157 protein-coding genes and 5 pseudogenes (2 of these 162 running past the window's edge) are annotated in these 230,686 nt (G+C 70.2%); 90 read left to right on the top strand and 72 right to left on the bottom strand.

Annotation, left to right across the window (positions count from 1 at the left end):
- From WMF27_RS33710 to WMF27_RS33700, 3 genes are all read left to right on the top strand, one after another.
- Positions 1-828, top strand: the 3' portion of a protein-coding gene (locus tag WMF27_RS33710; protein ID WP_437943254.1) for a transposase. The gene continues 315 nt to the left of window position 1, outside the view; 828 of the gene's 1,143 nt are visible here — the last part of the coding sequence; its start codon lies beyond the left edge, outside the window; its stop codon occupies positions 826-828.
- 741 nt (positions 829-1,569) lie between these two features.
- On the top strand, positions 1,570-2,346 hold the full coding sequence (locus tag WMF27_RS33705) for an ABC transporter ATP-binding protein (protein ID WP_437764762.1): 777 nt from the start codon (positions 1,570-1,572) through the stop codon (positions 2,344-2,346).
- Positions 2,343-3,902 (top strand): ABC transporter permease/substrate-binding protein, encoded by a 1,560-nt coding sequence (locus WMF27_RS33700; protein WP_437764763.1) that lies wholly within the window; start codon positions 2,343-2,345, stop codon positions 3,900-3,902. The genes WMF27_RS33705 and WMF27_RS33700 overlap by 4 nt, the downstream gene beginning before the upstream one ends.
- 73 nt (positions 3,903-3,975) lie before the next feature.
- On the opposite strand, the gene WMF27_RS33695 is transcribed toward WMF27_RS33700, so the two are convergent.
- Entirely contained in the window at positions 3,976-4,770 is a 795-nt protein-coding gene (locus tag WMF27_RS33695; RefSeq protein WP_437764764.1) for a methyltransferase domain-containing protein, read from the bottom strand.
- A 1,013-nt stretch (positions 4,771-5,783) separates the two neighbouring features.
- A complete protein-coding gene (locus tag WMF27_RS33690; protein ID WP_437764765.1) occupies positions 5,784-7,796 on the bottom strand; it encodes a hypothetical protein in 2,013 nt (670 codons plus the stop codon).
- A gap of 400 nt (positions 7,797-8,196) precedes the next feature.
- Between WMF27_RS33690 and WMF27_RS33685 the strand changes: the two genes are divergently transcribed.
- Together WMF27_RS33685 and WMF27_RS33680 are read left to right on the top strand one after the other, a co-directional pair.
- The gene (locus WMF27_RS33685) at positions 8,197-9,369 is read left to right on the top strand and encodes a transposase (RefSeq protein ID WP_437764766.1); all 1,173 of its coding nucleotides are present in this window, start codon (positions 8,197-8,199) and stop codon (positions 9,367-9,369) included.
- Between the two features lie 171 nt (positions 9,370-9,540).
- Entirely contained in the window at positions 9,541-9,738 is a 198-nt protein-coding gene (locus WMF27_RS33680; RefSeq protein WP_437764767.1) for a hypothetical protein, read from the top strand.
- Between the two features lie 21 nt (positions 9,739-9,759).
- Here the strand turns inward: WMF27_RS33680 and WMF27_RS33675 are convergent, their stop codons facing one another.
- Positions 9,760-10,647, bottom strand: a complete 888-nt coding sequence (locus WMF27_RS33675) for a class I SAM-dependent methyltransferase (protein WP_437769975.1) — start codon at positions 10,645-10,647, stop codon at positions 9,760-9,762.
- A gap of 295 nt (positions 10,648-10,942) precedes the next feature.
- Between WMF27_RS33675 and WMF27_RS33670 the strand changes: the two genes are divergently transcribed.
- The gene (locus WMF27_RS33670) at positions 10,943-12,742 is read left to right on the top strand and encodes a hypothetical protein (protein ID WP_437764768.1); all 1,800 of its coding nucleotides are present in this window, start codon (positions 10,943-10,945) and stop codon (positions 12,740-12,742) included.
- Between the two features lie 216 nt (positions 12,743-12,958).
- On the opposite strand, the gene WMF27_RS33665 is transcribed toward WMF27_RS33670, so the two are convergent.
- From WMF27_RS33665 to WMF27_RS33650, 4 genes are all read right to left on the bottom strand, one after another.
- Positions 12,959-14,212 (bottom strand): hypothetical protein, encoded by a 1,254-nt coding sequence (locus tag WMF27_RS33665; protein ID WP_437764769.1) that lies wholly within the window; start codon positions 14,210-14,212, stop codon positions 12,959-12,961.
- A gap of 479 nt (positions 14,213-14,691) precedes the next feature.
- Positions 14,692-18,687 carry an RHS repeat-associated core domain-containing protein gene (locus tag WMF27_RS33660; RefSeq protein ID WP_437764770.1) on the bottom strand — a complete coding sequence of 1,332 codons (3,996 nt, stop codon included), beginning with the start codon at positions 18,685-18,687 and terminating at the stop codon, positions 14,692-14,694.
- A gap of 649 nt (positions 18,688-19,336) precedes the next feature.
- Entirely contained in the window at positions 19,337-19,486 is a 150-nt protein-coding gene (locus tag WMF27_RS33655; protein ID WP_437764771.1) for a hypothetical protein, read from the bottom strand.
- 467 nt (positions 19,487-19,953) lie between these two features.
- Positions 19,954-20,397, bottom strand: a complete 444-nt coding sequence (locus tag WMF27_RS33650) for a hypothetical protein (protein ID WP_437764772.1) — start codon at positions 20,395-20,397, stop codon at positions 19,954-19,956.
- 397 nt (positions 20,398-20,794) lie between these two features.
- On the opposite strand from WMF27_RS33650, the gene WMF27_RS33645 reads away from it, so the two are divergent.
- Positions 20,795-22,183, top strand: a complete 1,389-nt coding sequence (locus WMF27_RS33645; RefSeq protein WP_437763081.1) for an IS1380 family transposase — start codon at positions 20,795-20,797, stop codon at positions 22,181-22,183.
- Positions 22,184-22,770: 587 nt separating this feature from the next.
- On the opposite strand, the gene WMF27_RS33640 is transcribed toward WMF27_RS33645, so the two are convergent.
- A complete protein-coding gene (locus WMF27_RS33640) occupies positions 22,771-23,217 on the bottom strand; it encodes a YciI family protein (protein ID WP_437764773.1) in 447 nt (148 codons plus the stop codon).
- 299 nt (positions 23,218-23,516) lie between these two features.
- Between WMF27_RS33640 and WMF27_RS33635 the strand changes: the two genes are divergently transcribed.
- Positions 23,517-23,660: a hypothetical protein gene (locus WMF27_RS33635; RefSeq protein ID WP_437764774.1), complete on the top strand. Its 144-nt coding sequence runs from the start codon at positions 23,517-23,519 to the stop codon at positions 23,658-23,660.
- A gap of 39 nt (positions 23,661-23,699) precedes the next feature.
- Here the strand turns inward: WMF27_RS33635 and WMF27_RS33630 are convergent, their stop codons facing one another.
- Positions 23,700-23,849, bottom strand: coding sequence for a hypothetical protein (locus WMF27_RS33630; RefSeq protein ID WP_437764775.1), 150 nt, complete (start codon positions 23,847-23,849; stop codon positions 23,700-23,702).
- An 83-nt stretch (positions 23,850-23,932) separates the two neighbouring features.
- On the opposite strand from WMF27_RS33630, the gene WMF27_RS33625 reads away from it, so the two are divergent.
- The 3 genes from WMF27_RS33625 (at position 23,933) to WMF27_RS33615 (ending at position 26,538) form a co-directional block, all read left to right on the top strand.
- On the top strand, positions 23,933-24,238 hold the full coding sequence (locus WMF27_RS33625) for a hypothetical protein (RefSeq protein ID WP_437764776.1): 306 nt from the start codon (positions 23,933-23,935) through the stop codon (positions 24,236-24,238).
- Between the two features lie 714 nt (positions 24,239-24,952).
- Complete coding sequence (locus tag WMF27_RS33620; RefSeq protein WP_437764777.1) at positions 24,953-25,213, top strand: hypothetical protein; 261 nt, start codon at positions 24,953-24,955, stop codon at positions 25,211-25,213.
- A gap of 56 nt (positions 25,214-25,269) precedes the next feature.
- Positions 25,270-26,538 (top strand): FG-GAP repeat domain-containing protein, encoded by a 1,269-nt coding sequence (locus WMF27_RS33615; protein WP_437764778.1) that lies wholly within the window; start codon positions 25,270-25,272, stop codon positions 26,536-26,538.
- Between the two features lie 167 nt (positions 26,539-26,705).
- Here WMF27_RS33615 and WMF27_RS33610 read toward each other — a convergent pair whose 3' ends face one another.
- The gene (locus tag WMF27_RS33610; protein WP_437764779.1) at positions 26,706-27,662 is read right to left on the bottom strand and encodes an STAS domain-containing protein; all 957 of its coding nucleotides are present in this window, start codon (positions 27,660-27,662) and stop codon (positions 26,706-26,708) included.
- 643 nt (positions 27,663-28,305) lie between these two features.
- On the opposite strand from WMF27_RS33610, the gene WMF27_RS33605 reads away from it, so the two are divergent.
- From WMF27_RS33605 to WMF27_RS33595, 3 genes are all read left to right on the top strand, one after another.
- Positions 28,306-29,601, top strand: a complete 1,296-nt coding sequence (locus tag WMF27_RS33605; protein ID WP_437764780.1) for a trypsin-like serine protease — start codon at positions 28,306-28,308, stop codon at positions 29,599-29,601.
- Between the two features lie 489 nt (positions 29,602-30,090).
- Complete coding sequence (locus WMF27_RS33600; RefSeq protein ID WP_437764781.1) at positions 30,091-30,537, top strand: DUF2147 domain-containing protein; 447 nt, start codon at positions 30,091-30,093, stop codon at positions 30,535-30,537.
- A gap of 110 nt (positions 30,538-30,647) precedes the next feature.
- Positions 30,648-30,878 (top strand): VF530 family DNA-binding protein, encoded by a 231-nt coding sequence (locus WMF27_RS33595; RefSeq protein ID WP_437764782.1) that lies wholly within the window; start codon positions 30,648-30,650, stop codon positions 30,876-30,878.
- Between the two features lie 73 nt (positions 30,879-30,951).
- Here the strand turns inward: WMF27_RS33595 and WMF27_RS33590 are convergent, their stop codons facing one another.
- Positions 30,952-31,413: a macro domain-containing protein gene (locus tag WMF27_RS33590; protein WP_437294573.1), complete on the bottom strand. Its 462-nt coding sequence runs from the start codon at positions 31,411-31,413 to the stop codon at positions 30,952-30,954.
- 132 nt (positions 31,414-31,545) lie between these two features.
- Positions 31,546-32,679: an STAS domain-containing protein gene (locus WMF27_RS33585; RefSeq protein WP_437764783.1), complete on the bottom strand. Its 1,134-nt coding sequence runs from the start codon at positions 32,677-32,679 to the stop codon at positions 31,546-31,548.
- Positions 32,680-33,294: 615 nt separating this feature from the next.
- On the opposite strand from WMF27_RS33585, the gene WMF27_RS33580 reads away from it, so the two are divergent.
- From WMF27_RS33580 to WMF27_RS33545, 8 genes are all read left to right on the top strand, one after another.
- Entirely contained in the window at positions 33,295-34,890 is a 1,596-nt protein-coding gene (locus WMF27_RS33580) for an IgGFc-binding protein (RefSeq protein WP_437764784.1), read from the top strand.
- A 342-nt stretch (positions 34,891-35,232) separates the two neighbouring features.
- A complete protein-coding gene (locus tag WMF27_RS33575) occupies positions 35,233-36,195 on the top strand; it encodes a DUF4202 family protein (RefSeq protein ID WP_437764785.1) in 963 nt (320 codons plus the stop codon).
- A gap of 17 nt (positions 36,196-36,212) precedes the next feature.
- Complete coding sequence (locus WMF27_RS33570; protein ID WP_437764786.1) at positions 36,213-37,292, top strand: CgeB family protein; 1,080 nt, start codon at positions 36,213-36,215, stop codon at positions 37,290-37,292.
- A 40-nt stretch (positions 37,293-37,332) separates the two neighbouring features.
- Positions 37,333-38,061: a sugar phosphate nucleotidyltransferase gene (locus WMF27_RS33565; RefSeq protein WP_437764787.1), complete on the top strand. Its 729-nt coding sequence runs from the start codon at positions 37,333-37,335 to the stop codon at positions 38,059-38,061.
- 11 nt (positions 38,062-38,072) lie between these two features.
- Entirely contained in the window at positions 38,073-38,876 is an 804-nt protein-coding gene (locus WMF27_RS33560) for a TIGR04290 family methyltransferase (protein WP_437764788.1), read from the top strand.
- Positions 38,873-39,757: a beta-xylosidase gene (locus WMF27_RS33555; protein WP_437764789.1), complete on the top strand. Its 885-nt coding sequence runs from the start codon at positions 38,873-38,875 to the stop codon at positions 39,755-39,757. Before WMF27_RS33560 ends, WMF27_RS33555 begins: the two co-directional genes overlap by 4 nt.
- Before the next feature lie 284 nt (positions 39,758-40,041).
- Positions 40,042-40,908, top strand: coding sequence for a PIG-L deacetylase family protein (locus WMF27_RS33550; protein WP_437764790.1), 867 nt, complete (start codon positions 40,042-40,044; stop codon positions 40,906-40,908).
- Entirely contained in the window at positions 40,899-41,954 is a 1,056-nt protein-coding gene (locus tag WMF27_RS33545; protein WP_437764791.1) for a glycosyltransferase family 4 protein, read from the top strand. The genes WMF27_RS33550 and WMF27_RS33545 overlap by 10 nt, the downstream gene beginning before the upstream one ends.
- Before the next feature lie 78 nt (positions 41,955-42,032).
- Here WMF27_RS33545 and WMF27_RS33540 read toward each other — a convergent pair whose 3' ends face one another.
- The 9 genes from WMF27_RS33540 to WMF27_RS33500 form a co-directional block, all read right to left on the bottom strand.
- The gene (locus WMF27_RS33540) at positions 42,033-42,503 is read right to left on the bottom strand and encodes a hypothetical protein (protein ID WP_437764792.1); all 471 of its coding nucleotides are present in this window, start codon (positions 42,501-42,503) and stop codon (positions 42,033-42,035) included.
- A gap of 189 nt (positions 42,504-42,692) precedes the next feature.
- The gene (locus tag WMF27_RS33535; protein ID WP_437944551.1) at positions 42,693-43,049 is read right to left on the bottom strand and encodes a DUF4150 domain-containing protein; all 357 of its coding nucleotides are present in this window, start codon (positions 43,047-43,049) and stop codon (positions 42,693-42,695) included.
- Between the two features lie 33 nt (positions 43,050-43,082).
- On the bottom strand, positions 43,083-43,733 hold the full coding sequence (locus WMF27_RS33530; protein WP_437764794.1) for a DUF3540 domain-containing protein: 651 nt from the start codon (positions 43,731-43,733) through the stop codon (positions 43,083-43,085).
- A gap of 7 nt (positions 43,734-43,740) precedes the next feature.
- Positions 43,741-44,832: a pentapeptide repeat-containing protein gene (locus WMF27_RS33525; protein WP_437764795.1), complete on the bottom strand. Its 1,092-nt coding sequence runs from the start codon at positions 44,830-44,832 to the stop codon at positions 43,741-43,743.
- Positions 44,833-44,839: 7 nt separating this feature from the next.
- Complete coding sequence (locus tag WMF27_RS33520) at positions 44,840-47,791, bottom strand: DUF2169 family type VI secretion system accessory protein (RefSeq protein WP_437764796.1); 2,952 nt, start codon at positions 47,789-47,791, stop codon at positions 44,840-44,842.
- Positions 47,792-47,873: 82 nt separating this feature from the next.
- Entirely contained in the window at positions 47,874-50,291 is a 2,418-nt protein-coding gene (locus WMF27_RS33515) for a type VI secretion system Vgr family protein (RefSeq protein ID WP_437764797.1), read from the bottom strand.
- Between the two features lie 256 nt (positions 50,292-50,547).
- Positions 50,548-51,381: a hypothetical protein gene (locus WMF27_RS33510; RefSeq protein ID WP_437764798.1), complete on the bottom strand. Its 834-nt coding sequence runs from the start codon at positions 51,379-51,381 to the stop codon at positions 50,548-50,550.
- Position 51,382: 1 nt separating this feature from the next.
- Positions 51,383-51,847, bottom strand: a complete 465-nt coding sequence (locus WMF27_RS33505) for an ABA4-like family protein (protein WP_437764799.1) — start codon at positions 51,845-51,847, stop codon at positions 51,383-51,385.
- Between the two features lie 79 nt (positions 51,848-51,926).
- The gene (locus WMF27_RS33500; protein WP_437764800.1) at positions 51,927-52,700 is read right to left on the bottom strand and encodes a TetR/AcrR family transcriptional regulator; all 774 of its coding nucleotides are present in this window, start codon (positions 52,698-52,700) and stop codon (positions 51,927-51,929) included.
- Between the two features lie 184 nt (positions 52,701-52,884).
- On the opposite strand from WMF27_RS33500, the gene WMF27_RS33495 reads away from it, so the two are divergent.
- On the top strand, positions 52,885-53,526 hold the full coding sequence (locus tag WMF27_RS33495; protein WP_437943253.1) for a Uma2 family endonuclease: 642 nt from the start codon (positions 52,885-52,887) through the stop codon (positions 53,524-53,526).
- 44 nt (positions 53,527-53,570) lie between these two features.
- Here WMF27_RS33495 and WMF27_RS33490 read toward each other — a convergent pair whose 3' ends face one another.
- From WMF27_RS33490 to WMF27_RS33450, 9 genes are all read right to left on the bottom strand, one after another.
- Complete coding sequence (locus tag WMF27_RS33490; RefSeq protein ID WP_437764802.1) at positions 53,571-54,539, bottom strand: hypothetical protein; 969 nt, start codon at positions 54,537-54,539, stop codon at positions 53,571-53,573.
- A gap of 129 nt (positions 54,540-54,668) precedes the next feature.
- Positions 54,669-55,679 carry a UDP-glucuronic acid decarboxylase family protein gene (locus tag WMF27_RS33485; RefSeq protein WP_437764803.1) on the bottom strand — a complete coding sequence of 337 codons (1,011 nt, stop codon included), beginning with the start codon at positions 55,677-55,679 and terminating at the stop codon, positions 54,669-54,671.
- Positions 55,676-56,839: a CgeB family protein gene (locus WMF27_RS33480; RefSeq protein WP_437764804.1), complete on the bottom strand. Its 1,164-nt coding sequence runs from the start codon at positions 56,837-56,839 to the stop codon at positions 55,676-55,678. Before WMF27_RS33480 ends, WMF27_RS33485 begins: the two co-directional genes overlap by 4 nt.
- Entirely contained in the window at positions 56,836-57,975 is a 1,140-nt protein-coding gene (locus WMF27_RS33475) for a CgeB family protein (RefSeq protein WP_437764805.1), read from the bottom strand. The genes WMF27_RS33480 and WMF27_RS33475 overlap by 4 nt, the downstream gene beginning before the upstream one ends.
- Positions 57,972-59,117: a CgeB family protein gene (locus tag WMF27_RS33470; RefSeq protein WP_437764806.1), complete on the bottom strand. Its 1,146-nt coding sequence runs from the start codon at positions 59,115-59,117 to the stop codon at positions 57,972-57,974. Before WMF27_RS33470 ends, WMF27_RS33475 begins: the two co-directional genes overlap by 4 nt.
- Positions 59,108-60,334 carry a glycosyltransferase family 4 protein gene (locus tag WMF27_RS33465; protein WP_437764807.1) on the bottom strand — a complete coding sequence of 409 codons (1,227 nt, stop codon included), beginning with the start codon at positions 60,332-60,334 and terminating at the stop codon, positions 59,108-59,110. Before WMF27_RS33465 ends, WMF27_RS33470 begins: the two co-directional genes overlap by 10 nt.
- The gene (locus tag WMF27_RS33460; protein WP_437764808.1) at positions 60,327-61,628 is read right to left on the bottom strand and encodes a TIGR04295 family B12-binding domain-containing radical SAM protein; all 1,302 of its coding nucleotides are present in this window, start codon (positions 61,626-61,628) and stop codon (positions 60,327-60,329) included. Before WMF27_RS33460 ends, WMF27_RS33465 begins: the two co-directional genes overlap by 8 nt.
- Positions 61,625-62,761, bottom strand: a complete 1,137-nt coding sequence (locus tag WMF27_RS33455; protein WP_437764809.1) for an SDR family NAD(P)-dependent oxidoreductase — start codon at positions 62,759-62,761, stop codon at positions 61,625-61,627. Before WMF27_RS33455 ends, WMF27_RS33460 begins: the two co-directional genes overlap by 4 nt.
- Positions 62,758-63,876, bottom strand: a complete 1,119-nt coding sequence (locus WMF27_RS33450) for an NAD-dependent epimerase/dehydratase family protein (protein WP_437764810.1) — start codon at positions 63,874-63,876, stop codon at positions 62,758-62,760. The genes WMF27_RS33455 and WMF27_RS33450 overlap by 4 nt, the downstream gene beginning before the upstream one ends.
- Before the next feature lie 457 nt (positions 63,877-64,333).
- Here WMF27_RS33450 and WMF27_RS33445 point away from each other — a divergent pair, with 457 nt between their 5' ends.
- The 4 genes from WMF27_RS33445 to pssA all read left to right on the top strand — a co-directional run bounded on the left by WMF27_RS33445 (position 64,334) and on the right by pssA (position 67,682).
- Positions 64,334-64,690, top strand: a complete 357-nt coding sequence (locus WMF27_RS33445) for an antibiotic biosynthesis monooxygenase family protein (RefSeq protein WP_437710456.1) — start codon at positions 64,334-64,336, stop codon at positions 64,688-64,690.
- Positions 64,691-64,764: 74 nt separating this feature from the next.
- Entirely contained in the window at positions 64,765-66,168 is a 1,404-nt protein-coding gene (locus tag WMF27_RS33440; protein WP_437764811.1) for a selenium-binding protein SBP56-related protein, read from the top strand.
- A gap of 6 nt (positions 66,169-66,174) precedes the next feature.
- A complete protein-coding gene (locus WMF27_RS33435; RefSeq protein WP_437764812.1) occupies positions 66,175-66,813 on the top strand; it encodes a hypothetical protein in 639 nt (212 codons plus the stop codon).
- Positions 66,814-66,890: 77 nt separating this feature from the next.
- Positions 66,891-67,682, top strand: a complete 792-nt coding sequence (gene pssA, locus WMF27_RS33430) for a CDP-diacylglycerol--serine O-phosphatidyltransferase (protein WP_437943252.1) — start codon at positions 66,891-66,893, stop codon at positions 67,680-67,682.
- A 13-nt stretch (positions 67,683-67,695) separates the two neighbouring features.
- Here pssA and WMF27_RS33425 read toward each other — a convergent pair whose 3' ends face one another.
- The 3 genes from WMF27_RS33425 to WMF27_RS33415 form a co-directional block, all read right to left on the bottom strand.
- Positions 67,696-68,100, bottom strand: a complete 405-nt coding sequence (locus tag WMF27_RS33425) for a hypothetical protein (protein WP_437764814.1) — start codon at positions 68,098-68,100, stop codon at positions 67,696-67,698.
- A gap of 362 nt (positions 68,101-68,462) precedes the next feature.
- Positions 68,463-69,971, bottom strand: coding sequence for a lamin tail domain-containing protein (locus WMF27_RS33420; protein ID WP_437764815.1), 1,509 nt, complete (start codon positions 69,969-69,971; stop codon positions 68,463-68,465).
- A 287-nt stretch (positions 69,972-70,258) separates the two neighbouring features.
- On the bottom strand, positions 70,259-71,596 hold the full coding sequence (locus WMF27_RS33415) for an STAS domain-containing protein (protein WP_437764816.1): 1,338 nt from the start codon (positions 71,594-71,596) through the stop codon (positions 70,259-70,261).
- A 452-nt stretch (positions 71,597-72,048) separates the two neighbouring features.
- On the opposite strand from WMF27_RS33415, the gene WMF27_RS33410 reads away from it, so the two are divergent.
- The 3 genes from WMF27_RS33410 (at position 72,049) to WMF27_RS33400 (ending at position 77,874) form a co-directional block, all read left to right on the top strand.
- On the top strand, positions 72,049-72,882 hold the full coding sequence (locus tag WMF27_RS33410; protein WP_437764817.1) for a tetratricopeptide repeat protein: 834 nt from the start codon (positions 72,049-72,051) through the stop codon (positions 72,880-72,882).
- 480 nt (positions 72,883-73,362) lie between these two features.
- Positions 73,363-74,817, top strand: coding sequence for a formylglycine-generating enzyme family protein (locus WMF27_RS33405; RefSeq protein ID WP_437764818.1), 1,455 nt, complete (start codon positions 73,363-73,365; stop codon positions 74,815-74,817).
- Between the two features lie 48 nt (positions 74,818-74,865).
- Positions 74,866-77,874, top strand: a complete 3,009-nt coding sequence (locus tag WMF27_RS33400; protein WP_437943251.1) for a glycosyltransferase — start codon at positions 74,866-74,868, stop codon at positions 77,872-77,874.
- A gap of 26 nt (positions 77,875-77,900) precedes the next feature.
- Here the strand turns inward: WMF27_RS33400 and WMF27_RS33395 are convergent, their stop codons facing one another.
- From WMF27_RS33395 to WMF27_RS33375, 5 genes and pseudogenes are all read right to left on the bottom strand, one after another.
- The gene (locus tag WMF27_RS33395) at positions 77,901-80,645 is read right to left on the bottom strand and encodes a Kelch repeat-containing protein (RefSeq protein ID WP_437764820.1); all 2,745 of its coding nucleotides are present in this window, start codon (positions 80,643-80,645) and stop codon (positions 77,901-77,903) included.
- Positions 80,646-81,330: 685 nt separating this feature from the next.
- Positions 81,331-82,104, bottom strand: coding sequence for a DUF6748 domain-containing protein (locus WMF27_RS33390; protein ID WP_437764821.1), 774 nt, complete (start codon positions 82,102-82,104; stop codon positions 81,331-81,333).
- Positions 82,105-83,028: 924 nt separating this feature from the next.
- Positions 83,029-83,145, bottom strand: a pseudogene (locus WMF27_RS33385) (helix-turn-helix domain-containing protein); the annotation flags it as partial.
- 22 nt (positions 83,146-83,167) lie between these two features.
- Positions 83,168-84,406: a glycosyl hydrolase 53 family protein gene (locus WMF27_RS33380; RefSeq protein WP_437764822.1), complete on the bottom strand. Its 1,239-nt coding sequence runs from the start codon at positions 84,404-84,406 to the stop codon at positions 83,168-83,170.
- Positions 84,407-84,627: 221 nt separating this feature from the next.
- Positions 84,628-87,894 carry a glycosyl hydrolase 115 family protein gene (locus tag WMF27_RS33375; RefSeq protein ID WP_437764823.1) on the bottom strand — a complete coding sequence of 1,089 codons (3,267 nt, stop codon included), beginning with the start codon at positions 87,892-87,894 and terminating at the stop codon, positions 84,628-84,630.
- Positions 87,895-88,379: 485 nt separating this feature from the next.
- On the opposite strand from WMF27_RS33375, the gene WMF27_RS33370 reads away from it, so the two are divergent.
- The 8 genes from WMF27_RS33370 to WMF27_RS33335 all read left to right on the top strand — a co-directional run bounded on the left by WMF27_RS33370 (position 88,380) and on the right by WMF27_RS33335 (position 97,018).
- Complete coding sequence (locus WMF27_RS33370; RefSeq protein WP_437764824.1) at positions 88,380-88,796, top strand: hypothetical protein; 417 nt, start codon at positions 88,380-88,382, stop codon at positions 88,794-88,796.
- 382 nt (positions 88,797-89,178) lie between these two features.
- Positions 89,179-89,820 carry a hypothetical protein gene (locus WMF27_RS33365; protein WP_437764825.1) on the top strand — a complete coding sequence of 214 codons (642 nt, stop codon included), beginning with the start codon at positions 89,179-89,181 and terminating at the stop codon, positions 89,818-89,820.
- On the top strand, positions 89,747-90,442 hold the full coding sequence (locus WMF27_RS33360) for an AAA family ATPase (RefSeq protein ID WP_437944550.1): 696 nt from the start codon (positions 89,747-89,749) through the stop codon (positions 90,440-90,442). Before WMF27_RS33365 ends, WMF27_RS33360 begins: the two co-directional genes overlap by 74 nt.
- 206 nt (positions 90,443-90,648) lie before the next feature.
- Positions 90,649-90,864 carry an ABC-2 family transporter protein gene (locus WMF27_RS33355; protein ID WP_437769977.1) on the top strand — a complete coding sequence of 72 codons (216 nt, stop codon included), beginning with the start codon at positions 90,649-90,651 and terminating at the stop codon, positions 90,862-90,864.
- Positions 90,865-91,199: 335 nt separating this feature from the next.
- Complete coding sequence (locus WMF27_RS33350; RefSeq protein ID WP_437764826.1) at positions 91,200-92,024, top strand: hypothetical protein; 825 nt, start codon at positions 91,200-91,202, stop codon at positions 92,022-92,024.
- Positions 92,025-92,092: 68 nt separating this feature from the next.
- Positions 92,093-93,484, top strand: coding sequence for a sigma 54-interacting transcriptional regulator (locus WMF27_RS33345; RefSeq protein WP_437764827.1), 1,392 nt, complete (start codon positions 92,093-92,095; stop codon positions 93,482-93,484).
- Complete coding sequence (locus WMF27_RS33340) at positions 93,484-96,642, top strand: CHAT domain-containing protein (protein ID WP_437764828.1); 3,159 nt, start codon at positions 93,484-93,486, stop codon at positions 96,640-96,642. Before WMF27_RS33345 ends, WMF27_RS33340 begins: the two co-directional genes overlap by 1 nt.
- Before the next feature lie 40 nt (positions 96,643-96,682).
- Positions 96,683-97,018 carry a hypothetical protein gene (locus WMF27_RS33335; RefSeq protein WP_437764829.1) on the top strand — a complete coding sequence of 112 codons (336 nt, stop codon included), beginning with the start codon at positions 96,683-96,685 and terminating at the stop codon, positions 97,016-97,018.
- A gap of 12 nt (positions 97,019-97,030) precedes the next feature.
- Here the strand turns inward: WMF27_RS33335 and WMF27_RS33330 are convergent, their stop codons facing one another.
- The gene (locus WMF27_RS33330; RefSeq protein WP_437764830.1) at positions 97,031-100,582 is read right to left on the bottom strand and encodes a protein kinase domain-containing protein; all 3,552 of its coding nucleotides are present in this window, start codon (positions 100,580-100,582) and stop codon (positions 97,031-97,033) included.
- Between the two features lie 99 nt (positions 100,583-100,681).
- Between WMF27_RS33330 and WMF27_RS33325 the strand changes: the two genes are divergently transcribed.
- On the top strand, positions 100,682-101,641 hold the full coding sequence (locus tag WMF27_RS33325) for a pseudouridine-5'-phosphate glycosidase (RefSeq protein WP_437764831.1): 960 nt from the start codon (positions 100,682-100,684) through the stop codon (positions 101,639-101,641).
- A gap of 67 nt (positions 101,642-101,708) precedes the next feature.
- On the opposite strand, the gene WMF27_RS33320 is transcribed toward WMF27_RS33325, so the two are convergent.
- Positions 101,709-102,383, bottom strand: a complete 675-nt coding sequence (locus WMF27_RS33320) for a glutathione S-transferase family protein (protein ID WP_437764832.1) — start codon at positions 102,381-102,383, stop codon at positions 101,709-101,711.
- Between the two features lie 71 nt (positions 102,384-102,454).
- On the opposite strand from WMF27_RS33320, the gene WMF27_RS33315 reads away from it, so the two are divergent.
- Entirely contained in the window at positions 102,455-103,297 is an 843-nt protein-coding gene (locus WMF27_RS33315) for an AraC family transcriptional regulator (protein WP_437764833.1), read from the top strand.
- Positions 103,298-103,475: 178 nt separating this feature from the next.
- On the top strand, positions 103,476-104,837 hold the full coding sequence (locus tag WMF27_RS33310; RefSeq protein ID WP_437764834.1) for an extracellular catalytic domain type 1 short-chain-length polyhydroxyalkanoate depolymerase: 1,362 nt from the start codon (positions 103,476-103,478) through the stop codon (positions 104,835-104,837).
- A 148-nt stretch (positions 104,838-104,985) separates the two neighbouring features.
- Here the strand turns inward: WMF27_RS33310 and WMF27_RS33305 are convergent, their stop codons facing one another.
- A complete protein-coding gene (locus WMF27_RS33305) occupies positions 104,986-106,458 on the bottom strand; it encodes a protein kinase domain-containing protein (protein WP_437943250.1) in 1,473 nt (490 codons plus the stop codon).
- 849 nt (positions 106,459-107,307) lie between these two features.
- Between WMF27_RS33305 and WMF27_RS33300 the strand changes: the two genes are divergently transcribed.
- Both WMF27_RS33300 and WMF27_RS33295 read left to right on the top strand, forming a co-directional pair.
- Positions 107,308-108,102, top strand: a complete 795-nt coding sequence (locus WMF27_RS33300; RefSeq protein WP_437764836.1) for a hypothetical protein — start codon at positions 107,308-107,310, stop codon at positions 108,100-108,102.
- A gap of 216 nt (positions 108,103-108,318) precedes the next feature.
- Positions 108,319-109,254 carry a hypothetical protein gene (locus WMF27_RS33295; RefSeq protein WP_437764837.1) on the top strand — a complete coding sequence of 312 codons (936 nt, stop codon included), beginning with the start codon at positions 108,319-108,321 and terminating at the stop codon, positions 109,252-109,254.
- Between the two features lie 19 nt (positions 109,255-109,273).
- Here WMF27_RS33295 and WMF27_RS33290 read toward each other — a convergent pair whose 3' ends face one another.
- Entirely contained in the window at positions 109,274-109,624 is a 351-nt protein-coding gene (locus WMF27_RS33290) for a 4Fe-4S binding protein (protein WP_437764838.1), read from the bottom strand.
- 496 nt (positions 109,625-110,120) lie between these two features.
- On the opposite strand from WMF27_RS33290, the gene WMF27_RS33285 reads away from it, so the two are divergent.
- Positions 110,121-110,828: a hypothetical protein gene (locus WMF27_RS33285; RefSeq protein ID WP_437943249.1), complete on the top strand. Its 708-nt coding sequence runs from the start codon at positions 110,121-110,123 to the stop codon at positions 110,826-110,828.
- A 307-nt stretch (positions 110,829-111,135) separates the two neighbouring features.
- Here WMF27_RS33285 and WMF27_RS33280 read toward each other — a convergent pair whose 3' ends face one another.
- Complete coding sequence (locus WMF27_RS33280) at positions 111,136-112,992, bottom strand: glycoside hydrolase family 15 protein (protein ID WP_437764840.1); 1,857 nt, start codon at positions 112,990-112,992, stop codon at positions 111,136-111,138.
- Positions 112,993-113,273: 281 nt separating this feature from the next.
- A complete protein-coding gene (locus WMF27_RS33275) occupies positions 113,274-113,930 on the bottom strand; it encodes a Mut7-C RNAse domain-containing protein (protein ID WP_437764841.1) in 657 nt (218 codons plus the stop codon).
- A 128-nt stretch (positions 113,931-114,058) separates the two neighbouring features.
- Here WMF27_RS33275 and WMF27_RS33270 point away from each other — a divergent pair, with 128 nt between their 5' ends.
- Positions 114,059-115,066: a matrixin family metalloprotease gene (locus tag WMF27_RS33270; protein ID WP_437764842.1), complete on the top strand. Its 1,008-nt coding sequence runs from the start codon at positions 114,059-114,061 to the stop codon at positions 115,064-115,066.
- Between the two features lie 439 nt (positions 115,067-115,505).
- On the top strand, positions 115,506-116,747 hold the full coding sequence (locus tag WMF27_RS33265; RefSeq protein ID WP_437764843.1) for a peptide-N-glycosidase F-related protein: 1,242 nt from the start codon (positions 115,506-115,508) through the stop codon (positions 116,745-116,747).
- Positions 116,748-116,790: 43 nt separating this feature from the next.
- On the opposite strand, the gene WMF27_RS33260 is transcribed toward WMF27_RS33265, so the two are convergent.
- From WMF27_RS33260 to WMF27_RS33215, 10 genes are all read right to left on the bottom strand, one after another.
- Positions 116,791-118,164 carry a WD40/YVTN/BNR-like repeat-containing protein gene (locus tag WMF27_RS33260; protein WP_437764844.1) on the bottom strand — a complete coding sequence of 458 codons (1,374 nt, stop codon included), beginning with the start codon at positions 118,162-118,164 and terminating at the stop codon, positions 116,791-116,793.
- 14 nt (positions 118,165-118,178) lie between these two features.
- Complete coding sequence (locus tag WMF27_RS33255; RefSeq protein WP_437764845.1) at positions 118,179-119,948, bottom strand: RICIN domain-containing protein; 1,770 nt, start codon at positions 119,946-119,948, stop codon at positions 118,179-118,181.
- Between the two features lie 693 nt (positions 119,949-120,641).
- Positions 120,642-121,541, bottom strand: coding sequence for an MOSC domain-containing protein (locus tag WMF27_RS33250; protein ID WP_437764846.1), 900 nt, complete (start codon positions 121,539-121,541; stop codon positions 120,642-120,644).
- 76 nt (positions 121,542-121,617) lie between these two features.
- Entirely contained in the window at positions 121,618-122,745 is a 1,128-nt protein-coding gene (locus WMF27_RS33245; protein WP_437764847.1) for a metallophosphoesterase, read from the bottom strand.
- An 877-nt stretch (positions 122,746-123,622) separates the two neighbouring features.
- Positions 123,623-124,102 carry a hypothetical protein gene (locus tag WMF27_RS33240; protein ID WP_437764848.1) on the bottom strand — a complete coding sequence of 160 codons (480 nt, stop codon included), beginning with the start codon at positions 124,100-124,102 and terminating at the stop codon, positions 123,623-123,625.
- 13 nt (positions 124,103-124,115) lie between these two features.
- On the bottom strand, positions 124,116-127,028 hold the full coding sequence (locus WMF27_RS33235; RefSeq protein WP_437764849.1) for an RHS repeat-associated core domain-containing protein: 2,913 nt from the start codon (positions 127,026-127,028) through the stop codon (positions 124,116-124,118).
- Between the two features lie 2,014 nt (positions 127,029-129,042).
- Positions 129,043-136,296 carry a SpvB/TcaC N-terminal domain-containing protein gene (locus WMF27_RS33230; RefSeq protein ID WP_437764850.1) on the bottom strand — a complete coding sequence of 2,418 codons (7,254 nt, stop codon included), beginning with the start codon at positions 136,294-136,296 and terminating at the stop codon, positions 129,043-129,045.
- 17 nt (positions 136,297-136,313) lie between these two features.
- On the bottom strand, positions 136,314-137,585 hold the full coding sequence (locus tag WMF27_RS33225; RefSeq protein WP_437764851.1) for a glycosyltransferase: 1,272 nt from the start codon (positions 137,583-137,585) through the stop codon (positions 136,314-136,316).
- A gap of 45 nt (positions 137,586-137,630) precedes the next feature.
- Positions 137,631-148,322, bottom strand: a complete 10,692-nt coding sequence (locus WMF27_RS33220) for a neuraminidase-like domain-containing protein (protein WP_437943248.1) — start codon at positions 148,320-148,322, stop codon at positions 137,631-137,633.
- A 774-nt stretch (positions 148,323-149,096) separates the two neighbouring features.
- On the bottom strand, positions 149,097-149,924 hold the full coding sequence (locus tag WMF27_RS33215; RefSeq protein ID WP_437764855.1) for a hypothetical protein: 828 nt from the start codon (positions 149,922-149,924) through the stop codon (positions 149,097-149,099).
- Between the two features lie 406 nt (positions 149,925-150,330).
- On the opposite strand from WMF27_RS33215, the gene WMF27_RS33210 reads away from it, so the two are divergent.
- The 14 genes and pseudogenes from WMF27_RS33210 to WMF27_RS33145 all read left to right on the top strand — a co-directional run.
- Complete coding sequence (locus WMF27_RS33210; RefSeq protein ID WP_437764856.1) at positions 150,331-151,560, top strand: efflux RND transporter periplasmic adaptor subunit; 1,230 nt, start codon at positions 150,331-150,333, stop codon at positions 151,558-151,560.
- Positions 151,557-152,255 (top strand): ABC transporter ATP-binding protein, encoded by a 699-nt coding sequence (locus tag WMF27_RS33205; protein WP_437764857.1) that lies wholly within the window; start codon positions 151,557-151,559, stop codon positions 152,253-152,255. Before WMF27_RS33210 ends, WMF27_RS33205 begins: the two co-directional genes overlap by 4 nt.
- On the top strand, positions 152,252-153,418 hold the full coding sequence (locus tag WMF27_RS33200) for an ABC transporter permease (RefSeq protein ID WP_437764858.1): 1,167 nt from the start codon (positions 152,252-152,254) through the stop codon (positions 153,416-153,418). Before WMF27_RS33205 ends, WMF27_RS33200 begins: the two co-directional genes overlap by 4 nt.
- A 50-nt stretch (positions 153,419-153,468) precedes the next feature.
- Positions 153,469-154,635 carry an ABC transporter permease gene (locus tag WMF27_RS33195; protein ID WP_437764859.1) on the top strand — a complete coding sequence of 389 codons (1,167 nt, stop codon included), beginning with the start codon at positions 153,469-153,471 and terminating at the stop codon, positions 154,633-154,635.
- A gap of 215 nt (positions 154,636-154,850) precedes the next feature.
- Positions 154,851-155,738 (top strand): putative glycoside hydrolase, encoded by an 888-nt coding sequence (locus tag WMF27_RS33190; protein ID WP_437764860.1) that lies wholly within the window; start codon positions 154,851-154,853, stop codon positions 155,736-155,738.
- A 193-nt stretch (positions 155,739-155,931) separates the two neighbouring features.
- Positions 155,932-156,573: a transposase gene (locus WMF27_RS33185; RefSeq protein ID WP_437764861.1), complete on the top strand. Its 642-nt coding sequence runs from the start codon at positions 155,932-155,934 to the stop codon at positions 156,571-156,573.
- A gap of 112 nt (positions 156,574-156,685) precedes the next feature.
- Positions 156,686-156,982, top strand: a complete 297-nt coding sequence (locus WMF27_RS33180) for a hypothetical protein (RefSeq protein ID WP_437764862.1) — start codon at positions 156,686-156,688, stop codon at positions 156,980-156,982.
- Positions 156,983-157,938: 956 nt separating this feature from the next.
- The gene (locus WMF27_RS33175; RefSeq protein ID WP_437764863.1) at positions 157,939-158,931 is read left to right on the top strand and encodes a hypothetical protein; all 993 of its coding nucleotides are present in this window, start codon (positions 157,939-157,941) and stop codon (positions 158,929-158,931) included.
- 396 nt (positions 158,932-159,327) lie between these two features.
- Positions 159,328-159,513 (top strand): annotated as a pseudogene (locus tag WMF27_RS33170) (helix-turn-helix domain-containing protein); the annotation flags it as partial.
- Positions 159,514-159,616: 103 nt separating this feature from the next.
- Positions 159,617-159,760, top strand: a pseudogene (locus WMF27_RS33165) (transposase); the annotation flags it as partial.
- A 228-nt stretch (positions 159,761-159,988) separates the two neighbouring features.
- Entirely contained in the window at positions 159,989-160,285 is a 297-nt protein-coding gene (locus WMF27_RS33160; RefSeq protein ID WP_437770004.1) for a hypothetical protein, read from the top strand.
- 418 nt (positions 160,286-160,703) lie between these two features.
- On the top strand, positions 160,704-161,978 hold the full coding sequence (locus WMF27_RS33155) for an MFS transporter (protein WP_437769978.1): 1,275 nt from the start codon (positions 160,704-160,706) through the stop codon (positions 161,976-161,978).
- Between the two features lie 975 nt (positions 161,979-162,953).
- Positions 162,954-163,817 (top strand): tyrosine-type recombinase/integrase, encoded by an 864-nt coding sequence (locus WMF27_RS33150; protein WP_437764864.1) that lies wholly within the window; start codon positions 162,954-162,956, stop codon positions 163,815-163,817.
- 21 nt (positions 163,818-163,838) lie between these two features.
- Positions 163,839-165,081: pseudogene (locus WMF27_RS33145) on the top strand (IS91 family transposase); the annotation flags it as partial.
- Between the two features lie 620 nt (positions 165,082-165,701).
- On the opposite strand, the gene WMF27_RS33140 reads toward WMF27_RS33145, so the two are convergent.
- Positions 165,702-166,697 carry a TetR/AcrR family transcriptional regulator gene (locus tag WMF27_RS33140; protein WP_437764865.1) on the bottom strand — a complete coding sequence of 332 codons (996 nt, stop codon included), beginning with the start codon at positions 166,695-166,697 and terminating at the stop codon, positions 165,702-165,704.
- 62 nt (positions 166,698-166,759) lie between these two features.
- Between WMF27_RS33140 and WMF27_RS33135 the strand changes: the two genes are divergently transcribed.
- The gene (locus tag WMF27_RS33135) at positions 166,760-168,160 is read left to right on the top strand and encodes a hypothetical protein (RefSeq protein WP_437764866.1); all 1,401 of its coding nucleotides are present in this window, start codon (positions 166,760-166,762) and stop codon (positions 168,158-168,160) included.
- A 59-nt stretch (positions 168,161-168,219) separates the two neighbouring features.
- Here WMF27_RS33135 and WMF27_RS33130 read toward each other — a convergent pair whose 3' ends face one another.
- Positions 168,220-168,456, bottom strand: a complete 237-nt coding sequence (locus tag WMF27_RS33130) for a hypothetical protein (protein WP_437764867.1) — start codon at positions 168,454-168,456, stop codon at positions 168,220-168,222.
- A gap of 6 nt (positions 168,457-168,462) precedes the next feature.
- Positions 168,463-169,836 (bottom strand): endo-1,4-beta-xylanase, encoded by a 1,374-nt coding sequence (locus tag WMF27_RS33125; protein ID WP_437764868.1) that lies wholly within the window; start codon positions 169,834-169,836, stop codon positions 168,463-168,465.
- Between the two features lie 478 nt (positions 169,837-170,314).
- Here WMF27_RS33125 and WMF27_RS33120 point away from each other — a divergent pair, with 478 nt between their 5' ends.
- From WMF27_RS33120 to WMF27_RS33110, 3 genes are all read left to right on the top strand, one after another.
- Positions 170,315-173,074 carry a hypothetical protein gene (locus WMF27_RS33120; protein WP_437764869.1) on the top strand — a complete coding sequence of 920 codons (2,760 nt, stop codon included), beginning with the start codon at positions 170,315-170,317 and terminating at the stop codon, positions 173,072-173,074.
- Between the two features lie 545 nt (positions 173,075-173,619).
- Positions 173,620-176,646, top strand: a complete 3,027-nt coding sequence (locus WMF27_RS33115; RefSeq protein ID WP_437764870.1) for a hypothetical protein — start codon at positions 173,620-173,622, stop codon at positions 176,644-176,646.
- Positions 176,647-177,152: 506 nt separating this feature from the next.
- On the top strand, positions 177,153-178,295 hold the full coding sequence (locus WMF27_RS33110) for a hypothetical protein (RefSeq protein ID WP_437764871.1): 1,143 nt from the start codon (positions 177,153-177,155) through the stop codon (positions 178,293-178,295).
- Positions 178,296-178,425: 130 nt separating this feature from the next.
- Here WMF27_RS33110 and WMF27_RS33105 read toward each other — a convergent pair whose 3' ends face one another.
- On the bottom strand, positions 178,426-179,664 hold the full coding sequence (locus tag WMF27_RS33105; protein WP_437764872.1) for a winged helix DNA-binding domain-containing protein: 1,239 nt from the start codon (positions 179,662-179,664) through the stop codon (positions 178,426-178,428).
- A gap of 146 nt (positions 179,665-179,810) precedes the next feature.
- Positions 179,811-181,448, bottom strand: a complete 1,638-nt coding sequence (locus tag WMF27_RS33100) for a hypothetical protein (RefSeq protein WP_437764873.1) — start codon at positions 181,446-181,448, stop codon at positions 179,811-179,813.
- A gap of 286 nt (positions 181,449-181,734) precedes the next feature.
- On the opposite strand from WMF27_RS33100, the gene WMF27_RS33095 reads away from it, so the two are divergent.
- A complete protein-coding gene (locus WMF27_RS33095; protein WP_437764874.1) occupies positions 181,735-182,682 on the top strand; it encodes a glycosyltransferase family 2 protein in 948 nt (315 codons plus the stop codon).
- Between the two features lie 40 nt (positions 182,683-182,722).
- Here WMF27_RS33095 and WMF27_RS33090 read toward each other — a convergent pair whose 3' ends face one another.
- A complete protein-coding gene (locus WMF27_RS33090; RefSeq protein ID WP_437764875.1) occupies positions 182,723-183,661 on the bottom strand; it encodes a UDP-glucuronic acid decarboxylase family protein in 939 nt (312 codons plus the stop codon).
- A 104-nt stretch (positions 183,662-183,765) separates the two neighbouring features.
- Between WMF27_RS33090 and WMF27_RS33085 the strand changes: the two genes are divergently transcribed.
- The 3 genes from WMF27_RS33085 to WMF27_RS33075 all read left to right on the top strand — a co-directional run bounded on the left by WMF27_RS33085 (position 183,766) and on the right by WMF27_RS33075 (position 186,594).
- A complete protein-coding gene (locus WMF27_RS33085; RefSeq protein ID WP_437764876.1) occupies positions 183,766-184,854 on the top strand; it encodes a radical SAM protein in 1,089 nt (362 codons plus the stop codon).
- The gene (locus WMF27_RS33080; RefSeq protein WP_437764877.1) at positions 184,847-185,644 is read left to right on the top strand and encodes an SDR family NAD(P)-dependent oxidoreductase; all 798 of its coding nucleotides are present in this window, start codon (positions 184,847-184,849) and stop codon (positions 185,642-185,644) included. Before WMF27_RS33085 ends, WMF27_RS33080 begins: the two co-directional genes overlap by 8 nt.
- 62 nt (positions 185,645-185,706) lie before the next feature.
- Positions 185,707-186,594 carry a sugar transferase gene (locus tag WMF27_RS33075; RefSeq protein ID WP_437764878.1) on the top strand — a complete coding sequence of 296 codons (888 nt, stop codon included), beginning with the start codon at positions 185,707-185,709 and terminating at the stop codon, positions 186,592-186,594.
- A gap of 52 nt (positions 186,595-186,646) precedes the next feature.
- Here the strand turns inward: WMF27_RS33075 and WMF27_RS33070 are convergent, their stop codons facing one another.
- The gene (locus WMF27_RS33070; protein ID WP_437764879.1) at positions 186,647-187,912 is read right to left on the bottom strand and encodes an oligosaccharide flippase family protein; all 1,266 of its coding nucleotides are present in this window, start codon (positions 187,910-187,912) and stop codon (positions 186,647-186,649) included.
- A 152-nt stretch (positions 187,913-188,064) separates the two neighbouring features.
- On the opposite strand from WMF27_RS33070, the gene WMF27_RS33065 reads away from it, so the two are divergent.
- From WMF27_RS33065 to WMF27_RS33040, 6 genes are read left to right on the top strand one after another with little or no spacing between them, the layout of a single operon-like run.
- Positions 188,065-189,480, top strand: coding sequence for a radical SAM protein (locus WMF27_RS33065; RefSeq protein ID WP_437764880.1), 1,416 nt, complete (start codon positions 188,065-188,067; stop codon positions 189,478-189,480).
- Entirely contained in the window at positions 189,477-190,256 is a 780-nt protein-coding gene (locus WMF27_RS33060; protein WP_437764881.1) for a WecB/TagA/CpsF family glycosyltransferase, read from the top strand. The genes WMF27_RS33065 and WMF27_RS33060 overlap by 4 nt, the downstream gene beginning before the upstream one ends.
- Positions 190,253-191,419, top strand: a complete 1,167-nt coding sequence (locus tag WMF27_RS33055) for a DegT/DnrJ/EryC1/StrS family aminotransferase (protein WP_437764882.1) — start codon at positions 190,253-190,255, stop codon at positions 191,417-191,419. The genes WMF27_RS33060 and WMF27_RS33055 overlap by 4 nt, the downstream gene beginning before the upstream one ends.
- Positions 191,420-191,443: 24 nt before the next feature.
- Positions 191,444-192,070, top strand: a complete 627-nt coding sequence (locus WMF27_RS33050) for a YdcF family protein (RefSeq protein WP_437764883.1) — start codon at positions 191,444-191,446, stop codon at positions 192,068-192,070.
- A gap of 2 nt (positions 192,071-192,072) precedes the next feature.
- Positions 192,073-192,483, top strand: a complete 411-nt coding sequence (locus WMF27_RS33045) for a hypothetical protein (RefSeq protein ID WP_437764884.1) — start codon at positions 192,073-192,075, stop codon at positions 192,481-192,483.
- The gene (locus WMF27_RS33040; protein ID WP_437764885.1) at positions 192,480-193,745 is read left to right on the top strand and encodes an MFS transporter; all 1,266 of its coding nucleotides are present in this window, start codon (positions 192,480-192,482) and stop codon (positions 193,743-193,745) included. The genes WMF27_RS33045 and WMF27_RS33040 overlap by 4 nt, the downstream gene beginning before the upstream one ends.
- Positions 193,746-193,760: 15 nt before the next feature.
- On the opposite strand, the gene WMF27_RS33035 is transcribed toward WMF27_RS33040, so the two are convergent.
- The gene (locus tag WMF27_RS33035; RefSeq protein WP_437764886.1) at positions 193,761-194,642 is read right to left on the bottom strand and encodes an NAD-dependent epimerase/dehydratase family protein; all 882 of its coding nucleotides are present in this window, start codon (positions 194,640-194,642) and stop codon (positions 193,761-193,763) included.
- A 92-nt stretch (positions 194,643-194,734) separates the two neighbouring features.
- Between WMF27_RS33035 and WMF27_RS33030 the strand changes: the two genes are divergently transcribed.
- The 4 genes from WMF27_RS33030 (at position 194,735) to WMF27_RS33015 (ending at position 200,491) form a co-directional block, all read left to right on the top strand.
- The gene (locus tag WMF27_RS33030) at positions 194,735-195,670 is read left to right on the top strand and encodes an AraC family transcriptional regulator (protein WP_437764887.1); all 936 of its coding nucleotides are present in this window, start codon (positions 194,735-194,737) and stop codon (positions 195,668-195,670) included.
- A gap of 382 nt (positions 195,671-196,052) precedes the next feature.
- The gene (locus WMF27_RS33025) at positions 196,053-198,830 is read left to right on the top strand and encodes a protein kinase domain-containing protein (RefSeq protein WP_437764888.1); all 2,778 of its coding nucleotides are present in this window, start codon (positions 196,053-196,055) and stop codon (positions 198,828-198,830) included.
- 231 nt (positions 198,831-199,061) lie between these two features.
- Positions 199,062-199,760 (top strand): hypothetical protein, encoded by a 699-nt coding sequence (locus tag WMF27_RS33020; RefSeq protein WP_437764889.1) that lies wholly within the window; start codon positions 199,062-199,064, stop codon positions 199,758-199,760.
- Positions 199,757-200,491, top strand: coding sequence for a ferritin-like domain-containing protein (locus WMF27_RS33015; RefSeq protein ID WP_437764890.1), 735 nt, complete (start codon positions 199,757-199,759; stop codon positions 200,489-200,491). The genes WMF27_RS33020 and WMF27_RS33015 overlap by 4 nt, the downstream gene beginning before the upstream one ends.
- 84 nt (positions 200,492-200,575) lie before the next feature.
- On the opposite strand, the gene WMF27_RS33010 is transcribed toward WMF27_RS33015, so the two are convergent.
- Positions 200,576-201,238, bottom strand: a complete 663-nt coding sequence (locus tag WMF27_RS33010; RefSeq protein ID WP_437764891.1) for a TetR/AcrR family transcriptional regulator — start codon at positions 201,236-201,238, stop codon at positions 200,576-200,578.
- 100 nt (positions 201,239-201,338) lie between these two features.
- On the opposite strand from WMF27_RS33010, the gene WMF27_RS33005 reads away from it, so the two are divergent.
- Entirely contained in the window at positions 201,339-202,481 is a 1,143-nt protein-coding gene (locus WMF27_RS33005; RefSeq protein ID WP_437764892.1) for a DUF6268 family outer membrane beta-barrel protein, read from the top strand.
- A 108-nt stretch (positions 202,482-202,589) separates the two neighbouring features.
- Entirely contained in the window at positions 202,590-205,424 is a 2,835-nt protein-coding gene (locus WMF27_RS33000) for a serine/threonine-protein kinase (protein ID WP_437764893.1), read from the top strand.
- A gap of 190 nt (positions 205,425-205,614) precedes the next feature.
- On the opposite strand, the gene WMF27_RS32995 is transcribed toward WMF27_RS33000, so the two are convergent.
- From WMF27_RS32995 to WMF27_RS32980, 4 genes are all read right to left on the bottom strand, one after another.
- Positions 205,615-207,057: a sigma 54-interacting transcriptional regulator gene (locus tag WMF27_RS32995; protein WP_437764894.1), complete on the bottom strand. Its 1,443-nt coding sequence runs from the start codon at positions 207,055-207,057 to the stop codon at positions 205,615-205,617.
- 140 nt (positions 207,058-207,197) lie between these two features.
- A complete protein-coding gene (locus WMF27_RS32990; protein ID WP_437764895.1) occupies positions 207,198-209,789 on the bottom strand; it encodes an RCC1 domain-containing protein in 2,592 nt (863 codons plus the stop codon).
- Positions 209,790-210,335: 546 nt separating this feature from the next.
- Positions 210,336-211,436, bottom strand: a complete 1,101-nt coding sequence (locus tag WMF27_RS32985; RefSeq protein ID WP_437764896.1) for a hypothetical protein — start codon at positions 211,434-211,436, stop codon at positions 210,336-210,338.
- A 778-nt stretch (positions 211,437-212,214) separates the two neighbouring features.
- Positions 212,215-212,751 carry a hypothetical protein gene (locus WMF27_RS32980; protein ID WP_437764897.1) on the bottom strand — a complete coding sequence of 179 codons (537 nt, stop codon included), beginning with the start codon at positions 212,749-212,751 and terminating at the stop codon, positions 212,215-212,217.
- A 115-nt stretch (positions 212,752-212,866) separates the two neighbouring features.
- Between WMF27_RS32980 and WMF27_RS32975 the strand changes: the two genes are divergently transcribed.
- The 5 genes from WMF27_RS32975 to WMF27_RS32955 all read left to right on the top strand — a co-directional run bounded on the left by WMF27_RS32975 (position 212,867) and on the right by WMF27_RS32955 (position 221,171).
- Complete coding sequence (locus tag WMF27_RS32975; RefSeq protein ID WP_437764898.1) at positions 212,867-213,109, top strand: MYXO-CTERM sorting domain-containing protein; 243 nt, start codon at positions 212,867-212,869, stop codon at positions 213,107-213,109.
- A gap of 246 nt (positions 213,110-213,355) precedes the next feature.
- Complete coding sequence (locus WMF27_RS32970) at positions 213,356-214,408, top strand: LacI family DNA-binding transcriptional regulator (RefSeq protein WP_437764899.1); 1,053 nt, start codon at positions 213,356-213,358, stop codon at positions 214,406-214,408.
- 319 nt (positions 214,409-214,727) lie between these two features.
- On the top strand, positions 214,728-217,757 hold the full coding sequence (locus tag WMF27_RS32965; protein WP_437764900.1) for a hypothetical protein: 3,030 nt from the start codon (positions 214,728-214,730) through the stop codon (positions 217,755-217,757).
- 185 nt (positions 217,758-217,942) lie between these two features.
- Positions 217,943-219,298, top strand: a complete 1,356-nt coding sequence (locus WMF27_RS32960) for a sigma 54-interacting transcriptional regulator (protein WP_437764901.1) — start codon at positions 217,943-217,945, stop codon at positions 219,296-219,298.
- A complete protein-coding gene (locus WMF27_RS32955) occupies positions 219,279-221,171 on the top strand; it encodes a protein kinase domain-containing protein (protein WP_437764902.1) in 1,893 nt (630 codons plus the stop codon). Before WMF27_RS32960 ends, WMF27_RS32955 begins: the two co-directional genes overlap by 20 nt.
- 10 nt (positions 221,172-221,181) lie before the next feature.
- On the opposite strand, the gene WMF27_RS32950 is transcribed toward WMF27_RS32955, so the two are convergent.
- From WMF27_RS32950 to WMF27_RS32935, 4 genes are all read right to left on the bottom strand, one after another.
- A complete protein-coding gene (locus WMF27_RS32950) occupies positions 221,182-222,291 on the bottom strand; it encodes an Ig-like domain-containing protein (protein ID WP_437764903.1) in 1,110 nt (369 codons plus the stop codon).
- The gene (locus WMF27_RS32945; protein WP_437764904.1) at positions 222,288-222,932 is read right to left on the bottom strand and encodes a hypothetical protein; all 645 of its coding nucleotides are present in this window, start codon (positions 222,930-222,932) and stop codon (positions 222,288-222,290) included. The genes WMF27_RS32950 and WMF27_RS32945 overlap by 4 nt, the downstream gene beginning before the upstream one ends.
- A complete protein-coding gene (locus WMF27_RS32940) occupies positions 222,905-223,567 on the bottom strand; it encodes a hypothetical protein (protein WP_437764905.1) in 663 nt (220 codons plus the stop codon). The genes WMF27_RS32945 and WMF27_RS32940 overlap by 28 nt, the downstream gene beginning before the upstream one ends.
- 612 nt (positions 223,568-224,179) lie before the next feature.
- A complete protein-coding gene (locus WMF27_RS32935) occupies positions 224,180-224,908 on the bottom strand; it encodes a zinc-ribbon domain containing protein (RefSeq protein WP_437943247.1) in 729 nt (242 codons plus the stop codon).
- A gap of 1,338 nt (positions 224,909-226,246) precedes the next feature.
- Here WMF27_RS32935 and WMF27_RS32930 point away from each other — a divergent pair.
- The 5 genes and pseudogenes from WMF27_RS32930 to WMF27_RS32910 all read left to right on the top strand — a co-directional run bounded on the left by WMF27_RS32930 (position 226,247) and on the right by WMF27_RS32910 (position 229,872).
- Positions 226,247-226,546 (top strand): hypothetical protein, encoded by a 300-nt coding sequence (locus WMF27_RS32930; protein ID WP_437764907.1) that lies wholly within the window; start codon positions 226,247-226,249, stop codon positions 226,544-226,546.
- A 151-nt stretch (positions 226,547-226,697) separates the two neighbouring features.
- Positions 226,698-227,117 carry an outer membrane protein assembly factor BamB family protein gene (locus WMF27_RS32925; RefSeq protein WP_437306528.1) on the top strand — a complete coding sequence of 140 codons (420 nt, stop codon included), beginning with the start codon at positions 226,698-226,700 and terminating at the stop codon, positions 227,115-227,117.
- A pseudogene (locus tag WMF27_RS32920) lies at positions 227,089-227,559 on the top strand (transposase zinc-binding domain-containing protein); the annotation flags it as partial. The gene WMF27_RS32925 and the pseudogene WMF27_RS32920, both read left to right, overlap by 29 nt.
- Before the next feature lie 85 nt (positions 227,560-227,644).
- Entirely contained in the window at positions 227,645-228,079 is a 435-nt protein-coding gene (locus WMF27_RS32915) for an efflux RND transporter permease subunit (RefSeq protein WP_437944549.1), read from the top strand.
- A 683-nt stretch (positions 228,080-228,762) separates the two neighbouring features.
- Positions 228,763-229,872, top strand: a complete 1,110-nt coding sequence (locus WMF27_RS32910; protein ID WP_437764908.1) for an alpha/beta hydrolase family esterase — start codon at positions 228,763-228,765, stop codon at positions 229,870-229,872.
- Between the two features lie 216 nt (positions 229,873-230,088).
- Here the strand turns inward: WMF27_RS32910 and WMF27_RS32905 are convergent, their stop codons facing one another.
- A protein-coding gene (locus WMF27_RS32905) for a glutathione S-transferase family protein (protein ID WP_437764909.1) crosses the window boundary here: on the bottom strand, positions 230,089-230,686 show its 3' portion. 161 nt of this gene lie beyond the right edge of the window; 598 of the gene's 759 nt are visible here — the last part of the coding sequence; the start codon falls outside the window, past its right edge; the stop codon is at positions 230,089-230,091.

Below are 230,686 nucleotides of genomic sequence, written 5' to 3'. Positions count from 1 at the left end.
GATGACGGCGGTCGACGATCCGCGCGCGAGAGGCTCGTGCGGTACTGCTCCCGCCCGGCCTTCGCACTCGATCGAATCGAGCTCCTGCCCGATGGGCGTATAGCGTACTTGCTGAAGACACCTCGGCGGGGACGCACTCACCGCGTCATGAGTCCAATGGAGTTCATGGCCCGGCTCGCGGCTTTGATTCCTCCGCCGAAGATCCCGCTTGTGAGATACCATGGCGTGTTCGCGCCTCGCTCGTCGTGGCGCTCTCTCGTGACACCCAGACCTCCGGCCCGCGCCGCGAAGTCTGAGCCGTGCGCGGGGCACGCGCCTCTGCCCGCCGCGCCCGCGCCCGCGCCCGCATCGCCCGCGCCCGCGTCGCCGTGCGCTCCGCCGGCGCTCTCAGCGAGGTCGCTCGCGCATGCCGAGCCCACGGTGCGAGTTGAGCCGACCCTGATCTCGGTCTTGCACTGGGGGCGGCTGCTCGAAGGGGAGTTGTTCGCAACGTCGCGCTACGTCGAGTGGGCCGTGCTCATGAAGCGTTCGTTCGGCTTCGATGCGCTCCGCTGCCCGAGATGCGAACGGAGGATGCGCGTGCTTTCCACGATCACCGACTCAGCGGTGGTGCGCCGCATCCTCGATCCTCTGAACTTGCCCTCGCAGCCCCGAACGGCAGCACCCGCGCGCGCTCCAACGTGGGAACCGATGGCGTTCGGGTTCGACGCGGCGCAGGTGGGCACCTGGCCCGAGCCCGTCATGGCGAACGCACGTCGCGGTCGTCGAGCCAGAGCTGCACCCAATGCACGGCGCGCGGGCCCTGCGACGGGGCGAGCGGGTGTTTGATGCGCGATAGACGGCTCGCCCGGCGCCGTTCCCGCGGGGCGTGACACGGGCGAGAGCTCTATGGTTTCCTATCCGCCGGCGCCGTGGTGGGAGGCTTGCAGGGGTCGGTGCATGGCTCGACCGGCCTCGTGACCGGCGCGGCGCCGTTCCGTGACGGAAAATGCAGGAGGGCGTTCCCGGGGCGGCCTGGACCGCGTGCCGCCCCTGCCCTGGACCACACGCTCGGAGGGCGACCGCCGGCTGGCTCATCCACCCCCCATCGGACCGCGTCGCCCAGGGACGACGTGGCGGCCAGCGGCTCGGGCTGCCGGCGGCTCCGGAGGGGCGACCACCTCCGAGGGCCCACCTCGGCGCCCGGGCTCACGCAGGCTCCCGAGCGCATGATAGGGGGCGATCTCTTCATCGCTGACCGGACTCGCCTCCAGCGCTTCCTCGATCTCCTCTATCCCCTGCGGGGACGTGTCCTCTATCCCCTCCAGGGAGGTGACGGATGCGCGCCTTTCACGGCTTCAGCGTGAATGACATGGTGCTCGCGATGTGGCCGCCCGCGGGAGCGCGACGGCGAGGCGGGCTGAGGCGGCCGACGGCTCCGACGCGTCGTCGCGGGGGGAATGAGCGCTGGGCGCATGCCCCGGCGCCGCCCCGACGGGGTTGCGCGACCTCGATGATCGGGCGTATGGTCCGCGACGGCGTGCATCGATCCACCCTCTTCCCGTCCTCGCCCGGCCACGCAGGGTCGCCATGATCCGGCTCGACGCCGTGAAGAAGAGCTTCGATGGCACGGTGTTCGCCGTCCGCGAGGTGTCGCTCCATATCGCCAGAGGGGAGCTCGTCGTCCTGCTCGGGCAATCGGGGTGCGGGAAGACGACCACGCTGAAGATGGTGAATCGCGTCATCGAGCCGACCGGCGGGACCATCGTCGTCAATGGCAAAGACACGCGTGCCATGGACCCTGTCGCGCTGCGCCGGTCGATCGGGTACGTGCTCCAGCGGATAGGCCTCTTTCCGCACATGACCGTCGCCGAGAACATCGCGATCGTCCCCGCGCTGCTCCGCTGGCCGCGCCAGAAGATCGACGCCCGCGTCGACGAGCTCCTCGAGCTCGTGCGCCTCTCGCCCGCGCGCTACCGCCACCGCTCGCCGCGCGAGCTCTCCGGCGGCCAGGCGCAGCGCGTGGGGGTCGCGCGCGCGCTGGCCGCGCAGCCGCAGGTCATGCTGATGGACGAGCCCTTTGGCGCGCTCGACCCGCTGACGCGCGACGCGCTGCAGGCCGAGTACCGGCGCATCCACACGGAGCTCGGCCTCACCACGCTGATGGTCACCCACGACATGACCGAAGCGCTGCTCCTCGCCGACCGGATCGCGGTCATGGACGAGGGGCGCATCGTCCAGCTCGCGCGGCCGCGCGAGCTGCTCTCGGCGCCCGCGACGGAGCTCGTCCGCGCGCTCATGCAGGCGCCCAGGCGCCAGATCGAGCAGCTCCAGCGCCTCACGCGGGCGGGCGTGGCCGGCGCATGAGCGAGAACCTGCAGCAGCAGCTCGTGCGGCTGCCGCGCTACCTCGGCCAGCACGTCACGCTCGTGGTGATCGCGCTCGCCCTCGGCGTGGCCGTGAGCCTGCCCGCCTCGATCCTCCTGGCCCGGAGCCCACGCCTCAGGTGGCCAGCGCTGGCGGCGGCGGGGGTCATCCAGACGATCCCGAGCCTCGCCCTGCTCGCGCTCATGGTGCCGCTCCTCGGCGGATTCGGGTTCTGGCCCGCCCTCGTCGCGCTCGTCCTCTACAGCGTGCTGCCGATCCTGCGGAACACCGTCACCGGGATCGCCGGCGTCGATCCCGCCCTCACCGAGGCGGCGCGCTGCATGGGGATGACCTCCGGCCAGGTGCTCCGACGGGTCGAGCTGCCGCTGGCTGCGCCGGTCATCCTCGCGGGGATCCGCACCGCGACCGTGTGGGTCGTGGGCACCGCCACGCTGGCCACGCCGATCGGGCAGACGAGCCTCGGGAATTTCATCTTCGGCGGCCTCCAGACGCGCAACTGGACGGCCGTCCTCGTCGGCTGCGTGGCCGCTGCGCTGCTCGCGCTCGTGCTCGACCAGCTCATCGCGCTCCTCGAGTCGGCGGCGCGCTCGCGGAGCCGAGCGCGCGCGCTCGGCGCCGGCATCGGGCTCGCCCTTGTGCTGGGTGCCAGCGCCGTCGCCGACGCCGTCGTCGCGTGGGGGCGCGGTGGTCCGAGGACGGCGGCGGCGAGCGCCACGCTGCCCGTCGAGCGGAGCGCCGTCACGGAGGTTCGCGTGGGCTCGAAGACGTTCACCGAGCAATACGTGCTCGCGGCCCTCATCGCGGCGAGGCTCCGCGACGCCGGCCTGGACGTGGATCAAGCAGAGAGCCTCGGCTCCACGGTTGCCTTCGACGCGCTCGCGCAGGACCAGATCGACGTCTACGTCGACTATACCGGGACGGTCTGGGCGAACACGATGAAGCGCACCGACGCCCGGCCGTCATGGGAGGTCCTCGCCGGGATCACCGGCTGGCTCGCGCTGGAGGCGGGGGTGCGCTGCCTCGGGCCGCTCGGGTTCGAGAACGCCTATGCCTTCGCGATGCGGCGCGACCGCGCGGAAGAGCTCGCCATTCGGACGCTCGACGACCTCGCGCGGCACGCGCCGTCGCTCCGCCTCGGCGCGGACTACGAGTTCCTGCAGCGTCCGGAGTGGCGGAGCGCCCGCGACGCCTATGGCCTCCGGTTCCGGGAGGCGGCGAGCTTCGACTCGACCTTCATGTACGGCGCGGTCGAGCGCGGCGAGGTCGACGTGATCACGGCGTTCTCCAGCGACGGCCGGATCGACGCGCTCGACCTGGTCGTCCTCTCCGATCCTCGCCATGCGTTCCCGCCGTACGACGCGGTCATTCTCCTCTCGCCCCGCGTCGGGGGCGACGCGCGCGTCACCGCCGCGCTCTCGCCCCTGCTGGGAGCGATCCCGGTCGAGCGGATGCGGCGAGCGAGCCTGATGGTCGATCGCGACGAGGACAAGAAGACGCCCGCCGAGGCCGCGGCCTGGCTTGGCGATACGCTGTGATCGCGCGACCTGCGGGGATCGGCCCCGATCCAGCCCCGCGCGCGGCGCGGCGCTGCCTCCGGGGACGAGCGGATCAGCCGATGAGGTCGACGGGGATGGGGCGCAGCTTGGTGGCCACCATCGCGGTGTAGTAGATCGGCACGCCCTGCGACGACCGCCTGTGCACATAGCGGCGGCTGGCCTCGAGGCGGCATATCTTCTGCTCGAGCACCGTCCGGATCAGGTGCGAAAACCCGAAGCTGTACTTCGCGTCGAGGAAGGCCTCCTTGATATTGAACGCCAGGAGGCCGCCGTCTTCTATCAGGTTCACGGCGGCGATAAAGGCCTGGTGGGGGATGTCCCCGAAGCCCAGCGCCGCCACGCACGTCATCGTGTTCAGGCGGGCGTCGACCAGCATCCGCCGCTCCCGCTCGGCCAGCGAGCAGATGTCGCCCGCGATGTAGCCGCAGTACGCTCCGGGGCGGTCTCGCTCGGCCGCGGCCCTGGCCTGCTCCAGGATGTCGATTCCCCACACGTCGGTGATGCCGTACGAGCGCAACGTCTCCGCGACGATGCCGTTGCCGCCCCCCAGGTCCAGGGCTCGCACCTCTCCCTTCATGTCCAGATCGCGCCGGACGTCATCGAGCAGACCCACCACCCGACTCGGTGATCGGCATTGCAGGCGATCATAGAAAAGGTACTCATAGAGCCCCGGCTCAGCAAAAATCTTGCCATAGTCGTGCATCCGCAACGGGACCCAGCGGTCATCGACAGCGATCTCGCAGTATTCCTCGTGCTGGTCGACGCCAGGGTCGAGCCGAGGGAATCGGACGCGGCCCTCCCACCGCGCGATGCTCTCTTTGCGCTGCCTCAAGCTTTCAACGAACATCTCACCTCCAGCAAACGGTCACAGGTCGATCTTCAGGTTTTCGGAGAGGGCCAGGGGCGTGAAGCGCTGCACGCTCCCAGCAGCAACGCCGGGAGCCTGAACGTCACGTCCACCCGCCGCCTGGTCCGTGGCACGCACGCTACATCGTTCTGTGGATCCCTGGTTGTCACGGAGAGATCGAGCTCACCTCTCTCTCCGTCACGAGCCGGCCGGCGCAGCCGGGGAGGATACCTGGGTGAAGCGGAACCGGAGCGCGCAGCCGGAACCGTCTCTCATGATGGAACATTCTCGCCTCGACTTCCAGCACCATCAGGATGTGCGAGACGGATCCGGCGGGGTGGCGCGGACCGGGGGCGCCCGGCGCTCTCTGTGCGTCTCGATCTGCGGCTTGTTGGAGGACGCGTTGTGGTCGCTGGCGTGAGGGCGGGGCCCTTCGACGGGAGGCGCGTCCCGCGCGGCGCGTCAGAGGCTCCGTGCGGCGCGGGCGCCCGCCCGGGACGCGGCGGCGCGCACCGTCCGCTCGCGCCGGCTCGGAGAGCACGACGTTCAGCTCCAGCACGTCGCAGTCGCCGCTCCGCTCCACGTTCACGCTCACCTGCTCCAGGTCGCTCCGCTCGTAATCGAGATCACCTGGCGCAGCTCCTGCTTCAGGGCAGGTAGTCAGGCTCGCCCGTCGGGCGCACGCGCTCGCGCGCTTCGGGTCGACTTTCGGGCGGCTGGTCCGCGTAGACGGCGCAGGCGTGGAGTCATGTGCGGCAGGCTTGCGCGCGCTCTTCGCGAGAGTCGTCACGATGTCGCTCGGACCAACGGCGCATGCGCTGAGAGCGCCTCTCATAACCTCCCGTCGCCAGGCGGCCGAGGGCGGGCGCATCGCGTCGCTGCTCCTCGTCGCCCTGCGAAAGTAGGGCTCCTCGTCGCGCCTAGCGCTGCACCCGCCCTAGGCCGCCTGGCTCGGTCCGGTCTTGTTCGGCGCTCTAAGCTCGCTGCTCGACTCCTGCCAATGTACATTCCGGTCAGCGACGACGATTCCTCACTCGCATGACACAGCTCTTCGCTTCGAGGTCCATGAGGCCCAGGGTTTCGACGACTCCCGTCGCCAATGAACCTACAAACACCGGCCACAGGGCGGCTCTACGCGACCATCCGCCCTTCAGCTCCACCACGTTGGCGAAGTACATGCCCCAGCTGGCCGAGTTCGCCATCCGCACCACCACGGGCCTGTTGCCGGTGGTGGCCGGCAGCTCGCTGTCCAGGAGGTAGTAGATGTGCGCCGCGGCGTTCTTCTCGCCCGGCACCTCCTGCCTGTTGAAGAGCCTCATCGGCGCGCCATCGTAGGTGACGCTCTCCGGCACGAGCGAGTTCTCGGAGGCGACGACCCCGACGAGGACCATGCGATCGTTGTCCCGCGGCGTCTGCAGCGCGTGGGTCACGTTGATGATGGGCGTCGAGCTCCCGCTGGAGATCACGCTGCCGGTCGTGGCCGAGTTGACGACGATGATGTCCGGCGTGACGACGCAGTTGCCGTTCGAGCAGATGGACCTCGTCCCCGAGCACACGTGGCCGCAGTCGCCGCAGTTGCCGGCGGTGCCGAGCTGGGTCGTGCAGCCGTCGCGCGGGTCGCCGCAGGCCTTCCAGCCCGCGTTGCAGGTGGGCACGCAGGTGCCGCTCCTGCAGGCGGTGGCGCTCGCGTGCGCCTGGAGGCACCGGGTGTTGCAACCGCCGCAGGCGTTGACGTCGCTGGAGACGTCCTTCTCGCAGCCGTTCATGCCGTCGCCGTCGCAGTCGCGCCACAGGCCGCTGCACACCGGGCTGCAGCCCGACGAGCCGCAGGTGTTGCTGACGACGTGGGCGCTTGCCCCGCTCTGGCACACGAGGTTGCAGCCGAGGCAGTTGCCCTCATCGCTCCACAGGTCGATGTTGCAGCCGTTCTCCGGTACCCCGCAGTCGTCGTACTGCGCGGTCGTGCACACCGGGTCGCAGGTGCCGTCGATGCACTGGTTGCTGGTGGTGTGGATGGTGTTGCACCGGGTGCTGCAGTCGCCGCAGTGCCCCTCGTCGGTCCTGACGTTGGCCTCGCAGCCGTCGGTTATCGAGCCGTTGCAGTTGGCGTAGTTTGGCTTGCAGCCGACGAAGGTGCAGTTGCCGCTCTGGCAGGTCGCGGTGGCGTTCGCGTAGATGCTGTTGCAGTCGACGCCGCCGGCGGCCGCGCAGGCGCCGCAGTGGGTCTGGTTGGAGTTGACGTTCGTCTCGCAACCGTTGTCCGGGTTGCCGTCGCAGTCGCCCATCCCGCTGTTGCAGGTCCTCACCTTGCAGTCGCCGCCCTCGCACTTCGGGGTGCCGCCGGCGATGGTGCAGGCCTCGCCGCAGCCGCCGCAGTGGTCGAGGCTCGTCTCCGTGCTGGTCTCGCAGCCGTCCTCGTAGCCGCCGCCGCAGTCGGCGAAGCCCGGCGCGCAGCTGGCGATGGCGCAGCCGGTGGCCGTGCATTTGCCGGTGCCGTTGGCGACCGTGCACAGGCCGCCGCACGTGACGCAGTTCTCCGGATCGGCGGCCAGATCCACCTCGCAGCCGTCGTCGGGGTCGCCGTTGCAGTCGCCCTTGCCGGCCGGGCAAATCGTCTCGCCGCACACGCCGTCGCGGCACCACGGCCTGCCGCCCTCCGTGGGCACGCACTCGATACCGCACCCGTTGCAGTTCAGCACGTCGCGGGTGATCGCCTTCTCGCAGCCGTCGCCGATCAGGCCGTTGCAGTCGGAGAAGCCCTTGTCACACTCGATCTTGCACTCCGACTCCTCGCAATACGCGTCGCCGTTCACGGCCGGGCACAGCTCGTCGCACCCGCCGCAGTGGCTCGCGCTCGTCGAGGTGTTCACCTCGCAGCCGTTCTCGGGATCGCCGTCGCAGTCGGCGTAAGGCGCCTCGCACTCCTTGACCTTGCAGGCGCCGCCCTGGCACTCGGCCGTCGCGTGCGACAGCGCGCACTTCTGGCCGCAGTCGCCGCAGTTGTCCACGTCGGCGCGCAGGTTCACCTCGCACTCCCCCCTCGACCTGGCGATCGCAGTTGGAGTAGCCATCCGAGCAGGTGGGGCCGCACACCCCGTCGATGCAATCGTCGCTGAGGCAGTCCCTGCTCGAGCGGCAAATCTTGCCGTCCTCGCAGCCCCCGCAGTCGGCGCCGCAGTCCACGTCGCTCTCGGTGCCGTTGGGCACGCCGTCGGTGCAGGTCGCCCCGACGCATCGGCTGTCCTGGCACACGGCGCTCTCGCAGTCGCCGGCCCGGTTGCAGGCCTGGCCGGTCGCGCACTTCTTGTCGCAGCTGCCGCCGCAATCGACGTCCGACTCCGAGCCGTCGCGGGCGCTGCGCTTGCGGCCAAAAGGTCCGACGTCCTCGCGGCGACGGAGCGCATCTTCGCGGAGGAGATCGCCCGCGTGACCACGCGGCTCGCGAGCATCGCCGGCGCACGGACGGGCTCGGTCGGGTTCCCTCAGAGATTCGGCTCGAGCTTGAACGTTCACGTCCATTTTCACACGCTGGCAATCGACGGCGTTTTCGAGAAGACCGCCATGGGCGTGCGCTTCCACGATGCGCCGCCGCCTTCAAAGGACGATGTCAGCGAGGTGGCGCGACGGGTGCGCGAGCGTGCGCTTCTTTGGCTACGGCGCCGCGGTTACCTCGACGAGCGCGCGGCCGAGGAGCGCAGCGACGAGACCATCGAGCCCTCCGCGCTCGATGCGTGTACCCAGCTCGCACTCGCAGGTGGAGCGTATCTTGCGCGGCCTTTCGAGCACAAGGACAGTCCCGGCGCGGCTTTCGAGCGCCGAGAGCGACGCTTCTCCGCGGCGTGCGACGGGTTCGACGTGCATTGCGCGGTGCGCATCGCAGCGGATGACGGCGGTCGACGATCCGCGCGCGAGAGGCTCGTGCGGTACTGCTCCCGCCCGGCCTTCGCACTCGATCGAATCGAGCTCCTGCCCGATGGGCGTATAGCGTACTTGCTGAACACACCTCGGCGGGGACGCACTCACCGCCTCATGAGTCCAATGGAGTTCATGGCCCGGCTCGCGGCTTTGATTCCTCCGCCGAAGATCCCGCTTGTGAGATACCATGGCGTGTTCGCGCCTCGCTCGTCGTGGCGCTCTCTCGTGACACCCAGACCTCCGGCCCGCGCCGCGAAGTCTGAGCCGTGCGCGGGGCACGCGCCTCTGCCCGCCGCGCCCGCGCCCGCGCCCGCATCGCCCGCGCCCGCGTCGCCGTGCGCTCCGCCGGCGCTCTCAGCGAGGTCGCTCGCGCATGCCGAGCCCACGGTGCGAGTTGAGCCGACCCTGATCTCGGTCTTGCACTGGGGGCGGCTGCTCGAAGGGGAGTTGTTCGCAACGTCGCGCTACGTCGAGTGGGCCGTGCTCATGAAGCGTTCGTTCGGCTTCGATGCGCTCCGCTGCCCGAGATGTGAACGGAGGATGCGCGTGCTTTCCACGAACACCGACTCAGCGGTGGTGCGCCGCATCCTCGATCATCTGAACTTGCCCTCGCAGCCCCGAACGGCAGCACCCGCGCGCGCTCCAACGTGGGAACCGATGGCGTTCGGGTTCGACGCGGCGTAGGTGGGCACTCGGCCCGAGCCCGTCATGGCGAACGCACGTCGCGGTCGTCGAGCCAGAGCTGCACCCAATGCACGGCGCGCGGGCCCTGCGACGGGGCGAGCGGGTGTTTGATGCGCGATAGACGGCTCGCCCGGCGCCGTTCCCGCGGGGCGTGACACGGGCGAGAGCTCTATGGTTTCCTATCCGCTGTGCGGCGCGATCGCTGCCTGGGTCGACGGCGTACCCATGGGCCAGGTCCCCACGCGCCCGGCTCATATGCGACAGCAGTTCTTTCAGTTCGATACCCGCGCGCATGCGGGCGAGGAGCGCTTGCTCGAGATCGATGTCGCTGGCGGTTCTCTGCTCTGCTTCGATCTCTGGCTCGAGTGAGCGAGCGAGGGCTGGCGAGCTTCAGGGCACTCGACCGAACAGGTCGAGCTGATGGGCGATGTAGGCGAGCTCCGCGCGTTCGACCTGCGCGTGCCGAGCGGTGAGCCATTCGTCCAACGCCGCGGCGTCGAGCTGCGGATGCCCGGCGAGCGCCGTGTGAACGGTCTCCAGGATGTGATGAAGAAAATACGCTTCATCTCCGGGGTAGCGGCCGTCTGCTGGAAACACCACCCAGTCGGAGCTGCCGGCAGCGACGAGGGCGGCGCCGGACTTGGGGATCTCCAGCAAGAGGCGGCGCCCCGTCTGCGGGTGGCCTGCCCGGGTGCCCTGGGCGTCGGCCGTCATCGTACCGTGATAGAGCGACACGACGGCCCCATCGTGGCGGTGCTCGGGCAAGAAGATCGTCTCTCCGTCGAAGTTGATCGTGAACCAGAACCCCGCTCCGGGCGCGAGCGCACCCCAGATCCGGGGCAACGTCGGCTCGAGATCCGTCAAGTCGAGGACGGCGTTCGCGAACACGAGATCGTATCGCTCGCCGCGGCTCGCCGCGTCGAGGAACGCGAACAGGTCAGAGCGCACGAACTCCACGTCGAGGCGGCAATCGCCCCGCTCGACCGCGATGGCATCGGCGCTCGACTGAGTGACGGTGCCCCAGCGCTCGAGGTGCTGCCGCGCCGCGGCCAGGCTGTCGCCGTCGCGATCGACCAGCGTGTACTCGGCCCGCCCGAGCACGTTCCAGTCCGCCAGGCGCGACACCATCGTGCCGACGCCAGCGCCGAGCTCCAGCACGCGCAACGTCGCGGGCTTGCTCCGAATGAACTGCTGCAGCGCGTCGAGCACCTGGCGGTTGAGCGCGCGGTCGTCGATGGGTTGCTTCGATTGAAGGTAGCGAACGTTCGAGTAATGCATCACAGGGGTGCCCTTTCTTTCGGGCGCCGGGCTGGTGGTCGTGCGGCGGCGGCCGCTCGCCGCTCGGAAACGGGAGGGTCAGCGCGTACTACCGGCGACGTCGCCAAATGACAACGCTCGCGCGTCCGAGGGCCGGCCCCGTGGGGCGGACTCGACCGTGATGCCTCACCTCGGTTCAGTTCAGGGGCCGCCGAGCGTCTGCTGCAGCTGCGCGAGATAATCGGCGAGCGAGATCGGGTGACGCCCGGTGAGCGCGCGCGGCGCCGATGGACGTCACGTAGGTGGCCACGACCGAGTGCGCCAGAGCGCGGCCGAGCCGCGGCAGCTCCTCGACTGGCGGCCAGGGCCCATCGCTCCACGGGAGCGCGGGCGCGACAGGCTCGGGCACGCGCACCTCGCGCGCAGCGGGCTTCGCGAGCGCGAGCGTCTCGGCGAGGGCCACTTCGAGGCGGGCGTGGCGACCGTGCAGGATCCGGCGGCGCACCAGGTGGAACGGCTGCACCTGCGCTCCGAGCACCTCGACCACGGCGTCGCGCGCCTGCGGCGGCGAGTCGAGCCAGCGGCCCTCGCAGCAGGCGCGCAGGCTCTCAGCGCCACGCTGGGGACGCCGATGCGCACCTCGATGCACGCCGCGAGCGCGTCGAGCAACCCGGCGTCGGCCACGGTGTCGTGCGCGAGGTCTTTCCCACGGACAGCCAGACGTCTGGCCACGCCCGAGGCCCTGGCGGCCGTCGAGGTCCCGGCGGTCGTCTCGACGTCGCCGCCCGAGGGGTTCTCGTTCTATGCGCTCCACCCGCTCGATTTCGCCCGGCTGGCCGAGCGGCTCGCGTCCCCGCCGGCGCCGGTCCGAATCGTCGGTATCCGCAGCATCGGCACGACGCTGAGCGCGGTGACGGCCGCGGCGCTCCGCGGGCAGGGGATCCGGGCCGGGCGCACCACCGTGCGCCCGTCAGGTCACCCCTACGACCGCCGCGTCGAGCTCGACGCCGGGCAGCTCCGCTGGGTCGAGGACGGCATCGCCGAGGGAGCGCGGTTCTGGGTCGTCGACGAGGGGCCTGGCCTCAGCGGCGCCTCGTTCCTCGCCGCCGGAGACGCCCTGGTCCGCGCGGGCGTCCCGCGCGCCACCATCGTTTTCCTCGGCTCCCGCGCGCCCGATCCCGACGCGCTCGTCGCGCCGGACGGCGCCCGCCGGTGGCGGTCCTTCCGCTCGGAGCGCGCCGAGGGCGGGGCCCTGCTCCCCGGCGACGCGGGCGAGCCCATCGGCGCCGGGGCGTGGCGCCGCCGCTGCTATGAGGACGAATCGCGCTGGCCGCCCTCCTGGACGTCCATGGAGCGCCTCAAATGCCTTTCCCGCGAGGAACGCCGGATCCTCAAGTTCGAAGGGATGGGCCGCTACGGGGCGGAGTGTCTGGAGCGGGCTCAAGGCGTCTTCCGGGCCGGCTTTGGGCCAGAGCCGCGCGACGAGGGCCAGGGATTCTGCTCGTATCCATGGCTCCCTGGCCGCCCGCTCCAGGCCGATGACCTGTCCGCCGCGGAGCTCGAGCGCCTCGCCGACTACTGCGCCTTTCGCGCCTCGGCCTTCCCTGCGCCGAGCCCTGCGGCCGACGAGCTCATTGCGATGGCACGTACCAATTTCTCGCTGGAGATGCGGAGGGAGCTCCCGGGGGAGCTCCACCTGGAGCTCGCGCGTCCGGTGATCGTCGATGGCAGGATGGATCCTCACGAGTGGCGCAGGTCCGCCGCGGGTGAGCTGGTCAAGGTGGACGCCTGCGGGCACGGCGACGATCATTTCCTCCCTGGCCCCACGGACATCGCCTGGGATCTCGCCGGCGCCATCGTCGAGTGGCGGATGCCGCGAGGCGCCCGGCGCGCCTTCCTGGAGCGGTATCGGCGCCGCTCCGGCGATGATCCCGAGCGGCGCCTGCCGGCGTATCTCCTCGCCTACACGCTCCTGCGTCTGGGTCACGCCGCGATGGCCGCAGCGTCGCTCGCGGACCAGGGCGAGGCGCTGCGCCTCTCCGCGGCGCGACACCGCTATCGCGCGGCCCTGATCGAGGGCCTCCGCCCCGCGGCCGCCTCGGGGGCGTTTGGCTAGCTCCGCGTGTCAGGAATCCCGCCAGAACAACCGGTCGATAGCGAGTGGTCGCTGGAAACAGCAGCGATTTTCATAGTTTCCGCCTGTCTCCCCGTCGAGGGCAGCTCCGATGTGGCCCAATGGGGCGCCCTCCGCCGCCGCGTCGTCAACGGGGCTGCGTTCATTCCACAGCCTGCGGCGGCAGGAACAGGGGGGGCGGCCGGTGCCGGCGCTCGATCAGCGCGTGGCCTCGCTCCGCTCGATGCTCAGCTCAGGGTGGTTCGCCTGGATCCATGCGAGCGCCTGCTCGATCACCGCAGGTTCGTCCGCGTAGAGGATACAGGGGGACACGCAGAACTCGAGGTAGGCGGGCGTCGACCAGATCACCAGGTCGTCGCTCGTCCAGAACGACTGCGTCCGGTCGCTGAGCTCGGGCGCGCGCGGGACGCCGAGAGCCCGCGCCAGCGCCTCGCCCACGTCCTCGGAGAGGCTCGCGCGGTGGCGGGCCGGCCACCCCGGGATCACGTCTGGAGCCTCGTGCCCCAGGGCGAACCGCTCCAGGAAGATGCGCCACGAGTCGGCGAAGACGAAGCGCTCCACCACCCCGTCGTCGGCGAGGATCGCGCCGTCGGCCGCCATGAAGTACAGGCCCCTGGAGAAGGCGCCGATCGGCACCAACCCGTCGCGGGGCAGGACGCCGCCCTCGAGCTCGAGCGCGGGGCCCAGCCAGTAGTGCTCGCCCTGGTCGCGGGAGACACAGAGGCCGCCCGCGTGCCGCTCGAACGCGAGCAGCGGCTCGCTGGCCGCGACGCCGTGAGGCGCGAGCAGCTCCTCGAGGCGGGCGCGCGAGGCGGAGCGCTGCGGATCCCGGAGCACCCCCCGAGCGCGCAGGGCGTTCACCGCGCGGTCGGTGAGCACGCCCCGGAACCCCTCGGCAGCGAGCATCCATCGCGTGCGCGCGAGCCGGCCGCCCGCCGGCGGGAGCTCGTGGCGCTCGAGCACACGCCCGCCGAAGTCGCGCTCCTGGACGAGGGAGACGCCTATTGCGGTGCGCTCGACGCGCAGCGCTCCCCGCTCCTCGGGCCGGTCCAGGCCGATGGGCACGAGCCCGCAGCTCGCCGGCGCGGGGGCTTCGCCCGGATCGCGGAGAGCCACGGTGACCTCGTTGCAGGCGATCGCCGCGACCGCCGGCGAGCCCGCGAGCGCTTCGACTGCCCGGGCGAGCCGCTCGACCGACCTGGCGAAGACGAGCGTCCGGTCCGGAGCGGCGCCCGAGGGGTGCCCGTCGAGGATGACAAGATCCTCGGCGTCCCAGACCGTGTGGTAGGCATCGCTCGCCACCGCCACAGGCCGGGCGCCGAGCGCCTCCGCGAGCCGGGCGCCAGCGCGCGGGCGGGCTTCGAGGCGCAGGTGGTGGAGGCCGCGCTGCGCGATGTCGAGGAAGCGCGCGAGCTTCTCGACCAGGATCACGGGGGACGTTGCGTAGGGCACCGGCGCGTTTCCCGTCGAAGAGCCTTCCACGGAGACGGTGCCGTCCTCGGCTAGCAGGAAATCGACCATTCCCTGGGAGCGTTCCGCACGGTCGTGAGAGACGTGGAGGTACGGGTCGAGCCCCGCGAACGCCGCGAAAGGTGCGCTGATCCCGATGGGCCAAAAGCCGGCGCGGGACAGCGCCCTCGTGATGTTGCGTCCCAACAGTGCGCCTGGACCCAGGAGGATCTCCCACCAGTCTCGCGAAGGGGGGCCGAAGGAACCGCGGAGCGGGAGCTCCAGCGGGTCCCGTGCGCGGTCCGAGCCGGCGAAGCCGCCAATCGCAGCCTCGGCGGCGAACAGCGCTTCATGGGCGGGAAGCCCGTAAAGACGGAGCAATTTTTCCAGTCGATCGCGGCCGGCACGATGCGCCTCGCTGCGGACGATGCCGCGACTGGCGAGGGTTTCGATCGCAAAACGGGAGATCACCATGACGGTCCTCAGCGCGGCATCTGCACCCGCAGGCTAGCCGCATTACGCGGGTTCATGATGCTCCTCGCGCTCCTCGTCTGCGCGCCCTGGTTCATGGCTTCCTGCCAGCGCTGGTTCGGTTTATCGATATCCGGTTTGGTGACGCCGACCAGGTCCACCACCTCGTCTGGCGGCGCCCCCTGTTGCGCCTGGCTCTGAAGGTTGCCGATGAGCACGCCGCAGTTTGGACAAGCGTTGCGCGGTCCGCCTCCCTGCTGGATGGAGCTGATCTCCGTAATTTCTCGGAGCGCGCTGCGGAGGTGCTGGTTGTTCGGGTCGCTGGCCGAGCCGCATGTCCCGCGCTGCAAGTTGTTCCGTCGCTCGTAGTCATAGAGATGCTCGCTCAGCGCCGCGGGCTCTGAGCAGTTCGCCGGAGGCCGCGTCGCCTGGGGGAATTGCCAGTTGGTGTTGCCATTGTCGCTCTGTATCGGCACCTGCGGCGCCATGTTGTTCCAGACTGTCGGGTGGATGTCGACCGGGTTGTCGGGGTCGCGCAGCCCCATGCTCACTCCGCTCGCGTTCGGCAGGGGCGTGCGGCTGCCGTCCGGGTTGATCTGGGAGCGCCGGATGGTCGTGGTCATCGGCTGCAGGCCGTCGAGGTCCACCGTGTTGAGCGGCGAGTTGTCGGCGAAGCCGTAGCGGCGGACGATCTCGACGGGATCCGGGCTGATGTAGCGGCCAATGTCGGGGTCGTAATAGCGATGTCTGTTGTAACAAAGGCCGGTCTCCTCATCCGCGTACTGGCCAGGAAACCGCAGCGGCGTGAATGCCTCTCCCTGCACCGCGCCGAACGCGCGCGCCCGCTGCTCGGCCGCGATCTGCCCCGAGGACGTCACGAGAAGATCGGGGAATCCGTTCGGCGCGCCCACGTAGAACCGGGGCGCGCCGCCGTCATCGATGTGCGCCAGCGGAGCGAAGCTCCCATCCGGGAAAACGTACGTTCGCGTCTCGGTCACCGGGACATCCAGGGACGCGTCGCGCACACGCACCTCGTGGAGCAGGCGCTGATCATCCCAAATGAAGCGAGTCAGGGCAAGGAGCTGTCCTTGGCTGGAGCGAACCCGCTTTGCCAGCCGCCGGCAGAACGCGTCGTAAATGAACTCCACGACGCGCCCGTCGGGCGCGACGACCGAGGCCAGGCGTCCGCGTCCATCCCAGGTGTACTTCCAGCGGCTCCCGTCGGAGAGGCGCTTTTCCACAAGACGCGCGCGCTCGTCGTAGGCGTAAGCCGTTGCTCCCCGCCGCAACAGGGCACCGCCGCGATCGTACGCGTGCTCACCGGCGTCGGTGGCGTAGAGGTTGCCGACCTCGTCGAAGCCGAAGAGCTCCGCCCTCCCGTGGGCAGGGATCTTGGCGAGGAGCTGTCCCATGGGATCGTACCGGTATCCCGTCGCGCCGAGGCGCGCGTCGAGAACCTCTTCGAGAAGACCTACAGGGGAGTAACGATACTGCGTGTCTGAAACGACCCCGTGCGCGATGGGCCCAACCCACTCCGGCTCGCCCGGTCCAACCGCGGCGCGCGCTGTCGCGGAGAAGACGCGCCGCTGGGCGAGGCGACCGGCCGGATCGAAGTCGTACTGAACGCGCCCGCCGCCCGGAAGGACGGCCTGCCGCTCGCGACCGAGCGCGTCGTAGTGGAAGTCCACAACCTCCCGGCCGAGCGCCATCCGCGCGATCTTGCCCATGATGTCTCGATGCATGTGCTCGACGTACCCGAGCGAGCTGACGCGCCGCGTCCTTCGCCCCATGGAGTCGCAGACCGCTTCAATCGTGTGGCGGACGCCGAGCGTGATCTGCTCCTCCTTCACAAGACAGCCCCGCTCATCGTATGTCAGGTAGCACTCGGTGTCAGGCGTTCGCGCATCGATCAGCCGCCCCACCTCGTCATAGGCAAATTCATCCACTCCACCGTCGTAGATCCGCTTGATCAACTGCCCGGCTGCGTCGTACTCGTATTCGACCAGCTCGCCGGTGCTGCTCCGCCACTGCGTCAGCCGGCCGAACAGATCGCGCCGGAAGTCGTGCGTGCGTCCGTCCATCAGCTCCTCGCGGATCACGTGCCCTGCGAGGCTCCGAACGAAGCGATGAACCTGCCCGCGCTCGTTGTGCACCTCGAGGAGGTGGCCTTCGCGGTTGTAACGGTACCGGATGGGCCCGGCGCCGTCGTGCTGCACCTCGCAGAGCACGTTGAGCCCACCCCAGGTGAGCCTGCTGACGCGCCTGGCCGCATCGACGATCCGCGCCAGCCGCCCCTCGGCGTCGAACTCGAACGTGGTGACCCCGCCCGCTGGATCGGAAACGGTGCGCAGCAGGCCGCGCGCGTCGTACGCGTAGCGCGTCACGGCGCCGAGCGCATCCATGGTTGCCACGACGCGGCCGAGGTCGTCGTAATAGATCGTCTTCTTCGCGCCGTTCGGCTCGATCACGGCCGTGCGGTTGCCGTGCCCATCGTGCTCGAAGCGGGTCACCCCCCCGTTCGGGAGCGTTGCCACGCTCACGAGCCCACGCTCGTCGTAATCGTACATGACGATGGCGCCGCGCCGGTCCTCGACCGCGAGCAGATTGCCCAGATCGTCGCGCGTATACCGGAGCGCGCTCCCATCCGCGCGCACGAGCTCGGTCAGCGCGCCTCGAGCGTCGAAGGCATACTTCGTCAGGCGGCCCAGCGGATCGACGACCGCTGTGACCCGCCCTGCCGCGTCGCGTTCGAAGCGCGTCATCGCGCCCGTGGCGTCCCGAAAAGCGACGATGTTCCCGAGGGAGTCATACTCATGCAAGAGCACGCCCGCGCCCCATGTCGACTTGTCCACCTTGCCGTGCTTGTTGCCGAAAAAGCGCCGGACACGGAGCGAGTCCGCGACTTCGGAGTAGCCGTCTCCCGAGAACTCGAGCTTGCAATGGAATATGCCCCGCGCTCGCGTCACGCCGTCCGCGAGGAACGCAGGCACCCCGGCCGCGAGGCTTGGGTCCGCCTGAGCGGGGTATTCACCCCAGGTCTCGATGCAGCGTCCCTCACGGTCGTACCGGTAGTGGACCACGAGCCCACTGCGGTATGCGTGGGTGACGAGGCGGTGCTCCTCGTCATAGGCGTACCGGCACACATGTCCCTCGGCGTCCGTAGCCTCGACAAGATTCCCGCGCTCGTCATAGCGGTACGTGAAGAAGGCGTGCCAGCCGGATGGGCTCGTGGCCGTGCGCACCTCGAAGGCCGCGATTCGGCCCGAGCGCTCTCGCCGGACGCGCACGAAGCGCTGAACGCAATCGCGGATCCAGGCGAGGCCGGAGACATCGTAGCCCAGCTCGATGCAGTTCCCGTTGCGGTCGAGGAGCGCGGTCAGGCGGTAGCGCGACCCCAGCTGATGGCGCTCGTTGAACAACAGCGTGAGCCCGTCCTCGGTCGTGAGCGCGAATCCCCAGGCCGCGCGACGCAGCACGATCTGCCCCACCAGCGGCCGCGTCTCGCCCTCTTCCAGCAGCGGGGCCGTCACCACGGTGCCGTCGTCCTGCGTGATCCGCACGGAGCGCCTGGAGAGCTCGATTTCCCAGGCGAGCGAGTGGTTCCACCCGAAGCCAAGGCCCATGTCGCGATCGCGCGCAGAGGACGAGTAGCGCCGCTGCACTACGAGCGGCAGCGGACCGGGCAGGCCGAGGTCGAGCGTCGGCAGCGTGAAGACGCGGCCGGTGACCACGTCGACCGGATCGCCGGCGGAGGTGCCGCCGGAGCCGCCGTGAACCGGGTTGGAGCAAGCACCGGCTCCCTGTCCATTTCCGCAGCCGTTGGCCCCCTTGCCGCCGCCGTCAGGGTTGTTGCCGCCATGGTTAGCGCTCCCGCCCTGAGCGTCTCCATTCCCGCTGCCGCCCCTGCCGCCCTTGCCACCACCGCCGCCTCCACCGCCCATGATCCAGACGCCAGGGTTCATTCCAGGGATGGCAGGGATGTTCGGGACCGGAGCCGTGCGCGCCATTCAGGCATGGTCCCCAGCGATTCTCAACCCTGTCAAGATGAGAACTCGGATGCCCAGACGCTACACGGGAAGCCCGCGCGAGACGCTGGAGCATCATCGAACGAAACTCCTGCCAAGACGGATTCTTCCAGACGCAGCATACATCGTCGCGGGAGACTCGGGCGATGACGTGCTACCCGTCCCGAGGGCGGGGCGCTCGATGTCGGCGCGCGGGTGGTCGCCATCGCCGGACCGGGGGCCGGCGGGAGCCCTCCTGCTCGTAACGTCAGTGGCGCTCGCTGCAAGCAGCTCGTCGGCGATGGCCCGTAGAGTTCGTAGAACTGCTCGTCCTGGAACCGCGACGCGCTGCTGAAGAGCCCTCGCTTGAACAGCGACCAGGTGACCGCGGCCGGCAGCGGCGCGCAGCTCCCAGCGGTCGTAGCGCCCTATGACATCGACATGGTCGGCGACTACGCTCCCGGCCAGCTCGTCCGGCGAGCCCATTGCCAGCGCCATTCCCGGCCGGGTTCGCCTCGCGAATGTAGTCGAGGCGGCGCGGGGGGCGGCGTAGGCGTCAGGGGTGCGGGCATGACTCGGTCATGCACGGAAGAGCTCTTCGCCTGAGACTTCACCCACGGCGCAAGATGCACCGCACCCCGTCCAGCCTAGCTCACCCCTCCGATGCCGCCGGCAGCCCGAGCAATCGACCGATCGCCTGGTGAACGACCCGGGCCGCCGCCTCGTCCCCGAGGGCGACGGCGCGGCTCAGGATGCTGGCGAGCGAGGCGACCACGGCCGCCCGAGGCGACGGCCCGGTCACAGCGAGCTCCCCAGGCCCGAGGCTTGGCCCTTGGGCCCGGGTTGGGCCCATGCCTTCCGAGGGAGTGCGATCCGTCGTCACGCTCTCACCAAATCCCGGGGCATCCGACGGCTCGCACCGGTTCGCCCCCGCGGAATCGTCCCGCCAGAAAAAACGACCGATGACGAGCGGCGGCCGGAAACAGTAGCAATTTTGTGGTTTCCGCCTGTTTCGACGCTGAGGGCGGCTCCGGTGTGGCCGAGCGGGGCGCTCTCCGCCGCAGGGCAATGGCGCAGCGCCGGGCAGCTCATCCGGAGGCGGGGACAAGGGGCGTCACATCCGCCCGCACGGACGGCAGAAGCTGCCCGAGCATCTGCCTGCCGAGCGCATTGCGATGTCGCCGCCGGAGCCTTTCACCTTTCACGCTCGACGTCGAGGCCCACCCATCCGCTACGTTTGCATCTCCGCCGGCGGCGTGCCCGGCGGCTTCACTGCTCGACGCCCTCAAGCGTGTGGCAGCCATTGCACGAGAAGTCGCCGGTGTTGGTCATCGGGTCGTACGCGGCGATCTGCAGCACATCGGCCATCCGAGGCATGACCGTCTCGAACATCCATGTGCCCCACCGCTCGATCTCCGGATCCTTCACGTACTCGGCGAACGCCTCCTCGGTGGCGGGAAGCGGGGGGAGGTCGGGGCTCGGCATCGCGAAGGTCCCGTTGGCCGCGCCGCTGCCGTGACAGGTCACGCACGTCATTCCCTCGAACTTCGCGTCGAACGCGACGAAGGTCTCCTTCATCTCCGGCAGGACGACATCCTCCATGAACGCGAAGCGCTGATCGAAGCTCATGTCCTCCCACGCGACGGGCGCGTCGTCCTCCTCACCCCCACATGCAGCGACGATCAGGCACATCGCGATCAAGACGCGCTTCATGACCATATTCCTTCTCCCTTCGTGACAGCTCGTGCAGCATCTCATCCGGCGGCTCGAACCGCTTTTCCCGGTCGCGGCGGCGACGAAGGCCGCATGCCCCGAGCGCCGCCGCCGTCCCCGGCGACAGCCGGCGTCATGATCGCGACCGGCTGTACCCCATAGACCCCGCTGCCCGAGGAAACTCATCGCTGAAAAAAATGCGGGGGAGAAAAATCGAACGCCCATCGGCCCAGACCGTTATTATGTGATTTGGAACACAAGAAAGCACGACCATCGCGGCCGGCGGCCTCAGCGTGGATTTCGCGCCTACGAAGCCGATCTGAGGCGTGAGAAATCCGTCGTCGTAAACGGAAGTCCTTGAAAGAAAGGCTCGGCGTGGCGACCCGTCCGGGTTGCTATGACCAAACGAAGGCACACGCCGAGCACCTCCAAGGTGCGTCGACGCGAGTTCGGGTTCAAGAGGAAAGGCGACGGGTGGCACCCGGGGCGAATCCGGCGGCCAGATCCTGCCGGGATTCACGTCGAGCCCACGGAGAAGAACCTGACGGGCGTCGCAGGGCTTGGCCCCTTCGGCGCCTTCATCCGCGAGCTCGGCATCGACGCGGCCCTGAGCCGCAGGTTCTCCCGGCTGAAGACCGGCCGCACGGTCATCTACCCGATGGCTGCGCAGATGCGCCTGCTGATGGACAGCGCGCTCGCCGGCGAGGAGCGCGTCTTCGGCCTCGAGGCGCTCGCCGTCGATCCGCTCTTCGTGCGTCTCGCAGGCGGCGTCGTCCCGAGCATCGACACCGTCTACCGGGACCTGTGCCGGTTCGATGAGGAGGCGCTCGACGCGCTGCACAGCATGGTCGTCGACCACGGGCTCGCCCTCGTTGCTCGCCGAAAGCACCGGTTCGTGCACATCGACGTCGACACGACCGTGGAGCCGCTCTTCGGGATGCAAGAGGGGGCACTGCCGGGCCCGAACCCACGCTATCGCGGAAGGCCGAGCTATCATCCGATCCTGGCGCGCATCGCCGAGGTCGAGGCCATCGTCGGGGCCAAGCTGCGACCGGGCGACACGAGCTTCGGCGAAGTCGATGTGCCCTTCGTCGAGGAGTGCATTGACCGGGCGCGCGCCGCAGCGCCGAGCGCGGCCATCTACGTGCGGATCGACGGCGCGGGGGATTGCAGCGCCTTGATGCACGCCGTCGCCGCGAAGGGATGCTTCTTCCTGACCAAGGCGCGGATGAGCCCCGATCTGGTGGGCAGGGTCGCGTACGCCACCGGATGGCGTACCGTCGACCGGGATGCCGACGGTCGTCCTCGACGGCAGGTGACCGAGGTCCCCTTCCGGCGCAGCGGTTGGCCGAATGGAGTCCGCGTGATCGCCGTACGCACACGCGATCGGGACAACGGCAAGCAGATCTACCTCTGGGAAGGCCTCGACTACACGGTGCAGGTCTTCTTGACCAACGAGCCGGTCGAAGCGCCCGAAGACGTCGCGGCGCGGTATGACCTGCGCGCGGGCATCGAGCCGCTCATCGGCGATCTCAAGCACGGCTGGGGATGCGGTCGCGTGCCGAGCCAGAGCTTCAACGCCAATCATGCCGCGCTGCTGCTGAAGCTGCTGACCGCCAACCTGATGCGCCGGTATGTGCTCGACCATGTTCCGCACCTCGCGAGCTGGCGAACGCCGTGGCTGCGGCGCGCGCTGATCCTCGTCCCTGGAAGGTTGGCCCGCTCGAGTCGGGGCACGAAGCTGCACGTGCCGGAGCGCTCGCAGCTCGCTCGCCGGCTCAATTGAGCCCGGAACCAGCCGAATTCATGGTGGGGGTAAGGGGGACGTGTGCCTTCGCGGCGCGCTGAGCGCGCCCGATTGTAATCGACGTCGCATTCGTCGGTGGAACGCCGCTCGCGCGTCGCCGTCGGCCCACTCGTGCCCCGTGGGCGCGAAATCCACGCTCAGTTCTCCGTAAGCGCTGCATGAAGCGCCGTCTCTCCCCACTCGCGGACAAGGATCACGTCTTTTGCGAGTACCAGCCCAAGCACACCAGCGCTGCGGTCTGCGAGATGTTCCGCGGCTTCTCGGGGTACATCCAAGCCGACGCCCACGCACTCTACGACGCCCTGTTCCGCGGCACGTCCCCAAGGGGCGCTCGTGCCGACGAGGGACGTGGACCGCCGCCGACGGACGATGGGGTAGACCTCCCGGTAATTCGTCGGCGCGCCCGTTTCTCCCGGGGTCTCTGTCGGTCGTGGTCGGGCCGGCTTGGCCATTGATGACCGGAGATGCCGCGCGGGGCTGAAAGTGACGCCTGGCCACCCCTTCCGCGGGACCGCGCGCTGAATCGACAGACACGTGGCCAATGCACCGGCGCTTCGTCGCCCGGCCTACTGCGCCCTCGAGAAGGACACGCTCCACGTCGGCGCCACCTCGGCGATGATCTCCCTGAACCGCGGCGGGATGTCCGAGAGCTCCGTCATCTGGTGGATCGTGAGCACCTCGGCGCTCCCGAGCCCGACGGGGCAGCGCAGCGCCCAGGCGATCGCCTCTTCCTTCGAGCCCACCTCGATCAGGTAGAAGCCGCCGACGAGCTCCTTCGACTCAGCGAAGGGCCCGTCGAGCAGGACGCGCTTCCCCCCCGAAATCCCGACGCGCGCGCGCACCCCGGCGGGATTGAGGCCCTCGGACGCGACCAGCACGCCGGCCTTCTGCATGTCTTCGTTGTATGTCATGTACGCGGCGAACAGCGCCTCGTCCGGGGGCGCATCCGCCGCTGCCTGTGCGTCGTGCTTCGCGTCGTCGGTCGCCCGTGCCGCGGTGATCATGAATCGCATCGTCGAGTTTCCTTCCGGTTCGAAGAGGAGCGCCCCGGCGGCGTCGACCGCCCGGCCCCTGTCTCCATCGTCACGACGAACGGGCGACCACGCGATCGACACGCGGGGCGATCTTTTTTGAATTACACCTAAGGCTTCGTAGTCACGAGGTTTTCTTCTGGCGGGCGGAGCTGGACGGTGGACCCGGACGGGGAGCTCATCGTCCCGGGGCCGGCAGGGCGGCCCCGGCTGCTCTCCGGGGTCGCCACGGGCCGGGGAGCGGAGCCGGCCAGGCCCGCGATTTTTTCTGGAGGCGACCGATGATTCCTGATGCCCGCGGGGGGTCTATGTTCGGCCACACGCTCTTCTCGATCTACGTCGCCGCGTTCCTCTGGGGAGGGCTCGGGCTGCGCGGCCGCCGGGTGCGCGCGCTGCTTTCGGCGACGCCGCCCTCCGACCGATAACGTGGGCGAGGTGCGCTGCGGCGTTTGGTCCAAGCTTGCTCACCCCTCCGGCGCCACCGGCAACCCGAGCAGCCGACCGATCGCCTCGTGAAGGACCCGCGTCGCCACCTCATCTCCGAGGGCGACGGCGCGGCTCAGGGGGCTGGCGAGCGAGGCGACCACCGCAGCCCGACGCGACGGATTGGTCACGGCGAGCCATCGAAGCGGCCGCCTTCACTCCACAGCCTGCGGGTGAACTGCGCGGCGATCGCGTGTCGTACCATCGTGTCTGCATGACGCTCTCGCGACGTTCCCCCTCGGACGCCGATCTCTGGCGGCGCCTCGTCTGGTGGTCGGAGGCGTCGGATCGAATGGTCGGCGGCTGCGCCGGTGGCTGCGCGTTGGCCGTCGTGGTGTCCGCGATCCTGCTCGCGCTCGGCGCGCGCGCGCTGCACGTGCTCGCCGTGGCGGCAGCGCTCGGAGGCGCGCTGGAGGGCGCTCGGCGCGCGTGCGAGGCGGGGCGGACGCGTGCGCTCGATGCAGCGGCGACGCGCCTCCTGGAGTCGCGTGGGCTGTCATCTCCCGATCGACGCCGATGAACGCGCGCTGCTCGAACGATCGATCGAGGCGCTCGCGGAGAGCCCCACCTCGACCGATCCGGCAGCTTCGCCCCGGATGCTCGATGACCGCACGCTGGCGATCGGGATCGCCGTCGTGGATCGCACCGGCCACCGGCGCGGGGCGACCGGCGAGGTCGACCTCACGCCGGGGGTGCGCGCTCCGGTGAACGGCGATGGAGGAGGGCCGTACCGGGCGGCCGCGCACCACGCGGAGCAGGTCTGCTCGGAGGTCGCCGTGATCGAGCTCGAAGGGCACCGTCACACGCTCTCGCCCTCCCCGCGCGACGCAGGCGCAACGACCGTCCTCGCGCACGTGGTCCTGCACGCTGCCGCCCGAGTCGTGCACCCGCTGGTCCTTCTAGAGCTTCCGCCCGAGGTCAAGAAAGGGCGGCCGCTCCGCGTAGATGGCGCGCCGCTCGTCGCGGACGCCCGCCCCAGCTCGGACTGGATCGACCCCGTCGCGACCATCCCCGAGGCGGACCCCGGCCGGCGGGGCGCGCTCTCGGATCGGTGGCTTCGGGCGGCGCTCGCGGAGCACTCGTCGATCGTCGCGTTCGAGCGCCTCGCGGGCGTGCTCTCGGGCCTGGGCGCACCCGAGGCGCTCGTCGATCGCGCGCGGTCCGCGATGGACGACGAGAGGCGCTCGAACGCGTCGCGATCGACGAGCGCCGGCACGCCGAGCTGGCGTGGGACATGCTCGCCTGGCTCTGGCCGCGCACGTCGGTGCGGGCTCGCGCCGCGATCGCCGAGGCGCCGCTCCCGCCTCCGGCGCTGCGCGGCGCCGGCGAGCGCGATCGGCGCAACGGCGAATGGCTCGCATGGCACGGCTGGCTCACGACCGCCGAGGAGATGGAGATCGAGATCGCCGCGTGGCGCGAGGAGATCGGCCCGCGGCGCGACGCCCTGCCCGCGTTCGCGCGCCGATCCAAGGCGTCGACCGTAAGCGCTGCATGAAGCGCCGTCGGCCCCGACCACGGTCCGTGGTGCAAGAACCTGCTAAGCGCTCGGAGATGGCTTCGAGAATGGGGTTCTTGTGCTGCACACCGCTCGCCTTGGTCATCGCCTGCGCGGCCGAATCCTCGCGCGCGCCCGTCGACGCGGGCTCCGACGCGCCGCCCGCGGGCACCGTCACCGCGCGCCCACCGCTCCCGCGTGAGGCCGCCCTCGACGCGCGCTTCGTGAAGATCACGCTGCACCGCGAGTTCTACTGCGAGGGGGCGAGCTTTGCGGACTTCAATCACGACGGGGTGACGGATGTCATCGCGGGCCCGGATTGGTACGAGGGTCCGGGGTATGGCACGAGCCATCCCGTGTGGCCGAGGAAAGCCTTCGATCCACACGGCTACTCGGATTGCTTTTTCGAGTTCCCCCACGACTTCGACCACGACGGGTTCACCGACGTCCTCGTCGTCGGCTTTCCGGGGGTGCCCGCGGCTTGGTACCAGAACCCGCGCGACGGCGACGCGCTCTGGGCTCGTCACGACACGCTGCCGTGGCCGATCGACAACGAGTCGCCCCTGTTCGCCGACATCACCGGCGACGGCGTGCCCGAGCTCGTGCACATGTCGGGGGGCGTGCTCGGAACGTCGTCGCCCGGCGTGGACCCGACCGAGCCGTGGGTCTTCCGGGCGCTCACCGAGAATCGGGGGTACGGCGCGTTCACGCACGGCCTCGGTGCAGGCGACGTCAACGGGGACGGCGCAAGCGATTTGGTCGAGGCGAGCGGCTACTTCACGCGGAGCCCAGAGTCGCCCGACGGCTTGCCGTTCACGCGCGTCGAGCAGCCGTTCGGTGCCGGGGGAGCGCAGATGCCGGTAATCGACGTGGACGGCGACGGGGACGCGGACATAGCGACCACGCTGGCCGCTCACGGCTACGGGCTCTCCTGGTTCGAGCAGGTTCCGAACGCGGCCGGCACCGCGTTCGTGGAGCACGTCGTCGTTCCGGGGACCCCGCCCGATGCCGCGTCGAGCGTGTTCATGCACGAGCCGCACGCGCTCGCTCACGCCGACATCGACGGTGACCGGCTCCAGGACCTCGTGAGCGGCGAGCGCTTCTGGGGTCATGTGCCTGCCGGCATGCCGGACTTCGACGCGCCGGCCCGGCTCTACTGGTTCGAGCAGGCGCGAGCGGCGGAACGCATCGACTTCCAGCCCGTTCTCATCGACGACGATTCGGGGGTAGGCACCCAGCTCACGGTCGCGGACGGCAACGGAGACGGCCGGCCGGACATCGTCATCTCGAACAAGAAGGGCGCTTTCGTCTTCCTACAACGCTAGGGCGTAATCCTCGCGCCGATCCAAGACGGCCTCCCACCGGCGCGAAACTTGCGAAGCGACCGAGGCGAGCTCGCGCTCAGCGGTATCCGTGCTCGCTCCCTGGCAGCGAGATGCGCTCGGCGTCCACCTGATCCGCGTTGTGGAGGCCGTCTCCTCTCGCGAGCGCTTCACCGGACCTTGCGGAGCCTGTCTCCGCCGGCGCCGGGCGGCGCCGCCGCGGCGGCCTGGAGCGGGCGGATCTCCAGGCCCCGCCGCCGCAGGGCGTGGGCGATTCCCGCCTGGAGATCGCCGCGGGGGGTCACGCCGCTCAGGTCCACGCCGAGCTGCACGATGATCTGCGCGACCGTGGGCGCGATGCCGACGAGCACGACCTCGGCGCCGAGCAGCGACGCCGCGCGGACGGCCCGGAGCAGATGGTCGGCGACGCCCGTGTCCACCATCGGGACGCCGGTGACGTCGATGAGGACGACCGAGGCCTGCTCGCGCTCGATCGCGGAGAGCAGCGAGCCCATGATCTGCGCGCTCCGGTTCGAGTCGACCGTGCCCACGAGCGGCAGCACCAGGATCCCGTCGTGGACCGGGATGACGGGCGTCGAGAGCTCGCGCACGACCTCGAGCAGCCGCGCCTGGCGGTCGTAGGCCTGCGCGAGCTGCGCGAGCTGCTCGGTCCGCTCCCGGTCCCTCCGCGCCCGGAGGATCGCGGCGGCGAGCTGGTTCCCGAACGCGGCGATGAGCGCGACCTCGTCCTCGGTCATGCGCTCGTCCGAGCTGCCGACGCCCAGCACCCCGAGCGCCTCTCCGCCCGCGCGGAGGGGCACGTACACCCCGGTCCGCAGGCCGGCGCCCGCGGCGGCCTCACCCCAGCCTTCGGCCTCGCAGCGCTCGCCGAGATCGTGGCGCACCACCGGATGGCCCTGATGGAACGCTGCGACCGCCGCGCTCCGGGGGTTGTCCAGCGGGAGCAAGAGGTAGAGATCGACTCCGAAGTTCCTGCCGAGCCCGGCGCGGGAGGCGAGCACGCCGCGCTCGTGGTCCACGAGCCCGATCCAGCTGATCACGTAGCCGACCTCGTTCACCAGGAGCTCCGCTGTCCTGTCGAGCGGCGGCGCCTCCTCGGAGATCACGGCGACGGCGTCGCCGGCGCGGTAGAGCGCCGACAGCCCACATCCCCTCGGTTCAATGAGTCTCGAGTGCGGCCACGGCTGCGCCCGGCGGCGAGCTTGCGCGACCTCGCCGCCGCTGCTGCTCAGGCGTAGTCCCGCAAACTCCTATTCGATGGACGGCTGTCCGTTCCCTCCTCCACGACCTCCTCCTGGACTGGTACGTCGCGTTCGCGTTCTGCGCGTGGGACGGAGGCCGTGGATTCGCGAGCCGCGCGCGCCGACGCTTCCGCTCGACGTCGCCCGCAGCGTCACCTCGCGGCGCGGGCGAGGTGCGGCGGGATGCCGCCTCGTTCCACGCCTCGAACGCGGCCGTTCCAGATCGCCGGCTGGCGCCGCTCCGGGTAGCGCAGCATACTCTGGCCGCGATTCTTGAGCCGTCACGGGCGGATTTCGTACGCCCGTCTCCGGGCCTGCCGCTCCGGCTGCCCCTTCACCGGTTTCGGCCCGGTGCCCCATGGGTCTGCTCGGAGACGCCATCGCCGAGCCTGGCGCGCCGCAATCACAGGCCCCGTCACGTTGATCGCTGGCGAACGCTGGCTCCTGGCGGAGGCGGACTCCCTCGGAGCGAACGATCGTCCGAACAGAATCATGATGTGGAGGCAGAATGAAGAAGAAAGAACTTGGTCATCGGCTTGGTCTCGCGGTGTGCGCGGGCGCCGCGCTCGGCCTCTCCGCGGGCTGCTCGCTTGAAGGCGCGTCGGACGAGCCGCTCGATGCATTGGGGTTGCATTCGTCCGCGATCGTCGGCGGCGAGGTCGCCGAGGCGAGCCCCTGGGCCGTCCAGGTCTTCGACGTGCGCGGGAGCACCGGCGATTTCTTCCAGTGCACCGGCACCCTCGTCGCGGCGCGCTGGGTGCTCACCGCGCAGCACTGCATCGCGGACGAGGGCGAGACCTCGGCGGTGCGCGTCGGCAGCAACACGTACCTCGCGGGCCAGCGCATCGCGGTCGACGCCGTCGAGGTGCCCTCGGCCGCCGCCGACATCGCGCTGCTCCACCTGACCGAGGACGCCAGCGGCCCGGTCGTCCAGCTGGCCGAGGCGACGTCGGTCGCGATTGGCAGCGACGCGACGGCCTACGGCTGGGGGAGCGAGGGCACGCCGCTGGTGATGGCGCCGTCGCTCAAGAAGGCGACCCTCCACATCGACAGCTGGTACTCCGCCGAGGAGCTCCTGGCGACGGGCGTGACGGGCTCGGGCTGGAACGGCGACTCCGGCGGCCCGTGGTTCGTCGATGGGCGTCAGGTCGCCGTGTTCTCGGGCGTGAACGGGCAGGACGGCACGAACCTGCACGCGAGGCAGCTCGGCGTCGACGTCGCGCGCCACCGCGCGTGGATCGACGCCACGATCGCCGGCGGCCCCACCGTCCACCCCAGCAACCAGGTCGTGCTCCACGATCTCTCGAACTTCTCCGGCGTCTCGCAGGGCTTCGGGATCGGCCGCTACGACCTGCCGGACATGACGATCATCGGAGACAACCGCGCGAGCGCCATCAGGGTCCCCGCCGGGCTCCGGGTCACGGCCTTCATCCACGCCGATTTCGGGGGCGAGGCGCGCGTCTTCACCTCGGACACGGATCTCGTGGCCGCGGGCTTCAACGACGGGATCTCGAGCATCGTCGTCTCGAACGCCTCGGACCCGCAGCTCGACGTGGTCACCTTCTACGAGCACGCCAGCTTCTCGGGCCAATCGGTTATCTACGGCGTCGGCTCCGGCCTCTTTTACAGCACCCCATGGGACCAGAGGGTCAGCTCCGTCCGCGTCCCCTCCGGCTTCAAGCTGACGCTCTACAACGGGCTCTGGCGCTACTCGGCCGAGTCGCGCGTCTTCACGGCAGACGCGAACCTCGCCCCCCAGAGCTTCGACGACCAGACCCGGAGCTTCCTCATCGAGCGCTTGTAGGAGCGAGCGCGCGGAGCGGCCAGCGCTCTCGCGTCGCGAGGCGAGCGCCGGATCCTCCCCACGCCGGCCGCGCGAGGCCAAGTCGGCGCGCGCTCGCGGGCCTTGCTCGGTACGCCCCCCGCGGATCGAGCCCCAACATGGGCTAGCTTACCATCGTGGACACGGCGTCCGGCGCGGCGAACGCCCCGGCGCGCCGCCGCACGGTGCCGTTGCGCTCCACGAGCCCGCTCGGTACCCTCGGGGGTAAAATGACGTCCACCGCGCCGCAGGGCTGCTGCGAGGGGAGCCCTGTCGACCGTTCGGCTCCCCCTCTGACCAGAGCCCTGCCTCCCGCCGCCGCTCCCTCCGGCCCGATGAACCAACGGCGAGGCGCCCCATCCGCCATCCGAGGCATGTCGCGCTCAGCGGCGCGCACCGACATGCGAATCAAGCACCACGCCAGGGCCGAACGCCGTGGCTTCGCAGAACGATGAAAGGAGTTATGACGACATGAAGAGGTTCTTGGCTCTTTTTGCCGCCCTGGGTTGCTCCCTCGCCACGTCGGTCGCGCTCGCGGATCCTCTCCCTGTGACCGGCCAGTGGCGGACGATCGATGAGAAGGGGGTCGAGCAGTCGGTGGTCGAGATTTACGAGAGGGGCGGGAAGATCTTCGGCAAGATCGTGAGCCTGAAGCAGCCGCTCGACGAGAAAGGGAAGCCGAAGATCTGCACCGCCTGCGAGGGCGCCGACAAGAACAAGCCCATTCTGGGGCTCGTCATCATCAGGAACATGGTCCGCGATGACGACGAGTACGATGACGGTACGATCCTGGATCCGAACAACGGCGAGACCTATAGCTGCAAGCTCGAGGCGATCGAGGGCGGGAAGAAGCTGAAGGTGCGCGGCTTCCTGGGCATCTCCCTCCTCGGCAGGACCCAGACCTGGCTGAAGAAGTAACAGCTTCTCGTCCGCCAATCGTCGACCGCGGCGCGCGGCGGCCGCCGCGCGGCGTGCTACACCGCGGGCTCACGCCGGCCCTGCGGGGCGGTCGCCCCCCGAGCATGGATATGACTCAGCCCCAGCCCGACAATCCGCTCCACGGTATCACGCTCCAGATGATCCTCGAGCACCTGGTCGCGCAGCATGGCTGGGAGCAGCTCGGACGCATGATCGACATTCGCTGCTTCAAGTACGATCCCAGCATCAAATCGAGCCTGCACTTCCTGCGACGGACCCCGTGGGCCCGGCAGCAGGTGGAGGCCCTCTACCTGCGGGACAAAGCCAAGCCCAGCCCGTGACCGGCCCGCTCGATCGCACGCCGAGCCCCGGTCTCGATGCCGCGGGGGCGCAGCGCTTCCCCCGACGCCGGGGTCAGGCGCCCGGGGCGCGCACGAACTGCTCGTAGACAACGAGCGTGACCGGCTTGTCGGTGGCGACCTTGACGAGGATGCTCTTGACGCGCAGCCATTCGAGGCCGGTCTTGCCGGCGCCCACGCGCGGTACGCCGATCCGCGCGATCCCCGCCCCGGCGGCGTGCGTCACCATCGCGGCGAGCGAGCGCTCGAGCGCGGCGAGCGAGGGCCTCTTCGTCGCGTTCTCCTGGATCGCGAGGGTGTACACGGTGTCGCCGCCCTCGCTCCAGACGAAGGCCTCCCCGAGCTGGAGCTTCCGCTCGGCGCTCCGCTGCTCGAACGCCGGGAGCAGGCCCGGCCAGCGCTTCTTGAACGTCACGGAGATCCCCGTGTCCATCGTGCCCACGCAGCTCACGCCGTGCGCGTACGCGTGGAGATCCGGGGTGTTGAGGAGATCGCCCTTGGTGAAGATCGTCGGCACGGGGGGCACCCTAGCACTGCCGCGGTCCGCTTCGTAGCTCGCCTCCATCCCGGATGTCGCCGTCGCCGTCGCGATCGAGCGCGAGCCAGGGCGCCGCCGGACGCCCGGCCGGAGCACGACGGTAGCCCCGGCTCACCGCTTTCTGGAACGCGAGAGGCCCTGGGCGAGGGAGCCGACGAGGGTGATGCCGGTCCCGTCAAAGCCCGACGCCACCAGGGCGCGGGCCAGCGCGGGCTGGATGCCCGTGATCATGGCGGACGCGCCGAGCAGCCGGATGGCGCGTACCATCTCGATCAGGTGCCTGGCGCCGGCGTCGTCGAGCGCCGCGGCGCCGGTCATGTCGAGTATCACGCGGTCGACCCCGCTGCCGGCGATCGCAGGCAGGAGCCGCGCCGCGATCTCGGCGCTCCGCTCTCGGTTCAGCGCCCCGATGATCGGCAGCGCCAGCGCGCGCTCGCCCACGTCCAGGATGGGCGCGGAGAGGGCGAGGATCTCACCGCGCTGCTGCTCGACGAGCGCCAGCGTCGCGTTCAGCTCGTCCAGCAGGCGGCCGCGCTCCTCGGCGGAGCGCTCCGCGCCTATCCGCGCCGTCTCGTCCGTGTGGTGGAACAGGACCCCCAGGGCGCCCGTCACGGGATCACGCACCGCTCGCCCCTCGATCGCGTGCAGGCGCTCCCCATCCACGGTGCGGACGAGCAGCTCTCGCGTCACGATGTCGCCGTCCAGCGCCGCCCCGAGCATCGCGTCCGCCTCGCCGGGCTCACCCAGCCAGGCGCTCCACGTCCTGGTGCGGCCGAACGCCCGCAGCGCCGCCGGGTTCTGCATCAGGAGGTCTCCGCTCGGGTCGACGAACGCGATCATCACGGAGGTGTGGCGCAGCGCCTCGATGCCTCGGACGAGCTCCGGCTCAGGCGCTCCCTCCCTGGGAAGCGCCTGGCTCAAGATCGCGAATCGCCCATCGTCGAGCTCGATGCTCGAGGAGTGGAGCGTCACCGTCACTGGCACCCCGCGCGGGTAGAAGGTCCAGCTCTCGCGCACGACGCCCCCCTCGCGCAGCTGCGCGGCGAGGGCCTGGAAGCGCGTCCGGATCGGCGCAGGCACCGCCGAGAAATCGCGCGCAAACAGCTCGTCGCGATCCTGCGCCCTCCACAGGTCCAGGCCGGCCTCGTTCACCCAGCAGACCCGCGAGCGGTCCACGTCGACGACCCACACGGGGATGGCCGACAGCTCAAGCCCGGCCAGGCGCTGCGCAAGCTGCATCGGCATCACACTCGCTTACCGGGCTGCGGCGCGCAATGGGCGCCGGTTCGCCGTGTGATGCTCCTCATAAATTCGACCGACGACGGCGGCAGGTACACTCGCCGCGCGGCCGTCCTCCTGGGCCAGCCCCCGCGTCGACTGGAAACATACCGCCTTGCCCTGCTCGATCCGCCGCCATAGGGAAGAGCGCCGAGGCGGAGGCTGCTCTCTGTCGTTGCGTACGTCGCGATTTCGCATACCTGATGGATGGACCTGCGCTATCTCTCCCTGCGAAAAGAAGTTTCTTGCCCGGTAGAAATCCAGACGCGAGCAGCCTTGCGACGCCGAGTGATCGTCATCCGGGCAGCCGCGAGATCTGGAGCGACCCGGGCGCCTCGACATCGAGGGATCTGCGATGCAGCGCTGTGCGTCGCCGCGGTCGCCATGATCGTTGGCTGCAGCCAACCCGAGCAAGCCGCAGCGACGACCCCTCCAGGAGGGACCGGCGGCGGTAGCGGGGGTGGCGGCGGCGGGAGCGGCGGCAGAGGGCCTGACTCGGGGATCGGTGGCTTCGGCTCCCTCGTCGACTCGGCAGGTGCGGGATCGAACTGCGGCAGCGTGCCGCCGGTGTGCTCGGCGGACATGCACTCCATCGTGGACTGCAACGGCCAGCTGGTGAAGGCGTGCGGGCCCTCGGAGGGATGTTCGGACGGCGCGTGCATCGCGGCGTGCGACGCGGCGGCCGCCGCCAAGAGCTCCGTCGGGTGCGAGTTCTTCGCCCACGTCCCGGCGGCGTCGGGAGAATGTTATACCCTCTTCGTCGCCAACACGTGGAGCGGACCGGTCTCCCTGGAGGGCGACGTCGGCGGCGAGACGATCGATCTCTCGAAGTACACGTATACGCCCGAGGGCAGCGGGCCGGGCCTCGCCCTGACGCCCATCGGCGCAGGGGGGACGATCCAGCCGGGCGAGGTGGGGATCGTGTTTCTGCGAGGCGACCCCTTCATGCGCGGCGACGTCTCCGGCTGCGGCTACCCCGTCGAGGTGGCCGAGATGGATCCGGCCGCCTCGGCGTGGAACGACCCGGCGTGGAGCACCGACAACACCGCCACGGCGCTCCGCCTCGTCGCGTCGGTCCCGATCGTCGTCTACGACATCATGCCGTTCGGCGGCGGCTCCTCCGCGATCGCCGACGCCACGATGCTCCTGCCCACGTCGACATGGGACACCAATTACATCGCCATCACGCCGTGGCCCTTCGGCGAGAACGAGGGGCCACCGGCGTTGTCGATCGTCGCCTCGTCCGACGACACGGACGTCGTCATCAACCCGACCGTGGACATCCAGGCAGGGAAGGGCGTCCCCGCCGCGCCGAAGGGCCAGCCGGCGCGCTTCGCGCTCCGCAAGGGGCAAGTGCTCAGGCTCGAGCAGCAAGAGGACCTGCTCGGCAGCGTCATCAGCGCGAACAAGCCGATCGGGGTGTGGGCGGAGCAGACCGGCATCAACATCGATCAGGGGTACGCCGACAGCGCGCACGAGCAGATCCCGCCGGTGCGCGCGCTCGGCAGCGAGTACGTCTATGCGCGTTACAGAAGCCGCGTGCAGGGTCAGGACGAGGCGCCTCCGACGCGCATCACCGGGGCCGTCGACGGCACGACCCTCTCGTGGGATCCAGCGCCGCCGCCTGGCGCCCAGGCCACGGTGGACAGGGGGAAGAGCTTCGTTGTCCGGTCCGGCACGCCGTTCGTCGTCAGGAGCCAGGATGACGAGCACCCGTTCTACGTCTCGACGTACATGACGGGCGGCGCGGCGTTCCAGAATGCCGGGGATCCCGAGTTCGTCAACGTGGTCCCGGCGGGGCAGTACCTGTCGCGGTATCTCTTCTTCACGGACCCGACCTACCCGGAGACGAACCTCGTGTTCGTGCGCAAGAAGGGCGCTGACGGCGTGTTCCACGACGTCGTGCTCGACTGCGCCGGGGCGCTCTCGGGGTGGACGCCCGTGGACAGCGAAGGGCAGTACGAGGTGACCTGGCGCGATCTCGTGCGGAACAACTTTCAGAGCCAGGAGGGGTGCAGCAACGGCAAACACGAGGCGTACAGCGATGGCCCGTTCAGCGTGACCGTGTGGGGCTGGGGGTCGGAGCCGCCCTTCAACCACAACAGCTACGCTTACCCGGCCGGCGCGAGCGTTCGAGCGATCAACCCCGTCGTCATCCCTCCTGAGCCTCCGCAGTGAGCGGGAGGTGGGGTATCAGGGGCGGTGGCCACGCCCGGGCGACCTTGGGCGGCGCGCGCACAGCCCAGGCGGACCAGGTACGGCGGTCGCGCCAGGGCGGCCGCGGAGCGGACGCCGGGGCCCGGGGCGGCCCGCCGAGGAGATAGCCGCGGCCGGCTCGACTACGGCGATCCCACGTCTCGCGCTCATTTCTTTCCCGACGTTGCTCTACGGAATTTCCGCGATGGTGCGGTGAGTACCGCGGCGATAGGTTCCCACCTGCGATCCCGGTTCGTCCGCGGCAGCCGCGCGCGGCAGCCATGTCGAGCTCCATCCCGGTGGTTGACCGGAGAGCGCACGCTCATGCTCAAGCGCCTCATCCTCATTGACGGCCCCCCTTCGAGCAGCGATGGGCCATCGGCCTGCGGGACGCCGCTCCTCTCCCCGTGGGACAGGGCGGCGCTCTCCAGGGAGTTCCCCGGCGTGGAGGTGGAGAGCGGCGCGCCCGGCCCGTCCGGGAGGGCGCACCACGCCGTCATCGACGCCCGCGCGTGGCGCGCGTCGGCGCTCGACCTCTGGGCGCTCGACACCCGCCTTCACGCGCTCGACGCCGGCGGCCTCTTCGACCTCCGGCTCGACGGGCTCGAGCGAGCGGGCGCCGCGCGCGCCGCCTACGAGGTCCTCACACGGTGCCAGCGCTTCCTCCGCAGGAGGAACCCCGCCTCCGCGACCGAGGTGTTCGACCGGGTCCTCGGGCGGCACCGGGAGCTCCACGATCTCGACAGGCCGCTCGTCCGCGCCGACCACGATCATGCGCTCGACGTCTGGCAATGGATGCTCCGCCTCGATCCGCGCGCCGGCGTCGCCGTCCAGGTGGCGGCGCTCTTTCACGACGTGGAGCGGCTCGTCTCCGAGGCGGACGTCCGGAGAGAGCACCGCGCCCCGGACTACCAGGCGTTCAAGGACGAGCACGCGCGGCGCGGGGCCGCCCTGACGCGCGCCGCGCTCGCCGGCGTCGGGCTCGGGCCGGAGGTCCTCGACCGGATCGGCGCCCTGGTGGCGTCGCACGAGCGGCCGGGGGACGACGCCGAGCTCGCCTTGCTCAACGACGCCGACGCGCTCTCGTTCTTCTCGCTGAACAGCGCCGGGTTCCTCGACTGCTACGGGCCCGAGCACACCCGCGCCAAGGTGGCGTACACGCTCCGCCGCCTCCGGCCCGAGGCAAGGGCGCTCTTGCCGCGGATCCGCTGCCGCCCCGAGGTGGAAGCGATGATCCTCGGCGAGCCGGGCAGGCCGCCGGCGCCGGCGCCGGCGATGCAGGCATAGAGGAGGTCCGCTCCGCCATGAGGCTCGTCATCTTCGGTCTGACGATCAGCTCCTCCTGGGGCAATGGCCACGCCACGCTGTGGCGCGGCGTCGTCTCCGCCCTCGGGCGGGCCGGGCACCGCGTCACCTTCTTCGAGCGCGACGTCCCGTATTACGCCGCGCACCGGGATCTGAGCGCGCTCTCGCACGGCAACACGCTCCGGCTCTACACCTCGTTCGAGGACGTCCTTCCCGAGGCCAGGCGCGCCGTCCGCGACGCCGACGCGGCGATGGTCACGTCGTACTGCCCCGACGGCGGCCCCGCGACCGACGTGGTCCTCGAGTCCGGCGCGCTCAAGGTCTTCTACGATCTCGACACGCCGGTGACGCTGGATCGCATCCAGGCCGGACAGCCGGTCGGCTACATCGGCCCTCGAGGCCTCGCCGATTTCGATTGCGTGCTCAGCTACACCGGCGGCGCGGCGCTCGATCAGCTAAAGGCGAAGCTCGGCGCCCGGCGGGTGTTCCCGCTCTACGGCAGCGCGGACCCGGCGGTGCACCGCCCGGTCCCGCCGCGGGACGGCTTCCGCGGGGATCTCTCGTACCTCGGCACGTACGCCGCCGACCGGCAGGCGGCGCTCTCCCGCCTCTTCCTCGAGGCGGCGAGGAGGCTGCCCGAGCGGCGGTTCGTCATCGGGGGCTCGCTCTACCCCGAGGACTTCCCGTGGGCGCAGAACGGCGACAACGTCTATTACCTGCGCCACGTGGCGCCGCCGGATCACCCGGCGTTCTATTGCTCCTCGCGGCTGACGCTCAACGTGACGCGGGGGGCGATGGCGGCGATGGGCTATTGCCCTTCCGGGAGGCTCTTCGAGGCCGCCGCCTGCGGGACGCCGATCCTGAGCGACGGGTGGGAGGGGCTCGACCGGTTCTTCACGCCGGGGAGGGAGATCCTCGTGGCGGCGACCGCGGACGACGCGGTCGCGGCGCTCTCGCTCCCGGAGGGCGAGATCGCCGCCATCGCCCGCGCGGCGCGGGAGCGGGTGCTCGCGGAGCACAGCGCCGCGCGCCGCGCGGCGGAGCTCGTGGCCATTCTCGAGTCGGTCTCGGCTCATTGAACGGAGCCGAGGTCGGCTCATCGAACGGAGGGACGGCGCGATGTGGGGAGTGATTCCGGCGGCGGGCCTGGGCAGCAGGATCCAGCCGCTCGCGTTCTCGAAGGAGCTGCTCCCGGTGGGGACGCGCAGGGACGGCGACGTGGAGCGGCCGCGCGCGGTCAGCGAGTACCTCATCGACCGGATGGTGCTCGCCGGCGCGACCCGGCTCTGCATGGTGATCTCGCCGGGCAAGTCGGATATCGTCGAGTACTACGGCGCGAGCGTCGGCCCGGCGCACATCTGTTATGTGGTGCAGCCGGCCGCCGCCGGGCTCTGCGACGCCATCTTCCGGTCGCTCCCCTGGATCCGGCCGGAGGAGGACGTGCTCGTGGGGCTCCCCGACACGGTGTGGTTCCCGGAGCACGGGCTCTGCTCGCTCGGCGTCGGGGGGCTCTCGTTCCTGCTCTTTCCGGTCGAGCATCCGGAGCTCTTCGACGCGGTCGTCACCGACGAGGAGGGCCGGGTGCTCGAGATCCAGGTCAAGCAGCGCGACGCGCGCTCGCGGTGGGTCTGGGGCGCCTTCAGGCTCACGGGGGCGGTGATGCGAGCGCTCCACGACCTCTGGCGCGAGCGCGGGCGGGAGGACCCGTACATCGGGACGCTGGTGAACGAGTACCTCGCCCGCGGCGGCAGCGCGCGCGCCGTGCGGGCCGGAGAGGCCTATGTCGACGTGGGGACGCTGCACGGCTACCACGAGGCCATCCAGCTCCTCAGTCGCGCCGCCGCGTGAAGGGAGGAGCCATGGAGAGGTGCGTCGAGGGAGCGGCGACGTGGACGCGGGAGCAGATCCAGGAGCGCGTGCGCCGGCTCGGGCCGTGGTTCCACAACCTCGATCTCCGCGGGGTGAAGACGGCGCCCGACCATTTCCTCGGGGATTACCCCGCGTTCAAATGGAGGGGCTTCGCCGACGCCGTCCCGGCGGATCTCACGGGCAAGACGGTCCTCGACATCGGCTGCAACGCCGGCTTCTACTCGCTCGAGATGAAGCGGCGCGGGGCGGCGCGCGTCCTCGGGATCGACAGCGACGAGGACTACCTGGCGCAGGCGCGCTTCGCCGCGGAGGTCTCCGGGGCGGACATCGAGTTCCGGAACCTCTCCGTGTACGACGTCGGCGGCCTCGGAGAGCGCTTCGATCTCGTGCTCTTCCTGGGCGTCCTGTACCACCTCCGCCACCCGCTCCTGGCGCTCGATCTGCTCCACGAGCACGTGGTCGGACACACGCTGATCTTCCAGAGCATGCAGCGCGGCAGCGCGGAGGTGGCGCCGCTGGAGGAAGATTTCCCCTTCTCCGAGGAGGAGATCTTCGACGAGGCCGGTTATCCCAGGCTCCATTTCGTGGAGCACAGCTATGCGCACGACCCGACCAACTGGTGGGTGCCCAACCGGGCTTGCGCGGAGGCGATGCTGCGGAGCGCCGGCTTCGAGATCGTGAACCACCCCGAGCCCGAGGTCTACCTCTGCCGCCGGCGCGAGAGGGCCTCCGGTCGCCCGCCTGGCGCCGTCTACCCGGCGAGGCGAGCCTTCGTGAAGGGAGAGCACGCGTGATCGAGGCGGTGATGCTCTGGAACGAGCCCAACAACAGGTCGCACTGGGATTTCGAGATCGATCCCGAGTGGACGACCTATGGAACCATGGTGAAGCTCGCCGCGGACGCGATCCGGAGCGAGCGCCACTGGCTGCTGCGGGTGCTGGGCGGCATCTCGCCGATCGATCCGGGGTTCATCGCCAACATGGGGCGGCAGGGCGTGCTCGAGCACGTCGACGTGGTCGCGGTGCACGGCTTCCCGCTCGACTGGAATCACTGGCAGATCCACGAGTGGCCCGCCAAGCTCGAGGAGATCCGCCTGGTGACCGACAGGCCGCTCTGGATCACCGAGATCGGCGTCTCCACGTTCGGCGCCGAGGAGGTGCAGGAGTTCGGTCTCCGGCGGAGCGCCGAGCTGCTCCGCGGCAAGGTCGAGCGGATCCACTGGTACAGCCTCTACGATCTGCCGCGCGCGTGGCCGGCGACGACCCGGCACCGGGAGGCCGAGGGCTCGTCGTATTACCGGCATTTCTACATGGGCCTGCTCCGCGAGGACGGGACGCCCAAGCGCGCGCTCCGGCTCTTCCCGGAGTACACCCCTGAATTCGGTCTGTGCCAGTGGTTCCACTTCGACGACCACCGGCTCGACGACGCGGTGGCGTGGCTGAAGGATCTCGGGGTGCGCCATCTCCGCACGGGCCTCAGCTGGGCCGACAGCTTCCGCCCCGGCGCGGAGGCCTGGTTCGACCGGCAAATGAAGGCGCTCGAGCCGTTCGAGGTGACCCTGACCTACTGCTTCACCCCCGAGCACGCCGGCGTCCGGCCCCACCACACGAGCCCTCCGCAGCAGATCGAGGAGTTCGCCGACTTCTGCGCGCGGATGACGCGGCGCTACGCATGAGACGACGCAATGCGTAACACGCGCAAAGAGCCGAGGGGCGGGTACGCGTCTGCTCGTCTGTACGCGCTTTACGCGCCGTGTGGCGCGCCGCGTCGCCGTTTGGTAGTGTGGAGATCGCTGCGTTTTGCGCCAGGACGACCTGGCCGCATGCGCTCCAGGTGGCTCATGTCCCACGTCGCGAGCACGCCGAAGCGAAAGAGAAGACCCGAGGAGCACCGCGGCACCCCGGGGGGGCGACCCGAGCCGCGCACAGGGCTTCGCACCAGGCGCGCGGAGGTGCCGTCGTGAACCTCGCCGTGCTGCGCCGTCAGGGCCCCTCCGCCCAGGAGCTCGCGTGGCCGCCGTTCTCGTGGCTCTCGTCGGGCCGGGCGCCGCGCTGTCTCGTCGTGCTCGCCCATCCGGACGACGAGACCATCGGGCTCGGCGCGCGGATCGGCCGGCTCAGCCCGATCGAGGTGGTCCACGTGACCGACGGGGCGCCGCGCGACGAGCGCTTCGTGCCGGCGGGCCTCGCCGGCATCGGGCGCGAGCGCTACGCCGCGCTCCGGCGCGAGGAGGTGACCCGCGCGATGTCGGCCGGCAACGTGCCCGCGGGGCGGCTCAGGTGCCTCGGCGCGGTCGACCAGGAGGCGATCGAGGAGGCGCCGAGCCTCACCCGGCGGCTCGTCGAGCTGTTCGCCCGGACGCGGCCCGAGGTGGTGTTCACCCACCCCTACGAGGGCGGCCACCCCGATCACGACGCGGCGGCGCTCGCCGTCCACGCGGCGGCGGTGCTCGCCCTCTGGAACGGCGTCACCGCGCCGCTGATCTTCGAGGCGGCGTCGTACCACGCCGCGCGCGGCCGCCTCCTCACCGGCGAGTTCATCGCGCACCCCGGCGTCCCCGAGATCGCGCTCCGGCTCTCGGACATCGAGGCGTCGCGGAAGCGCGCCATGCTGGCCTGCTTCGCCAGCCAGCGGGAGGTGCTCGCCCCGTTCGGCGCGGAGGTCGAGCGCTTCCGGCCGGCGCCCGCGTACGATTTCCGCAGGCCCCCGCACGACGGCCCGCTCCACTACGAGCGCCTCGGTTTCCCGATCGACGGCGCGCGCTGGCGGCGGCTCGCGGCGAAGACGCTCACGCTGCTCGGCCTCGAGCGCGAGCTGTGCCTCTGACGGTCCTGCTCGTCGGCTATCCGCTCGCGCCCGTGGGTCCGGACGCCGTCGGCGGCGCCGAGCAGGTCCTCTCGATGCTCGACGAGGCGCTCTCGCGCGGCGGCCACCGGTCGATCGTGGTCGCCCCGGAGGGCTCCGCCTGCGCAGGGACGCTGGTCGCCACGCCGGCGCCCCCGCCGGGCGCGGTCCTCGACGAGGCGGCCAGGGAGCGGGCCTTTGGCCACCACCGGAGCGCCGTCGCCCGGGCCCTCGACAGGTATCCGATCGACCTCGTCCACCTGCACGGCGTCGATTTCGATCGCTATCTGCCCGAGCCGGGCGTGCCGGTGCTCGCGACCCTCCATCTCCCGCCGAGCTTCTATTCGCCCGCGGTGTTCCGTCTCGAGCGGCCGAGGACGTTCCTCCACTGCGTGTCCGCGACGCAGCGGCGCGCCTGTCCGCCGGAGGCGCGGCTCCTGCCCGAGATCCCGAACGGCGTCCGGCTGGAGCGCTACCGGCCGAGGCGGTACAAGCGCGGCTTCGCCCTCGCGCTGGGCCGTATCTGCCCGGAGAAGGGCTATCACGTCGCCGTGGAGGCCTCGGTCCGCGCCGGCGTGCCGCTGCTCCTCGCCGGCCAGGCGTTCGGGTACGAGGCGCACACGCGGTATCTCCAGGAGGTCCTGCTGCCGATGCTGCGCGGGCCCGGGCCTGTGCGGCGCTTCCTTGGCCCGGTGGACCTCGCCCGGAAGCGCCGCCTGCTCGCGGCGGCGCGGTGCCTGCTCGTCCCCAGCCTTGTGCAGGAGACCAGCTCGCTCGTGGCCCTGGAGGCGCTGGCCTCGGGAACGCCCGTGATCGCGCTGCGCGGCGCCGGCGCGCTGCCGGAGATCGTCGCGCACGGCCGGACGGGGTTCCTGGTGGACGGCGCTGCGGAGATGGCCGGCGCGATGGCGAGCGTCGACCGGCTCGACCCGGCGGCGTGCCGTCGCGCGGCCGAGGAGCGCTTCTCGGCGGCGGCGACGGCGGCGGCGTACCTCGAGACGTACAGCCGGATCCTGCGGGAAGGGTGAAGCGCCGGGTCGCCGTGCCGGAGGATGGAGGACGACGCTCTCCGCCTGCGGCCGCGCCGCGGGCACCACAAAGGCCTCTCAGCGAGCGTTGCAGGCGAAGACGTGCTCGATGGCGTCCACGCACATCTGCTCCGCGACCTCCCGGGTGACCCGAGCCAGCACCCGGAACCGCGTGAGCTCGGTCAGGGTCTGGTAGACGTTGACCTCGGCGATCACCTCTCCGTCGCCCGCGGCCTCGGCGCTGTAGAAGAGGCGGATCAGGTTGTTCGCCTTCGCCGGCACGCCCCGGAGCAGGAGGTGAAACTCGATGCTGGGGGTCTTCTCACCGACGTCATGCTCGATCCGGTAAGCGTGGCCTGACGAGGCGAGCTCACCGCCGATGGCCTCGAACGTGGGAACGAAGATGTCGGCCAGGATCCGCCGGAATTCGTCAATGAAAACCTGGCGCCGATCCGGCGGGGTGGAGCCGCACGTGCTCCGAGCCAGGCGATCGCCGTATTTCTTTTGAATGATCCCCAGGCGGATACGGGTGATTTCATCGATGGCCACGTGGGTGTCCCTCGGCGGTCAGAGCAGGGCGGGATCTCGGGGCGCTCTCGCGGACACGACCGAGCGGGTAGTGCTCACATTTTCCCGGAGAGAGTTCACATGAAGGCGGGAAGGCGGGAAGATTATTCAGGTTTTCTTCCCGCCTTCCCGCCTTCATGTTGAAATCTCAGCACTACCACCGAGCAGACGTCACTTGAGAATCAAAACCTTGGTCTGGCTCGGGACGATGGTCGTCGAGTTCGTGTTGATCTGGTTCCCGAGGCCGTTGGCGCTGAGCACCACCGCCGGTTTTCCTTGCCACAGCGTGTTGCGAGAGAACCGGAGACGCCTCGCGGGGCCCATGTTGCGGCCGGAGATCACGCCGCCGAGAAGCCCAGGGTTGTCGCCGGAGGTGAGCGGAATGGTGGTCGCCACGGTATGCGCGGGAGCGCCCCCGATGCGCACTTTGTACGCGGGGGACGTCCCCATGGGCTTCGCCGCAAAATTTGGAAATGGGACGGGGATGGTCGTCGGAAGACGGCAGACGTCCGGGATGCCAAAGTCCATTCCACCGCGCGATGTGATTGCAAACATGGTCGGTCACCCTACCTGGATCTGATCGGCGTCGATCTTCACGACGTGGCACGCGGTGATCTTGGCGTTCTCGCTGTGGATGACGAGGTTGCCCTTGGCCGCATAGTCGATGCGCTCGGCGCGCACATGGTCAGCCTCTTCCACGATGCGGTAGGAGCGCTTCACCCTCTGCGACAGCCGTTCGAGCGCCGAGTCGAGGCTCCGGCCGATCAGCTTGGCCCGGTCGACCTCCCCGCGGGCCATCTTGCTGAGGAACGTGAACAGCTCCAGCGCGACGTGCCCCTCCTTGGCCTGGACACGGAAGGTCGACGCGGCCATCGAGAGGTCCTTGCCGGCTGCCACGTGTACACCGTCGGGCGCCGCGATGCCCAGCGAGCCGCGCCGCAGACGAATCTGGAGATCTCCTTCGGAGACGAGGTGCGAGGGCGCGCCTTCCTCCCGCTCGAGAATCGCGAGGATGTAATGCGCGCCGTTCACGGCGGTGAGGAGCACCAGGTCTCCGGCGGCGGGCTCCAGCAGACAGCTCGTCGCGCGCTTCGCGCGGACCTCGCCGCTCTCGGTCTCGACGATGTACGCGGAGCCCTCGATGCGGAGCACGGCGCCGTGTTCGCCGTGGGCCTCCCGCTGGGTTTGTCTCGCTCTTGCTGCGCTCTGCATGGTTTCCTCATGAGTGAGGGGTGCGTTGACCGCCGGCAGGCCTCCCAAGGACGTTGGCCTGCCAGTCTTCTGCTTCCTTGAGCTCCTTGTCGTCGCCGTGCGCCAGCGCCTTGCTCGGCGGCCAGATCGTGCCCTTGTCCGTCACGCGGTGCAGCCGCGCGCGCGACAGCGTCGCATCGGAGAAGTCGGCGAACGACACGTCGGCGTGGGAGAAGTCTGCATGGCTCAGGTCTGCCCGGCAGAAGCGGGCGCCCGGGCAGCTCGCCCGGTGCCAGACGCTCATCTCGAGCCGCGCGCCCGAGAGGTTCGTGGCGCCCGCGCGCGCGTCGACGAAGAGCGCCTGGCTCAGGTCGGCCTGGGTGAGGCTCGCGTTCATCAGGGTCGCTTCGACGAAGTCGGCCAGCCGGGCGACGGCGCCGTCCAGTCGGGCCCCGGTCAAGTTGGCGCCCTTGAAGCCGCATTGCGTCAACGTGGCCCCTGAAAAGTCGCAGTCCTGCAGGTCGGCGCTGGTGAATTGCGTTCTGCTGAGGTCCATCCGCCGGAAGTCCTTGGGCCCCATCCGCACCTCGATCAGGATCGCCTCCACGAGGGTAGTCCCCGTGAGAACGGCCTGGGACAGGTCCTGACGGAACAACACAGCCCTGGTCAGGTTGGCCTGAGAGAAGTCCGTGCCCTCGAGCGTGACGCCGAACAGGGTGCCGTCGGTCAGGTTGGCACGGACCAATCGGGCGTTCTTGAGCTGGGCATGGTCGATGGTGGCCGACGAGAGGTCGGCTCCGGTCAGATCGGCCGATTCGAGGTCCACGGCCGAGAGGCTCGCTCCAACCAGCGAGGCGCCGGTGAGCACGGCCCCCGCGAGCGTACAGTCCATGGCCGTGCCAAGGTGAAAATCCAGCCCCTTCAGGTTGGCTCCCGCGAGGTCACAGCGGTGAAAGATCGCCTCGCGCACCTTGACGCCGCTGAGGTCGGCGTCGGTGAAGCGGACATCTTCGAAGATCCCGCCGGAGAGGTCGAGCCCCGACAGGTCGAAGCCCGACAGGTCCAGCTCCGAAACGACCTCTTCCTGTTCGATCAGCTTGCACAGCGCTTCCCTGCCCATGCTCCCTCTAGGCCGGTATTACCCGGAGTCGCTTGAGGTTGGCGCCGGCAAAGCTCGTGTCGTCATCTCCAACCATCCGATCGGCGCACACACTGAACAGGTTGGCTTTCTCGAAGTTGGCCCCCTGGACGCACGCATGGTTCATGACGCTCTGCCTCAGGTCGGCGGCGTAGAGCGACGCCCTGGTGAGGTTGGCGCGGGTCAGCATGGCTTCGGCGAGGTTCGCGCGATCGAGGCTCGCCTCCGTCAGGTCGGCCTCGTTGAGCAGCGCGCCGCGCAGGTCGGCGTCGGAGAGGTCGCTGCCGGCGAGGCTCGTCCCCATCAGGTTCGCGCCGGCGAGCGTCGCGCCGGAGAAATCTGCGCCGGCGAAGGACGAGCCCATCACGCTCGTGAGGTCCTTTGCCATCACCTTTCGGAAGATGGCGCGGTCGCCCTGGGCGGCGATGAAGGTGGCGGAGCTCAGGTCGACGCCGGTGAAATCGACCTCGGTCACATTCACCTCGTTGAAGGTGCACCCCGAGAGCCGCGCGCCCACGAGGCGCGCTCCCGTCAGGTCCACCTGCTGGAACATCGCCTCTTCCGCGACGACGTTCTCCAGGTTGGTGTCGCAGAAATTGGCCTCGGAGAGGTCGGCGCGCGAGAGATTGGCGCCGGACAGATCCGCTCCCCAGAGGTCCGCCTTGACGAGCACGGCCTCGCCGAAATCGACGCCTCCCGTGGCCTTCAGGTCCCGCAGGCACGCCGAACCAAAATTGGCTCCGTTGAGCCTGGCCCCCGAGAGATCCGCGGCCTCCAGGTTGGCTCGCGCCAGGACGGCTCCCGTGAGCTTCGCCTCTCGCAGGATGCTCCCGGTGAGAAAGGCCGACTCGAGCATGGCGCCCTCGAGGTCGATCCCCTCGAGGTCGAGGTGAGAGAGGTCGGCGCCCGTGAGGTCGCACCCCGCGAAGCTCCGCCCCTCCTTGTGCCCGGCCTCCACGTCGCGGCGAAGTCGCAGGGATTCTTCGCTGTCGAGGAGCGCGGGGGCCGCCAGGAGGTGCGCGAGCCGCGGCCCGTCTTCGCCCAGCTCGGCGAAAGACGAAGCCCTGTCGTCCGGATCTTCCGCAGACGCGAAGCCCTCGTCGTCCGCAGCTTCACCGCCCCAGGCCTCGTCCTCGGGCAGGGCGTGGGCCGCCTCGGGCGCCTCGTCGGGGAGGTTGAATGGGTCGTCGAGGTCCTCGTCAGCGGTGGCCTGGGTCTCGTCCTCGAAGGCTTGCCAATCCAGCGACGACACCAGCTCTTCGGTCTTCTCCGGCGTGAAGCCCTCGCTCGTCAGCGACCGCCGCATGCGCTCGCGGACCTCCGACATCCTGATCTCGCTCGGACGCTCGGCGTCGTTCTGACGCGCCTTCGAAAGCAACGCACCGACGTCGACCCCGTGCGCCGCCAGCCCGCTGCCGAGCTTGCCCTCGACCAGGCGGACCACGGCCTCTTCGGATTCTTCCGGGTCATCGAGGGACGCGAGGTCGTCGGAGGGCTCTTCCTGGGCGAGGTGCGCCTCAGGATCGATGCCATGGTCTCGCAGCTGCTTCTTGCCCCATTCCGTGAGCGCTTCCTGCGCGCGAAGCGCTTCGGCCTCCTCGGGGTCGTCTTCCAGGGCGGGCGTCGTCGCGGAGGCTGCAAACGCGAGCGCCTCCGGGTCCGCCTCGTGGTTCACCCCCGTGTCCGCCTGGGACCACGCGGGGCTCTCCTCTCCCTCCGTCTCCGTGCCCTCTGGAAAGTCCGTGGCCGGCTCCGCCTCGTCCTCGTCGGCCGCGGCTCCAGCCGCGCGCTCGACGGATCGAGCCGGAGTGCCTCCCAGAAACCCCTCCCGCCTGAGCTTCGACGCGAGCCCGGAGAGCGTGTCATCGGGCAGCGGCGGCGCCTCCGGATCCTCGGGCTCGGGCATGAGCGTGTCGTCCTGGTCATCCGGGAGATCGTTGCTCGGAGGGCCAAGCCGGGGGATCAGGTAATCGTGGTAATAGGCGACGGGCCTGGGAGCCCCCATGGCTTCGCAGGCAACCAGCACCGCCACCACGTCGTCCGCGTCGTCCTCGGAGATCTCGATGCCGCCGCGGAAGAGGACGACCCCTCGCTCGCGGTGCGGGAACAGACGCACCGTGTCGAGCTTCATCGCGGGCTCGTGGATCTCCACACCGTCGCTCGTCTTGAGGACGACGAAGCATCGACTTGCAACGCCGGGGAGGGCGCCTTCGATCCGGGGCTTGTCGGGGTGCATGTTCTCGACAACGAAGGTCTCGTCGCCCCGGAAAACCCCGTCGATCTGCTGATCTTCCGGGGCCATGTTGAACAGCGTCGGGTCCAGATCCCGCGCAAGACCAGGGAAGCACTCGTCGCGCCACGCCGCGTCGTAGGTGCCGATCTTGGAGAACCGCTGGGGCCACGTCAGGTCGTAGCCGTCGAGGCCGGCGGGCATCGGGCAGTCGCTGCGCGCGTGGATGAGGTGCTTGGGCGACTCGATGTTGGGGAGCGCCGCGCTCTTGTCGCCGTGGCCTTTGCCCCGCGGGTTCCTGGCGAAATCCTTCCCGCCAAAGGCGTTTCGCCAGGTGACGGGCATCTCGGTGAAGGGCGCCGGATCCGACATGCCGAGCATCCCCCACGTCCGGTCGCCGATGACGTAGAGGCTCTTGTTGATGGGTCCGAGCTGGACGCGGACCGAGCTCGCGGGGCGGGCGACGCGCCCCGGCGGATAGCAGCGGCCCGTGACGAGGAGCTCGCCCCGGGTCTTGGGGTTGAACTCGTCGAGGAGGCCGTCCTCGCCGAGCTCCTCCATGGCCATCTTCCAGACCGTGGGCTCATAGAGCAGCCGGGCCGGCCGGTCGTAGGAGAAGCCGACGAAGGTGGTGACCACGAGGTGCGGGGTGCGCTGGTGCATGAAGACCCTCGGCACCACCCCGAGGCGCATGGGCTTGACGATTTTCATCCGACGGACTCCAGGGTGGCGGGCTCGATGGGTCGTTCGGCTCGGCGCTCAGCGCGAGCCTGTTCCTCAAGCAGCAGGTGAATTACTGGATGAGGTGCAGCTGCCCCTTGTGGAAGCCGAGCTGGTACTGAATGCGATACAGCTCGACGCTATGCTTGAGCCCCTTCGCGTTGACCTCCGCGAACGTCACTTTCTTTATTTCTTTGGGGGCATATTTGTATGCCAGACCGTTGATCCTCTCGGTCTTGGTTCCCTTGATGATCTCGATGCGCGACCCGATCGTGGTTTTGTAGAGCCCGGTGATGGTGCTTTCGGCAGGGCCATTGACAGTGCTTTGCTTCGGTCCGTGAAGCGTGAATTTGATCGGGCCAAAGACCTCGGCGGTGGTACCACCCCTGATCGTCTTCCTGACTCCCCCCGCGTGAACGTTGGTCGTTCGCCCTGCGTAAAAGTTGCCGGTGGCGTGACCGCGGATGTCCGCACGTCGCGTGCCGTTGATATCGACCTCGCTGGTGCCGTTGACCGTCGTCTGGCTCGACACGTGGATCGTCGTCTCTCGCCCGTCGAAGAAAGTGCTCTTGTCGCGCTTCTGGATATTGGTGTTGCGCTTTCCAAGGACGCGCAAGCTGCTGTCGCCCTTGATGGTGGCGTCGCGATCGCCCTTGAGCCAGAACGTGTCGTCGCCCCCGATCCTCGTGGTACGATCCTTCGTGATGGTGGTCTTCCGGTTGCCGTGGAGGATCGTCTTTTCATTGCCGAGGATGGTCGTGTGGCGATAGCCCAAGATCACGTTCTGCGCGTATCCGGCGATGAAGTTTCCGGCGTATCCCCCGGTGACACTCAGGCGGAACCCGCCCACGATGTTCTCGGAGATGCCCACGGTGATCGCCGTTCGGTTGCCACCCACGATGTTCTCGGAGCTGCCTCCGATCCACGTATAAGCGTGCCCTTGCGACTTGACCTCGTACGACGATCCGCCGTTGGGCGCCCCCATCCGGATGTAGGTGTTGTCGTAAGGCGTCGACAGGGTGACCCGCTCTTGCCCGGCCTGGTCTTCGAGCTCGAGCCGGTTCCGCCCGCCCGTCTGGATCACGTTCCGCGTGTTGTTCCCCGACGTGACCGGGCTCGGCGTGAGCGCGTTGGGCGCGACGCCGACGATGGCCGGCCGGTCGGGATCGCCCCCCTCGAAGGCGCACATGACCTCGACGCCGGCGCGCAGCGGGAAGTGGAAGCCCTCGATGCCGCCGCCGTGGGGCTGGAGCATCCGGACCCAGGTCGACGCCTTCCCCCCGCTCAGGTCGCTCTCGTCGAAGAGGAACTTGATCCGGTAGCGGCCATGGCTGTCGATCTGCGCGTACTCGCTGACCGCCGCGCCCTCGACGACCGCGATCTCGGTGCCGTAGATGCGCGGCCACTCGGTGACCTGCGGCGCGCGGAACTGCGTCGTCACGGGGATGGCCCTGGCCTCCATGCGGTAGTTCTCGGTCCACGTCGCGAAGTCGCGGAGCTCGGGCATGTCCGGGGCCTGGTTGGACCAGTGCTCGACCTCGATGGTCAGGTACTTCGTGTTGAACGCGGCCCGCGGGTGGTCCTCGATCTCGAAGGTGAACCCGGGGACCACCGTCGCCGCCTTGCCCATCGCCTGGTAAACGACGCCGGTCGCGGCGAGGCTCTCGGCCTTGATCCGCGCCAGCCGCGCCCCGTCGCCCGACGAGAAGAACCGCGCGCCGTACAGGCTGATCTCGCCGAAGCCGCTCGGGCTGACCGACGCCTGCCCGGTGACCGGTACGGCCGGCGTGGCGTAGTTGTAGTCCTTGAGGCGGACCGTGCCGGGCATGGCGTCATGCCGGCAGGTGAAGGCGTGGAACGTGTCCTTCGCGGTGTTGGCGCCGCCTGGCTGCGGGTAATAACGAATGGGCTTGCCGCCATGGGGCTGATGGGCCGACTTGTCATCGACAAGCACCAGCGTCTCGCCGCCCTCCCCGTGCTCGAAGTGATAATAGATGCCTTCGCGCTCCATCCACCGGGCGACGAAGGCATAGTCGGTCTCGCGGTACTGACAGACATGCTCTTCGGCGGTGTAGGAGCCCTGGAGCTGGAGCGCGCAGTCCGTGACGCCGCCCTTCTGAAGGACGGCTTGAAGGATCTCCGGGATGGCCTGCGCGGTGAAGACACGGCTGTGAAACGACATGGCGAGCAAGGCGAGGCGCGGGACCATGGTGGCCCGGAAGACGGACCGGCCGGCGAATTCGTTGATGAGCTCGATGCTGCCGAGGACGCCGCTCCGAAGGAAGGGCTCGCCGCCGTCGCTCCGCTCCAGGGAGATGCTCACCGGCTGCCCCACGGCCGCCGCCATATCGAAGCTCTGGCCGACGTCGTTCGTCATCACCAGGTAGAGCTCGAAGCGATAGGGCCTCGAGATGCCCTCGGTGCCGTGAAAAGCTACGAGCTTGGTGGAAGAGGGCAGGGCGCTGGATTGGACGACGAAATTGTCGGGCATGGCGAGCCTCGGGGGTGGGAAACAGCGGCAGGCGCAGACGCGCTGGAGAGCCTAGACGGAATTTGTGTCAATTGTGTGGCGGATTACCTGCTTGTTGTTGTCTATCGATGACGAGGAAGTGACGGATTCGTCGCAGGCGACGTCGTCCGGTTGGCGACACCCGGCCCGCGCCCATCGTCACGCGGCAGTGTTCGGCGCTCTGCGCCGGCTCGCCTCTTTGCCTCCAGCAGCGCAGGACCGCCGTCCTCTCGGCGCGCTACATCCGGATCAGCGGTCGCCCTGCGAGGGCCGTCAGGAAGAGCGCCAGCGCGACGGCGCCGTAGCCGATGCCGAACGCGATCACCCATCCCACGGCCCGCCGCGCGCGCGGCCCCGACCCCTGCGCCCGCGCCGACAGCCAGTAGCCGACCAGGGGGACGGCTTGCAGCGCGTGCATCCCGAAGAAGTGGGCTATGCGCAGATCGCCTCCTCGCGTGCTCCAGTTGACGGCGGGGAGCCCGGGCCCGCCGTCGGCGACGCCGACACTGTGCGCGTTGTGCGCCGACATGAAGCCGCCTTCCGCGCAGGCCAGCAGGAACAGGACGAGACCCAGCCGGATGCCCCAGAGATACGGGGCCGGCAGCGGAGGTCGCGTCGCCCAGAACCTGGTCGCGAGGTACGCCGCGAGCGCCGTGTTCACGAGGATGGCGATGCCCATGAGCGCGAACACCGCCCCGTCGAACAGCGTCGATTGATTGAAATGCGACGCCACGCCCCGCGCCGCCTGCGCGGTGATCGCGATCATCTCGAAGCTCACCATCGCCACCGTGCCCCAGACGACGGCCCGGCGGCCTCTCGGCGGGAGCGTGACATCACCGACGAGCCAGTTGATCGTCAGGAGGTAGATGGCGATCGAGGCGGCGAACTTCGCCGGCTTGATCCACGGGTTCACCCCCATCACGAGGCGCGCGTCGAGCGGGGCGGCGGCGAGCAGCACGACGAGCAGCGCGGCGTGGGCGGCCGCCGCGATGAACAGGACGGGGCTTCGCCGGAGGAGCTCCTCGATCGAGCGAGGGAGCGAGAACGAGGGGCTCAGCGAGCGGGCGCTCATGTCAGGCCTCCCCGGCGGGGCGCGGCGCCGCGATCGTGACGACGGCGCGGCGCGATCGATCGGCGATCGCGCGGACGGCGAGGTAGAGCGAGAACCCCAGCGGCCCGAGCATCAGCGTCAGATAGAGCACCGGGGCCATGAGCCACGGCGAGAGGTCGCGATCGCGGCTGTCGAGGTACACCCACCGGCCCACGAAGAGATCGAAGGCGAGGAAGTGAACCCAGCCGATCGTGGCGCCCGCGGGCGAGCCGAGCAGCGAGGCGACCGCCGCGAGGCTCGGCTGGTTGACGATCGGGAACACCTCGCGGATGACCGGGAGGACGAGCGCCGCGTAGAGCAGCGCGGGCGCGACGACCACGAGCGGCGACTCCATGATCCGCCGCGTCCATCGAGCGCGGGGCAGAAAAATCATCAGGAACCAGAACGGCATCACGAGCAAGCCGCTCAGTCCAAAGACCCTATCCATCGTACCCTCCACCGGTTGCTGGTTGTAACGATGAAACTATTCGTAACAGTGTTAACTTTACGGGAAAAAAAGAGAGCGATCAGGGGCGCAGGCCCCGGACCATCATCCTCATGGCGATCTCCAGGGTCCGGTCGACGTCGTCGGCCGTGAAGCGGCCGCGGTCGGCCAGGCCGAGGGCGGTGATCCCGTGGACAAGGGCCCAGACCACCTGGCTGTGGCGCTCCACGTCGCCGCGCTGCATGGCGCCGGCGTCCATCGCGGACGCGACCGCGTTTTGCAGCACGTCGAACGAACCGATCATCGGCTGTTGCCGCGCTTTCCGCTGGTCGAAGACGAAATCGAAGCGCTGCATGAACATCAGCCGGTAGTGCACCGGGTTGTCCATGCCGAAGCGAACGTACGCGGCGCCGAGCGCCACGAGCCGCTCGAGCGGGTCCGCCGTGCTCTCGGCGGCCGCGACGAGCGCCCGCTGGAACTCGGTGAAGCCGTCGTGGACGATGGCGAACAGGAGATCGTCCTTGTCCTCGTAATAGCGGTAGATCGTCGTTGCCGAGTAGCCGATGCGCTCGGCCACCTGGCGCATCGAGAACGCCTCGTAGCCCTGCTCCAGAAACAGCTCGCCCGCCGCCGCCAGGATCGCGCCCCGCAGGTTCTCCTTCTGCTGCTCGCGGCGCTGCTGGCTCGACGCCTGCAGGCGCTCCGCCTGGGTCGTGCCGCTGGTCTTCGTGGTCTTCGGGCGCGCGCTCGCCATGTCCGTGTCGCCTGGCCTCCGGGCGGCGCAGCCGCCGCCGTCGTCGTCGTCGTCGTTCGTAACAGTGTTACTTTTTATAACGGTAGCATCGTCTGCCGTCAAGCATCTCCGCATCGAGCGCGTTGCGGTGGTCTCCCGGGCCTCTCGGGCCCGCCGTCACCCGTGCCAGCCATCATGCCTCGCGCCTCGCCGACGCGCGGCGGAGGCATGCGCGCGCGCCTGGTGGGAGCAGCGGCGGGCCGCCCTCTCGGTACACCCCTTGCGGCAGGCGTGATAGGCTCTGTTCATGGTCCAGGCTGCGGCTCGTTCACCCGCACCCGCGTCAGGCCGGCGGATGTCGCTCGTCGAGTGGGCGGCCCTGCCCGAGGATGAGCCGGGCGAGCTCGTGGACGGGTTGCTCGTGGAGGAAGAGGTGTCCGGCTACGTTCACGAGGTCGTGGTCGGCTGGTTGATCCACATGCTCCGCGTCTGGATCACCCCCCGCGGCGGGCTGGTGGGCAGCTCGGACGCGAAATTCGCGGTGAAGCCGCAGCGGGGCCGGAAGCCCGACGTGACCGTCTTTTTCCCCGGGAACCGGAGGCCACCAGCGCGGGGGCTCGTGCGTATCCCGCCCGATATCGCCGTCGAGGTCGTCTCTCCCACGCCGAGCGACGGGCGCCGCGATCGTGTCGAGAAGCTCCGCGAATATGCCGCCTTCGGGGTGCGCTGGTACTGGATCGTCGATCCGCAGCTCCGGAGCATCGAGGTCCTCGAGCTCGGGGCGGATGGGCGCTACGCGCACGCGCTCGACGCGACCGATGGGAGCGTCGATGTGCCTGGATGCGAAGGGCTCCGGCTGGAGCTCGATGCGTTGTGGGAGGAAGTCGAGCAGCTCGGCGCCGACGAGGGCGAAGCGCCGGAGGAAGACCAGGAGAGCTTGCCGCGGTAGCCTGCCGGCGGCGCCTCGCGGCGCCGCCCGTCGTCAGTTCATCGTCAGTTCACGGTGGGCACGAATTCCACACACGCCTCTTCGATCGCCGCGAGGGCGCTCGTGAGGCCGTCCTCGAGGTGCCCTTCGCAGAGATCCCAGAAGAACCCACGGCCGTCGGCGGCGAACAGGTCCACGAGCCTCTGCATGTCCCGGGCCGCTTCCGCGTCCCCATAAGCGCCCTCGCACTGCCGCCTCCCGCCGATGCCGAGGAACACCACGTTCTTCGCGTCGCCCTTCGCGGCGATCAGCCGATCGTGGATCTGCTGCGGCGTCTGGCGCGGGGCGGGCTGCTCGTCCTCGTCGGTGATCGCCACCACCACGAGCAGCGCGTCGTTGCGGAGGAACCCCGCGTTCTCGGCGTCCGAGAACGGCGGCTCCAGCGCGGCGGCGATCGAGGACACGGGCTGCTCGTCGTCATTGGTTTCGGTGCACTCGATGTCGTCCACATAGAGATCTGCAGCGCACTGAAACTCGCCCGTGAGGTCGGTGCTCGTGCTCTCCATCCACGCCTTGCCGCTCTGGAACGAGCACTCACCCGCGGCGCCGCGCGTGTGGAAGGTGGCGGGGAGGGGGCAGGCGTCCATCACGGCCGCGCGGAAGTCGAGGATGCCATCGATATCGAGCAACGCCTGCGCGAACGCCGGAAACACGACGTCGCGCATCGAGGCCTTCTCCTCATCCATGCTCGAGGAGTTGTCGAGCGCGAACACGACATCGACGTGCTCGCACCCCGAGGAGGCCGCGCCGCTGCCGCCTCCCCCGGTGGTCCCGCTGCCGGACCCGATCCCGGAGCCGACCCCCTCGCCGAAGGAACCCCCTTGGCCGCTGGAACCACTCCCCTGCCCGCTGCCCGAGCCCGAGCCCGAGCCGTCCGACGAACCGCTGGTACCACTCGTTCCCGAGTCCCCGCCGCAGCCCACGAGACCTACCGTCGCCGCGCAGAGCGCCGCGCACCATGCCCTGAGATCCATGCCGCTCTCCTTCGCTCTAAGTTAAGGGCGCAGTGCCCCTGCCGTTCGCCGCACGGCCCTGTGCGACAATCGGGCGTCAGAGAGCTGACGGTATCATGGGCGCCGCACCGACTCTACGGTCGGCTCGGCTCAGCCGTTCGCCGCACGGGGCAACGGTGCGTCATCGTCCGACACCGGGAGCCCAGGTGCGCGATGGCCCAGCCCGAGCGCGCTCCGGAAACCCTCGATCGTGCGGCGCAGTCCCGTGCGCAACGGCACCTTCGGCTCGAAGCCGAGCACCCGCCGCGCGCGGTCGATCACCGGCTGCCGCTGCCTCGGATCGTCCTCGGGCAGCGGACGGAACACCACCCGGCCCCGGCTCCCGGTCAGGTGGAGCACCTCCTCGGCGAGCTCCAGCACCGTGAACTCCTCGGGATTGCCCAGGTTCACCGGGCCCGTCTCGGCCGGGTGCTCCATCAGCCGGACGATGCCCTCGATGAGGTCCTCCACGTAGCAGAAGCTCCGTGTCTGGGAGCCGTCGCCGTACACTGTGAGGTCCTCGCCCCGGAGCGCCTGCACGATGAAGTTCGACACCACCCGACCGTCATCGAGCGCCATGCGCGGACCGTACGTGTTGAAGATCCGCGCCAGGCGTACCTCGACCCCGCGACGGCGGTGGAAGTCCATCATCAGCGACTCGGCGCAGCGCTTCCCCTCGTCATAACAGGAGCGGATCCCGATCGGGTTCACAGCGCCCCGGTAGCCCTCCGGCTGCGGGTGGACCTCGGGATCGCCGTAGACCTCGCTGGTCGACGCCTGGAAGACGCGCGCCCCGCAGCCCTCGGCGAGCTCCAGCGCGTGGAGCGCGCCGAGCACGTTGACCATCGTGGTCCGGACCGGATCGCGCTGGTAGTGCGGCGGGCTCGCCGGCGAGGCGAGGTTGTAGATGCGGTCGACCTCCCGCTCGTACGGCTGCATGACGTCGTGCTCCACCAGCCGGAAGCGCCGGTGAGAGAGGAGATGGGCGACGTTGTCCCGGGAGCCCGTCGAGAGATCGTCGAGCGCGACGACCTCGTGGCCCTCCCGGATCAGCCGATCGCACAGGTGGGAGCCGACGAATCCGGCGCCCCCTGTCACCAGGATGCGGAGCGCTGCGCTCATGTCTCTCTGACCTCCTCTCCAGGTCGACTCCCCACGTCGACGTCATCGTCCCCGGTCCCGCGGGCGCTCCGGCGCTCCGGCGCGTCCTGCTCGTCGAGCAGCTCCCGGGTGTATCTCTCCAGCGCCTCGGCGCGGTGCGCCGCGGTGTGTCGGGCGAGCACGCGCTCGCGCGCCCGCTGGCCGATCGCGAGCCGCTCCCGCTCGGGGAGCTCGCGGATCAGGTGGAGCACCTCCTCCGGGGAGCGGGCGACCAGGATCTCCTTGCCCGGCTCGAAGAGCTCGTCGAGGCCCGGCCAGTCGTCGCTGATCACCGGCACGCCGCAGGCCGCGGCCTCGAAGAGGCGCACGCTCGGCGAGTACCCCGCCTCGATCATGTCCCGGCGGGTGACGTTGAGCGTGAAGCGCTGCGCGCCGTAAAAGCCGCGGTGCGCGCCCGGCGGGACGTGATCCGTGCGCTCGACGTTGGTGGGCCAGCCGATGTCCGCCGGGTACTGCGGGCCGGCGACAACGAAGCGGCCTCGCCCCCAGCGGCGCGCCGGCGCGACGAGCAGCCGGTCCAGCGTGGGCTGGCGATCGGCGCTGTACGTGCCGAGGTAGCCGAGATCCCACCGGGGCGGCGCGCGCTCCGGGAAATATTCGTCCGGATCCACCGCGCAGTAGAGCGGCCGCGCCCGCTTCGCCCCGTGGCGGCGCTCGAGGCGCTCGAGCGTCGGGCCGCCGGTGAACGAGAGGTACAGATCGTACCGCGGGATCAGCGCCGGAGACAGGTACCCGGCGCCGCCCCGCTCGATCTGCTTGAGCGTCACCGGCGTGTCGATGTCGTAGAACGCGGTCTTCCCGCGCGCGGTCTCCGTCACCCAGGCGCCGACCTCGGCGCCGTCGGGCACGTAGGACCCGACGACCACCAGGTCCGCGTCGCGCACCGCGCCCCCGAAGCGCGCGCGGAGATCGTCGAGCCCCCGGTAGAGCTCGGTCCGGCCGTAGGGCGGGCTCGGGAGATCGCGGTTCTCGGCGTAGAACCAGAGGTCCCGCTCCAGGAACAGCACGCTGTGCCCCCGCTGGGCCAGCCGCTTGAGCAGCCCGCGGTACGTCGTCGCGTGGCCGTTGCCCCATGACGAGGTGATCGACAGGCCCAGGAAGACGAAGGAGATGGGCTTCACGGCGGCGCGATCGCGGTGAGGGTTGCGCCGTCGGGGCGGGCCAGCAGCGCCTCGACCTGCCTCGCGCGCTCGGCGTAGGTGTGCCCCGCGAGCACGCGCTGCTTCGCCGCCCTGCCGATGGCGCGGGCGCGCTCCGGCGTGAGCGCCCGGAGGACCTCCGCGACGTCGTCGCCGCTCCTCGCGACAAGCACCTCGCGCCCGGGCTCGAGGAAGAGCTCGATCCCCTCCCAGGCGTCCGTGACGAGGCACGCGGCCGCGCCCGCGGCCTCGAAGACCCGGGTCGCCGGGGAGAAGCCGACCGACGCCATGCTGTCGCGGGCCACGTTCAGCACCGCGCGGGCGCTCGCGTTGAAGGCGTTGTGGTCCGCCGTGTAGACGTGCCCGACGTAGCGGACGTTCGGGGGCATCGCCTTGTCCTGCCAGCCGCTGCCGCCAAGGAGGAACCGGATCCCGGGGAGCGCGGCCGCGGGCCGCAGGAAGAACTCCTCCACGCGCCGCTCCCGGTCCGGCAGGCGGTTGGCGAGCAGCGCAAAATCACAATGAAATCGAGGATCTGGCGCGACCTCGAAGTGGGTCTCGGGGTCGAGCGCGTTGTAGATCGGCGCGCAGCGCCGCGCGCCGAGCGCCTCGTAGCCGCGCACCACCGGGTCGCCGCCGCCGTAGGTGAAGACCAGGTTGAAGCGCGGGATCTGCGCGCGGAAGGGATCCGACGGCGCGGCGCGGACCCGCTCCAGCGTGGCCGGGGCGTCGACGTCCCAGAAGATCGTCGTGAGGCCCGGCCGATCGAGCGCGGCGACCTCGGCCTCGAGCAGCTCGTCGAAGACGCCGACGCCGCTGGCCTTGACGACCACGTCGGCGCTCCGGGCCTGCTCGACGAGCCGCCTGGGCTCGGCGGGGTCCGTGCCGGAGTAGACGACGACGCGGGCCCACGGCGGGTCCTCGATGTCGCGGTGCTTCTGCCGATCGTAGGCGTCCGGCTCGTGGAAGGTGATGCGGTGCCCTCGCGCCGCGAGGGCGCGGAGGATGCCGCGGTAGTAGGTGGCGGCTCCGTTCCAGTAGGCGGAGACGAGGCTCGATCCGAAGAAGGCGATGTCGAGCGATCGGCTCGCGGTCGGGCGTGGGTTGCGTCGGTTCATGACGTGGCTCGCTGGGGTGTGGCGGCGGGCGCGGGGCGGTCGACCTCGACGCCGAGCTCGGCGGCGATGGCGAGGAGCTCGTCGACCCGGTGGGCGCACGTGTGGCGCGCGAGGATCGTCGCGCGCCCCCGCTCCGCCAGCTCGGCGGCCAGGGCGGGCTCGGCGAGCAGGGCCGCGAGGCGCCGCTTCATCTCGTCGCCGTCCCGGGCGACGAGGTAGTCGCGGCCGGGCGAGAACAGCGCCTCCGCGTCGCTCCACGGCGCGCAGACGAGCGGGATGGCGCAGGCCATGGCCTCGAACGGCCGGATGGTCGGGATGCCCGGGAGCGAGGCGACGTAGGGCCTCCTCGGGACGTGGACGGTCACCCTGGCCCGCGCGAACGCCTCGGGAGCGCGGTAGTTGGGGAGCCAGCCCCGGTGCTCGATCCCGGCCGCGTCGAGCGCGGCGCGGGCGTGGTCGGGGTAACGCACCCCGTGCACGCGGGCGGAGAGGCCGAGATCGCGCGCCGGGCCGATCAGGAACGCGTCGAGCTCGCGGGTGCGCTCCTCGTCGCCCCAGTTGCCGATCCACACGAGATCGCGCTCGGGCTGGGCCCCGCGGCGCGGGCGGAACACGCGGACGTCCGCGGCCTCGTGCCAGACGAAGGCCCGGCGGGCCCAGCGGCGCGCGAGGTAGAGGTCGCGGATCACCCGGCCGAAGGCGAGGACGCCGTCGTAGCGGGTGAGGTCGTAGCGCGCCATGGCCCCGGGATCCGTGACCGACCGGTGGTGCGTGTCGTGGAAGAGCAGCCGGTACGGCGCGCGCGCCGCGCGCGCTCGATGCGCGCCGATGCGGGCGACCAGCTCGGGCTCGCTCCACTCGTGGACGAGGACGAGCGAGGTGCCCTCGAGCGCCTCGTCCAGGTCGAGCGAGGCAAGGTCGTACCGGATCGGATCGACGCGCGGGTAGACCTCCCTCACCTCGCGCAGCGGCGCCTCGCCGTGATCGGCGACGAGGTTCCGGAGGCTCCAGGCGTCCCTCGGCTCGAAGGCGCGGACCTCGTGCCCGCGCTCGGCGAGCTCGGTGACCACGCCGCGGAGGAAGTGCGCGTTCCCGTGGTTCCAGTCGGAGAGCAGGGAGTGGCAGAACAGGGCTATGCGCATGGCGCGCTCGCCTTCTTCACGGGGGGCGCGGCCGCGATCCCCGAGGTCCCGCGCGGCTCGAGCCGCGCGGCCGCCCCGCGCGCCGGCGAGCGCGCTTCGCTGGGCCCGCGGCCGAGGAGCTCGCCGTAGAGGCGCAGGTAGCCCCGGGCCATCCGCCGCGGCGAGAAGCCGAGGGCGCGGGCGCGGGCGCGCGTGGCCATCTCGCGCCGCGCGCCGGGCGCGTCGATGAGCGCCCGGAGCGCGCGCCGGAGGGCCTCCGTGTCGCCGGGATCCACGTAGAGGGCCGCGTCCCCCCAGACCTCGCGCAGGCTCGGGATGTCGCCCAGGACGAGGGCGCACCCGGAGAGCGCCGCCTCCAGGACCGACAGGCCGAACGGCTCGTAGCGGGCCGGGTGAGCGTAGATCGACGCGCGGCCGAGCGCGGCGGCGACGGCGGATGGCGAGAGCACGCCGAGGTGCTCGAGCGAGGGGAGGGGTGTCGCGCCCGCGCCCGCACCTCCGTCCGGGCGGACGTCGCTCCCGGCCACCTGGATCGGCCAGGGCAGGTGAGGGGCCACCTCGCCGAGCGCCTCGATGTTCTTGGCCTGGTCCCAGAGCCGCCCGACCGCGAGGACGAGCGCCTCCTTGGGGCGCGGGGCGAACCGCGCGGGGTCGGCGGCGTTGGGGATCACCTCCGCCCGCGCGCCCCCGGGGAGCGGGCCGTGGTGGCGCAGGAGGGCGTCGAGCATCGCCCGGGTCGGGGCCACCACCGCCGGCGCGGCGGCGAGCCCCCGGGCCACCTCGCGCCGGTAGCGATCGTACCGCGGCGGCGCCTCCCCGCCGAGGACCGCGGCCCACCAGGAGAGGACGCACGAGTGGGCCACCACGAGCTTCGGGGCGCGGAAGGCGAGGGCGCCGTGCGCATAGCCGTTCAGGTGGATCAGCGCCGGGCGGACGCGCTCCTCGAGCTCGAGGAGCCAGTCCCCGGCGCGCGCGACGTCGTCCCAGGGGTCCTCCATCCACTCGAGCCGGAAGGCGCTCTCGAAGACGGCGAGCCCGGGCACGCGGCCCGCGGCCTCGCGCTGGGGCGCGGAGAGCGGCCCGCCCAGGGTGGCGAGCGACGTCCGGACCCCGCGCGCCGCGAGCGCGCGCGCGAGCTCGATCGCGTAGGAGAAGACGCCCCCCACCGTGTCGGCGGTCATCAGGACCGAGCCGGGGGCGCGCGCGGCGTCAGCCATGGCCGGGGGGCGCGATCTCCAGCGCGGAGAGCGGGAGAGGGCGGCTGTCCTGGAGGTCGCTGAAGCGCTCGAACCGATCGAGGTAGTGCGCGACCGAGCGCTCCCACGCCTCGTCGTCGGGGGTGCCCCAGCGCATCGTGTACTCGGGCGAGCCCGGGTAAGGGAACATCGGCACCGGCTCGTTCGCCCACACGCCGTGCTGCCGGAGCCGCGCCCGGAAGGCGGCGACGTCCGCGGGATCGTCGGTCGGCGACTGGATCAGGTTCGCCTGGACGAAGGGCACGCTCTTCTTGGCGTGGATCAGGAGATCGCCGAGCTGCTCGGTCGAGAGCCTGCAGCGCTTGGCCAGGAGGCTCCTGCCCTCCCGGGTGACGCTCTCCACCCCTGCCTCGATCGAGACGCACCCCGCTCTCCCGAGCAGGTCGAGCATCTCCCGGCTCCAGCTGTCGACGCGCATCTGGACGCCGAACGACACCGGGCGATCGACGAGCGCCTCGAGCAGCGGGCGATCCGGCAGGAAGATCTCGTCGATGAAATAGACGTAACGAACCCCCTGGGCGACGAGCCCGTCGAGCTCGTCGAGGAGCACATCGAGGGGGCGCTTGCGGTAGCCGTCGCGGAAGTTGTCCTTCGCGCAGAAGGTGCAGTGGTAGGGGCACCCTCTCGACGCCTCGACCTCGGCGCCGGGGCCGATCGGCGTGGTGTCGAAGCGGTGGTGGTGGTGGGCGTGGCGCGCCACCGTGGCGTCGTCCCAGCGGAGGGCCGGCAGCCGGGCCATGTCCGACGCGCGCGGGCCGCCCTGCACGCGCGCCTCGTCGCCTTCCAGCCAGGCGATCGCGTCGATCTCGCCCCAGCGCGATCGCGGGCGATCGGCGAGCTCCACCAGCACGTCCTCGCACTCGCCCATCACCACGGCGTCGACGCCGAGCTTGCGCAGGGCGGCGCGGGGCGTGGTGGAGGCGTGGGGGCCCACCGCGAGCCGGAGCCCTGGCAGCCCGTGGAGCGCGCGGAGCGCCTGCTGCGGGACGCGGAGCTCGGGCGGGGCGCAGCGCCAGAAGAGGTAGCTCGGCGCGGTGGTCACCACGATGGCGTCGGCGCGGAGCGCGGCCACCTCGTCGCGGAGGGCGCCATCGGCGAGGCCCCGGGCCTGGGCGTCGACGAGGGTCGCCTCGTGCCCCGCGGCCTCGAGCAGCGCCCTGGCGTAGCCGTATTCGAGGGGCAGGTGAGGCTCGCGGCAGCCGAAATAGATGCTCCCCTCGAAGCTCCAGGCCGGGTTGACGAGCGCGAACCTCACCGGACGCCCCCCGCGCACGGCTCCTTCGCGGGCTGGCCGGCGCCGGCGGCGGCCTTCCCGGCGCCGGTCGCCTCCGTCATCTCCCGCAGCCAGCCGTGCAGCCTGCGCACGCCCTCGCGGACCCGGACGCGCGGCCACCACCCCGTGGCCGCGGAGAGCCGGCGGCAGTCGGACACGTAGTACCGCTGATCGCCCGGCCGCCACCCCTCGAAGCCGATCAGGGGGCGCTTGCCGTCGAGCTCCTCGATGAGGTCGAGCAGCTCGAGCAGGCTGAGGGTGTTCTCCGGGCCCCCGCCGACGTTGAACGCCGACGCCGAGATCTGCCGGATGTCCCTGCGGGCGAGGAGGAGCGCGTCGACGAGGTCGTCGATGAAGAGCACGTCCCGGACCTGCATCCCGTCGCCATAAAGGGTGATCGGCTCCCGCCGGAGCGCCTGGAGGAGGAAATGCGCGACCCACCCCTGGTCCTCGGTCCCGAACTGGCGAGGACCGTAGATACAGCTCATCCGGAACACCGCCGCGGGGAGCCCGAAGGTGCGGGCATAATCGATGACGTACTGGTCCGCCGCGCCCTTGGAGCAGCCGTAGGGGCTGTGGAAATCGAGCGGGCGGGCCTCGGAGACGCCGGAGGCCCGGAGCTCCGGATCCGCGGGCTCGTAGCGCCGGCCGCTGCACGAGAGCGGGACGTCGGGGAGGCCGCCGTACACCTTGTTGGTGGACGTGAGCAGGAGCGGCGGCGGGGCGCCCTCGGCGCGGATCGCCTCGAGCACATTGAGCGTCCCGCGGGCGTTGATCTCGAAGTCTTCCACCGGCTGGACGAGGCTCGTCGTCACGGCCACCTGGGCGGCGAAGTGGAAGACGCTGGAGGCGCGCCGGACCGCCGCCGCGACCGCGCGGGCGTCCCTCACGTCGCCGGTGATCAGCGTGACGTGGTCGCCGTGGGTGCGCCTCAACCACTCGACGTTGCGCGCCACCGACGGGCGGGAGAGGTTGTCGAAGAGGAGCACCGCCTCTCCCGCCTGGAGCAGGCGGTGGGCCAGGTTGGCCCCGATGAAGCCGGCGCCGCCGGTGATCAGCGCCGGGCGCCCCGGCGCTGCGGTCGCGCCGCCCGGGCCATCCGCCGCGGCGCTCATACCGTCAGCCCCCTGGACTCCAGCTCGGCGCGGGCCTGGGCGACAGCGTCCTTCGCCACCTGCCCCTCGAGCCAGCCGGCGAGATCGCGGAGCCCCTCCTCGAGCGAGACCCGGGGCGCATACCCGATCTTCTGCTGCGCCGCGCCGATGTCGGCGAAGCAGTGCCGGACGTCGCCCAGCCGGGCTTTCCCGACGATCTCGGGCTCGATACCGCTCTTCCCCATCACCTCGCGGACGCGCTCGGCGACCTCGCGCACGGTGTACGACCGCCCGCTGCCGATGTTGAGCACCTGGCCCACCGCGGCGTCGGCGCCGAGGGCCCGGACGCAGGCGCGGGCGACGTCGGTGACGCTCACGAGATCGCGCCGCTGCAGCCCGTCCTCGAAGATCACGGGCGGACGGTCGTTGAGGAGCCGCGCGGCGAAGATGGCGAGGACGCCGGTGTACGGGTTGGAGAGGGCCTGACGGCGGCCGTAGACGTTGAAGAAGCGGAGGGCGACGGTCGGGATCTGGTACGCGCGCCCGATCATCAGGCAGAGCCGCTCCTGGTCGTACTTGGAGAGCGCATAGACCGACTCGAGCGACGGGGGCTTGGACTCGGGCGTCGGGATGGGCACGAGCGCCTCGCCGGCCTCGCTCCGGACCTCCCAGTCGCCGCGCTTGAGCTGCTCGAGCGGCCGGCTCGCGCCGGGGACCACCGCGCCGGAGGCCGCCCGGTAGAGCCCCTCGCCATACACGCTCATGCTGGAGGCGACGAGCAGCCTCGAGACCGGCTTCGCGGCGAGCTCCTCGAGGAGCACGGCGGTGCCGAGGTTGTTGATCGAGGTGTACTCCGCGATCTTGTACATGCTCTGTCCGACCCCGACCGCGGACGCGAAGTGGACGACCGCGTCCACGCCGCGGAGCGCCGATTTCACCGCGTCCCGGTCGCGGACATCACCCACGATGAGCTCGACCTCCGGGTCGAGGTAGGCCGGGCGGCCGCGGTCGGGGCCGTGCACCTGAGGGACCAGGCTGTCGAGCGCCCGGACGCGGACCCCCTGGCGCAGGAGCTCGTCGGCCACGTGAGATCCGATGAACCCCGCTCCACCGGTGATGAGGACGTGACTCGTCATATCCCTCGTGTTCGAAACAGGGCATGATCGTTGCCCGGACGCCATCCGAGTATCATGCGACTCACGATCACGCAACATGGTTTGTGAGGTATTCAACAAGGGTCCGCTCCGCGCGATTTTCCGTGCTCCGCTGAGGGATGCTCGAGTCTGGCGAGCCCATAGGGGCTTTCCCGTCTGTCTTCCGGGCCAGTCTGTACCGTTCGAGTGCGCGAGATCCGCTGACGCCGGAGCGGTTAGGGTGAATCCGTAGCGATGCTTCTGATCGCTTGCGTGTCGCCAGCGGCATTGCGTTGAGCTCCGAGGGATTCCCAGGCATTCTGCCGGCGCGCGAGCGGCGCCAGCGCGGGAGCGCGCGGGCGGCGCCAGCGCCGCGCGGCCCCGGCCGGGCACAGGCGCTGCAAGCTTGCCGCCGCCCGCAGGCCTCCCGTACGATCAAGAAGCAAGAAGGAGAGGAGCGATGATCGTCGTTACCAACCGCATTCCCGTCGCCGAGGGCCACGAGGCCGATTTCGAGGATCGCTTCAAGAACCGGGTCCACCTGGTCGATCAGGCGCCCGGCTTCATCCGGAACGAGGTCCACAGGCCGAAGCCGATGAAGCTGGACCACGCGACCGGCGCGTGGAGCCCGGACCCGGACGCGCAGGGGTTCTACGAGGTGAAGACCTGGTGGCGGTCCATGGACGATTTCATCGCCTGGACGAGGAGCCCCGCGTTCGCGGAGGCGCACCGGAACCGCGCGCCGAAGGAGATGTTCGCGGGCCCGAGCAAGCTCGATATCCACGAGGTGTTCCTCAGCACCGATCTGCCGGGGTAGGCTCGGAGCGCGCCGTCCTCGCCGGCGGCGCCTGGAACGACACGCGAACGCCCAGAACCAAGGAGACGCAGCGCATGCGGTTTCGTCCGGATCCCACCTTTTACCCGTCGCCGCGCCTGGCGATGGAGGCGCCGCCCGAGCGGCTGGCCTACGTGACCGCGCTCCATGCGGGCGCCGCGCTGAAGCGCCCGGGCGAGCCGCGCCACGACGCGCTCACGGTCGTCGATCTCGATCCGAGGTCGCCGGCGTACGGCACCCTGGTCTCGGTCAACGAGCTGCCGACCTACGGCGACGAGCTGCACCATTCCGGCTGGAACGCGTGCAGCGCCGCCCTGTGCCCCTACGCGCCGCACCCCCACGTCGAGCGCCGCTTTCTCCTGCTGCCGGCGCTCCGCTCGTCGAACATCTTCGTCTTCGACGTCAAGCCGGACCCGCGCCGCCCCGAGCTCGTCCACACGGTGCGCGCCGAGGAGATCGCGAAGCGGGCCGGCTACTCTCGCCCGCACACGCTGCACTGCGGCCCCGACGGCATCTACGTGAGCGCGCTCGGCGGCCCGGACGGCGACGGGCCCGGGGGCATCTTCGTGCTCGACTGCGAGAGCTTCGATGTGCTCGGCCGATGGGAGATCGATCGCGGGCCGCAGTTCCTCCACTACGACTTCTGGTGGCACCTCGGCCACGACACCCTCCTCACGAGCGAGTGGGGGACGCCGAAGATGATCGAGGACGGCGTGAACCCGGAGCTCCTGCTCGGCAAGAAGTACGGTCACAGCGTTCATGTATGGGACATGCGGAAACGCAAGCACCTCCAGGCGCTGGATCTCGGCGACGAGCACCAGATGGCGCTGGAGCTCCGCCCCGCCCACGACCCGACCAAGGCCTATGGCTTCGTCGGCGTCGTCGTGAGCGTCAAGGACCTCTCCGCCTCGATCTGGCTCTGGCATCGCGACGGCGACCGGTGGGCGATCCGCAAGGTGATCGAGGTGCCGGCCGAGCCCGCGGATCCCGACCTCTTGCCGCCGCTGCTCAAGGGCTTCAAGGCGGTGCCGCCGCTGATCACGGACATCAACCTCTCCCTCGACGACCGGTTCCTCTACGTGTCTTGCTGGGGCACAGGCGAGCTCCGCCAGTACGATGTATCGGACCCGTTCCACCCGAAGCTGGTCGGCTCGGTGCACCTCGGCGGCATCGTGCGACGGGCGGCGCATCCCCGCTCCGGGCCGCTGCGGGGCGGGCCGCAGATGGTCGAGGTGAGCCGCGACGGCCGGCGCGTCTACTTCACGAACTCGCTGTATGCGTCGTGGGACGAGCAGTTCTATCCCGAGGGCGCCTCTGGCTGGATGGCCAAGATCGATGTGGCGGCGGGCGGGGGCCTCTCGGTCGATCCCGAGTTCTTCGTCGATTTCGGCCCGCTGCGCCCTCACCAGGTGCGGCTCGAGGGGGGCGACGCGTCGTCCGACTCGTTCTGCTACCCCTAGCCGGCCATGATGCCCTGGCTCACGCTGGCGCTCCTCGGCGCCTATCACGGCATCAACCCTGGCATGGGCTGGCTGTTCGCGGTCGCCCTGGGCCTGCAGGAGAAGAGCAGCGGCGCGGTGCGGCGGGCGCTCGTCCCGATCGCGCTCGGCCACGCGGCGTCGATCGGCCTCACGGTCGCGCTGCTCGGGATCGGGCTCGCGAGCGTCCCCGCCGCGGCGCTCCGGTGGCTCACGGCGGCCGCGCTCGTCGCGTTCGGCGCGCTCAAGCTGGTGAGGCCGCGCCACCCGAGGTGGGTCGGGATGCGCGTCGGCTTCCTCGACCTGACCTGGTGGTCCTTCCTGATGGCCACCGCGCATGGCGCGGGGCTCATGCTGCTCCCGGTCTTCCTGCTCGGCGCCGAGAGCCCCGCTCCGTGCCACGGCGGCGGGTGCCACAACGCGGCTGGCCTGTCGCTCGCGAGCCCGCTGGGCTACCTCGCCGCGGTCCTCGTCCACACGGCCGCCATGATGGGGGCGGCGGCCGCGGTCGCGCTCGTGGTCTATCACAAGCTCGGCGTCGCCATCCTTCGCACCGCCTGGTTCAACCTCGATCGGGCCTGGGCCGTCGCGCTCATCGGGGCCGGCGTCATCGCGGTGCTGCTCTGACGTCCGCTGTGACGGGCGACCGGGCGACGGCCCGGCTCCCGAGCTCGCCGACACCCCGCTTGAACGCGGGCCGCCTCGTGTACCTCCTCCCCAACCTGATCACGCTGTCCTCGGTCTTCTGCGGCTTCGACGCGGTACGGCTCTCGGCCTCCGCGCGGTCCGACGACGACCTCCAGCGCGCCGCGCTCCTCATCCTCCTCGCGATGCTCGCCGACACGCTGGATGGCCGCGTCGCGCGGATGACCCGGACCGAGAGCGCGTTCGGCGCCCAGCTCGACTCGCTGGCCGATCTCGTCTCCTTCGGCGTGGCCCCGGCGCTGCTCGTGTATCAATGGTCGCTCCACCGCCTCGGTCTCGCCGGCGTGCTCGGCGGGTCCGTGTTCGCCGCGTGCGGCGCGATCCGGCTCGCCCGCTTCAACGTCCTCTCCATGGGCGAGGCGGGCGGGCCGCCGTCGCCCCCGAGGTACATCGTGGGCCTCCCTGTCACGGGCGCCGCGGGGGTCCTGATAGCGATCGTCATGACCCGCCGCGGCGCGGGCGGGCAGCTCGGCGGCGCCGGCGTCGCGCCGGCGGTCCTCGCGACGACGCTGCTCGTCTCGATGCTGATGGTGTCGACGCTCCGGTTCCGCTCGTTCAAGGATCTCCGGCCGGGCCCCCGCACGCTGCTGGCCATCGCGCTCGCGCTCGGATCGAGCGCGCTCCTCTCCGTCCGCTGGGGGCCCGCGCCCGTCCTCGCCTGGGGGCTCGGCGTCTATGTCCTGCTCGGCGTCGTCGAGTCGCTCTGGCGGCTCCCGGCGCTGCGGCGCGGCGCTCCGGCTGCGCGCGATGCACACGATGCGCGCGCCCGGGGAGGCGACGAGCGGCCGTAGCGCGGCCCGCCGATCACGGCCTCCCCGACTGCCAGTACCCGTTCCCCTGCTGCTTCCACCACTTCACCCCGGCGTTCGGGGCCCCCGGCCACGCGCGATAGGTGTAGATCCCGTCGTCCAGAAGACAGATCGGGTCCTGGTGCTCGTGGCTCAAGCAGACCTTCCCGGGCCCTCTGTCGTACTCGAGGTAGTAATCCACCTGCTCGGGGTCCTGTAGCCCATCACTCCAGATATTTTTCGTTCGCGCCTCCCATCTGCCCATCGACACATAGGTGAACGTTCGATGGGTGGTCCCGGTGACCCCCCCGGCCCTGGTGGTCGGCCCGGAATACGCATAGATCATCATCTGCGCATAGGCGGCCGCCGACGTGAGCGACACGACGGCCAGAGTAGCGAGACCGCGGCGTAGCTTGCTCATGGATCACCCCTCCTGCCATTGAGAGAACGATGCTCGCCTCGAGCGATCGGCTGGGCGTCAGGTTCTCCTCCGGCCTTGACGCGCTCCACCATCTGGAGCCCTGGCGCTGACCGTCAACCCTGTGTACCTGCCTGTGGGGTAGGACCGCTCGCGCGGCCGCGAGCAGGCTCGTGCTGGCGGCGCACGCGGCGCTTCAGCGCTCGACCTCGATGGGCTGTCGCGGAGATCTGGAGCGAAGGAGCTGGTTGGCCGCTCGGCGGGACCAGCCCGATCGACTCCTCTGCAAACGCTGGTTCAGGGGCGGCCACGGGGGACGACGACCCGGGGCCAGCGGGGCGCTCCACGCTCGTCCGGGTGGCGCCTCAGAGCGCCGAGCCGTTCGCGCGACGGCCCGGAGAGGCGCTCGCGCCAAGGGTGCTGTGCAGGGCGAAGGGCGCTCCCGGGGAGGCGTCGGGGCTGCGGTTCATCGAGACGCCGTCCCGCGCCGCGAGCCGGCTCGCGTAGGTGACGGTGTCCACGGTCGCGCCCGAGGCGTTTCGCAGCGTGACCGTGTCCCCGCTGTTGCCGAAGCTCAACGACCCCGTGGACGCCGCGACGGCCCCGCTGCCGCTCGGCACGGCGGAGGCGCCGCCAACCACCACGATGGCCGTCGAGGGCGCGAGCGACGCGCCGGTCGGGAAGGTGTGCCGCGTCGACGTGCCGTCAGAGAGCGTCCAGCCGGCGAGGGCCGCCGCCGCCGTGCCGACATTGACGATCTCCACGAACTCGCCGGCCGTGTTGCTGCCCGGCTCGTTCGCGAGGACCTCGTTGATGATCACGGCGGTGGTGCCCGTGCCCCCGCCGCCGCCGGCCCCGCCGCCGCCGGCCCCGCCGCCGCCGCCGGCCCCGCCGCCGCCGCCGGCCCCGCCGCTGCCGCCGGCCCCGCCGCTGCCGCCGGGGACCAGGAAGTCGCGCACGACGCCCATGTGCTGCATGTTCGAGGCGCCGCTGTCCGACGAGAGCGCGGGGCTGATCTCGGAGAGCGGCGAGTAGACGCGCGTGTCCGCCACCAGGCCGTTCGCGAAGCTGCTCCCGCCGATCACGACGGCCGTCTCGTACGCCTCCAGGTCGCCGTCGACGAGCACCCAGTCATAGGGCTTCGTCCTGCCGGCGTTGGTGTTCGCGTTCCCGTTCACGTCGGCGGGATAGGGCCCGGCCGTGACGACGACGTCCGAGAGGCTCGAGACGCACGCCTCGGTCCGGCTCCCCGTGTTGAAGTCGCCGCCGATCACCAGGTAATCGCCCTGGGCGACGTTCGCCGCGATGAACGAGGCGAGGTTCTGCGCCTCCGTGTTGCGCGCCGCCGCGCTGGACGTCAGGAGGTGGACGCTGATCGCGAACACGTGGCCAGGGCCGGGGATATCGATGCGCGCCCACGCGAAGTCCCGGTTGCTCACCGACGTGTCGTCCCACTCGCCGGACGCCACGATCGGCCACCGGCTCACGATCCCGTTCGGGATCTGCGCCCCGCTCTCGCGGTAGTAGCTGAACCCGGCGCCGAACGTCGCGTCCACGAAGGCGCGGAGCTCGGAGGTGGTATTGCCGCCGTAGTTGAACTCTTGCAGCAGGGCGATGTCTGGCTTGATTCCCCGCAGGATGCGCTTGCCGTGCCCGGGATCGTAGCTCTGGTGGTTGTCGCTCGTGATGTTGGCGGCCATGAGCCGGACGCGCGTCGACAGCGCGTCGCTGTGCTCGCCGAGGAGCTCCGCTTCCGCGCCCTCGTCCACGTCGAGCGGCGGATCGGCCGCGCACGCGGCCATGGCGAGCGCCGAGGCGAGCAGAGACAGCCGAACCCATAAGGATCGCTTCAAGCGGGAAGACGTCGATCGCATCGCGCTGCACCAGACCTTTCCGGGGATCGTCTCCTGAAGCACCCCTCGAATTTCCTGGGAAAATTCGCAGGGAGGCGGGGAGTGAAATACCACCGATCTCCCCGTCTCCCCGCCTCCCTGTTGAATTCTTCTCTGAAAATGCGAGCAAAACGAGGGGGTTGTCAGGAGCGCCTCATGACAGCACGGAACGAGGGCGCGGCGGTGTCGCGTTCGTCCCTGTTTCATGCAGTGATGATGCCGTTCCGGTCACGGACGGACGACACCCGACGTCGGGCGCCCTGGTCGGCTCAGCGGCTCGCCATCGCGAACGCGATCCCGCTCTGGAGGGAGCTCTTCACCGCGCAGCGGCCCATGTCCGCGCCGCGCTCGGCGAGGCGCTGGGCGACCTCGGGGCGGATCCCCGTGAGGACCACCCGCGCGCCGAGGAGGCCCGCGACCCGCACCGCCTCGAGCAGCGCTTCCATCGCCGGCGGATCGATCTCGTCCACGCCGGTCAGGTCGATGATCGCGATCCGCGTGCGGCGGTTCGCGATGCCGCGCGACAGCGCCTCGATCATGCGGCGCACCCGCCCGGCCTCGAGCGGGCCGATGAGCGGCACGACCACCACGTCGTCGCGGATGGGGATGAGCGGCACGGACAGCTTCGCCAGCGCGGCGTCCTGGGCCTTGATCACCTCCTCCTGCAGCCGCGCGCGCTCCTCCTCGGCGCGCTTGCGCTCCGTCAGATCGATGCCGGTCATGATGACGAACCGGACCCTCTCGTCCCTGCTGCGCAGGACGGCGCCCGACCACGCCGTCACCCGGCGGGCGCCGTCTGCAGCCGTCCACGGCACCTCCACCTGCCTCTTCGACCCGCCCGCGCCGAGCTGCTCGAAGAGGCCTTTGAGCTGCGCCGACGCGCGCGGATCGGGCGTGAGATCCCAGAGGAACCGGGCCTCCCGGAGCCCCCGCGCGCTCCCCAGCGCCTGCTCGGCGGCGCTGTTCATGCGGACGATGCGGCCGCGCGCGTCGAGCACCACGATGAGGCCGTCGACGAGATCCATGACGGCCGCCATGAAGTCCCGCTCCCTGCTCAGCATCTCCTGCCCGTGCTTGCGCTCGAAGATGCGGCCGAGCTGCCGCGCGATGCGGCCGATGGTCGCCGTGAACTTCCCGTCGTCCGCGTGCTCGGCGTCGGAGAGGAACTCCAGCACGGCCACGACGTCCGCGCCGACGACCACGGGGAACGCGAACCCCGCCTTCACGCCCAGGTTCCTCGCGAGCCTGGCGCGCGGGAAATTGGCGTCCACCGTGACGTTGCGCACCCACGCCGGCTGCTTCGAGGCGAGCACCCTCCCGGGAAGACCGAGCCCCGCGGTGAACTGTGTCGCTTCCGTGACAGCCTTGAAGGTCGCGAACTTTGCTTCATCGCTCAGGTGCCAGAGCGCCGTGGGAAGGAGCAGAGACGGATCGTCCGGGGCCGGCACGTACGCATGCCCGACCGGCCAGCCGAGGTGATTGCAGATGTGCGTGATGGTGCGATGTAGCGCCTCGTCGACGCTCGCTGCCTCGTGGACGTCGACGGTGACCACCCGGAGCAGGTCCACGAGCGACCGCTCATCCGTCAGGACATTGTCGAGCCTCAATCGGGCCTGCGCCGCCAGTTCATCCGAGCGTTTGAGGGGGCAAGTCATGCATGAAGCCGTAACATGCGCCATGTATCGAATCCGTTTCGACGCGGCGTCGTCTCGTTCCGCTCGTTCCGCTCGTTCCGCTCGTTCCGCTCGTTTGCCATTGACCGGCGCGGCGCGCTCGGCCCCCGGGCGGCGCCGCGGTGACCTCGCCGGGCCGGCGGCGGGCGCGCCGGGGATCCCGGGAGATCACGGCGCTCGCCATCCGAGTCATCCGAGTCATCCGAGTCATCCGAGTCATCCGAGTCATCCGAGTCGTCGCTGGACGGTGGTGCGCTCTTCCCCTTAAGGTGTCGACTGCCGCGGCGAGGCGGCGTGCGCGGGCGCGCGGGGCCGTGAAGCAGGCGACGGCCGCGGCGTCCTCTCCGGCTTCTGCTCCAGGCTCTGACGGCTTCTGACGGACAAGGATGATGATGCTCTCGAACTGTCTTCGCCGGTGTGCGTTCGTCGTGACGTTGCTGGCCGCCGTGCCGGCGCTCGGGGCGCCTCCGCCGGACGGCGCGGCGGCCGAGGCGCAGCAGGCCGCCCGGACCAAGGCGCACGAGGGGCTCAAGCTGTACGGCGCGGACCGCTGGCAGGAGGCGTTCGACGTCTTCCAGGAGGCGGATCGCCTCTTTCATGCGCCGACGCTGGTGCTCTACATGGCGCGGTGCCAGCGCAAGCTCGGCCGCCTGGAGGCCGCGCGCGACCTGTACGAGCAGGTCCTCGGCGAGCCGCTCCCGGAGGATCCGCCGACCGCGTTCCTCGAGGCGCGGAAGGACGCCGAGACCGAGCTCGCGGGCGTGCGCGCCGCGCTGGACGCGGCCGCGGTGAAGGCGCCCCCCCGCGCCGAGCCCGCGGCGCCGGTCGCGGCGGAGGGCGGCGGCTCGCTGGTCCCCGCCGGCGTCGCGTTCGGGCTCGGGGCGGTGGGCATCGGCGTCGGCGCCGTGACCGGCCTCATGTCGCTGTCGCAGGTCTCGGACATCAGGTCGGCCTGCGAGGGCCGGCGCTGCCCGGCCGAGCTGCAAGGCGACGCGGACGCAGCGACCACGCTGGGCCACGTGTCCACGGTGAGCTTCGTCGTGGGCGCGGCGGCGGCCGCGGCGGGCGTCGTGCTGCTCGTGGTCCGGCCCGGCGGCGGCAGCGCGTCCGAGGCCGCGGGCGCGCCTGCGGCCGCGGGCGCGCCGCCGCGAGCGCCGCGCGGCGTGGTCTGGAGCGCCGGGGTGGGCCTCGGGCGGATCGAGCTCCAGGGGAAGTTCTGAACCATCTCGTCGCGGGTGGTCAGGCCCTGCGCGACGGCGCGATCCTCGACGTTGTCGAAATCGCAGCGGTGGTCCAGGGACTCTCTCCCTGCCGTGTGTTGGTATCGCATAGCGCGCGCCGTCGTGTCGCGCGCACATGGCTCCCCATCTCGGGGGCGGCCGAGCCGCGTGTCGATGGCGAGCCGCACCTCGAGGCGAGTCAGCGTCGCCCCGCTGCAACAGGGATCGCCGCCGCCGAGAGCCATGTCCTCGTTTCGCGCTGGTGCCGGTCAGGTCATGTGTTGAGTGACGAGCTGTAAAGACATTTTAATAAGCCTGATGTCGCGAGCGTGGCGCAAGGTGGCGAGGTAGGGGCGCGCGCCGGCGCGCCCGCTCTTCCGGCGGGGCGAGGGCGATCCGGGCGCCCTCCGCGCTCGGTCGGCTGCGCCGCTCGGGTCGCTGCGAGCGCACCTCGGCCGCGCTCTCTGGTAGCGTGGGCCCGTGCAGCCTCGCGCCACCGCCTGCCGCGTCCCTCCTGCGATCGTCCTCGGGGCGGCCGTCGCCGTCCTCGCCCCGGCCTCGGCGAAGGCCGCGGATCCGGCGCCCGCCGTCGCGATCGACCTCGGGGGGGGGCCGCTCGATCTCGTGCTGGTGAAGGGGGGGCGCTTTCGCCAGGGCTCGCCGCCCGCGGAGGCCGGGCGCGGCGACGACGAGGCGGTCCGGGACGTGACCCTCGGCCGCGACTTCTACCTGGGGAAGTTCCCCGTCACGGTCGGGCAGTTCGCGCGCTTCGCCGCGGAGACCGGCTACCGCACGGAGGCCGAGGTCGGCGCCTCCGGCGGGTTCGGGTTCGACGGCAAGGGCCTCTCGCAGCGCAAGGAGTTCACCTGGAGGACTCCCGGCTTCCCGCAGACCGACGTGCACCCGGTGACGCTGGTGACCTTCAAGGACGCGGGCGAGTTCACGCGCTGGCTGACGCAGAAGACAGGCCGCGCCTTCGACCTGCCGACGGAGGCGCAATGGGAGTACGCCGACCGCGCGGGGACCCAGACGCGGTTCTACGCGGGCGACGCCGACAGCGCCGCGGCCGCCATCGGGTGGTTCAAGGGCAACGCGGGGAGCGGGACGAGGCCTGTCGGGCAGAAGCAGCCGAATGCCTTCGGCCTGCACGACATGAGCGGCAATGTCTACGAGTGGTGTCGCGACTGGTACGGCCCCTATGCGCCCGGCCCGGCGGTCGACCCCGAGCAGAAGGCGCCCCCGGCCGGCGACAAGCCCCGCCGCGTGCTGCGCGGCGGGTCGTGGCTCAAGGACGCGAAGCACCTGCGCGCCGCGGCGCGGTACCGCAACGACCCCGGCAGCCGCAACGCGGACAACGGCTTCCGCGTGGTCGCCGCGCTCTCGGCGAGCGCCCCTGCCGCGGCGCCCGGGCCGACCCCGCCGCCGGCGGCGGCCGCGCAGGCGCCGCGCTCGAGCTCCTGGTCGACCGCGGCGACGGTGGGGTTCGTCGGCGGCGGCCTCGTCCTGGCGAGCGCCGTCATCGGCCTCATCGGCCTGCTCGTGCACCGCGCGGCCGGCCGCAAGCCGATGGCCGGGGCGCCGCCCGGCGTGACGTTCCGGCCGCAGGGCGACGGCTTCTGGCTGCACGCGCCCCCGCACCTGCACGGGTTGATGCTCCACTACCGCTGCCTCGTGAAGGGCGCGATGCGGCGCGCCTCGGTCCCGATCGAGCCGGGGCCGCGCGGGCAGTTCGTCTACACGGGCGGCGTCCCGTACGCCGTGGAGGTGGAGCAGATCGGCGCGGCCGCGTGGGCCGCGCCGCGCGCGGCCGGGTGGGCCGCCGCGCCGTCCGCCGCGCCGCGCGCGGCCGCCGGGGGGCACAGGGCGCGGGACCGGATCTCGAGCGCGCCGGACGTGGCCACCGCGCCGTTCCGCGGCTATCCGTCGGCCTACTGAGCCGCGCCGCGCGATCTTCGCATATTTCGCATGTCTCGCATGTCTCGCATGTTCCGCAGCTCCCGCATGCGCCACCCGCTCTGCGCCGTCTTCGCCGAAGCGCCCGCGCACCGCGCCCGCGCCGGCCGCACGCTGCGCGCGCTCCGGCTCGCCGGGCTCGCGCCGGTCGACCTCACGGCGGCGCCGCTCGCGGCCGCGGCGGAGGCGCTCGCGGCGGGGCCGGTGTGGCTCGTGCGCGGGGGCGCCTGGCCTGCGCCCTCCGCGGCGATCGAGCCGGACCCGTTCCCGCCGCCGAGCGACACAGGGCTGCCGCTCTGCGCGCTCGGCGCCGTCCTTGCGCCGATCGATCTGCCGGCGGTCGTCCCTGCGCGCGCCGACGCCACGGCGTGGGCCGAGCTGCTGCGGGCCACGGGCGGCGAGCTGAGCCGCGCCGCGCGCGCCCGCCGCGCGCCGGGGCTGCCCCGCGCGGCGAGCGTGTACCTCGACGGGGCGCTCGCCGCGGGCGTCGCGGCGCGGCTCGGCGCGGGCGAGCCGCTCGACGCCGCGCTCCAGGGCGAGCTCGGGGCGCGGCGGGCGCGCGTGGTGCGGCACGCGCCGCTCGACGTGTGCGACGACGCGGCGCCGCGGGTCGCGCAGGTGGTGACCAGCTTGCAGCAGGGGGGCGCCGAGCGGATCGCGATCGACCTCGCGAGGGAGCTGCCGCGGCGCGGCGTGCGCTCGCTCGTCTGCGCGGTGTACCGGCCGACCCGCGCCACGTTCGCCGCGCCGCCGGGGGCGCTCGATCTGTCCGATGCGCGCGGCGACCGGGAGGCGCGCTTCGACGCGCTCGCCCGCGGGCTCGCCGCGTGGGGCGCGGATCTCGCGCACGCGCACCTGCTCGACGCCGAGGACCTCGCGCGGCTGTCCGCGCGCGGGTACCGCCCGCTCGTCACGGTGCACAACGTGGCTGCAGGCTGGCCGGCGGGCCTCGATCGCCTCGCGCCGGACGACGCGGCGCTGCTCGTTGCGTGCGCGCGCGCGGTCGAGGCGGAGCTCGCGCAGCGCGCGCTGCCGATCCCGGCGCGCACGGTCTGGAACGGCATCGACCTCGCGCCTGCGGAGGCGGCGCGCCGGGCCGAGGCGACGGAGGCGCGTCGGTCCGGGTCGGGGGAGGCGGCGTGTCGGTCCGGAGGGGCGGAGGCGGCGCGCCGATCCCGGTCGGCGGAGGCCGCGGCGTGGCGGAGGCGCCTCGAGATCGCGCCGGACGACCTCGTCCTGCTCGCCGTGGCGAACCCGCGGCCGCAGAAGCGGCTGCACCTGCTGGCTGGAATCCTCGCGGCCACGCGGGCCGCGCTGGCGGCGGCCGGCGACCCGCGGGCGGCTCGGCTCGTCGTCGCCGGGAGCGCCTCGCCGGGCAGCGAGCAGGCGCTGGCCGCGGAGGCGGAGATCCGGCGCGAGGTCGACCGGCTCGGCCTGCGCGCCGAGGTGCGCTTCGCGGGGGCGGTCGGCGACGTCGCCGGCCTGCTCGCGGCGGCCGACGTCCTCGTGTCGCCGAGCGCCCACGAGGGGCTGAGCCTCGCGCACCTGGAGGCGCTCGCGGCGGGCCTTTCGGTCGTCGCGACCGGCGCCGGTGGCACCGCGGAGATCGCGGCCGAGACGCCGGCGATGGTCCACCTGCCGCTGGATGCCGCGCCCGAGCGGTTCGCCGGGGCGATCGTCGCGGCGGCGCGCGCCGGCGCCGCGGGGGAGGCGCGCGACGCGCCGACGAGCGGCCGGGACGTCGTGGCGGAGGCGCGCGCCGGTGCAGGGTCGCCGAGCGGCCGGGAGGTCGTGGCGCGGCACTTCAGCCTCGCGCGGATGGCCGAGGGCTACGCGCGGCTCTACCCGCGGGCGATCGCGCGCAACCGCGGCCTGCGCCGGCGAGACGGGCTGCTCCTCGTCACGAACAACTTCTCGATGGGCGGGGCCCAGTCGAGCGCGCGCCGGCTGCTGCTCGGCCTCGCGGCGGCCGGCGTGCGCGGCCGGGCGGCCGTGATCGAGGAGCAGCCGGAGTACCCGACGCCAGGGCGGCGCGCGCTCGTGGCCGCGGGCATCCCGGTGCTGGCGGTGCCGCCGCCGGCCGACATCGAGCCGGCCGAGGCGGTGGAGCGCCTGCTGCGCGCGATCGAGGAGGACCCGCCGGAGGCCGTGCTGATGTGGAACGTGATCGCCGAGCACAAGGTGCTCCTGGCCGACGGGCTGCTCGACGTCCCGCTCTTCGACATCAGCCCGGGCGAGATGTACTTCGCCTCGCTGCGCCGGTATTTCGCGTCGCCGCGCCGCGGGCTGCCGTACCGCGCGCCGCGCGAGTATGGCGCTCGCCTCGCGGGGGTGATCGTCAAGTACGGGGCCGAGGCGGCGCTCGCCGCCGAGGTGCTCGGGGCGCCGGCGCACGTGGTGCCGAACGGCGTGGCGCTCGGCCCGCGCCCGGGTGCGGCGCCGTGCTCGCCGGCGCCCGAGCCGCGCGCGTCCGGCGGCGGGCGGGCGCGGCTCGCGATCGGGACGGCGGCGCGGATCCACCCGCACAAGAAGCTCGACGAGCTCCTCGCGGCGCTGCGCCTCGCGGCGCCGCGCCTGCCGCCGCACGTGCTGCGCATCGCGGGCGGCGTGGAGCGCGGCGCCGAGGCGCACGCCGAGGAGCTGCGGAAGACGGCGGCGGGGCTGTCGGTCGAGTGGGTCGGCGAGCTCGCCGACACGCGCGCGTTCCTGCGCGAGCTCGACGTGTTCGCGCTGATCGCCGAGCCCGCCGGGTGCCCGAACGCGTCGCTGGAGGCGATGGCCGAGGGGCTGCCGGTGGTGGCCACGGCGGTCGGCGGCATGTCCGAGCAGGTGGACGACGGCGTGACGGGCCGGCTGGTGCCGCAGGGCGACGCGGAGGCGCTCGCCGCCGCGCTCGTGGCGCTCGGCGCCGATCCGGCGCGGCGGGCGCGCATGGGGGCGGCGGGGTGGGAGCGCGCGCGGGAGCGGTTCTCGCTGGAGAGGATGGTCGCCGATTACGTGGGCGTGTGCCTGGGCGGGCGGGACGTGCGTGGAGACTAGCCAGTACAGCGTTGCCCAAGGACGAGTCAGGGGGTGTAGATCTCGACGCTCCCGTCGTAATTGCCCACGTTGATCACCCTGCCGTCCGCGAGCAGGAGCATCATGCCGCGCAACGTATAGGGCTGGTCCATCGGCCCCGTCGTGGTCCACGTGTTCGATACCGGGCTGTAGACCTGGGTGCTCCGGAGCATGCCGGTGCCGTTTCGCCCCCCCGCGATGAGCACCCTGCCGTCGTTGAGCCGCGTCGCAGCGTGCATGGAGCGGGCGATGATCGCAGGACCGGCTGACCAGGTGTTCGACGCCGGATGATATATCTCGGTGGTCGACAGATAACTCGAGGCATCGCGCCCTCCGACGACCAGCACGTCACCGCTGGCGAGCAGCGTGGCGGTATGGTCTCCGCGAGCGGCGCTCATGTCGCTCGCGAACCCCCAGGTGCCGGTCATCGAATCGTAAATTTCGGCGGTCCTGGTGTAGCTATCGTTGCTGTTGCGCCGGCCTCCGGTGACCAGCACATTGCCATTCTGGAGCAGCGTCGCGGTGTGAGCCCAGCGGGGAACGACCATGGGCCCGGCCGTCGACCAGCTGTTGGTCGACGGGTTGAAGAGCGCGGTGGGCGCCTCACCGTTGCCACCGTTGGGATTTCCCCCGGCGACCAGCACCTTGCCGGTCTGAAGCAACGTCGCGGTATGGGAGGTCCGGGCGAAATCGAAGCCCGTGGGTCCCATCGACGACCACGTGTTGGTGGAGGGGGTGTAGAGCGCGGCGCTCTCCAGCGCAGAGACGCTTTCAAAGCCCCCCACGACCAGCACCTTGCCGTTCCCGAGCAGCGTCATCGTGTGCCATGTTCGGTCCACTGGCATGTTGGGCGCGGACGTCCAGGTGTTGGTCGTCGGGTTGTACAGCTCGGCAGTAGTCTCGGGGTCATCGTCGTCATCGTCGTCGTATCCGCCCGTCACGAGCACCCTGCCGTCCTGGAGCCGCACCGCGGCACCGGCGGGGTGGGCCATGTCCATCGGCGCGACGAGCTTCCATGTCTCGGCGTCGAGGTCGAAGAGCTCGACGCTCGCCAGGTACCCGGTCGTGAGGCCGTCGTGCCTGAAGCCGCCCGTGATGAGCACCTTGCTGAAGCCCAGCAGCGTCGCGGTGTGCTGGGTGCGCTTGCTGCCCATTGGCTTGATGGCGATCCAGGTGTCGGTCGCCGGGTCGTACATCTGCGCGCTGTAGGTCTCCGTGCTGCTCGCGGTGGTTCCGCCCGTGACGAGCACCTTGCCGCTCAGGAATCGCGTCGCCGTGTGGGACATGCGGGGGGTGGCCATCGGCGCAACCGGGGTCCAGACGGGCGGCGTCCCCGGGGTGTAGATCTCGGCGCTCGAGAGCACGTGAGAGTTCGAGTCGGCGCCGCCCACCATCAGCACCCTGCCGTCCGGAAGCAGTGTCGCCGTGTGCTTGTTGCGGGCAACGCCCATCGATCCCGCCGACGACCATGTGTCGTTGCTCGGGTCGTAGAGCGCCGCGCTCGCCAGGTAGGCGTTATTGTGCCCGCCCGCGACGAGCACCTTGCCGTCGAGGAGCCGCGTCGCCGTGTGCCCGCTGCGGCTCGGGGTCATGGGCGCGGCCGGCAACCAGCTATTGGACCCGGGAGTGTAGCGCTCGGTGCTCGCCAGGTAGGTGGAGCTGTCACTCTGGCCGCCGGTCACGAGCACCTCGCCGTCCTGGAGCGACGTCGCGGTGTGCCCGGAGCGCGCCACGGTCAGGCTCCCGGCCGGCGACCAGCTGTTCGTGTTCGGGTCATAGAGCTCCGCGCTCGCGAGGGACACGTTGGAGGCGTTGCTGCCGCCCGCGATGAGCACCCGGCCGTTGCCCAGACGCGTCGCCGTGTGGTAGCGGCGGGCGGTGGTCAGCGACCCGGCCGATGACCAGCTGTTCGTGTCCCGATCATAGAGCTCCGCGCTCGCAACCACGGCGCCGTTGTAGCCGCCCACGAGGAGCACGTCGCCGCTCGAGAGCACCGTCGCGGTATGCCCGCTGCGCGCCGCGCTCATCGCGGGCGCCCACGTCCAGACCGGGTCGATGAGCGCCGGCTCTCCACCCGCGTCGGCCCACAGCTCGATCGTCGCCCCGCGCACCGCGAGGCGCACGGCGATCGGCCGCCCACCGCGCGCGTACGCCGCCGGCGCCGTCACGCGCAGCCGCGCCGCGCCGGCCTCGTCGACCACCTCGACCGCGTCGCGCTGCTGCCGGAGCGTCGCGCCCTCGACCTGCCACACCGCCGCGGGCGCATCCGCGCGCGCCACGCCCGCGTCGAGCAGCAGCCACTCCTCGTAGCCCGCGTCGATCGCCGACCAGAACGACGTGCCGCCCTTGCGCGGATACGCCACCGCGCGCTCGGCGAGCTCGCCCTCGCCCTCGCCCTCGGCGTCGAGCTCGCGCACGCGCGCCTCGAACCCGCCGGGCAGATGAAACCGGATCTCGCCCTCGCCGCGGGCCGGCAGGGCGGCGTGCAGCCCGCCGCGGCGCAGCAACGCTGCCTCGATGTCGAGCTCGCGGCTCGGATCGCCGAGCGAGGCGAGCGAGAAACCGCCGTTGACGGCGACGAACGCCTCGCTGGCCTCGAGCACCTGCGCTGCCTGATCGGGGAACTGCTGCCGCAGCTTGACGCCTGCGGGCGCTTCGGGGCCGCAGCCGGCGCCGCCGGCCAGCAGCGCCCCACCGAACAGCCATGTCGATAAGATGAATAGCCACCGTTGAAATGGTGATTGAAGATGCATCGCAGATCTCCTCTTGAACCACCGGCGCCCAGAGACGGCCGGCCCCATGTGCGCGCACGCGCATGCAGAAGGCGTACCGGCCGGGGCAAGTGGAGAGGCGCGCCGCTCTCTCGCCACCCCGCTCTACGATGCTCGTCGGCGCGGTCGCGTGGCCCGTCGCAGGCTGCTGCCCGCTTCCGTCACGTGGCTGGCGCGCGCCCGCGCGCAGCGCCGCCCCCTCGGGCCGGCGCTGCCGCCTCCAGGGCCTCCATGTGACATGTCACGCCGCGATCGTGACATGTCACGTGACATGTCACGCCGCCCTAGAATACCGAACACGTTGAAACTCGGAGAATTTTCACAGGGAGGCAAGGAGTCGGGGAGGAAGAGAAAATGAATCTCTCGCTCTTGCCGTCTCTCACTCCCCGTCTCCCCGCCTCCCTGTGAAATTCCTGCTTTCTCTCGTAGTTTCAATCCGTTTGTCGCTCTAGCGTTCGGTGAGGCATCTCGCTCGCAGGCTGCCGAGCGAACACGGCCCCTTCGAGCCATGGATAAGTCGTTGATGCAGCGAGAGGCCGCGGCGCTGCCCGCGCCGCAGGTTCGGGGCAAACGCGCTCGGTCGCGCAGCGCCGACCGACCCGAGGCGCCCCGGCGATGAAGGTGATGAATGAGGGCTCGGAAGGCAGGTGCCTCCGCCCAGCCGGCGTCACTTCAGGCGCAGGTAGAACTCCGCCGCGTCGAGGCGGTTCATCGAGCCGGCCGGGCCGGTGATGACCGCATGCTGACCGGCGACCAGCAGACCGGTCGCGGAGAGCGCCGTCATGCCGCCTTCGACCTGCTTTGCCGTGGCCCCGGACGCGGACAGATCGACGCCGTCGAGTGGACCGCTCAGGTTGGTGTTCAGGCTGTGCTCGGAGAAGGAGGGACAGGGATACGTCACGCACACGATCCCGGCGCTGTCGACCCGAGAAAAGTGGCCCTTCGGCGCATTGCCCGTCGCCCCGAGCCAGATCTCGCTGGCGATGAGGACGTCAGCCGGCCGCGACTTCAGGTCGCCGAGCACGACCTGCTTCAGGCCGCCGCGGACCAGCGCCTGCCCGGCGCCGAACGCCTCTCTGGCTTTGGCCTCTGTCGAGCGATCGAGCCCGAGCCCGGACAGATCCAGCTCGAACATGTGGCATTCTTCTTGCCAAGTCCCATCGGCGCAGCGGGTCACGCTGGTGTTGACGCGGGCGACGAAATGGCCGCCGCACATCGGCGCGGCGCATCTGCGGTAGTCAGGATGGGTCGCGATGAAATAGTCCGCCACGGCGACCTCGGCCGCGGCCAGCGCGCCGACATCGTCCTCGACGTCGAGCTCGGCCTGGGCGAGGTCCCCCGCGAGGCCGCCCTCGCGCGGGGCTTCGCAGGCGAGCGCTGGCGCGGCGAGCACGCCGAGCAGGGCGAGCAGCGAGGAGCGATGATGGGTGAGGTTGAACATCGGTGTTCTCCAGGAGCGGACACGGGTCAACGTGGATGCGAGCGCCTCGGCCGGTCCGCAGGCTCGGGGCGCCTTCATGAGCTCCCACGCGTCGAGGGGACGAGCTGTCGCGAGCACGGTATGCACCTGCCGCCCTGCCACCTGCTCGCCGTGCTTCGCTCGGAGATGATCGGCTCCAGCGAATCAATATAGTATGCTACCAGACCTGCCGAGTGAAAAGCTGGTCGGAGCAAGAATTCGACGAGCCATGAGGCGTCGCGAAATCGACCTGAAGTGACGTGGATTGTAGGGGACTATCCCCCCCAAGCTCATCGGTGCTTTACGGAGAGCTTGACGAACTATGCTGGCACGGGATCGCGCGGTTCCCGGCCGCGGTTCTGACTTGGATTTTGCCGTTCTTGTTGCTCGCGCATCCCCGTGCCCGTGCCCCGTGCCCGAGCGCCGCGGGGAGCATCCGATCTCGCATCGGAACCAGGGTTGGCTGGTGGCATGAGGGTCGGTCGTGGCGAGCTGCGCGCTACCCCGGCTTCTTTGCCACGACGAACGCCACCATCCTCCCGCCACCGACCTCCCGCTCCTCGATCTCGATGAACCCTGCCTCGCGCATCTCGCGAGCCAGAAATCGGCGACGTGGCGCAGGTCCGGCCTCGCGAGGCGCTGCAGCCCGGGCTCCGGATCGCCGGCGTACGTGGGTAACATCACGAAGCCGAGGCCCGCGTGTGCGGCCTCCATCATGATCGCCATCGACTCGAACGTGCCCCAGATGGGAACCTCGGGATAGCTCGACGACGCGACGAGCTCCCTGGCGATCCTGTTCACGTTGGAGCCGAGCCAGCGCGCGGGGCGCGCGCCGCGCTCGGGGTCGAGCTGGGCGGCGTGCGCGGTCGCGACGTAGTTGCAGAGGGTGATGGGGACGAGCCGCCGCCAGAGCCGCGCCTCGAGGGCCTCGACCCGCCGCGCCACGGTCGAGTGGCTCACGCCGAGCATCGAGCCCGCCGCGCGGACGGAGCCCGTTCGAGCGAGCGCGAGAAAATGGCGCACGTCATCCCAGTCCACGACGCCGCTAGAAGCCCTGGTAGTCGATCTTCATCTGATCATAGGGAGCGATCATGCTCTCGATGACATCTCCGCTCGGCGAGAAGATGCGCTCGTGCCACTCGGTCGGCTCCCAGATGAAGGTGCCGAGCCCGCGCTTGTCCGGGAGGTTGAACATCAGGTCGTTGGCCGCGCGCTTCTCCCACGAGTACTCCGCCACCACGAACTTCAGGTCGGGATAGCGCTTCACGAGATCATCGAAGTTCGCCTTCCACCCCGAGGGCGGCCCCTGGTACTCGGTGTAACAGGACTGGCCGAGCACATCGAACTTGACGCCCTGCCCGAGCACCCCGTCGACCCACCAGCGCGTCGCCGCGTTGTCGTCGCAGCGGTCGAGGTGCAGCATGACGGTGATCGTGTCGTCGGCGTCCTTGACGCCCTGGATCCCGGCCTTCAGGAGCGAGCCCAGCCCCTGGAACGCCTGCCCGGTGACGAAGCCGTCAGGCCACAGCAGCCCCTGCGGGATCTCGTTGCCGATCTGGACCATGTCCGGGCGCGCGCCGGCGGCGCTCAGCTGCTCGATCGCGTCCCGCGTGAACTCGCGCATGGCGCTCGCCAGCGCGTCGCCCTCGAGATCGGTCCAGGCGACGGGCTTGTGTTGATCGTCGGGGTCGGCCCATACGTCGCTGTAGTGAAAATCGAGCAGGAACCCCATGTTCGCTCGCTTCACGCGCCGCGCCATCTCGATCGTGTGCTCGAGATCGCAGAAGCCCTCGCGCGAGTAGGGGTCGTCGTCGACGGCCGCGTCGGCGTACACCGCGGTCGGGTCGTTGAACAGGCGCAAGCGGATCCAGTTGAACCCGTGCGCCTTCAAGATCTCGAGGATGTCCTTCTCGACGAGCTTACCCGTCCGCGGATCGATGTCGCGGAACACCTTGCCTCCGGCCTCGCGCTCCTGCACCCAGGAGATGTCCGCGCCGAGGATGAAGCCCTGGGGCGCGCCCGGCGTCCCGTCGCCTCCGCTCCCGCCCGTGCCCGCGCCGCCCGCGCCGCCGGCGCTCGCGGAGGTTCCACCCGCGCCGCCGGTGCTCGCGGACGTTCCACCCGCGCCGGCTCCGCTGCCGCTCGTGCTGCCGCTCGCGCCGCCCGCTCCGCTCCCCGTGGACGCCTCGGCGCCCGTCGATGCGGCCTGACCGGCGCCGCCCCCGCCGGCCGCCCCGGCCCCCGAGCTCTCACCGCACGCGGCGAGCGCCGGAAGCAGCGTCACCACACCCATCCATCCCAGCGTCTGTCGCAGCATCCCTGATCCCGGCGAGGATCCTACCATTGACCCTTCGCGCGATCACGGCGCACGAAGAGGGCGCGTCCACGATCGCGGCGCCGCCGGCAGAAAGATCCGCTGTCGATAGGCGTCAGGGCGCAGAAATGACGAAGGCCCGCCGCACAGCGTGTGCGCGGCGGGCCCTCGGACTGCTCACAGACGATGGTTTACTCCTGCTCCGGCCCCTTGCCCATCCAGTAGCTCTCGGGCGGGCCCAGGAGGCTCTCCTTCACGCCACCGGCGTCCACCACGATCTTCTGGACGATCACGCCCGGATGGACCATCCACACCTTCAGCGTGTGGTCACCCGCCGCGGCGATCGTGTGCTTGGTGCGCATGATGTTGGCGTTGTCCGAGGTGTGCCGCTCCCAGATCTTGTTGCCGTTGCCGTTGAGCTCGACGGCGTGGCTCGTGTTGACCTTCTGGACCGGACCGTCGTCGAACGACACGGCGTACTGCAGGCCCTCGGCCCAGTTCTGGAAGTTGTTCCTGGGCGACACGTAGACATACACGTTCACCGGGCCGCTGCTCGTGAGGTGCATGTCGTACTCGAGGCGAGGCGACGCGCCTCCCGGCTCCTGGGCCTCGGCCGTCACGGGGAACGGCGTCACGCCCGACCCGGTGCGCCCGATGTCCGGGAGCAGCTTCCACTCGACGTCATCCGTGCCGATGGCGCGGCTGAAGTGGTCCGCTTCCATCGAGACATAGCCGTTCGCCTCGATGAAGCGGTTCGGCTTCCACGCGACCTGCCGCGGGTCCTCGACGCGGGCGATGACCTCCACCGAGCTCCCGTCCGAGCCCGTGACCGTGATCGGGACGTCGACCGGGAACGTCTGGTCCGTGGGGATCATGACCCAGTCGACCCTCACCGTCGCGCGCACCTCCTTGTCGACGACACCCTGGCTCGGGTAGACGTTCAGCCACGGCGGGCAGGGCGTGTTCGCGGCCCAGCCGGTGGGGCACTCGACCGGGAGCGCGACGTCGATCGCGTACTCGAGCGGCGCGCTGCCGCGGTTGAACACCTCGATGTACTGCTCGGGCTGCGTCTGATACCGGCTGAACGCCGGCAGCTCGGGCCTCGTGGCGGTCCCGTCGCCTGCCCCGGCGCCCGTCCAGAAGTTGCTCGATCCGTCGATCGCCACACCGAGCTCGGCCGCTTCGGGGACCTCGATCGAGACGAGCTCAGGCCAGATGAACTCCTGGATGTTGTTGTACTGGTGCTCCGGCTGCTGCCAGGACGGGTTCCCCGGCGCGCCGTAGCCGATGTGCGGCTGCGTCTGGAAGCCTTCCCACTTCCCGTCGGCGAGATCGTGATTGTAGTAGTAGGAGAGCGCCAGATCGTCCTGGAGCCGCGCCTCGGCGATGGCCGCCAGGTCGTTCGTGGCCGCGCGCCCCTGCGCCGCGTAGAGCTTGTTCTTGAACCCAGCCAGGCGCAGCGCGTACAGGTTGGCGGTCGCCTTCACCTGGTAGAGCACGAGCTGGAAATAGGCGTCCTGCACCTCCTCCGGCAGGAGCCTGGCCGCGAACTCCGCCTGCGAGGCCAGCGCCTCCCACTCCTCCGTGACGCTCTCGAGCTCGCGGTAGTTCGTGAGGCTGAACGGGCTCGCGCCGTCGTCGTACGTGATCGCGGCCGTGTCGGGATCCGGGACGTCGGTCGTGGGCGCGCTGACCAGGAGATCGTAATCGACCGTGATCTTCCGGTTGGTCAGCTCCGGCTTGCGATCCGACTGCAGCAGCGCGTAGCTGTGCAGGATGTCGGCGATGATGTCCGCGTGCTCGGAGCCGAACTGCTGCTCGGTCCACCGCCGCTCCCAGTCGCCGATGCGCTCGACCGGCCAGCGGTCCGGGTTCCACGCGTAGTCGAGGAAGAACTGGAGCGGGAGCTCCTCGTTCTTGAAGTCTCCGACGTTGACGACCCAGAGCCGATCCACGCCGTAGTTGTAGGCGAGGTGGAGCTGCTCCCAGACGTTGGGCAGGAGGATCGTGTCGACCCACTTGTAGTTACGGCCGCCGCCGACGTAGTCGAAGTGGTAGTAGAGGCCGAAGCCGCCGGCCCGCTCCGTGCCGAGCTCCGGCAGGCGCTTCATGTTGGACCAGTTGTCGTCGCAATAGACCACCGTGACGTCGTCCGGCACGCGGATGTCGGCGTCCCAGTAACCCTGGATCTCCTTGTACAGTGTCCAGATCTGGGGGATGGTCGTCACGTCCTGCCCCGTCACGTCCTCGAGGATCTTCCGCTGGGAGGCGACGATGTCCTCCATGAGCGGGATGCCGTCGTCCGGGGGCAGGCTGACGTCGCCGGGGCCGCGCATGCCGAGCGTGACGACGCCCTCGATCTTCTCGTCGACCATCCGCTGGATGCCCTTGGTCCAGTGCTTCTTCAGCGCCTCGGCGTTCACCGAGAAGCGCCAGTCGCCCGTGCCGCCGTACGGATCGGTCTTCGGCTTGGTGATGTTGCCATCCGCGTCCTTCACCTCGGGGATCACGTGGCGATTCCACTCCTCGATACCCTGCATCATCGGGGCCTCGTGCGAGGTCCCCATCACGATGCCGTACCGCGTGGCCGTCGCGTGGTTCTCCGGGTCGTCCTCGCCGAACGCCCGGCCCCAGACGGCCGGCCAGATGTAGTTCGCCTTCATGCGGAGCGCGACCTCGAAGATCTTCTCCCAGTAAAGGTGGTTGAGCCCTCCCGGGAAGCCCTCCGCCTTGCCCGGCCCGAACATCTTGGCCGCCCAGTTGCCCGTCGCGGGGTTCTCGTCGTTGATGAAGAACCCACGGTACTTCACCTTCGGTTCGCCCTGGGTGTGCTGCCCGGGGAGCACGAACAGCGCCTGCTTCTTCTGGGCCGGGACGTCGTCCCACCAGTGCAGGGGCGACACGCCGATCTGCGAGGAGAGGTCGTACGCGCCGAAGATGGTGCCGCGCTGGTCGCTGCCCGCGATGACGAGCGCTCGGTCCACGCCCTCCACCGGCTGCTCGACGATCTGCGTGACGAACGTCTCCCACTTCCCCGTCAAGCCGGAGACGTCGAGCCGCTCGTCCGCCACCAGCTGATCGATGATCGGGCTGTTGCCCACCGTCCCGACGAGGACCACTTCCTTCGCCGACGCCGGGATCTCGTGGTTGACGGCCGCGGCAGCGCCGGTCACCCGCTGGATGTCCGCGGCGAGGTCGTCCACGACGCGGTTCACGCCCGCATAATCGCTCTCGCTGACGACCAGCGGAGCGACCTTGCCGCTCACGGCGAGGGGGAAGCGATCCGCTCCACCTTCGGTTGAAACGTACTTCTCCAGGGCGCCCGTCACCGGGTCGACCGGCGACACCGGCGTCTCGCCGGGCGGGCCCTGCGGCCCCGGCTCGCCGGGCGCGCCCGGCTCTCCCGGATCGCCCTTCGCTCCATCCGACCCGCAGGCGGTCAACGAAGCGAGCGACATGGGGAGCAGCAAGCAGAGTAGCGAGGATCCGATTCGACCCTTCCTGATGACCATGCGTGCGTAACTCATAACGGTGTTTCCCTCGTTGATGCGGCTGACCGGCGTCGTCGACGCGCCCGCGCTGGACACGGGCCGTGACCTCCGGCGCTGAGGCCGGGCGCTCCTATGCAATCGTCCAAATCCCTGCGGCGATCCGCGCGACCGTGATCGCGATCCCGGTGATCACGAGGCGCCGTTCCGAGCGATCACGCCGTGGCGATCCCGGTGATCACCACGGCGTGAGGTGCACTCCGACGGCCCCGAGGCCGTGCAGGCTCGACCCGCGCCGGCCGCGCCGGACAGGACGCGCCCGCGCCGGGCCGCCGGAGGCGCGTGGATAACGAGGCGCCCTTGACGCGCGGACACGGTCCGGCGCGAAAGGCCCCTCGCTGTACGCCGCGTCTCCGGCGGTCGGGCTGGTTTCCGTCGTCGATAGCTGTTGACAGATGAAGCTCGGAGGCGGAGTTCGCCTTCTCTGCACAAGTTGGCTGGGTGTCACCCAGGTTGCACCTCGCTGGTGTGGCCCGGGAGAATTCCCGCAGCGCGTTGATCTGATCACGCAATCGCCTCGATTTTTCGGGTCGGCATCCGTTTTCGTCATCGCGGCGCGCGGGGGGGACGCCGTCATGCATCGAGGTGGCTGTTACATGGCGCGGGTCCCCTGGCTTACCGCAGCGGTGATGAGTGACAGTGTTTATGAAGTTCCGCGCGTCGATGAGGAAGAAGGCGTTGTTCTGATAAACGATGCTTCCCTGGGCATCTGCAAGCGTCGAGAGCGCCGCCAGGAGCGACGCCGCAACGACACTCAAAACGCCAAGATGCCGCATCAGTCACCCTGCCTCGAAGCGAACAAGGATAAGTAAGACTCATTACAAATAAACCAAGAGAGGGGTTCAGCCAGGCTGGCCCGTTTCGGCGCGATACTGCTTCGAGAACAGCGCCATTGCAAGAGGAGGCTCTCGAGCGCTCCAGCAGGGCTTTGAGGCACAGGGGTCGCGTCATTGTGTGCCGAGGATGGTCCTTTTGTGTCATTATGGGTCAGCGGCAAGCGTTGAAGGCGGCACGTCAATGTCGCGGCGCTTCGCGTTGCGACGTCGCCCCGGCGCTGTCCGCCTGCGGATGGAGGCTGGAAGCCGCGGAGCGGCACGGCGCCGCCGCGATGCGAGGACGGTGTGGCGCGCCGCTTGCCCTGCGCCATGGATGGCACAGTCTCCACAGGTTCGTTGGGAAAGAAAGGGCAACACCATGAGCGCACATCGCATCATCCAGGGAGCGCTCCTGCTGGCTGCGGCGCAGCTTCCTTTCGTCATCGGTTGCGCGCCCGTCGCCGAGGGGCCGGACGGCGCCGAGTCCGAGGCGGAGCCGGACAGCGGCGACGACGCGGATCCCGGGCCGGAGTCGTCCGACGCCACGTCGGGTGGCGGCGCGGACGCGCCCGATCCGGCTCTGGATCTGTTCGCTTGCAGCTTCGAGCCGAGCTGTGAGCCGGTCACCATGCACTCCTATCCGAGCCCGCCAGAGGCGCTCCCGTGCGCGGCCAAGCTGGTGACCGGAGGCGGCACGGGCGTCCTCAGCTCGCTGCTCGCGCCTGGTCCGTACATCGACGAGACCGAATCGCTGATCTTCGTCCTGGGCGACGGCACCGCGCTGGTGCAGACGCGCGAGAGGCACTGCGGGCGCGAAGGGATGGAGTGCGGACCGACGCTTGTGTGGGAGGCGCCGTCGCCCCATCAGATCTGCGACCTCGTCGTCTCTCCGGACCTCGAAGCGGCGTGCGAGGAGGACGCCGAGGGGTGCGCCTGGAGGCCGTGGGCTGACGTGGCGAACTGCCGGTCCGTCGAGGAGCACACATGCGAGGACGTCACCGCGCTGCTCGCGGCCATGTGATCGCGGCGGGGCGCGCCGGCCGCGAGCCGCTGAGCTCGGCCAGCGCCCCCGTCAGAACGGCGGGCCGCTGCTCGACACGCCGGTGCGGCAGCTCAGCCTCGGCCAGCGCATGCGGTGCGATCTCGCGGCCGCGCTGCTCCACGCGCCCGACCTGCTCTTCCTCGACGAGCCCACGATAGGCCTCGACGCCGTCTCGAAGCTCGCGGTGCGGCGCTTCGTGCAGCGGCTCAACCGCGAGCGCGGCGTCACGGTGATCCTGACGACGCACGACATGGACGACATCGAGGCCCTCTGCTCGCGGGTCATCCTCATCGCCGGGGGGCGGGTGCTCTCGGACGGCTCGCTCGAGGCGCTGCGCGCGCAGGTCACCGCGGAGCGCTGGCTCATCGTGGACCTGGCGGACCCGGCGGCGGAGATCGCCGAGCCGCGCGCCGAGGTGATCCGCCGCCAGGGCGCCCGCGTGACGCTGCGCTTCGACCCCGCCGTGATCTCGACGGCGGAGCTGGTCGGGCGCGTCACGGCCCGCGCCCCGGTGCGCGACCTCCTGGTGCAGAACCCGCCCATCGACGAGATCGTGGCGCGGCTCTACGGCGAGGGCGGCGACGCGGGGGCGCCGCCGTGAGCGCGCCGTTCGAGCGCTTTGCGGCCAACTTCGCCGCCTGTGCCGCCGTGTTCCGGGCGCGCTCCCGGGCGTGCTGCTGCACCAGGCGCTGTGGACCGCCGTGTTCGTGGCGCTCGGCAGGGCGATGGTCGCGCGCGGCCTGCGCCGGCTCGTGGTGCAGGGCGGCTGAGGGGCGAGGGCGAGGAACAGACGAGGACTGACGAGGACTGACGAGGACTGGGTTCCGGCGCTTCTTCACGTTCGTCGTGCCGCTCGCGTTCGTGAGCTACATCCCCGCGGGCGCGCTGCTCGATCGCCCCACGGTCCCGGCGCTGCCGGAGGCCGCGCGCTGGGCGTCGCCGCTCGTGGGGGTGGCGTTCCTGCTCGTGTCGCTGCGCATCTGGCGCGTCGGGGAGCGGCGGTACCAGTCCACCGGGTCCTGAAGCAGCGGGCGGGAGGCCAGCGCAAAGGGCAAAGGCGCGCCGCGCTGTCAGCAGGCGCTGTCAGGTGTCATCGATCGCTGACAGCTGTCGATGGTCGCTGACAGCCGGAGGCGGTGCGCGGCGGCGCGCTCCGCAGGAATGCGGGCGCGGCGGGCTCGGCACGCTGGCTGCAAAGCGTTGACGCGTTGACGCGTTGACGCGTTGACGCGTTGAAACGCCAGAGCGCCAAAGCGCCCCGGCGTCCAGACGGCAGCGAAGAACGGGCTTCGCGCGCTGGAGATCAACGGAAACCGGCGAAGCGGCACGCGCCGCCGCGCCGACAAGGAGGATGTTCCATGCTCTCTCTCAACAAGACCTTCGGTCACCTCGGAGTGGCTCTCTGCAACTCCACCCTTGCGCTTTCGCTCCTCGGCGCCGCCGCGCTGATGCCGGGCTGCCTCGCCGGCACGGACGAGCCGGGCGACGGCGCAGACGAGCTGGGCGACGGCCTGGACATCGGCTCGGGCGAGGCCGAGGACGTCGGTGAGGCCGAGTCGGCGCTGGGGGTGAACGACGTGGGCGTCATTCCGGCAAGCGCGTGCCCCTCCAATTTCGATCAGATCTCGATCTTCATGGACGACGAGGACACGAGCAACGGCAACGATCACGCCGGCTGGATCGGCGCGACGCAGAGCGGCAGCAACACCAGGTTCGTCTTCTGCCGCGTGCCGGGGAGCTTCTTCAAGCCGCTCAACACCGGGGAGCCGTACGCCGTGCTCAGGCTCGGCAGCGCATGCCCCGCCGGCTCCGAGGCGTTCTCGCGCACCTTCGACAACGAGGACACGTCGAACAGCAACTCGTCCACGGGGAACATCTTTCCCAACACCTCCACGCAGAGCCCCTCGAAGACCACGCTCGGATTCTGCCTGTTCCGCGGCAGCGCCGGCGCGATGAACGGTTTCCCGAACCTCGGCTTCAGCTACGGGATCCTGGCGCGCGCACACCTCTTCGATAGCCAGGCGGACGGCTGGATCATGACGGACGACGAGGACACCTCGAACGGGAACGGCATGTCGTTCTCGTGGATGCCGTTCGACTGGGCCAAGACCAACGACGCCCTCGACATCGTGAGCGACGAGGCCGACTCCAAGACAAGGCTGCGCACGGCCCGCGTGAAGTGAGATCCGCGCCGCGCGGGGAGGGCCGCGCGCGATAGATTTCGCCGGGCGATCCACGTACTGTCCGGTGCATGAAGCCGGCCAGGGACGAGCCCGAGCCCTGCACGCTCACGAGCGTGGATCGCGATCGCTCGCTCCGCATGCCCTCCCTCCGTGTCCGCGTCACCTCGCCGCAAGGTCACGTGACGGAGGCGCTCCTCGATATCAGCCCTGTCCTCGTCGGGACCGGCCAGGACTGCACCCTGGTCGTCCCCGACGCCCGGGTCTCGCGCCGGCACTGCGAGCTGCGCCTCACGCCCGAGGGGATCTTCCTCCGCGATCTGGGCAGCAAGAACGGCACGCTGCTCGGCCAGACGGCCATCCTGGAGGCGCGCCTCGCCCCCCGGGTGGCCGTGCTCATCGGCGACTCGGAGCTCGTCGTCCACCCGGCCGGCGAGCCCCGGCTCGTGCCGTTGTCGCCGACTGGCATGTTCGGCGGCGCCATCGGCCGGAGCTTCGCCATGCGCGCGCTCTTCGCCAAGCTGGAGCGCGCCGCCGCCACCGATCAGACCCTCCTCCTGCTCGGCGAGTCCGGGACCGGCAAGGAGGTGCTGGCCAGGGCCATCCACGAGCACAGCCCGCGCAGGAACGGGCCTTTCGTCGTCTTCGATTGCGGCGCGACGACGGCCAACCTGGTGGAGTCCGAGCTGTTCGGCCACACCCGCGGCGCCTTCACCGGCGCCCAGGCCGCGCACGCCGGCCTGCTCGAGGAGGCGAGCGGCGGCACGCTGTTCATCGACGAGATCGGCGAGCTGCCGCTCGAGCTCCAGCCCAAGCTGCTGCGGGCGCTGGAGGCGCGCCAGATCCGGCGGCTCGGCGCCAGCGATCTCCGGCCGTTCGACGCGCGCATCCTCGCCGCCACGCACAGGAACCTGCGCGCCCGGGCGGCGGAGGGGCAGTTCCGCGAGGACCTCTATTACCGGCTCGCCGTGGTCGAGGTCCAGGTCCCGGCGCTGCGCGAGCGCAAGGACGACCTCCCCGCCCTGGTGGAGCGCTTCCTCGCCGCGCACAACCCGCCTCGCTCCCTCGCCGATCTGCCGCCGAACGCCCTGTCGCTGCTCGCCGCCCACGACTGGCCGGGCAACGTGCGGGAGCTGCGCAACGTGGTGGCGCGCCTGCTCCTGTTCCCGGAGACGGTCGACGAGCTGCTCCGGCCCCTCAAGGAGGGCGCCGCGGCGGCGCGCCCACCTGCCCCCGCGCCCGGGCCCGCGGCCGCGACGGCGCGCCTGGACCCGCTGCTCGAGATGCCGCTGCTCGAGGCGCGCGAGATGGTGATGGAGCAGTTCGAGCGGAGCTACCTGACCGCCTGGCTGGGCCGCCACAAGGGCAACATCTCGCGCGCGGCCGGCGCCATGGGCGTGTCGAGGCAGCTCGTGCACAAGCTCCTCGACAAGCACGGAATACGGCCGAAAGGGGAGCCCTGATGCCGGCCTCGCGGGCCGCCGCCCGCCGCGCGCCGTGGCTCGCGGCGGGCGTGGCGCTGCTGCTCGCGCTGCCGCCCGGCATTGCGGGCGCAGAGGGCCCGGCGGGGCTCAACGCCACGTTGAACGAGGCGGACGTCGCGCACCTCAGGGCGGAGAGGCTCTTCGAGGAGGAGCGCCTGGCCGAGGCCGTCGCGCTCGCCGAGCGCGACGTCGCCCTGCACGAGAAGGTCGTCGCCTTCTACAAGGGCCGGCTGCCGAAGCAGCACACCCCGGCCACGCCGTCGCCCGAGCTGCTCCTCGGCGCGGCGCTCGATCAGCTCGGGTGGGTCCTGATCGAGCTGGGCCAGCACCGGCGCGCCGAGGAGGTCTTCGCGCGCGCCCACGCCATCTACGGGCGCATCCTCGTCGCCGGCGACGAGGAGCTCGCGGGCCTCTCGATCGCCGGGCTCGCGCGCCTCGCGGGCCTCCGCGGCGACAGCGCCGCCGCCGACGGGCTGCGGCGCGAGGTCGGTGCGTTCGACGCGCTGCTGGGCAGTCCGTTCCCCTGCCTCGCCTACAGCGAGGTCGGCCGCCTGTTCGCGATGAGGGCAGACCACGACGTGGCCGAGGCCATGCTCCGGCTCGCCGCGGAGAGCTATCGGGGCAAGCCCGCCGTGCAGGTCGAGCTGCTCCGCAACCTGGCCGATCTGGCCCTGGAGAGGGGCGAGCCCGAGGCCGCCGAGCCGCTGCTCGTCAAGGCGCTCGAGGCCGCCAGCGCCAGCGCGCGCGCCGCTGGCACGCCGAGCCCGCGCCTCGCCCGCGTCCTCGACAGCCTGGGCCGCCTCCACCTGGCGATCGGCAGGCCCGACCGCGCCGTGCAGGCGTTCACGCGGGCGCTCGCGCTCCAGGAGGAGGCGCTCGGCCCCGGGCACCTGGCGGCCGCCGAGTCGCTCGATGGCCTCGCGCTCGGACACATGCAGCGCGGCGAGCCGGGGCGGGCCGCGCCGCTGCTCGATCGCGCGCTCGCCATCCGCGAACAGGTGCTCGGGCCGGGGCACCCGGCCACCGCCGCGCTGCGCCTGCACCTCGGCGACCTGCGGCGCGCGACCGGCGACGACGGCGCCGCCGCCGCGCTCTACCACCGGGCGCAGGCCGATCTCGAGGAGGCGTCGGGGCCGGATCACCCCGCCGTGGCCGAGGCGCTGCTGCGGCGCGCCGCCCTGGCCCGCGGCGGCGGGCGGCCCGATCCGGGGCGCTCGGAGGCGCTCTCGCAGCGGGCCCTCGCGATCGTCGAGAAGGTCTTCGGCCCCCTGCACCCCAGGGTGGCCGACGCGCTCGACGCGCTCGCCGAGGGCCACCTGCGCGCAGGGGGCATCCCGAGCGCGGCGCAGGCCCTCGCGCGGAGCACGGAGATCCGCGACCGCCGCGCGGCGGCGCTGCTCGCGGACAGCTCCGAGGAGCAGAAGCTCGCCGCCGTGGAGGCGCTGCGCGGGCAGACCGACCTCGTCCTGGCGCTGCCCGCGGCGGCCTCGCCGCAGGGCGGCGCGGCGGTGGACCTGGCGCTCACCACGATCCTGCGGCGCAAAGGCCGCGCCCTCGACGCGCTGGCGACGGGCCGCGCCGCCCTGCGCGATCGGCAGAGGCCGGAGGACGCGCGGCTGCTCCGCGAGCTCGTGGCGATCCAGGGCGCGATCGTCGACGCCATCGTGCGCGGCCCGGGCGCCGTGCCGGCCGCGGAGCACGACGCCGCGCTCGCCGAGCTGGAGCGCCAGAAGGCCCGGCTCGAGGCGGAGCTGGGCAAGCGCGGCGCGACCCTCCTGCGCGACGACCGGCTGGTGACGCTCGCCGAGGTGAAGGCGGCGATCCCGGAGGACGCGGCGCTCGTCGAGATGATCGTGCGCCGCCCCGTGGGCGAGGCCGCGGAGGCCCCGCGCCTCGCGGCGTACGTGCTGCGCCGGCGCGGCGCCGCCCGCTTCGTGGACCTCGGCGAGGCGCGCGCCGCCGCTGGCCTGGTGGACGAGCTTCGGCAGGCGCTGGCGAGCCCGCGGCGCGATCCGGCGCTGGCCGCCCGGGCCCTCGACGAGCGCGTGCTGCGGCCGCTCCGGCCGCTCCTTGGCGACGCGCGCCGGATCCTGATCAGCCCGGACGGCGAGCTCAACCTGGTCCCGTTCGGCGCCTTGCTCGACGAGGGCGGGCGCGCGCTGATCGAGCGCTTCACCTTCACCTACCTGTCGAGCGGGCGCGATCTCGTGCGCTTCCTCCACGATGAGACGCCGCCCGAGCCCGGGCCGGCCGCCGTGCTGATCGGCGCGCCGGACTTCGGCGATCCCGACCGGCAGCGCTCGCGCTACCGCCCGGGGGCAGGCCCCGATTCGGTCGAGCTCGGCGACATCCGCTTCCGCCCGCTGCCCGGCACGGCCGAGGAGATCGCGGCGATCGGCGCGGTGATCCCGGGAGCGAAGGCGCTCACCGGCGCCGCGGCGACCGAGGAGGCCGTGCAGGCCGTGGCGCACCCGCGCATCCTCCACATCGCCACGCACGGCTTCTTCCTGCCGCCCGTCGTCGCGTCGGCCGGGCGGGCCCTCGAGAGCCCGCTGCTGCGCGGCGGCCTGGCGCTGGCGACGGCCAACCAGCCCGTCACGGGGCGAGAGGACGGGATCTTGACCGCGCACGAGCTCGCCGGCCTGGATCTCTACGGGACGCGGCTCGTTGTGCTCTCGGCCTGCGAGACCGGGGTCGGCGCGGCCCGCAGCGGCGATGGAGTGTACGGCCTCCGGCGCGCGGTGCTGATGGCGGGAGCGCAGACCCTGGTGATGAGCCTGTGGAAGATCAGCGATCAGGAGACGCGCGATCTGATGGTGCAGTACCACCGCCGGCTCCAGGGCGGCGGCGGGCGCAGCGAGGCGCTGCGCGAGGCCGCGCTCGCGGTGCGCGCCGCGCCCGGCAACCAGCACCCCTTCTACTGGGCCGGCTTCATCAGCGCCGGAGACGGGTCGAGCCTCGATGGCAAGGACGTCCCGCAGCGGCCGGCGCCGCCCCCGCCGGTCGCGCCCGGCCCGCGCGGCTGCGGCTGCGCCGTCGGCCCGGGATCGGGCGGAAGCGCCGCAGCCCTCGCGCTCGTCGCGCTCCTGCTGGGGTGCCTTCGCCGGCGCCGCCGGCCCGAGGACAGGCGTGCTTGAGCTCTTGCGCACGAGGACAGAAAAGAAGGAAAACAGTGCGATGCGCAGCAACGTGAGTCGCTCAATTGTAATTTTACTCACTGCCTTCCTCGCCGCGTGCGGCTCCGCCCCGCCGCCCGACGCGCCGAAGTCGCCCGAGGGGGTCGCGGCGCCCGATGTCTCGGCCGCGCCCGACGGGGCGGCGGCGCCCGATGGCTCGGCGCCTGATCGCTCGGCCGCGCCCGCGGCGGGCGGCGTCGCCGAGGAGTGCGTGTGGCCGGCGGGCACCCCCGCCGAGCCGCCGCCGGCTTGCCCGCCCGGCTGCTTCTGGAGCGAGAAGGACAAGGCGTGCAAGCCGGATCGCGGGGTCATCGTGCCCCAGCGCCCGCCGCGCTGACCCGCTGCCCTCTCAGCCCGAGGCGGCAGGCGCCGGACGCTGCTCCAGCCACGTCCGCGCCTCTTCCATCAGCTTCATCGTCAGCTCGCGCAGCGTCACGTCCGCGGCCTGCGCCTCGGCGAGCGCCCGCGCCACCTCCTCGGGCGGCGCCGCGCCGCGCCGGGCCAGGTGCAGGGCCTCCCAGAGATCCGCGCAGAGCACGCGGTCGCGCTCGCGGTGCTGCTCGGCCACGCGGCGCGCGGCCTGCGCGTCCGCCAGCGCCTCGGCGCTGCGGCCCATGCCGGCGAGCAGCTCGGCGCGCCGGAGCAAGGTCAGCGAGAGCATCGCGTCGCCGCGTTTCTCCTGCAGCCCGACCGCCTCGTCGGCGCAGCGCAGCGCCGCGCCCGCGTCGCCGCAGCGCCGCAGCGCCTCCGCCCGCAGCGACAGCGCCACGCCGCGCAGCGCCGGATCGCCGGCCTCGGTCGCCAGCGCCGCGGAGCGCCCCGCCACCTCCGCCGCCTCGGCCGCGCGGCCGGCGCGCAGCAGGAAGGCCGCCAGGTTCTGCAGGAGCAGCCGGCGCTGCGCCCGCATGCCGTAGCGCTCGGCCCGCGCCGCGAGCCCGTAGAGCCGCTCGATGGCCGCCGCGAGCCGCCCCAGCTCGGCCTCGACCACCGCGAGATCGCCGTCGATCTCGATCTGCCGCCACACCGAGGCGCCGGCCGCCGAGAGCTCGAGCGCGCGCTTCAGATCGGCGTCCGCCAGCTCGAGGTCGCAGCGATCCGCCTCGTAGTCGAGCTCGAACCGCAGCACGCGCGCCGGCAGCTCCAGGCCGGGGCCGCAGCGCACGGCCAGCTCGACCGCCTCGCCGGCGAGCGCCATGGCGCGAGGCCCGCGCGTCACCCCGGCGAGGGCCATCCGCGCCTCGCAGCGCAGCCGCTCGTCGCCGAGCGCGTCGGCGTCGGCCAGCAGCGATTCGTCCCCGATGCCCGCCTCGTGCAGCCCGCGGGCCACCTCCAGCCGGTAGATGCGCCGCCGCAGGCCCGCGGCGCTCGCCGGAGCGAGGGCGCCCGCGCTCGCCCCCGGCCGCTCCAGCCGCTGCCTCGCGTCCTCGAAGGCGCGCCCTCTCAAGAGGACGCGCACGATGTCGAGCTCGATCGCGGCGCGCTCGCCGGGATCGCCGGCCAGCGCCGCCAGCCGATCGCCGAGCCCGGCGGCTTCCTCGAAGAGCCCGGCCGCGAAGGCCGCATCCATGGCCCGCCGCAGCCAGGCCCGCGCCGGCTCGACGGCGCCGAGCTTCTCGTAGCCGGCGGCCAGGAACGCCGCGTCCGCTGCGGCGCCAGGCCCCGCGGCGATGGCGTCGAGGAGCGCCCGGTGCAGGCGCGGGAACCAGGGGCGCTTGCGCGCCACGCCGAGCACCGCCTGCCGCACCATCTCCTGCCCGAAGCCGATCTCCGGCGGCTCCCCCGACACGGTGAGCATTCCCGCCTCGACCCAGGCGTGCACGGCGCTCTCGAGCAGCTCGTCGCTGGCCACCACGCGGTAGAGGACCTCGAAGCCGAGGCCGCCGCCGTACAGGGCGATCGCGGCCAGGGCGCGCAGCCCCGCGCGCTCGGCGTCGCTGCCCGGCTCGAAGTAGCTCGCGAGGCGGTCCTCGACCAGCTCCGCGACGCCGGGCACCTGCTCGTGGAGCGCCCGCCCGGAGGCCGCCTGCAGCACGCCGTCCTGCCACGTGATGGCGCCCGTCTCGCGCCAGGCCAGGAGCGCGTGCACCGCGAAGAAGGGCACGCCGCCGGAGCCCCGCGCCACCGTCCGCGCGAGCTCCGGGGAGAGCGGCGCGATGGCGTGCGCCAGCCGCTCGGAGTCGGCCTCGTCCAGCCGCTCCAGCGCGAGGTGCTTGATCCCGGGCCGTATCCTGGAGCGCACGGCCCCGAGCAAGGCCCGCAGCTTCGGGGACGGGCTCGGCTCGTTGCGGGCCGCCGTGAGCACGAGCAGCCGCGCGGGATCGCCGCTCGCGGCCTGCTCGGCGAGCAGCGAGAGCAGGCGCAGCGTCGTCGGGTCGGCCCACTGGAGGTCGTCGAGCGCGAGCAGCAGCGGCTCGGCGGCGGCGCGGAGCAGCGCCGCCTCGACCCCCTCGAGCGCGCTGTCCGCGTCGCCGGCGCTGGGCAGCGCGGCCGGCGCGAGCGCGCGATCCACGGCGTCGGAGAGCTGGGCGAGGGCCGCGCGGCCGCCGGGCGGCAGCGCGTCGAGGGCGCGGCGCAGCGGCCGCAGCGGGCTCTGCCGCTCGGGCGAGCAGCTCCCGCGCAGCACGCGCTCGGCCGGCAGCCCGGCCGCCTCGATCCCGGCCTGCAGCACGCGCGTGCGGCCGATACCGAGCGGACCGGTGATCACCACGAAGCGCGCCCCGCCGGCGATCTGATCCGCGGCGCCCGCCAGCGCCGCCAGCGCCGCCTGCCGGGCGATGAGCGGCGGGTGCACCTTGATCTCGGGGGCCTCGGCGCGGGAGACGGTGCGCGCTGGAGGGGCGTTTGCCCGGGAGAGCGTCGGCGCTGCGCCTGTGGCGGAGCCGGGGGCCGTGTCAGGCGAGCGCTCGGCGAGCGGCGGCGCGGCCAGCGCGCTCGCCATCTCGGGAGGCGCCGCCGCAGGCTCCCCCGAGGGCTGACTGCGCGGCGCGGGCGGCGCCGCCAGCGTCGGGCCGCCGCCGCCCCGCAGCGTGCGGGCGACGCGCTCCGCGGCCTGCCCCTCGTGCGGCGCGAACGGCGCCAGCGCGGCGGCGAGCGCGGCCACGTCGGCGGGGCGCTCCGCCGGGTCTTGCCGGAGGCAATGCAGCACGGCGGCCTCCAGCGCCGGCGGGGTGCCGGGGCGGGCCGCGGCGAGCGGCGCCGGAGCGCGCTGGATGGCCGCGCAGACGTCGAGCAGCGACTCCCCGGGGAAGGGCGGCGCCCCGCTGAGCAATCGGTAGAGCACGGCGCCCAGCGCCCAGATGTCCGAGCGGGCGTCGGCGGTGCGCGCCGAGCGCATCTGCTCCGGGGCCATGTAGAGGGCGGTGCCCAGCACCGCGAACGTGCTCGTGAGCTGCTCCCCGGCGGCCGCGAGCGTGTGCTTCGCGATCCCGAAATCGATCACCTTCACGAGCTGCGAGCCGTCGGCCCGCCGCGCCAGGAACAGGTTCCCGGGCTTCAGGTCGCGGTGCACGATCCCGTGCGCGTGCGCCTCGGCCAGCCCCTCGCAGGCCTGCAGCGCGTACCCCACGGCGACCTCGATCGGAGGCGGCCCCTGCGCCCGCAGCAACGCGCCGAGATCGCAGCCCTCGAGCAGCTCGAAGACCAGGAATGGATCCCCGGTGTCGAGGAAGCCCAGATCGAAGATGCGGGCGACATGCTCGCCGCGCAGCGCCGCCGCCGCCCGCCCCTCGCGCAGGAAGCGCTCCCGCGCCGCGGCGTCGACCAGCGCGTCCCGGCGCAGCAGCTTGAGCGCGACCTGGTTGCCGAGGTGCAGGTGGCGGGCAACCATCACCACGCCCATCCCGCCCTGGCCGAGCAGGCGCTCGACGCGGTATCTGCCGGCGACGACGTCTCCGAGGCTCACCGGGGCGCTCATGGGCTTCGCGGCGCCCGAGTATAGCGGTGTTCGCTGCGCCGCGGACGCGATATACGCGCCAGACCCTCGCAGCCGAAGGAGCCCCGCGTGTCGATCAAGGACCACCTCTCCATCTCGCCCGAGGTCAGGAAAGCGCTCGCTGGCGGCCGGCCGGTGGTCGCGCTGGAGTCGACCATCATCACGCACGGCATGCCGTATCCGCAGAACCTCGAGATGGTGCAGCGCGTGGAGGCGGTAGTCCGCCGGAACGGCGCCGTGCCGGCGACGATCGCCATCATGGACGGCAAGCTCAGGGTGGGCGTGAAGGGGGACGATCTCGAGCGGCTGGCCAGGGAGGGCGGCAAGGCGGCCAAGGCCTCGCGGCGCGACATGGCGGCGCTCCTGGTCCTGGGCGGGCTGGCCGGGACGACCGTGGCGACCACGATGATGGCGGCGGCGTGGGCCGGTATCCGGGTCTTCGCCACCGGGGGCATCGGCGGCGTGCATCGCGGGGCGGAGACGACCTTCGACATCTCCGCCGACCTCGAGGAGCTGAGTCAGACGCAGGTGGCGGTGGTCTGCGCCGGGGCCAAATCGATCCTCGACATTCCCAAGACGCTGGAGACGCTGGAGACCCATGGCGTGCCGGTCCTGGGTTACAAGACCGAGGATTTCCCGGCCTTCTGGGCGCGGCAGAGCGGGCAGAAGGTGGACCACAGGATCGAGAGCGCCGAGGAAGCGGCCAGGGTCATCGCGCTGCAGTTCGAGCTCGGCATGGGCGGGGTCCTGGTGGCCAACCCGATCCCCGAGAGCCATGCGATGGACGCCAGGGCGATCGAGGCGCGGATCGAGGAGGCGATCCGGTGCGCCGAGGCAGAGGGGGTGAGCCGCAAGGACCTGACGCCGTTCCTCCTGAAGCGCATCTTCGAGCTCACCGAGGGCAAGAGCCTCGTCGCGAACATCGCGCTGGTCGAGAACAACGCGGCGGTGGCGGCGGAGATCGCCACGGCGATGAGCGAGCTCGGGGCGAAGTCGAAGTCGAAGTCGAAGTCGAAGGCCAAGGCATGAAGCGAGGCCCACCGCGCACTCGCGGTGGGCGACGTGATCGTCGGCCCCGAGGGGTTCCGGGCGGCGATCAGCTCGCCCGTGCCTCCGCTGCGGCCGCGGCCTCGTGCGCCGCGGCGAGCTCTGCGTCCTTCGCCGCGATCCGCGTGAACGCCGGCCGGCTGCACACCCGCGCGACGTAGTCCTTCACCTCCGGCAGCTCGGGCACGAGCTTGAACTTCACCATCCAGTCCAGCGCCTTGCCCCAGAGGACGTCGGCCGCCGTGAATCGATCGCCGAGCAGATACGGCCCCTTCCGGAGCGCCTCTGCCACCACGCCGAACATCGTATCGAAATCTCCGTACGGAGACATCGACGGCGGCGCCGGATCGCGCTTCATCGCCCGATCGACGACGGCCGGCTCGAAGCTCGACCCGTAGTACACGATCCACCGGAGGTACGGCCCGCGCAGCGGATCCCCGATGGCCGGGGTCAGGCCGGCTTCCGGGAACAGATCGGCGAGGTAAATGACGATCGCGACCTGCTCGGTGACGAGCGCGCCGTCGTGCAGGATCGCGGGCACCTTCCCGAGCGGGTTCACGGCGATGTAAGGGGCCTTGCGCTGCTCCCCGGCCTTCATGTTCAGCACGCGGAGCTCGTGGGGCGCGCCCAGCTCCTCGAGCAGGGTGCGCGTGGTCGTCGAGCGCGTGTTCGGTGAATGGAACAGGACGAGGTTGCCCCTCGGGGTCGTGGTCGAATCAGCCATGTTGGTGCCTCCGGGGCGGACGCTACTGCCCGGGCGAGGCGCGGTATTGTAAAAGAGCGCCACGCGCGATCATGAGCTCGAGCATCACCCCCGAGGACCCCACCCGCGGCATCCTGAACCCCGCCGCGGGTCTCCAGCGCTTCGAGCTGCACCGCCACGCGCCCGCGCCGGACCTGGCCAGGCTCGTCGACTGGCACTGGGTCGTCCGCTGGTCGCTCACCGCGCCGTTCGAGCAGGAGCTCTTGCCGCACCCCTGCGTCAACCTGGTCATCGAGCTGCCGGGCTCGGCGGTGCACGGCATCGGAACCCGGCGCGAGGTCGTCCGGCTCGAGGGCACCGGGCGCGTCGTCGCGACGAAGTTCAAGCCGGGCGGCTTCTTCCCGTTCGCGCCCCTCCCCATGCGCCGGCTTGTCGACCGCGCGGTCCCCCTCGTCGAGATCTTCGGCGGCGCGGCCGGGCCGCTCGAGCGCGCCGTGCTCGACCAGCCGGACGACGCCGCCGCGATCCGCGCCGTGGAGGAGCTCCTGCGCGCGCGCAGGGGCCCGGAGGACGCCGGGCTCGACGAGGCCATGGCGCTCGCCGTCCGCGCGCAGGACGATCGCGACATCCACCGCGCCGAGCATCTCGCCCGGATCGCGGGCGTCTCGGTGCGCACGCTGCACCGCGCGTTCGAGCGGTACATCGGCGTCGGGCCCAAGTGGATCGTCCGGCGGTCACGCGTGCAGGAGGCCGCGGAGCGCGTGGCCACGGGCGCGCCCGTCGCGTGGGCGGCGCTCGCGCAGGAGCTCGGGTATCATGATCAGGCGCACCTGATCCGGGAATTCAAGGTCCAGGTCGGCTTCACACCGGCCGTCTATGCAGAGCGGTGCGCGGCAGCGAGGTCGAAAGGCGGCCCGCCCGGCGTGAAGGGGTGAGCTGCGTGTTCACGGCCATCCACAGCGCGAGAAGGCCCCGTGATGCGCAAGATCTTGGTTCAATTTTCTCCAGCTGGAAGAACCCAAAGCGGCTTGCGTCAAAGTTCCTCTGTCGATAGCATCCACGCGCCAATCGCGCGCCGTCGTCGGCGACACCAGCTTTAGAGGTACTCGAAACATGCGTCGATTTCAGAATCGCGTCTTCGTGGTCGCGTCGTTTTCTTTGGGGCTGTTCGCGGCCATGCCCGTGTACGCGGCGTCCGTGCAGGCGGTGAGCCAGGCGACGTGGGGAGCGAGCGGCGTCCCGAGCTACGTCAACATGAACATCTACGTGCCGGACAAGCTGGCCGAGAATCCGCCCATCGTGGTGGGCTGCCACTCGTGCAGCACGCCGTTGAGCTCGTTCTTCAACAGCATCTCGGGTATCAAGGCGGGCGCCGACAAGAACGGCTTCATCATCATCCTTCCGGAGGCCACCGGCCGGAACTGCTGGGACGTGGGCACGACGAAATCGCTGACCCACGACGGCGGCGGCGACACGCAGGCCGTCGCTCAGATGGTGAAGTACACGCTCGAGAAGTACAAAGGCGACCCGAAGCGCGTCTACGTGATGGGCGGCTCGTCCGGAGCGATGATGACGCAAGCCATGCTGGCGGTGTACCCGGACATCTTCCGGGCCGGCGCGGCGAGGGCGGGGGTGGCGGCCGGGTGCTGGGCGGACGGCTTCGACGCGGGCCAGCAATGGAGCAACAACTGCGCGGGGGGCAGGACGAGCAAGTCGGCGCAGCAATGGGGAGACCAGGTTCGGGGGATGTTCCCTGGGTATACGGGGCATCGCCCCCGCCTTCAGATCTTCCACGGCACGGCGGACGCGACGATCAACTACAAGAACCAGGCCGAGGCGATCAAGGAATGGACGAACGTCCTCGAGCTGAGCGAGACCCCGACCTCGACCGACATGATCACATCGGGCGGGACCACCTATGATCGCCAGTTCTGGAAGAACGAGTGTGGCCAGACGGTGTTCGAGGCCTGGTCAGGAAGAAACGGCGCGCACTCCATGCCGTACGAGGCCGACGCGATCCTCGCGTTCTTCGGTCTGGACAAGGCCGGTGGGGCCGATCCGGAGACCAACTGTTCCGAGGCTGCCGGCAGCGGCGGCGCGGGTGGCTCGGGCGACGGCTCCGGGGGTGATCAGAACGTCGGCGGCGCCGGGCCTGCTGCGGGGAGCGGCGGCGCCTCGGGTGACGGCGGAAGCGCGGGCGAGGGCGTGACGGTCGGCTCTGGCGGGCAGCCCGCCGGCGGCGGCGAGGTCACCACGACGGGCGGCAGCGACCCGAGCGGCACGAGCGGCACGAGCGGCGCTGCGGACAGCGCCACCACCGGTGCGGGCTCGGAGTCTGCAGGTGAATCGGGTGAAACGGGCGGGTGCGCCGTCGTCAATGGCGATGCCAGGCCGAAGAGCTCGTATGCAGCGGTCGTCGCCATGGGTCTTGCGCTGTTGACGCTCCGTCGCCGGCAGCGAAACGCCCGGAGCTGACACGTGTCTTGCCGGTGAGCTGACGCAACCCCTCGGCCTTACGAGAAAATTCACAGCGAGGCGGGGAGATGAGGAGTGAAATCCCACCAATCTCCCCGTCTCCCCGCCTCCCTGTTCAATCTTCTGCCAAAAATAAGGGGTCTTCGCGCTAGAAGGGGACCTCCGGAATCGGCGCGCGGTCGAGCCCCGGCGCGGTCGTCGGCGGGATCGGCGGCCTCCTGGAAGGAGCGGGGACACTTGTGTGCGGTGTCCTGGGCGTGGCGCTCGACGGCGGCCGTGCTGCCGTGGTGGACGTCGAGGGCGCCGGTGGTGCCGCGGTCTCGCCGCCGGCGTCTGCTGCCGAGCCCGTCGCCTCTGCAACGGGCGCCGCGAGCGTCACGCTCTCCAGCGGCTCCGGGGAGGGCTCAACCTTTGTCGATGCGCTGGCGGCGACCTCCTCCGCCGCCGGCGCGCCGGCCGAGGCGATCTTCGCGCCCACTCCGCCCCCGCCGCTCGCTCCGCCCCGACCGAGCGCGATGGTGAGGCCGGCGCCGAGCAGCATCGCCATCGCGATGCCGACCACCAGCGTCGCGTGCTGAGGCCGCTGCTGTCCGGCGTCCTGCGCCGTCGATCCGGCGATGGTCAGGGTGCCGGGGCCCGCCGAGCGGGGCGCGGATGCTGGCTCGTCGAGCTTGGCGGCGTCGAGCGCTATCGTCCCGCTGAGCCTCGGTCGAGCGGTGCTCGGCACGCCGGAGCACGGGCATTGCAGATCCGGAATCGATGGCGACGCCATGCCCGCGATACGGCGGAGCTCGCTCATCATCTCTCCGACCGACTGGAAGCGCTCCGCCCGCTCGCGGGCCAGCGCCCGCGCGAAGAAGGCATCGATCTCCGGCGGCAGGTCGGGCGCGATCAGGGACGCGCTGGGCACCGGGCCGACCAGGATGCTGGCGATCACCGCGCCGAGCTGGGCCCCCTGAAAGGGCAGCTCGCCGGTGATGCCATAGAAGAGGATGACCCCGAGCGACCAGAGATCGCTGCGCTGGTCGATGTCCTTTTCGCCCCGGACCTGCTCCGGGCTCATGTAGTGGGGCGAGCCGAGCAGCTCCCCGGTGCGGGTCACCTCTTCCGTCAGCGCCGCGCCGGTGTCCTTGACGATGCCGAAGTCGAGGATCTTGACGACTTCATCCTGCTCTCCCTCCACGCGCACGAGGAACAGGTTGGCAGGCTTGAGATCGCGATGGACGAGGCCGGCGTCGTGTGCGCGACGGATGGCCTTGCCGGCCTGCACCAGGATCAGGGTGGCGTCCACGAGAGAGAGCCGGCCGACGCGCACGAGGCGCGTGCCCAGGTCCTCGCCCTGCAGCAGCTCCATCACGAGGTACGGAGTGTCGTCGTCGACGCCAAAGTCCTGGACGTAGACGACGTGTGGGCTCTGGAGGCTCGCCGCGATCCTGGCTTCACGCTCGAAGCGGGCGAGGAACGTCGATGACGCAGCATAGGTCGGGTCCATGAACTTGACCGCGACGAGAGAGCCCAAGTTGACGTGTCGCGCCACCCACACCGAGCCCATCCCGCCGTGCGAGAGAGGTCGTTCGAGACGATACTTCCCACCTACGACGGAATCCGGAGCGAACTGCATGGTGATGGCTTCCTCCTGATAGCCGAGGGAGGCGAGGGGAGCGTACAGGATAGGAAAGGCGCCGGCCACGACGAGGCGGGAGATGTCAGATGGATTGTCCTTCTGTGCGCCACGTTCCGGGCGCCTCGGGCTCGACACGGCCACGAGATGGCTCCCCGGATCGCCGTGGCAGGCCCGGGTCCGACGCGGGCGTCGAGAGCGCCATCGGTGCGTGACGTTCCTGACAGCGGCGGTGTTCGGCGAGGGGGATGCGCTCGGGACGACGGCGAGCGCGGGCGCTGCGCGCGCCGGCGCTGGGCGTTCGCGCGCGGAGCACCGGGGCCTTGCTTGCGCAGCGCAGCACGCCGGGCCTCCGCGGCGGTCCGCCGGCGCCCGCGCCGGGGTGGTGCGGTCATTTGCCCCGAGAGGGTCCACATGAAGGCGGGAAGGCGGGAAGATCATTCAGGTTTTCTTCCCGCCTTCCCGCCTTCATGTTCAAATGACTGCACTACCCGCGCCGGCGCCGCGAGACACCACGAGGCCCCGACCTCCGAACCCCCGCGCAGCAGCAGCAGCAGCACGAGACCGCCCGCGAGAGCTATTGCGATCCCCTTGCCTCCGTCTAGAATCCACACTGCAATGAACAAATTATTTCGCAATTCAACTATCATCGCAGCTGGTCTCTCCCTCGCTCTCGGCGCGCTGGCCTGCGGAGAAGACGACAGCCCGGCAGACCAGAGTGGAACGGGCGGCGGGGCGACCGCCGGGTCGGGCGGCGGGGCGACCACGGGCTCGGGCGGCGGGGCGACCACCGGGTCGGGCGGCGCGTCGACGTCGGCGTCGGCGTCGGCGTCGGCGTCGAGCGGCGGGGTGACGACGGCGTCCGGCGGCGATCCCAATCCCGATCCCGCGAACGCGCGGACCTTCGACCACCGGCACGCGAGCCTGGATGGTATCCCGGCGAGCTGCGCCGAGGCGCTCAAGTCGGGGGACTTCGTCTTCCACTACGCCCACCGCTCCCACGGCTTCCAGATCATCGTCGGCGCCGAGAGCATCGAGGCGAAGACCCCTGCCTACGCCTTCGAGAAGGAGTATTGCGCCGTCCCGCAGCAGGAAGGCGCCTTCCTGATGTGGGACGGGATGATCGACACCGACCTCATCCCGGGCGAGCAGTACTGGGCGACCGAGGCCGGGATCAACGACGTGCGCGCCATCCTCGGAGGGCACCCGGAGATCCGGTACTCGATGTGGGCGTGGTCCTCGGAGATCTCCGAGCAGACCGAGGAGGACGTGCAGCGGTACCTCGACGTGCTCGACGCGCTCGGGCAGGAGTTCCCGGAGGTGACCTTCATCTACATGACGGGGCCCGGTGACGAGGAGTACAACGGCGTGAACCGCGCGGAGCGCAACCAGCAGATCCGCGATTTCTGCCGGGAGCATGGGAAGATCCTCTATGACTTCGAGGACCTCGACGTCCACGCGGACGGCGAGCGGCACACCACGACGGTGGGCGGCGTCGAGATCCCGATGCAGCACCCGCGTTACGACGTGGAGACGTCCGGCAACACGGAATACGAGCACACCCACACGACCCAGGGCGCCTGCGAGAACAAGGCCATGGCGTTCTGGCGCATGATGGCCGAGCTCGAGGGGTGCGCGCAGTAGCCCCCGAGGCCGGCGGGCGCTCGGCCGCGGCGACGCCGCGAGCCGCTGTCTTTCCTGTCGGTTAAGTCCCGGTTTCCGGCGGAGGACTCCGCCGGATCGCGTCGCTCACGTCTTGCAGGCCGCCTTGCGCCCATGCTACTCGGCTGTCGCACGGGCATGCTCCCCCGCGCGCCTCCCGCGCAGGGGCGCCGCCTGGCAGCCGATCGGAGGCGGGCCATGGAAAGCGCGATACCGCTCGGGAAGAAGCAGATCATCGACGGCCAGCTGCGGGTCTACTACTACGGTTACTGGATCAAGGCCTACGAGGCGCCGGCCGACACGCTGCTCGCGAAGAAGCGCCTCATCGAGGCGCTGACGCGGCGCCTGTTCAACCACGTCGAGCACGGCATCAACGTCCCAGGGAAACGGCTGGACGAGGCGCGGCTCGCCTTCGAGTCGGAGACCGATCCGCAGCGGAAGCGCGTCAAGGCCGCCATGCTCGCGGGCGCGATCTTCAATCGAGCGACGGATATCTTCACCAAGCTCGTCGAGATCCAGGAGCTCGGCGTCACCATCGAGCCCGACAACGCCCTGATGCGCGAGTGCGGAGAGCACCTCCTCGAGGCGCTGACGCTCGGGAAGATGGTGCTCCACCGCAGCGGCGAGGAGGGGCTCGACGAGCTCTGGGGCGAGCCCTTCAAGGCGTTCTCGTTCCCGATCGAGGCGTTCTACAACAGCCGGTATGTCAAGATCGCCCAGAGCATGAGGGCGATCGACGGCATTCGCGACGCGATGATCGCCACCTTCGCGGGCTCGCCGATGTTCGCCGGGCTGGACCGCCTGGCCCGCGAGTTCGCGCACGCGGCCAAGATCAAGTGCGAGACGCTGCGCACCGACGACGAAATCTTCGAGGTCTGGACGTCGTTCGTCGTGTCGGCGGAGAAGCTCGCCGGCTTCCAGCCGCTGCTCGGCGCGGACGCCTCGCCTCACGAGCGGGAGCAGGCGGCCCAGGGCGTCGAGCTGATCGTCCGTGGCAAGAACGTGATCTCGTACATCACGCGCGCGCGCGTCCCGATGCCCAAGACCACGGGCGAGCTCCTCGATCGGTACGAGCGTTATCGCGTCACCTACGGCGCCGCGCCCGCGTCCGGGCCCGCGCGCAGCGTCGCCTGAGCGCCTGGACCGGCCGCGCTCACCCCGCGTCCTGCGCCGCCACGAGCTGAATGGCCTTCTCGGGACAGGCGACGACGCAGAGGCCGCACGCCTGGCACTGGGCCGCGTTCGGCGTGAACGCGGTCTTCCGGCCGTGGACGAGCGACTTGAGCTTGCCGAGCGGCGAGAGGGCCTCGAAATCTGCGCGCTCGATGCGGCCGATCTCGAAGACGTGATAAGGACACACCTCGACGCAATCGCCCTTCGCCTCGCACCGGCTCCGGTTCACCACGGGCCGGAAGGCGCCGGGCTCGGCCCGGCACTGCTCTCCCGGCCTGTCCCGGTGCGACGCGGCGCGACGCGCCTTCTCCTTGTTCAACGATCCTGTCATTGCGTGCCTCGTGGTGATGGGCGCGACGATCAGCGCAAGCGCGCCGCCCCGCAAGGGGCTACCAGCTCCACCCGCGCCGGTCAACGAGGCGAGGCCGGCGGCTCGCCGTCGCCGGCGAGCTCGCCGGCGGTTGGTTCCGCGTCCCCCGGAGACCTGACGGCCGTTCGACCCGGGTCGCGGCCGCCGCGAGCGCAGCGGCTTTCACGCGCATGAGCGTCGGCGGCGCGGTGTTGTCCTGCGGCTGCACCGTGGCCGGCGCGCGCGGCTCGCTCGGAGCGCCGCGCGCGGCGATCGCGCTGGCTCAAGCGATTTTCCGGCGGAAGCGCGGCATTGCTCCCGCAAAGGGCCGGGCGTTTCGGAGATCGACAGGGGCATGACACCGCCCTGGCCGCTCCTCTTCGGCGAGCGGTCGTGGCATAGTCCGTTCATGAGACATGAACTCCTTGGCTCCGTGCTGTGTGGCCTCCTCCTCGCCGCCTGCAGCGATGACGAAAGCGTGTCGCCGATCGGAGCAGGCGGCGCGGGCGGCAGCACGAGCAGCGGCGCTGGCGGCGGCACGACCGGCGACGGCGGAAGCGGAGGCGCAGCGCCGGTCGCCTGCGGAGGGAGCGCAGGAGCGACCTGCGGCGAGACGGAGTACTGCGCGACGCCGGACGTGGCGTGCGCCGCAGAGGCGCAGGGCGAGTGCACGCCGAGGCCGAGGGTCGGGGAATGTCCGGACGAATGTCAGGGCGTCTGCGGGTGCGATCAGCGCACCTATTGCAATGAGTGCATGGCGCACGCGGCCGGGGTGAACGCGTCGAGGGATACGGTCTGCGCAAGCGCAGATTACCTGATCGCCGATCACGACCGTGTCTACGTGCACCACGCCGACCTGCGAGAAGATCGGTGTCTGGCGATCTCGATCGCGGCGTTCGCCGACAGCGATCCGCTCTATGCCGGCGTCGATCTGGAGGACTTCTGGGGCGTGCTGGACGTGGCGCTCACCGACCAGATGGACGATTGCACCGGGCCGGGCATGCCGCCCGCCGACGAGCGCACGTATACCGTGACCGGGGCCACCGGGACGATGTCGTGGGAGGCTGAGCCGAACACCGGCATCCCGTGCATCATCGACATGGATATCACCGTCACGCTCGACGGGGAGCCCGGGACCGTGCGCTTCCAGGAGACCGGCGTGATCGTCGACAACACGTGCCTGTAGCGTCTAGCGCGCGTCCAGCTCTACTGCGGGAAGTCGGCCGGGGAAGGGGACCGCCAAGGGCGCCAAGAAGCCAGGGAAATGGGAGGGAAAAATGCCGGAACGGCACCTCTTCTTCTCCCTTGGCGACCTCGGCGCCATGGCGGTTTTTCTGCCGATCCGGGGCAACTTTTCGCAGCAGTGCTAGCTCCGCTCGTCGGTCTTCACCGGGGTCATTGACCATCGATCGGTCAACGAGCGACTTCATCCGCTGGTCGCGTCGAGGGCGGGTGAGCCCTGCGAGCCTTCCACAGGACGCTGTGTCCCAGAGCTACGCCGCGGATGGCAAGGACACTCCCTTCCCGGCTCTCCTTGCATCGATGATGTGAGCGGTGTTGACGAGCCCGATGTGAGAGAACGCCTGTGGGAAGTTGCCGAGCTGCCGGCGCAGCTCGGGGCTGTACTCCTCGGCGAGCAGGCCGACATCATTGCTGAGGGAGACCAGGCGATCGAGGAGCGCCTCCGCCTCGTCGAGGCGACCGACCATCGCGTAGTTGTCGGCGAGCCAGAAGCTGCAGATGAGGAAGGTCGCTTCGTCCCCCGGCAGACCGTCCACCCCCGTCTCGGTCGCGTAGCGCAGGACGAGGCCATCCCGGGTGAGGCCCTTCTCGATCGCCGCGACGGTGGACAGCATGCGGGGATCATCGGCGGCCAGGAAGCCCATGTGCGGGATCAGGAGCACGCTGGCGTCGAGGGCCTCCGAGCCGTACGATTGAGTGAAGGCCCCGACGCGCGTGTTGAATCCGCGATCGAGCAGGTCAAGGCGGATCTCCTCGCGCAACGCGCGCCAGCGCTGGAGCCGCTTCTCCAGTCGATGCTGTCCGCCTACGCCGAACTCCTCGATCATGCGTACGGCGCGATCCACGGCCACCCAGGTCATCAGCTTCGAGTGCGTGAAGTGCAGCGGCTTCCCCCCGCGTATCTCCCAGATGCCTTCGTCCGGCCGCTGCCAGGACTTCTCGACGAAGTCCACGATCTCCACGATAGGGTCCCACGTGTGCGGCAGATCCGGCAGGCCGTGCGCGCGGGCATCGTAGAGCGTGTTGAGCACCTCGCCGTAGACGTCGAGCTGAAACTGATCGTATGCGCCGTTGCCGATCCGCACCGGTCTCGATTCCTCGTATCCCGGGAGCCACGGCAGCTCGATCTCGGTGAGCCGATGCTCCCCGGCCACGCCGTACATGATCTGCAGCTGCGCAGGAGCGCCGGCGACCGCGCGCATGAGCCAGCCGCGCCAGGCCTGAGCTTCCTCGAGGTACCCGCCGCGCATCAGGGCGTCGAGCGTGAGCGTGGAGTCGCGCAACCAGCAGTAGCGATAGTCCCAGTTGCGAACGCCGCCGAGGTCCTCCGGCAAGGACGTGGTCGGCGCCGCCACGATGCCACCCGTCGGCGCATACGTGAGCGCCTTCAGCGTAAGGAGCGACCGCACGACGGCGTCACGCCAGCGGCCCTGGTAGCGACAACGGCCCGCCCACTCTCGCCAGTGACGCTCGGTTCGCGCGAGCTCATGCTCCGCGTCGACGGGGTGGGCCGGCGCGTGCTCATGCGACGGGTAGAACGTGAGGGTGAACGGCAGGCGTTGACCCGCGCGGATGACGAAGTTCGTCTCCAATCGGGCGGCGCTCCAGTCGGGGTCAAGCGACGCTGGGCTGCTGAACGCAAGCGCGGCGGGGCCGGACGTGAGCGTCGCTCGGCCTCCGTCACACTGGATCCACGGGATCACGCGGCCGTAGCCGAACCGCGCCCTCAGATCGGAGTGCATCGGGACCTCGCCCTCGATTCCTTCGACGATCCGGATGACGTCGTGGGCTCCGTCGACGAGCCGGGTGGCATCGTACGGGGTGACGCCTGGGGGCATGAGGTCGATCAGGCGCACGCGGCCGCTCTCACAGGCGAACTCGGTCTCAAGGACCAGCGTGTCCCGCCGATAGCGCCGCTCCTGGCTTCGTATCGCCGTGGCTGGCCGGATGGTCCAGTAGCCGTGTTCGTCGCGTCCGAGCAGCTTCGCGAAACACGCGTCTGAGTCGATGCGTGGCAGGCAGAGCCAGTCGAGCGAGCCGTAACGCGAGACCAGACCGACCGTGGTCGTGTCACCGATGAGAGCGTAATGTTCGATTGGAGCTGACATGGCTACACTATGCGTGTTCATGCCTGGACCGCAATCCTGGAGCTGACCGTTCGCCGCCCAGACTGCCCGATCCGATCCGCGCTCGCAGCGCCGTGTCCCAACGCGTTCGCTCGCTCATGCTGCAAGCAAGAAAGCTCATCAAGCCCCTCGTGGCGGGGCGGGTTGCCCGTGTTTCGGACCACGGCATCTCGCGGGCATCCTCGCGCCCCTTCCCACGTGCGTATCCATCTACAGCGCGCGGGCGGTCCTGGTCGACGAATGAATGGTGCCCGCCCGCCGCGTCACGGCGGAGGCTTTCGGCCGCCCGCCGGTGGTGCAGGGGCCTCGGTCGCGGCGGCCACGCCGGCTGCGGCGGCCACTCCGGCGACGATGCCGTCCCAGTGGCTGCCCTTCCACAGGACCTTGCCGCATCGATCGCACCGCCAGAACTCGTCGTGGCGATCCGCCACCACCGCCGGCACCGCATCCCGGATGCTGTCCTTCGGGGCGGCCGTGAGCGCGCCGCCGCACGCCATGCAGCGGGGGTCCCGCACGGGCAGCCCGAGCTCCCGCAGCACGAAGCCGGCCTGCTCCGTCGGCCGCAGCCCGCGCGGCACGTAGAGCCCGCGCACGGCCGCGGTGCGCAGGGAGCGCCGCTCGAATACGCCGGCGTCGGAGCTCAGCAGCACCCGGCCGGTCTGCTGCGCGAGGCGCACGAGAACGCCGTCGTCGATGCCATGCTCGAACATGGCGTCGTAGCCTGCGCCGCGCAGCCAGCGCGACAGGCCGCCCAGCATCGCGTCGCACAGGAAGCTCGGCGCCGCCGCGCCGCCCTGCGCCGGGGCCGCGCTGTCCCGCGCCGGGGCCGCGCTGTCCCGCGCCGGGGCCGCGCCGCCCTGCGCCGGATCGGCGCCGCCTTGCGCCGGATCGGCTTCGCCGCCCGCCTCACCCACGAGCATGCCCCATCACGCTCAGGATGGCGGAACGCCAGCGGGGGGCAAGGGCGCCGCCGGCGAAATCCCCACGCGCCCGCCGCGCGCTGCTACCGTCGCTGTAGGGTCAACCGATCGTGGAGGAGTCGATGTCGATGAAGCGTGCCTGGTGCTCCTGCGTGGCGGCCGCGCTCGCCGTGCTGGCGAGCGCGCAGCAAGCGTCGGCCTACTGCCGCTCGAACACCTGCAAGAGGTCGGAGCTCTGCCTGCAGGACGACCAGCCGGTCGGTGAATGCAAGCCGCTCCGCTGGGCGGGCGATTGCATCGGCTTCAGCATCCAGGAGGACGCGTCCAGCGAGATCTCCTACCAGGAGATCTCCGACGTGCTCGAGGCCGCGTTCGCTACGTGGACGCAGGCGCCCTGCGACGGGGGAACGCCGGCGCTCCGCGTCCAGAACCTCGGGCCCGTCGCCTGCGGAGCGGTGGAGCTCAACGCCAGGGACGGCAAGACAAGGATCGTCGACGGCCTCGTGCCGGGCAACACCAACGTGGTCGTCTTCCGCGATCTGGAGTGGCTCGCGAGCTCGGGGCACAACACCGAGATGCTCGCGCTCACGACGGTGCAGTTCGACAGGAAGACCGGTAATCTCTGGGGGGCCGACATGGAGATCAACACCGATCTCTACGACTTCACCGTCGGGGACGACTCCGCCGCGCCGAGGGAAGATCTGCTCGCCATCGTCACGCACGAGGCCGGGCATTTCCTGGGCCTCGACCACACCATGGCCGGCCCCGAGGCGACCATGCATTCGAGGTACGACAGGGCGGACCCGATGAGCTTCCGGACGCTCCACGACGACGACATCGCGGGCATCTGCCAGATCTACCCCCCTCGGGATCTCTCCACGTCGACGTGCAACCCCATCCCTCCGCACGGGTTCTCGCCCGAGTGCGCCGACGACCAGCTGGTCCGCTGCAGCGCGGCGCCGCCCGCCGCCGGCGGCCCAGGGTGGAGCGCCCCGCTGGCCGCCGTCGCGATCGGCGCAGCCGCCTGGCTCCGCGCCGTCGGGCGCTCCCGCGCCGTCGGGCGCTCCCGCGCCGGCGAGCGCGGCCGGCCGAACCTCGGTCGGGATCGTCCCACGACCGGGAGGGCGAGGTCGTAGGCCAGCAATTGGTATACCCTTCTCAATACATCAACTAAACCTTCGAACGATGCGGCGGCGCCGATTGCACGTCGTACGTGTACGTCAGGTTCTGGAGAACGGCGCCGTCCGAGCTGCGCGTCGTCCGGAGGCGCCCCGGAAGATCTGCGGATCGTCGCGCGGACGCCGACCCCGGCGGCGCCGCGGTCGAGGAGCTTTCCGACGTCGCCGTCACGGTCGCTGGATGTGTCGCCACGACAGACAACCGCACCGCTTCACGCTCACGTCTACTTGCTGGGGAGGAAGCGGTCAAAGAATCCCTCCTCAGCGAGATGCCCTATCGGAAAATTCCAGCCCTGGAGGGAGACGCTCGGCCTGGTACGCGTACGCGCCCCGAATCTCTCAACCTCCGCCGCCGCTCCAGCGCCACATCGAGCGGGCGATCTGATAAGTTCGAAGAATGAACCTGCGTCGCGCGATCCCATACCTCTGTCCGTTGGCCCTGCTCGCCGCGTGCACGGACGAGCAGCGCTCTGACGCGGGCACCGGCGGAGGCGCCGGGACCTCCGAGAGCAACGGGAGCACGAGCGCGGTGACCGGGACCAGCGCAGGCAGCGGCGGCATGGGCGGCAGTGGCAGCGCTGAGGAGAGCGGCGGCAGCGGCGACGTGGCGCCCCGGGAGCCCGAGGAGATCCCGGTGCTGGAGGACATCACGTTCTACGACGGCTATGCCGAGACCGTCGATGAACCGATCCCGGCCGGCGTGATCCGCCACAACAACTCGCTGGTTGCGACCAGGTTGACCGACGAGCTGCTCGCCAAGATCCAGACCACCCTGAAGGTCCGCGTGGTCGTGGGAGCGCTGTGCGACAACTACGACCGACTCGGCTCGGTCAACCTGGCGCTGGTCCCCAAGGGCGCCCCGACCTACGTTCCCGGGGAGGTCGACCGGATCGAGATCGCACGGTTCGTCACGCCGTTCATGGACATGAACAAGCAGCCGAAGACGGTCCCCTATGAATGGGAGGCCAGCAACCTCGTGCCGATCTTGAGAGACCCCGACCTCCTGGCCGAACACGATCTCTGGCTCGAGTTGGGCATCTTCGGCGTGCCTTACGCCGCGAACGACGAGGTCCCCGGTTGCGCTGGTCGCAATGACACGCAGCTCGGGTCGCTGCTGCTCTACACCGACAGCGCGCAGGAGGCCCAGGACTTCAGCGTCCTGTTGCCGCTGGCGATCAGCGAAGAATTCAACAACTACGCCACGGGCGCCAGCGACAAGGTCGGCACGACCCGCAAGACCGTCAGCTTCGAATTGCCGGCGGATACACAGGATGCGCAGCTCGTGTTGATCACGTCGAATCACGGCGCCAACCAGGGCGGCGAGGAGTATGTTCGTCGCGAGCATTACGTGTACGTCGACGGCGAGCTGGCATTGCAGTACAAGCCAGGACGCACGTCGTGCGAGCCGTTTCGCAAGTACAACACCCAGGGCAACGGCATCTACGGGGCGTCCCCGCGGTCGGACAAAGACTGGCAGTCGTCCAGCAACTGGTGCCCTGGCGACGTGATCGACACCCGGATCGTCCCGTGGGGCGCCGCGAGCGCCGGCACGCACGAGTTCGTGATCGACGTCCCCGACGCGAAGTTCGTCGGCGGGGAGGGCAATATCCCGTTCTCGCTCTACGTGCAGGCGCGTTAGGAGCTCCAAGCGCGAGCACCCGACGCGGGAACAGCCCGGGCCGTCACCGCGCTCCCGGCGCCTGCGCGCGGCGGCGTCCGTGCCGCCGCGCGCGCAGGAGCGCGCCGCCGGCCGCGGCGAGGCAGCTCAGCAGCGCCCCGGCGCGCCCCCCGCCGGACGCCCCGCAGGAGCAGCCGCCGCCGGCGCTCGGCTCGGCTGCGCCCGCGCCGGCCTCGCCCCCGCCGGCGCTCGCCGCGCCCGCGGCGCCGCCCGCGCCGGCGCCGGCCTCGCAGGAGGCCGCGGCGCCGACGAAGCGCGCTGTCGCCCGCCAGAGCCCGGGGCAGGTCCGGCCGGTCGAGCTGTCGACCCCGCAGGCCGCCGGCGCGCCGCAGAGCCGATCGAGCGTCATGAGCGGCGAGAACGTCCTGCCCCCGTCCGTGGAGACGCCGGCGGAGAAGCCGTCCACGGGCTCGTCGGCGCAGGCGAAGAGGCCCCGCGCCGTCCAGGTGAGGCAGCGGACGCCGAGCTGCCCAACCTGGGTGAACTCCAGGGTATCCGTGGGCGCCACCCACAGGCCGTCCAGATCGCTGCCGGCCGCGATCTCGGTCCCGTCGGGCGAGAGGGCGAGGCCGAGGAGGCTCGCCGCCTGGAACACCTCGCGCCACGTGGCGCCCCCGTCCCGCGAGACCAGCAGGGCGTCCGCGCCGTCGCCGTCGCGGCGCACGTACACCACGTCAGGGTCGTTCGGGTCCACGGCGCCGAGGTACGGCAGGTTGCGATCGTCGCTGCCAGGGACGTCGAGCTCCTCCCAGGTCGCGCCGCGATCGTCCGAGCGCCGCACGATCCCCTCGAACGTGGGGCCGTTGCGGCGCCCGCTCACGTAGATGCGCCGCGGATCGCTCGGCGCGCTGTCCAGGGTCACGCCGAGGAACGTGCTCGGGAAGTCGGCCCCGGCCTGCGCCCAGGTCCGTCCGTCGTCCTTCGATTCCCAGACCTGCGTCAAGATCGCGTCGCTGGCCATGACGCTGGAGCCGAGCAGGAGGACACTCGCGGGATCCGCGCGATCGATCGACAGATCGACGATGTTGCGCCCGGCGAGCGCGCCCTCGGCGATGTGCCAGTCGCAGCCGCGGTCGTGCGTCGCGCTGAGCCCGTCGAAGAGCCCGGCGAGGATCGAGCCGTCGGCGGTGACGACGAGCATGGGGTCCTCGAAGCCGCTGTAGCCGACGGCCGCTTCACAGATCCACGACCAGCGCTCTCCGCCGTCGTGGGTGGTGAGGACGCCGTAGGTCGCGCGGACGATGATGTGCTCGGGATCGGCGGGATCGACGAGGATCTGGCCGGCGGTGGGGTATCGGCCGTTGGCGCGCGCGGGCGGGGCGGCGGAGAGGGCGAGGCCCGCGGCGGCGGCCGCGAGCCCGAGGGCGATGCGGTTCATCGAAGCGAGGTTCGCTACTGCCGCCGGAACTGCTGGTTCGTCCCGTTGTTGCATGTGTACTGGGCGAGCCTGGCGCCGTCGGCGGTGCTGACCCCGTAGACGTCCACGCACTTTCCGCTGTTGATCGAGCGCAGCGAGACGACGCCGTTGCCGCGATCGATGAGATCCCACTTCTGGCTGTTCTTGCTGCTGTTGCAGTCCGCCTGCGTGATGTTCGCCCCGTTGTTCCGGCTGGACCCCTGCACGTCGGCGCACTTTCCGCTGTTCACGTTCTTCACGGTCGCCGTGGTGCCGCTGATGATCTCGACTTGCCATTGCTGGTCGCTCGCCCCGGTGCACGGCCGCTGGACGACGGTGGCGCCGCTGTTCAGGCTCGCCCCGTTGACGCTCATGCATTTGCCGGAATGGAGGGCCGCCAGGCTCTGGCCGCCGGTGCCGCCGGTGCCGCCGGGGTCGCCGCCGGGATCGCCGCCGGGGTCGGTCGTGCCGCCGCCCAGGCCGGAGATCTGGACCTGCGCGCCCGTGGCCGACACGGAGAGGAGCTTCAGCGTCGCGTTCGTCCCGAAGAGCTGATGAGAAGCGCCGACGGCGAGCGGCGCGTCCCTGAAGCTCCCGCCAGGGACCATGTCGAGCAGGTGCGCCCGGCCGCTCTCTCGCGACTGCGTGAAGAACGCATGGATGAGCAAACCCTTCGTGGAGAGGTTGCGCGAGTCGACGACGTTCGTCGCCGCCGGCTGGCGGAACTCGATCTGGTACATGATGTCGTTCGGGCCCTTGACGCGGAGGAGCTGGGTCCCGGTGCTCGCCTCGGTCATCGGGGCGAGCGTATACGTCCCGTCGGCGGTGACCGTCTGGGCCTGCGACGACGGGATCCACCCGAGGTTCACCTTGTAGTTGGCGTTATAGTGCTGGTTCCCGCCGTCGCCCATCGGGTCGAAAATATCGCCGTACTCGTCGAAGGTGCAGTCGTTGCTCATCGTCACCGTCGCACCGCCGTTGCGGCACGTCCGCGAGGAGGCGTGCCACAGGCCGAAGTTGTGGCCGAGCTCGTGCACGACGACCTCGGGCCAGAGGCCGGCCATCCAGGTGGCGTTGCCGGGCTGCGCGCCCATGCCGGCGTACCCGCAATCCATCTTCCCCATGATCATGTAGTGCTGGTACGCGCTCAGATTGAAGCCGGCGTTCTTCGCGGCGGTCCTGGCCTCGTTCTGCCATCGGTCGTAGTCGTCGCACTTGCCGAAGGTGATGTTGAACGGGCCGGCGAGGTCGTACTCGAGCTGCATCTTGCCGAACGACGAGCCCGCCAGGTGGGTCGCCGCTCCGGCCATCATGTTGCGCACGTCCTGCTCCGTGCCCATCGTCTGGCCGCCGTTGAACTGCACGCGCAGCACCAGGACGCGCTTGGTCCCCGTCGTGACGAGCGCGTTCGTCAGCTCGCTGATGCCCTCCGCCGGCCGCATCGTGTCGACCACGATCGTGCCGTCGCCGGTCTCGGTGCCGAACACGTCCACCGGCGAGCCGCTCGCCGTGCGCCAGTCGATCGACGGCTCGGCGCCCGGCGCCGCATCCGTCATCGAGCCCAGGTCGAGGCGCACGAACACCCCATCTTCCCGCTCCAGCATGTACCGCGCCTCGCCGTTGGCGACGGCGACGGTCAGCGTCCCCGAGGCGGTCGGGGTCGGCCCCGCTTCCTCGTCACCGGCGTCGAGGCTCAGGCAGCCGGGCGCGAACGCGCACGCTGCAATGAGGGCAGCCGTGGTGAGGTGTGACTTGAAGCGCTTCATTGGATCTTCCTTTCCTGGCTCGGTCCGATGCGCCCATCTCCCCCGATGTCGGAGAGCGCCGCACCATCCCCCCTCAGGAGCCCGGACGCGGCGAGACGGAGCGCTGCCAAGGAGAGGCCGCAAGCGCCGCCAGCCTCTCCGCTGCTGATGTAAACTGACGGCCAATCCGCCCGCGGATCCGCGCGACGATCGCTCGCGATCGCCGCGCCGTGCTGCCGTCCTCGCACCCTCGCGAGTGTCTTTCGCCTGTCCCGTCAGAGCAAATCCGCGGCCACAGTCGTGCTATCGGCTTGACACGGGCAACGCGCCTCTCTGGGTGAAACAATCACGTGAGGACGGCCCGTGATCCAATCCGATATGATGTTTGCGCGACTGGCGTGGATCGCGAGGGATCCTGAATGGACATGAAAACACCACCCCAGTGAGACCACGTGAGTTGGTGGATGAGCTCTTGTGCTCGGCGGATCGAGCGAACTCGGCCGGCATTCTGCGCGATCTGTCGCGAGGGTGGCAATCCGTGGTCGCGGGTGAGCGCGTGAGTTCTCCGGTGAGGGCGCGGGCGGCGATGTGGGTAGATTGGCGCGCTCGCGGCGCGCCCTGCCGGCCGTCGCTCCGTCCGGAGCTCCGCGGGGCGCGGCCTGGCCGTGGGCGCGGAGCGTGGAGGGAGATCGAGGGGACCCGCGGCAGGGCCGCTCAGCGGGGCGGGGACAGGGCCGCTCCGCCCAGCTGGACGGCGGCCCCGCGGCGGATCGCGCCTTCGCGGCGCACGGTCGCGTAGACCCCGGCGACTGCCGGGAACACGACGCCGGGGGCGACGGTCGCGCTCGCGACCGCGTTGTGCCGGGCGAGCGCGCGCAAGAGGCCCGGATCGCGCGGGAGGTCGCCCTGGGCCAGCGTGGGGACGACGCAGCGGGGGCAAGGATCGATGACCTCGAGGCGGACCTCCTGGGCGATCTCCAGCGCGCGGCCTATCCAGCCGTTCTCGACGAAGCGGCGCTCGCCCGCGGCCGTCGCGACGACGAGGTTCGGGCGGAACCTCGGGGCCTCGACGCGCCCCGAGGGGTGGAGATCGCGCAGGTGGTCGAGCGTCGCCGTGGTCAGCACGTGCATGGCGGCCACGTCGAAGAACGTGCCGGCCGGCGCGGCGAGCGCCATGGGCTCCTCGACGATCGTGGTCTGCGCCGCGGAGCCGTCCGCGGGCGTCCGATCCGCCTCGCGCGTCGCGGCGTCGGGCGGCCGGCTCACGAGGGCCACGTCGCGGCCGAGGGCGCGCGAGAGCGCCCGATCCACGTCCGGCTGCGCGCTGCTGAGCACGGCCCCGTCCGGCAGCGTGATCCGCACGGGCGGCAAGGGCGCCGAGGGGCGCGGCGGCGCCGCGAAGGCCGCGCGGCACGCGAGCAGCGCGCCCCACTTGCCGGGGTGCTTGGCGCTCGCGACGTGCCCCGTCTCCCGGTCCAGGACGGCGTAGGCCCGGTCGCCGATCGCGCCGCGGTCCGTGATCTCCGCCTCGTCGATCTCCTCGCCTTGCATCGATTTGACCGGATAGCGCCATATCGACACGACCGTTCCGGTGGGCTGTTCGTCCGGGTGCATGCCGTCTCTTTACTCGTTGCTCGATCTCCGGTCGAGCTCGGCGCCAGGAGAGATCGGCAATCACGCGCGTCGGGCTTCACGCGGGGACGATCAGAGCGGCGAGCGGGAGCAAAGCGTAATCGGCGGCCGCGGTAACCCGCATCTCCCCGTCGATCAGGTAGAGGTCGGTCGCTCCGGGTCGATCGTCCAGGATCCCGAGGTCATACACGACGACGTCGCCGTCGACGCGCAGCGTGCGGATTCCTCCGATCTCCTTCTGGTGCGCCGCGGCCGTGAGCCAGTCGTGACCGAGCTCCGCCTTGCACTTCCTGTGACCGGTGTGACCGGCGACCTGCCGCAGGCCGCGCGGGAGCGAACGCGGCTCGAAGCGCCGTGGCCGTGCCGGATCGAGCTCCCATGCCGGATCGCCACCCGCGCGATCGACGCACGCAGGTCGGTGGTAGAGGAGGCCGCCGCCTTCGTTGCCTGCGGCGCCCGCGACGTGGAGAGGCTCGAGCGAAAGCGGCGTGCGCGCGCCGCTCTGCCATTCCGTGCGCCGCGCGTCGACCGCGGCGCGCAACTGTCGCTCGAGCGCCGCCGCCAGCCGATGCGGGTCGCGCTCGTCCGGCATGCCCAGTATCGCGAGCTCGCGCGTGGTCACGCCCGCGTGGGTCAGCAACACAGCGCGGCCGTCGGGCAGCACGCCCGAGAGCGCGAGATGAAAGCGGCCGCAGAGCAGCAGCTCGATGACGAGCTCGCGCTGGGACTCGCTGAACGACGCGTAGTCGCGCGCCGCGAGCCCCGGGGTCGCCACATCGGGAAACCGCGCTGCGAACTCGTCGCGTTGGCGTCGGGCGGCCGCCTCGGCGCCTTCACGCCGCCTGGTCTCCTTGATCGAGCGCCCGAGCGCGCGCGCCGCAGCGAACCGCACGTCGTCGAGGCCGGCGAGCTCCATGACCCGCGCCGCGTCATGGTTGCCGAGGAGGAGCCGCACCTGAGCGGCGTCGTGGCTGGCCAGCCAGCGCAGCGTGCGGAGCCCCTCCGCGCCCGCGCCAACCGGATCATCGAGGTCATAGTCGAAGTGATCGCCGATCGACACGAGCACGACGTCGTCGGCCAGCCGGCCGTCCGCGCCGAGCAACGCGTGCGACGCGAGCACGGCCATCACCTTGGCCATCGGCGCCTGCGGGTCGCCCATCACGAAGATGCGCCGGGGCGTCACCATTTGCTGTGCGCGGCCATGGCGCGTATTTTAGCATGTCCTCAACTTCGGGCAAACGCTTGTCGATTGTCACGCTGTACGGCCGCCTTCCGCCGCTGGTCTTGAGCATCCGGCGCTCAGCCGCCTCGGCCATGGCCTGAGTGAGGAGCCGCTCGTGCAGCGCCAGGCGCTCGGGCGTCGAGCATGACGAGGCAGGGGATGAGCCCTCCGAGCCTGGATGGGATCGAACGAGGGAGAGCGCCATCCTGCCATCACTTGCATGCGTCGCAGGCGCGCAGCGCCCCCCTTCTCCGCCGTACTGCTTCCAAAGAGGCCCGGCTTCGGGACGGGGCTTGGAAGGACCTTCCGTGCCGTGGAGGGCGTCGCTCCCTCGGCGTCCGCCCGACCACCCTCCATCGAGCCCTCCTGGCTATTCCACAATCGTCCCCGGAAGTGGCCTGATCGAGGGGCCGGACTCTCGGGGTTTTCGAGGGATCGAAGGAGGATCGAACGACGTGGCGGAAACCAAGGTGTTTGCAACAAGGGCCGGCGCGGGGAACCGCTCTATTATCCGCTCCGGGCGTTCACCCTCCCCATCTTCGGCCCGCTCACCTGGCGCATGGACATCGCTCGATGGCGAGGCTCAACACCAACAACGACGCGCTGTCGAAGGCGCACGGGCCCGGGGAGCGGCCGCACCAGCCCCACCCGCTTCGGCGTCTTCAAGTGGCGCATGAACATGGTGCGGATTCTTTACTCGGCGTCGACCACTCATGCGACTGCCGGTGCTGGCCCCCCTAGCGTTCTGGTGCCTCGAGGGAAGGAGGGGGAAAGCACTAACCTGGGTACGATTCAGCTTTTTGCTGAACCCGTGACCTTCGGGCTAGAACGCCGACCACTGCTACAGTGTTTGCCATCGGGCGTACTCTTCAGCATCCTTCTCATGGGCGACATGCCCGTCGAGTTTGTCGATATCTATGAAAATGCAACCAGGCTCACGCCCTTCCTCTCGCGAAGGAATATGCTCCGCGTAGAATCTCCACCACATCCATTGTTCGTGACCATTCTCGAGCGGCCCAAATACATCTCCCCTCGTCAGCTTGATCTCCTCGAGCCTCTTCTCTGCGAGTAGTCGCGCAGCAGCCAGTGAGACGGTTGGCGCGCTATACCGGCACGGCAGTACCAAGGCCGCACCTCCAGCCTTCCGCAATTGCCGAGCAATTTCTTGCGCATCACGAAGCCCCAGTTTCACGCCGACAAGTCCTCTGCTCCTCCATGCCTCGCGCTTGCCGTACTTGTCGAGGAGAGTCAAGGCGTGGCCTTCGGGCTCTCTAGGACACGTTCTTACTATTTCGATATCGAACAGCGTGTTGTCTTCCATATCTCTCCTCGCATCAAAACAAGAAGACAGCGGTGCCCTTCCAGACTTCCTTAAAGTCGGAAGTTGAAATACCGTAGGATGATCCCGTAAAGCCGGGGAGCGGATCTCTTATAAAAACCAGGCCGGCTCCATGATCAATCGAATCGACAGTAAGCGTATGAGATCCGGTCCCTGGGATACGCGTTCCGACGACAGCGGATCTTCCTGGCCCAAGGACCTCGTTCAGTTGCTCGATTGTTAGCTTGGGCTCAAATCGGGCATTGGGTATGCCCAGTCCTTTCAGGCCCGCCGGTACGTCGGCAAGAATCGTGCCCTCCGTTGTGGTACCAATAGCGTTTGCAATCGTCTTCTGAGAGAAGTCGTACCCAGCATCGCTGAGAATGTTCTGGCAATTGGCCGCGGTGCAGAACGATTCGGTCTCTTGACCATGAATAGCGCCCGGAGCCGCATACTCCGACTTTGTGACAGCTGAGCCGAACGCGTCCCTGCTAAGCCACTTGGAACCACCAGCCTCCGCGTCCGCAAGCGAGAACTTGAAGCTGCTCGCCGCCAGCCCTCCCAGCAGGCCGCCCGCGAAGCCCGCGGCATCCGCAACATCGTCGCTCGCGCCCAGAGACTTCGCCGTTCCATGAGCAACTGTGCTACCGAGGTGGCCCCCAATTGTTGGAAGAATGAGTCCTTGCAACAGGCCATAGGTCGCGACCGCTTCGGTTCCCCCGACTATGGCCACCGGGGCAAATATCAAAGCAGCCGCTTTCTCTGCCGAGGCGTTGGCGTGCTCCGTCGTCATCCCAACGCCCTTGATCGCCGTAAGTCCGTGGCATCCGTGCTTGCAGATATTGCCGTTGTGTGCCTCCACATCACGTGCTGCGATCTCCGTTTGCAGCTGAGTCTCGCTGTCTGCTTCCGCTTGTCTTGCTGCTTTGTCCGCCTCGAGGAACGCGCGGACGTCCTCAGCCGCAAAGGGAGGACTGTCGTCAGCCGTTAGATGCCAATCGGAGTTTGGATTCGGAGCATGGCAATTCCCCGAGGGACAGGCAGTTGTCTGCATTCCGTTCGAATCGCGATTGGCAACCGGACTATTTGTGCAATAGGCGTAGACGTTCGGCCCATCCACCATCCCCGCCGGATCTGCCGCCGTCCACCTCCCCAGCCACGGCGCGTAGTACCTCGCCCCGTGGTAGTAGAGCCCCGTCTCCTCGTCCTTCTCCTTGCCGGTATAGCGATACCGCTTCCGGCTCACCTCCGCCGCGCTGCTGGCCGACCAGTACGCCGTCGTCCCAAAGGGGTGGTACTCCTCGTAGCCGATCACGAGCCCCGCCCCGTCCACCTCCAGCGACGCCGACCCGAGGTGGTTGTCGAGCTGGTAGCGCACCCGCGGCGTCACCGTGAACGGCCCCGAGGTGTCGACCGTCTTGGTCTCGACCATGGCCACCCGCCGCGCGCCATCCATCACGTGCAGCGTCTGTCGCTCGAGCACGAGCCCCGTCGCGTTGCGCTTGCGGTAGACCTCGTAGCCGCCGAGGTAGATGCGCTCCTCGACGAGCCCGTTGTGCTCCCAGACCTTGCGCACGCGCTGCCCGGCGGCGTCGTAGGCGTAATACACGACTCCGCCGCCGTCGAGATCGGTGCTTCGCAGCTGGTCGTTCTCATCCCACGTGAGCGCTGCGATGTGCGGCATGGCCGTCATGTTGCCGTGGGCATCATGGACATACATCGGGCTGGACGGCTCGTCTTCAGGATCCCCGAAGGTGCTCTTGAGCCGGTTGCTCGTCATCTCGTAGGAATACCGCCGGATCCAGGTCCCCACGCCGGCCAGATGCTCCATCCGCTGGATGTTGCCGACTGCGTCGTAAAAGTACTTCTCGGTGTAGTTCCTGAGGGCCTGCGCGTCGTTCGCGTGGGGCAGCGCCTGAATCGGCAGGTCGTTCTGGTCGCGCTGCACGTCGGCGAGCCCACCCGCGTGCTCTCGTCCCGTCGCCTCGATCAGGCGATAGACCGCGTCGTAGATGTACTGCGCGTTCGGCGACACCACGGCGTTGTTGAAGAACACCGTCTGCTGAGCGCTATCGTTGATCTCGACGATGTTCCCGACGGGGTCGTACGTGTACGTGAGGTTCTGGAGAACGGCGCCATCCGAGCTGCGCGTCGTCCGGAGGCGCGTGAGCCGGAAGGTCAGCGGATCGTACGTGTACACCGTGGACGTGCCGTTGCCGTAGTCGATCCGCTCCCGCTGGCCCTTCGCGTCGTAGTCGATGTTGTCAACGAAGGTCGTCCATGCCGCCGCCCCCCGGACGCGCACCTGGATGCGCTCGAGCAGGCTCGCCTCGTTGTACGTGGGCTTGATCTCGCTCGCATCCGAGGCGGTCAGGCCATCCGGGGCGGTCAGGCTCGTCGGGCGGTTCAGCGCGTCATACGCCGTCTGCGTTCCGAAGCTCTCGGCCTCGAGCAGCGGCTCGGCGGCGGCGGCGATGGCGGCCACATCCGTGAGCGCCGACAGCACCGACCAGTCGGCGTCACCGTGCACATCGCTGCGCAGCCGGCGCGACGCCTGCAGCAGATTGCCCTTGAAGTCGTACGCCTGGCTCGTCACCACACCCGCGCCATCATACACCTGGTGCGCCTGCCGGCGCAGGTTCAGGGCGGTCGCCTGCGGATGGGCTTCGCCATAGACGTACCGCCGCGCGAGGCGCTCGCTCGCTGAGAGGGGTTGCACGTGCTCGAGGGTTATCCGGCGTAGCACGTCATAGGACCATCGGTAGCTGAACCCCCGGCCGTTCCAGGCGCGGAGCCGCTGCCCTGTCGCGTCCGCCAGCATCCAGCGCTCGCCGCTGTCATTGCTGTTCTGATACAGCAGCTGCCCGCCCAGCCCGAAGCGATATGAGCCAGCCGCGCGATCGTACCGCAGGATCGGCGTGCCCCCCACTCCACGAGTTCCGCTTCGTCCTCGTATTCGTGCGTCGAGTTGAAGAACGGCTCGTACTGCTTGACCGGATCCAGCACCGTGCGCCCGGTGCCGACCCAGCGCGTCGTCGGGTGCGAAAAGACCAGGTCGCCCTGTGCGTCGCGCTCGGGCGCCAGCCCCGGCTCCGCCCGCACCTTGCGCAGCATCTCATTGCCCGAGCCGTCCGAGTAGATATACGTGTCCAGCCAGCGCGGCTTGCCCGCGCCGTGCTGCTCACGGGCGCGGGAGGTTCTGCTTGTAATATAGCGCCTCGCTTTCCTCGAACAGCACGCCGGGCACCCCTCTCCATCGAGATCGACCCACCGCCGCCCAGACCCCATCGTACCGCCGGGCAGGTTGCGAAGACTCGCGGGGTCGAGCGACGTCACCTCGCGGTGGATCACCGGCTCCCTGTACGTCAGCGCGCCGGGCGGGAGATCACCGGTGTGAACACCGGGCTGTGCGACCGCCGGTGCGTGCTCCTAACATCCTGTTGGCCTTGGGGGAAGGAGGGGCCAACAGCAACTGGGTTCGATTCAGCCTTCGGGTTCGAGCCATCTGTCAGCAGAACTGCGAGTCCAACGCGCACGTGCAACGAGATTAAACCACCCGGATCGATCTTTGCTTCCCCGATATAACATAACTCGTTCACACTCGTATTCGTCCGGTGCTGGACGTCTGCAGTAGACGGCGACCTGCCTCCGGCGGTCCCCAGTAAGATCGACGATGGTGAACGGCCTCCACATGAACTCGTTGCCATCGTTCTGAGGTGCGATTGACTCGGTACTCTTTCGGGGGAGAGGCTCGTTGATCCAGTGAAATTCGAGTCGGGCAGCCCTGGTTGCCTCCGATGCACGAACCGCAACGAGGCCCTGAGGGATAGGCGATTCACTCGAGCAGCCCTCTACAGCCCACAGGCCGTCGCTAACCTCGTTACCGACCGACGCTTGACACACCACACCTCGCTTGCCGATGAGCAGCAAAGCTTCGCCGCGAGAAGGGGCTTGAGCGCGATAGGACGGTAGGGACGTTATTCGGAGCGTCCCCGGCGAGACACGCGAAACGACAAACACATCAACACCCTCCGGCTTCACCACTCCTTCCTTCCGGGAGACGCGATACACTTGATACCAGCCGCACCGCTCCGCCCCATAGTATTCGAAAGCTCCGCCCACCTCGATGTCTCCCTCACCGTAAGCACGTCGGAGGTAGACTTGCTGTGCAGAACAGTGCAGGTCAGTCTCCGCGACCTTTCGCACGAGGGACTCGGCGCCATCGCCGAGGCTAGACCCATGCGGCAAAGGGGCAACAGACGGCTCTGGGGCCATCGTAACACGAGCGCGGCACTGGCTTTGGTCCACGCTGGTCGCCTCGCGTGCACCGGCGCAACCGGCGCAGGCCAAGGCCGCCACCGCGAACGCTTCGCTGGTTCTAATCGTTCCCCTTTGACTTCGTGTCATCGGGTTGATTGTCGCACAACCGAAATCGATCGTCGAGGCTGGGGTAAGCGGCGTGGCCCGATGTTGCAGTGTCACGGTAACGGACGCGGCGCCCGGGTACTCAACGGCGCCTCGCAAAAACTCCCGCCGCCGGGCCGCCAGGGGCGGGTGCATCGCGTCGTTGAACCTCGTCGCCGCCCTTCAGGAGGGCTCCCCGGGGCGGCCGGCGTCGCCCCGCCCCCCGGCGGCTCGGCTCGGTCTGGTTTTGTTCGGCGCTCAGCTCGGTGTACGCTCACCTCGGGGCCCTGCGCTCCGACGGGCCCCTGTTATCACCCGGCTACGCTCTACGCCCTCCGGCGAGCGTACCGAGTCCGGCCTGCGTCCGGCCTGCACCCGCCTAGGCGGCGGAAGCGACGACGTTTCACGGATGTGAGGCCGGTTAGGTCGCACTAAAACACGTTGCGTACTACTCGATTGCGACTGAACCATGCGGTCACCTCCAAGAATATCTTGACTTTCGGATCGCGCCTTGCGCGACCCACGCGCAGGTAATTGATCTATTGTTGATCCGCGGCCTTAGCTGCTCTCTGCCACACGCTTTCTTTGGTTTCGACGCTCCGTGCCGCTTGCTCCCACATGGTGGGAGTTGCCGACTTGATGGCCTCCGTTTCGCTCGGCGCCGAAAAGAACTCGTGGACAGCTTTAGCCAAATGATCGGCGGGTTCAGTCTGGATACTGAGCCAGTTACCAAGGGGGCCATGCTCGTCGGATATACCCTGAGATCTCAGGCCGGCATGAGCAGCCAGCTCATGGAAGAACGTCTCCAAAATCGCATCTTCAGATCGGCTTGCCTCTTTGCTCGAATCGATAGGACTGCGAAATCGGTTCGCCACAACAATCAACCCCTGGGCTGGCTTCTTGTCTGTCGCTGGGCGTCGGAGCGCTGGATCCGTGTCGCCGCCTGCCCTCTCGTCCCGCATCTTCCTCTTACCCCAATACTCATTGCTCGGGTATGAGTCTATCGTTTCGCCGGCCATCACTCCATCTTCTTTGTGTCCCCAGACCGGCACGTCTCCGGGCTCGAAATCGCCTTGAAGCTTGTCGTTAGGGTAAAGACTGTCCTTCGACACGTTTGACGCCGCTGTGGTAAGATGCCAATCACCTGATTGAATGGCGCGTGCAGCGGACGTAAACCATTCCGGTACATCCTTCTGCGTAACGCCCGGAGGTAGCTGAATTTGACTCTTAACGAAGATTCGATTTTCCCGCCAAGAGAACGCGTTCTTCATCCAGGCCGGGATTTTCTCATTGCGCTTGATCATCTCGACAAACTGTCTCGCAGATATCTTTGATTCTGGAGAAACCGTGAGACCACCCACAGCTCTCTTTCCTTGATGACCACTTGGATCCTTCAGTACTATTGGGTTTCCACTCACGAGCGCGTACAAGTTCGTCCCATCCACCATCCCAGCCGCATCCGCGCTCGTCCACCTCCCGAGCCACGGCGCATAGTACCTCGCCCCGTGGTAATAGAGCCCCGTCTCCTCGTCCTTCTCCTTGCCCGTGTACCGGTACCTCCTCTGCGAGACCTCGATCCCCGACGCCGCCGACCCGTACGCCGTCGTCCCGTAGGGGTGATACTCCTCGTAACCGATCACCAGCCCCGCCCCGTCGACCTCCAGCGAGGCCGACCCGAGGTGGTTGTCGAGCTGATAGCGCACCCGGGGCGTCACCGTGAACGGCCCCGAGGTGTCGACCGTCTTGGTCTCCACCATCGCCACCCGTCGCGCGCCATCCACCACGTGCAGCGTCTGTCGCTCGAGCACGAGCCCCGTCGCGTTGCGCTTGCGGTAGACCTCGTAGCCGCCGAGGTAGATGCGCTCCTCGACGAGCCCGTTGTGCTCCCAGACCTTGCGCACGCGCTGCCCGGCCGCGTCGTAGGTGTAATACACGACTCCGCCGCCGTCGAGATCGGTGCTTCGCAGCTGGTCGTTCTCATCCCACGTGAGCGCTGCGATGTGCGGCATGGCCGTCATGTTGCCGTGGGCATCATGGACATACATCGGGCTGGACGGCTCGTCTTCAGGATCCCCGAAGGTGCTCTTGAGCCGGTTGCTCGTCATCTCGTAGGAATACCGCCGGATCCAGGTCCCCACGCCGGCCAGATGCTCCATCCGCTGGATGTTGCCGACTGCGTCGTAAAAGTACTGCTCGGTGTAGTTCCTGAGGGCCTGCCCGTCATGCGGATGCGGCAGCGCATGGATCGGCATGTCGTTCTGGTCGCGCGGCACATTGTCAAGCACGGCCGGGTGCTCTCGCCCCGTCGCCTCGACCAGCCGATACACCGCGTCGTAGACGTACTGCGCGTTCGGCGACACAACGGCGTTGTTGAAGAACACCGTCTGCTGCGCGCTGTCCTTGATTTCAACGATGTTCCCGACGGGGTCGTACGTGTACGTCAGGTTCTGTAGAACGGCGCCGTCCGAGCTGCGCGTCGTCCGGAGGCGCGCGAGCCGGAAGGTCAGCGGATCGTACGTGTATTCCGTGGACGTGCCGTTGCCGTAGTCGATCCGCTCTCGCTGGCCCTTCGCGTCGTAGTCGATGTTGTCAACGAACGTCGTCCATGCCGCCGCGTCCCGGATGAGCACCTCGATGCGTTCGAGCAGGCCCGCCTCGTTGTACGTGGGCTTGATCTCGCTGGCCTCCGGGTCCGGCGCGATCAGGCGCGTCGGCCGGTTCAGCGCGTCGTACTCCGTCTGCGTATCGAAGCTCTCGGCCTCGAGCAGCGGGTCGGCCGCGGCGGCGATGGCCGACACATCCGTGAGCGCCGAGAGCACCGACCAGTCGGCGCCAGCATGCACCTCGCTGCGCAGCCGGCGCGACGCCTGCAGCAAGTTGCCCTTGAAGTCGTACGCCTGGCTGGTCACCACACCCGCGCCATCATACACCTGGTACCCCTGCCCGCGCAGGTTGCGCTGCAGCGCTTCAGGATGCGCTTCGCCGTAGACCACGCGCATGACGAGGCGCTCGGGCTCAGCGTCGAGGAACAGCCACGTGCGTGTCGGGCGTTGTAGGGTATCGTAGGTGTAGCGACGATTCTGCCTCCTGCCGTTATAACTGCGCACCGGTTTATCGCCGATATCGACGACGTTCAGGCGAACTCCACCGTCCGGGCTCGTCGTGGAAAACTGCCGCCCAAGGACGTCAAACTGCTCGGTAACCGCCTCGACGCCGCGTGCGTCGACCACACGGAGCACATTGCCTTGCACATCGAGCTTGCTGCGTGTCTGGTGGGAGGGGGCGTCCACCCCGTGGATCTTGTTGTGGATCACGGTCCAAAAGGCACGTCCGAGCGCGTCGAGATGCGTGGTCGTCGGCGTATCTGCATGCTCGAGCGCCAGCGTCGCGGCCCGTTGGTCTGCAGGGCTCGCCGAGCCCGCCTGCCGCTCGGTCAGCCAGCGCGTGCCCGTGACAGCGTCGTTCTGGTCGAACGCCCGCCCGAGCCAGGCATCGAATTCGACGCGGGATTCGGTGCCGTCGGGAAACTCCGTGCGGATGACACGATCGATCGGGTCGTAGTGCAGGATCGGGGTGACGCCCCATTCCACCAGGTCCGCCTCATCCTCGTATTCCGCGGTGGAGCTGAAGAACGGCTCGAATTGCTTGACCGGATTGCCCTTGTTGTTGAAGACCGTGCGGCCTGTCCCGACCCATCGGGCCGTCACCGGCCCGATGACGAGCGCGCCATTTCCGTCGCGCATGAGGACACCTTGGCCATCGCGGAGCGGCGCGTCGCCGGGCTCGGCCTGAACCTTCCGCATCACCACACGACCGAAGCCGTCGCAGTATACAAAGCTCTCTTGAAATGGCGTGCTCGGACTGCCGGTGTAATGCACCTCCCGCGCGTACGTGTGCACGAAGGCCGGCTTTTGTTCGACCTGCCAGCGAAGAATGTCGTATTCGATGCGCGACGTCGGGTTGTCGAGCGTATCGCCCTCGTTCGCATTGTCTTTGCCCATCACGGCGCTGCGCACGACCCTGCCGAGCGCGTCAAAGGCGACGGCGGAGCGGTTGAGGTTCGGGTCGGTGATGTGCCACGGGGCAAGGACGCGGTAGTCGTTCTCGGCCTGGACCTGATTGTTCAGCGGATCCGTTGAGGTCTCGATGAGCAGCGCAAAGTCGTCATAGGTGACGAAGGAGTGCCCGCCGAACGGGTCGACCGCTTCAACCGGCAGGTAGAAGCGCGCAGGATCGAAGATGACGTGGCCGCTGGCCGTCCAGTACCCCCCGTCGCGCTGGACATAGCGCCCCTCGGACAGCAACACCGCAGGATCGAACGCCGTCGCGCTGAGCTGCCCGGATTTCTGCACGATCTCGCTCACGAGCCCCGGCGTCAGCGCGAGCTCGTAGCGCTTGTAAGGCAGCGCAAGGGCTTCGACTTCACCGAGCGGCAAGGGCCCGGAAAGGTCGTCCTCGTAAAAGACCTGCTGCGTTCGCTGGATCAGGCGGCGCTGGGGTGCAAGGCCGGTCGGCTCGCCCTCGTAGGGCAGATCGTCCGCCGGATCGAGCGTATCGAGGACACCCGTCCCCTCGTCATCGTGCAGCGCGGAGCGAGCCAGCAAGCCCTGTCCAGCGGCTGGCAGCGTGAGCCCGGTGAGCTCGAAGAGCCGCTCTTCGCATTGCACGCCAACCCTGTACCACGTGATTTCCGTTGGCTTGTTGATGTAATCGGTCTCCGACACCGTCGCCCACGCGCGTCGCTGCTCCGGCTCTCCCGTGGCGCGTGCATACGCGACCGACACCCTGCGCTCGACGTTGCCGAATTCGTCTACGTCAATCACGAGGTCGTGGACGACGCGCGGATCGTCGGCCTTGCGCTCGCTGTGAATGAGGACACGCTCTCGCTCATGCACCATGAAGACGCCGTGCCGCGTGCCTTCGCTCGTCTTGATGCACCTGACCTCGAAGCTCTGCTCGGTCGTGAGATACGGGATATTCTCTTTGTCTGTGCCGTCCAGCGCGTAGATCTCCTGACGCAACAACCTCCCGCGCAGCGCTCGCGCCGCCTCGCGCTCGTCCTGAATGGACATGCCCTGCGGGAGCACGGTGTCCTTCAAGAGCAGGGCGGCCGTCCCCTTCTGGAAGTACTCCTCCGTCAGCTCCCTTTCCAGCCGCTCCTTCTCGAGCCAAGCGCCCGTGTGATACCAGCTCACCGTCCGTACCGGCGCCTGGAAGAGCTCGGTCCCTGAGGTTCCAACCGTGAACTCCTCCGCGTCGCGCTGCTCGACGCGGGCGAAACCGCGAAACTCGCGCTCCACGCCGTCGAAGAACCCATGCCGGTAGCGATACGTCGTCACGAGCCGGCTCTTCGAGATTGCGTCGACGTGCTCGACATGGTCGACCACGTGCACCGGGAAGGGGAGGCGCGTGAGCCACTGGATGCCGGCGGCCCTGTCCTCGAGGTAAAACTTCGTCGACGTCGCGTAGCTGATCGTCGTCTCCGCTCCGAGGTTGTTGACGACCGAGCGGAGCAGGTGCGGCTTCGCGCCCGCCATCAGGTCCACGTAGAAGATGGAACGCGCCGTGGGGAGCGGCGACGACCAGACCAGGCACGCGGTGCCCTGGCCGAGCAGATCGACGATGCCAAGCCGTACAACGCTGTCCACCGGCGGCAGCGAGTGGATGTGCACCGGCGCGGTGAGGCGATTGCCGGACTCGTTCAGGTAAAGGGCGACGCGATCGCGCCCCAGATAGAAGATGTCGCTGGTGCCCGAGCCGTCGACGTCGCCGAAGCGGACGCGCCGCGCGTCGAACTCGTCCATGGCCGCGAAGACGGGGCTGTTCTCCAGCGTGACCTTCTTGCCGAAGCGCCCATAACCGAGGTTGGGCCAGAAGCACACCTCGCCGTTGCGCACGCGGACGATGTCGACGAGCCCGTCGCCGCTCATGTCGGCCAGCTGGATGCTCTGCTCCGGATCCGCGAACACGACCGCCGGCCCGCGCTCGTCGTCGTCCGGATGGAAGACACGCTGGGCTTCGCCGAAGCCCTGCTTCGCCTTCGAGCGGTACCAGACGAACGCGTGGTCCTCGGTGATCAGCAGATCCGCGAGGCCGTCGCCATCGAGGTCGATGAAGCGCAGGTTCGGATCCATCCAGTCGATGTTCGGCAGGGACTCGAACGTCCGGAGCGCCTCGAAGCCGCCCTCTTTCGTGCTCGAGAAGTAGCCGGAGAGCGGCGCGCCGTAGGCGACCAGATCGAGCTGGCCATCCCCGCCGAGGTCCTCCAGCTGCTGGATGCCCCCCACGAGCGCGCTCGGCGCAGGCAAGGCGGAGAGGGTGCGGGGCGCCTCCAGCTTTCCTTGCCCGCGGTTCGCCTTGTAGTACCAGGTCGACCCTTCGTCGATGAGCACCCCGGGGATGCCCTCGCCGTTGAGATCGATCCACTGCTTGGCCGCTCCATCCACGCCGCCCTCGATCCCCACGAGGCTGTCGCGCGGGAGCGCGCTCAGCGTGTCGTTGATGACGGGCCGCACGTAGTCGAGGCGCAGCGTGGGGAGCACCTGGCGCTGCCAGGTGCTCGTGACCGTGTCGAACAGATAACCCGCCTGCGTGACACCCACGAGATAGGTGAACGCTCCGCTGGCATCGTACTCGAAGTCCGTCGACCTGACGAGCACCGGCGTGCCATTGGCGGGGAAGCGGTGAAACATGAGCACGCGACGGCAAAGCCGGTACGTACGCACCTCGAACGTGGCCCTGTAGCTCGAGAACGGGTCCTGGCGGACCGTCCAGGGCGAGGTCCCCGGTCCGGAGTCCGCCGGTGTGGGTACGGCGGTGGTGGTCGTCTCGGCGGGCGCGTGCTCGCCGTAATCGAACACCATCTCCATCATGAAGCCGCTCGCGACGAACGGAGCCGCATTGCAGTAAAGGACGCGCTTCAGGTAGCGCTGCGCAGTGGCAAGGAAGACAAGATCCCCTCCCTGGCGCTCGAAGCGGCTCTTCTCGCTCAAGTCCGAAGGGTCGACGCCGGCGCGATCCTCGGCCTTGTACTCGTAACGAATGATGTTGCCCTTGTCGTCGCGGCTCTCGTCGAGCAGCCAGCTGAAGACGCGCGCACCGCGGCCCACCTCCGGGCCTCCGGGGTCCGCGATGCGCGTCTCGGGCGTCTGGCCATAAAAGTGGGTTGTGTTGTCCTTGGTGGTCACACGCCAATGCACGTCGCCGTCATTCTTTCGGATCCAGCGCTCGATGCGCGCAAAGAGGCCTTCCACCCGCGGCCTGTAGGTGCGCGCGACATGGGTATCTCGATCGAGCTCACGCTCGCCGGTCTGGCTGAGCGTGGGGACCAGATCCTCGGCGCCCGAGAGGATGTAGTCGTCAGAATCGATGTCGTCCAGGTAGCGAGGCAGGCCCTTGTCGGTCTTCCGGGTGATGCTCGGCACCGAGAGAGCGAATCCGAGGCCGAAGGCGCCGTTGCCGCCCCCGCTGTCGTACGCGAGCTGAAGCTGCGGGCCGAACCCGCCGCGGCCGGGCGACGCGGGGAGCGGAACGGCGAGCGACGAGGTGCCCGTCGCCGCGTTGACCGAGAACTTCTCGCCGATGCCGCGGATGGCACCTCCGCCCTTCGGCAGGGTGAGCGCGGGCAGCAGGGGCTGCCCGCCAGGTTCGCGGCCCTTCCCGTCGCCGGACCCGTCGCCCGGGCGCGCAGCGCGCGCTTCAGCGCCCTGATCGGGCGCCTCCTGCGCGCGGTTCGTCGACGTCGTGTCCGGTTGGCCTTTACGGCCGTCGCTGGATTGCTCTCTCTTTTTCATGACGCCTCACCGACGGTTCAAGGGGCCACCACGCTCTGGATCAGTTGAATGCTGGGCTTCGGTGCCTTGCTCTCCTCGGCCTGAAAGACTCCCTTCATCTTCGCGAGCTTCTGCCGGATCCACTTGCTCGATGTGGCCGCCGTGAAGAGGCCGCGGAGCTGCTGCGGAGTGAGGTCGGCGACCTCGGAGACGACGCCGATGCCGTTCCGCCGGATCCGCAGGGCATTGTCCATCTGGTCCTTGCCGTGGGGAACGATGACGATGGGGACCTCCTCCCAGATGGACTCCTTGATCGTGGCGAGGCCGCCGTGCATGAACACCACCTCGGCCTGCTTCAGGATGTCGAGCTGCGAGACCCAGGAGAAGAGGCTGACGTTCTTTGGAAGGCGGTTGTTGAGCGGGTCCACGTCGACGCCATATTCGACGTTGAGCTGAGCGAGGAGCTTGTCGCCGACCGCGAGGACGAGGTGATGGCTGTCCATCCTCTGGGTCTTCATCATATCGATGAGGTTGTTGAAGAACTGCCGTGCCTTGAACTCGTAATCCTGGACTTGCGAGCCGGCGGTGCCGAAGATGAGCGGCTTGTCCGTCGGGATCCCCGCCGTATTGCCGGGCAAGGAGCCTCCGCCCAGGTGCTGCCGCGCGATCATGGGCTCGACGTACTTGACGTGGTCGCCATGATTCCAGTCGTCGTCGGTGAAGTCGAACGCACGGGGGCAAGGGATCAGCTCGAGCTTGTCTCGGAGCGGCTCGATGAATTGATCGATGTCGAGGCCCGGCTGCGGCGAGACGGAGTCGATGATCTTTTGCGAGACGGCGCGCGGCATGTAGACGAGCTTGGTCTTGGCGTGGAGCCTGGGCGTGTCGTCGGGGTGGCGGAGGTACGTGGTGATCAGGATGAAAGGGATCCCGTATTTGCGATGGATGAGCAGCGTCTCGAGCGCGGTGAAGTAGCCGCCGATGAGCAGGTTCGGCGCGGTGGGCCCGAGAAAGACGTCATCGAGCGCGCCGCGGCAGATCGGCAGGAGATGGTGCGGCTTCCAGCGCTGATCGATCGGCTCGAGCTTGTTCTCGTACGAGTGCCCGAGCGGGTATACCGACGGTAAAATCTCGTGGAACATCGGGTCGTTCAGAGAATTCATGTACGGTTCCATGATGAAACGGCAATCCGGGATGCCCATGAACTCCACGGTGTAGCCGGAGCTCTGCAGGGATTTGGCCAGGTTGATGCACGGTAGCCAGTGGCCCTGTTCTTTGTAGAGGTCGGGCCAGATCATTACGCTTGCCATGTCGTTCTCCTCATGACGCAGTAGAGACCGCGGACGGTTCAGGTTTCAGTCGGCGGCCGCCGCCGTGTATCTCACGACAAAGACGATATCTTCGACGGTGTCGGCGCTCATGCCGTGTTGCTCCAGCGCCCAGGTCTCCGCGGCCCAGTTCTGGAGCAACGCCGTGGAGGCGCCGCCGCCTTTGGGCAGGGACCGCACGGCGACGCCGTTCTGCGGGTTCACCGGCGCGTCGACGCCGCCGTTCAGCGAGATGCCGGCGCCGCTCAGCGCGGCGCCGGGCTTGGTGATGACGTGAACGTCGACGTGGCCCTCGTCATCGACGATGTCGGCGAGCGCGAGCGTCATGCGGGCGCGCCGGATCACGAACGGGAAGTGCTCGGGCAGGAGGGTCATATCGACGGGCTGGCCCGGGCTGGTGAGCAGGCGGTGGAGCACGTCTGGGAACTCCTTGCGGAGGCTAAGGACCCGCACGAGCCCGGTCTCCTCCTCGGAGACGACCTTGAGGAGCCTGTTGAGCCCGTCGACGATCGCGGACTCCGCGCCGTCCTTGAGCGTGCCTCCGCCGTCGCGCGCGGTGTAGCTGAGCTGCAGGACGGCGTCGGAGATGGTGTTGTGATCGAACTGCGGATACGCCGTCGGCAGCTCGAGCCTCCACCGGCTGATGACGCCTGCGCCCTCGAAGGGCAGGTAGCGCTCGTCGCGGAAGTTGAGCTCGAACAGCCCTGCGTCGCTCTGCGCGCTGCTCGTCGCTATCGATTGAATGCCGACGAGATCGTGGACGAAGCGCGGGTCGTCGAAGCCGGTATAGGCGTACGCGGTGGGATTGGCCGTGCTCTGTTTGCGGATGGCGCTGCCGAGCAGCGTGAGCTTGGCGCTGACGCTGGTGTGCGGCCCGGTGACGCAGGGGATCGTGAGCCGCACCGCCCGGATGCGCCGGAAGTACTGGCCAGGGTGATCGAGATCGAACAGCACCTCCGGGAGCTCGAACTCGCAGGCGCCCTTCTCGCGCAGGTCCTGGAGCGCCGCCGGGTTGATCGCGGCGAGCGAGATCGGCTTCTGGATCTCGAACTCGCGTCGGTTGCGCTCGAGGTAGGCCACTTCCATGCGCTTGAGGTCGAAAACGAGCTTCTCGCCGGCGAGCAGCCCTTGCCGCAAGCTGTCGAAGTATCCGAACTGGATGAAGCTCGTTCCATCGAGCCCGAGCTCGAACTGGAAGGTGCGCTCGGCGCTCTTCGCCACGTCATAGGCGAGCTTGTACACCTGCTGGTACGTGCGGCTGAGCTCGCGCACCATCCACTGGTAGAGCTCGCGGCTCGTGAACTTCTCCTGCAAGAACTCGCGCACCTCCTCCGCGTGCTCCATCTGCGTTTCGTGGTTCTCGAGCTCGCGCTGCGCGATGTCGCGTCGGATCTGCGCGGCCACGATCTGCTGGTTGATCTGCTCGATCTCCTTCTCCGCCAGCCGCTTTTGCAGCTGCCAGTCCTCCCAGCGCCGCTCGTGGCCGGCGTTGATGCCGGCGAGGTTCGCATTGCCGCGCGCCACGCTGGCCCCAGCGCCGAACGCGTTGGCGATGGAGTTCATCGAGGTGATGAACGCGGTCCCGATCTTCGCGTCGACGCTGATGAGCGGGAACGGCCCCACCATGCCCGCTTTGGTGTCGGGGATGGACGCGAACATGCCGCCGAGGGTGTGGAATACACCCTGGAGCACCTCGAGCTGGGTGCCCACGTTGGTCATCGTGAGCTGCGTCCGCTCGCTCTTGCTGATGCGAGCGCGCGTGCTGTACTCCGTGAGGCGCTCCTCGGCGAGCGCCCGCGAGAGCGTGAGCGCGGTGATGTTCTCTTCGGCCTCGGTGATCTGCGTCTGCCGCACCAGGCGCACGAGCTCCAGCATCTTGATCTCATGCCCCTGACGCATGAGCTGCAGCTCCTCGGCGTCCTTCTTCTCGAGCGCCGCGAGCAGCGCCGCCCCGAAGCCCTTGAGCTCGTTCGCGAGGTCGACCGCCCGCTGGATCCATGTGCCGAAGCGGTAGCAGGGCAGCGGCGCGTTGAGCTGCGCGAGCACGCTCCCGAGGTCGAGGCCCGCCGCGGCGGCGCGCACGAGCAGGGCAGGGTCGATGGGGGGCTCGAACAGCTTGAGCTGACGCTTGACCCCGTCGATGTTCATGCTGTTTCTTATCTTGAAGAGACGGTCCTGCACCGTGTCCCAGTAGCCATCGAGCCGCTCGTTCCTCGGCACGCAGAAGAAGAGGGTCCTGAGCGAGAGGTTCTTGATCGAGGCCGTCGCCGAGTCCTCTTGCGCGAGCTGGGTCTGCTTGAGGTGCTCGCTGTTGCTCACGAGCCGGTATTCGACGTCGACGATGGCGTTCGAGAAGCTCGTGATGCCCTTCGTCTTGAGCTCGCGGTACGTGTACCTGGGCTCACCCGTCAGCGGCTCGACCGCCTCGGGGCGGTCGCCGAGCAGCTCGGCCGCGAGGATGTAGAGCTGCGTCGCTTGATTGATGGCCTCGATCGTGTCGAGCCGGAAGAGCTGATCCGCCCAGGCGATGAGGTTGTCGAGATACTTCATCACCACGGACTTCTGGTACGCCACCACCCGCTGCCGCGCGATGAGGTGCGGATTGAAGGGGTTGCGCCGCCAGTCGTCGATCAGCGCGGTGAGCTCCTGGCGATCGTAGGTCGACAGCGTCTTGGTGAGCCCGAGCGTCTCCGAGAGGCTGTCGGTCGCGTCCTTGTTGGCGAAGAACGGCAGGAAGTTCCAGTAGCGGGAGCCGGCCGGGAGGCGCTCGACCCAGCGCTTGGTCTGCTCGTATCGCGTGAGCTCCTGCTTGGGGTCGAAGACATAGTGGTACCATTTCATCGCGTCTTCGAACTTCAGGTCCTGGCTCAGGCGCCCCGCGATCAGCATCGGCAGATGGAAGAAGAGCTCCCAGTTGTAGATGCCGAACGGCGTCCCGTAGCCGAACTCGATCGTGGGCAGCGGATACGGCTGCTCGACGCTGCGCGTCGGGTGGAGCTCCGTCTCGATCAGGCGCTGCGTCGTACCCCAGGCCTGCCTGTCGCCGGCGATGTGGTAGCCCAAGTAGAGGTGGCCGTAGTAGTTGTAGTAATAGTTCGAGTAGTACCGGTTGTCGGCGATGGGCAGCGCCTGCGTCGCGCGGTTCATGATGCCTTCCGGCCCGAACGCCTGGAGGCGCTTTCGCACCTCCGTCACCAGCGGATGGTTGAACGTCGAGAACGAGGCGACTTGCGTCTTTTCCCGGCTCAGGCCCGACCGCGTCACGACCCCCTTGCTCACGGCAAACAAGCTCGTGGAGGGGGTCTCGTAGAAGAAGGGCTTGAGCTCGGCGCTGCCGAGATAGGGGAAGTTCGTGCCGAAGACGCGGAAGGCGCCCGGGGTCCTCCGGAAGAACGGCGCGTTGCCCAGGAATCGGAGCTCATCGCCGGCGTTCCTGGCGTGGACGATGTAGTCCACCTCGACGGCGGCGTTCTGCACGAGCAGGGTTCCTTCCGGCCAGCTCTCTCCCACCTTGAGCACGAGGTCGCTGGACCCCAGCGTGTCGTCGCCCGTGTGCCACACCGCGAACGTGCCGAGCCGCTTCGGTCTGAGGAAGTTCTTGTCTTTCCAGAGCCATTCGGCGAGCGAGTCGGCCCGGCTCACGCCGTCCGCATTCGGAATGTTCGTCTTGACGACATCCACCGACACGTACTCGCTGCTCGCGACGGCGACACGCAGGTGGTAGCCCGCCGTCCGGGGCTTGTCTTCGCCGAGCTCGCGATCGAAGATCGTCTCCGCGTCGGCATCGGTCACGCGGCTCTTGGAGAGCTTGGGCTTGAGCCACTTGTTCTCCGAGGCCACGTACTCGCTCCACATGAGGCGGATCTCCGCCTGGAAGTCCGCGTGCACGGCTCCGGCGTTGTCTCCGTCGACGTGGTTCTTGTTCGCCGGCAGGGGCGTCGGCTTCTGCTTGTTCTGCACCAGCGGCCAGAACAGGTGGAGGCGCCCATTGAAGACGACCGGCGCGACGACGTCGGCGTTGATATCGAGGTTGATCTTCTTCCACGGCGTCCAGACCCCGTTGTGGAACTGCTTGGCCTGGAACGTCCGGTAGTAGAAGCTCCGCGACTGGAAGCGCGTGCGCCCCACGACGTGAAGGACGTGGTTGACGCCGGAAGAAAAGACCTCCTCGGCGTAGGTGCCTACCACCTCGAGGTTCGACACCTCGCTCATCTTCTCCAGGTAGTTATGGAGGGCCGTGAGGCCCCGCTCGTGCGTGATGTCGCCCTCGACGAGCTCGTTCTCGAGCTCCGTGAAGAACTCGGTCTTGTCGTCGCGCAGCTCCGGCTCGATCCAGTTCTCGGGGTAGAGGAAGACCTTGCGGTTGGCCTCCCAGACCCGGTAGTTCTGCATCCACGCCCACTGGTCCTTGGCCTGCTCGAGCTGGATCAGCGAGGCGTTGTCCTCGAGCCCGAGGAAGACGCGCTGGACGAAGAGCTGCACGACGTTCAGAGCGAGCCGGATACGCGAGATGAGCGTGTCGGGCTCCATCTCGACGTCGATCAGGAAGTGAGCGAAGAGGTCGTTCTCGTCGACGAAATCGGGCTTCTGCTCGCCGTTCACGCCGTCGACCTCGACGGCGCCGGTCGTGAGGTATCCCGTGAGCGCGTCGCGCTGGCGTCGCCGGAGCGGGTCGCGCAGCGGCTTGAAGACCTCCTTCCAGGCATCCCTGCTGAACTGCGATCGGAAGACGTTCCTGAGCCGAACGGCGGCGCCAAGGGTCGGCGCTGGGCTGAGCAAGAGGTCGATGATCTGGCTCGCGTTGAGCTCGAGCCGCCGGACGATCCGCATCGTCGCCCTGAGCATCTGCCAGAGCTCGAGCATCTCCGAGAGGTCAGGGTTATGCCAGGGCGGCGGCGGGGGTGGCGCCGGAGAGATCAGATCGAGGACGGCCAGGATGTCCTCGGTCTTCCATCCAGTGAGCACCGCCACATCATCGGCGCCCGCGTCGGCAGAGCCGCCGCCTTCACTCCAGAAATCGAACAGGGTCTTGCTCTTGAGCTCCACGGAGCGCTGGAGGTCAAGCAGATCGATGAAGCCCGCGAGCGCCGACCACGGCACGTCCGCGTCGTCGTCACGCAGGGGGAGCTCGTCGAGAGATAGCCCAGTAGACCCTTCGCTCAGGTATTTCAGCTCGGACCTCTTCAGCTCGAGACCTTTCACGAGCCCGACAGCCTTGAACAGCTTGGTGTAGACATCCGCACGGAATGGGACGATGGCGCTCGCGGGCACGGGGACCGGGTCCGCGTTGCCGACCTGCCAGAGCAGCGTTGCGTCCTCCGTCCCGCTGTAGGTGACACGCACGTCCAGGACCGTGCCCGCTTTCAGCTTCTGGCCAGGGTAGAGGTAGAGCTTGTTCTGTTGAACCTCGTTGTACCCAGAGGAGGTGCGCTGCTCGCCGTCGATCCATAAGGCGACCTCGGCGCTGGGCGCCACCGGCAAGCTGACCGAGATGATGAATACGTAGTCGTCGTCCCGCGGGATGACCACGGACGCCCTGCGTTCCCCCGGCTCGGCGGTATTCCATTCCGCTTTCAGGAAGCTCTTCCAGTCATCGATCGCCATGCCGAAGTCGCCGGTCAGGATCCTGAGCGCCTTCGTGAGCAGCGCTTCGGCTTCATCCCGAGCGAGGTCCATGAGCTCGGCAGCGACGGTGAGAGCCGAGGCCGTCCGCGCCTGGTCGACCAGGTAGGCGCGGAGCCGATCCCACACGAGCTTGTAGCGCAGTACGCGCGATCGGGCCTCATCGTAGGTGACCAGCTGATCGATGGGGTCGTTGTCGGGTGCCCACCCGATGAATGCCGCGAAATAGCGATTCAAAAAGTTCCGGTTTTGCTCTCTCAGCGGTGCTTGTACCGCTTCGTACCCCGCCAGCGCGTCATCGTATTTCTGCTGCGTGTCGAAATCGTCCCGCTGGGGCGGTGGAGGCGGCCCCTCGACGATCTGGATCGCCCGCACGACCTTTTCGGCCGGCATGATCTTGGTGAGCGCAGCGACCAGCGCGGCCGCGTCGGGGATCTGGTCCGGGTAGGTCGCCTCGATCTCCGCCGCTGCCGCCGAGAGCCGTTGAACGGCGCGAGTCATGTCCTCCGCCGTAGGCGCGAACGGATCGCCCGGGCCGCTTTCATTGCGCAGATAATAGGCGATCTCGGCGGCCGACATGCGCGTCGCCCGAGCTCGCTCGAACTCTCGGATGGCGGCGTAGGTGTTCAGGATGGCGGCCTGGAGATCGGCTGCCCCCTCCGCGAACGGGTTGCCCACGAGCGCCGCGAGGTCGTAGAACTCGGCGACCGAGAGCCCCATCGCCCTCGAGAACGTCGCCACCCGGTACATCTCCGTGAGCTCGGCCAGCCCGAGGTTCGTGCCCGGCTGTGAGAGGATGACCTCCCCCCAGAGCCGGTCGATGTCTGTCGAGTTCAATCGAAGGGCCGCGCGGAGGTGCGCCGGATAGTCCTCGTCATCCGCCACCGTCGCGAGATTGACCGTCGCGCCGATCCGCACCCGCTCGAGCCCTTGATACTCGGCCTGACTCGGGGCGCCCACGAGGAACACCTCGTCGAAGCGGCTCTTCTCGATTCGCCCGGTGCGACGCGTATCGAGGTTCGCCCACCACGCGACCACGTCGAGCGGCGAGAGCTTCAGCTCGTCGGCCAAGCGCTTTACCTGGGCAAGCCTGACGAGCGTGGCGGGAATGTTGCCGTCCTCGAGGCTCATCAGATAGGCGTCGAGCTCGCGCATGCTCCAGCCGAGCTTGCGCCAGAGCCGGACGAAGAAGCTGACGCGCCGCAGCGTGTCCGTGTTGAGGTGCGCGATCTGGAACTCGTTGTAGTTGCACTCGACGCGCTCTTCCGTGCTCGACACGATGTGAAGCCCGTGCGTATCGGCGGCCTGGCGGTGGACGAAGCGGGTATCGAGCAGGTCGAGCAGGTCCTGGTAACTCAGCCCCGTGCGGTGCAGGAATACGGGCACCAGCGTCACGAGCTTGACCCAGGCCGGCCTCGTGTCCGGATCCCCCGGCGCCGGCTCTGTGGCGGTGATCTTGAGGGTGGGTTTGTCGGGCCGCCGGATGGTCACCTCGTGGGCGCCGGGCGGGATCACGAAGCCCCAGTACTCCGGCACCGGGCGCTCCGCGCCGAGGATCGCCTGAGCCTCGGAGGGCGTCAGGTTCAGGTAGGCGAGCGCGATGTTCGGATCCAGGAGCTTCGTGTCGGCGTCGCTCGTCGAGAACGCCTCGAGGATCTCATGCTTTCGGATGTTCTTCTGCTTGAGGAAGATGTCGATTTCTTCCCTGCCGAGCGCCAGCGGCAGATGAAACGGGAAGACGGCCTGCGCGAGCTTGTCGTACGCCTTGTGGTTGAAGTGCTCCGGGAACACCTCGAGCGAGTCGTTCGCTCCGTTGGTCTGGAGCGCTGGATAGACCGTGAGCGGCGAGGCGTTGCCCCGGATCCGGAAGCGGACGGCGTCGTCCTCGACGATCCACTCTTTGCTCGGCTCGGTATAGGCGGCGCTCTGAGTGGCGACCGCGCGCTCGCTGAGCACGTACCCTTCGGCCAGAACCGCGCTGCGAAGCGCGCCCAGCGCCCCCTCGACGCCGTCCTTTGCCTGGTTCATCGTCTCGGGCGTGACGCCGATGGTGAACTCGAGCGGCTCGACGACCGCTTCGAGGACCTCGTTGACGATGTCGATATACGGCAAGACCGTGTTCGTGTTGGAGCAGGTGAGCTCGATGTCCTCGAGGTCGGGCCGGCGCTCGAACAGCGTCCTCTTGGGCGCGCCGTCGACCCACTCCAGCAGGTCCATCAGGTACGCGCCGGGGCTCAGCACCGTCTGGCAGTGCTTGCAGGCACATTTGTTGAGGTCGCCGAACAGGGTGATCCAGTTCGGGAACTTGCCCGAAACTGTGTCGTCCGGCGTGTCGACGAGGTCGGGCGTGTAGCCGTGCGTCGGATCGAGCACGGTGAAGTTGACAGGCCCCGGCACGGCGCTTAGGCCGCCGACCTCGTTCAGGTTCGGGTGGAATTTGACCAGCGTCGCGAGGATCTCGTTCGCGTAATGAGATGCCGTGCGGTGGATATCGCGCGCCGCCGTGAGCCCACCCACGTGCTCTTCATGATCCGCCACGAATCGGTCTTCCGGGATACGTGCGATCCGGACCGCGGAGTCGAGCGCCTGGCCGATGAGGTGAGCGGCCGCGTCGAAATCGGGGGTCAAGCGGAACAGGCGCTGGAGCTGCTTGATCGAGCCGACTGTGTCGGCGTTCAGCGTGAGCTCGCTCTCGGCGAGGTAGTCGTCGATGTCGCCCTTCTCGAGGCTGAAGTCGGGGTGATCCGTCAAGAACTGGCGCACCGCCACGAGGGTGGTCGTCCCCTGAATGCGGGAGACGAAGCGACGCTGCGGGCTCAGCTTGCCGAACAGGTCGTAGAGGCGCCTCGCGTAGACAGCTCCTTGCCCGGACGTGCCGTTGAACCCCGGAACATCGCCGGGGTATCGACCGTTATTGTAGCTGGTCGAGCTCGAGGCGAAGTCGGTCCAGTTCGGGTGCGCGCCGTCCAGCGTCACCGTTGCGAGATCCTCGATCGTCCGCCAGCCCGAGCTCGCCTTGCTCGCGTACACGGCGGCGACGATCGGGTAATAGCGGCCGACCTTCTCGTACATCTCGAACACGAACGTGACGTCCTCGGCCTGCTGCTCGGTCAGCACTTCGTCATCGACCAGCGCCGCGAGCAGCCCGGGGAGCTCCCCGAGGTTGTCGAAGTGCGCGCCGATGAGCGCCTCCTTCTTGGCCCTGTTCGGGCGATCCGCTGCGTCGATGCCTCGAATTCCGACGGTCTGCGCTACCCATTCCGCACCACTGTTCGAAGTGATGGCAAAGCTCGATGGATTCTCGCTGCCGGCCAGAGACCCGCGCCAGGCGGACATCAGGCCGCAATTCCCATCGCTTGTAGACGACGTCGTGTAACGGCCATTCGTGTAGTCACTGGGAAACGACTCCCAAGGCCACCCAAGATCGAACGCAGCGCACGCGAGCCACAGGGTTTTCGCGGCATCTCCGGGTGGGTCGAGAAGCGGCGGATTGGCCGCGGTGCCGAAACCAGGTTCCGCTGTGCCAAAAGCGACGCCCTCGGCTATCGTTCCCTTCCAGCTATCCTTGCTGACTCTATAGACGTGCGCCACCGCCTGCTGTGGGACCGTGGTCTGGAAATTGACAGAGGTGCCGCCCTCACTTCCCACGCCCACTTTGGCGTAGCCGCTGAGGCGAACAGCGGGCGCAGATGGATTATCGGTGCTGGACCACAATTGCGTCCATCCGGCCGGCGTCGTCACGGGTGAACCTTCGTCGTTGGCGAACAGCACGATGAGCAGGTCGCCGGCCGTAACGTCCGAGAGCATGGCGACCGGGTGATTTGTGGTGTTGGCAGGAAACGGCATGGTCCAGTAGGACTGAACGCGGGGCATTGTCGCGTCTTCGCCGAGCACGAGCTCGAGCAGCTGTTGCTGCCACGGCGGCTTGCTGCCCGGAGCCAACGGGACGAAATTCATCAATTTCGTGAGCACCGTTCGCCAGGTGTCGACCAGGGTCGGATAGATGTCGACCTCGATCGCCGCGGAGATGATCCCGCGGTGGACGGCGGCGACCAGCGTCTGGAAGAACTTGTCGGGATTTACGTCGAGCAGCGCGCGCAGGTTGTCGCCGAGCCCTGCGCGCACGAGCGAATAGATGACTTCCCGCGACATGGGCCCGCTCAGTGTCGAGGGAGGAAGCTGTGTGTCGATCTCCTTCGCGATGAGCCAGGAGCGGACGAAGGCGCGGACCAGCGCTTCATCGAAGCCGCTCGAGCGAGCGACCAGGGTCAGGAAATCTGGGCGTTCATCGAGCGTGCGTACGGTCGACAGCTGTGCGGCGTCCGAGACCCCCAGGCTGGGTTTCAGCCCCGTGACCAGGCGCTCGTACTCGCAGTCGGCGTTGGCGACCACGCGATCGATCACCACGTCGAGCTGCTGCTCGCGGGCGGCATTGTAGATCACCTCCGAGGACGATAGCCTCCGCAGGTCCGTCCCCTCCGGATTCAATTTTTCGTTCGCATACAGGATCAGGTTGATCTGCCCTGCGGGTGTGCCGATCGGGATCGAAGCGCTCGCTACCGGCGGCGGGCTGTAGAGGATCTCGAAGTTTCCGCCTGCGTCGCTCTCCGCCCTGCTGAGCAGGAATTCGTCGATACCGCCGCTCGTCCAGCCGACGTGGTATGCCTCGACGACGATGCCCGAAGCGGCGAGGCCGATGGTGTTCCGCACGGCGCCGAAGGCGCGGTGCTGGCGCGAAGATGCGGTCCATGTCGCGCCGCTGCTCACGAGCTCGGCGCTCTGGCCGATGATGATGCGCACCCTCGACCCGCTCTGGATCGCGTTGAACGTCTGCGTCCAGCCGACCTCCTGCCCGCTCGCGCTATAGATCCTGAAGCGCAGGTTCGCCGTCTCTCGTGTCGACTCGAACACCGCGACGCGCTGCAGGACGACCGGCCAGCCGCCGGTCTCCGGGTCGTATTGGCCCTGGCCTACCTCCCTCTCGGTAGAGCCCTCGATATCGAATGCCCTCACGCGCGCGATCTCGTTCTGAGTCGGACGGTTCATGTTGGGCCAGAACAGGTCGATGTTGATGATGTAAGGGTTCGGGATAGACATGTTCTTTCCTCTCAGGCACGCTCGCGCGCGCACCTTCAACGTCGACAATGGCGCGCCATGCCCTGGCTCGCCTCATGGCGTGCCAGGGTCGGCGCTCCCTCCGGGGAACGTGGCAGAACGTCAGCGTTGCGGCATGATCTCGCCGCAAACCATGTGCGACAGACGCACTACCGATTCTGTCGCATTCTGATGGAATGTAACTTCAATGTTGGTTGAATATTGCGTAATCTGTGCCTGCGGAAGCGGTGCGCGTCGCAGGCTGCGCCGTCTTGCTTGTGTTCAGGCGCTGTCGAGCGAGTGGCATTCCGTGATGGACGAATATGTCAGCGTGCAGACTGATGGTCAATGTCGGACCGGTGCTCGAGACCAGGCGGAGATCTCGGGAGCAAGGCATTCGGATCGGTGATCCCCATGGGGGGACGGGTGATCACGGAGAGCCGACATCAGATAACTGTCGAAGGTCAGCCGCGCCGAGTGGAGAGGCGCGTCACGGCGCGTTAACGCCCAGGCTGGTTCAAGAGCAGCTTGGGTCTGTTCCCGCGGACTTCCAACAGACTTGGTGAACACCGATGTTCTCATCGGCCTGGCCCGGAAGGCGGCTGTGAACCGCAGTGGTCCGGCTCCAGGAGACGCGAGCCCTGGCAACGGGGGCGCCCACTCGATAGGACGTCATCGAGGCTCGGACATCAGCCCGGCCCTGCCGCGCGTGACGACCTCCCTCCACGGGGGCGTGCCGCGCACGCGGAACCAGGGAGGAGCCTGGGCGACGCGGTGCTAGGCCGCCCTGGAGCGATCCACGCGGAGCTCGATCCAGGGAGAGGTCTGCTCGGCCAGGGTGCGGTAGGTGAGCGCCGCGGCGCCGACGAAGAAGAGCGCGAGCGCGGCCGGGCCGATGTCGATGCTCCCGGCCGAATCGACGGCGCCGAGCATGCTCGCGTGGAACGCGCGGAACAGGCCGAGGTGGAGCGCCGCGAGCGCCCCGCCGAGCGCGAGCGCCCAGGAGCGGTGGAACCGCGCGCGCTGGGCGTGGTGGGCGATGACGGTCTCGGAAGCGACGCAGAGGTTGCCGTGCGCGGGCGCCCGGAGCACCCAGGCCCGCGCGGCGTCGCGGTAGCCCTTGCCGGCGGCGCTCGCGTCGAGCTCGCGGCGCATGGAGCCCGCGATGTAGATCGTGTCGCCGGGGCGGACCTCGGACACGTAGGCGGGCGCGCCGCCACGTCTCGTCGGGACGAAGGTGGTGTCGAGGCTGAGCCTGCCGCTCGCCGGCTCGACCCGCACGGTGGCGCCCGAGGCGAGCCGGAGCGAGAACGCGCGCGCCCGCGTCTGCCACGGGCTCGGCGCGGCGCTGGCCTGGCCGCCGCACGGGATCTCGATCGCGATCACCGCGTCTCCCGGCGCGGCGTCCTCCGCGCTCACCTCGCCGCGCAGGAGCGCAAACCCCTCGCGTATCGCGCCGGGTGAGGCCGACGGGCTCCGCGCATACGCGGCGATCTGCGAGCGCCACCGGTGGTGGAGGCAGCGCCCGATCGCGATGGCGACCGCGACACCCAGCACCACCCCGGCGACCCCGTAGACGATGAAAAGGCTCGCGACGAAACCCATCGTGACAGCGTAGACGTGCGGCATCGGGGCGTCGAGACGGGGTGTTGGCCTCGGGAGCCCCGGGAGCGCAAGGCGCGCATCTCGCACCATGGCCGCACTGTTGCCCCGCGCCCCACGCCCCGCGTCGACACAGACAGCGGCGCACAGCGGCGCAGGCGGCAATCCGAGCGCCGCTGCACGCCAGGGAGCGCACTGCCACGGGTGAGGCGCAGGGGCACAGCCGCGCGGCGCATTGCGGTCTGGACGAGCGGATTGCCACGGCGGGAGGCGATTTTGATATGAGGCAAGCGCCGCTCCAGGGCCGGGCGCGAGGCCGCGTCCTGCGTGTCGGGCGCGGGTGGCGCCGCGCGTCAGAAATGGGCGATAGAAGTTCAACGCGATGCCGGAAGCGTGTTAAGGAGACGCCGTGTCCGACCAGCTCAGCTCGGATCTCGCCTCGCTGCGGATCCAGCGGGACGTCGATCCCGATCGACGGAGCCCGCTCCGCACCGCCCTCGTCGCCGCGGTCGTGCTCGCGGCGGTCGCCGGCGCCGCCGCGTTCGCCCTGCCCAGGGCGCAGAGCGCGATCTTCAAGACCGAGGTCACCACCACGGAGGTCGCGCTGGTCTCGCCGGCGCAGGCGTCGATCTCCGTGACGTCGACCGGGTATGTGGTCCCGCAGGTCGTGTCCAAGGTCGGGGCCAAGATCCCCGGCCGCATCGCGCGGGTGCACGTCAAGGAAGGCGACGTGGTGAAGCAGGGTGACCTGCTCGTGGAGCTCGACGACGCCGACCAGAAGAGCCTCGTGGCCGCGGCCCAGGCGAAGGTCGCGGCGGCGCGGGCGCGCGCGGCGGCCTCCCGGGCGAGCATTGGCGAGGTGGAGCAGCAGCTCGCGCGGGAGCGGCTGCTGGTCGAGCGCCAGGTGACCGGCCGCGCCTCGATGGAGGACCTCACCGCGCGCATGCACTCGCTCACCCAGTCGGCCGCCGCGGCCGACGCCGAGGTCAAGGCCGCCGCGGCCGACGTCGAGAGCCTCCGGGTCACGCTGGCCGACCGGAGGATCGTCGCGCCGATCGGCGGCACGATCATGTCGAAGCCGCCGGAGGTGGGCGAGGTCGTCGGCCTCGAGCTGCCGCACCTCGTCGAGATCGCCGACTTCACGTCGCTCGTCGTCGAGACCGATGTCCCGGAGACGCGCCTCTACCTCGTCGAGCCCGGCAAGCCGTGCGAGGTGGTGCTCGACGCGTATCCCTCGAAGCGGCACCGCTGCACGACGCTCGAGATCGGCAAGCGGGTGAACCGCGCCAAGGCGACCATCCCGGTGAAGGTGAAGTTCATCGGGGAGGCGAAGGAGGCGCTGCCGGAGATGAGCGCGCGGGTGAGCTTCCTCGCCGAGGCGCTGTCCGAGGAGGCGATGAAGGAGCCGCCGAAGCGGGTCGTCCCGGAGGCCGCGGTGGTCGAGCGCGGCGGCGCCAAGGTGGTGTTCGTGGTCAACGAGGGCCAGGCGAGGATGGTGCCCATCAAGGTGGGCGGCCCCGCGCCCGGCGGGCTGGAGCTGCTCGACGGCCCGGCCCCGGGGGCGCGCCTCGTGGCGAGGCCGGCGGCCGACCTCGCGGACGGTCAGAAGGTCAAAGAGAAGGAAAAGGGGAGCGAATGACCGAGGGGTATCGCGACGGGAAGCCGAAGCCCATTGTCGAGCTGCAGGGGGTCGGCAAGAGCTATTTCCGCGACAAGGAGCCGATCGTGGTGCTCGACAACATCACGCTCGACATCCCTGAGGGGTCGTACGAGGCGCTGATGGGGCCCTCGGGGTCGGGCAAGTCGACGCTGCTCAACCTGATCGCCGGGCTCGATCGCCCGACGCGCGGCTCGGCGCGCGTGGCGGGGCAGGACCTCACGCGGATGAGCGACGGCGAGCTGGCGCGCTTCCGCTCCAGGACGATGGGCTTCATCTTCCAGGCCTACAACCTGATGCCGGTGCTCACCGCGGTCGAGAACGTCGAGCTGCCGCTCCTGCTCACGAACCTGTCTTCGTCCGAGCGGCGGAAGCGCGCGCAGACGGCCCTGCGCGTCGTCGGGCTCGAGGATCGGATGGGCCATTATCCCCGGCAGCTCTCCGGCGGCCAGGAGCAGCGGGTCGCGATCGCGCGGGCGATCGTGAACGACCCGGCGATCATCGTGGCGGACGAGCCGACCGGCGATCTCGATCGCAAGAGCGCCGACGAGATCCTGGCGCTCCTGGAGAAGCTCAACAAGGAGTTCAAGAAGACCATCCTGATGGTCACGCACGATCCGCAGGCCGCCGAGCGCGCGACGGTGACGCGCCGGCTCGACAAGGGGAACCTGTCATGAACCTCGTCTCCGTCGCCGCCAGGAACGTCCTCCGCAACAAGTTCAGGACGCTGCTGACCGTGATCGGCGCGGTGGTGGCGGTGCTCGCGTTCGTGCTCCTTCGGACGGTGCTCTCGGCGTGGAACGTCGCCGCCGACCACGCGGCGAAGGACCGGATCGCGACGCGGCACAAGATCTCGTTCATCCTCCCCTTGCCGAAGCGCTACATGGACACGGTCCGCGAGGTCCCCGGCGTGACGGAGGGGTCCTTCATGAGCTGGTTCGGCGCCAAGGACCCGCGCGACGCCAACAACTTCTTCGCCTCGATGGCCGTCGAGTCGAAGACCTTCTTCAAGGTCTACGACGAGATGGTCGTCTCGCCCGAGGACATGGAGCGGTGGCTGGGCGACAGGAAGGGCGCCATCGTGGGCGACGTCCTCGCGACCCGGCTCAAGGTGAAGCCGGGCGACACGGTGACGCTGGAGGGGACGATCTACCCCGGAAACTGGCAGTTCAACGTCTCGGGGATCTACACGGCGACGCGCAAGTCGATCGACAGGTCGCAGTTCATCTTCCACTACGACTACCTGAACGAGTCGCTCCCCGAGCGGCAGCGCGACCAGATCGGCTGGATGACCGCCCGGATCGACGACCCGTCGCGGAGCGCGGACATCAGCGCGGCGATCGACAAGATCTTCGACGAGAGGGACGTCCAGACGGCGACGATGAGCGAGCGGGCGATGAACCTGTCGTTCATGGCGATGATGTCGGCCGTGCTGACGGCGCTCAACGTCGTGTCCATCATCATCCTTCTCATCATGATGATGATCCTCGGCAACACGATCGCCATGGGTGTCCGGGAGCGGACTCGGGAGTACGGCGTGCTGTGCGCGCTCGGGTTCGAGCCGAAGCACGTGAGGATCTTCATCATCGGCGAGGCGGCGACCATCGGGCTTCTGGCCGGGTTGCTCGGGCTCGTGGTCTCGTATCCGATCGTCGAGCTCGGGCTGGGCCGGTGGCTGGAGGAGGACATGGGCGCCTGGTTCCCCTATTTCCGGATCGAGCCTTCGACGATGGTCATGGCGGTGCTGCTCTCGATGGGGCTGTCGCTCGTCGCGTCGCTCATCCCGGCGTACAACGCATCGAAACTCTCGGTCACCGACGCGCTCCGGCGCGTGGCGTGAGCGACCCACGCAGCCTGTCTTCGACACCCTGAAAGCGGGAGAGAGCGCTCATGATCCCCGTCGCCTACAACGTTCGAAATCTGGTGGTGCGCAAGACGACGACCCTCGCGACGGCGTCCGGTCTCGGCCTCGTGGTGTTCGTGTTCGCGTCGGTGCTGATGCTCGCGAACAGCGTGGAGCGCACCCTGGGGCGCACCGCGCGGGACGACGTCGCGATCGTGATGCGGAAGGGCTCCGACGCCGAGATGGTGAGCAGCATCGAGGAGCAGCAGATCGGCGTGATCCTCGCGAGCGCCGAGGTCGCGAAGCGGCAGGACGGCAAGCCGGACGGGGTGGGGGAGGTGGTGGCGGTCATCCTCCTCGAGAAGCTCGGCACGGAAGGCATCTCCAACGTGCAGGTGCGCGGGGTGCCCGACGACGTGCTCGCGTTCCGCTCGCAGGTGAAGATCATCGAGGGCCGGCCGGCGCAGCCGGGCACGGACGAGGTGATCGTGGGCAAGGCGATCCAGGGCCGCTTCAAGGGCCTGTCGATCGGCGAGTCGTTCGAGCTGCGAAAGAACCGGCCGGTGAAGGTCGTGGGGGTGTTCGAGGACGGCGGCTCCTCGTCGGAGTCCGAGGTCTGGGCCGACCTGCACACGACGCGCTCGGCGTTCGGCCGCGAGGGGGGCGTCTCCGCGGTGCGGGCGCGGCTCGCCTCGGCCAGCAAGTTCGACGCGTTCGAGGCGTCGATCGAGCAGAACCGGAGCCTCGGGCTCGAGGTGATGCGCGAGAGCGTCTATTACGAGAAGCAGTCCGAGGGGACGAGCATGTTCATCAAGGTGATGGGCGTGCTCATCGCGGTGTTCTTCTCGATCGGCGCCATGATCGGCGCGATGATCACGATGCACTCGTCGATCGCCAACCGGCAGCGCGAGATAGGCACGCTGCGGGCGCTCGGCTTCTCGCGGTTCAGCATCCTCCTGTCGTTCCTCATCGAGTCGGTCCTCCTCGCGGTGGCGGGCGGGGCGCTCGGCGTGCTCGCCGCGCTCGGGATGAGGTTCGTGCGCTTCTCGACCGTCAATTTCGCGAGCTGGTCGGAGGTCGTGTTCACGTTCGAGCCGACGCCCGGGATCCTGCTGACGTCGGTGGCGATCGCGGCGGTGATGGGCCTGCTCGGCGGGTTTTTCCCGGCGCTCCGCGCTGCGCGGATCAGCCCGATCCAGGCGATGCGGGGGTGACCCGGGGCGAGGGAGGCGGCGCCTGAGGCATCCCCCGCAAATTCTTCGGAAAGTTCACAGGGAGGCGGGGAGACGAGGAGGTAAATCTTCAAATACTCCCTGTCTCCCCGCCTCCCTGTTCAATTTCCCCGCTGAAAAGGGCTGCGAAAGGTGTTCCGGCGCGCCCGGCGCTCCCTTGGCCGGGGACGTGCTCTCCCCTCGCCGGGGGGAACAGCATGCCCACGATCACCAAGGCGATTTACGTGAACTTCGCGGCGGGGAGGAACGTGGAGCGGCTGAATCGGCTCTCCTCCCTGGTCCAGCGGACAGAGCTGAACTCCCTGGTGATCGATATCCGGTCGGAGGGGGGCGCGCTCCTCTTCGAGCGTGACGAGGTGACCAGGGCCCAGCTGGGCGCCCTCCGCGACGCCGGTATCTACCTCATCGCCCGGCTCGTCGCGTTCAAGGGCGGCCCGCGGGGCTGGCACGACCCGGGCTCGGAGCCGCGATGGCACGAGATCGCGGAGATCTCGCTCCGGGCGTACGACGCCGGCTTCGACGAGGTGAATTACGATTATGTGCGTTATGGCGCCGCGCGCGAGCCGCGGTCGCGGACGCCGATCGAGGAGAGGGCGCCGACGATCCGCGCTTTCTTCGAGTTCCTCCGCGCGGAGGTCGGCAATGCGGCGTCTCGCCCGATCTCCGCGGATGTCTTCGGGTTCACGCTGCTCGGGCCGCAGGAGGGGATAGGCCAGCGGCTGGAGGACGCCGTGGAGCTCTTCGACTACGTGATGCCGATGCCGTACCCGTCGCACTGGGGCCCTGGCAGCTTCGGGTTCGCGAACCCTGCGCATCACCCCTACGAGACCCTGTATGCCTCGCTCTCGGCCGGCTGGCGCAGGGTGGCAGCGCTTCCCGGGCGCATCGGGCTGCTGCGCAGCTGGATCCAGGCGTTCGATCTGGACAGCTCGCGCCCCATGCAGCGGTACGAGTACACGCCGTGGCACATCCAGGAGCAGATCCGCGCGAACGACGATGCCGGCTGCGCGGGCTACGCGGCGTGGAACCCCAGGAGCCACTACGACGAGAGCGCGTTCGTCGGCGCGCCGCGGGACACGGTGTGAGAGCGCGGCCGCGACCGCTCTCGCCACGCCCGCAGCGGGGCCATCCGGCGGCTTTGCCGCGGCGAGAGCGCTTGCCATGCCGCGCTGCTGCCCGCACGCCGCCGCCTGACCGGACGGGCTAGTAAAGCGGTCAGAAATCCCGCCAGAAACACCAGTCGATGACGAGCGGTCGCTGGAAACAGTAGCGATTCTCATGGCTTCCGCCTGTTTCGCCGCCGAGGGCGGCTCTGGTGTGGCCCAACGGGGCGCCCTCCGCCGTCGCGTCGCCCGCGGTGAAGGGCGCGCGGCATCACCGATCGGGGTCGGCGCCTGGCCTGGCGGCGCAGCGCCGCGGGATTCTCCTTCGCTCGCCGCCCTGTTGTCGGGCCCCTCGATCCGCTGCCGCCTGTTTCGGGATCTTGCCTGCGTGCCCGCACTCTGCCAGCCCAACGTTGAATTGGCCTGCGGCGCGAAGCGCCGTCAGCTGCGCGCGCTTGCGGCCAGAAGGTCCGACGTCCTCGCGGCGATGGAGCGCACCTTCGCGGAGGAGATCGCCCGCGTAACCACGCGGCTCGCGAGCATCGCATGTGCACGAACGGGCTCGGTCGGGTTCCCTCAGAGATTCGGCTCGAGCTTGAACGTTCACGTCCATTTTCACACGCTGGCAATCGACGGCGTTTTCGAGAAGACCGCCATGGGCGTGCGCTTCCACGATGCGCCGCCGCCTTCAAAGGACGATGTCAGCGAGGTGGCGCGACGGGTGCGCGAGCGTGCGCTTCTTTGGCTACGGCGCCGCGGCTACCTCGACGCGCTCTCTCGTGACACCCAAACCTCCGGCCCGCGCCGCGAAGTCTGAGCCGTGCGCGGGGCACGCGTCTCTGCCCGCCGCGTCCGCATCGCCCGCGCCCGCGTCGCCGTGCGCTCCGCCGGCGCTCTCAGCGAGGTCGCTCGCGCATGCCGAGCCCACGGTGCGAGTTGAGCCGACCCTGATCTCGGTCTTGCACTGGGGGCGGCTGCTCGAAGGGGAGTTGTTCGCAACGTCCCGCTACGTCGAGTGGGCCGTGCTCATGAAGCGTTCGTTCGGCTTCGATGCGCTCCGCTGCCCGAGATGCGAACGGAGGATGCGCGTGCTTTCCACGATCACCGACTCAGCGGTGGTGCGCCGCATCCTCGATCATCTGAACTTGCCCTCGCAGCCCCGAACGGCAGCACCCGCGCGCGATCCAACGTGGGAACCGATGGCGCTCGGGTTCGACGCGGCGTAGGTGGGCACCCGGCCCGAGCCCGTCATGGCGAACGCACGTCGCGGTCGTCGAGCCAGAGCTGCACCCAATGCACGGCGCGCGGGCCCTGCGACGGGGCGAGCGGGTGTTTGATGCGCGATAGACGGCTCGCCCGGCGCCGTTCCCACGGGGCTCGACACGGCCGAGAGCTCTATGGTTTCCTATCCGCCTCGCGCGGCGCCGCCCGGACCACGCTCTTTCGACCCAGGACCGAGCCATCACGACGCTCGCGGTCCCACCCGTTCGCTCTGCCGCGCTCCACTTCCTCGCGCTGCGATCCGGCTTGATTTGCCTACGCGCTTCGTCTCAGGACGATTCATGTACGAAGGCACGCGCGTCACGTCGATGCTCGCGCTCGCCCTGGTCTCGCCGATTTCCGCTCCCGCCACGGCGAGAGCGTCCATGCGCCGCGGCTGCGCGCGCGCCTGTCCAGGCTCGGCAGCCGGTGAGCGCAGGCACCTGGGGCGATGCCGTCGTGAACCTCGCCGAGCGCAACCCCGGACCGACAGGTACGCGCCTGCACGGGTTTCGCGGGCGCGGCGCCAAAGACATTGACCCGCGACCTCAACGGGCCGACAGATCGCCATCGAGATGTCGCCAAAACTTCTCCAGACTGCAAAATTCGTCCCCCGGCGAGGTTGGTGGGTCGGCATCCTTTGCGCGGTCTCGAGGCGCGGTCTCGAGCCTTCTGTCGCACAACGGTTCGAGCTCGACGACGGACGGCAACGACCCGCCGGCGCCCGATGGCCCCGGCGGATCCGGCGGATCCGGCGGTCGAGTGGGCCCTGCCGGGTCAGGCCGGCATCTCCACCGTCCACGTGAAGCTCGCCATGCCGATCTCACGTGCCAGTGAGCCTCGCCGGCTCACGGCGCAACGGATAGCCCGAGGCAACAACCACAGGAAAGCGAAGACCATGACAAGCGCTTATCATCCCTTGATGCTCCCCCTCACCCTCGCGCTGCTGTCGCCCATGCTCGGCTGCTCCGGCTCGGACGAGGGCGTCCTGGACGACGGAGCGACCAGTTCGTCGTCGGCCTCGGGCGGCGGCGCGACCTCCGGCGGCGGCGCGACCTCCGGCGGCGGCGCGACCTCCGGCGGCGGCGCGGCCTCCGGCGGCGGCGGCGCGACCTCCGGCGGCGGCGGCGACGCCGCGACCTCCGGCGGCGGCGGCGACGCCGCGACCTCCGGCGGCGGCGTGACCACCGGCGGCGGGACGACCGAGAAGTTCAGCTTCTTCGTGACGAGCCTCAAAGCCATGCGGGAGCTGTCGGGCTCCGAGGACGGCTTCGGGGGCGACCTCCGCTTCGGGGAGACGGGGCCGGGCGCCGGTCTCCGCGGCGCGGACAAGATCTGCGCGACGATCGCCGAGAAGAGCCTCCCGGGCGCGGGCAGCAAGGGGTGGCGCGCGTTCCTGAGCGCCACGGCAGGAGAGGACGGCAAGCAGGTCAATGCGATCGATCGCATCGGCGAGGGTCCCTGGTACGACCGGCTCGGCCGGCTGGTCGCGAACAGCAAAGAGGAGCTGCCGAGCACGCGTCCCAGCGGGGCCGACGAGGCGATCATCAACGATCTGCCCAACGAGGACGGCGTCCCCAACCACCAGGCCGATCCGAGCCAGCCCGCGGTGGACAACCACGACACCCTGACGGGAAGCGACAGGCAAGGGCGGCTCGTCGGCCCGACGGCGACGTGCAACGACTGGACGAGCGCGATAGGCGACAGTGCCTCCGGGAAACCGCGCGTCGGACACTCGTGGCCGAGGAACTTCGGCGCAGCGATGAGCGGGTCCCAGTGGATATCGTCCCACGACGCGCCGGGGTGCGCACCGGGCGTCTACCTCGTGGAGGAGGGCCCGCCCCAGGACGACTCGCCCACCGTCGGGTCCGGCGGCGGTTACGGCGGGCTCTACTGCTTCGCGCTGACGCCCTGACGCCGGCCCGCCGGCGCGCTCCGCCCCCCGATCAGCCCATTCGCCTCAGGAGGATTCATGTACGAAGGAACTCGCATCACATCGATGCTCGCGCTCGCCCTGGTCTCGGCGACGCGGCAAGCCGCGTGCGGCGGCCAGGACGGTACAGACCGGGGGCCTGGGTTACAAAGTTGACCGGGACCCTAGGTGACAGATCAGACCGGGAGCCTAGGTAACAGGCTCTCGGCTCTTGTAGGAAGCCGACCGGAGGTGTCGGTGCCCTGGAGAGCGACCTGTCCCATGGATCAGCGCGTTCATTTCGTCAGTTTGGTCAACGAGTCCGACGAGACGTTCACGGCGCTTTGTGAGCGCTCCGGGATCAGCCGGAAAACAGGCTACAAGTAGGTCGCGCGCCATGAAGCGCGTGGCGCCGCTGGGCTCGCAGAGCATCGGCCGGTGGCACACTCATGCCCGCATCGGACGCCGGCGGAAGTGCTCGACAAGCTGATCGAGCTTCGCAAGGAGCACCCGAAGTGGGGGCCGAAGAAGTTGCGTGCGCGGCTGGAGTCGTTAGGCGTCAAGGTGCTGCCAGCCGCCAGCACGATCGGCGACGCACTCAAGAAGCACGGGTTGATTCCGCCGCGCCGCCGTCGGGTTCATCCGCCCATGCACCCGTCGCCGATCGCGCCAGGGGCGCGAGCTGCTCGTGCGGTACTGCTCCCGCCCGGCCTTCGCACTCGATCGAATCGAGCTCCTGCCCGATGGGCGTATAGCGTATTTGCTGAAGACACCTCGGCGGGGACGCACTCACCGCGTCATGAGTCCAATGGAGTTCATGGCCCGGCTCGCGGCTTTGATTCCTCCGCCGAAGATCCCGCTTGTGAGATACCATGGCGTGTTCGCGCCTCGCTCGTCGTGGCGCTCTCTCGTGACACCCAAACCTCCGGCCCGCGCCGCGAAGTCTGAGCCGTGCGCGGGGCACGCGTCTCTGCCCGCCGCGCCCGCATCGCCCGCGCCCGCGTCGCCGTGCGCTCCGCCGGCGCTCTCAGCGAGGTCGCTCGCGCATGCCGAGCCCACGGTGCGAGTCGAGCCGACCCTGATCTCGGTCTTGCACTGGGGGCGGCTGCTCGAAGGGGAGTTGTTCGCAACGTCCCGCTACGTCGAGTGGGCCGTGCTCATGAAGCGTTCGTTCGGCTTCGACTCGCTCCGCTGCCCGAAATGCGAACGGAGGATGCGCGTGCTTTCCACGATCACCGACTCAGCGGTGGTGCGCCGCATCCTCGATCATCTGAACTTGCCCTCGCAGCCCCGAACGGCAGCACCCGCGCGCGATCCAACGTGGGAACCGATGGCGTTCGGGTTCGACGCGGCGTAGGTGGGCACCCGGCCCGAGCCCGTCATGGCGAACGCACGTCGCGGTCGTCGAGCCAGAGCTGCACCCAATGCACGGCGCGCGGGCCCTGCGACGGGGCGAGCGGGTGTTTGATGCGCGATAGATGGCTCGCCAGGCGCCGATCCCGCGGCGCTTGAGACGCGCGAGAGCTCTATGGTTGCCTATCCGCTTAGATGGCTGTTCCGCAGGAGTAGCCGCTCCGCGGAGCGGCGACACGGCAACCCACAGCCAAGCGCATGTCAACCATCGCATGCAGCGTGGCTGTACGATTGGACGGCCGCTACGAGAGGAGCTTGACTTTCGGATCGAGTTTGGATTTCTTAGCCTATCGAGAGGATTGGAGGATGGCATGCAGCACGCAGGGGGCGCGGCCCCGGACATGGGCCCCGCGGCCCCGGACATGGGCGTCGCGACCCCGGACATCGGCGCCGCGACCCTGAAGCGGATCACCCTTGGCCTGATGCCGCTCTTCTGCCTGATGTACCTGATCGCGTACATCGACCGGCAGAACGTCTCCTATGCCAAGCTGGAGATGGTAGGCGCCCTGGGCCTCACCGAAGCCGCATACGGCCTCGGCGCCTCGCTGTTCTTCCTCGGCTACTTCCTGTTCGAGGCGCCGGCCAACCTGATCCTCGTCCGCGTCGGCGCCGGGGTCTGGTTCAGCCGGATCATGGGCACCTGGGGCCTCGTCACCATCGCGCTGGGGTTCACCCAGAGCCCGGCCATGTTCTTCGTCCTGCGCTTCCTGCTGGGCGTGACGGAGGCCGGCTTCTTCCCGGGCGTGCTCTACGTCCTGACCCTCTGGTACCCGCATGCGCACCGCGCCCGCATGATCGGCGCCTTCATGATGGCCAGCGCCGTGGCCAACGCGGTGGGCTCGGTCGTCGGCGGCGCGCTGCTCGATCTCAACGGCCTCCTGGGACTGGCTGGCTGGCAGTGGGTGTTCGTGGCCACCGGCGCTCCCGCCGTCCTGCTCGCGCCCTACGTCCTCTGGCGCCTGCCGAGCCACCCCGAGCAGGCCCGCTTCCTCACCCCCGACCAGAAGGCCTGGCTCGCCAGGACCCTCGCCGCGGAGCCCCGCCAACAGGCGGAAGGCTCCCCCTGGCGGGCCTTGCTGGACATACGAGTGATGGCGCTCGCCGGCCTGTATGTCGGCTTGCCGCTCGGCGCTTACGGCCTCAGCTACTGGCTGCCCACCCTCGTGAAGGGCTTCGGCGCCTCGAACATCCAGAACGGCTTCATCAACGTCATCCCCTGGGTCTTCGTCGCCTTGGCGCTCTGGTGGGTGCCGCGCCATGCCGCCCGCAACGGCGTCAGCGCCTGGCACATCTCCGGCCCCATGCTGCTGGGCGCCGTCACCCTGGTGCTGAGCGTGGTCGTGCCGGGCGCAGCGCCCAAGTTCGCCCTGCTGTGCGTCGCCGCTGCCGCTATCTTCGCCGGCCAGCCGGTGTTCTGGAGCGTGCCCCAGAAGCTCCTCGCGGGCCCGCACGCCGCCGCTGGCATCGCCGCCATCAACTCGGTGGGCAACCTCGGCGGCTTCGTGGCCCAGAACGTGGTGCCGCGCATCTACGACGCGACCGGCAGCCAGCTCGCCCCCATGCTGTTTCTGGCCGGCTGCCTGCTCATCGCCGGCGTCAGCATCCGGGTGCTCGTCCCCCGGCTGGCAGGCTGGTAGGGCGCCGGCGGATCAGGCCTGGCGGCCGCAGGCCGCCGCCAGCATCCGCAACTTCTACCCAGCGTCCGCAAGGCCAGCGAGCGAATGTCGCGTGGCAGTGCAGCAGGATCCGGAGCAGAAGGTCTGCCCATCATCGCAAGCGGGCAAGCCGCCGCCCCCGCCGGACGTCCCGGTGCTCGTAGCGTCGGAGCTCGCTGGATAGCTGTCCTGTGCCACATCGGCCGCCATCTCCGACAGTGCCGGCCAAGGCCAAGACAGTTCGGTTTCCGCGGATCTCCGCACCTGTCCTATCCGGGCGCCTCGTCAATGCGGCTTGCTACCGTCGGCGCGACCTTTCTCTCCCCTCCGGTGCTGGCACCAGGCCGAGCAGCCTCCCTTTCGCCTCGTGAACGATCCGCGCCGCCTCCTCATCCCCAAGGGCGACGGCGCGGTTCAGGGGGCCGGCGAGCGAGGCAACCACGAGGGCCCGAGGCGACGCGTCGGCCGACGCGAGCTTCCCAGGATCGAGGCTCGCCGGTTGGACCAAGCCGCTTCGCGGCAGCTCCTGTCCCTGCTGAGGTCGACCGCGACGACCCCCGCGATCGCGATCGCGATGACGACACCGCCCTCGCGCCCCGCGTAGGCATCCACGAGACCCTGGGAGCCATGGACCTGGCGGCGGCGCTCGGGGCCGCGAGCTAGCGCGATGCGGACGAGGTGCAGGAGCTCGGCGTGAGGCTCAAGAAGCTGCTGCGGGCCCTGCTCCGTTAAGCATTCCGGACACCGAGCCGCGGTTTCCTGCTGCGGCTCGGATCCTTGTCTTCGTTGCGGTTGTCACGGCACTCATTGCTGCCGCAGCGCGGATTTTGCCGGTATTCACCGCGAAAAAAAAGCGCCCGGCGCAACGTAGGACTGGCCGCCCGCCGCCTCATTCCCTGCCCACCCTGCCGTTCGCGACGCCCCTGCCCGGGCGTCGCGTCCACCAGGAGGGCAGCGATGGGACAGCTCCGCGATCGAATGGCCGAAGACCTGAAGCTGCGGCGATACAAGCCGTCGACATGCGAGAATTACCTCCGCTGCGCACGGGCCTTCGTAGCCTACCACCGCAAGCCCCCGCAGCAGATGGGTCTCGACGAGGTGCGCGCGTTTTTGCTCTACCTCGCCGAGCAGCGAAAGATCGCGGAGGCGACGCAGCACCAGTACGTGGCGGCAATCAAGTTGCTCTACGCCACCACGCTCGGGCGTCCGGAGGTCGCCGTCGCGATCCCCTGGCCGAAGGTACCCCAGAAGCTGCCGCCGGTCCTCAGCGGCACCGAGGTCGAGGCGCTGCTCAACGCGATCGGCTCGGTCACGCAGCGCACGATCGTCCTGACGGCGTACGGCGCCGGTCTGCGGATCGATGAGGTCTGCTCGCTGCGGGTCGAGGACGTCGACAGCAAGCGCAACCTCATCCACGTCCGCAATGGCAAGCTCGGGCGTGATCGGTACGTGATGCTCAGCGCCCCCGTGCTGACCGCGCTGCGCATCTACTGGCGGGCGGAGAGACCGGCTGGACCGGAGCTGTTCCCGGGTCGCAAGCAGGGCTCGGTCATCTCGCACGAGGCGGTGCGCAACGCGCTGCGCGAGGCGGCGAGGCGCTGCAAGCTGCACAAGCGCGTCACCCCGCACGTGCTGCGGCACAGCTTCGCCACCCACCTGCTCGAGCTCGGCACCGACATCCGCGTCATCCAGGCCCTGCTCGGCCACCGCTCCATCCGCACCACCGTCCGCTACGTCCGCGTCAGCCAGGCTCACGTCGGTCGCACCCGCAGCCCGGCCGAAGTGCTCGGCACCCAGGAGGCCAAGAAGAAGCTCGGCTGAGGTCGCGTGCTCACGCATCGCCTGGCGCCGCGGCCCGCGGCGACGGGTAGGCCTCGTCTCGAGGTCGCGGATATCGTCCGCGCACACGGCGAGGCCTACCTGCGCGCCCACGCCGTCTCCGCCGCCCAGCGCAAGGTCCTGCGCGACATCGCGGCGTGCAGGACCGCGGTGCTGGGCGGCCATGTCGACGTGTGCACGAGCTGCGGCCACGAGCAGCCCTCGTACAACTCCTGCCGCAACCGCCACTGTCCCAAATGCCAGAGCCTCAGCCAGGCCAGGTGGATCGCCGAGCGGCAGCAGCGCATCCTGCCGACGCACTACTTCCACGTCGTCTTCACGCTCCCGGCCGAGCTGCGCCCGCTGGCGCTCGTCAACCCGCAGACGGTCTTCGATCTGCTCTTCCAGTGCGGCTCGCAGACGCTGCTCACGCTCGGCCGCGATCCCAAGCGGCTCGGCGCCGACATCGGTGTCACCGCCGTGCTGCACACCTGGAGCCGCAATCTCAGCTTCCATCCGCACCTGCACTGCATCGTCACGGGCGGTGGGCTCTCGCTCGACGGCTCGCGCTGGATCGAGGGGCGGCGCGGCTACCTCTTCCCTGTGCAGGTCCTCGGCAAGCTCTTCCGTGGCAAGTTGCTCGCCGCGCTCCGGCAGGCCTATGACGCCGGAGAGCTCGACCTGACCGGCGGGGCCGCCGCGCTGGCCAACCCCGCTGCCTTCGCGGCGCTGCTCGACGCGCTCTACCGCAAGCCCTGGGTGGTCTACGCCAAGCCGCCCTTCGCTGGGCCCGAGCAGGTCTTTGCCTACCTCGGCCGCTATACCCACCGCGTCGGGCTGTCCAATCACCGGCTGCGGTCGATGGATGAGCGCGGCGTGTGCTTCCGGACCCGCGGAGACAAGACCGTGACGCTCTCCGCAGAGGAGTTTCTGCGTCGCTTCCTGCTGCACGTGCTGCCTCATCGCTTCGTGAAGATCCGACACTTCGGCCTGATGGCTGCGTGTCACGCCACCACCACGCTCGAGGTGGCACGCACGAGGATCCTGGCGGCGCGAGACGCAGAGCAGCGCGCTGTCGGGGGAGATGAGCACCAGGAAGGCAGCTCTCACGAGCACGAGCCCCCTGCGCGCCATGTCGTCAAGGTCGACTGGTGCACGCTGCTCACCGCGCTCACGGGCATCGACCTGTCCATCTGTCCTCGCTGCGGTCAGGCTGCGATGGCTCGCCGCCCGCTGCCGTCGTGCGTCGTCGCCTCCTCCGCTGCGCCTCCGGACACGTCATGAGCATCGCTGGCTTGGACAGGAGCAACCACACCACCTCCGTTGCGCGGCGGTCAGGCATCGATCCGCCTTCTGCGCCGTCCATGTCGGCGGCCTGCGTGCTGCTGGGCCTCCGTCGGCGCCGCGCTCTGTCTCGGCACGCTCGGCACGTCTGCGCCCAACGTCGTGGCGGCGGGATGCACCACGCGTGCGAGCCCCGCCGCGCCCGCCCTCTGCTGCCTTCTCGGGCAGGATCTCCATAGACCCCGCGACCGCCTCGCCCGGCCGCGAACCGGCCCGGTCCAACCCGACGTTTGCGGGACTGCGCCGGGACCTCGCCGCCGCTGCTGCTCGGGCGCAGTCCCGCAAACGCCTATTCAACGGGGCGCCCTCCGCCGCCGCATCGCGCGCGGTCAAGGGCTCGCGGCATCACCGGTCGGGGTCGGCGCCTAGACCAGGGGGCCGCTTTCACTCCGCAGCCTGCGGGAGCGGCGCTGCGGCACGAGGCCGGCTTCGCGCGCGTCGATCGCCGGCTGCTCCACCGCTACTGGTGGGCCCCGGCCTGGATGCTGGCGGCGCGCTGAGGGGTACGGCCACGCTCCGGCGGCAGGCGCACAGGGGCGGCGATCACCGCCCGTCGGACGCGTTGCGCGCCCGGTAAGCGCGCTGCTGGCACGCCCGCGAGCAGTAAGCCCGCGGCCGCCCCGTGGCAGGCTGGGCGATCTCGCGGCCGCACTGCGCGCACGTCGGCCCCTCGTCACGCCGGGGGGCGTCGCCGGAAGTTTCATCACCAACGCGCGCCGGGGGTCGTGACGTTTCGGGACTTTCGTCACACTGACCGGAGCGCGACCGGACGAGCGCCTCGATGCCGTCGAGCACGCGCTGGAGGCCGAACAGGAACACGTCCTCCGTGAACGGGTGGTCGTCGAACGCGCCCGAGCGCATCAGCTTCGCCATCGTCGGGTGGCGCCCCGGGTCGAAGAGCTTGTCCCAGAAGTACGCGCGCTCGGACCACCACTGCTCGTCGGTGACGCCGGTCTCCTGCTCGGCCTCGACCGCGTCCACCGAGAGCCTCGCCGCGCCTCGGACGTACCCGTCGACGAGGTGGACGGCGGCGAGCACCTCGCGGGCGGTGAGGCCGATCCCGCAGACCGCGCGGAGCTCCGCGTCGTACGCCGCCATCCCGTTCGGCCCCATCACGGGGCGCACCGGCGTCACGAGCAAGAACCACGGGTGGCGGTGGTAGAGCGCCCAGTCGGCGAGCGCCGCCGCCTCGAGCTTGGTCCGCCATCCCCCGGGGACGCTGTCCACGAGGGGCAGCTCCCCCGCCACGGTGTCCAGCATGAGATCCAGGAGCTCGGCCTTGCCCGGCACGTACCTGTACAGCGACATCGTGGTGAACCCGAGCTTCCCGGCGACCCGCTGCATCGACAGCGCCGAGAGCCCCTCGCCGTCGGCGAGCTCGATCGCGGCCCGCACGATCTGATCGAGGCTCAGGCCGGGCCTGGGCCCCCGGCTCGGCCGCTTCCTGACCCCCCAGAGGAGCTTGAGGCTGCGCACGGCGTCGCCGCCCCCGCTGTACTCCGTCGCCGTTTTTCGCCGTCTCTTTGGTTTGACAGCCATCCTTCAACTGCGTATACCACACACAGTACAGTGTACGACGTAAACAGTTGCTGGAGGTCCGCTTGAAGCAGCACGACGAGAGGCCATCGAGGCGAACGACGCGAACGACGCGAACGACGACCCTGCTCCTCCACGCGCGCGGCCTCGCGGCCTCCGTGCCGCTCCTCGCGCTTTCCCTCGGATGCGCGGCGCAGGAGGCGGAGACGGCGCAGGAGCCGACGTTCTGGCAGGACGTCGCGCCGATAACGGCGTCCAAGTGCGCCGCGTGTCACCAGGAGGGCGGGCTCGCGCCCTTCCGCCTCGACGACTACATCTCGGCGAAGGCGCGCGCCGGCGCGATCGACGACGCGGTGCGGGGCGGCCATATGCCCCCTTTCCTTGTGAAGCACGACGGCTCGTGCGGCGACTTCAAGGACGACGAGACGCTCACCGCCGAGGAGCTCGACGTCATCCATCGCTGGGCGACCGGGGCGCGCGCCGAGGGCGATCGCGCGGGCGCGCCGCCCACCCCGCCCGTGCCCACGCTCGAGGGCGGGGTCGACTACATGACGCCGCCGATCACCCCCGTGGTCGACCCCGCCGATCCCCTCGCGGCCCACGACGAGTGGAGGTGCTTCCCCGTGGACCCGAGCCTCGACGCGGACCGCTTCATCACCGGATATCAGGTGACGCCCGGGGTCCGGTCCATCGTTCATCACGTCACGGTCTATCGGGTGACCCCCTCGGAGGCGTCGCTGGCGGAGGGCAAGACGAACCAGGACGTGATGACGGAGCTCGACGATGCCTCGCCGGACCGGCCCGGCTGGCAGTGCTTCGGCGGACCGGCCGACGAGTTGCCGTTCCAGCCGCTGTTCGCCTGGGCGCCCGGGCAGGACGTGGTCGAGTTCCCCGGCGGCACCGGGGCGCCGGTCTCCGCGAAGGACGTCTTCGTCGTCCAGGTGCATTACAACATCCATGACCACGCGGGCGCCTCCGCCGAGGACTCGACGCGCCTCCGGCTCCGCTACGAGGACACCGTGGAGCGGCGCGCCGTGTTCGTCGGGGACGACGGCTTCATGACGACCCTCTTCGAGCCGGACGGCCCGGACACGCTGCCGCCCGGCCAGCAGAACGCCGCCTACACATGGCGCAGGACGCGGGCGGAGCTCGCGCTCGACCAGGCGCTGCCCTCGATCGAGGTTCTCGGCGTGATGCCGCACATGCACGAGCGCGGGCGCACCTTCGACCTGCGCGTGGGGTCGGGGACGCAGGAGAGCTGCATCGCGCGCGTGAACGACTGGGACGTCCACTGGCAGAACGTCTATTGGTATCGCATGCCGCCGCTGCTCGACCCGAGCTCCTCGCTCGAGGTGACATGCACCTTCGACACGCGCGACGCCGAGGCCCCGGTGCTGCCGGGGTGGGGCACGCAGAACGAGATGTGCAACCTGAACCTCCTGGTCGCGCTGCCGATGACGCCGTGACGCCGCGATCGTCCCTCGCCCGCGGTCTCCCGGAGGAGCGCAGGGCGCCACGACGCCCGTCAGCCCCCGCGCGGCGCGCGGCGCGCGCCCCCCCGCGCTTCCAGCGCTTCGAGGTCCGCGGGCAGCGCCTCGACGGCCGCGCCGAGCAGCAGGATCGAAGCGCCGTAGTCGATCATGGAGCGGCTGCCGCGCTGTCTCCTGTTGCCGTCCAGCCAGAAATGCGGGAATCGCGCGCCCGGCCGCGGGCGCGCTTCGGCGAGCGCGAGCCGGACCAGGCCGGCTCGTCTGGCCATCATGACCCCTCAGAAGCCCACCACGGCGTCGTAGGCGGGCTTGGGGTTGTGGTTGCCATCGAAGAGCAGGGGGAAGTCCTTGCGCCCCGAGCTGAACTCCGACAGCCAGGTGTTGTCGTCCGCGATGCCCCAGAAGGTGACGCCCGTGATCACGGACTTGTACTTCCGGAACAGCTCGAAGAACTCCCGGTAGCGCGCGGCCTGCTTGGCCTTCAGCGCGTCGGTGAAGGTCGCGGCCGTGTAGAACGTGCTCTGGTTGTACGTCACGCCGGGGATGTACAGCGAGAGGTCGAGCTCCGTGACCTGCACATCCAGGCCGAGCGATGAATAGAGCTTGATCGCCTCTTCCATGTTGGCCACGTTCTGGTGAACCGCCTGGTTCGTGGTCACCGTGGAGGGCTCGATGTTGAGGTGGGCCTGCAGCCCGACGCCGTGGACCGGCACGCCCTGGTCGAGCAGGCCCTTGAGCATGTTGTAGATGCCCTGCTGCTTCGCGGGGATGTAGTTGTAGAAGTCGTTGTAGAACAGCTTGGCGTCTGGATCGGCCTCGTGCGCGGCCTTGAAGGCCTCCGCGATGTAGCTCTCGCCGAGGACCTCGTACCAGCGGCTCCTCTGGCCATCTGCCAGGTTGCCCGTGCGGTACGAGCCGTCCTCCATCATGGCCTCGTTCACGACGTCCCACGCGTAGACCTTGCCCCGGAAGTGACGCACCACGTTGCTGATGTGGTTCTTCATGCGCGTCAGCAAGGTCTGCCGCGACACGGTGCCGCCGGAGCCGTTCGAGAACAGCCATGCCGGGTTCTGGCTGTGCCAGACCAGGGCGTGCCCGCGGACCTTCATCTTGTTCGTGACCGCGAAGCTCACGATGCGATCCGCCGCGTCGTAGGTGAAGCTGTTTTCGTTCCTCTGGAGCGACTCGAACTTCATTTCGTTCTCGGCGGTGATGCTGTTGAAGTGCGTCTTCAGCAGCGCGGCGTGCGTCATGTACGACTGCGAATCCACCGCTGCCCCGATCGGGAAGAGGCTCGCGTACTTCTCCGCGAGGTCCTTGGGGCCTTCATCGGGCATGCCGCCCGTGCCCGTGTCCGCGCCGCCTGTCCCCGCGCCGCCCGTGCCTCCGGAGGCAGCGCTGCCCGTGCCGCCGCTTCCGCCCTCGTTTGTCTGGCCACCACCGGCCGACGTGCTGCCGCTGCCTCCAGCGTTGCTGCCGCCCGCGCCACCCCCGGCGCTCGCCGATGTTCCGCTCGTTGGAGCCGTGCTCGCGGTGCTGCTGGTGGTGGTGGTGGCGCCCGTGGCCGCATCATCGTCCGGAGCCGACGTGGACGAGGTGCAGGACCAGAGCAGGCAGCTGAGCAACCCAATCGAAATCAAGTTCTTGCGCATCGGTGCGATCCCTCGGAAACGCACCATACCCGATAAGCGCCGGCCACAGCGAGTCAGGGCGTCCAGCGTGTGTTGTTAGGTAAGACTATTTACAAAATGTCTCGATGGAGGTGTTCTTTTCTCCTTCCGCACGGGGGTGAACCCGGACGGGATCCAGCCTTCTCGTGAATGTTCTGTCGCACTGGCGCAACAGAGCGGCCTGGGTGGAGGAGGCATGGGCATGAGGGAGGAGCTGCGAGGACGAGGGCGATCGGGCCGCGGGGCGCGCCCGCTGACAAGGGCAGCTGTCCTGCTGGCGATCACCGCGCCGGCGCTGGCCTGCGACGTCGGTGAGCAGGGTGGCTCCAGCACCGGAGCGGGGTCGCATCCGACTGCCAGCGAGGCGAGTGCGGGAGGCGCCGGTGAGGCGGGGGGAGCAGGCAGCGCCGGGGGCACGGGCAGCTCAAACAGCGTTGGGGGCACGGGTGGCACGGACGGCATGGGCGGCGCCGGCGGCGCCGGCGGCACGGGCGGCGCCGGCGGCACGGGCGGCGCCGGCGGCGAGCACTGCGATGGAGTCGCGTCGGCATGCCCGCCCGCGGGGAGCCATCTCTGGAGCAAGCGCTTCGGCGGCGCTCACGCGCAGGTCGCCACCGACGTCGCCATCGATCCGGACGGCGGCATGATCGTCACCGGCCACTTCGCAGGGGCCATGGATCGCAACGGCTGGCGCTCGATGTACAGCGCAGGCGGCGATGATGCCTTCGTGGTGAAGTTCGCGCGCGACAGCGACGTTCCCGAATGGGATTACATACCCCTCTGGTCCCAGAGGTTCGGCGGCCCAGGCGCCCAGCGGGCGCGCGCCATCACCGTGGACGTCGCCCGAAACGTCATCGTGGTCGGCCTGTTCCAGGGAACCGTGGATTTCGGCGGCGGCCCGCTCACGAGCGCCGGCGGCGACGATATCTTCGTCGTCAAGCTCGACGCAGGCGGCCAACACGTCTGGAGCCGGCGCTTCGGCGACGCCGCAGACCAGCGCGGCGAGGCGGTCGCGGCGGACAGCGGAGGAAATGTCCTTGTGACGGGCCTGTTCCAGGGAACCGTGGACCTCGGCAGCGGCCCGCTCGCGAGCGCCGGCGGCGACGACGTGTTCGTCGCCAAGCTCGATCCGGACGGCAATGCCGTGTGGAGCCAGCGGTTCGGCGACGCCGCAGACCAGCGCGGCGAGGCGATCGCGGTGGACAGCGCAGACGACGTCCTCGTGGCCGGCGATCTGCAGGGGCAGGCGGATTTCGGGGGCGGCCCCCTCGTGAGCGCGGGCGGCGATGACGTGTTCGTGGCCAGGCTCGATGCCCACGGCGAGCACCTCTGGAGCAAGCGCTTCGGCGACGCCCAGGACCAGCATGTCGGGGATCTCGACGCGCGCGAGACGGGCGAGGTGCTGCTGATAGGCGATCTGGAGGGACAGGCGGATTTCGGCGGGGGGCCGCTCGTGAGCGCGGGAGACAGCGACGTCTTCGTGGCCTGGCTGAGCGTGACCGGGGATCACCTCCACAGCGCGCGCTTCGGAGACGAGGCCGAGCAGCACGGCAAGGCCATCGTCCATGCGGAGGGCGACGTGTCCCTGCTCGCGGGGGAGTTCCAGGGCCGGATCGATCTGGGCGCGGGGCCGCTCACGAGCGCCGGCGGCGACGACGTCTTCTACGCCGCGCTCGACGGGAGCGGCGCGCCTCTCTGGATCCGCCGCGCCGGCGACGCCCAGGACCAGCGCGCGGCGGGGCTCGCCTGGAAGATCACCGAACAAGGTCCGCGGGGAATGCTCGCGGGCCGCTACGACGGTCAGTTCCAGCCAGGCGATCTCATCGAGTGCCGCGATCACAAATTCATCGGCTGCCGCCCCGGCTGGGACGACAGCTTCGTGGTGGAGTTCGCGCCAGCGACCGGAGGCGATGCGTCGCAGTGCCACCTCGGCGAAGGGATGCAGGACAACGGCGTACAACACTCCATCCTGGAGGTGGCGGCGGACGGCGGCGGCAACGCGGTGTTCCTGGGCGCGCTCGGCGGCGTCGTGGATCTCGGCGGCGGAGAGCTCGCGCCGGGGGGCCCCGCGATCTTCCTGGGGAAGCTCTCTCCGCGCGGTGAGCATCTATGGAGCAGGGCCTTCGACGTGGGCCCGCCGCTCTCGCCAGCCCCGATCCGGCGCATGGTCGTGGACAGCGCCGGCAACATCGTTGTCCTCGTGGGCGCCGAGGCATCGCTCGACCTCGACCTCGGCGGCGGGCCGGTCGGCCGCGGCATCCCGGCGATCGCCATGGCGAAATACGACCCGTCCGGCACCCACCTCTGGAGCAAGCGCTTGAGCACCGGCGGCGTGAAGTCGCTCGATGCGCTGGCGGTCGACGGCGCGGGGAACATCTTCCTGTCCGGCAGCTCCGAGACGGGCATCGATTTCGGCGGCGGCCGCGTCCCTCCGAGGAACACGGTCGGCTACTGTGCGTTCCTCGTGAAGCTCTCTCCGGGCGGCGAGCACCTCTGGAGCAGGGGCTTCGTGGGGACGGACTACATGCGCCCGTGGAGCGCGACCGCCGACGGGGCAGGCAACGTGGTCCTTGTGGGCGCGCTGCGTGGGAGCGCCGATTTCGGGGGTGGGCCGCTGTCGAAGGCCACGCGGCGCTCGGACGACGTCTTGATCGTGAAGTACGACGCGCTCGGCAATCACCTGTGGAGCAAGAACTTCGGCGACGACGCGTGGCAGTCCGGCCAGGCCGTCGCGGTGGACGCGGACGACAACCTCTTCGTGATGGGCAAGTTCGGGTCGACCCTGGATCTCGGCGGCGGGCCGCTGTCGAGCTCGCCAGAGGCCAACGAGTCGTTCCTGGCGAAGCTCGATCCGCTCGGCAACCACCTCTGGAGCAAAGGTCTCGGGCTGCACGTGTGGGTATCGGGCATCGCGAGCGACGGGGCGAACCTGCTGCTCGGTGGCAGCTTCCATGGGGCGGGCGAGCTCGGCGGGAGCCCGTTCTCCACCTGGGGCCAGAGCGACTACGACGCCTTCGCGGCCAGGTTGAGCGGCGCGGGCGACCTGCTGTCGGTCGCGCAGCTCACCGGTCCCGACGTCCAGCGGGGCTTGTCGGTCGCCGCGGACAGCGCGGGCCACGTGTTCGTCGCCGGGAGCACGGTGGGGGAGGTCGACCTCGGCGGGGGAGCGCTCGCCGCGGACGGCACGGAAGACGCTTTCCTCGTGAAGCTGGCGCCGTAGGTCGAGCGACTCAGCGACCGGAACCGGAACGGTTTGCGTCGAGCTCTCCGACCCCGACGAGCAGCACACCTTTCGAGAGGGGCGAGCGCCAGCGGAGTCGGCTGGGCGCCCACGATGCTGAGGACCTCGGCCATGGTGGGTCGCGCGCGGCGCGATGAATGGGGTCGCCGCTGGCCGCACCCAAGCGGCCATCGAGCGAGCGCCGGCAGCCAGGAGGCCGCCGCGCGCCTCGTTTCGAGGAGGTCGCACGGTCCATGCCGACGTCTCGTTCAGTGACCTGGCTCGCGTTGCTCTGGCTCTTGGGTTTCGCTGCCTGCAACGACGGCGAGGGCGGCGGCGATCAGGCCGGGGCAGGTGGTGCACCCGGCGGGGACGCGGGGACCGCCGGCTCCACGGGCGTAGGCGGCGAGGGAGGCGCCGTAACGGGGCCCAGTGGAGGTCCCGGCACAGGCGGCGGCGCGGGGGCCGGCACAGGCGGTGGCGCGGGGGCCGGAGAAGGCGGTGGCGCGGGGGCCGGAGAAGGCGGTGGCGGAGGGGGCGGCACGATGTGCGAGCCTGGGGCTCAAGTACCGTGTTACACGGGGCCGCCGCTCACCGCCGATCGCGGGCTTTGCCGCCGGGGTGTTGCGATCTGCAGCGACGATGGCTCAGCGCTCGGCGCCTGCGTCGGTGAGGTCACGCCAGCGCCTGAGACCTGCATCGATGCGGCGGACGAAGATTGCGATGGTCAGGCCAATGAGGAGGGCCCCGGCTGTCTCTGTGTCCCCGGTGACGCTGCTCCCTGCTACTTCGGGCCCCCAGGGACCGCGGGCGTCGGGAGTTGCAAGGCAGGCGCGAAGATCTGCGACGCCCAGGGGACCGGCTACGGGAGCTGCAGCGGTGAAGTGCTCCCGACCTCGGATGATTGCCACACGGCGGCGGACGAGGACTGCAATGGCGTGAACGCCTCCTGTGGGAACGGGGATCACCTCTGGAGCAGGCGCTTCGGCGTCGATGTCCCTCAGCGCGCGACCGGCATCGCCGTCGACCCGGGCGGGAGCGCGTTCGTGGTCGGCTATTTTGCGGCGAGCATCGGCTTCGAAGACCGGGTGTTGCTCACGAGCGCCGGAGGCGACGATGTCTTCGTGGCAAAGCTCCGGGAGGGAGGAGCGCACGTGTGGAGCAAGCGCCTCGGCGGCGCCGGCGAGCAGCGCGCGTCCGCCGTGGCGGTCGACGGCAACGGCAACGTGGTGGTCGTAGGAACGTTCGAGGGCACGATGGATCTCCCCGACGGCGCCGCCCCGCTGACGAGCGCGGGCGGAAAGGACGCCTTCGTGACCAGGTTCAGCGCGTCGGGAGCGCACCTGTGGACCAAGCGTCTTGGTGGCCCTGGCGATCAGCGCGCCACGAGCGTCGCCGTGGATGGCAACCAGCGCGCGATCGTCGCCGGCGACTTCGATGGCACCCTCGACGTGGGCGGGGCCGCGCTGGCGAGCGCGGGGGGCGCTGACGTCTTCGTGACGAAGCTCGATGGTTCCGGGAATGTCCACTGGACGCGGCGCTTCGGCGATGCGGAGGACCAGCGGGCCGGAGGTGTGGCCGCGGACGTCGCAGACAACGTGCTGCTGACCGGCGAGCTCCAGGGGAGCGCCGATTTCGGCGGGGGCCCGCGCACGAGCGCAGGCGGGAGGGACGTCTTCGTCGCCAAGCTGAACGCGGCGGGATTGCACCTGTGGAGCCAGCGCTTCGGCGGCTCGGGAGAAGAGCGCGGCAAGGCGATCGGCGCTTTCGGCGCGGCGGGATCCATCGTCGTGACCGGCGACTTCGTGGAGGCGATCGATCTCGGCGGCGGGCCGCTCTCGAGCGCGGGCGGGAAGGACATCTTCGTGGCGCAGCTCGCTGCCTCGGGCGGCCACGTCTGGAGCAGGCGGTTCGGCGATGCGAGGGACGACGCGCGCGATCAGCAGGTGGAGGCGATCACCGTCGACGGCGGCGGCACAGCGATCATCTCCGGATCATTCGCTGGCACATTGATGTTCGGCGACCAGGTCCTCGCGAGCGCGGGCTCGACCGACGTCTTTGTGGTGCGCCTCGACGCGCTGGGCAACCCGACCTGGAGCCGCCGTGTCGGGGGACGCGGCGCCGAGCGCGCGGTCTCCGTGGCGCGGGACGTCGCCGGCGCCGTGCACGTCGCCGGCGAGTTCGAGGGCGACATGCTCGTCGGGGGGGACGTGCTCGCCAGCGCCGGTGTCGACGCGTTCACGCTGAAGCTCGAGCCATCGTCCGCCCCGGCGTGGGGCAGGCGCTTCGGCGATGATGCCGTGTCCGCAGACGCGCGTTCGGTCGCGCTCGACGCGTCTGGCAACGTCGTCGTCGGCCTCCGGGCCACCTCCGCAGATCTCGGGTCCGGCCCGGTCGACGGAGCCTATCTCGTGGCCAAGCTCGACCCGGCTGGCAACGTGCTCTGGCACCGTCGCCTCGGCGACGCGTGGATCAGCAAGGTCGCGGTGAGCGCGTCGGGCGATGTCCTGGTCGCTGGCACGTTCCCCGGATCCATCGACCTTGGCGGCGGGCCTTTCACGGCGGTAGCCGGCAATGGCATCTTCCTCCTGAAGCTCGACAGCGCCGGGGCCTACCTGTGGAGCAAGCACGTCGACGGCAGCGGGGAGACCGTGGCGCGGAACACGGTGGAGGACGCGGCCTTCAGCGCCTCGGGCGACGTGATCCTCGTCGGTACGTACCATCAGACGATCGACTTCGGAGGGCGGCCGCTGGCCGGGACGCCCGGAGACACCTTGGGCTTCGGCAACGGCTATCTCGTCCGGTTCGACGGAGCCGGAAATCACCTCTATAGCCGACGCTTCAGCGAGGCCACGTCGGCGCTCGGCAGCGAAGTCCCCCGCAGCGTGGCGTTCGATGGCGCAGGCGACATCGTCGTCGCCGGCAGCTTCAGCGCGACGGTCGACCTCGGCGGCATCCCTCTGGTCGCCGCGGGCATAAGCGATATCTTCATCGTGAAGCTCAACCCCGCCGGCGAACACCTCTGGAGCAAGCGGTTCGGCGGCCCGGGTGGGCATCGGGCGGCCGTCGCGACGGACGGATCTGGCAACCTGGTCCTCGCGGGCCACACGTCGGGCGCCATCGACTTTGGTGGAGGCACGGTCCCTGGCTCGGGATCCGTTTTCGCAGCGAAGCTCGACGGGGCCGGCAATCACTTCTGGAGCAAGCGATTCGGCCCCACAGAGGGCGCGTTGGTGGTGGCCGGGCCTTCGCTCGACGCCGCGGGCAACATCCTGCTCACGGGCCATTTCACCGCCACGGGTGACTTCGGTGGCGGTCCCCTGGTCGTCTCGCGCGCTGCTTCCGCGATAACGGCTTACGATATCTTCCTTGTGAAGCTCGATCCTGGCGGCGCTCACCTCTGGAGCAGGCGGTTCGGCGACACCATGGATCAGGAGCCGCGCGCGCTTGCGGTCGACGCCACAGGGAACGCGATCTGCGCCGGTGTCTTCTCCGGGGCGCTCGATCTCGGCGGTGGCGCCCTCGCGCCGGCGGGCAAGACCGACGCCTTCCTGGCGAAGTTTTCTCCTTGAGGCGCAGGCTTCCGGGGGTGGCGGCCAGCTTCTCCCGAGAGCGCTCGTATCGTCCATGCACCCGAGGTTGAGTCATCATGTGGGAACGCATCTTCAAGCTGAGCGCCCTTGCGACGATCGCTCTCGTGGTGCCAGCGTGCTCTGACGAGCATGGCGGCGGCGGGAGCGCTGCTGCCACGAGTACGGGCGAGGGCGGCGGCGTGGGCGGAGGGGATGCCGGCCCGACCGGAGGGGGTGCAGAAGGCGGTGGCGGCAGCGGGGGCGCCGGCCCGACCGGAGGGGGTGCAGAAGGCGGTGGCGGTAGCGGGGGCGCAGGAGGCGCCGGAGCGACCGGCGGGGGCGGCCACGGTGTCGCCTTCGAGGCGATCTGGAGCAGGCGTTTTGGGGACGCGGAGATCCAGGAGACGCACGACATCGCAGTGGATGCCTCCGGAAGTGCAGTCATCGTCGGGACGTTCAACGGAACAGTCGACCTCGGCGGCGGCCCGCTCACGCCCCCGCGCCCAATGGCATCCAAGAGCGCCTTGCTGGCGAAATACAATGCCGCCGGGAACCACGTCTGGAGCAAGCAGTTTGGGGTCGAGGGGACCACGACCGGCGAGGCCGTCGCCTTGGACGCCTCGGGCGCGGTGATCGCCACAGGGAACTGTGAGGGGGCCGTGGATCTCGGCGGCGGCCTGTTCACGCCCACGGCCTGGAGCGACGTCTGGGTGGCCAAGTACGACGCCGGCGGCAATCATCTCTGGAGCAAGCGATTCGACGCCGAGTGGCCGATGGGCAGCCGCAGCGTGGCTGTGGACGGCGACGGCAACGTGATCCTCGGCGGAGCGTTGTCCGGCACAACGGACTTTGGCGGCGGCCCTGTCGTGTCGCTCGGCGATTTCATCAGCTCCGATGCGTTCATCGCGAAGCTGGACGCCGCGGGCAATCATCTCTGGAGCCGGAGCTTCGGTGACGTCGACCGGAACGACCACGTGTCGGAGATCGTGCCGGACGGGGCAGGAGACGTGTTCGTGATCGGCGATTGGGCGGGGAGCATCGACCTTGGCGGCGGCTCGCTCGTCAGCGACGACGTCGCGATCTTCGTGGCAAAGCTCAGCGCGACGGGTGCCCACCTGTGGAGCAGGCGCCTCAGCGCGACCGGCAACATCGATCCGCGCAGAGGCGCGGTGGACAGCGCTGGCAATCTGTTCCTCACGGGTGGTTTCTCGGGCACGGTCGACTTCGGCGGTCGCCCGCTCGTGAGCGCAGGAGGCGAGGACGTCTTTCTGGTGGAACTCGGCCCTGATGGCGCCCACCGCTTCAGCGCACGATGGGGTTCGGCGGCGAATGAGAACGGAATGGCGGTCCGCGTCGACGGGGCCGGCAACCTCGTGATGGCCGGGAACCACGATGGCCCGCTGGATTTCGGTGGAGGCCCGCTGGTGAGCGCTGGCGAGAAGGACATCTTCCTGGCTCGTCTCAGCCCGAGGGGCGCTCACATCCAGAGCGCTGGCTTCGGCGGGCCTCAACACCAGGTCGTCTTCGGCGCCGCGCTCGACGCCGACGGGCAGCCTTACCTGACCGGTTACTTCAGCGGCAGCGTGACGTTTGGCGCCAGCACGCTGACGAGCAAGGGACACGACATTTTCCTCGCCAAATTCCGGTGAGGTAATTGCCCGGGAAAATTCACAAGGAGGCGGGGAGAAGGGGAGTGAAATCCCATGAATTTCTCCGTCTCCCCGTTTTGCTTTTCTCGCCACAATGCCAGTAAAATGAGGGGGTTGTCAGCCGGCGGCCTCATCTCGTGGCCTTCGCCCGCGCCGCCGGCGCCTTCGCGGCTCGGCCGCTCTTCGCCTTCGCTCGCGCCGCCGGCGCCTTCGCGTCTCCGCCGCTCTTCGCCTTCGCCCGCGCCGCCGGCGCCTTCGCGGCTCCCGCCTTCCCGAAGCGCACCTCGAACGCGCCGGCGTCCTCCTCGATGAAACGGAGGAGCGCCTCCCCTTCCTCGGCGAGCTGCTCGCGCGCCGCCTTGCCAAGGGCCTCGAACGGCTCGAGCACCAGCGCGGCCGTGGCCTTCTTCCGCTCGACCGTCCATGTGCCGGCCACGAACCCGTCCACGAGGAACGTCGGCAGGATGCGCAGGTTGGCGGACATGACGATCCGCGGGCGATGCTCGTCCGCGATGACCCGCGTGCGGTCGTCGTGCGCGAGCAGGAGGTTGTCGTAATCGGGGAGAAACCGGGCCGGCGCGGCGGTGTCCGCGGGCGGCCGCGGCGCGTCGGGCAGGTCGAAGAGCTCCCGGCCCCGCTCGTCGCGGAACACGCAGAGCTGCTCTCGCAAGGCGTGGAGCACCTCCTTGACGCGGGTCAGGCCGGACCACGTTTGCACGTCGGTCGCTGTCGCCGGGCCGAACGACGCGAGATAACGGAGCACGAGCGCCTGCGGCGCGCCGCCGTCGCGGAGCGGTTTGCCGAGCCAGGACGCCGCCGGGGCGAAGTCCGCCGTTCCCGGGTATCCCCACGGGGTCTCGGCGGGCACCTGGACGACCGGCAGGTGCATGCGAACCGCGAGGGCCATGGCCCGCACGTCGCCGTCGGCGTGGAGCTCGGCCAGGTAGTCGCGCAGCTCGTCCATGGTCCGCGGCTCCGCGTCGAAGTACGCGCGCGCCTCGGCGACCAGCCCGGCGATGTCGAGGGCGTCCGCGCGCTCGCGGAGGACCGACCGCATCCCGGCGTGGAGCACCGGCGCGATGACCGGGTGCAGATCCAGGTAGTCCCTTGCGCTCACGAGGTGCAGCGTGCCGCGCAGGAACGGCGCCCGGACGACCTCGCGGCGCACGACGAGCTGGACGAGCTGCTCGCGCCGGAACGCCGCGAGCCGGGACCAGAGCCCGATGAACGGCGGCCGAGCCAGCTGGGCCTGGAGGGCAATCAGCCGCTCGATCCCGTGGACGGCCGAGGTCTGCTCCCGCGCGAGCAGCATCTGTCGCGCGAGCGTGGCCCGGTTGAGGTCTCTTCGTGTCAGCGTCGGGGCGGGCATGCAGCCCGCGAGCTTACTCGAAACGAGGCTCAACCTCTATGGGCCGCCCGCCTGCTGCTCCTGGCCAGAGCAGCAGGCGGCGCGCCTCACGTCTGGACTCAGGGGGCGAAGACGAACGAGAACAGCGCCGCCTCGTCGCGATCGGGTCAGAACCGATAAAGCACGTTGTCCTTGTCGCCAGAGACATAGACCGTCCCTGACGGGCCCACGGCGACGCTGCTCAACGCATAGGTCGGCACCATCCCCGTGACCGCCTCGAGCCCCACCTTGAGGTGCTTTTTCACGACCCAGGTGTCCCCCGTCGACGGATCGACGCGCAGCAGGCGGCGCTTCCCGACCTCCACGACGAGCAGGGTGCCGTCCAGATCGACGGCCATCCCCTCCGGCTGATCCAGGCCGTCGGCCACCACGAGCGACGGAGAGAGCGTCACGCCCCCCGCCGCCACCTGGAGGATCTGGCCCGTGGCCCAGTCGGCGGCCCAGAGGTCGCCTCCCGACACCGCGAGGCCCGAGGGCACGGTCATCGGCGCGAGCGTCACGGGGCCGCCGGACGTCTGGCGGGCGATGCGCGCAGCGCCCGGCCCCGCGCCGAGCTCGGCCACCACGAGATCTCCCTGGAACCGGACCGCGTTGAGCGGCGAGACGAAGTTGCTGTACGTCTCGAGGACCGTCGCCGTCGCCGGGTCGTAGGCCTGAACCACGCTGCTGAACCACGCGGTCAAGATCAGGTTCGAGCCGTCCGCCGACACCGTGGCAGGCGCGTGAAACTCCGACTCTCCGAGGAACGACCGCTCGACGCCCAGCGGAGCGCCCGTGTCCCCGTCGAACTTCCGCAGCGACGACAGATCGGCCACGTAGACCGACTCGTCACCTCCTTCGGTCGTCACGGCCACGCCGCCGGGCATGATCATGCCGCCCGGCATGATCGTGCGCACATGGCCGTTCGGCCTGATGCGGACGATGAAGCCGTCGCTGGCGCTCGACACGTAGAGATTGCCCTGCGGGTCGAAGGCGAGGTTGTCGAGCCCCGGCGTGAGCTCCGCGATGACCTCCTTCTCGCCCGTCTCGATGTCGATCCGCACCACATCGCCGTTCTGATCGACCACGTGGAGCCGGCCGAGCCCGTCGAACTTGGCCGCCGCGGGGATGAAGAAGCCGTCCGCGACCGTCTGGAGGTCGCACTCCACGTCCGGATCGACCGCGCCGGTGCAGGAGTCCACATCGATGCTGATCACCCTGCCTTGCGTCCAGATCGGCCCGTACAACCTGCCGTCGGGCCCCCAGTCCATGCCGTTCAGGAAGCCGAGGTTGCTCGCGATGTGGCGCGGCGGCGCCGACAGCTCCGGATCGACCTCGTAGAGCCCGTCACCGAAGAAGTCGAGCGCCACGAAGAGCCGCCCCGTATCGGAGAACGTGATGGGGTTGACCCCCGGCGCGACGAACTGCTGGGTGATCGCGCCCGACGGCGCGTGCCGCACGACATTGCCAGGGATGAGCGAGGTCCAGTAGAGCGAGCCATCCGGGCCGAACGTGAGGTCGTCCGGGCCGTCGATCCCGTCCGACGCGTCGAGCCGATCCACGATGGTTCCGCTCTTGCGGTTCACGATGGCGATCTCATTGCCAAGGAAGCTCGCGACGTACAGCCGACCATCCGGCCCCACATTCATCCCATTGGTGCCGTGCATCGGCGACCCCTCGGCGAGGATCGGCCGCTTCGCATGCGCCGGCGGCGAGGCTCCCAGAAGCACCGTGCCAGCGAGCACGAACGCAAAAAGCCTGTGCATGAGCTCTCCCTTCAGCGCCGCACCTGGACCGGCACACCCAAGGATCACGATGACGTCAGGCGCGAGACCAGCGCGACGGCGCGAACCTCCGGCGGACTTTGTAGTCACGCGGGGTTGTTCCGACGCTAACATAATCAGTAGGCTTACCCAAGCATAAAATTCGTGCAATGGATGCGGGTGCGTCAGCGTCGTCGGCATCGCCGGCATCGTAAGTTCCTGGGCGGCTATCCCGCGCGGCGCGCGCCGCGTGACACCCGAGCCGGCGTGGTGGTATGCGTCGGAGTCGATGACTGCCAGCATCTGTCTGCCGGCGTACAACGAAGTCCGCACCATCGAGGCGACCCTCACCGAGCTGTCGCGGCTCGGCCCCGAGGTGGACGAGATCCTCGTCTGTCTCAACGGGTGCACGGACGGCACCGAGCGCGTCGTCGAGGCGTTCCGGGGGCGGGAGCCGCGGCTCGCCGTCATCGAGAGCGAGCTCGGGAAGAACAACGCATGGAACGCCCTGGTGGCCCGGGCGCGCAACCGTCGCCTCGTGTTCACGGACGCGGACGTGCGCCCCGCCGAGGGCTCCATCTCGGCCCTGCTGCGCGCCCTGGAGCGCTCGCCGCGCGCCGCCGTCGCCGCGGCCTTCGAGCAGCCGCGCGGGGCGCCGCCGCCGCCGCTCGGCACCGTCCTCCGCCTGCTGACGACCAGCCTCGGTCAGGACTACATCTCCGGTCGCCTCTACGCCATCGATCGCGATCGGCTGGGCGCGGTGATGGCCGATCGGGGGCTCCTGCCTGCCGGGGCGCTCCCTCGGCTGCCCGTCGACCTCGTGACCGAGGACTCGTGGCTCACGGCGCTCGTCGCCGGCGACGCGCTGGTCGTGGTCCCCGAGGCGCCCATCCACTTCGAGGTGGACAGCATGGCGGACGTGGTCCGCGCGCTGGCGCGCAATGCCGCCGCGAGAGAGCAGCTCCGCTCGAGCTACCCGGAGCTCTACCGGCGCGACGGCGCCCGCCTGCTCTCGGCGCAGTCGGCGCCGAGGATCCTCCTGGACAGGCTGAGATCGGCGCCGGGGCCTTTCGCGGTCACGCGCGGGCTCGGGGGAATGGCCCTCAGGGCTGCGATCCACCGCGTGCTCGGAGCGCGGATCCGGGCGCAGCGCGACCGCATCCTGGCGGACGTCAGCGCCGGCCGCGGCGGGCGCGTCATGGCCACCTCCGGCCGCCTCCCGTCGAAGGGCGGCTGAGCGCCCGTCCCGGCAGGCTCCCCGCCCTCATCGCCGGGCGTCAGACGCGCGGGCGGAACCAGTCGATCGTGCGATCGAGGCCCGAGTCGAGATCCACCACAGGACGCCAGCCGAGCAGCTCGGTGGCCCGGGAGATGTCGGGCCTGCGCCGCTGGGGATCGTCGACGAGGGCATCGCTCATCGTCAGCTTCGCGCGCCCGCCGGTCTTGCGGATGATGAGCTCGGCGAGGTCCTGCATCCTCGTCTCGGCCGGATTCCCGAGGTTGACCGGTCCGGTCAGGTCCTTGGCGTTCATCACGCGAACCAGCCCCTCGATGAGGTCGCTGACGAAGCAGAACGAGCGCGTGCGGTGGCCTCCGCCGTACAGCTCCAGCGCCTCGCCGCGCAGCGCCTTCACCACGAAGTTGGCGATGACCCGGCCGTCGTTCCGGTCCATGTTCGGGCCATAGGTATTGAAAATGCGCACGATCACGGTATCGACATTGCGGGTCTGGCGGTACTCCCAGAAGTACGTCTCCGCGACCCGCTTGCTCTCGTCGTAGCAGGCCCGAGGCCCGATGGGGTTGACGTTCCCCCAGTAGTCCTCGTGCTGAGGGTGGACGAGCGCGTCGCCATAGACCTCGGAGGTGGAGGCCTGCAGGACCCGGGCCCCCAGCTCCTGCGCCAGGCGGAGGACGTTGATCGCGCCGAACACGTTCGTGTTGAGCGTGTGCACCGGATCCGCCCGGTACTTCACGGGCGACGCGGCGCAGGCCATGTTGTAGATCTGGTCGACCTCGAAGCGGAGCGGCTCGCTCACGTCGCAGCGGTGCAGCTCGAACCGCGGGTTCTTCAGCAGCGGCCCGAGGTTCTCGTCACGCCCCGTCACCATGCTGTCGACGCAGATCACGTGGTGCCCGTCGGCCAGGAGCCGCGCGCAGAGGTGCGATCCGAGGAAACCAGCCCCACCCGTGACCAGGATTCGCTTGCTCGCACTCATCGGAAAAATACCTCCTTGACGCGCTGTTCGGTAGAGCTCTGGGCCGTGGCGCCGTGATTGGTCGAAAACCCCTTACCATAGGAAATAGGTATTACAAAGACCGGATGACATCTGGAGGCGAGTTCCTTATCATGCCGGGCGTGCACCGCTCGCCTCGCTACCTGGGTTCGCTCGTCCGCGCAAAGCTCGCCCGCGAGGCGCGCCCGATCTGGGTGGATGTGTGCGTCACCAATCGATGTCACCTGAGCTGCGAGTACTGTTACGGCGACTACCACCACCGGCGCGACGACATCGGACAGCTCAAGGTCGAGCAGCTGTTCGCGATCGTGGACGAGGCGGCGGCGCTGGGGACGGCGGTCCTGACGCTCACGGGCGGCGAGCCGATGCTGCACAAATCCATCGGCCGCATCATCGAGCGGGCGGTGAGCCGAGGGATCTCGGTGGGAATGGTCACCAGCGGATTCCGCGTCAAGGAGCGCGTGGACGAGCTCGCCGACCTGAGCTCGATCGTCGTGAGCGTCGACGGTCCGGAGCCGATTAACGATCTGAACCGCGGTCAGGGGACCTTCGCCGTGGCCATGACCGCGCTCGAGGCGTGCCAGGCGCGCGGCATTCCGCGCATCGTGAAGGCGGTGCTGAACCGCCGGAACAAGGACCAGGTGCCCTGGCTCCTCGAGCTGGCGGGCCGCTTCGGCGCGCGGCTCGAGGTCGTCGTGACCTACGCCCCGCAGTCCGATCGGCAGCTGCGCATGCACGGCGACAACTCCCTCGACGCGGGCGAGCGGCAGGCCCTGGCGGACGCGCTGCTCGAGCAGAAGCGCCGGGGGGCGCCGATGGTCTTCCGCGAGCGCGTCTGGGAGAACATGGCGCGCTGGTGGCAACACCACGGCGGGGATCGCGTCACCCGGGAGGAGCGGCGGGAGCGCTTCGAGTACCTGCCGTGCAGCGCGGGCCGGTACTACGCCTTCATCGACGGCGACGGCCGCATGTACCCGTGCAACCAGCGGCTCGCGGACTTCCCCGCCAGGAGCGTGCTCGAGGTCGGCGTCCGGGCCGCGTGGGAGCACCTGCGCGATCACGGCTGCTTCGCCTGCGCGGCGCCGTGGCTCAACCAGCAGCACCTCGTGAGCAGCGAGCGGCTCCTCGCGCGCAGCCTGGGGCGAGATCTGCTGGCGCGGGTCGCGCGTGGCTGAGCGGACGCTCGCCATCGTCGTGCTCGGCGGCTCGCGCGGGATCGGGCGGGCCATCGTCGCGCGCGCGCTCGCGGAGGGGCACCGGGTGTTCGCCGGCGCGCGGGACGAGCGCGCGCTCCTCGCGTTGCAGCAGAGCGCCGCGCCCGAGGGCGCCGGCCGGCTCGGCACGGGCGCGGTGGACGTCGGCGACGACGCCTCCCAGCGCGCCTTCTTCGGCGCGGCGCGCGCGTTCCTCGGCGGGATCGACGTCGTCGTCAACAACGCCGCCCGGGAGGGCTACGGGCGCCTCGACGAGATGGCGCTCGAGGACGTCGAGGCGATCGTCCGCACCAACCTCCTCGGCGTCATCCTCGGCTGCCGGCACGCGGCGCAGACGATGCGGGACGGCGGCGGCCACATCATCAACGTCGGCTCCGAGGTCTCGTTCCGCGCCGTGCCCATGAAGAGCGTCTACTGCGCCACGAAGTTCGCCGTCCGCGGGCTGAGCGACGCGCTCGAGCTCGAGCTCGCGCCCCGGGGGATCCGGGTCTCCCAGGTGCACCCGGGCTGGGTGGACACGGGCCTGCACGAGGACGAGCGGCGGCGCCGGGGCTCGGTGTCCCGGCCGCACGACGGCGGCGTCCCGGCGGAGCGGGTCGCCGAGAGCGTGGCCGCGCTCTGGCGCGCGCCGCGGGCGCAGGGCGGCGCTCCGCTGCGGCTCCGCCTCCGCAGCGTGGTGGGAGAGCTCTTCCCGGCGTGGGCGCGGTGGCGGACGCGCCGGGCGTTCGGGGAGCAGCTGAGAGAGGGCTGAGGCGAGACGGCAGGGCGGGGGAGCCGCCGCGACGCCGGACCGGAGACCACCAGGAGGTTTTCTTGACCTGTGCAACGACGTCCTTCCCTCAAGGAGCAACCGCGCCGCCTCCTCCGCTGGATCCGGGCGCGCCCGTCGTCGTCGAGGGCCTCGACGCGGTGGGGGAGGTGCTGCGGCGGGCGCGCGGGCGGGCGCAGGCGGTCGCGATCGCCTCGCGGGACCTCGAGTGGCTCGCGGCGCGCCTCGGCCTGTCCGAGCGGACCGCGGAGGGGCTCCCGGTGGTCCGGTTCGGCTCGGGCGAGCGGGGCGGCCTCGACGCCGCGGCCACCCGGGCCGTCGAGAGGCTCGTGGCCCTGTCGGTGCTGCTCGGGGGCGCGCCGCTGTGGCTGACGATCGCGCTGCTGATCCACCTCGAGTCCCCGGGCGGGCCGTTCCACATCGCCCCGCGCGCAGGGCTGCGCGGGAGGCCGTTCCGGTTCTTCAAGTACCGGACGATGCGGACGCAGCGCCGGGACGGCGAGGACAGGGGCGACGCCGCGCGGCTCTCGGTCATCCGCGGCGAGATCCCCGGCTTCGTGCGCGACGATGGGGTCGTCATTCCCAAGGACCCCAGGGATCCGCGCGTCACGCGGCTGGGCGGCGTCCTGCGCTGGCTGTGCCTCGACGAGATCCCCCAGCTCCTCCACGTGCTCACCGGCGACATGGCCCTGGTGGGGCCGAGGCCCTATCCGATGGCGGAGTTCGACGCGCTCAAGCCGTGGCACCGCCTCCGGACCGAAGGCCGGCCCGGGATCACCGGCCTGTGGCAGGTCGTGGCGCGCAACCAGGTGACCTTCGACCAGAGCGTCATCCTCGACATCTACTACCTGACCAACGCCAGCTTCTGGGGCGACCTGAAGATCATGGCGATCACGCCGCTGCGCATGCTCTTCGGCGTGGGGAGCTACTGACGCCGTGCGCCGGGCGATCGACGACGCCGTGAAAGGACCGCTCGCCGGCCGCTCAGGAGGCCCCGAGGTGGTCCCTGACGCGAAAGAGGACGATCACCTCGCCGGCGACCAGGCCGAGCGTGACGACGAGCTTCACCGCGGCCGCGCCGGCGGCGCCGTGCGCGGGCACCGCCCACAGGTCCCCGGCGGCGATGAGGAGCACGGTGGCCGTCCAGAGGGCCGCGTACGGGCGCTGCTGGCCCGCGGCGAAGAGCATCGGGCCGATGGCGAGCTCCGGCACCATCCACACGAGCGCCGTGGTCAGGAGCTGCAGCGGCAGCACGGCGCTCGCGTAGTCGGGGCCGAACACGAGCCGGACGAGCGGCCCGCCCATCCACCACACCGCGGCGCTCATGAGCGCGCCCGCGGCCATGAGCCCGACGAAGGTGAGCGTGGCGAGGCGCCTGCGGGCGCTCGCGGAGCGGCTGGCGACGAAGGCGGGGAAGACCGCCGCGCGCACGACGCCCGGCAGCATCATGGCGCCGCCGATCATGCGCTGGACAGCGCTCATGTCGCCGACCGCGTGGGGGGTGCTCATCCAGCCCAGCATCAGGAGATCGAGCTGGAAGTAGAGGGGGCTGGCGAGCATCACCACCGCGAGCGGCCCCGCCTCGCGGAGGAAGCCCTGCGGCAGCGCCGCGCCCTCGCTGGACCACTGCCGGCGCTCGAGGAGCTGGGCGGCGAGGGCCAGGGCCAGCGCGAGGGCGACCAGGTGGCCCGCGACGAGGGCCCACGCCAGGCCGAGCGCGCCGAGCCCCGAGAGCAGCGCGCCCGTCCCCAGCCCGAAGGACGTGACCGCCATGGTGACCGCCACCAGCACCTCGCGCTCCATCCGCTGGTGCCCGCGGAACACCTGGTTGAGCATCTCGACGAACGAGGCCATCAGCCACGCGGCCGTCAGCAGCCACACGAGCGTCCGGCGTGGCGAGGCCGCGCCCGCGAGGAGGCCGACCACGAGGCCGACGGCGCCGGCGGCCAGCGTCACGGCGAGCTTGAGGCGCACGAGCGGGCCGATGGGAGCGCCGGGATCGCGGGCCACCTCCCGCGCGATGAACAGGTGCAGGCCGAGGTCCGCGAGCTCGCCGAGCAGGAAGCCCACGGCGAAGGCGTAGCTGTAGTCGCCGAAGCCCGCCGGCCCCAGGAGCCGCGCGGCGACCACGGCGAGGAGCATGCGGACGCCGCGCGAGACGAGATCGCTCGCGGTCTTCAGCGCCATGCTGCCCGAGACGCTTCGCCTCGCCGGCGGCGGGGCGTCCTCGCGGAGCGCCGACGACGTCATGGCTGGAGGAGATCCTTCGCCGGAGGTCGCCGCGCGCGCATGCCGCTCCCCTATCGCCCCGATCGCGGTGCGGTTCAACTTCCCGTCGGCGGTCACGTGGAGCGGCGGGGCGCCGCGCCGCGCGTGAAGGATCCAAGTCAGGAGAGGACCACGTGAAGACCAGCACGGATGGCAACGTTTCGTTGGTGCAGCTCAGGCGAAAGGAGTCGCTGGTCTCGGCGGACATCGAGCCGCCGGAGATCCTGCTCGAGCGAGCCCGCGCCCTGGCGGTGCCGGCCACGCGCCCGGCGGCCGCGCCGCGGCACCACGGCCAGACCCGGGAGCTCACGCGGCGCGGCGTGCTGTGGCTCGGGCAGACGTGCAACCTGCGCTGCCACTTCTGCTACTTCCTCGATCGGATCGAGGACAAGGAGCACCCCGAGCACCCGTTCATGTCGCTGGAGAAGGCGCAGGAGATCTGCCGGACCCTCGTCGAGTTCTACGGGAACGACGCGATCGACATCCAGGGCGGCGAGCCGACCATCTGGCGCGACATCCATGCGCTGATCCGGTACTGCGCCGGGATCGGCCTCGCGCCGACGCTCATCACGAACGCGCTGGTGCTCGACAAGCGCGACAAGGCGCAGCAGTTCAAGGACTCCGGCGTCGCCGACTTCCTTGTCAGCGTCCAGGGGCTCGGGAAGGCGCACGACCTGGCCGTGGGCGTGAGCGGCGCGCACGTGCGCCAGATGCGCGCGCTGAACCACCTCATCGCGCTCGACGTGCCGTTCCGCGTGAACTGCGTGATGTCGAAGCTCGCGGTGCCGCAGCTGCCGGCGATCGCGAGGCTCTCGGTGGAGCTGGGGGCGCGCGCCGTCAACTTCCTCGCCTTCAACCCGTTCGCCGATCAGCGCAAGCAGGGCGCCCGCACCGCGGAGAACGTGCCTCGTTATGGCGACCTGCGGGGCCCGCTCGACGAGGCCCTGGACGTGCTCGCGCAAGCCGGCGTGGAGGCGAACGTCCGGTACCTGCCCCACTGCATCGTCCCCGAGCGCCACTGGCCGTCGGTGTACAATTACCAGCAGCTCTCGTACGACCCGCACGAGTGGGATTTCGCGAGCTGGACCTGGACCAACAAGGGCCCGCAGCGGATGCGGGCCGGCGCCGTGTCGCCGCCCGTCCCGCTCGGCGCGCGGCCCCGCCTCGGCCGGCTCCGGCAGCCGCTCCTCCGCCTGGCGGACGCGATCGACCTCCGGGGCCGGATGCTCCGCGCCGACACGGACCCGCGGCTCGGCCCTGTGATGAGGAAGCTGGAAGGGCTGTCGTACCGGCTCCTCCGCCGCCGCGGGGATCGCGACGCGGCCTACCGCCACGACGCGCTGAACCGCGTCGAGCACAACGGCTACCAGAAGGGCGCGGGGTGCCAGCGCTGCGCGCTCCGCGACATCTGCGACGGGTTCCACGGCGACTACGTCGCGATGTTCGGCACCGACGAGGCGCGGCCCGTCGTCGATCGCGCCCCGGTCAGCGATCCTCGCGCGTTCATCAGCGCGCAGGACAAGGTGGCGCCGGCCAGGGGCGAGGCATGACCGCCGCTGCGCCCTCGACCGCGCCCCGGGTCGACGTCCTCGGCGTCCCCGTCACGCGGCTCTCCTTCGAGCAGCTGCTGCGCCGCCTGGACGAGGCCTTGCGGGCGGAGCGCGAAAGGCCCGACTACTACACCTACGTCAACGCCTACTGCGCCACGCTGGCGGCGCGCGAGTCGCCGTACCGCGCCTCCGTTTCCCGGGCCGACGTGGTGTACGCCGACGGCATCGGGGTGGTCTGGGCGGCGCGTCTGCTGGGCGGGCCGTGCCCGGAGCGGATCAACGTGGGCCCGATCGAGCTGGGCCGGATCGTGGACCTCTGCGCCGAGCGCGGGGCCTCGGTCTTCCTGCTCGGCGGCGCGCCCGGGATCGCCGACGAGGTCGCGCGCCGCCTGGTCGCGGAGCGCCCGGGGCTCCGGATCGCCGGCGTTCACCACGGGTACTTCGACCCCGAGGAGGAGGCGGCGGTGGTCCGGGAGATCAACGGCTCGGGCGCCGCGCTGCTCATCGTCGGCCTCGGCCCGCCCAAGCAGGAGCTCTGGGTGAGCCAGCATCTCGCGGCGCTCCAGGTGCGCGCCACCTGGTGTATGGGGGGGCTGCTGGATCAGGTGGCGGGCGCCGTCGCGTACCCGCCCGAGTGGGTGCGCCGGAGCCACGTCCAGTGGCTCTACCGCCTGGCGGTCGAGCCGCGGCGGCTCTGGCGGCGGTACCTGCTCGGCATCCCGGAGTTCATCGGCCGCGTCGTCCACCAGCGCCTTCGGCCGGAGAGACAAGCATGAGCGACCAGCGACCCTTCATCCCCATGGTCTCGCCGCAGGTGGACGAGCCGGACGCGATCGCGGCGCAGATCGCCGACGTCCTGCGCTCGGGGCGGCTCAGCAACGGCGGCCCGCTCGTGGAGGGCTTCGAGCGGGCGATCGCGGCGTTCCTCGGCGTCGAGGAGGCGGTGGCCGTCTCGAACGGCGCCGTCGCGATCAGCCTCGCCATCGCGGCCGCGGCGGTGCGGCGGGGCAAGGCGATCCTCCCGGCCTTCACCTTCATCGCGACCCTCAACGCCGCGGTGCACGCGGGCTTCGAGCCGGTCTTCTGCGACATCGACCCGGAGACCTGGACGCTGGATCCGGGGCACCTGCGCCGCCTGCTCGCGGAGCACGGCGCGACGCTGGTCCTCCCGGTCAACGTGTTCGGCGTCCCGCCCGATCTGGCCGCCATCGCGCGCGAGGCCCGCGGCGCGGGCGCGGCCGTGATCTACGACGACGCGCACGGCATGGGCACCGAGACGGCGAGCCGCGAGGCCGAGGCGCTCCTCACCGCGACGACCTACTCCCTGCACGCCACCAAGGTCCTCGTGGCCGCGGAGGGCGGCGTGGTCGTCTCCCCGGACCGGGAGGTCAGCGCGGCGATGCGCCGGCTGCGCAACCACGGGCTCGCGCAGCCGCTCTCGGCGTCGGTCCCGGGGATGAACGCCAAGCTGGACGAGCTGCGCGCCGCCCTGGCGCTCTCGTCGCTCCGCCGGCTCCCGGAGGCGCTGGCCCGCAGGCGGACGTACCTCGACCGGCTGCGCGCGGCCCTGTCGCGGCACCCGCAGGTGTACCGCACCCAGCGCGTCCCGCCGGGCGTGAACCCCAACGGGCAGAACCTCGGCGTCGGGCTGATCGACGCCCCGATCGACGACGTCATCGCGGCCTTCGCGCGGCGCGGCGTCGAGGCGCGCCGGTACTTCTACCCGCCCCTGCACGCGCTGGACTGCTTCCCCGCGGGCGTCGCCCTCCCGAACACGGACCGGCTCTGCGCGGGCCAGGTCTGCCTGCCCCTGCACGGGCGGATGAGCGAGGAGACGCTCGATCGCGTCGAGGCCGCCATCCACGGCGTCGCGGAGGAGCTGGAGGCGCGGCGGCCGTCCGCGCGCTCCTCGAGGCCCGCGCTCCTGGGCGCCACGTAGGGGCGGCTCCAGGGATCCGACGCCATGCGCATGGAAGGAGCGTGGGACCGCCTGAGCACCGCGGCCGGCGTGATCGGGCTCATGGCCTTCGCGGTCGCCGCGTTTACCCCTGCCGCCGCGCCGCTCGATCGCTGGATGGCGTCGGCGCCCGACGCAGGGCAGGCCGACGCGGTGGTCGCCCTCGGCGCGGACGTCGATCCGGACGGGCGGCTCCCGGAGGATTCCCTCCGGCGCGCCGTCGAGGCCGTCGCGCTGTACCGTGAGGGGCGAGCGCCGCTCGTGCTGATGCTCGGCAGCCGCAACGGGCCGGCCAGCGAGGCCGAGTCGCGCGCTCGCCTCGCGCGGGGCCTCGGCGTCCCCGCGTCGGCCCTGCTCACGGAGCCGCGCGGGCTGACGACCGCGGTGGAAGCCCAGCGCAGCGCGGAGCTCCTGCTGCCCAGGGGCGCAAGGAGGATCCTGCTCGTCACCGGCGCGCACCGCATCGCTCGCGCGCGCCGGCTCTTCGAGCGCGCCGGCTTCGAGGTCCTCGCCGCGCCCGTCCCGGAGGGGTCGCCGGCGTCGAACATCCCGGGGGAGCGCCTCTCGGCGATCGGCCGGCTGCTCCAGGAGCTCGCGGCGCGCGCGCTGTCGCGGCTCCGCGGGGGAGCGTAGCGATGCCCGACGCGCTCTACATCCTGGGCGTCGTCGCCGCCACGTCCTGCGCTGTCTATGCGGCGGGGCGCCGCCGGGGGATGCGCGCCGGGCTCCTCCCGCCCGCGCTCCGGCGCGCGATCCGCTGCGTGGGCGTGTGCCTCCTGTTCTGGGGCGGCAACGTCGCCGTCGGGGCGGCGGTGGCCCTGCTCGTGCGCGGCCTGGGGCTCGGGTTCATCTGGCTCTACGTCAACACCGACGTCTCCGTCCTCGTCCTCTCCGCGCTCCAGGCGCTGGCCTTCGAGTCGTGGCGCATCGAGCACGAGCGGGAGCGCGCGGCCAGCGCCTCGCGCGCCGACGATCTCCCCGGATCCCCTGCCGCGCCGGGGCCGGCACATGAGTCCCCGCATCGGGTAAAAGGAGCGAAGCGATGAGCACTGCAGCCGTGGAGGAGCGTCCGGTCTCGAGCCGGTGGAGCGACAGGGCGCTGCGCCAGACGGCCGGCTACTACGGGCTCTTCATCTGCCTGGGCCTCATCACGGCGATCACCGGGCCGACCCTGCCGGACCTGGCGCGGCAGACGGGCTCCAGCGTCGGGGACATGGGCTCGCTGTTCCTCGGCGGGGGGGTTGGTTACACGCTCGGTACGCTCTGGGGAGGCAAGCTGTTCGATCGCGTGCACGGGCACACCCTGCTCGGGGGAGCGCACCTGATCGCCGCGGCGTGCCTCGCTGTCATCCCGGCCGTCCCGTGGTTATGGCTGCTCGTGGTCGTGGCGTTCTGCCGGGGTCTCGCGGAGGGGCTCGTCAACACGGGCGCGAACGCGCTGCTCCTCTGGACGCACGGGGAGAAGGTCAGCCCCTACATGAACGGGCTGCACTTCTGCTTCGGGCTGGGCGCGTTCCTGTCGCCGCTCCTTGTCGCGCGCGTCCCCGGCGCCTGGGGCGGTTATCACGCGGCGTACTGGGCCGTGGCCGCCTTCTCGGCGCTCGTCGCCCTGGGCATGCTCTCGATGCGACACTGTCCCGAGCCCAAGGAAAAGGCCGAGAAGGACGCCGCGGCGAAGGGCGCGGATCGCGCGCTGCCCCTCCTTCCGGTGCTCGTCGCGGTGCTGTACCTGTTCGCCTACGTCGGCGGGGAGATCTCGTTCGGGAGCTGGATCTACACCTATGCCCTCACGCTGGGCGTCGTCTCGGCGACCGGGGCCGCGTACCTCACCTCGGGGTTCTGGCTCTCGTTCACGATCGGGAGGCTGCTCTCGATCCCGGTGGCGATCCGCTTCACGCCGCGCCAGGTCATCCCTGTGGGGCTGGGCGGCTGTCTCGTGCTGTCCGCGATGATGCTGCTCCTGCCGCCCTCGAGCGCGCTCCTGTGGGGTGTCTCGCTCGGGCTCGGGCTCTTCATGGCGCCGCTCTGGCCCAGCGGCTTCACGCTCACGGGGCAGATCGTGCCCATGACGGCGTTCGTGACCGGGCTCGTGCTGGTCGGCGACAGCCTCGGCGGCATGGTCCTCCCGGCCCTCACCGGCAAGCTGATCGAGGGGGTGGGCCTGGAGCGGCTGGCCTACTCGCTGCCGATGCTCGTGTTCGGGAGCCTCGTTGTCTGTGCCTTTTCTTATCTCGTGCTGCTCACCCTCGACAGCAGGCGAGGAGGGGAGGCGGCGGCGAGCGCCGCGCGCGACGGCGCTCCGCCCTGAAGCCTGCGATGCGGCTCATGACGCCCGATACCCCTGCGCCGGGTCGCGCAGGGCGCCGCAGATGCCTCCGAGCGCCGCTCCGACCTCCGGCGACCAGCCCAGACCGCGCAGCCTTGTCGCGTCGAGGGCGGCGTCCATGGCCAGGAAGCCGGCGATGGGGCCATGCGCTGCGAGGGCTTCCGCGAGGCTCCACGAGCCCACGGGGACCCCGGCGGCGTCGCCTATCGCCGCGAAGAGCGCCGCCATGGGCTCGGGCGCCGCCTCGGCGACATGGAACACGCCCCTCGCGTCCGACTCCAGCAGCATCGCGTAGGCCACCGCCAGATCCCGCACGTGGACGGTGGACCAGCGGTTCTCGCCGTCATCGATATAGCGCGCCACCCTCGCGGCGCGCGCGCCCTGCACCAGGCCCGCCACCGGGCCCCCGCCGTCGCCATAGACGATGGGCGGCCGCACGACCAGGCCGCGGACGCCCTTCGCGCCGAGCACGCGCGACTCGGCCGCCACGAGCCACTCGAGCGCTCCGCCGGGGTTGACGCTCTCCTCCTCCGGCACGGGCACCCGCGAGGAGCGCGCGCGCGGCGCCCCGGTCGTCGTGATGAAGACGCCGCCGCTCATCGCCGAGAGCATCGCCGTGACCGCCGCCTCGTCCGTGGCCGGGCGATCCTCTCCTGTCGTCGCCGCGGTGTGCACCACCCCGTCGCCGGCCGCCGCCGCGCGCGCGAGCACGTCGACCTGCGATAAACTCCCCCGGATCGGCTCCGCGCCAGCGGCCCGCACCTTCGCTGCCGACGCGTCGCTGCGCGCGAGCCCGCGCACCCGGTGGCCGCGCGCGACCAGGGCGCGGGCGACCGCAGATCCGATGAAGCCGCTCGCGCCGGTGATGAAAACGTCCATGGTTGCCTCCTCGTGACTCGGTGGCTGAACCATGGCGACGGACCGGGGGACCCTCCATGTGATAGCGTCCAGCGCTCTTTTGTGATCGTCCAATGCCCGATGTCCTGACAGCGCTGCTCCGCCACGTGCGCATCGAGACCAGCCTCTTCGGCCGCGTCGAGCTCGGCGCGCCGTGGGGGGCTCGTATCGGCCGCCGGGAGATCGTCCTGCTCCACCACCTCCTCGAAGGCGAGATGTGGCTGGAGCTCGGCGGCCGAGAGATCCGCGTCGGCCAGGGCGATCTGCTGCTCATGCCGCACGGCGTCCCGCACTGCCTGCGGCACCGGCCGGGGGCGGCCGTCGTCGACGAGGAGCGCTGGCTCTCGCCGCCTCGGCCGGGCGCGCAGACGGTGCGGCGCCGGCTGGGCGGCGACGGCGCGAGGACGGTGGTGCTCTGCGCCGCCATGCACGTCGCGGGGGCCGGGCGGTCGCTGCTGCTCCGCGCGCTGCCCTCCGTGGTGCTCCTCGACGGCGGGGCCGGGGAGCCGGTGCCCGGTCTCGGCCGGCTCCTGGACGGTATTCGCGACGAGGTGCGCGACCGGCGGCCGGGCGCGCCGGTCATGGCCGCTCGCTTCGCGGAGCTGCTCCTCCTGCAGGCCATCCGCGCGGAGCTCGAGCGCCCCGCGCCTCCTGGCTCCTTCCGCGCGGCGCTCGCGGACGAGCGCGTCGCCCGCGCCCTCGACGCGCTCTACAAGGCCCCGGCCCGCGCGTGGACCGTGGCCTCGCTCGCGCGGGAGGCCGGCATGAGCCGCTCGGGCTTCGCCCTCGCCTTCCGCGAGCACGTGGGAGAGGGCCCGCTCCGTCACCTGACGCGCTGGCGCATGGAGCTGGCGAAGGAGACGCTGCGAGAGCGCCCCGGGCTCGCGCTCGCCGAGGTGGCGTCGTCCGTGGGGTACCAGGACGAGGCGGCCTTCAACGTCGCATTTCGCCGGGAGGTCGGGGTCCCGCCGGGGGCGTACCGAGCCGGGGACCGCGAGCCGGGATACTGAGCTTCGGAGAGCGCTGCGTCTCTTTGCTCGACCGCGCTATCGGGTGAGACGGACGTCCTTGGAGCCACGGCGTTATGGCTCGGCAGCCGTGGAGCGAGCGGATGGATCGGGACGCATACGCGACGAGCTGTGGAGAGACTGAGAAATTCCCTCACTTGCAGCCCTTTTCAGCGGGCAAATTGAACAAGAAGGGCGGGGGCGATTTGCCGTCGGGCGCATTGTGGTGCTGTTCGCTGTCCAGAGATATTTGCAGGGATGTGGGAAGATTCTTGCGCTTGCAAACGTGTCCTCGCTTTATCGCCTTCCTGTCGAGCGGACAGCACGTCGGGCGCGTTCGTTTCCGATCTGGACAGTGGGGGCCGGTCGGGTAGCGTAGGCTGCCGTGCGTATCGCATCGAGAGCGGACCTGACGCAGGGCCTCGAGGCGACCCAACACGCTGCGGGAAAAGACTCTCCGCCGGGTGAGGGCGACGAGCGCGGCGAGGGCGACGAGCGCGGCGAAGGCGACGAGCGCGCACGGCCTGCGTGGCGTCCAGGCGCCGTCGTCGCCGGCCGGTACCGGCTCGAACGGCTGCTCGGTGAAGGGGGCATGGGCGTGATCTGGGCCGCGAGCCACACGCTGACTGGCAAGCCGTTCGCGCTCAAGTTCGTGAAGGGCGGGGCCGTGCGCGGCACGGTGGGCATGCGCCTGCTGCGCGAGGCGAAGCTCGCGAGCAGCGTCCGCCACCCCAACGTCGTCGAGGTTCACGACGTCGAGATCGAGAGCGGGGCGCCCGTGATGGTCATGGAGCTCCTGTCCGGCGAGTCGCTCGCAAGCAAGCTGCGTCGCGAGCCGAGGCTGCCCCTCGGCGAGGTCGCCTCCATCTTCCTGCCGGTCATCTCCGCCGTCGGGACGGCGCACGCGCTGGGCATCGTCCACCGCGACCTGAAGCCGGAGAACATCTTCCTCGTCGACGGATCGAGCGAGCGGGTCAAGGTCCTCGACTTCGGCATCGCGAAGCTGACGGCCACGAGCGGACAGGACGCCCAGACAACGGGGCTCACCGAGAGCGGGACGAGGCTTGGTACGCCCTGCTACATGTCGCCGGAGCAGACGTTCGGAGACCGGCAGATCGATCACCGTACCGACAACTGGTCGCTCGGCCTCATGCTTTACGAATGCCTCTCGGGCGTGCTCCCGACCCGGGCCGACAACGCCGGCCAGGTGTTCAAGATCATCGTGACAGGCGCGATTCCCCGGCTGGAGAAGGTCGCGCCCGACGTGCCCCGGGAGCTCGCCAGGGTGGTTGGCCGGTTGCTGTCGACGGACCGCCAGGCTCGGCTCTCTGACCTGAGCGAGGTCGCTCGCGCGCTCGCGCCGTTCGCGCAGGGCGCGGCGCCGAGCTTCGGCGCGCCGGAGCCGCCCGCAATGGGCCTCTCCGAGCCGCCCAGGGCGCCGGGCGGCGAGGCGGCGGGTGGGGACGTGGTGGACCCCCTGGGCGCGACCGAGCGCCTCGGCGCCGCGGCGCGCCGCGATGAGCTCCGCTCGACCGGAAGACGCCTCGGCTTGCGGGCGGCGGCCTGGAAGATCGGCCTCGCCATGGCGCTCGCGGCCGTCATCGCTGGGGCGCTCGCGCTGCGCGGAGGGCCTCGTCCGGTCGGGGCGACCACCGTTCCCGGGCCGCGCTCCATCACTACGGCGCTCGCCCTGTACAGCGCCGCGCTGAAGGCCGCTCGCGATGCCAACGAGGGCAAGGCGGTGGACGGCCTGCGGCAGGCGATCTCCGTTGATAACTCCTCTGCCGAGGCGCACCTTCGCCTCGCGATCTACGCGCCGGAGCCCGCCGAAGCTCGGGAACACTATCAGCGCGCAGAGGAGCTGAGCGTCGCGCTCGACCCCCGCGATCGAGCGCTCCTTGCGGCCATGGAGCCCGCGCTCGGCCGCGACCCCGCGGATACGGCGCGCTGCGCGGAGCGGCTGGCCGCGCTCACGGCGCAGCACCCGTATGATCGCGACGCGGAGCTGCTGGCCCTCCTCGCGCGCTGCGCGCTGCGATCGGACGTCCATACCAGCGTCGCTGCGGCGAGGCGGGTCATCGGGATCGACCCCGAGTACGCACAGGGATGGGCCACGCTGGCGCAGTCGTTGTGGCAGCTCGGGAGCTTCAACGACTCCGCTGCCGCCATCGACCGGTGCCTCGCGATCTCGCCCACGGCGGCCAGCTGTTACGAAATCCGGAGCGAGCACCACAGCGCGCTCGGCCGCTGCGCGGACGTCGAGGAGGACCTGTGGCTCACACGGCCCACGACGAGCGGAAGGGGCCGGCTGATCTTTCGCAGGCTTGCGTGGTCGAGCTATGCGCAAGGGCGCTCTCTCGACGCGGTCCGCGAGGCGATGCGGCAGAGCCGGGTCTCGCTGCCGCACAAGGAGCGGCGCTTCACCGCGCTGCTCGACGAGTCGAACCTGAACGCGATCCTGGGCAATTTCTCGCAGGCCGAGGAACAGCTACGGCAGGCGCGCATGTACATCAGCGCGGAGTCCAGGGGGCACGCCGATGTCGTCCGCGCGCTCATCGATGTCTACCTCGAGACCGATCGCAGGCGCGAGGCGGCGGACATCGCCAAGACGTGTCTTGACAATTACAGCGCCTGCGCCGGCGGCTCGCCGGACCTCTTGCGGGTCATGCTGCATGCCGGCCTCATCGCCAGGGCCGAGTTCCAGGAGAAGGTGGCCGAGCTCCTGTCGCGGTCGAGCGCGCAGGGTGCGGCCGATCCCGCGCGCTCCGCCGCGGTGCAGGCCTACGCGCGGTGGATCGAGCACCCCGAGGAGGCGGCGGAGGCCGTCCCCGCGCTGCCGCTGACCGCGCTGATGAGCAATCAAGTCGGGCAAGAGGTCCAGGCGGACGTCGGCGCGGTCTTTTACCTCGCGGGCATGCCTCTCCATGCGATCCCCACGCTTCGCAAGGCGGTCACGACGTGCGATATGCTGGGCTGGCCCGTAAGGTACGTCCGCACGTTCTGGTTTCTCGGTCAGGCCCTCGAGCAGATGGGCGAGATCTCCGGCGCGTGCGAGGCCTACGCGAGCGTGATCGAGCGCTGGGGGAACGCCAGCCCGCGCTCGGTGACCGCCGAGCTGACGCGGGCGAGGATGAAGGCGATCGCCTGCGGACCGGTCGAGTGACCGCTCCCGCTCTTCGTGCCGGGGTCCGTCGCTCTTCGACCGGGGCCATGCCGTGCCGCTTGTCCAACGGAGCGATCCCGCGGCGCCATTGTTCTGAATTTCAGTTCAATGGTGTGCGGAAAATGCAGATTCTCTTCGCTGTGCTGGGCGCCTACCCTGGTGCATATGGGCCGAGTGCTCGGCCCGCGCCGCGCCCTGCGGCAAACAGCCTATTTTGCTGGAGGAGAGCTTATGCGTGAGGAGACGAGACGGGCAGCATTGCGTGCAGCAGCGAGGGTCGCGCTGGGAGCGCTGGCCTGCGGCGCCCTGGCGGGCTGCAGCGGACGTTACGTCTCTGGCGGGCAGTCGTCACCGCTGGATCCCGACGAGGAGATCCCGGCGGAGGAGCCGGACGCCCCGGCTCCGGCCAGCGGCGGGGTGACGGCCGGAGTCGGCGCGACGGCCGGAGTCGGGGCGACGACCGGCGGCGGTGGGGAAGCTTCGACGGGGAGTGGGGTCATTCCGACGCCCGATGAGGGCGGCGAGGGCGGCGCGGGCGGCGCGGGCGGCGCGCCGTCCACGCCGACCGGGCTCGCGTGCGCCGAGCAGGTGAACCTCGACGACACGGCGGCTCGCCCTCGCGCGGAGCTCGACTGCTGCCTCGACTACACGGCGCAGCGCCTGCCCGCCCCCGGGACGGGGATCTCCGAGTCGCAGTGGGCGGCCCTCGCTGGAGACGCCTCCTTCGTGAACTGCTGCACGGCGCTGATCGTGGGCGTGGACGCCGACGCGATCGCCTACACAGAGGCCGAGACCGTCCGGCACGGCTGCTGTTTCGGCGACGTCGTCGCTCCCGAGGCGGAGCTCTATACGCAGACGCTCTGCACGCCCTGGGGCCCCCCGGTCCCGCCGGCGCTCGACGCCTATGATGCCCCGTCGGAGGTCGCATGAACGCCGCGACGCTCGATCTCCGCGGCGAGGCGCGCGCGCGTGCCTTCGACGTGAGCGGGTATCCCGCGGCGCTGTTCCCGTCGGCGATCCTCACCTGGCACGCGCGGATGGTGAACGAGCACGGGTCGTCGGCCGTGTTCGAGGCGCTCGCGAGCCAGCTCGCCTCGGCGGGCTTCCCGCCGGAGCTCGCCGAGGCGTGCCGGGGCTTCGCCGACGAGGAGCGCCGTCACGGGATCCTCTGCGGCGCCGTGGTGGAGGCCCTCGGCGGGACGGCGACCGCGAGCGTCCCGCAGCGCCCGGAGTTCCCCCTGCACCGCGACGCGCCCGCCCGCGCCGCCGCGCTCCGCAACGTGATCCACATCTGCTGCATGAGCGAGACGGTGGCCGTGGCCCTCATCGGCGCGGAGCGGCTGGAGATGCCGCCCGGGCCGCTGCTCGATCTGCTGACGCGCATCTACGCCGACGAGGTCGGGCACGCCCGCTTCGGCTGGCGCCTCCTCGAGCAGGTCGCGCCGGATCTCTCCTCGGCGGAGCGGCAAGCGATCGAGCGCTACCTGCCCGTCGCGTTCCGGCACCTCGTGGAGCACGAGCACGCGCACCTGCCGGCCCACGACGCCCCGCCGCACGGGGAGCAGCTCGGGCTGTGCAGCGGCCTGAAAGCCCGGGTGTTGCTCGATGAGACCATCGAGGAGGTCATCCGCCCCGGGCTTCGCCGCTTCTTCGATTGCTGATCTCCCGCGCGCCCGCCCGCGCCGCGCCGACGCCCCCGTCGCCGAGGCCCGCCCCTCCGGCGGGTGCCCGCGATTCCCCGCGGGTCACGCGCGCTTCTGCGGCCTGCCGCGGGGCTCGGGCGCCGCCGGCTCCGGGACCGCGACGGGCGCCAGCGTCTGCCGCGCCAGCTCTCGCGCGTAGGCGAGGCGGTCGGCCGGCGAGCCGAGCGCGCTCAGCCCCTCGTAAAGCCCCGCGAAGAACGCCGGGAAGAAGACCGCCGAGAGCGCCGCCACCACCCGGCGCGCCGCCGCCCGCTCCTCGAGCCCGGGCACCGCCGCCCGGACGAGATCGCGCAGGCGCTCCATCACCGGCGCGAAGAGCTTCGGGAAAGGACCGCTGTAGTCGTCCGCGTGAAACGCGTCGTGCAGGAGCGCCCTGCCCACGTTCGGGTACCGCATCCCGCCCTCGAGGTAGTAGCCGAGCAGCCCGCTCAGCGCCTCCAGGGGATCGCCCGGCATCCGGGCGAGGAAATCCTCGCTGTCCGACAGCATGTTCCGGATCGACCCCTCGAGCGCCGCCGCGACGAGCGCCTCCTTCGACCGGAAATAGTAGTTCACCGCGGCGATGTTGACGCCGGCCGCCGCCGCGAGCTTCCGCACCGTCAGCTGCCCGATGCCGTGCTTCTCGATCTGATCGATCGCCGCGACCACGAGCCGCTGCCGTGGATCGAGATCGTCCGCAGGGGCGAGGGGGTCACGGTCGTTCATACGATTGTTTGAAACACACCTTGACGATGCGCCTGGCAGGCGTCAATCCTTGAAACGTATGTTTCAATCAATTGTTTAGCCAGGCGCTGGAGGTGCACCGATGCTCGATCGGCGGAGGTTTCTCACCCACACGGCGGTCGCGGGGGGCGCGGCGGCGCTCGGGTTCGCGTCGGGCCGCCGCGGGGTCGATCAGGAGGTCGCGTCCGCGCGGTTCCACGGCGACGACACGCTCGGGCAGGGCCAGGCGGCGCCCGTCTGGCACCGGTTCAAGTTCATCGGCCAGCCGGTCGCCCTGGCGCCGCTGCTCGCGGTCGTCGCGGTCCACGCGCCGGGCGCGGCGTGGGCCCAGCTCCCCGATCTCGTGGACCTGAGCGCGCAGTACATGCCGGGCGCCGCGCTCGAGGATCCGCGCCCCGTGCGGGTGCAGATCTCGTCGTACGAGGTCAACGCCAACGTGCCGATCCCCCTCGGGGAGAGGACGTTCCTCATCCCGGGGGCGACCTACCACGTCGAGGCGATCTCGTACGCCGGCGCCTCGCCGGGCTTCGACGAGCTCCGGGCGTTCCACGCCGTCGACGTGCCGGTGCTGTTCGTCCAGCTGCTCCCCCACGACTGGTCGCTCTCGCTGCGCGTCGCGCCGGGGCTCGCGGGCGACTTCGAGGCCTTCGACGGCGGGCTCGTCCGCGTCAGCGCGCTCGGGCTCGTGACCCACACGCTCTCGGAGAAGCTCGTCCTCGGCGGCGGCGCGCTCGCGTCGTACAGCTTCGGCTCGTTCCTCCCGCTGCCCGCCGCGTACGTCGAGTGGACGCCGAGCCCCCGGTTCCGCGTCGAGGCCTTCCTGCCGGGCTTCGCGTCGGCGAAGCTCCTGTTCTCGGATCGCGTCGAGGTCGGCCTGCGCGCGGACGTGGCGGGGAACGCCTACGCCGTGCGCGACCCGCGCGTCACCGGGGCGTGGCCGTGCGCGGCCCTGCCGGCCGACGACCCGGCGGCCGAGCAGGACGAGCGGGCGGCGCGGCCCGAGCTGTGCCTCGATCACGTCGCCTACTCGGTCGTGACCGCGGGCGTGACCCTCGGCGTGCGCGCCTTCTCGTCGGTGTGGGTGACCGCCCAGGCGGGACACAGCCTGTTCCGTCGCTACGAGCCGATGAACGACGAGGACGATGCTATCCCCACAGGCGTGCAGAGCATCCCGAACGTGCTCTTCTTCCGCGCCGGCGTGACATGGCGCATCCCGAAGAGCTGAAGCGCGACTCACCGCCTGGCGCGCCGCGCGAGCGTATAGCCGCACACCGACCGGCGGGTGCCCGCCGGACCGTTGAAGACGGCTCGACGCCGGTGCATCCTCCGCCTTATGCGCCCGGGAGAGGTCATCGACAGCCGCTTCCAGCTCGAGCGCGTCGCGGCCTCCGGTGGGATGGGGACGGTCTACCGCGCCGTCGATCGGGCCACGGGGGCGCAGGTCGCGCTCAAGCTCCTCGGCCAGCCCGACCGGAGCGCCGCGCACCGCTTCGAGCACGAGGCGCGGATCCTCGCCGAGCTCGATCACCCGCGGATCGTCCGGCACGTGGCCCACGGCATCACCCCCGACGGGGTGCCCTACCTCGCCATGGAATGGCTCGAAGGGGAGAGCCTGGCGCAGCGCCTCGCCCGGCAGAAGCTCGATCTCGAGGAGAGCCTCGCCCTGCTCCGCGCGGCCGCCGAGGCGCTCGGGGCGGCGCACGCGCGGGGCATCGTCCACCGCGACGTCAAGCCGGGCAACCTGCTGCTCGTCGGCGGCGAGGTCGGCGGCCTCAAGGTGCTCGACTTCGGCATCGCCCGGATGAAGCGCACCATCGGCGCGCTCACGCAGACCGGCTCGGTGATGGGGACCCCGGGGTACATGGCCCCGGAGCAGGCCACCGGCGAGCGCGACCGCCTCGACGCGCGGGCCGACATCTTCTCGCTCGGCGCCGTGCTCTTCGAGTGCCTCACGGGCAGGCCCGCGTTCCAAGGCCAGCACGTGATGGCCCTCCTCGCGAAGCTCCTCATGGAAGACCCGCCGCGCGTGCGGCACCTCCGGCCCGAGGTGCCGCAGGAGCTCGACGAGTTCGTCGCCCGCATGCTCGCGAAGGACCCGGAGCAGCGGCCGCGCGACGGCTCGGCCGTCGTCGACGCGCTCGACGCCCTCGAGCGCGATCCGACGAGCGGCCTGGCCGCGCCCCCCGTCCTGTACGAGGCGATCACGGCGTGCGAGCTCCGGCTGCTCTCGCTGGTGGCCGCGCGGGAGCCGCGCTTCTCGCCCTGCGACAGCGCGGCCAGCACGCTCGTCGCCGCGGCGCCGAGCGACCTCACGAGGAAGCTCTACACGAGCGCGCAGCCGTTCGGGGCCCGCGTGGACGCGCTCGCCGACGGGACGATCGTGCTCTCGATCGCCGGCGTCGGCGACGCCGCCCTGCAGGCCGCGCGCGCGGCGCGGTGCGCCCTCACGCTCGTCGAGCTCGTGCCGGAGGCCTCCGTCGTGCTCACGACCGGCCGCGCCGAGCACACCGGCAGCCTCCCGGTCGGCCCGGTCATGGACCGCGCGGCCGCGCTCCTCGCCCTCGCGGAGCGCGACGCGCGCCCGGAGCGGAGGCCCGCGCCCGTGTGGATCGACGACGTGACGCGGGCGCTGCTCGACGCGCGGTTCGAGATCGAGCCGGCGCGGCCCGGCTCGTTCTTCCTGCTGCAGGAGCGCGAGGTCGGCCGGTCGGCGCGGACGCTCCTCGGCAAGCCGAGCCCCTACGTCGGCCGCGACAGGGAGCTCCGGAACCTGCGCGAGCTCCTCGAAGACAGCTTCGGCGGGCCCGAGCCCCGCGCCATCCTGATCACCGGGCCGCCCGGGATCGGCAAATCCCGTCTGCGGTACGAGCTCATCGAGATCCTGCGGGAGCGGCACCCCGAGCTCACCGTCGCTGTCGGCCGCGGCGACTCGCTGAGCGCGGGCTCGCCGTTCTCGCTCCTCGGCTCCGCGCTCCGGGGCGCGGCCGGGATCACCGGCGGCGAGCCCGCCCCGGCGCAGCGGGAGCGGCTCCTCTCGCTCGTCGCCCGCGCCCAGGCGCTGACGCCGGGCGAGAGGACGAGGATCGCCGCGTTCCTCGGCGAGATCGTCGGCACGCCGTTCCCGGGCGAGGCGGATCCGAGCTTCCTCGAGGCGCGGCAGAGCCCGGCCCTGATGGCCGACCAGATCCCGCTCGCCTACCTCGACTTCATGGAGGCGGCGTGCGCGGCGGGGCCCTACCTGCTCGTGCTCGAGGACATCCAGTGGGGCGACGCGGCGTCGCTCAAGCTGATCGCGCGGGTCCTCCGGGAGCTCCGCGACCAGCCCTTCGCGGTGCTCTACCTGGCGCGGGTCGAGGTGCGGAAGGTCTTCCCCGTCCTCTGGGAGGGCAGCGAGGTGCACGAGATCACGCTCGGCGCGCTGCCGCGCCGCGCGGCCGAGGAGCTCGTGCGGCAGATGCTCGGCGACGAGCTCCCGCCCTCCGAGGTCGCGCGCCTCGTCGAGCGCGCGAGCGGCAACGCGTTCTACCTGGAGGAGCTCATCCGGGCGGTCGCGGAGGGGCGCGCGGACAGGCTGCCGGAGACGATCCTGGGCATGGTCGAGGCGCGGCTCGAGGCCATCCCCGCGGAGGCGCGGCGGCTGCTGCGGGCGGCGAGCATCTTCGGCGAGGCGTTCTGGAAGACCGGGGCGCTCGCCCTGCTCGGCGACGCCGGCGGGTCGACGCTCGCGGTGGACTGGCTGCCCTGGATGCTCCAGCGCGAGCTGCTCGAGCGCCGCGAGCAGAGCCGCTTCTCGGACGAGGAGGAGTACGCGTTCCGGCACGCGCTCATCCGCGACGGCTGCTACGCGATGCTGCCGGACCACGATCGCGCGCTCGGGCACCGGCTCGCCGCCGAGTGGCTGCTGCAGGCGGGAGAGCACGACGCCAAGGTGCTGGCCGAGCACTTCGAGCGGGGCGGCGAGCCGCGGCTCGCGGTGGAGTTCTACCTGCACGCGGCGGAGCAGGCGCTCGCCGGGAGCGACCCGGCCGCCGCGCGCGCGCTCGCGGACCGGGGGCTCGCGCTGGGCGCGGAGCGGGACGTCGAGGCGGTGCTCCGCGGGATCCGGGAGGGGGCGTCCCGCGCGCTGGGCGTGGCGGACGAGCGCGCCGCGCGCTCGTCGCGGTCGTGAGCGCTCGACGCCAAACCAACTGGCGGCGGAAGTACAGCCAGCGAAATACGGAGGCATCCCCTCAAATCAGGGCCGGGTGCACAGCGCCGCGCAGCGATCGTTGCGGCGACAACACCCACGCCGCCGCGTCACCTCCGAGGCACCCGCGCGACGCCGGCCAGGGCGGCGCTCCCGGCGGCTCCCTCAGGGGTCACCCCTCCGCGTCGTCGTCGCCGCCGGCGGCCTCGTCGGTCGCCGTGCGCCGCCCGAGCCAGCGGCGGAGCTGCGTCCGGTGCACGCCGAGCTCGCGGGCCGTGCGCGCCACGTTCCCCCCTTCGCGGCGCAGCACCGCCTCGATGACCTCGTCGGCGGGCAGCGACGTCGCCCGCCGCGTCTGCCGCTCGCCGGGCGGGGGCAGCGACGATGGCTGGCTCCTCCCCGCGGATTGCTCCGGCGCGCTCGCCTGCGGCGCGACGAAGGCTTGCCCCGCCGAGGGCGACAGGTGCCGCGCCTGGACCACGCGGCTCTTCTCGAGCTGCGCCGCGTGCGCCGCTGCGCGGATCTCCGCCATCATCTCCCGCACGTTGCCGGGCCACGCCCGCACGAGGCACGCCTCGATGAGCGACGCGTGGGCCACCAGCGGCGCGCTCTCCTGGCCGCGCTCGACAGCAGCGACGGCGCTCCGCAGCGCCGCGTCCACGAGCCACGGCACCTCCTCGGGTCGCTCGTGGAGCCGCGGAATGCGGACCGCCGGCTGCGCGACGCGGAAGTAGAGATCCTCGCGGACCTTCCCTGCGGCCACCTGCGCGCGCAGGTCCTTGTGGCTCGCCGACACGAGCGCGAAGTCCACCTGCACGGGCCGCGCGGCCCCGAGCGGGAGCACCTCCTTCGCCTCGAGCGCGCGGAGGAGCTTCGCCTGCACCCCGAGGTCGAGCTCGGCCACCTCGTCGAGGAAGAGGACCCCGGCGTGGGCGGCTTGCACGTACCCGTCGGAGTCGGCCACGGCGCCCGAATAGGCCCCCTTGCGCGCGCCGAAGAGCAGCCGCTCGGCGAGTCCGTTGGGGATGGCGGCGCAGTTCACGGCGACGAACGGCCCCCCGCGCCGCGGGCCGAGGGCGTGGAAGGCCCGCGCCGCGTGCTCCTTGCCGGTCCCGCTCTCGCCGGTGATGTGGAGCGTCGCTCCCAGGTGCGCCGCGCGATCGATCGCGTACCACGCACGGGCGAGGGTCGCCCCGAGGATCGTGCCCCCGGCCGTGGAGATCCCCGCCCGGAACGGCGCCACGTCGGCCCGGATCACGAACACCGATGAGCCCGTGCGCACGATGCGCAGCTCACCGCCCGCGCGCGCGCCGGTCAACGGAACGCCGTCGAGCGACGTTCCGTTTCGGCTATTGAGGTCTTCGACCTCCCACTGGCCCTGAGTCCAGCGCACGCGCGCGTGTTTGCGCGACATCCGCAGGTCGTCCAGGGGGACGCCCCCGACCTCGCCGCGCCCGAGAGCGAGCTCGCCGTCCTTGAGCGGGAGGACATCGCAGCGAGGGCTGTCCACGGAGAAGACGAGCACCAGCCCCGGTGTCGGCTTCGTGGAACACAAGGGGTCCGAAGCCGCTCCGAGCGCGTCGTCCAGGGTCGTCGTGAATGTAGTGGGCGCCACGTCGCCGACGAGTGTAACGTGGACCCGCAGCGGGAGCGACGCCGTTGCCGGCGCGCTCGCCGTCGACCCGCAGGCCCGCCGCGCTGCGAAAGCGAAGATCCACAGGCTCACGCCGCCGGGCGCGATCGAGCCGAGCGCCGTCAGTTCGGCAAGGGGAGCCAGAGCTGGCCGTCGACGCTGTGCCCCCAGCAATAGACGGTGCTGTCGGCCTTCACCCCGCAGTTATGGTTCCTGCCCACGCGGAGCTCCACGAAGGTCCCCGCGGGGTCGGTCGTCTCGCCGCTGAGATCCGACCCCCAGCAGTGGATCGTGCCGTCCGTCTTCAACCCGCAGCTGTGGGCAGAGCCCGCACCGACATGGGTGTACGTCCCCGCCGGAGCGGTGGCCTGGCCGAAGTTGTTGTATCCCCAGCAGTAGACGGTGCCGTCGGTCTTCACCCCGCAGTTGTGATTCAAGCCCGCGCTGACCTGCTGGTATAGACCAGGAGGAGTGTCGGTCTGGCCGAAGCTGTTGTATCCCCAGCAGTGCACGGTGCCGTTCGTTCTCACCGCACAGCTGTGACTTTCGCCCGCGCTGACGCTGAGGAAGTCGCCTTCCTGATCCTCGGCCCTGCCGTTGAGATTCTGGCCCCAGCAGTCCACATCGCCGAGCGTCGTCACCCCGCAGCTGTGGTAGGCGCCCGCATCGATCTGAACGAAGGGGCCAGCGGGCTCGGTGATCTGACCGTACGTGTTGTCCCCCCTGCAGTCCGCCGTGCCGTCTGCCTTCAGCCAGCAGGTGTGTTGGAAGCCCGCGCTCACCTGGGTGAAGGTGCCAGCGGGCGCCACGCTCCAGGAAGAAGTCGTGTTTCCCCAGCACTCCGCCGTTCCGTCCGCCCTGATGCCGCAGCTGTGATCGTTGCCCGCGGCGACGTGCGAGAACGCCATCATCGGCGGTGTGGTCCGCCCTGACCCGGGATATCCCCAGCAGACCACACTGCCGGTCGCCGTCACGCCGCAGGTGTGCTCTCTCATCGCGTTGATCTGGATGAAGTAGGCGTCGGGCGGTGAGGCCTGATCCTCGGTGTCCCTCCCCCAGCAGTCCACGTAGCCGGCCGTCCGCAGGCCGCAGCTGAAGTCGTGGCCCAGGGTGACCTGGGTGAAGGTGCCGGGCGGATCCGTGGCCTCGCCGTAGGTGTTGCTCCCCCAGCAGTGGACCGCGCCGTTCGTCCGCACCCCGCAGCTGTGGTGATCGCCCACGCTGACCTGGGTGTAAATGTACGGGGGGGCCGTGCTCTGTCCCTGGGCGTTGAGACCCCAGCAGTGGACGCCGCCGCTCGTCATCACCCCGCACGTGTGGAAATCGCCCGCGGCGACCTGGGTGAAGGTCCCCGACGGATCCGTCGCCTTGTCGTAGTCGTCGTTCCCCCAGCAGTGGACGGTGCCGTCCGTCCTGATCCCGCAGTTGTGGTTGTGGCCCGAGGCGACGTGGGTGTAGCTGCCCGGCGGATCCGCGCCCTGTCCATCGCTGTTGTCTCCCCAGCAATTGACCGCGCCGGCCGCCGTCACCCCGCAGGAATGACGGGTGCCCGCGCTCAGCTGCCGGTAGGCGCCGGCCTGCGCCGTGGACTGGCCGTACGTGTTGTCCCCCCAGCAGATCATCGTGCCGTTCGCCCGGAGCGCGCATGTGTGCAAGCTGCCCGCCGCGACCGTGACGTGCCCGAAGACGCTCCCGATCGCCGGATCCACCTCGTCGGTGCCCCAGCAGTCGACCGTGCCGTCCAGCCTCAGTCCGCAGGTGAGCCCGCGTTGCGTGCTGATCTGGGAGAAGAAGCCCGGAGGATCGATCGCCCCGCCATGAGCGTTGTTTCCCCAGCAGTCGACGGTGCCGTCCGGCTTCAGCCCGCAGCTGTGATAGACGCCCACGCTGACCTGGACGAAGGTGTCCGGGGGGGCGTCGAGCTGACCTTCATTGCTGCGCCCCCAGCAGTAGACCGTCCCGTCGGTCCTCAGCGCGCAGCTATGAAACGAGCCCGCGCTGACCTGGGTGTACGCGCCCGTCTGGTCCGTGCCCTGACCATAGGTGTTGTTGCCCCAGCACCTGATCGTGCCGTCCCGCCGCACCGCGCAGTTGTGGGAATCGCCTGCGCTGAGCTGTGTATACTGCGACAGCTGATCCAAGCCCTGGCCGTAATTGTCGCGCCCCCAGCAGTCGATCGTGCCGCTCGTCCGCAGCGCGCAGGTGTGATCCCGGCCAGCGCTGACCTGGACGAAGGTGTAGTCGGGACCCGGGGGATCCCAGGGGTCCGCCGAGGGATCCACGGGGTCTATGGCCTGACCATCGGTGTTGCGGCCCCAGCAGTGGACCCTGCCGTCCGTGCCGACCGCGCAGCTATGGGCGTCGCCCGCGCTGACCTGGAGGTATGTGCCCGCGGGATCGTCGGCCTGGAGCTCGTCGTTGAGACCCCAGCAATCGATCGTGCTGTTCGGCCTCAGCGCGCAGGCGTGGCCGCGGCCGGCGCTCACGATCCACTCGTCGAATGCGGCGTGGAGCGGCGTGTCGTCGTCGCGGAGGGCTTGCGGGACCGCGGCGAGCTCGTCGCCGACGTCGGCGCCGGGCGCGCCCGGCATCTCGCCGGCGCACCCGAGCATGGCGAGCGCCGAGGCGCCCAGCGCGAGCGAGAAACCGAGCCTCCGGCCCCGGCTCGCGCGCGAGCTCACGGCCGCCGGTTTTCTGGACGTATGGTGCAACATGGTTCCTCGAGGATGATGTGTTAAGGTTAGGAGAGAAGAGCGGCAGGAGCCCTCGCCGACCCTTGTCGTGGCGGAGGCAGGAGGTCGCCCTCGGCGCAGGCGCGTCCTCCGAGATCGGTGTGCCCCGGAGCGGGGGCTCGCGTCGGAGCCGAGCGCCTCCGGCACCCTCGTGCGAAAGGGCTCATAGCAATCGGTGTGCCCGGAACGATCGCCGGGCGCGCCTCCGGGCCACCCCGAGCGGCGCGGCAGGCGGCGTCCGCGGCGTGCACTGCTCGAAGGGCGGGGCTCACGGCGCGGCGGTCCCTGCCCGAGAGCGAGCCGGCGGCACCGGACGAGTGGCACGTGGCACGTGGCACGTGCCACGTGCCACGTGCCATGTGCCATGTGGGCGCGCGTGCCACGAGCTCGGGGCGCCGGCGGCTCACGACAGGACACATGGCTCTTGACGATCGACGCCGCGGGGACGGCGAGCTCGTGGCGTCCGCTGCGCCGGCGCAGGGACGCAGAGGCGCAACGGCGGACAGGCGTCCTGCGCTCTTGCGCTCCCTAGTAGAAGTCCGGGTGCACGCAGACGTCGACCTCGTTGTTATCGAAGCCGAAGTGGTGGCCGACGTTCGCCTTGCACTTCAGGAAACCGCGGCACGTCCCGTGATTGCTGGGGTCGCAGTCGCCGTCGCCGAGAGCACACGGCTCGTCCACCGTGCACCGCCCCGATGTCGAGACGCGGTCTTCGTTGAACTCCTTGAGCCCCGGCATCCACGGCAGGTCGCACACGTTGGTCGTGTCGCTCTCGCCGATGGCGTACCCGACGTCGGGACGACAGACCAGACCCGCCTTGCACTCCTCGTGCTTGTTGCAGTTCCCCTCGTAGATCTGGCACCCGCCGACCGAAGCGCAGTACCCGCTCTCGCTGCTCGACTGGCGAGCGCCGGGCTCGACGCAGACGTCGAAGACGTCGGGCAAGCCCACGAGGGCGCCGTTGTTGCTGCCACAGACGAGGCCGGTCTTGCAATCGAAGTCCGAGTCGCAGTCGCCCTCGCCAACGCCGCACTTGCAATCGGGAGAGCAGAAACCATCGTCGATGTCGCTGGTGTCGAACGGCCCGCACTTGAGCGCGTCCATGACCCATGCCGCGAAGCTGTAGCTGTGTATGTTGCGGTTGGAAGACGCGTGGATCCCCTCGAGCGTCCACTCGCCGTTCGGGTGCGCGCTCTGCCAGACGGGGCCGCCTTGATCGCCGGAGATGTAGTCCCACACCACGCCCGTCACCATGATGTGAGCCTTGAGCTGGGTGTCCGGCTTGACGCCCGCCGTGTCGTCGTACGAGAACCCCCACACCTCGTCGTCCAGCGCGCTCTCCTCGATCGCGCCGCGCTCGCTCCTGAAGAACGAGAACGTCATCGCAGGGGCGTCGAGGTGCACGGTGCTCGCGAGGTGAGCGAGCGCGATGTCGACCTTGCCGTAGCTGTCGACATAGCCAAGGTGCCAGTCGGCAAGCGGATGCTTGTAGATCTTGTCCACGTTGGCGACGACGCCGGTCGTGGAGACCACCGAGTAGGCCGCGTCCAGGTCATGGGCGCAGCCCTCGCTCGTCAGGACCCAGTTCGAGTCGCTGCCGGCCTCGAGCAGATGGTCCGGGAGGAACACGGCGGAACACCTGTTGGCGCCATCTACCCTCCAGCGGCCGACGCGGCCTGATAAGTTCCCGGCGATGCCGAGGTCCAGCGCGAGCTGGGACGCCTGCACCTCCTCGGCGCCCGCGGCGTCGGAGCTCTCGGTCTCCGGGATCTCGGAGACGCAGCCAGCAAGCGCCGCCGCGAGCATCGCGAACCTCAACCGAACGATCGTCTTCATCTCTTTCTCCTCGCCGCCATCTTTCGATGGCCGGCATCGGACGATTGCCCCCATGCCTTCCTCGGCATGGGGCCGTGCTGGCGCGCTTTCGGAGTCACGGTCGCGGCATGGCCTGCCGCTCCTCGGCGCTTCCGCGCTCCCCGGGTATCCATGCAACGCCCATGCCGGGCGATGCTCCGCGGATGTCTCGCCCGGCCCACGACGCCCCGTGAGAGAGCACCGGAGCGCCACCGTGGCGAATCGCGCGGAATCGCGCAGAACTGCGCGGAATCGTGCGGGATCGAACGGAGAGAAGCGTCCCGACGACTGAACTCTTCCGCGAAAGCAGCGAGGGCAGCGAGAGCGCGCCGCGCGCAGGTCGCCGGGGCACGCTGGCACGCTGGCACGCTGGCACGGACACAACCGGGGGCACGCGTGCCTCGCTAGCTCGCGAGCGTTACAGCGCAGTAAAGTCGACGTGACTTGGTTCGCAGTGCGTGATGGGTGGAAATGCGTCGCCTTGAAGTTTGATCACGGGCTTCGAAAGCTCATTCTGGACCTCAAGGCTCCAGGCCCGCCTCGACAGGCGCGATCACGGCGAGGTGTCGTCCAGCCACGCGCGGGAGAGCGCGAGTGTGTGGGCGTTGGCGGAGACGTTCTCGAGGAAGCTCTTCCTGAGCACGGGTTCGCCGATCCTGGCCGAGCGGGCGAGCAGGTCGGCGCGCGCCTCGCGGAGGACGGCGCGGGCCGCCTCGGCGTCGCCGCTCGCGTGGAGCGCCTCGGCGTGGAGCGCGGGGAGCAGCTCCTGGCTACTGGAGCAGCTCGCCGGCCCGCCCGTCCGATCGAGCCTGCCCTTGTCCAGCAGCGCGGGGACGAGCTTCCGCAGCTCCGCGGCGATCTGGCAGGGGGTCCGGCGGCGGCAGCGATAGCACCGTCTTGGCCGCGGCCGGCACTGTCGAGGATGGCGGCCGAGGTGGCACAGGACCGGAACAGGCGAGAACCAGCGCCAGCAGGTCACCACGCCGTGACATGCGGGCCGGCTCAAGGAGGCGGGCGCCCCCATCGACGCCGTTGGCTGCCAGGCCCACGGCACGGGTGACCTGTCCGCCGCCACCGCGAAGCGGTTCATCGACAAGATCACCTCCGAGACCAGCTGTCTGGCGACACCTGACGAAGCTCCGGGAGAGCAGCGAGGTCGAAGAATGGTCACGAGCACAATATCGATCCAACGTAAGGTCCTCATCATGGCATCATCGCTCTTTGGTGCGACAGTGTTTCCGTCCGGCGCCATGGCCACGGGCGACGCTGGCGCGGCCCCTGCGGACAACGCCGGCGAGGACGAGGGCGGGCGCGCCTGCCGGGTCGAATCGGGGCCCAGCTCCCCGGCGGGCGCGGTCGCCGCCCTGCTCGCGCTGGGCGCGGTCGTGGCGCACCGGCGCGCGCGAAAGGCAGGTGCGCGTTGGGTCGCCGACGCGTGCGGGGGCTGATCGTGGCCGGCTCGAGGCGAGCGGCGCGACCACCGGCGGCTGACGACCCACTCAGGGCAAAGCCGGAGGACGAGGCCCGACCGGGGACGTTCACGCCGATCCGCCCCTCCGCCGCCGAGATCGGGCCCGGCCAATGGCAAGGCGCCGCTCGAGCGGCGCCTCGAGAGCGGCGGGCGCCGGGGCGCGGTCGTGGTGGATGTCGATACCATTCCCCCCGCCGCCCGCGCGCGACTATGCTTGGCCCCGATGGACGACAACTCTCCTCCCGAGGGGCGCATCAAGCGAAGCGGGCGCCGGGCCGCCGTCATGGTCGATGTGGCCAAGCTCGCCGGCGTCTCGTACCAGACGGTCTCGCGGGTCCTGCACGACAGCCCCCACGTGCATCGGGACACGCGGGAGCGCGTGCTCGACGCGATCCGCCAGCTCGACTACCGCCCGAGCTCCGTGGCGCAGGCGCTCGTCACCGGGCGCTCGCGGACGCTCGGCGTGGTCAGCTTCGACACGACGCACTACGGCCCGGCGTCGACGCTCCACGGGCTCGAGGCGGCGGCGCACGACGCCGGGTACGGCGTCAGCGTCGTCAGCCTGAAATCGCTCAGCCGGGCGCCGGTGGTGGATGCGGTGAAGGGGCTGTGCGATCAGGGCGCCGACGGCATCATGATCATCGCCCCGCTGCGGTCGGCGGTGGACGCGCTGCGCCACGTCACCTCCGACGTGCCGGTGGTCGCCGTCGAGGGGGGGCCGGACGATTCGGTCCCGGTGGTCGCCGTCGACCAGCACGGCGGCGCGGCGGCCGCGACCCGCCATCTCCTCGACCTGGGTCACCGGGCGGTGTGGCACATCGCCGGTTCGACCGAGTCGCTCGAGGCCGAGCAGCGCATCTACGCCTGGCGTTCGACGCTGGAGGCCGCGGGCGTCGAGCCGCCGCCTCTCCTGCGCGGCGACTGGAGCGCACGCTCGGGCTACGAGCTCGCCCCGCAGCTGGCGCGCACGCCGGGCGTCACCGCCGTGTTCGTGGCCAACGACCAGATGGCGCTGGGCGTGCTCCGCTACCTCCACGAGATCGGACGCGCGGTGCCGCGGGACATCAGCATCGTCGGCTTCGACGACATCCCGGAGGCGGCCTACTTCACGCCTCCGCTCACCACCGTCCGCCAGGACTTCTCCGAGCTGGGGCGCAGGTGCCTCCACCTGCTGCTCGGGCAGATCGAGAGCGGCCGCCGCTCCTGCTCGCGCGTCGTGGTCGATGCCGAGCTGGTCTTGCGCAAGAGCACCGCGGCGATCCCCCGGAACCGATGAGCGCTCCAGCCTGCCAGCTTCGTCTGCGCGCATCCCCTCACGGTTCAGAGACCTGGCGATGATACGCGCCGGATAGGTCGCGAGCGCGAGTATCCGGTGAATGACCTTTGCGATGCCTTATCCTCGAGGTGTGCCGGCAACATAGAGGCTTGTTGACGCTCACGATGGTTGATGCCCGATCGCGCAGGCGGTTCGATGGCCATCGCGGGGGTGAGAGACGGCGCTGTGGCTGCGTCTCCTTATCCCTCGGCCCCCCGGACGCGCGCCGTCGCTCGCTCGTGGCATGAATGCGGCGTCTGCCTCGAGCATCAGAGGCGGCATGGCAAGATCGTTCGAGTCCATCGGCTCGACTTCCAGGCTTCACCGGCGTGCCTCCGCCGCCCTGCTCCTCGCCGCCTTCAGCCCCACGAATGAATGCGATCCGAGCGCGCCCGGCAGCAGCAGCAGCAGCAGCAGCGGCGGTGCCGCGGGCGGCGGCGGGTACAGCTCCGCAACCACAGGAGACGGCGGCGGCTCGGCTGCCACGGGCAGCGGCGGCTCCGCAGGCCACGGCGGCGGCGGCTCCGCTGCGACGGGCAGCGGCGGCTCCGCAGGCCACGGCGGCGGCGACGAGAGCACCTCGACCGGGAGCGGCGGCTCGCCGGCGACATGCGTGCCGGGATCCATCGTCGCGTGCTACTCCGGCCCCGAGGGGACCAACGGCGTCGGGCGCTGTACGGCCGGGACGCAGACCTGTCGTCCTGACGGCTTCGGCTACGGGCCCTGCACGGGTGAGATCACCCCTGCTGCGGAGGTCTGCGCCACGCCGCAGGACGAGAGCTGCGACGGCGACCCCCATTGCCCGCAACCGGCCGCCTGGGCGCGCGGGTTCGGCATCGAGCCCACCCTTCCCACATCGACCATCGCCGTCGACGCCATGGGGAACTACTACATTTTCGGCGCCTTCGAAGGAACGGTCGACTTCGGCACCGGCCCTCTGACCAGCGCCGGTGACAGCGACATCTTCCTCCTCAAGCTCGACCCCTCGGGCGCGCCGCTCTGGAGCAAGCGCTTCGGCACCCCCTTCCCCGAGACAGGAGATGCCCTGGCCATCGACGGAAACGGCAACGTCCTGATCGCCGGCACCTACGAGGGCAACTACTCTGGCATCGGCATGGACCTCGGCTTCGGCGGGTGCGCCCTGCCGGCTCCGCCCGATCGTTCCGCGCAATTCATGGCCAAGCTCGACCCCGACGGCAATCACATCTGGAGCGATGGATTCAGCTTCTACTATCCGTATGCTACCTGGGCGACGAAGATGGCCATCGATGCTCTCGACGACGTGTACCTCGCCATCGGGTTGGAGGACGTGACAGCGGTGGTGAAGCTGGACGCGATGGGCAATGTCCTCTGGAGGCGTAGCACTCCGGGCAGCCCGAGCTTCCACATGAACCTCGCGCTCGACAGCGGCGGCAACGTGGTGACAGTGAAAAAAGCAGGCGTCGATGGCGACTACACTGTCCTCTACACGTACGTCTCAAAGCTCTCTCCGGATGGAGATTTGCTCTGGTCCCGGAGGTTGGACGACCACGACTTCCGTGGCAAGGTGGCGGTCAACTCGGCGGGCGAGATCCTCGTGTTGGCCGAGGGGGTTCTCATCAAGCTGGATCAGGACGGCGAGGAAGTGTTCACCCTGCCCGTCCTCCACACCGGCAACATCGCGGTCGACCCTGCGGACAACATCTTCCTCGGCGGGGTTGGGCTCACGATGCTCGACCCGAGCGGCGCCGAGCTCTGGACGCGCGACTTCGCGGCCTCTGTAGCGGACATGGCCATCTCCCCGAACGGCGCGGTCGCCGTCACCGGCGTCGTGAGCGGCCCTGTGGACTTCGGGACCGGCCCGATCGAGTATACAGAAGGCTGGGATATCTATGCTGCCACATTCAATCCGCCGGCCAGCGGCGACAGCGGCGAGGGAGGAGGCGGCGGCGGCGGCAGCGGCGGAGACCCGTCCGAGACGTGCGTGCCGGGCTCGGTCATCGCGTGCTACTCCGGCCCTGCCGGGACCAGGGGCGTCGGACCCTGCGCTGCGGGGACGCAGACCTGCCGGCCCAACGGCCTTGGCTTCGGCGCCTGCGTGGGCGAGGTGACGCCTGCCGAGGAGCTCTGCTCCACGCCGGAGGACGAGAACTGCGACGGCGACCCCCATTGCCCCATGCTGTCGTGGGCGCGCGGGTTCGGCAGCACCGGCGCCGACGAGGGCCTGAACATCGCGAGCGACGCCGCAGGCAACTACTATGTCACCGGCGCCTTCACAGGAACCGTCGACTTCGGCGCGGGCCCTCTGACCTCCCCGATCAGAAGCCACTTCCTGCTCAAGCTCGATCCATCGGGCGCGCCGCTCTGGAGCGAGCGCCTGCCCAGCGACCGCCCGCTCGTCATGGCCGTCGACGGCAACGGCGACCTCGTGCTCGCCGGCACATACTCGCCGGGCGGCGGCATGGTGTTGAGCCAGTGCCTGCCCCCCTATCCGGCCTATGATACAGCAGCCTTCGTGACCAAGCTCGACCGCGATGGCAACTCCATCTGGAGTCAAGCCCCCATCGCCCCGCCGGAAAGGCTGCTCGAAATCTTCAGCTATCCCGAGCGGATCGCCGTCGATGCGCTCGGCAACACCTACCTGGTCTTCGTCAACGTCTCGACGGACGGTGCCTACCTGTTGAAGCTGAGCCCTGGCGGCGATGTCCTCTGGAACCACAAGATCACGCCCCCTCCCGACGAGTACGACCACCCGCTCTACAACGCCGATCTCGCGATCGACAGCGCCGGCAACGCGCTGACCGTCACCGCACCGGAGTCCGCCGCAGGGAATCTCACGGTCAGCAAGCGCGACCCGACCGGCGCCGTGCTCTGGAGCCGCACGTTCGCGCCGGATCCGTCGATCCCCTCTGGCGGCGAGGGAAAGGCGGCTTGGTCGGTGACCGTCAATGCGGCTGACGAGGTCCTCGTGGCCGGCATCACGGACGGGACCGTCGATCTCGGCGGCGGCGTGCTGCCCGCCGGCCCCGTGCTCCTCCAGCTGGACGCCGCGGGCGCCCACGTGTTCAGCGACGCGATCCCCTTCGGCGACGCGCTCGCGCTCGATTCCGCTGGTAACATCGTCGTCGCCGGAGACGGGCTCGCCAAGCTCGACCCGAGCGGCGCCGAGCTCTGGACCCTCGGCTTCGGCGCCAGCGCACATGGCATCACGATCTCGCCGAGCGGCGTGATCGCCCTCACAGGGGCTGCGAGCGCGGCGGTCGACTTCGGGACCGGCCCCATCCCCCACGCCGGCGGCTCCGACATCTTCGTCGCGACGTTCAATCCCTGAAACCCATGGGGGGAAGGGCGCCATGTTCGAGATCGAAGAGCCCTTGCCGCCATGGGGCTGATCTCCCGGAGAGCCGTGCGCACTTGCGTCAACTCTGGAATTCTCGCTCTAAGACGGCCGGTGGGCCTCGCCAGGCACAACGATCGAGCGCCGATGGGCCTGTGGTACGCTACGATCAGGCCCTTGTGTCGAAGCGCAGTGTACAACCGGAGGCCCGCGGCACCCGTGTGATCGAGGTGGCAGGCGGTCCGCGGCTCGTCGTCCCCCGCGGCCGCCTCACGGCCGTGGACGGGCCGAGCGCGGGCCACACGATCGCCGTCGAGGCTGCTCCGGTGGTCGTCGGCGCGGGCGATGACGTCGATTTCACGCTCGCGGATCCTGCGGTGAGCGCGCGCCACCTCGAGATCGCTGCCACGCCCCTCGGCTTCCGCTTGCGCGATCTCGGGAGCACGAACGGGACGTTCGTCGACGGCCGGCGCACCGGCGAAGTCTGGCTCGGCGAGGCCACGGAGATCCGCGCCGGAGAGACGCGCCTTTCCTTCACCCTCGAGGAGGGGGCGCGGGAGCTCCCGCTCTCGCGTGCCATGAACTTCGGCGATCTCCTCGGCCACAGCCCGCCGATGCGCGCCGCCTTCGCGATCCTCGAGGGCGCGGCCCGCAGCGACGCGACGGTGCTCGTGCTCGGCGATTCGGGCACGGGCAAGGAGCTCGCCGCGCGCGCCATCCACGAGCGTTCTCCGCGGCGCGATGGGCCGTTCGTGATCCTCGACTGCGGCGCGGCCAGCCCGACGCTGCTGGAGGCGCAGCTCTTCGGCCACGCGCGCGGGGCGTTCACCGGCGCCACCGAGGCACGTGAGGGCCTCTTCGAGGCGGCGCACGGCGGCACGCTCGTCCTCGACGAGATCGGCGAGCTCCCGCTCGAGCTCCAGCCGAAGCTGCTCCGCGCGCTCGAGGCGCGCACCGTCTGCCGCCTCGGCGAGCCGAGGCCGCGGCACATCGACGTCCGGTACATCGCCTGCACGCACCGGCTCCTCGAGGCCGAGGTCCGCGCCGGGCGCTTCCGGCAAGATCTCTATTTCCGGCTCTCTGTCGTGACGGTCCGCCTCCCGCCGCTCCGAGAGCGAAAGGAAGAGATCCCGCGGCTCGTCAGCCACTTCCTCGGCAAGCTCGCGCCGGGCGCCCCGATCGATCCGCCCAGGTCCATGCTCGAGCTGCTCGCGAGCCACACATGGCCGGGCAACGTGCGCGAGCTGCGCAACGTCGTCGAGCGGTTCCTGACGCTCCCAGGGGTCCCGGCGGCGTCGTTGCTCGGCACCTCGAGCGGGGCTCCGGGCGGCGCCGAGCTCGGCGGCCTGCCGATCCCCGTCGGCGAGCCGTTCCACGAGGCGAAGCGCACATGGACCGAGCGCTTCGAGCAAGCTTACCTCGAGCACCTCCTCGCGCGGGCGCAGGGCAATGTCTCCGAGGCCGCGCGGCTCGCCGGGCTCTCCCGCCAGTCGTGCTATCGGCTGATGCAGAAGCATGGCCTCCGGGTCGAGTGAGCCGGCCGCCGAGGGCGACCTCCATGTCCCCGCCGCCCCCGGCTGGCTCGTCGTGCGCCGCATCGCCGTGGGCGGGATGGCCGAGGTGTTCCTCGTGCGCGGCGAGCGGGCCTCCCGCGCGGTGCTGAAGCGGATGCTGCCTCAGCACCGGGGCGATCCCGAGCTCGTCCGCGCCTTCGTGCACGAGGCAGAGCTCGGGCGCGCGCTCGCGACGCCGGTCCATCCGGCCCTCGTCCGCACGCTGGAGCACGGCGAGGACGCGATGGGCGGGTGGATCGTCCTCGAGCACGTCGAAGGGGCAACGCTCGCCGAGATCCTCGCCGCCGCCCGCCGCGCCGGGGAGGCCGTGCCGCTCGGCGTCGCGCTGCATGTCACCGCGACGCTTCTCGACGTGCTCGCGTTCGTGCACGGCGCCACGGACGCCGCGGGCCGCCCGCTCGGGATCGTGCACCGCGACGTCACGCCGGAGAACCTCCTCGTCTCGCGCGATGGGGCCGTCAAGCTCGGCGACTTCGGCATCGCGCGCTCGCGCCTGCGGGACGCGCGCACGCGGACCGGCGTCATCAAGGGCAAGCTCGCGTATCTCGCGCCCGAGCAGGTGACCGGATCGAGCGTGGACGCGCGCGCGGATCTGTATGCCGCCGGGATCCTCCTCTGGGAGCTCGTGACCGGCCGGCCCTGGCTCGACGCAGCCGACGAGCTCTCGCTGCTGCGCGCAGCGGAGGATCCGCCGCGCCGGTCGCCCTCGTCGCTCGGCGGCGACCCGCGCCTCGACCCTGTGCTCGCCCGCGCGCTGGCGCGCTTCCCCGAGGAGCGATTCCCGACCGCCGCCGCCTTCCGCGGCGCGCTCGCCCCGCTGCTCGAGACCGAGCTCCGGGGCGACGAGCGGGCCTGGCTGGCCCGCGGCGCGCAGGCCCTTGCCCTGCCCGGACCGGCGCCCTGCGCGCCCGATCCTGCCCCGGCGCCGCCGCCGGAGCCGCCGCGCGCCGCGCCCTCCTCCGAGACGGGACAGCCCCGCGCCGGGAGCCCGCAGCCCGCCCGCGCGGCGTGGCCCGCCATCGCCGCGCTCGCCGCGACGCTGCTCGCCGGCGCGCTGGCCGGAGAGCGCATGCTGCGCGCAGGCGGAGCGGCGTCGCGTGCGATCCCGATGCGGGTCGCGTCGGTCGCGACGGCGGCGAGCGGAGGCACGGCCGCCGAGGTTCCGTCCGCGCCCGCGGCTGGGGCCGCTCCGGTCGCCACGGCGGCGAGCGGGGGCAGCGTTGCCGGGGTCCCGTCTGCGCCCGCGGCCGGGGATGTCGCGGCGAAAGCGTCCTTTCCGAGCGCGTCAGGGCCCCTCGGCGGCGCCCCACCGGCCCGAGGGCCAGCCGCCTCCGCGCCTTCCGGCGGCGCCTCCGCGCCGTCTGCCGCCGACGGTGGCTTGCCCGCCCGCGCTGAAGCCGGCGAAGCCCTCGCTGCGCCACCGGCCAGGCTGGAGGGCGCGCCGGTCGACGAGCGCGCGGCCGCGCTGCGCGCTCGGCTCGACGCCGCCCGCGCCTCGCTCGCGAAGCGCGGGATCGATGCCGCGGACCTCCCGCCCGGCCTGCGCGCCTCCGCGGCGCGCGCCGAGGCTGCCCTCGCCGAGGGGGACGTCGCCGCGGCGGCCTCCGAGGTCGACACGTTCGTCGCGACCACCGCCGGGCTGCGGCTCGACCAGGAGATCCTGCGCCGAAAGCTCGATCGGGTGGGGGCCCTGCTTCGCGCCGCGCGCGCGCGCGGCGCCGACACGCGCGGCGCCGACACGCGCGCTGCGGCGGCGCTGCAGTCGTTCCTCGACAGGCGCTACGAGGCGACGAACGCCGAGCTCGACGCCCTCCTCGCGGAGCTCGCGCGATGAGGGTGCGCCGTCAGCGGCAGAGCCCGCTGGCGGCGTCGCAGCGGTGCTCCGGAGCGCACGGCGAGAAGAGCGCGTCGGCGCGACAGTCGTCGACGCACAGGGCGCGCAGCCGATCGCACACGCGCCCTCCCGGGCACGGCACGGGGCAGTCTCTGGGGAGGCAGACCCCGCCGACGCACGCGGCGCCCAGGGGACACTCGTAGTCCAGCGCGCACGGGGGCTCGGTCGGCACCGTTGGGGGCGGCTCGCAGGACAGGGAGAAGTCGCCGAGATACCCCTGCGCGCCCGCTTCTGCCGCGACCTGATCGAGCGGCTGCCCTGCCAGATCGCGTACCGCGCTGGCGATGGCGACGCGATACGCGAGCCCGCCGACCCCCACGAGCCTCGGCGTGGCGACGTTTGCGACGAGCCCTGACGGATCCATGGCCACCGAGATCGGCCCTGGATCTGGCGTGATCACGACGGCGCCCGGCGCGCGCAGGCTCGCCTCGTCGATGGGGCGTGAGAATGAGATGACGAGCGAAGGCACGGCACATTCGAGCGCGACGCCTCCATCGTCGGGCAAGACGCGCTCGACGCGAGGTGGCCTCACCTCCGGCCGCAGGTTGAAGGGCACCGTCATCCTCGGCGGCGGCGCCGCGAGGCGCGCCCCCATCAGCTCGCCGCGCGCGACGAAGCTGCCCGGCGCCGGGCTCGCCTGCAGGCCGAGCACCCGGATAGTGAGCGAGACGTCGGGTAGACCGCCCTGCTCGATGCGGATGATCGGGAGCCGCTCCCGCTCGATCGAGAGGGTGAATACGAGCTCGAGCGCCGCATCCACGTCGGCGTTCTTCACCTGCACGCCGCCCTGCGACCGCTCCTCGCCCGGGGCGTAAAGGCCCTCCTCGGCGTCGACGACGAGCACGGCCTGCTGGACGTGCGCGAGGAGCTGCTCGGTCGTGTTCACGTTCGGATCGGGCACGAGCATCAGGTCGAGCGCGGGCGGCTCCGCGCACCCTGCCGCGCCGAGCGCGAGCCCGGCGGCGCCGAGCGCGAGCGCGCGCCGGAGGGCGGGAGAGGGGCCCCTCGCGGCGTCCTGCCCAGGCTCGCGCGCCGCAGGATCGCGCCGGCGCCGGCTCATGGCGGGGTGAGCACCACGTCGGGGTCGCCCTCGCCGCTGCTCAGCGCGACGCCGATCCCGGCCGCGGCGCCGGCCGTCGCCGCGGCGGCTACGCCGACCCAGAGCCACGGCTCCTCGTACCAGGCGCGGCGCGGCCCCGGCGGGAGGGGCGCCCAGGGCTTCGCGAGCCGCTCGCCCAGCCGCTCGATCGCGGCGCGGAGCCGCGCCGGATCCGCGTCGTGCACGACCTCCTGCATGAGCTGCTCCCTCATCTGTGTCTCCACGTCGACGATCGCGCCGCGCACGAGCACGGTCGCGCCGAGCCCCGCGAGCTCGGTCCGGACGATCTTCGAGGCGCCGAGCGCGCGGGCCGCCTCCCGCACGCACGCGGCGTCGTCGGCGCAGCCGGGGCTGCGCGACAGCCGCGCCGAGAGCAGCGAGACCCGCGCGCCCCCGCGCCGCGCGAGCGCAGACGTCATCGCGCTGTCGCCGTCGATGCCCTCGACGCTCGCCTCGGTGGCCCATGCGGTGGGCATGAGCGCGACGTGGACGCCGGGCCGCGGCGTGCGGGGCGCTTCGCCGGTCGCCCCGGCGCACCCCGCGACGAGCGCTGGAGCGCCGGCGAGCAGCGCGATCAGCGCGAGCTCACGTCCGGAGGGCACGCCGGGAAAACCCAGCTGCAGGAGTCCCCGTCCGTCGGCGTGCATGCAGGGTAGATGCGGGTTCCGTCCGGGCATGTCCAGTATTCCGCGGGCGGCGGCTCACCACACGCGTCGACGCCGCAGACGTCGCTCACGTCCGGAGTGCACGTCGGGAAAACCCAGCTGCAGGAGTCCCCGTCCGTCGGCGTGCATGCAGGGTAGATGCGGGTTCCGTTCGGGCATGTCCAGTATTCCGCGGGCGGCGGCTCACCACACGCGTCGGCGCCGCAGACGGGCTGCCGGCACTCGCGGACTTCCCAGCCGCAGGTGCCATCCGGGTGAGGGATGCACCGGCCCGTGTTCCCGCCGATCGAGCCGTCGGCGCACTCCCAGGACGGCATCCCGAGCGCGGGCCCGCACGCGTCGACATCGCACGTGAGGGCGCCGTCCGCGCACCTGACGAACGTGGTGTCCGAGCCCGCGCCGTAGAGCGGAGCGCAGTCGTCGCGCAGGAGACAGGCGGCTTCGTCGAGCTCATCGCACGCGATCCACGATGGGGTTGCGCCTGTCGTGGCGCCGCCGTTGACAGTGGTGCAGTTCACCATCGCAGCGAGCGCGGTGAGCGCGAGGAAGGCGGTGGCGAGTCGATTTCTCATGATCGTGTTCTCCTCGTCCTTTCAGGGTTGCCGGACCCTGTGCCCTGTAGCAATGGCCATTCCACCCCTTCCCGCGCGCATTCCTCGGGCGATCGCGCCGCTGGATCCGGCGCCGATCGTCACGCGCCGTTGACACCTGTCCACCGCCCGTGACAGGGGCCCGTTGCGGGGTGCGCGAACAGGGGCTCCCGGACGGGCCATGTCCACTTCTCCACCATTGACGACAACTGCACTGGTGTCGGGATCGGGCTCGACCCCGGTCAAGTCACGGTCTCGGAGGCCACGCTCTCTCGTTCCAGCACGCTCTCCCAGCGTTCACGCGGCGACCACCGTACTGGAAAAGCACCGTTGTGCGCCGCAAGGCGCTCGGTGACGCCGTGGAGCGTCTCGCGACGCGCCTCCCGGGCCAGACCAACCCCCGGACGGACACGGGGGCCCACGGCACGCCGGTGCGCCCCTTGGTGGCGCCCGATGGTCTTTCACGTGTCGCCTGCGGCGACGGAGGCTTCGATGCCGAATCGCTGCGCGATCTTGATGACGTCCTCGCCCGTCGTAGCGGCCCCCAGCCCCCTCGTCCCAGCACGAGTCGCCCGCCGTCAACCCTCCCGGAGGTCAGGCCCGCTCCGGCCCCTTGCTGTCCTGGCCCTTCGGCCTGGGCGTGGCGTCGTCGGCGTCCGCTCGTTCCAGCCACGTTTGCGCCGCGCGTACGAGCGTCTTCACCTCGCGTCGGGAGAGGCCCTCGGCGCGCTTCAGGAACGCCTCGAGCGCCTCCCGAGCCTTCGCCGGCCGCCCTGCATGGGCCTGTAGTCTCCCTTCGTGATAGAGCGCCTCCACGAGCGACGGAGTCAGCCGCAGCGCGCGTCGGGCGGCCGCGATGCCGGCGTCGATGTCGCCGCCGCCGGCGTGCTCGCGGAGCGCGCAGGTCGAGTCGGCGAGGGCGAGCTGGGCGCCGGCGTCGTCGGGGTTGGCTTGCGCGGCCGCCACGGCCTCGGCGTGGTGCGCTGCGCGCGCTTTCCCCTGCCGGATCTCACGCCGGCAGCGAGCGCAGTCGACAGCGTCGGCGTCGATCAGGAAGCGCAACGTCTCGTACCAGTACCGCTGCTCGGTCGCGCGGAACACGAAGTCTTCACCGCAGGTGCGACAGGGCCGCTGGCGATCGACGTAGAACAGCACCGGGCCGCCCATGCCGAACACCTGGCGCGAGATGTCGGCGCGCACGGCGCCGGGAGGGAGCTTGCGCACGTCGTCGGGGTGGAGGTCCCAGAGCGAGAAGCTGCGTCCCTCGGGCGTCGTCACGGTGCGCTCGAGCAGACGCAGCGCTCCGAATTCGGAGTCCCACACCTGCACCCGCGCCTCGGGGGAGGCGGGCGATGGATCGCGGCGCGACCGGCGTCTGGCCATCCGGTAGGATAGCAAGATCAGGGCTCCAGCGCGAGGGCGCCTGCCGTCCCGCACCCGGGCCTCCTTGAAACGGGCGTCGCGTGTGCCCGGCCATCCGCGAAACCACGTCATGGATCAGGTCACTGGATACAGCCATCACCGCCACGACGAAGGTGCACAGCAACCGGAAGGGAGAGCGCTCGTCAAGATTCGCGGGTGTGCCCACGGCACGCCGATGCGCCCCTTGGCGCGCGCGGCGCCGCCCGGACCACGCTCTTTCGACCCAGGACCGAGCCATCACGACGCTCGCGGTCCCACCCTTTCGCTCTGCCGCGCTACACTTCCTCGCGCTGCGCTCCGGCTTGATTTGCCTACGCGCCCATCCGGTGCCGTATTGAGATCTCCAGGGCCGTGCTCCAGGTCCAAACGGCAGCATGCTGGAGCGCACCCGCCAGGGACCGGCGGCAAAGAAACGAGGGTTGTCATGAGCAGCCGTGCCCAGGTGCTGTTTCAGGTGGGCGCGCAGGCCCGATGGGTCTCCTGTGCAGCCCCGGCGTCGTCTCGCGCCTTTTGTGGTTGCAGCGCACCTCTTTTTCTCTCGTTCACCTCCTGCGGGCCCGCTGCCCGCGGCGCCGGGGCTCCCCGCGCCGTAGGGCCGGCCCGCCGCCCTCCTCGATTCGATGCGCGGCACACCGCCTCTCCCAGCCCTCGGCCCGAGCGCCTCTTCGCGGCGCGACCGACTCGTGCTCTCCTCTGGCCAATACCTTGTTCGTCGATACCCTCGCCGAGCCTCCGGCCCCTCATTCCGAGGGGCGCTGGCCCCGACAAGGAGGCGTATTTTTGCCGTGGCGAAGGCGTCCACCACCACGTCGTCCAGGACCTACAAGGCCGCAACGAGGCGCGCGTCGCGCGAGACACGGGGCGCGCCTCGCTCCTCGACGGGCGCAGCAGCGTACACGCTGAGCGCCGCCCGCGAGGCCGAGCTCCTCCGAGAGGCCGAGTCGCTGGGTGACAACACCGTGATTTTTCCCGGCAAGCTCGCTCGGCGCGTCATCGGGTCGAGCCGCATCCAGCTCGCCGCCGAGCGCGATGCGGCCGATCTCGTCCGCACCCCCTTCCCCGAGGACGAGCCCGCGCTGACCCCCGCAGGCTCACGCCGGCGATCGGGGTCTCGAGCTCGTCCACGAGGACGACCTCGTAGAACGAGAGATCGGTCCCCGCCTCGCGAGCCCGTGACGCCGCCGGTGGATCGTTCGGCGCGCGGGCTCCTGGGCCTGGGAGCGCGGCGGATACCGAGGCGTGGATCTCGCGAAGAGCGACGAGCTCTCGGTGCTTCGAGGCCTGACGCACCCGGGCGGCGATCCGGTCGCGGAGAACTCGCTGGTCCTGCTGATGCAGGCTCGACCGGCCGCAGAGGGGGAGCTCGCAGTAGATCTCCTGAAGGACGTGGAGATCCTCGCTCCGCCGGGCATCGATCGCGGACGATGCAAACAGGGGCGGGACGCGCTCCATGTGTGCCCTGGAGGGAGCATCGGGCGCGTGGTTCGCGCGTACGAGGTAGAGCGCCGGAGGAGCGCAGCGAGGAGCCGCTTGAGATGAGCTCGCTCCCCACATCACCTTTCCGCCAGGAGCCCATGCGGGCTCGCATCTTCGCCGTGCGCGTGGCTCGCGACCCCGCACGTGCTCGCAGCTTGCCGCGCCGCCCCCCCGCTGATAGCTCGCTGGGCGCAATCAGGAAGCGAGGGGACGTATGAGCGAATACCGAACAATCGCGGCGGCGCCGGTGCTGGTGGCGGCGTTCCGGGATCAGATCTTCGGCGTCGACCCGGCCACCGGGCGCGTGCTCTGGGAGTACAAGCAGGCCGGGGTCGGTTTCTCTTCCACAGCGCTCCTGATCACGCCTGCGGCGATCTACGCGGCGAGCTTCAGCCGCGTCGCCTGTCTGCATTACCCGACGGGCGAGCTGCTCTGGGAGGTGAAGGCCGCCACGCAGGGCCGCGCCACGCTCCTCCTGGAGGGAGACCGGCTCTTCGTCGCCAAGCAGGGCGAGGTGGAGTGTTTCTCGCTCACCGGCAAGAGCCTCTGGCACAACCAGTTCAAGAGCAAGGGGATGGGCCCGGTCGCCCTGGGCGTGCCGGACAATGTGGCGCAGCCGGACGACAAGGACTGACGCCCCCCCGGCGCTACGCCGCCCGCGCCTCCCAGTCGATCCGGTACGCGTGCACGCGCGCCTGCGCCGCCGCGCCTGGCGGACGATCGCCTCGACGCGCGGCCGCCGCAGACGCTCGAACGCCGCGAACGCCTGCTCCGGCTCGGCCGCGTTCCGGAGGCACCGCGCGAGGAGCCGTCGTCCCGAGAAGACGACGCTCTGCGAGATCGTGCGCGACGACGTGGAGACGCTGTACGGGGCCATCGACGACGGCGCCATCGCCGTCCGGATACCCGAGCACGCGAAGAAGGAGCTCGAAGCCTACCTCGACTGCGGGCTGCTCTGCCGCGGGTTCGCGCGGCTCCTGTGCGAGCGCTGCGAAGAGAGTCGGCTGGTGGCCTTCAGCTGTAAAGGACGCGGTTTCTGCCCGTCGTGTCTGGGCCGACGCATGGGTGCCACGGCGGCGAACCTGATCGAGGACGTCCTGCCCGAGGTGGCGCACCGTCCGTGGGTGCTGACGTTTCCGTTTCCGTGGCGGCGCAGACTCGCTGATCGGCCGCGGGCGCATCGCCAAGTACAGCGACAACGGGCGCCGCATCGACGTCCGCGCGCGCCTGCTCGCGGAGCAGCGGAGCCGGCCCGAGGACCTCGCGCGCATCCAGGTGAGGAGCGCGTCGGGGGCGCTGGTGCCGCTCACGTCGGTGGTCAGCTACGAGGAGCTCCCCGCGCTGCAGGCGATCACGCGCCGCGATCGCGAGCGCGCGATCTCGATCGCGACGTCGATGGCCGCGGTCCCGTCGGCGCTGGCGCTCGGCCCCGGCGCCGAGATCCGGGCCCCGATGGCCGCCGCGGTCATCGGAGGACTGCACGTCTCGACGGCGCTCAGCCTCCTCGACGACCACACGCCCTGCTACCGACAAGACGTGGAGTCGGACCGGCACGGTTTCCGCATCGGCCGCGGCAACATGACAGGCTGGCAGTAGGATTGTGGTCGGGCAGTCCGGCGATGGTCGCGGTCCGGCGCCCACCCCTCTTAACGCGGCGCTCCGAAGGAGCCCTGCCAGCCATGTCCTCCCTCGGGCCCGAAGATACCCGCGGGCCGGTCGATTGGAATTGACACCGGCAGTGTGAGCGTTCACATTCCAGTCGAGGACCACCCCTTTGTTTCGGCTTGCTCGGGTCCTCCTGAGTACCGAGCTCTTCGTCAACATGATCCATTCAGTCGATTTTTACACCGATCCTGTTCGCTCGGTCGTCGCGGAAGCGATTGCTGATCGATGGTGAACGGCGTTTTGCCAAGAGCGATCCAATAGAGGACGCGACAGCCCTCGCTTGTTCGACGGCTGTCGTGAAATCCTGGGTGCTGTCCACCGGAGACGATTTCGTCAAGAATCCGGCGATGCTGGCGGAGCGACAGGATGGCAAGCTCGGGAACGAGGGAACCTATGTCGCGGCGGGCCGTGCTGAGACGCTCCTCGGGCGCGCCAGCGTCATCACATCGGCCCCGTCCGGGAGCTCGTCTGAGCCGGGTGGGAGGCGCTTTGCCAGGGAGGCGGATCCCGCAAGGAACGTTCTGTCACCTGAGGGGAGCGTGGCGAGCCGCCCTTGACACGCTCGAATCGTTTCGTTTCCTTTTCACCTGATTCCGGTACGTAGGAGACCTGTGATGCAAGATCAAACGTTCATCCGACTCGCCTTTTGTGTCACCCTTGCGAGCTGTGTCGCGATTTCGTGCGCCCCCGCCGAGTCCGACTCGAACAACGACGGAGGGGGCGGAGGCGGCGCAGGGGGCGTAGGCGGCGCAGGGGGCGGAGCGACGGCGAGCGGCTCCGTCACAAGCGCGAGCGGCAGCGGCGTTTCGACCTCTAGCAGCACCACCGCGGCCGGGACCGGCGGTGACGACAGCGGCGGGAGCGGCGGGAGCGGCGGGGCTGAGCCGACCGGCAGCGGCGGTAGTGGCGTGGGTGGCTGGCCCGAAGGAGCCATTCCCATGGGGAACGCGCCTGTGCGGAGCGCGGGGTGCGGCAAGGCCACCACGTTGACGACCAAGGAGTATACGATCTCGAGTTCGGGCCAGAATCGCGTGTACTACGTCGATATGCCCAAGAACTACGACATGAACAAGCCCTACCGGCTGTTCTACACCTCGCATTGGATCGGCAGCCGCTGGCAAGACGTCGAGGGGCAAGACTTTTACTTTCTCAAACCGCAGTTGGAGGCCGACGGAGAGCAAGCCATCTTCGTGGCCCCCTCCTCGGACGGCGCGACGTGGCAAGAGAAGGACCACGCGCTGTTCGACGACATCATGGCGCTCATGAATGAGAATGTCTGCTACGACACGACCCGCGTGTTCGCGACCGGCTTCAGCTTCGGAGGGATGATCACCTATTCGCTGTCGACGAACCATCAAGCGGAAATCCGTGCGGCCGTGGGCATCGCCCCGGCCAACTACAACATCTGGTTGCCTGAAAAGACACGGAAGCCCATCGCTTGGATGCACACGACGGGCATGAGCGACGGGACTTGCCCCTGGGTGAGCAACGAAGGTCAAAAGCGAGGGGCCAAGTTCATTGCCCTCGAGAAGGCCGAAGACAACGGCTGCACGATTCCGGACAACATCCCGACTTCGAACGGCGCGTACAGCTGCTTCGATTTCAAGGATTGCGATCCGGAACATCCGACGCGGGTGTGCACCTTCGGCGGCGGGCACACGAACATCGACGGCAATCCGAATTGGATTCCCATCGAGTCGTGGAAGTTCTTCAAGCAGTTCTGACCGACGTCCTCGCCGCGGACGGGACCCTCGCCCGCGCGCAGCGCCGCGCTCAAGGAGGCGACCTCGGCGCTCCACAGGCGCTGCATGGCGAGGATTTGCTCGCGCACCAGCGCCCAGCGGCGGCCGAAGTCGACGCCGTGGTCGGGCTCACCGGGATGTGGGGGTGCTCGGGGAGGCAGATCGCCGAGGCGCTCCGCGCCAATCCTTCAGGGCGCTTTAAGCCCCAGGCATCTTGAGGCCGCGCTCGTCCATCACGGCTTTGTTGCGCGCCTCGCTCTTCGCGTACGCCGGGCGGGCTCTGACCCGCTCGGCATATCCGGTGAAGCTCGGGCGCGGCTCGAGCATCTTGAAGTCGAGCATGTACGCGATGGTGCCGCCGAAGATGACGTCGGCCATCGAGAACTCCTTGCCGAGGACGAAGTCACGGCCCGAGATGGCCGATTCCATCGTCGCGATCATGTCGTCGTAGTTGCCCCAACCGGCGGAGCCGGCGCGGAACTCCCAGTTGCCGACCTTGGCCATCGAGCCGGGCTCGATGACCGAGGGGGCGAAGAGCGACCAGCGAAAATACGTGCCGCGCGCCGCGTCGTCGAGCTTCGGCGCGAGGCGGCCCGGGGCATAACGATCCGCGAGATAGAGGCCGATCGCCGCGGATTCGGTGACGACGGTGTCGCCGTCGACGAGCACGGGCAGCTTGCCCATCGGATTGAGCTTCGTGACGTCCTCCTTCTTCTGGTCGCCGGCCATGATGTCGACGAACTTGAGCTCGTACTCGACGCCGACTTCCTCGAGCATCCACACAGTGTTGGCGGCG

Origin of the sequence: Sorangium sp. So ce281, assembly GCF_051527395.1 — a bacterium.
GTDB lineage: Bacteria > Myxococcota_A > Polyangia > Polyangiales > Polyangiaceae > Sorangium > Sorangium cellulosum_B.
This window is presented reverse-complemented; position numbering and strand designations above follow the sequence as displayed.

Bases quoted from the DNA above. Each gene is read 5' to 3' on its own strand.
- WMF27_RS33705 (WP_437764762.1), top strand. From the start codon at position 1,570: ATGATCCGGCTCGACGCCGTGAAGAAGAGCTTCGATGGCACGGTGTTC.
- WMF27_RS33700 (WP_437764763.1), top strand. From the start codon at position 2,343: ATGAGCGAGAACCTGCAGCAGCAGCTCGTGCGGCTGCCGCGCTACCTC.
- WMF27_RS33695 (WP_437764764.1), bottom strand. From the start codon at position 4,770: ATGTTCGTTGAAAGCTTGAGGCAGCGCAAAGAGAGCATCGCGCGGTGG.
- WMF27_RS33680 (WP_437764767.1), top strand. From the start codon at position 9,541: ATGGTTTCCTATCCGCTGTGCGGCGCGATCGCTGCCTGGGTCGACGGC.
- WMF27_RS33675 (WP_437769975.1), bottom strand. From the start codon at position 10,647: ATGCATTACTCGAACGTTCGCTACCTTCAATCGAAGCAACCCATCGAC.
- WMF27_RS33660 (WP_437764770.1), bottom strand. From the start codon at position 18,687: ATGGCGCGCACGGCTCCGGTCCCGAACATCCCTGCCATCCCTGGAATG.
- WMF27_RS33650 (WP_437764772.1), bottom strand. From the start codon at position 20,397: ATGAAGCGCGTCTTGATCGCGATGTGCCTGATCGTCGCTGCATGTGGG.
- WMF27_RS33645 (WP_437763081.1), top strand. From the start codon at position 20,795: ATGACCAAACGAAGGCACACGCCGAGCACCTCCAAGGTGCGTCGACGC.
- WMF27_RS33640 (WP_437764773.1), bottom strand. From the start codon at position 23,217: ATGCGATTCATGATCACCGCGGCACGGGCGACCGACGACGCGAAGCAC.
- WMF27_RS33635 (WP_437764774.1), top strand. From the start codon at position 23,517: ATGATTCCTGATGCCCGCGGGGGGTCTATGTTCGGCCACACGCTCTTC.
- WMF27_RS33625 (WP_437764776.1), top strand. From the start codon at position 23,933: ATGACGCTCTCGCGACGTTCCCCCTCGGACGCCGATCTCTGGCGGCGC.
- WMF27_RS33620 (WP_437764777.1), top strand. From the start codon at position 24,953: ATGCTCGCCTGGCTCTGGCCGCGCACGTCGGTGCGGGCTCGCGCCGCG.
- WMF27_RS33615 (WP_437764778.1), top strand. From the start codon at position 25,270: ATGGCTTCGAGAATGGGGTTCTTGTGCTGCACACCGCTCGCCTTGGTC.
- WMF27_RS33605 (WP_437764780.1), top strand. From the start codon at position 28,306: ATGAAGAAGAAAGAACTTGGTCATCGGCTTGGTCTCGCGGTGTGCGCG.
- WMF27_RS33600 (WP_437764781.1), top strand. From the start codon at position 30,091: ATGAAGAGGTTCTTGGCTCTTTTTGCCGCCCTGGGTTGCTCCCTCGCC.
- WMF27_RS33595 (WP_437764782.1), top strand. From the start codon at position 30,648: ATGACTCAGCCCCAGCCCGACAATCCGCTCCACGGTATCACGCTCCAG.
- WMF27_RS33585 (WP_437764783.1), bottom strand. From the start codon at position 32,679: ATGCCGATGCAGCTTGCGCAGCGCCTGGCCGGGCTTGAGCTGTCGGCC.
- WMF27_RS33580 (WP_437764784.1), top strand. From the start codon at position 33,295: ATGCACTCCATCGTGGACTGCAACGGCCAGCTGGTGAAGGCGTGCGGG.
- WMF27_RS33575 (WP_437764785.1), top strand. From the start codon at position 35,233: ATGCTCAAGCGCCTCATCCTCATTGACGGCCCCCCTTCGAGCAGCGAT.
- WMF27_RS33570 (WP_437764786.1), top strand. From the start codon at position 36,213: ATGAGGCTCGTCATCTTCGGTCTGACGATCAGCTCCTCCTGGGGCAAT.
- WMF27_RS33565 (WP_437764787.1), top strand. From the start codon at position 37,333: ATGTGGGGAGTGATTCCGGCGGCGGGCCTGGGCAGCAGGATCCAGCCG.
- WMF27_RS33560 (WP_437764788.1), top strand. From the start codon at position 38,073: ATGGAGAGGTGCGTCGAGGGAGCGGCGACGTGGACGCGGGAGCAGATC.
- WMF27_RS33535 (WP_437944551.1), bottom strand. From the start codon at position 43,049: ATGGACTTTGGCATCCCGGACGTCTGCCGTCTTCCGACGACCATCCCC.
- WMF27_RS33530 (WP_437764794.1), bottom strand. From the start codon at position 43,733: ATGCAGAGCGCAGCAAGAGCGAGACAAACCCAGCGGGAGGCCCACGGC.
- WMF27_RS33525 (WP_437764795.1), bottom strand. From the start codon at position 44,832: ATGGGCAGGGAAGCGCTGTGCAAGCTGATCGAACAGGAAGAGGTCGTT.
- WMF27_RS33520 (WP_437764796.1), bottom strand. From the start codon at position 47,791: ATGAAAATCGTCAAGCCCATGCGCCTCGGGGTGGTGCCGAGGGTCTTC.
- WMF27_RS33515 (WP_437764797.1), bottom strand. From the start codon at position 50,291: ATGCCCGACAATTTCGTCGTCCAATCCAGCGCCCTGCCCTCTTCCACC.
- WMF27_RS33510 (WP_437764798.1), bottom strand. From the start codon at position 51,381: ATGAGCGCCCGCTCGCTGAGCCCCTCGTTCTCGCTCCCTCGCTCGATC.
- WMF27_RS33505 (WP_437764799.1), bottom strand. From the start codon at position 51,847: ATGGATAGGGTCTTTGGACTGAGCGGCTTGCTCGTGATGCCGTTCTGG.
- WMF27_RS33495 (WP_437943253.1), top strand. From the start codon at position 52,885: ATGGTCCAGGCTGCGGCTCGTTCACCCGCACCCGCGTCAGGCCGGCGG.
- WMF27_RS33490 (WP_437764802.1), bottom strand. From the start codon at position 54,539: ATGGATCTCAGGGCATGGTGCGCGGCGCTCTGCGCGGCGACGGTAGGT.
- WMF27_RS33485 (WP_437764803.1), bottom strand. From the start codon at position 55,679: ATGAGCGCAGCGCTCCGCATCCTGGTGACAGGGGGCGCCGGATTCGTC.
- WMF27_RS33475 (WP_437764805.1), bottom strand. From the start codon at position 57,975: ATGAACCGACGCAACCCACGCCCGACCGCGAGCCGATCGCTCGACATC.
- WMF27_RS33470 (WP_437764806.1), bottom strand. From the start codon at position 59,117: ATGCGCATAGCCCTGTTCTGCCACTCCCTGCTCTCCGACTGGAACCAC.
- WMF27_RS33465 (WP_437764807.1), bottom strand. From the start codon at position 60,334: ATGGCTGACGCCGCGCGCGCCCCCGGCTCGGTCCTGATGACCGCCGAC.
- WMF27_RS33455 (WP_437764809.1), bottom strand. From the start codon at position 62,761: ATGAGCGCCGCGGCGGATGGCCCGGGCGGCGCGACCGCAGCGCCGGGG.
- WMF27_RS33450 (WP_437764810.1), bottom strand. From the start codon at position 63,876: ATGACGAGTCACGTCCTCATCACCGGTGGAGCGGGGTTCATCGGATCT.
- WMF27_RS33445 (WP_437710456.1), top strand. From the start codon at position 64,334: ATGATCGTCGTTACCAACCGCATTCCCGTCGCCGAGGGCCACGAGGCC.
- WMF27_RS33440 (WP_437764811.1), top strand. From the start codon at position 64,765: ATGCGGTTTCGTCCGGATCCCACCTTTTACCCGTCGCCGCGCCTGGCG.
- WMF27_RS33435 (WP_437764812.1), top strand. From the start codon at position 66,175: ATGATGCCCTGGCTCACGCTGGCGCTCCTCGGCGCCTATCACGGCATC.
- WMF27_RS33425 (WP_437764814.1), bottom strand. From the start codon at position 68,100: ATGAGCAAGCTACGCCGCGGTCTCGCTACTCTGGCCGTCGTGTCGCTC.
- WMF27_RS33420 (WP_437764815.1), bottom strand. From the start codon at position 69,971: ATGCGATCGACGTCTTCCCGCTTGAAGCGATCCTTATGGGTTCGGCTG.
- WMF27_RS33410 (WP_437764817.1), top strand. From the start codon at position 72,049: ATGATGATGCTCTCGAACTGTCTTCGCCGGTGTGCGTTCGTCGTGACG.
- WMF27_RS33400 (WP_437943251.1), top strand. From the start codon at position 74,866: ATGTTCCGCAGCTCCCGCATGCGCCACCCGCTCTGCGCCGTCTTCGCC.
- WMF27_RS33395 (WP_437764820.1), bottom strand. From the start codon at position 80,645: ATGCATCTTCAATCACCATTTCAACGGTGGCTATTCATCTTATCGACA.
- WMF27_RS33390 (WP_437764821.1), bottom strand. From the start codon at position 82,104: ATGTTCAACCTCACCCATCATCGCTCCTCGCTGCTCGCCCTGCTCGGC.
- WMF27_RS33375 (WP_437764823.1), bottom strand. From the start codon at position 87,894: ATGTCGCTCGCTTCGTTGACCGCCTGCGGGTCGGATGGAGCGAAGGGC.
- WMF27_RS33370 (WP_437764824.1), top strand. From the start codon at position 88,380: ATGAAGCTCGGAGGCGGAGTTCGCCTTCTCTGCACAAGTTGGCTGGGT.
- WMF27_RS33365 (WP_437764825.1), top strand. From the start codon at position 89,179: ATGAGCGCACATCGCATCATCCAGGGAGCGCTCCTGCTGGCTGCGGCG.
- WMF27_RS33350 (WP_437764826.1), top strand. From the start codon at position 91,200: ATGCTCTCTCTCAACAAGACCTTCGGTCACCTCGGAGTGGCTCTCTGC.
- WMF27_RS33345 (WP_437764827.1), top strand. From the start codon at position 92,093: ATGAAGCCGGCCAGGGACGAGCCCGAGCCCTGCACGCTCACGAGCGTG.
- WMF27_RS33340 (WP_437764828.1), top strand. From the start codon at position 93,484: ATGCCGGCCTCGCGGGCCGCCGCCCGCCGCGCGCCGTGGCTCGCGGCG.
- WMF27_RS33335 (WP_437764829.1), top strand. From the start codon at position 96,683: ATGCGCAGCAACGTGAGTCGCTCAATTGTAATTTTACTCACTGCCTTC.
- WMF27_RS33320 (WP_437764832.1), bottom strand. From the start codon at position 102,383: ATGGCTGATTCGACCACGACCCCGAGGGGCAACCTCGTCCTGTTCCAT.
- WMF27_RS33315 (WP_437764833.1), top strand. From the start codon at position 102,455: ATGAGCTCGAGCATCACCCCCGAGGACCCCACCCGCGGCATCCTGAAC.
- WMF27_RS33310 (WP_437764834.1), top strand. From the start codon at position 103,476: ATGCGTCGATTTCAGAATCGCGTCTTCGTGGTCGCGTCGTTTTCTTTG.
- WMF27_RS33305 (WP_437943250.1), bottom strand. From the start codon at position 106,458: ATGCAGTTCGCTCCGGATTCCGTCGTAGGTGGGAAGTATCGTCTCGAA.
- WMF27_RS33295 (WP_437764837.1), top strand. From the start codon at position 108,319: ATGGAAAGCGCGATACCGCTCGGGAAGAAGCAGATCATCGACGGCCAG.
- WMF27_RS33290 (WP_437764838.1), bottom strand. From the start codon at position 109,624: ATGACAGGATCGTTGAACAAGGAGAAGGCGCGTCGCGCCGCGTCGCAC.
- WMF27_RS33280 (WP_437764840.1), bottom strand. From the start codon at position 112,992: ATGTCAGCTCCAATCGAACATTACGCTCTCATCGGTGACACGACCACG.
- WMF27_RS33275 (WP_437764841.1), bottom strand. From the start codon at position 113,930: ATGCTCGTGGGTGAGGCGGGCGGCGAAGCCGATCCGGCGCAAGGCGGC.
- WMF27_RS33270 (WP_437764842.1), top strand. From the start codon at position 114,059: ATGAAGCGTGCCTGGTGCTCCTGCGTGGCGGCCGCGCTCGCCGTGCTG.
- WMF27_RS33265 (WP_437764843.1), top strand. From the start codon at position 115,506: ATGAACCTGCGTCGCGCGATCCCATACCTCTGTCCGTTGGCCCTGCTC.
- WMF27_RS33260 (WP_437764844.1), bottom strand. From the start codon at position 118,164: ATGAACCGCATCGCCCTCGGGCTCGCGGCCGCCGCCGCGGGCCTCGCC.
- WMF27_RS33255 (WP_437764845.1), bottom strand. From the start codon at position 119,948: ATGAAGCGCTTCAAGTCACACCTCACCACGGCTGCCCTCATTGCAGCG.
- WMF27_RS33250 (WP_437764846.1), bottom strand. From the start codon at position 121,541: ATGCACCCGGACGAACAGCCCACCGGAACGGTCGTGTCGATATGGCGC.
- WMF27_RS33245 (WP_437764847.1), bottom strand. From the start codon at position 122,745: ATGGTGACGCCCCGGCGCATCTTCGTGATGGGCGACCCGCAGGCGCCG.
- WMF27_RS33240 (WP_437764848.1), bottom strand. From the start codon at position 124,102: ATGGAAGACAACACGCTGTTCGATATCGAAATAGTAAGAACGTGTCCT.
- WMF27_RS33230 (WP_437764850.1), bottom strand. From the start codon at position 136,296: ATGAAAAAGAGAGAGCAATCCAGCGACGGCCGTAAAGGCCAACCGGAC.
- WMF27_RS33225 (WP_437764851.1), bottom strand. From the start codon at position 137,585: ATGGCAAGCGTAATGATCTGGCCCGACCTCTACAAAGAACAGGGCCAC.
- WMF27_RS33220 (WP_437943248.1), bottom strand. From the start codon at position 148,322: ATGTCTATCCCGAACCCTTACATCATCAACATCGACCTGTTCTGGCCC.
- WMF27_RS33215 (WP_437764855.1), bottom strand. From the start codon at position 149,924: ATGGGTTTCGTCGCGAGCCTTTTCATCGTCTACGGGGTCGCCGGGGTG.
- WMF27_RS33205 (WP_437764857.1), top strand. From the start codon at position 151,557: ATGACCGAGGGGTATCGCGACGGGAAGCCGAAGCCCATTGTCGAGCTG.
- WMF27_RS33200 (WP_437764858.1), top strand. From the start codon at position 152,252: ATGAACCTCGTCTCCGTCGCCGCCAGGAACGTCCTCCGCAACAAGTTC.
- WMF27_RS33195 (WP_437764859.1), top strand. From the start codon at position 153,469: ATGATCCCCGTCGCCTACAACGTTCGAAATCTGGTGGTGCGCAAGACG.
- WMF27_RS33190 (WP_437764860.1), top strand. From the start codon at position 154,851: ATGCCCACGATCACCAAGGCGATTTACGTGAACTTCGCGGCGGGGAGG.
- WMF27_RS33185 (WP_437764861.1), top strand. From the start codon at position 155,932: ATGGCTTCCGCCTGTTTCGCCGCCGAGGGCGGCTCTGGTGTGGCCCAA.
- WMF27_RS33175 (WP_437764863.1), top strand. From the start codon at position 157,939: ATGCTCCCCCTCACCCTCGCGCTGCTGTCGCCCATGCTCGGCTGCTCC.
- WMF27_RS33155 (WP_437769978.1), top strand. From the start codon at position 160,704: ATGGGCGTCGCGACCCCGGACATCGGCGCCGCGACCCTGAAGCGGATC.
- WMF27_RS33150 (WP_437764864.1), top strand. From the start codon at position 162,954: ATGGGACAGCTCCGCGATCGAATGGCCGAAGACCTGAAGCTGCGGCGA.
- WMF27_RS33140 (WP_437764865.1), bottom strand. From the start codon at position 166,697: ATGGCTGTCAAACCAAAGAGACGGCGAAAAACGGCGACGGAGTACAGC.
- WMF27_RS33130 (WP_437764867.1), bottom strand. From the start codon at position 168,456: ATGATGGCCAGACGAGCCGGCCTGGTCCGGCTCGCGCTCGCCGAAGCG.
- WMF27_RS33125 (WP_437764868.1), bottom strand. From the start codon at position 169,836: ATGCGCAAGAACTTGATTTCGATTGGGTTGCTCAGCTGCCTGCTCTGG.
- WMF27_RS33120 (WP_437764869.1), top strand. From the start codon at position 170,315: ATGGGCGGCGCCGGCGGCGCCGGCGGCACGGGCGGCGCCGGCGGCACG.
- WMF27_RS33115 (WP_437764870.1), top strand. From the start codon at position 173,620: ATGTGCGAGCCTGGGGCTCAAGTACCGTGTTACACGGGGCCGCCGCTC.
- WMF27_RS33110 (WP_437764871.1), top strand. From the start codon at position 177,153: ATGGCATCCAAGAGCGCCTTGCTGGCGAAATACAATGCCGCCGGGAAC.
- WMF27_RS33105 (WP_437764872.1), bottom strand. From the start codon at position 179,664: ATGCCCGCCCCGACGCTGACACGAAGAGACCTCAACCGGGCCACGCTC.
- WMF27_RS33100 (WP_437764873.1), bottom strand. From the start codon at position 181,448: ATGCACAGGCTTTTTGCGTTCGTGCTCGCTGGCACGGTGCTTCTGGGA.
- WMF27_RS33095 (WP_437764874.1), top strand. From the start codon at position 181,735: ATGACTGCCAGCATCTGTCTGCCGGCGTACAACGAAGTCCGCACCATC.
- WMF27_RS33090 (WP_437764875.1), bottom strand. From the start codon at position 183,661: ATGAGTGCGAGCAAGCGAATCCTGGTCACGGGTGGGGCTGGTTTCCTC.
- WMF27_RS33085 (WP_437764876.1), top strand. From the start codon at position 183,766: ATGACATCTGGAGGCGAGTTCCTTATCATGCCGGGCGTGCACCGCTCG.
- WMF27_RS33070 (WP_437764879.1), bottom strand. From the start codon at position 187,912: ATGACGTCGTCGGCGCTCCGCGAGGACGCCCCGCCGCCGGCGAGGCGA.
- WMF27_RS33060 (WP_437764881.1), top strand. From the start codon at position 189,477: ATGACCGCCGCTGCGCCCTCGACCGCGCCCCGGGTCGACGTCCTCGGC.
- WMF27_RS33055 (WP_437764882.1), top strand. From the start codon at position 190,253: ATGAGCGACCAGCGACCCTTCATCCCCATGGTCTCGCCGCAGGTGGAC.
- WMF27_RS33050 (WP_437764883.1), top strand. From the start codon at position 191,444: ATGCGCATGGAAGGAGCGTGGGACCGCCTGAGCACCGCGGCCGGCGTG.
- WMF27_RS33045 (WP_437764884.1), top strand. From the start codon at position 192,073: ATGCCCGACGCGCTCTACATCCTGGGCGTCGTCGCCGCCACGTCCTGC.
- WMF27_RS33040 (WP_437764885.1), top strand. From the start codon at position 192,480: ATGAGCACTGCAGCCGTGGAGGAGCGTCCGGTCTCGAGCCGGTGGAGC.
- WMF27_RS33035 (WP_437764886.1), bottom strand. From the start codon at position 194,642: ATGGACGTTTTCATCACCGGCGCGAGCGGCTTCATCGGATCTGCGGTC.
- WMF27_RS33030 (WP_437764887.1), top strand. From the start codon at position 194,735: ATGCCCGATGTCCTGACAGCGCTGCTCCGCCACGTGCGCATCGAGACC.
- WMF27_RS33020 (WP_437764889.1), top strand. From the start codon at position 199,062: ATGCGTGAGGAGACGAGACGGGCAGCATTGCGTGCAGCAGCGAGGGTC.
- WMF27_RS33015 (WP_437764890.1), top strand. From the start codon at position 199,757: ATGAACGCCGCGACGCTCGATCTCCGCGGCGAGGCGCGCGCGCGTGCC.
- WMF27_RS33010 (WP_437764891.1), bottom strand. From the start codon at position 201,238: ATGAACGACCGTGACCCCCTCGCCCCTGCGGACGATCTCGATCCACGG.
- WMF27_RS33005 (WP_437764892.1), top strand. From the start codon at position 201,339: ATGCTCGATCGGCGGAGGTTTCTCACCCACACGGCGGTCGCGGGGGGC.
- WMF27_RS33000 (WP_437764893.1), top strand. From the start codon at position 202,590: ATGCGCCCGGGAGAGGTCATCGACAGCCGCTTCCAGCTCGAGCGCGTC.
- WMF27_RS32990 (WP_437764895.1), bottom strand. From the start codon at position 209,789: ATGTTGCACCATACGTCCAGAAAACCGGCGGCCGTGAGCTCGCGCGCG.
- WMF27_RS32980 (WP_437764897.1), bottom strand. From the start codon at position 212,751: ATGAACCGCTTCGCGGTGGCGGCGGACAGGTCACCCGTGCCGTGGGCC.
- WMF27_RS32975 (WP_437764898.1), top strand. From the start codon at position 212,867: ATGGCATCATCGCTCTTTGGTGCGACAGTGTTTCCGTCCGGCGCCATG.
- WMF27_RS32970 (WP_437764899.1), top strand. From the start codon at position 213,356: ATGGACGACAACTCTCCTCCCGAGGGGCGCATCAAGCGAAGCGGGCGC.
- WMF27_RS32965 (WP_437764900.1), top strand. From the start codon at position 214,728: ATGGCAAGATCGTTCGAGTCCATCGGCTCGACTTCCAGGCTTCACCGG.
- WMF27_RS32955 (WP_437764902.1), top strand. From the start codon at position 219,279: ATGGCCTCCGGGTCGAGTGAGCCGGCCGCCGAGGGCGACCTCCATGTC.
- WMF27_RS32950 (WP_437764903.1), bottom strand. From the start codon at position 222,291: ATGAGCCGGCGCCGGCGCGATCCTGCGGCGCGCGAGCCTGGGCAGGAC.
- WMF27_RS32940 (WP_437764905.1), bottom strand. From the start codon at position 223,567: ATGAGAAATCGACTCGCCACCGCCTTCCTCGCGCTCACCGCGCTCGCT.
- WMF27_RS32925 (WP_437306528.1), top strand. From the start codon at position 226,698: ATGAGCGAATACCGAACAATCGCGGCGGCGCCGGTGCTGGTGGCGGCG.
- WMF27_RS32910 (WP_437764908.1), top strand. From the start codon at position 228,763: ATGCAAGATCAAACGTTCATCCGACTCGCCTTTTGTGTCACCCTTGCG.